The sequence below is a fragment of the Chryseobacterium pyrolae genome (genome assembly GCF_025153485.1).
GTDB classification, from domain to species: Bacteria; Bacteroidota; Bacteroidia; order Flavobacteriales; family Weeksellaceae; genus Chryseobacterium; species Chryseobacterium antibioticum.
This window is the reverse complement of sequence record NZ_JANZQH010000003.1, coordinates 230,686-461,371: the sequence shown is the minus strand read 5'-3', so window position 1 is coordinate 461,371 and position 230,686 is coordinate 230,686. Positions and strand designations below refer to the sequence as shown.

Below are 230,686 nucleotides of genomic sequence, written 5' to 3'. Positions count from 1 at the left end.
GGATTGATTAAAAAGAATTAATAAATCATGGCAAAAAAAGGAAACAGAGTTCAAGTAATTCTTGAATGTACAGAGCACAAAGAGAGTGGTATGCCAGGAATGTCTAGATACATTTCTACTAAAAATAAAAAGAACACTACAGAGAGATTAGAGCTTAAAAAGTATAATCCAGTTCTTAAAAGATCTACCCTTCACAAAGAAATCAAGTAATTTATAAATATAATTTACCATGGCAAAGAAAGTAGTAGCAACCCTACAAAGCGGACAGTCAAAAAAAATGACTAAAGTTGTGAAAATGGTTAAGTCATCTAAGTCAGGTGCTTACGTTTTTGAAGAAAAAGTAATGAATGCAGACGAAGTAGACGGTTATTTGAAGAAATAATCTCCACTTTATTTACAATATAAAAAACTACTCAGATTTTGGGTAGTTTTTTTGTTATCTTTGTTCACCAGATTATTAATCAACTAAATATACCTTTATATGAAAAAGATTCTTATTCTGGTTTTCACAGAAATTTTTCTATTTTCATTCGGTCAGAAAAAAATGGACAATGTAGAATTTAAAAACTCAGCTGAAGTTTTCTCCATTAAAGGACTTTCACAATCAACAAGCATTGACTGTGGAAATTCTAAGATGATCTTTCTTTCCGGACAAGTTCCACTGGATGTTTCCGGCAACCTCGTAGGAGACAACGTAGAGAAGCAAACCCAGCAGATTTTTAAAAACATTGAATGCATCCTGAAAGAATATGGAGCTACAGCAAAAGATATTGTAAAACTGGGAATTTTCGTAACCGATATTTCCAAAATACCAGACTTTAGAAAAATTCGTGACTTGTATATCAACCTTCAAAATCCTCCAGTGAGCAGCCTTGTGGAAGTGAGCCGTCTTTTCAGAGATGACGTACTTATAGAAGTAGAAGCCACGGCAGTTATAAAAAACAAATAAGAATGAACTATGAGTTGGTTTAAAAATATTTTCAAAAAAGAAGAAAAAGAAACTTTAGATAAAGGTCTGGAAAAATCCAGCCAGGGGTTCTTTGAAAAAATGACGAAGGCCGTAGTCGGTAAGAGCAAAGTAGATGATGAAGTACTGGATAATCTTGAAGAAATACTTATTGCATCTGACGTAGGCGCATCTACCACCATCAAGATCATAGAAAGGATTGAAGAACGCGTTGCCCGTGATAAATATGTAAGTGTAAGCGAACTTGACGATATCCTTCGTGAAGAGATCTCAGGACTGCTTCTTGAAAATCCTCACGCAGGAACAGGAAATATAGACAGCTCGAAAAAGCCTTACGTCATCATGGTAGTGGGAGTAAATGGTGTAGGAAAAACAACGACAATCGGGAAACTTGCTCACCAGTTTAAATCTGAGGGCAGAAAGGTTGTACTTGGAGCAGCAGATACCTTCAGAGCGGCGGCAGTAGACCAGCTGACGATCTGGAGCGAAAGAGTGGGTGTTCCTATCGTAAAACAGGATATGGGCTCAGATCCGGCTTCTGTGGCTTTCGATACCGTACAGAGTGCCGTTGCACAAGGGGCAGATGTAGTGATCATTGATACCGCAGGAAGACTTCACAATAAAATCAACCTGATGAATGAACTTTCCAAGATCAAAAGAGTCATGCAGAAGGTCATCCCTGATGCTCCTCATGAGATCCTTCTGGTTCTTGACGGTTCTACAGGACAGAATGCGTTTGAGCAAGCAAAACAGTTTACAGCAGCCACTGAAGTCAATGCATTAGCAGTAACAAAACTTGACGGAACTGCAAAAGGCGGTGTGGTCATAGGTATATCAGATCAATTCCAGATTCCGGTAAAGTATATCGGTGTAGGTGAAAAGATGCAGGACCTCCAATTGTTTAATGGTACAGAATTTGTAGATTCTTTTTTCAAGAAAAGATGATTTTTATCATATTTATCTTTAAATTAGTATTTCAACTTTTAAACATTATTAACAAATAAAATTTAGGACTATGGGAATTTTAACTTGGATCATATTTGGTCTTATTGCAGGTGCAATTGCAAAACTTATTATGCCGGGAACACAAGGCGGCGGTTGGCTGATAACGATTATCCTAGGTATTATTGGAGCTTTCGTAGGAGGATTTATAGGCAGCTTTTTGGGATGGGGAACAACAGATAGTTTCGATTTCAGAAGTATGCTATTAGCCGTAGGCGGAGCTTTAATTGTTCTTTGGGTATACGGAATGGTAACAAAGAAAAGCTAGCATTAGCAGATAAAAAATAAAATCCCGGATCTGAAATTCAGATCCGGGATTTTTTGTACAATATAATTTAGTTTAGTCGATCTTAATCTGGTAAGGCATTTCCATTTTCACCTCAGACTTCAGTTTCTCATCTGTGATCTGCTGAAGGATTTCATAGTTGGCTTTTCCTATTTTATTTTTAATAATTCTTGCAGAAATATCTTCTTCATTAAGGTCTTTGAAGATCTGCTCAAAAGGAGTCATTCTCTTAGGATATGAAGATATGTGGTAAGATTTTAAACCAGCTTTTTGTGCAGCAAACTTCACAGCGTCATTCAATGTTCCCAATTCATCTACAAGCCCGATTTCCTTTGCACGAACACCACTCCATACTCTTCCACCTCCTACACTGTCGATCTGCTCGAAAGTCTGCTTTCTGTTTTGAGTAACAAAATGTACAAATCTCTTATAGGTTCCTTCTACACTTCTCGTGATCAGGTTGACTCCGTAAGCCGTCACACCGTTCAGAGCTGAATAATACTGAGAATTGGCATTGGTCGCAACAATATCTGAACGAATCCCATTTTTATTCGCAAGATCTTTGTAATAAGGTATCACTCCGAAAACTCCTATAGATCCTGTCAGTGTATTAGGTTCAGAATAGATCTTATCTGCTGCCATTGCGATATAATAACCTCCTGAAGCAGCATAATCACCAAAAGAAACTACTAAAGGTTTTTTCTTTTTCAATTGCTGAAGTTCAAATAAAATCTCATCCGAAGCATTGGCACTTCCCCCCGGAGAATTGATTCTGAAGACCACTGCTTTTACTTTATCATCATCCTGAAGATCTCTGATATACTTGATGTATTTTTCAGAATAGATTTCGTTATAGCCATCTCCATTGTTAATTCCTCCTGACGCATACAATATAGCCACTTTCTCTCCTGCCTTATCTTCATCTGAATAAGAATTGATATAGCCTGCTAATGATACTTTATTCAGTTTTTCTTTCTCTTTAAGACTCAGCTTAGCTTTTATCATCTGATCATACTCTGTTTTCTGGATCAGTTTATCAGCAAGCTTATATTTTAAGCCTAATTCAGGAATCATTCCGTATAAACTGTCGACAACTGTTTTAAACTGAGCTGTATCAATTTTTCTTGAAACAGCCATCTTAGTGGAGGTATTTTTCCAGATATCATTTAAAAGTGTACTCAGCTGCTCTTTATTTTCAGGAGAGATATCATTTCTTAAAAAAGGTTCTACAGCAGACTTGAATTTTCCGTGACGGATCACTTCTATCCCAATACCATATTTATCTGCAAAATCTTTAAAAAATGTAACTTCTGTAGCAAGTCCTTTCAGTTCTATCATTCCGGATGGGTTAAGATAATACTGATCAGCTACAGATCCTAAATAATAAGAAGCCTGTGATACCGCATTTCCGTAAGCGTATACAAATTTCCCACTCTTTTTAAAATCTTCAATAGCATTTCTGATATCATCGATTTGCGTCATCCCTGCATGGAGATCATCAGCCTCAATACTTATCCCTTTAATATTATCATCGGTCTTCGCTTTCCTGATAGCTTCCAGTACATCGTACAAAAGGACACTTTTGCTTTTATCGCTGATGTTAAACAACCCTACTTCCTCTTCGGTTGGGCTATCTATTATATTGGTCTTTAAATTAATCGTCAGAACAGAATTGTTTTTCACGGCAACAGATTTATCGTTCCCCATGGAACTGAATACAATCATCATAATGAAAAAGACGAAAAATACGGCACATAATAGGACAATTGCCACTATATTTGCCAATACGTTTTTAAAGAAACTTCTCATAAATCAATCAATTTTCTAATATGTCGCAGAATAAGGTCGTTTTGTTACTGGGAAGTAACCTTGGAGATCAAAAAAAAAATTTAGAATACGCTTTACAGAAAATCAGTGATGGTGGTAATAAAATATCACAAACAAGCGAATTTTTAATTACTGAACCTGTAGAGTTTGTTAGTTCCAATATTTTTTGTAATATTGCATCAATAATATTCACGCGTCTTTCACCAATTCAACTGCTTGATTTTGTTAAAGGTATTGAAATGGAAATGGGCAGAATTAATGATTCAGCATCATCTGGAAGTTACAGCGATAGAATAATAGATATTGATATCATTAAATATAACGATTTGAAATTCAAATCAAAAAGATTAGAGATACCCCATCAAAAGCATTTATTTGAAAGGGATTTTTCTAAAATATTATTGAAAAATTTTATCTAAAATAAAAAACATAAAACATACAATATGAAATTAGGTTTATTATTATTGGCCGCACTGCCTATCACAGCTTACGCTCAGGACAGTACAACAGTAAACTCTTCAACCGAGTATCCTAATACCTTCTCTTCAGGTTCTGCTAATGTAAAACCATTCGACAATAAGTCCAGACGTTTCAACGACTGGTCTATTTCTGTTGGTGGAGGTGCAGCATTTATGGCTCATTCCGACCTTAGATCTTTTTATGACAAAAAGGTCAATTGGGGATATAGTGCCTATGTAAGTGTTGACAAGCAGATCACGCATGCTTTTGGATTAAGCCTTATCTATCAGAGAGGTGAAACAAAACAGAAAGCAATGTTAGAAGGCGCAGTAGGTACTGCGGCAGGGGTAGGTACAGCAACTACTAAATTTGATCAGGTTGCTTTAATGGGAGATGTTAACTTTTCCAATCTATTGAGAAGAGTTGATAACCACTCTCCTTATAGATGGGCTTTACACGGTTATGCAGGAATTGGGTTCCAGGGTTATAATACTTCTCTGCATGACGCAAACGAATTCAGATGGAGTGACGCTCCAAAAAGAGTTCCTTTGTTTATCAAACAGAATCTTGACATTAACTCTCTATTTTATCAGTTCGGTGTAGGAATGAAATACAACGTTTCAAGACTTATCGATATCGAAGCGAGAACAATGTACATCATAAGTGGAGATGATGAATTTGACGGAGGCGGATGGGCTGGTCCAAACGACTACGATCCTGCAGCTTTCGGTTCAAAGTATAACATGATCAGCGATTCAAGATCTGATAATGCATGGACAGTTACTTTAGGAGTTTCTTTCAAACTAGGGAAAAATTTATCCCACTTAGCATGGCATGATCCTCTTCAGGAAGCATACTACAGAACAAGCGTTTTAGAAAATGCATCTACAGATCTTGTTGTATGCGAAAAAGGAGACGCTGATAATGACGGTGTATGTGACGATTGGGACAGACAGCTAGATACTCCTGCAGGAGCAAGAGTAGATGGTGCCGGTGTAGCTTTAGATATGGATCTTGACGGAGTGATAGATTTATATGATAAGTGTGTAACGGTTCCCGGACCTGTTGAAAACAACGGATGCCCTACAAAATAGTAAACAGCAATAAAACTGTTTTTATAAAAATAAAATCATTTAATTAACTAAATAAAAAATACACTATGAAATTAAGTTTAGCAATTGTAGCATTAGCACTGGCAATTCCAGCCACAAGCTATGCACAAGACTCAACAGCAGTTTCAAATGGAGAATATCCAAACACATTTTCTTCTGGTTCTGCCAATGTTTCCCCGTTTACCAATCAGTCAAAAAGATTCAACGACTGGTCTATTTCAGCCGGTGCTGGTGTACCGCTAGTTCAGTCAGGAGATTTGACTTCTATTAAGAATGGTAACGGTAAGAATCTTTTCGGATACTCTGCTTATGTAAGTATTGATAAAGCGATTACTCATGCATTCGGTTTAAAATTACAATATGACAGAGGTGAAACAAGACAAGGATGGTTCAATACTAAGGATGCTGCTCCAGATGCAACAGCGGTAGGGGCAAGAACTCAGTATGATGCGATCTCTTTATTAGGAGATATCAACTTCTCTAACTTATTAAGAAGAGTTGACAATCATTCTCCTTTCAGATGGGCACTTCACGGTTATGCAGGTATCGGTACGATTGCTTACAGAGCATACCAGAAAGATATCACTGGCCAAAGACTGGCTACTGAAGTTAAACCATTCAAGTTTGGATCTATGTTTATGCAGGCTGGTGCTGGTTTAAAATATAAAATTAACAGAAGAATTGACCTTGAAGGCCGATTGATGTATGTAGTAACCGGTGATGATGAATTCGACGGTGGAGGTGATAAATACAGTGCTATCAACAAACGTGAAGAGCAGGTATCTGACAACTTCTTCAATGCTACTTTAGGTATTTCATTGAAACTAGGAAAGCACGAGTCTCACTTAATGTGGCATGACCCACTTCAGGAAATCTATTACAAGCTTGATGTTTTGGCTAACAAAAACCAGGATATTGAAGTATGTAAGAAAGGAGATGCTGATAACGACGGGGTTTGTGACGATTGGGACAGACAGCTAGATACTCCTGCTGGTGCAAGAGTAGATGGTGCTGGTGTTGCTCTTGATACTGACCTTGACGGTGTAATCGACCTTTACGATAAGTGTGTGACTGTTCCTGGACCTGTTGAAAACAACGGATGTCCTACAACTACTACAGGTCCTGTAGTAGAAACAGAAACTAAACTTGAAGGAATTGAGTTTGATTTAAATTCTGACAGAATTTTACCTTCAAACACTCCAATCTTAAATAATGCTGTTTCATATATCAACTCTTCAAACGGTTCATATAATGTAATCGGAGCTACAGATACAAGAGCTTCTGATGCTTATAACCAAAAATTATCTGAAAGAAGAGCAAATAATGTTAAGACTTATTTAATTAAGAACGGAGTTCAGTCTGGAAAAATCAATGCAATAGGAAAAGGTGAAAAAGACCTTAAATATCCTGAGTGTGAGCCAGCTACTAAATGTCCTGAATGGAAAAACAGAGCAAATAGAAGAGTATACTTCGAAGCTAAATAATACAATTAGCAGTAAATATATCAAAGCCGTGCCTAGCACGGCTTTTTTTGTTGTAATACTTTTATTACTTTTACCTTATGATTTCTCAGCAGGATTTTCAAAAGTTAAAATATGATACTCTAAAGTTTTTTTGGGGCTATGATAGTTTCAGAGATTCTCAGGAAGAGATCATCAACGCAGTTATCAATGAAAATGACAGCCTCGTCCTGCTACCTACGGGTGCCGGAAAATCACTCTGTTACCAACTACCAGCCTTATTAAAGGAAGGCACCTGTCTGGTTATTTCTCCCCTGCTAGCCCTGATGAAAGATCAGGTAAGCCAGCTTAAACATCGCGGTATAGAAGCAGACTATCTATCCTCCGAATTGGATGAATATGATGCTGAAGCAGTCTATGACCGTTGTAAGGACGGACTTACCAAACTCTTGTATGTGTCACCGGAAAGATTGACCAACAGACAGTTTTTGCAGAATATTGAAGAAATTCAACTGTCTTTTATTGCCGTAGATGAGGCTCACTGTATTTCAGAATGGGGACAGGATTTCCGTCCTAGTTATCAGAACATCAAAGAATTTAGAAAAAATAATCCCAAGATTCCCTGTCTGGCTTTAACGGCCACGGCCACTCCTAAAGTACTGGAAGAAATAAAAAACAAACTGGAACTTAAAAAACCTTTTGTTTTCCAGAAGAGCTTTAAAAGAGAGAATATAAGAATCTTTATGGATGAAGTTTCAGATAAATTTCAACGTGTTTTTGATATTTTAAAGCACAACAATGACTCAGGAATTGTCTACGTAAGAACCAGAAAAGATGCAGAAATGCTGGCAGAATTTCTTAAAAAAAATCAGGTAAAAAATGTAGATTATTTTCATGCTGGTTTAACAACAAAAGAGAAAAATACAAGGCAAAATATGTGGAATCAAAGTGACAATCATGTCCTTATTTCCACCAATGCTTTCGGTATGGGAATAGACAAGGACAATGTCCGATTTGTCATCCACTACTCTCCTGCGCCATCATTAGAGAATTATTACCAGGAAATCGGTAGAGCAGGAAGGGACGGAAAAGACAGTTTTGCATTTCTTCTCTGGAATAAACAGGAACTTCTTAATTTTGACGAAATCTTAAAAAACCAAACGCCCAACAAAGCAGAGTTTTTAAAGATTATCACCTATCTCTACTCTATTTTTCAGGTGGCTGAATATGAATTGCCGGAAAAAGTATTCCAGCTCAATACTCAGGGCATACAAAACTTCACAAGATTGTCTAAAGCTAAGATCAGTAATGTTCTTAATTTTCTTCACAATCAGGAAATCATCTTTCATAACGACAACAAAAGCCTGTCTTCACTGGAGCTTCTTTTTAATGCTGATGAAATAGACCAGCTTCCACGAAAAGACGCTTATTTTATAGAGCTCCTGCTTCGTACGGTATCAGGAATCACCACACACAAAGTAATGTTCAGTGAGCAGCAGGTAAGTAATAAAATCGGTGTAAGCGTTCCGCTGATCAAAGAACGACTGAAGGAACTTCAGCAGAAAAATTATCTGGAATATGTAGACGGTGCCCTTTCGAGCATTAAATTTCTAAAACCGCGTGACGAAAGAGTAACCCATTCAGCCTATTGGAAACTTTTTGAGCATATCCAAAAAAATAAGATTCAGAAATGGGAGGAGATCAAGTTTTTTATAGAAAACAATGATTACTGTAAAATGAAACTTATTCTCGCCTACTTTGGCGAAAAGAATACGAAGAACTGTGGACAGTGTTCTGTCTGCGAAAAGAATAAACAGTCGATTTTCGGAAAAAATATTTCTCAGCAGATCATTAATCTATTGGCTAAAAAACCTTCAACCATTGAAGATCTTTCGGTACAGCTCAACTATCATTCTAAAAACAACATTTTAGAAAACCTGATCTTCCTTTTAGATGCCGGAAAAATAAAAATGCTGAATTTCAGAACCTATGCGCTGAGTAATGAATAATCGTGAATAGTGAATTTTGCTCCGCAAGTGAATATGGTAAATGATAGAGTCTAGATTTCAGATTTCAGACACGAGATAGGAGACTTTTCTAGGTTACAGATTCAAGAGAGAGCCAGAAATTAAGATTTTACATACCCAATTTCAAATAAATACTTTTACACCAACTAGCAACGAGCAACTTTCCCTCTCTCCCATCTCCCCTAAAACTCTCCAGCCCTAATACTCTCCAACTCCCAAAAACCCTTATCTTTGTCCTATGAAATCATTGAAAGTCGTTTTTTTAGGAACTCCGGAGTTTGCAAAGACTTCTTTGGAGGCCATCCATCAGTCAAAGCATGAAGTAGTAGGTGTTGTAACGGTAGCTGATAAAGCTAGTGGTCGCGGACAAAAGATCAATCAGTCTCCTGTAAAAGTGTATGCTTCAGACAATCATATTCCTGTTTTTCAGCCGGAAAAATTGAGAAACCCTGAATTTTTAGAAGAACTGAGAAAGCTGGATGCTGATGTTTTTATAGTGGTGGCTTTCAGAATGATGCCAAAGGTTCTTTTTGAAATGCCTAAACTGGGAACTTTCAATCTTCATGCTTCTCTTCTTCCTGATTACAGAGGCGCAGCACCAATCAATTATGCCGTAATTAATGGAGAAGAAAAAACCGGAGCTACCACATTTTTCATTAACGAAAAAATAGATGAAGGGAACATCCTTCTTCAGGAAGAACTGGAAATTTTACCGGATGAAAATGCCGGAAGTCTTCACGACAGATTGATGGAAATGGGTTCAAAACTGGTAGTAAAAACACTTGATGGCCTTGCAGAAAATGCTATTGTAGAAAAGCCTCAACCTCATGTGGAGCATCCTAAAAATGCTTATAAAATATTTAAGGAAGATACCAGAATCAACTGGAAGGCTCCTTCAAAAACAGTTCATCAATTCATTCTTGGTATGTCTCCTTATCCGGCTGCTTTCACCACTATAAAAATTGGAGAAGAAGAAAAAGGATTAAAAATATTCGCTGGAAAATTCGAAATTTCAGATCATGGAAAACCTTCCGGAACTTTGGATATTTCTAAAAATGAATTTAAAATCTATACAGAAGACGGCGTTTATTTTCCACAGGAACTTCAGCTTGAAGGCAAAAAAAGAATGACTGTGAAAGATTTTCTGAACGGCTTTAGAAATTTTGACGAAATAAGTTTGTAAAGTTTCGGGTTTTGAGAGTTAGAGTAGGATCGCGCGCGGTCTAGTTGCTCGTTATCGGATTTACTGCAAAACCAAGCATCTCTTTCTAGTATCTTAGTTCTTTGCTCTAAAAATCCCTCTCATTATATTCCCAAATACGTTTTTTTAAAGAACTCTGTCAGGGCTTAAAAATAAAAAAAGGTTTAGAGAAATTCTAAACCTTTTATCTTGAAATTATTTTATAAAATGATCAGTACAGACGATTGATCATTCTCAATTCACTTTTAAAGCTGAACCAGCTCGGTCACTTCTACATCATATCCTCCAACCTGAGGCTTGATATTAGGGTTCTGCGTGATCACTTTGAATTTATTGATTCCCAGATTTTTCAGGATCTGTGTTCCGATACCGTAATCTCTGTAATTGTATGCCAATGTAGGATGCTGCTCCTGCCCGTCCTGATAATTCAGAAACTGCTGAAGTTTTCGCAGTGTATTCTCAGAATTTGAAACGTTATTGATGAAAATAACGGCTCCTTTTCCAGCTTCATTCACCATATGGGTCACTTTTTCCAATAAAGGTTTTTCACCGTTATTAAGTCTTGTCAATACATCAAAATAAGAATCTGAAGACTGAACTCTTACTAAAACAGGCTCATCGACGGTCCATGCTCCTTTCGTTAATGCAAAATGGATTTGGTCGTTAGATGTTTCTCTGAAAGCATAAAAATCAAACTCACCATAAGCCGTTTTTACTTTCCTTTCTTCCAGTCTTTCGATAAGGTTTCCTTTTTTAAGCTGATAATGAATCAGATCTTCAATAGAAACAATCTTCATATCATGCTTTTGAGCGAAAACGTGAAGCTCAGGCAAACGTGACATAGTCCCGTCATCATTCATGATCTCACAGATCACACCTCCTTCTTTTAAACCAGCTAACTGAGTAAGATCAATGGCAGCTTCCGTATGTCCAGCTCTTTTCAAAACGCCTCCTTTTCTTGCACGAAGCGGGAAAATATGTCCGGGTCTCATGAAATCTGTAGGTTTGGATTTTTCATCCATCAAAGCTAAAATTGTTTTTGCTCTGTCACCGGCGGAAATACCTGTAGAAGTTCCGTTTCCAAGAAGGTCAACAGAAACGGTAAAAGCGGTCTCCTTAGGATCACTGCTTCTGCTTACCATTACTTCAAGACCAAGCTCGTCACATCTTTTTTCAGGAAGCGGCATACATATAAGTCCTCTTCCGTGGAGTGCCATAAAATTGATAATTTCTGGCGTTGTCAATTCTGCAGCGCAAAGAAAATCTCCTTCGTTTTCTCTGTCTTCATCATCTACTACTATGATTATTTTACCATTTTTAAGGTCTTCAATAGCCTCTGGAATAGTATTTAATTTAATATCAGACATGTTTACTTTTTATTTGTGCAAAGATACTTATAAAAATAAGCATCTGCCAATTAATATAGAGGGTTTGTTAGGCTTTGGATAAAGAGTTTGCTGCCTCTCTGAAAATTTCATAAGATCTCAGTCTTTTCTGATGATCGTAGATATGTGAATTGATAATTAATTCATCTACATTGAATTTTTCCTGAAAATCTTTCATCTTTTCTTCAATTTCTGCCTGATCTCCTATAAACGTATATCTTAGTTTCTGAAGCACCATGGATTTTTCCATGGGTGACCAGATATCATCCATATCATCTACCGGTGGTGCAAAAGGTTTACGGTCGTTTCTTACAATATTGATAAATGCCTGAAACAAAGTAGTTGAAATTTTGTGAGCCTCTTCTGAAGTTTCTGCGGCCACACCATTGACACAGGCCATGATATAAGGTTGATCCAACTGTTTTGAAGGCTGAAAATGTTCTCTGTAAATTTTAAACGCCATTTCCATCTGCTCGGGAGCAAAATGTCCTGCAAAAGCATAAGGAAGCCCAAGTTCTGCAGCCAGCCATGCACTTTCTGTACTGGATCCCAGCATATACAGTGGAATATCCAGACCTTCACCCGGAATCGCACGGACCAAAGCATCAGAATTTTCTTTTGAAAAATACGTCTGCAGTTCTAAGATCTGTCTTGGAAACTGTTGGTTGATGATCGCTGGATTTCTTCCCAGGGCCTGAGCGGTAAGACCATCAGTTCCGGGAGCTCTTCCCAGACCAAGATCTATTCTTCCCGGAAAAAGAGATTCAAGGGTTCCGAACTGTTCGGCAATGATAAGAGAACTGTGGTTGGGAAGCATAATTCCTCCTGATCCCACTCTTATTGTTTTCGTTCCGTTGGCAATAAAGCCGATCAGAACAGAGGTCGCAGAACTGGCAATACTTTCCATATTGTGATGCTCGGCAAGCCAGAATCTTTTATAATTTAAATTTTCAGTATGGTTTGCTAAAGATAAACTGTCCTGAAAGGTATCGTGAATGCTTTTCCCTTGCTTTACGGGAGCAAGGTCGAGCACCGATATTTCAAAATTTTTCATATCGAGATGTTTATTTTAAAGGTGATATAGAATCTCCTTTCAATTTCATTATTTTAAATTTTTAGGTTCTAAAAATCAAACAAATTTAAACCAATAAAATTGCATTAGTTACTTTTTGTAATTGATAAGTCTGATCGCCTAGTTCAGGCAAAAACTATTGAAAAATTTTAAATCTTAATTATATCTTTCGTAAATGAATTTCAGGAAGCAGGATGAAGAAAAAAAATTACTGCTATAGTATCTGTTGTATTCTTTTCGGATGAATTCCTATATACCTAAGACTGATTAATGATGTGAAAAATTGAAAAATTTCCACTATCATCTATTTTTCATACGCCTCCATTATCTTTCCTGCAACTGTACAAAAAACCAAAACAAGTTCACCTCAATTCCCTTAGTTTCCCTTTAAAATATTAAAGCAAAGCTTATTAATTATTAAAAAAACATATTTTAACATTAATAACTCATTAATAAGTGAAATAAAATACTATATTCGTATATAAAAAAAAGACTAAATATTAACACCAATAAAAAATATTATCATGAACAAAAAATCTAATAACCTATTTCAGAAAATACTGACAAAAAGAACTGTCTTTATAAGCTTTATTATTGCCGCTACTTTAGCATCTTGTAATAAAAATAATGAAGAGATGATGACAGAAGCCCAAACAACAGCCCTCCATGCTGAGAGCATTAAAAAGGGACAATTGGAAGGCCAGACTATTACTTATGAGAGAAAAGATGGAATGAACTTTTTCCAGGGGGATATTATACTATCCGACAAACAGTTAGCGGGAGATAATTCTAAAGGAGGCGCCAGCTTTTCAAGATGGCCGGGAGGTAAAATTTACTATACTGTTGCCAGTAACATGGGTTCTATCAATGCAAATAAAATTACCGGCGCAGTTAATGAGTATAATACTAAAACCAACACCCAATGGATTCCCCGTACCAATCAAACGAACTATGTGGAGTTTATTTTCGGAAGTTCATCCGGATCAGATGGATGGGCTCATATAGGATTCCAGGGTGGAAGGCAGAATATTTCTTTGGATCAATATATTTCTGTAGGATCAGTAATTCACGAAATGGGCCATACCGTAGGGCTTTATCACGAACATGCGCGTAAAGACAGAGATCAATATGTTAGTATCCAGTGGAACAACATTCAGGATGGACAGGCTTATAATTTCAATATGTATAATTCAGGAACGGATATAGGTCCTTTCAACATTAATTCAGTGATGATGTATTGGCCAAATTCCTATTCTAAAAATGGGCAACCTACTATTAAGAGAGCAAACAATACCAACTTTACCTACAATAGAACCGGCTTTACAACCGGAGATATTAATACAATCAATACGATGTATCCATAATTTCCAGTCTCAAAGGCTTACAATACAACTAAGGAAAAGAATTTTATGAATTCTTTTCCTTTTTAAAAGTATAATGATTGATCAAAATCCTGATCTCGTTAAATTCAAAATCGTTGGGCAACGCATTCTTCCATTCCGTTAAGGTTTCGTGTGGATTTTTGTAGAACTGGTCTTCAAATGCTTTGATCTTATCAGAAGTGATGACTCTTGAAATATCCAGCAATCCCTGCTCTGCAAATTTCGCTAAATGCCCGATCACGGTTTCTTTTACCAAACCTCTTTCCATTGCAATTTCACCGATGGTTTTTCCTTGTTCAAATAGCTGGAAGGTCAGGACCTGCGAAGGAACTTTTGCAATTTTTAAATTGATTTCTTTATCGTTTTTTTCATCTAAAAGCTTAGTTTCCAATAAATGAGCTTCTTTCAGGCTGTTCAGGTATTCTTCCGTGTCTTCCAGCCATTCCCTGAATTCTTCATTATACTGTTTTAAGCCTTTTGTCCCTTTAATTTCAGCATAAAATTCTTTCAACGGATTGAACACTTTATCCCTGATTTCCGTAAAGAAAAAATTAACTGCCCCTTTCGTTTTACCTTCAATTTCAGACCATTCTTCTTTGTTCTCAATAAAATTATTAACCTTTTGTGAAATAACCCTTTCCAGTTTTTCGAAAATTTTTCCAAGATTAACAATTTCATGTTTCAGCTGAAGATAAAGCTGATTGGTTTTTACATGATCGATACTTTTCGTGGTAATTGAAAGTTTATTCCATTCTTCCACTTCATGCAGAAACCACAGGCAGTTGACTGTACGTAGGACTTTCTTGATGCTGTAATCATATTTTTCACGGTTCAGGATAGCTTCTACATTGTCATTGGCAAAAGTATTTCCCTGGAACTGCAGAATTCTGTTGTCCTTAAAAATAACCTCCGGTGTAATTTTGGATTTTAAAACAATTCCTTCTAAAGTACGGCATCTTGACAAGGCTACATAAACCTGTCCTGCTGTAAAACTTTTTCCTGCATCAATAATAACATTGTCAAACGTTAATCCCTGACTTTTATGAATGGTAACCGCCCACGCAAGCTTGATCGGGAACTGTTCAAAACTTCCAAGAACTTCTTCTTTGATATTTTTTTCAGTGTCGAGGAAATATTTTTTCTGTTCCCACACTTCCCTTTTCACCACAATTTCTCTTTCGCTTCCATCAAGAACGACTTTGATTTCGTTATCATCAAGTGACATGATTTCACCCAACTTTCCGTTGAAATATTTTTTCTCTCCGGTAATATCATTTCTGATGAACATCACCTGTGCTCCCACTTTCAATTCTAAAAATTGTTCATTGGGAAACTGGTTTTCCTTGAAATCACCAAAAAGTTTAGCTTCATAGGTTTTCACCGTCAGGTCAATTTCCTCCAGCTTTTGTTGGTTGATCTCATCGGCCATTCTGTTGTGTGAACACAGATAAACGTAGGAATCCGTTCCTGCTTTAAAATCAGGATTATACCTTTCGTTCAGCACATCAAAATTAATATTCGCTACATCTCCGTCACGAATCGCGTTCAGAATATCCAGGAATTTCTCATCCGATTGTCTGTACACTTTAGTCAGTTCAATAGTCAGCAGAGGAATCTCTTTAACAGCATGACTGTCGAAAAAGAAAGGAGACTGGTAGCAAATCTTTAAAATATGTTCGTCCCTTACAACGGGAGGAAGCTGATACAAATCTCCAATGAACAACATCTGAACCCCGCCAAATCTCTGATTATTCCTTCTGATAAACCTCAGAGAAAAGTCCATCATGTCAAGAACATCTGCCCTCAGCATGGAAACCTCATCAATAATCAAAACCTCCACTTCTCTTAAAAGTTTAAGCTTATCTTTTCTGTATTTGAAATGGGGCATCAGATCGGCAATATTATTCGCCAAACTTCCATCAATACGGTCCGTAGTCGGTAAAAAAGTCCTTAAAGGCAAACCAAACATAGAATGGATTGTTACTCCTCCTGCATTGATCGCGGCAATTCCCGTAGGAGCTACTACAATATACTTTTTCCTTGTCTTCTTTACAAAGTCATTAAGGAAGGTTGTTTTTCCGGTTCCTGCTTTTCCCGTAAGAAAAACACTTCTGTTCGTATGCTCTATTAAGTCAAAAAAATGATTGTTCATCGCTCCAAAATTACGCAAAATGAATTTGAATTTGTTACCTTGGCATAACTTTTGAAAATTCTTTAACAGAAAAGAAATTATAATGAAAAAATTTTTCATCAATATTCCATTACTAGCATTATGCACTACACTTACCGTAGTTTCATGTAATACATCCAAGAATCTCAATACCAATCTTCCTAAAGATATCTCAGAAAGACCAGCCGATGAGGACAGTCAGAAATATGAGCAGGCCCAACTGGATAAGATAAAAGCATCCATTGAATCTGAAGCATCGAAAGAAAAATGTACTGATGCCTCGGAATGGACATTTGCCCCAATGGGAGCCAAAGCCTGCGGAGGACCTCAGCAATATATCGCATATCCTAAAAATACTGAGGCTACCCTATTACCAAGAATTGAAGATTATACACAGAAAGTAAAAACCTTCAACGAGAAGTACAATATTACTTCTGACTGTATGATGATCATGCCACCAACTTCTATCAAATGTATTGCTGGAAAAGCAACGTTGATAACGGCAGAACAATAAAAAAGAAAATCGAAGCAAAGGTTATATATTCCGTTGAATCATCAACAAAAACTCACTCAGGAGTTGATACTAAGGATAAAAAAAGCTCTATCAATTTGATGGAGCTTTTACTATTTTGTAAATTTTACTTCGTAAGTGGAGGTGAGTAGAGCCAAGAGCCAAGAAACAAGAACCAAGAATCAAGATGTTAGACATCAGATATTAGACATGAGACCTTTATAGTAAGTTAAAAACTAGCAACTGTCAACCAGCAACTACTCCCAACTCTAATACTCTAATACTCTAACACTCTAATACCCTAATACTCTAATACTCTCAAACTTCAAGATTCTCCTTATACCATGAAGAATACTTTACATAATTATCAGCGATTCTGTTCACTTCGCCTTCCAGCAACTGGGCAGAAATATCTTTAATTTTTTTTGCCGGAACTCCACCCCAAACTTCTCCTGACTTGATATGGGTTCCCTGTGTTACCACAGAACCTGCACCTACAATAGAATTTTCTTCTACCAGGCAGTCATCCATTACAATGGCTCCCATGCCAATCAGTACATTGTCTTTGATGGTACATCCATGGACAATCGCATTGTGACCTATGGAAACATTATTTCCAAGAATTAAAGGGTATTTCTGATAGGTACAGTGCAGCATGGCATTGTCCTGAACATTTACTTTGTCGCCCATTTTGATGTAGTTTACATCTCCTCTGATTACTGCATTATACCAGATACTGCAGTTCTTTCCCATGATAACGTCCCCGATAATGGTGGCCGTTTCTGCTAAAAAAGTATCCTCTCCTATCTGAGGTTTTTTTCCTAAAAGTTCTTTTACAATTGCCATAGCTTTAATTTGATGATTTGAAAATGAGTTCATTTGAAGATTACACTTCTGCTCACACTCATTTCCAACTTCTGAATTTTTATTTCTAAATGAGTGTGATAGCAAAAATCTAATTTCTAATCTCTGACTTCTAATTTCTAATTGCGTATTTTTGTATCTCAAATTTAACGAAAAAATGCGTACGATACTTATAGAACCAACTGAAAACCCGAAAGTGATGAAATTTGTCGCGGATTATAATCTGATCCCGGGATCTTTAGAGTTGGACAGAAGTTCAGATATTTCAGAAATTCCTTTAGCTCAGGAACTTTTCAACTATCCTTTTGTCGAAAGAATTTTCATTACTGCTAATTTTGTAGCGATAGCAAAGCAGGATACGATAGAATGGGAACATGTGGCTGACAGCCTTAAAAATGTTATTGAGGATGAACTATTAGCTAATCCGAGAATTTACCTTCAGAAAAAGAAGGAAATGTATCAGATCTATGCAGAGATGACTCCTAATCCGAATGCGATGAAATTTGTTTCCAGCAAAATGCTTATTGACGGTTTTGTGGAAGTAAAATCAAGAGAGGCTGCAGAAGGAGTTCCTTTAGCACAAGCGATCTTTAAGGAATTTGATTTCGCTAAAGAAATTTTTATTTCTGATAATTTTGTTGCCGTGACAAGAGATGATTCTGTAGAATGGCATCAGGTCATGATGGCTGTAAGAGGTCTTATCGCTGAATACCTTCAAAATGGTGGTGAGATCTCAAATATTGAACCTCAGAATCATGAAAGCCCTGTTGAAAAGATTATCAACAGAGAATATACAGACGATGAGCAGAAAATTTCAGATATCTTAAATGAATATGTAGCTCCTGCAGTAGAAAATGACGGTGGAAAAATTTCCCTGATGGAATATGATCAGGAAAGCAAAACCGCAAAAATGCTTTTACAGGGTGCTTGTTCAGGATGTCCAAGCTCTACCGCTACTTTGAAAAACGGTATTGAAAATATTTTAAAACAATTCGTTCCTGATCTGGTTGAGAAAGTGGAAGCGGTAAACGGGTAACGGGTTTTGAGTTTTGGTGTTTGAGAGTATTAGAGTTGGAAGTAGTTACTGGTAGACAGTTGCTGGTTTCTAGTCTTACTTTAAAAAGTCTCATGTCTCTGATCTCATGTCTGAAATCTGACATTTAGCCTCTATATCCACACCCTATCAATTGAAATTATAATTAAAAAAAGAAAGTTTTGCAGAAAGAATCCCTCCCGTCAAAGAAAGGAATTTTATTAGTCAATCTGGGATCACCAAGATCAACGGCAGTAAATGATGTAAAGGAGTATCTTGACGAATTTCTGATGGATGAAAGAGTGATTGATTACCGGTGGATCTTCAGATCACTTTTAGTTCAGGGAATTATTCTTAAAACAAGACCTGCAAAATCTGCAGAAGCCTATAAAACAGTATGGACGGATGAAGGTTCGCCTTTAATTGTCATCACTCAAAAAATTCAGAAAAAACTACAGAAAATTGTTGATGTTCCTGTAGAAATCGGAATGAGATATGCTGAACCCAGTATTGAAACAGGAATTCAGAAGTTAGTGGACCAGGGAGTTTCTGAAATTGTTCTTTTTCCATTGTATCCTCAATACGCAATGAGTACTACAGAAACAGTGATTGAAAAAGCTGAAGAAGTAAGAAAAAAGAAGTTTCCAAAGGTAAAAATCAATTATATACAGCCTTTTTACAACAGAGATATCTACATCAACTGTTTGGCAGAAAGCATCAGGGAAAAACTTCCTGAAAACTTCGATGCCTTACAGTTCTCTTTTCATGGTGTTCCGGAAAGGCACATCTATAAAACCGATCCATCCAACACCTGTAAGATTGATGATGCCAACTGTATTAACAGCCAGGTAGATACTCACAATGCTTATTGCTACAGACATCAATGTTATAAAACTACGGAAGCTGTTATTGCTAAGATGGGTCTTCCCAAAGAGAAAACCATTGTTTCTTTCCAGTCAAGATTGGGAAATGACAAATGGATTGAACCTTATACAGATGAGACTTTAGAAACGATTCCTAAAAAAGGAGTGAAAAATCTTGCCGTTGTATGCCCGGCTTTTGTTTCCGACTGCCTTGAAACTTTGGAAGAAATTTCAGTAGAAGGTAAAGAACAGTTTCAGCATGGAGGCGGTGAAAACTTCCACTATATTCCGTGCCTGAACGATGAAGACCGCTGGATCGATGTGGTAAAAATACTTTGTGAAGAAAAACTGAGTGATTTTTATTTGGTATAACTTCGTTAATACATAAAACAAAAGGGCCACAAAATTAATTTTGTGGCCCTTTTTAAGATATATTAAAATTTATTTCTTGATCAGGTTTCCTGCTTTTTGTCCGTTAACCGTTACTACATATACTCCTGAAAGGATATTAGACGGAAGCTTAACATCTATTTTATTATTACCGTCGGTAATCTTGATCTTTTCAGAAAGCTCTCTTTTTCCTGTCAGGCTAACTAGTTCAACAATTCCGTTTCCTTCTTTTCCTTTGAATTCAACAGTAAATCTATCGGTAGCCGGATTTGGGCTGATGGTGTAAAGTGAAACATCTGGTGCTGCTATTTTTCCTGCCGCAGAAGTACCACCGCCAACACCTACTGCATTCCATGCATTGGTAACCTGCGTTACTTCATTACTTCCTGCTCCGTATAAATCTGCAGCTGCCTGAAGTGAGTAAGTTCTTGCATTAGCATAAGTAGAAGAAGAAATAAGGTAGTTGGTAAGTGTTCTGTAAGAAATAGCTGCTGCCTTATCCAGACCTATTCCTGAAACATTGTAAGCAAAGCCTTTATCATTGGTTCCCGATCCTCCGGTTACCAGTAAATAGTACCAGAAGTTAAGAACTCCTGAATTGGTATGTACACCGCAAGAATCGTTATATCCAGGTAAATTTGGGTTTCCCTGAGGAGTACAAGAGCTGCTCGCATCTTTCCAATACGTTCCTTTATAAGTATCAGGTTGGCTGTAAGCATTAGGATTGGCCATATCTCTGATGACATAACTGAAATCTTCTCCTAATTTCCAGCTTGCCTGTGTTGGTCTCGCCCAAAGTTCTATCGTGTTTCCAAAAATATCAGAGAAACCTTCATTCAGGGCTCCTGATTCTCTTTGATAAGCAAGATTGGCTGTTTTTGTGGTCAAACCATGGGTAATCTCATGGCCGCAAACATCAAGAGCCGTTAGTGGCTTACCTCCGTTTGTCGTAGAGCTGCCGTCTCCGTAAGTCATCCTGGTACCATCCCAAAACGCATTAAAATAATTGGTTGAATAATGAACATAAGATTTGATAGCAAAATTATTATTATCTATACTTTTTCTTCCAAATTTTGTATACAAATAATCCAAAGTCATTTCAGCTCCCCAATGCGCATCGGTAGCATATTGATCTTTATTTGTATTGACATTGTTCCAATTGTTATCCGTATCTGTAAAATCTACGGCTGATGAATAGTTGGTCCCTTTTTTCAGGTTATATGTTTCTACAGCGGTTCCGCCATTTCTTCCTGTTTCTCTTAATCTGTAACTTCCGCTATATGAGTCGGCGACAATAGCTTTGTTTCCACTATAACCCGTTGTAGCTGTTCCCGGAGCATTGGTTTCATGAATCAAAGCATTTGTTCCTAAAACGTTACCATTTTTAGCATCCACAAAAACATATTGTCTGCTTAATGGTTTTTCTGCATAGATATCAAATTTGTAGGCAAGCCTCACATCTCCCAGCTTCTCATCAGAAGGATCTGAATAGTACACCAATTCTCCTTTTGGGGCAAAACTTGCATTAATATCTTTAGATTCTTTTTTAATGAATTCCTCTTCTTCTTTGTTCTGCCATTTATAAGAATCGGCTCCTACAAAAGATAAGGCATTTTGCAATGCAATACTTTCAGAAATATTGGCTTTCTTTTCTGCCCCTGCAGTTTCTTTAAGTATCCACTTCCCGGTTTCTCCTACAATTTTTCCATTTTTGGTCTGTACAGCCATCATTCCATATTCTACGGGAATTCCATTAATGGTCTGTTGAAACCTGTGGGTCTCAAAGCCCAACTGATCTTTTTCTGATCCTAGTTTACGAGCTTGTCCCGGTGAAAGCCTCTGAGATGTTTCATCAAATAAAACGGGCTCCCCTTTAAAGGCAGGACCATTTTTTTCAAATCTCATAAATTCTGCATGGAGGCCACTTTTACCCGGAATTAGTTTTGATGGAGTTTCCTGTCCAAAAGTAAAGGAGAAAGCTGCAACGCTTACTGCTAAGATAAATTTTGTTTTCATAAAAAAAATTGTTTAACGTGAAACGAATTTATATTTTTTTCGTAAAAAAACTACAAAACCAGTAAATAAAATTCAATAAATAAATAGAACAATTGTTTTAAATTTAAAAATATTTTAAAAACATTGTAATTAATTGAAAATATTTTTATCTCTATAAAAATTATAGACTAATAATTTTTACATAATTCAATATTTTATGAAATATTTTTTTCAATATGCAAAGCATAATATATAATTATCTTATACATCCTTTGATTTTCTCTATACTTATTTATTCATCATCGTTTCAAAAAAAAAACCATCTCATGAGAGATGGTTTTTCTATATCGTGTTCTATTTTAAGTAATTTGTTATTTCTATGAATAGTCTACAAAAAAAGGGGTAATTTATTCAATATTATTTCCCAATTGGTGTTCTGAATTCACCATATCCCATCAGTCCGTCATAATTACGTCCGAAAGGAGCATAATATAGAAATGCCTGATATAGGTTTTCAGTCTGCCAGAAATTACCATTTATTTCTCCGAAATTCAGAGATCCGTCACCTTCTTTTGTTGCGAGGATATAGTTGTAAAAACCCTGCTTTAGAAATATTCTGGCTACGTACCTTTTATTGGCTGCATCATACTGCATCAGATTTTCTTTACCCGCTTTAAAATTATTAAAACCTCCCATTACATAAATTTCTTTATCCACAGGATCCGAATCCAATGAAAAATGGACCCAGGAATAATCAGCTTCTCTTTCAGCATTTCTTTCCAATCCCAGATCATTTCTTCTGTAATACCATGCTCCGTTGACGTCTGGCTGATACTGATAATTGAGTGGAAAAGCCCATACCGGATGCAGATAAGTCTGATTGATACCGTCCTTCAGTTCTGTAGCTCTCACCATGTCTGCGGCCATATTCATATTCTTGTTATCAAAATAATAGAATTCGTTATTGCCCGGAAATGTTAAGTTCATCTGTTGAAAAAGCAATTGGTTTCCTAAAGTCGCACTGGGTTTAAGAGTATTAACCACCATATTAGGATTGTTGTTCTGCATCACATTCAAAGTCATAGAATTGACATTAGAAGAAAGATCTCCTGCTTTTGAAGTCGCTTTTACTTCCACTCTCTGATTCACATTTGGATTTTTGGCATCTGCAATCCTTGAAATATTTAAAGCAATAGTAGCAGCATCTTCTACCAGATAAAAACGTCTTTTGAAAAGAGGTTTGTCTGCAGAATCTTTATAAACGATCAACTCAAAATTTCCTGAAATTTTCGGCTGGATTTTATCGTTCGGAAAGGTAAGCTTATAGTGTGTGTAAGGCTGCAACGTATTAAAAGAATATTGAAACTGATCTAAAAGCGCGTTTAGGCTTCCCGTTGCAATTTCTGTAAAAAACAGGTTGTCATCGTTCCAGTTTCTGTCGTAATGCTTGATGGTGTATCGATAGATCTCACTGGCATTGGTAAGGTCATCAAAGCTTAAAACCAATTGTTCCCCAAACCTGATCACAGGAGTTTCATCGTTCGTCTGCGGATTAAAAAGCTGGATGCTTTGGATATTCTGTCCAAAAACCAGTCCGCCCAAAGAAAGTAAAAGTATTCGCAAAGTTTTCATTATGACGAAGATAACGAAAAATCGGGATTTTCTTAATAATATCGTATTTTTGAAATAAAAAAAATCAGTTATGCTTCAGATCCAAGGCTTCGTATTTAATTTTGCCAGTGAAAACACATATATTCTTTACAACGAAAATAAAAACGCCTGGTTGATTGATCCGGGAAATATGAATGAGCAGGAAACCAAAGCTATAGAGAGCTTTATTTCTGAGAACGGACTGATAATTCAGAAGATTCTTTTAACCCATGCTCATATCGATCACGTTTTAGGGCTTCAGTGGGCTTTCGACACCTTTAAAGTACCTGTCCATATGCATCAGGACGATCAGGAAGTACTGGATATGCTTCAGGCCAGCGGAATGCGATTCGGATTCTCTGTTAATCCTGTAAAAGTAGATATCACTTATATTAATGAAGGTGAAGTCCTTGACCTGGACGGAGAAAAATTTAAAATTTACCATGTTCCGGGACATTCACCGGGAAGTGTGGTTTACCATAATGAAGATCAGAAATTCATGATTTCAGGAGATGTTCTTTTTGAAGGAAGCATCGGAAGAACCGATCTTTACAAAGGAAACCATGAGTTACTGATCGACGGAATCACCAACAAATTATTTATTCTGGATGATGAAACTCAGGTTTTCTCAGGCCACGGTAATCCTACAACGATTGGCTTTGAAAAGCAGTATAATCCGTTTTTCAAATAGTTTCGCGATGCGGAGTTTGAGTGTATTAGGGTTTTAGAGTATATGAGGTATCAAGTCTATGATCTCATGTCTGAAGTCTTGATTCCTGGCTTTTACCTCTCCGTTTTTTTCGACAAAAAATCAAAACCGCCAGAAAAGATTCTGACGGTTTTTTTATGAAGAAAATAAATATAAGTTTAAAAATCGAGTGTGATAGATGCTCTTACGGCTGCTCCCATAATTGGTCGTGCCATAATAGTTCCGTCTCCGGTTGGAGAACCAGCTCTTGGATCGCCTTCTGTAATACCGATTGTATTAAAGATATTAGTTCCATCAACAGCAAAACGGAGTTTTCCCAACTGATAAGAAGTTCCGGCTCCAAATTCGCTGAATGACGGTAAAGTCTGAACATTCAACTGGTCCTGGAAACGTTTTCCATAGTAGTTATAGCTTACATATGTTCTCCACTGTTTGGTAATATTTACAGCTGGTGAAATATTAAAATATACCTTTGGCATTCTTCTTACCACATTTCCTTCCAAAAGACTTCCTTCTTCCAATCCGCTGTATTTTGGATTTTGAATGGTTCCGTTGAAAGTAAGCTCCAACATATTGTTAAACAATCTTGCATATCCTTCCAGCTCCACTCCATAATTTTTGGTATTGGCAAAAGTATTTTCTGAAGTTCCGTTAGAAAACACATCTGTAAATGATAGATTTTTAAGTGTTGAATAAAAAGGGATCACCGCAATATCAAATGTACGGGAGTAATATTTATAACCCAATTCTACCTGATTGGTTAATACCGGTTTTAAAGGCTGGTCCGGATTTGGGGTGGTGAAATAATTATAATATGCCTCTTCATTTGGAGATCTGAATCCGTGAGAGAAACGTGCATAAACAGCATTTTCTTTATTAATTTTATAGTTGGTAGCCAAAGTATAGGAAAGCTTATCAATATCATAACTCCAGTAGTTATATTTGTTTCCTAAAACACTCATGTTATCATCCGCAGTTGTCGTATTGAAACTGTGCGTACCATCAGTAGTTAAGCCAGAATTATTCAGATTGGCCGTTGTGGTATTTACCGAATATCCTTTATAGAAATCACGGCTATAACGAAGTCCCGCATTGATACTTAAATTATCTGTAATGTTATAATCTAAGTTGGCATAAAGATCATTCAAACTTCCCTGAACCTGAGAATCTCTCAACAGGAAAGACATATCTGTAACTCCGTTATACGTTTTAGAATATCCTGTAGAATTTGGAGTAAGGGAAGTATCAACCAGATTAAGAAGTTCCGGCTTATCTGATGCTGTTGCCAGAATATTACTCCAGTTCCAGTTCTGATGCGATTTCCAGTTGGATTTGTAGAAACCTGCAGTTACATTTCCTTTGTCAAATTTATAATTCAACTGTAAGTCGTTCACGAAATTATTCATCTGCTTATCAATAGCCCAGAAGCCTAATTCCTGAACATAAGCAGGGTTTACAATCGCTCCGCTGCTTACTAACGAATATTGATAATTGTTTCCTGTGATTCCATTAGCGTTTGCAAATTGACCCGCTGTGGCAGGACCTCCCGCAGGGAAAATCCCTGTATAATTCATATTGATATTGGTATACCTTGTTTTATTTAAAACAGAGAAATTATTTCCAAGATCATATTTGAATTCGGCCCCTAAAACATCAACTTTCGGATGAATACCATCTTCCAGATTTCTGCTGAAAAAACCGCCTCCCGCCTGAGGAATATTGAGCTGGCTGATGGTTCTGTAACTGTAAGTTCCATAATTAGCATCAAAACCCGAAAATTCTTTCAAATCATTCCCGTTTTGAGTTAAAGGAATCGGAAGGAAAAAAGTATTTCTATCGTCTAATTTTTTGTAATATACTTTAGCATAGCCTTTATCAAAGACATATTTAAGATTCATTCTGATCTGCCCGCCGTTGTTGGCTCTGAAACCTGTCTTTCTGATTCCATTATCCGTTCTGTAGAATCCGCCTACATTAAAGAAAAGTTTATCCTGAACCAATGCACCGCCTACATTCACATCTGTACGCATCAACCCATAAGTACTGGTTTCCAGTTTAGCAGTTCCTTTAAAGTCGTTACTTCCTTCTTTAGTAATAAAGTTGATCAGACCTCCCGGAGAATTGGTTGCATAAATGGAACCCGAACCTCCTCTTAAAGCTTCCAGCCTGCTTACCGAATTATCTACACGGAAAAAATTATCTGCATTGGCAAACTGAAGTGCTCCGTCTTCAAAAACCGGAAGTCCGTCTTCCTGAACCTGCACGAATTCGTAAGCTCCTGCCGAAGGAATACCTCTTGCGAAAAGGTTGTTTCCCACTTCACCTCCTGAAGTTTCCACAGCAAAGCCCGGAACTCTCTGTAAAAGAGCCGCAGCACTGATAGGATTCTGTTTCTGAATCTCTTTGGCCGTAAACGTAGAGATAGCCGTACTGGATTCTATTTTCTTTTTCGGACCGGAGTTTCCGGTAATAACGATCTGGTCTATAGAAGACGTTTTGATGGTGTCCTGAGGGGTTTCCTGAGCATACGCATTGTTAAAGTAAAGCGTAGCGGTGGCAGCCATTAAAAATATCGATCTTTTTTTCATAGCATGATTTTTATATAGTTAGTTTTGTTTTAATTTGAGATAGACCCCATTTGTCCATCCGAATCCATCCTGATTCGGATATTCTCCGCCTCCCGCAATTGTTTCAGTGTCTAACGCGTTGTATTTTTCCATTAATTTTCCGGTGTTGCTGTATACCCTTTCCACATTGTTGCACCAGTTATTCTTTATTTCCTCAGCCAGTTCATAGAAACCGTAATTCTTCATTGCTTTAAAACCTAGCCACTGATAGGGCGCCCATGCATTCGGAAGATCCCATTGCTGGCCGGTTTTTTTTGTAGTGGTCACAAGACCTCCCTGATACAGAAACTTCTCTGCGATATTTTTAGCCACAGATTCTGCCTGTGCCTGATCTGCCAGTCCCAGAAATAATGGATAAAGAGCAGCAATATGTTCAGACGGTGTATTTTTGTGTTTTTTTAAGTGATAATCTTTATAACATTCAGTGTTTTCATCCCAAAAGTAGGTGTTGATCATCTGTCTGCGTCTTGCTGCTCTTTGAGTAAAATAATTTTCTTTTTCTGTCAGATTCAGAAGCGCTGAAGATTTTGCCAGTGTTTTCTCCAAATGCCATAAAAGGCTGTTCAGGTCCACTTCTGCAATATTCAGTGTTTCTATCGTCTGTATATGTTCTCCGTCTGCAAACCATCTGCTGGAAAAATCCCAACCGGATTCGCAGGCACTTCTTATATTTCTGTAAAATTCCTCTCCTGTATTTTCACTGTCCTCAATATCGATCAGATAACTTTCAGGGCGGGGTGCATTTTCTGCGTCATAATAACGGTTCAGAATATCTCCGTCCTTCGTTTTTGCCACTCTTTTCACACTGGATCCATTCTCCAGCCACTCTTCCCCATTCATCCAGAAAGCATATTCTTTCTCTAAAGTATCATGATATTGGGTATAAATTTTCTCGTCATTGCTTGTTTCAAAAAGAAGATCCAGCATCAGCGAAAAATAAGGAGGCTGTGAACGGCTCAGGAAGTGAGTTCTGCTCGCATTAGGAACAAAGCCTACATTCTGAATTAAATAGGAACAGTTCTCCACGATATTCTCCATCATTTCTGTTCTTTCCGAAACCTGCAGTCCTAACATAATAAAGTAGCTGTCCCAATAGAAAAACTCATTAAAACGTCCTCCTGGCACGATATAAGGCTTAGGGAGTTTCAATAAGGTCCCTTTTTCTTCATAAGCAGTACGGGTCAGTTCATCCCAAAGCTTTTCAATATGTTGCCCAATAGGTAACTGACCTTCTCTGTGGATAGAAATTTTTGCTCCCAGAAAATCAAAATTCGCCATTACAAACTCTTTCAGATTAAATCCTTCGTTTCCTTTTTTCTTTTCATATTCCGCATTGATCTCCGAAACAGGAAACATGGGAACGGCATCTGTCATCATCTTCTGATCTTCAAAGATCTTTGCTCTCTGTACATCATCAAAAAGAGCCTGGATTTCGTTTATGTAAAGCTGTTTATTCATTGTTATTTCTTAGGATTTATTTTTAATTTATTCATGAAAAAGGCCGAAATGATCAGAAGGGAAAGCGGTATCAGTGAAAGATAAAACGCCTGCTGCCCACTGAATTCCTGAAAGACAAAACCTGTAATCATAGAGCCTATCGTTCCTCCAATTGCCGAGAAAACAACAATTAATCCGGACATAGCACTGTGTAAATATTTTGGAATGGATGCCAGGATCACAGAATTGATACTTGGATAAATCGGTGCCAGCAAACCTCCCATTAAAGGAAATAAATACACCACAAGAGGAGCATTAAACCAGCCTGTTCCTTCATCAATCTTAATATGATGAGTCAATGGCAGAACCAGAATGATACTGATTGCAAAACCGATCACACAGAAAGAAACCACATAGATCCAGCTGAATTTCTTAGAGAAAAAGCCTGATAAAAATCTTCCCAGCGCAAAAGCCCCGGCCAAAACTGCCCCGGCCTGAATACTCATTGAAGTCGGAAGTTTTAAAATTTCTTTGTAAAAAGTAGGAGTCCATGTCTGGAAACTCTGTTCTACCAATACAAATAAAAAGGCACACAAGAGGAAAAACAATACTTTCTTATAGCTGAAAAGACTTATACTATTTTTAAGATCTCCCAGTAAATCGGTTTTCTCGCTTCTGGCTTCACTTTCATTTAATTTTGAAAAGAATAAAAACAAAAATGACAATGCGGAAAGCGTCCCTAGCACCCAATATACGTTCAGCCACTGGGTAGATTTTGGATTATGGTCATCTATGAATAAACTGAAAAGGACATTTCCTGCCAATACCCCAATCATGAAAAATCCTTCCAGAAACCCCATGAAGCTGGAATGTTCCTTATCCGTATTGGTCACAAGACCGATGGAGGTAAAAACTGAGATCTTTATGAGTGCAAATGAAATTCCTACCATTGCGAATAGCAATTTAAAAAACCAGAAATCATTGGCAAAAGGCATCACAAAACACATACAGCTCACCAGGAAAAGGGCAATAAGCATTGAATTCCTGATCCCGATCTTAGGTAGAAATGAAGCCAGAATAAATGAACATATTGCGATTGGAAGATCCTTAAACCCTTCCAGAATACTGGCTGAAGATTTTGAAATTCCAAAGTTCTGCTGTACCTGCAGAATAACGGTTCCCACGGAATTCAAAAGAATCGCGAAAACAAAATAATTTAAAAATAATACAGCTTTAATATTGAAATTTTTCATGGAGATCATTTCTTGTCGGCTAAGATAGAAGCATTTCACTTAACATTAATTTAACACAATAAATCAATATTTGAACTATATTAATATAATTAGTATTTTTATTGATTAAATATGATTAATTAGATGAAAGTCAGTTTTGAAAGAATAATCCCCAGCGAAAAGAGCTCCTTCCGTACCCTGCACAACAATTCGCCCATCAGCGAATTCAAATGGCAGTATCATTATCATCCGGAAATCGAGTTGGTTTGTGTCACTTCCGGGAACGGCACCCGCCATGTTGGCTATCACAAAAGCAATTATACCAACGGCGATCTGGTTTTAATCGGTTCCAATATTCCCCATTCGGGATTTGGATTAAATTCAACAGATCCACATGAGGAAATTGTGCTTCAGTTCAGAGAAGATATTCTCCAGTTTCCGGAACAGGAAGTGGAAGCAAGATCTATTAAAAATTTGCTGGAGCTTTCTAAATATGGGATCCACTTTCCCCATAAAATCAAAAAAGTAATGCTCCCCAAGCTGAAACTGATGCTGGAATCGGAAGGCTATAAAAGATATTTACTATTGCTTGATATTCTATTTGAACTTTCAAAATATAAGGATTATGATCTTTTGAACAAGGAAATTATGCCATATACCATTATTTCAAAAAATAAAACAAGACTGGAAAATATCTTTACTTATGTAGAGCACAATTACGATAAAGAAATCAATATTGAAGAGGTAGCCAAACTGGCCAATCTGACACTGCCAGCTTTCTGTAATTTCTTTAAAAAAGCGACCCAGATCACCTTTACAGAATTTGTGAACCGGTATCGCATCAATAAAGCCTGTCTGCTGATGGCTCAGGATAAAAGCATCTCAGAATGCAGTTATAGCTGCGGGTTTAATAATGTGACTTACTTCAACCGGATGTTTAAGAAGTATACGGAAAAGACACCTTCTGAGTTTATCAAAAACTATTCTCATAATAAAGTGAGTGTAGATTTGAAAGTTGAGAATGAGGTTAAGTTTAAAGCCAGCTTTTAATTTTTTTATCCCTGGCAAGATTTTAAATCTTACTAGGGGTAAAAAAAGCTGCTCTTAAAAAGAACAGCTTTATACTTATATATATGATGGTTAAAAATTTCAACCATTTACAGCATTACTTCCATTTGATATTGCATCCCATGCTTGGTTTCTGAATCTCTTCCTGAGGTTCTCCTAACAAAAGATTTTCAAAAGCAATGATCAGATCTTCTCCGGTTACGTCTTTGTTGTTCCCAGGTCTTGAATCATCCATTTGTCCTCTATAGATAAGGTCTAATTTATCATCAAAGAAATAGAAATCCGGTGTGCAGGCTGCATCATAAGCTTTTGCTACGGCCTGGCTTTCGTCATACAGATATGGAAAATCAAAATTTCTTTCGATTTGGAATTCTATCATTTTTTCCGGAGCATCAGCCGGATATTTTTCTACATTATTAGCATTGATCGCAATGAATTCAATTCCTTTTTCATTGTAGTCTTCATACAGTTCGTTGATCTTATCGATCACGTGAAGAACAAACGGACAATGGTTGCACATAAAGATCACCAGTGTTCCTTTCTCTCCTTTCAGTTCGTCAAGAGATTGGATCTCATTAGTTTTTGAAGGGTTCGGAAGCTCGAAAAACGGAGCTTTAGTTCCTAGGGCCAACATATTTGAGGGAGTATTCATATCCTATATTTTCTTTAATGGCAAATATAAAGTTTCTTTTTCATACAAGCCAATCTGCGGATTTATAAACTTGCGTTAAATGTTAATTATCAAATATTATTTGGAAGTTATGACTAAAAGTTTGTAGTTTTGCTAACACCGTTAGTAAATAAATATCATGGGCCTACATGAACGTCGTCAAAGAGAGAAAGAATCCATCCGTGCAAATATTTTGCAGGCGGCTTTCGGTTTGGCTAAAACAGAGGGCTGGGCTTCATTGTCAATGCGTAAGATTGCAGATGCCATTGAGTACAGTGCTCCTGTAGTCTATGATTATTTTGAAAACAAAGAAGCGATCTTGTATGAAATTTCTATAAACGGCTTTCACTGCCTTCATATAGAATTATTAAAAGCTCAGAGCAAATTTGAAACTCCCGAAGAGCAGCTTATTGCTATAGTAGATGCTTACTGGAATTTTGCTTTTAAAAATAAAGAATACTATCAACTGATGTTCGGTTTGGGAATGCAGTGCAGCGGTAAAGGCCAGATGAAAGAAGAATTTTCATCATTTCAGGACCTGATCTATGAATGTACCTACAACATTATTAAGAAGAACGGATCTAATCCCGACAATGCCTGTCATATGTCTCACGCCTTATTTTCGGCGGTGCACGGTCTGATCTCTATTATGATGATGCGAAATTCTGATATTCCTTCCACGATGAATAAAACGACTCTGGACGAAACCGTTTCAGCTTTCGTTAAGTCTTTGTAAATTTTTTTTGAACTTAAAATTAACAGCGTTAGGAAAAATAACATCGGATATCAGTTAAAGATTCATTTAAAAAATTAAAAAAAGTACCAATGGAAACTATTATTTAAAATTGCAGGAGGCTTTTATCATAAAGCTTAACACTGTTAGATAAATTAACACACACTTAATATACCTCATCTTAAAGACAAACCAACATTAAAAAAAACAGACAGCTACTATGAAAATGACGATCTGACTCGTTTATTAAAAATTCTGGAATTTTTTTTGAACTAATTATTAACACCGTTAGGAAAAATAACAGAAATTATTTAAAAGAACACTATTACTTAAATCTAACACTTCATTAAAAAAATTAAACCAACAATGAAAATACCTGGAAAAATAAGGTTTATCGTACTTATATCAAGTATTATCCTTTTGCAGAACTGTACCCAAGCAGCAGAAGGTTCCAATGCAGCACCGCCTGCTCCGGAACTTCCGGTTTACACCGTGATCACCTCTCCAGCTACAACATATCAGGAATTCCCTACCGCACTGGAAGGTAAAAACAATGTAGAAATCAGATCTCAGGTAGATGGATACCTGGACAGGATCTACGTTGAAGAAGGCGCTTACGTAAGAGCCGGACAGCCTTTATTTAAAATAGATTCAAGAGCATATGGCGAGCAAATGAATATGGCTCAGGCCAATTTACAGGTTGCCAATGCCAATATTCAAAAAGCTAAAGTAGAAGTTGACAGACTTCAGCCATTGGTAGCTGCGAAAGTAGTTTCCGATGTACAGATGAAAACGGCAAAAGCAAACTATGCAGCCGCAGTAGCCGCAGCATCACAGGCACAAGCTTCCGTAGGTGGTGCCAGAATCAATGTAGGATTTACCACCATCACAGCACCGGTAAGCGGATACATCGGAAGAATTCCTTACAAAAAAGGAAGCCTGATTTCAAGAACAGATCCAAGCCCATTGACACTATTATCGGATATCAGCGAAATTTATGCTTACTTCTCTTTAAGTGAACTGGATTTTATTGCGTTTCAGAACAAATATCCCGGAGCAACTTTAGATGAAAAGCTGAAGAATATGCCAATGGTAGACCTGGTGATCGCAGACAACAGTACTTACCCTGAAAAAGGAAAAATGAGTATTGTAGACGGACAGTTTGATAAAACTACCGGAGCCATCACCGTTCGTGCCGTTTTCCCTAATACCAAAGGTTCTTTAAGAACAGGAAATACAGGAAGAGTGCGTATGCCTCAGATGCTTTCCAATGTTCTGGTCGTTCCACAGGAATCTACTTTTGAAATTCAGGATAAAACCTATGTCTATATTTTAGGTAAAGACAACAAAGTAACCAGCAAACCGATTAAAATCTCAGGAAAAACCGAAAGCTATTACTTTGTTTCTGAAGGACTTTCTCCCGGAGAGAAAATCGTATACACCGGAATCGGAAACTTAAAGGACGGAGCTTCTATCAAGCCAAAAGCGATCTCATCGGACAGCCTATTGAGAGCTAAACCTTTGTCATCTATTCCGAATATAGAAGACTTAAAAAAATAAACTTCTTATGTTAAAACAATTTATAGAAAGACCGGTACTTTCAACGGTCATCTCCATTATACTGCTATTGCTGGGAGCCCTTTCGGTTTTCAACCTGCCGATTACGCTATTTCCGGATATTGCACCACCAAGCGTTCAGGTAACCGCTTTTTATCCGGGTGCGAACGCAGAAGTTGTAGCCCGCTCTGTTGCTGTTCCTATTGAAGAAGCAGTGAATGGAGTTGAGAACATGACTTACATGACCTCCAACTCAAGTAACGACGGTACCATGACCCTGAGTGTATTTTTCAAACAGGGCTCAGATGCGGATAATGCTGCAGTAAATGTTCAGAACCGTGTATCTAAAGCTATGAGCCAGCTTCCTCAGGAGGTAGTTCAGGCCGGAATCTCCACGCAGAAAGTACAGAACAGTATGATCATGTTTATGGGATTGTCAAGTGATGATCCTAAGCAATACGACGAACTGTTTCTTCAAAACTATCTTAAAATCAACATCATTCCTCAGATACAGCGTATTCCCGGTGTTGCTCAGGCTCAGGTTTTCGGAACGAGGGATTACTCGATGAGAATTTGGTTAAAGCCAGATCGATTAGCTGCTAATAATCTTTCTCCACAGGAAGTGATGGCTGCTATCAAAGATCATAATCTTGAAGCTGCACCAGGACGTCTTGGGCAGGGAAGTAAGGAAACTTACGAATATATTTTAAAGTATAAAGGTAAATTAAGCAAAAACGAGGACTACGAAAACATTGCTATTAAAGCCAATAATGACGGTTCATTTTTAAGGTTAAAAGATGTAGCAAGAGTAGAATTCGGTTCCTATACGTATACAGCAGCCAACAGAGTGGACGGTAAACCTGTAGCAGGTTTCGCTATTCTTCAAACTGCAGGTTCCAATGCAAATGAAATTCTTACCGAAATTGAAAAGCAGGTAGATCAGTTTTCGACCACGCTTCCCAAAGGAGTAAAGCCCATCATTATGTACAACTCCAAAGACTTCCTTGATGCTTCTATTCATCAGGTCGTTGAAACTTTGGTGATTGCATTCATCCTGGTATTTATTGTAGTATACATTTTCCTTCAGGATTTCAGATCTACATTAATTCCCGCGATTGCAGTTCCGGTTGCCATTATCGGTACCTTTTTCTTCCTGCAATTATTTGGATTCAGTATCAATATGTTGACCTTGTTCGCCTTGGTACTCGCCATCGGTATTGTGGTGGATGATGCCATCGTTGTGGTAGAGGCTGTCCATTCCAAAATGGAACAGACTGGAATGCCGGTGGAGCAAGCCACGACCAACTCTATGAGTGAAATTTCCGGCGCGATCATTTCCATTACTTTGGTGATGTGTGCCGTATTTATTCCGGTTGGTTTCATGCAGGGTCCTGCGGGGGTTTTCTACAGACAGTTTGCCTTTACATTGGTAATCGCTATCATGATCTCAGCAGTCAATGCATTAACATTAAGCCCGGCTCTTTGTGCATTACTATTAAATGATCCTCAGGGAGAACATGGTGAGCACAATCATAAAAAAGGTTTTGGAGCGAAGTTTTTCAACGCGTTCAATGTGGCCTTTAGTAATATGACCAAAAAGTACATTTACAGCCTTAAGTTTTTAATTAAAAACAAATGGGTTGCCGTAGGAGGTTTAGCTATTATTATTGCTGCAAGTGTTTTCCTGATCAATAAAGCTCCTACAGGATTTATTCCAACGGAAGACCAGGGATTTGTTTTGTATGCCGTAAATACGCCTCCGGGAAGTTCACTGGACAGAACCAACAGAGCTACTGAACAGATTGATAAAATTGTCAATGCTGAAAAAGCGATGAAGCACCTTTGGGTAGCAGATGGAATGAACTTTATCAGTAATGCCAACGCTTCTCCTTATTCTGCAGGTTTCATTAAGCTTAAAGATTATGAAGACCGTGGCGAAATGAAAGATCCTGATCAAATTGCAGCAGCATTGACGGGAAAAGTGTCACAAGTGAAAGATGCCAACGCATTCTTCTTCAACTTCCCTACTGTACAAGGTTTTGGTAACGTTTCCGGTTTTGAATTTATGCTTCAGGATAAAACCAACGGTTCTTTTGAACAGTTAGGAACAACCACTCAAGCCTTCATCGGAGAATTGATGAAACGTCCGGAAATTGCATTCGCCTTTACCACGTATGCCGCAGGAAATCCACAGTACACAATAGATGTAGATGCTGATAAAGCGAATCAATTGGGAGTTTCTATTACGGAATTGATGCAGACTATGCAGATCTATTACGGAAGTAGTTTCGTTTCAGATTTCAACAGATTTGGAAAATATTACAGAGTAATGGCTCAGGCGGATATTCCTTATCGTACCGATGCGAATTCTCTGGAAGGAATTTATGTTAAAAATAAATCAGGTGAAATGGTTCCTGTAAAGACTTTGGTTACTTTGCAAAGAACTTTCGGACCTGAAACAGTGACGAGAAATAACCTGTTCAACGCGGTAACCATTAACGGAACTCCCAAACCTGGTTACAGTACCGGAGATGCCATTAAAGCCGTAGAAGAAGTAGCTCAGAAATCATTACCAAGAGGATATGGATATGAATGGACGGGAATTACCCGTGAGGAAATCAAGACAGGTGGACAAACTGCATTTGTATTCTTCTTAAGTATACTATTTGTGTATTTCTTATTGGCCGCTCAGTATGAAAGTTACATTCTTCCTTTTGCTGTTATTCTGACAGTTCCTACAGGGATTTTTGGAGTATTTGCTTTCACGGGGTTAGCTGGAATTGACAATAATATTTACGTTCAGGTTGGTTTGATCATGCTTGTAGGACTCTTGGCCAAAAATGCGATTCTGATTGTGGAATTTGCTGTGCAGCGAAGAAAAGCAGGAAAAACATTGATTGAGTCCGCTCTTCAGGCTTCAAGATTACGTTTGAGACCAATTCTGATGACATCATTTGCCTTCATCATCGGGATGCTTCCACTGGTTTGGAGCCAGGGAGCTGCGGCAAAAGGTAACCATTCCATCGGTATCAGTACCGTAGGAGGAATGTTTACAGGTGTGGTATTCGGGATTTTCATCATTCCGGTAATGTACGTGATCTTCCAGTACCTGCATGAAAAAATGCCAAGCAGAAAAAAGAAAAGACTTCTGAAAAAACAGCAGGAAGAACTTCTGGCTACTGCTCACTAATATATATGATATACAAAACTTTGAGATATTAAAACCATATTTTTTATAACCATTAAGGTTTTTATTAAGAGATTAAGAATATTAAGATGAGCTCCGCTTTAAGTGATGTGGACTTAAAAATCATTTGATTTTCTTAACTAAGCTTAATTCCTTCAATATTCTTAATGGTTCAATAAAAGCAAAACAATTTCTTCTACTAAAGACATGTTTGTTTTTCAACAAATCTCAAAGTTTTGTTTTCAATTAAAAGTCTATTTAAAACTATGAAAAGAATTAAGAATTTTATTCTAACCCTTATATTAGCTTTAGGCGCGGTCTCATGTGTGTCCAAACTGGCATACACAGAGCCGGACCTCCAGCTTCCGGAAAAATTCCAGTACACAGCTACTGCTGATACAGCAAGCATTGCCAACCTGGAATGGAAACAGTTTTTCAGCGATCCTATTTTACAGGGATTGATTGAAAAAGGAATTAAAAATAACTATGATCTTCAGATTGCTTTGAAACAGGTGGCTTCTTCACAGGAAAAACTCAAACAGGCAAAATATCTTCAATATCCTGATGTAGGCTTTGGTGTTTCGGCGCAAATTTCAAAACCTTCAGAAAACAGTATGAACGGGAAAAGCTTAAATTCTTTTTTAGGTCAGAACCATGTTGAAGATTATAATGCAGCATTCAACCTTTCATGGGAAGCTGATATCTGGGGGAAGATCAAAAACCAGCAGGAAGTGTCAAGAATGCAGTATCTGCAAACGTATGAAGCTACAAAAGCGGTACAGACACAGGTGGTTGCAGCTATCGCCCAGGGATATTATAATTTACTGATGCTTGATAAGCAGATGCAGATTGCCCAATCAAATCTGGAATTAAGCAATAATACCCTTTCTATTACTGAAAAAATGTGGCAAAGCGGTGATACCACTTCTTTAGGTGTTCAGCAGGCTACTGCTCAGAAACAGTCTACAGAACTTCTGATCACTCAGTTGGAACAAAATATTGCCATTCAGGAAAATGCTTTGAGTATTCTTGTGGGTGAAAATCCAAATAAAGTCAACAGAACGATTGAAATGTCTGACACTTCTCTTCCTCAGAATATTTCAGCAGGACTTCCTGCAGCGATGGTAAGCCGTCGTCCGGATGTGCGTCAGCAGGAACTGGTTCTCTTGGAGTCCAATTCAATGGTGGGAATTGCTCAGGCTAATATGTATCCTGCCTTGAAAATCACAGCAAACGGCGGTGTGAATTCATTTAAAATTGATAACTGGTTTCAGATTCCGGCATCTTTGTTCGGATCTGTATTAGGAGGAATCACCCAGCCTATTTTCCAGAAAAGACAATTGAAAACGGATCTGAATGTGGCAAAAATCCAAAGAGAGAAAAACGTATTGGCTTTTCGCCAATCTGTTTTAAATGCAGTGGGTGAGGTTTCCGATGCTTTGGTATCTAACGAAAGCCTGAAAGTTCAGGAACAGAAAGCAACAGAGCAGGTTACAACGTTAAAAAACGGAATAAAAAGTGCAGAAATGCTTTACAAGGGCGGTATGGCCAATTATCTGGAAGTGATTACAGCTCAGGGAAATTCTCTGCAGGCTGAACTGAATCTTGCGTCTGTAAAAAGACAGAGACTAAGCAGCATTGTGGATCTTTACAGAGCTCTTGGTGGCGGTTGGAAGTAGTCAATTTAATTATATTGTTTTTGGTGCGGTCTCTGGTTCAGGGACCGCATTTTTTAACGCAAAGGCTTACTGTGTAAACGTGTTATTTTGAGATTTGCAAAGATTACGGCAGAGCCGTTGTTTAAGCGACCTGATATACGCCAGCTTAGTCGAATCAATTGAAATTGATTCTCTCTTTGCTCTTTTAAATATATACTATAATAATTAAACTTTGCGTTAAAAATTCTCTGAATTAGCACTTACAAATTCCTGTTTTAAACCATTAAGTTCATTGAAGCAATTAAGTTTAGTTAAGAAAATCAATGGATTTTTTAAGCCGATACTACTTAAAGCGAAGCTCAACTTAATATTCTTAACAACTTAAATTCCTCTTAATGGTTCAAAAAAAATTGAAAACTCAGAACTCAGTTAAAAACTTATTTTAAAACTGTCCAGATAACCATTCCAGCAAGTCTTCGAAGTCTTTTTTTGCATACCCCAATGGCAAATAATGAATATCATCCGCTTTTCTATACCACGTCAACTGACGCTTGGCATATCTTCGGCTGTTTTTTTTGATCTCGGAAACGGCAAACTCCAGATCCCATTCTCCATCAAAATATTTGAATAATTCTGCATATCCAACCGTTTTCAAAGCGGTCAGATCTTTAAATTCCTCCAGACCTTCCGCTTCTGCCAAAAGCCCTTTTTCCATCATGATGTCTACCCTTTTGTTAATTCTGTCATACAGATCTTCTCTGGGCGCTTCAATTCCTATCCGGATCACGTTGAAATCTCTGGAATCCTGTGAAACAGCAATCTGTTCGGAATATTTTTTATTGGTCTGCCAGATCACATCAATAGCCCGTAAAAGTCTTCTGTGATTGTGAAAATCTACCACTTCGAAATACTCGGGATCGAGCTCTTTAAGAATCTGCTGAAGTTTTTCGATTCCATCGGTATCAAGGATTTCCTGTAATTTTTTCTGATTATCTTCATCAGCTTCAGGCAGATCATTCAAACCTTCAATAACTGCTTTTTCATACATCATACTTCCACCTACCAAAATGACGGTGTCATGATTGACAAAAAGTTCATTGAGTTTTTTTAAAGCATCTTCCTCATACTGACCGATAGAATAGTATTCTTTAACTGAAAGATTCCCAATAAAATGATGAGGTGCCTGCGCCAGTTCTTCTTCCGATGGCGATGCCGTCCCTATTTTCATTTCTTTAAAAAACTGACGGGAATCGCAGGAAACAATTTCGGTATTGAAATGGTTGGCCAGATCAATTGCAAGTCTCGTTTTGCCTATTCCAGTGGGTCCTACAACAGAAATCAAATTTTTCATATGTAGTTTATCTATTTGTTTTTTAAAGGTCATATGGAATCTAAAATCTTCATCATTAATTGTGGTTTCCAAATCACTGCGATTTCACAGTGCTAATTTAAATGTTTATCTTTGTACAACAATAAAAAACTATGATTTTATCAATGACCGGATTCGGCAGAGCCGAAGGTGTTTTTGAAGGTAAAAAGATTTCAATAGATATTAAATCATTGAACAGCAAAAGCTTTGATTTAAATATCAAAGTTCCTTTACGTTATAAAGAAAAGGAATTTGAAATCAGAAAAATCCTTAACGACAGAATTATCCGTGGAAAGGTAGACTGCTACATCAATTTGGAGAACCTTGAGGAGACTAATGATGTGAAGATCAATAGAAGCTTAATTGATTCTTATATGAATGAACTTCGCAACATCGCTTCTGACGGACCAGACTTTGAATACCTGAAAATGGCAGTAAGACTTCCTGATGCTATTACTTCAAGACCTGACGAACTTACGGAAGGTGAATGGGAGTCTTTGGCAAAGATCGTTCACGCTGCTGTGGATCGTTTTATGGAATTCCGAAAGACAGAAGGAGGTATCTTACACGAAGAACTGGCCAGAAATATTCAGAATATTGATAAATACCTGTCTGAAGTTATTCCTTTTGAAGAGGAAAGAATCATTGCTGTAAAAGAACGTTATCAGAAATCTTTAAAAGAATTTGAAAATGTAGACGAAACCCGTTTCTATCAGGAAATGGCTTATTTTACAGAGAAACTGGATATTGCAGAAGAAAAAGTAAGACTTACACAGCATTTGAAATACTACCAAGAAGTAATGGACAATGAAGATTTCAACGGGAAAAAACTTGGTTTTATTTCTCAGGAGATCGGAAGAGAGATCAATACTTTAGGTTCAAAAGCCAATCATGCAGAAATCCAGAAACTGGTAGTCATGATGAAAGATGATTTGGAAAAAATTAAAGAACAAACGTTAAACGTATTATAGACCATAGACCTATAGACAAGAGAGTAGAGAAGTTTGTTCTCGTATCTCTAATCTAAAAATCTCTAATCTAAATGAATAAAGTTATCATATTTTCAGCACCGTCGGGGAGCGGAAAAACTACATTAGTAAAACATTCTCTGGAAACATTTCCTGAACTGGCATTTTCTATCTCATGTACTACAAGACAGCCGAGAGGAAGTGAGGCTCATGCCGTGGATTATCATTTTTTGAGTCCTGACGAATTCAGACAGAAAATATCGGAAGATGCTTTTGTAGAATATGAAGAAGTGTATACTGACAAATATTACGGAACTTTAAAATCGGAAGTGGAAAAGATCTGGTACAACGGAAAAGTGGTCATTTTTGATGTGGATGTAAAAGGAGGAATTTCTTTAAAAAAATATTTTGGAGAAAAAGCCCTGTCCATTTTCATTGAACCGCCTTCCATCGAAGAATTGGAACGAAGATTGATTTCCAGAAACACAGATGATGCAGAAACCATCAAAACCCGAGTAGCAAAGGCAGGAGAAGAAATGACCTTTGCGAAAGAGTTTGACAGGATCGTCATTAATAACGATCTTGACGAAGCAAAAATAGAAATAGAAAGTTTAATAAAAAAATTTATAGAAAGAAACTAGATGCTAGAAGTTAGAAGTTAGTTGTGCCGATATACCCATTGAAGTCACAAAAAAACTCTAAATTTTAATTTCTAATCTCTAACTTCTATAATAAAAAAATTGAGGTTGATATGAGTACCGAAACATTAGAAAAAGCTAAATCTGCCATTCCTGTAAGAGGATTTTTGGATATAAAAGATATAGCAATCCCTCAAGGCGAAGAATTGGTGAAAGCTATTCTGAAACTTAAAGAAGAAAAAAATGCAGTGATCCTTGCCCATTATTACCAGCCGGGAGAAATCCAGGATATCGCAGACTTCCTGGGAGATTCTTTACAGCTGGCCAGACAGGCCAAAGACACCAATGCAGACATGATCGTATTCTGCGGAGTACATTTCATGGCAGAAGCTGCCAAAATTCTGAACCCGACTAAAAAAGTAGTTCTTCCCGATACGATGGCAGGATGCTCTCTGGCAGACGGATGTTCAGGAGAAGGTCTGAGAAAAATGCGTGAACAGCATCCTAATGCTCTCATCGCTACTTACATCAACTGTAATGCTGAAACGAAAGCAGAAAGTGACATCATCGTAACCAGCTCAAATGCTGAAACCGTGATTGAAGCCCTGCCGAAAGACCGACCAATCATCTTTGCACCGGATAAAAATCTAGGAAGATATCTATCTAAAAAAACCGGCCGTGATATGATACTTTGGGATGGAAGCTGCATCGTACATGAAGCTTTTTCTATGGAAAGAATTGCCCAACAGTTGGCAGACAATCCTGATGCGAAAATGATTGCACATCCTGAAAGTGAAGAAGCCGTATTAAAACTGGCTCACTTCATTGGTTCTACTTCTGCCCTGCTGAATTTTGTAGAAAAAGATGACTGTCAGAAATTCATTATCGCCACTGAGGAAGGAATTCTTCATGAAATGAGAAAACGTGCTCCACACAAAGAACTGATTCCTGCTCTGGTTTTTGACGAAAGCTGTAACTGTTCAGAATGTTTCTATATGAAACGTAATACCATGGAGAAATTATACTTATGCATGAAATACGAACTTCCGGAAATTCTTATCGACGAAGAGCTTCGTTTAAGAGCTTTGAAACCGATCGAGGCAATGCTGGATCTTTCGAAAAGCATCAAATAATTAAATAATAATAAAAGAGGTACTGCTTTGCTACATAAATATTTAGAAAACAGTACCTCTTTTTTTTATGGTTCTATATTTACACACTCCATACTTACAAGGACACACATTTTACAATAGTCTGGAAGTCCCTGATAAGCTGAACATGGATACTGAAACTGAGGGCCATCTCCAAATGTAGCATGCTGAGGACATCCCGAACATCTTGATGGACCCGCTGCTCCGTTTACTTTCTCTAACTCTTTTCTGTTTAATTTTTTTAAATTTTTCATAATAATTTTAATTTTTGAGCTTTAAATATAACTATTTTATCCCACACATTTGAATTATTAGCTAAATATTTCTTTACAACGTGATATATTTAGTTAATAAAATACTAAAAATAAATACATTGTAATAGTGTAAAAAAAGCACTGTGAGAACAGTACTTTTTTTATATTTAAGGTTCAAACCAAAATCTTTACATATGAAAAATTTAAAAAAATTAGACAAAGAATGTCTAAAAAGTATCAATGGCGGAACATCAAGGGAATGTGACACTTATTGTAAACCCGATGAAGTATGCATTCCGGGAGTATGTGGTAGTCCGCCAAAATGTTTAGCCACTTCTTAAAAAGTTGATGGATTAATCAATCTAGTATTGAAAAAGGTTGTCTCAAAGCAAAGAGGCATCCTTTTTTAATTTACTGAAGAAGAGCATATATCTTACAAAACCTTAAACTTACAAACAATAGATCCATCAAAAATTAGAAATAGAGACACCTAAATAAAATAACTCGGGCAACTATTTTCTGATAGCTGTGTCAAAGGATAAAGGAAGCAATGGAAAATTTATAGATACTTTCAGAAAAGATATAGAAACGGGAAAGAGTACACATCAAATAGCTTTAAAAAATTGATTAAATAAGATAAAAAAAGCACTGTTTTCACACAGTGCTTTTTTTATAATGGTCCAGAACAAAGATAGTCTACCTTGACCCGTAATTTACAACAGGCAGGCAAAGCATTAAAATCATCACATGATTTTGGATAATCCGGTCCCGGTCCATAAGGTCCCGGAGGACAGTTTTCATAACAGACATTTCCTCCGTTAACCGATTTCAGATTTCCTCTGTTTAACTTTTTCAGATTTTTCATATTAATTTATTTGGTTCATAAATATAGCATTTTAAACCTAAATCATGAAAAATAAACCATAAAGAATAGAAGATACTTTAATTAATTACAGCATTGGCGCATAGCAGGTACCACCAGGTTTTCTCCAGCAGCCCCAGGCACCGCCGCCACGGAAACAGACATATGCAGCACCACCACATGCTTCAATCTGCAATTCGGTAAATCCGCCACTGAGTTTACTTTTTTCTTCTCTGGAAAGCTTTTTTAAATTTTTCATATTAATTTTATTTTGGTTCATAAATATAGCAAATACTTCGACTCTAAATAAAAGCAATTACTCATAATCCAATATTACCGATTGTCATATTACCTTAATGCTGTCCACATGGATCTCCAGAGCATACACATTCTAAAAAGTACTGATTTTTACAGCAATTTGATAATGTCTGATAGGCTGCACACGAACGAACACCATAACTTGGACCATAACCTGTTCCGGGAGGATAAGGACAGCCTCCCGGGCATGCTCCTCCATTAATTGTTTTCAATTTTGCTCTTGATAATTTTTTCATAATATTCTGAGTTTAGGTTATTATTAACACTAATTTTTTACATTTTATTGATATGCTAAACAAATATGGAGTCTACATATTTTAAAACCAAACCAGAATTAACAGGTGTAGCTGAATATTGAGTAAGTGGTTCATTTTGAAAGATTACTGTAATCATCAAAAAAAGACCGCCTTTACAGACAGTTCTTATCATTTCTCTTTTCCCCTGATTATTGAAAACACACCGAGCTAACGATCACGCAGGTACTGCAACGTAACGGAACAATTTCAAAGTAATCCTCGCATGAATAGGTATAGCCTGCTGCAGAACCACCAGGGCCAAATCCGCCCTTAGGGCAAGTATTACAATTAGCAGCAGCTCCATTAATCATTCCTAAATGTTTTCGGGTCATTTTCTTTAAATTTTTCGTGCTTATTTTATTTTAGCGTCTAAATATAGCCGTTCTACAATAAAAAGCAAAGCTTTCAGTTAAAATATATCTATTAATTGTGAATTAAATATTACAAATATAAACTCATAATTAATTTTGCTACCTCGAAATAATTTGTACATTTGTCTCGTAAAGAATGAACTTTCTAAGAAACATATCAGATATTTCTACACCGGAATTACTTATTTCGGGGCTATCTTCTGTTTCTACATCAACGATTACAACTACAACAACTACCCCGTAGCGGGGTACATTTTCACATATCATTTCCTGCACCCGCACTCTTTTTTTTAAAGAGCAGCAATTTCGTTTTACCCAACCTCAAATACATATTGGATGAAAATCTTAAAATTCGGCGGTACATCTGTCGCCAACGCCCGGAATATCCTTCTGGCAGAACATATTGTTAAAAAAGAATCTTTACATAGCAGGATTATTGTTGTAGTTTCGGCCCTTCATGGGATTACCGACACCCTTATAAAAGCTGCAGAGTATGCCTCTGCTAAAGACGAAAATTACATTCCAATCATCAAAGATCTCGAAGAACAGCATCTGGATCTCGTCAAAGAACTGATCCCTGTTTTAGACCAGAGTTCATGGCTAAGCTTTGTTAAAAAACATTTCAACGATATGGAAGATATCTACAGTGGAATCTACGTATTGGGAGAATTTACGGATAAGATCAGAGATAGAATCACCTCGTATGGCGAATTTCTTTCGTCAAACCTTATCGCAGCCAGACTTCAGTACGAAGGACTAGATTGCATCTGGATGAATGCAGCTGAACTTATCAGAACAGACAGCAGTTTCACCCATGCGAAAGTAGATTTTGAAATCACTGAAGACAATTTAAAAAACTATGTTGCCAATCATCAAAACCAGATCATTGTCGCGCCTGGTTTTATTGCCAAAGATCAGAATGGCAGTATGACAACATTGGGAAGAGGCGGTTCTGATTATACAGCCGCTATTATTGCAGCCGCTGTCTCTGCTGAAGAGCTCCAGATCTGGACTGATGTAAGCGGTATGATGACTGCAGATCCGAGATTGGCTTCCCATGCTAAACCTATTCCTGAGATTTCTTATCATGAAGCAATGGAACTTTCCCATTTTGGGGCTAAAGTTCTTTATCCCCCATCCATACAGCCTGTGATGGCAAAAAACATTGACCTTAAGATTAAAAACACTTTTGATCCGGAGGCACATGGAACTTTGGTTTCCCATAAGCTGAATAAGTCTGCAGACAAAAAGCAACAGGCAGCAGCAGGAGTTTCCAATATGAGCCATATTGCACTTCTTACTTTGGAAGGCAGTGGAATGGTAGGCATTCCGGGAATTTCGGCAAAGCTGTTTCAATGTTTAAGCTTTGAAAAAATAAATGTCATTCTTATTACCCAGGGTTCATCGGAACATTCCATTACCATAGCTGTTAATGAAAAAGAGGTGTTTCATGCAGAGAATGTAGTGAATTCTACTTTCCAAGATGATATACAACTCCAGAGAATGGCCCCGGTAAAAATAGAAACCGGACTATCCATTGTTGCGCTCGTAGGAGAAAACATGAAGAACAGAAGTGGCATCAGTGCAAAAATGTTCGGGTGTTTGGGAAATAACGGCATCAATATCAGAGCTATTGCCCAGGGATCTTCAGAAAGAAATATCAGCATTGTTATTTCTGAAAAAGATACCAGAAAAGCGGTCAATATACTTCATGAGGAATTCTTTGAATCAGAAATCAAGCAGGTCCATCTGTATCTCTGCGGAACCGGAAATGTAGGTTCAAAGCTTGTTCAGCAGATTTATGATCAAAATGGTTATCTGCAGGAAAATCATTTGATCAATTTACGGATTGCGGGTATTTCAAACAGCCGGAAAATGTTTTTCTCCGATAAAGGAATTCCTGAAGACGAGTTCAAAAACTGGAGCGAAAAAGGGATAGAAGCATCACCTCATGGATTTGTAGAAGAAATTATCTCGCGAAATCTCCGGAATTCAGTATTTATTGATGTTACTGCAAGTTCATTGGTGCCGGATGTTTATGAAAGTTTACTGAAAAGAAGCGTCAATATTGTGGCCTGTAATAAAATCGCTGCTTCCTCGGATTTTGAACATTATAAAACTTTAAAAAATACGGCACGAAACCATAATTGTAATTTTCACTTTGAAACCAATGTGGGGGCCGGACTTCCTGTTATTGGAACCATTAATGATCTGATAAAAAGCGGGGATAAAATTACGTCTATCCATGCTGTATTAAGCGGAACATTAAATTTTGTTTTTAATAATTATGATGGAAGCAGAACCTTTTCAGAAGTCGTGGCTCAGGCTCAAAAAGAAGGCTATACAGAACCGGATCCCCGTCTGGACCTTACAGGAACTGACGTAGCCCGCAAGATTTTAATTTTAGCCAGAGAAGCAGGATATGCTCTCCAGTTCGAAGATATTGAAAATGAAAGCTTTCTTCCTGAGGAATGTCTTCAGGGAAGTGTAGAAGACTTTTATGTAAAGCTTACTGAGTATGAAGATCATTTTAAAAGTTTACTGAATCAGGCTCAAAAAGAAGGCAAGATCTTAAAATATACGGCCGCATTTAAAGACGGAAAAGCCAAAGTTGGATTGCAGCATGCCGCTCCGGATAGCGATTTGTACCACCTTTACGGTAAAGATAATATTGTCATCTTCAAAACTTTAAGATATTCCGAACAGCCTCTTGTTGTAAAAGGTGCCGGTGCAGGAGCCGAAGTAACCGCCAGTGGTGTTTTTGCAGATATTATACGCTCCGTTTAAAATAAATAGTATGAAAAAAATAAAAATAAAAGTTCCGGCTACCGTTGCCAATCTGGTTTGCGGATTTGATATTCTGGGAATGGCGATCCATGAGCCCTATGATGAAATGGAACTGAAATTACTGGACACTCCCGAAATCATTATCAAACATGAAGATCATTTCGGACTTCCGGAAGAGCCTTCTCAAAATGTGGCAGGCGTTGTCCTCCAGAATATACAACAACATCTTCAACTGACGAAAGGTTTTGAGGTAACGATCCGCAAACATATAAAACCGGGCAGCGGGCTCGGCTCCAGTGCGGCAAGTGCCGCCGGAGCCGCCTTTGGGGCCAATGCATTATTAGGAAATATTTTATCTAATGAGGAGATGATTCATTTTGCTATGTTTGGGGAAGAACTTGCTTCCGGGGTACGTCATGCAGATAATATTGCTCCGTGTATCTACGGCGGTATCACATTGGTTAAATCCTCCTCTCCTATCGATATTATTCCATTGAGTACTCCAGATCTGTTTGTGGTTGCCGTACATCCGCAGGTTGAAGTCAAGACTTCCGATGCCCGACAAATCCTAAAGAAAAACATTCTTCTGAAAGACGCGGTAGAACAGTGGGGAAATATAGCCGGATTAGTGGCCGGAATCCTTAAAAATGATATCCCTTTGATCGGAAGAAGCCTGAACGATGTGATTATAGAACCCGTAAGGAGCATCTTGATCCCCAAATTTGACGAGATCAAAATGAAAAGTTTAGAAGCTGGTGCTCTTGGAGGTGGAATTTCAGGATCAGGGCCTTCTATTTTCATGCTGGCAGAGGAAAAAGAAACTGCTGAGAGAATTGCACAGCTGATGAAATCTGTTTATGATGAAATTGAGATCGAGAGTTTTGTATATGTATCAAAAATAAATCCTGCGGGAATCGAGATCGTAGAAGAAGATGAATGATGAAAACCAATAAATTAAAAACAATGAAGTATTATAATTTAAAAGATAAACAGGAAACTTTTGATTTCAAAACAGCCACGATAAAAAGTCAGGGCAGCCAAAAAGGCTTATTCTTCCCGGAAAGAATTCATCAGTTTGATGAAGAATTCATCAACAATCTTCATTTGTATTCTGATGAGGAAATTGCTTTCAGATGTATGAAAGATTTTATCGGAGATGAAATTCCGGAGGAAGTATTAAAAAATATTGCTGCCGAGACCATCAGTTTTGAAATTCCTTTAAAAAAAATCAATGAACAGATATCCATTCTGGAACTATTCCATGGACCAACATTGGCATTCAAAGATGTGGGCGCCAGATTTATGAGCCGCTGCCTTTCTTATTTTCTACAGGATCAGCATAAAAAAGTCACTGTGCTCGTGGCCACTTCCGGTGATACGGGCGGAGCTGTTGCCCATGGATTTTATAATGTTCCGGGGATCAATGTCGTGATTCTTTATCCCAAAAACAGGGTGAGTGCAGTTCAGGAAAAACAGCTTACTGCACTTGGTGGAAATATCTCAGCCTTAGAAGTCAATGGGAATTTCGATGACTGTCAGAGTCTTGTCAAGCAAGCTTTTTCGGATGAAAGTATTAATTCTGAACTGTTTTTGACTTCAGCCAATTCGATTAATATTGCCAGATGGCTTCCGCAGCAGATCTATTATGTATTAGCTCTAAAACAATGGCAAAAGCATGAACATGAAAATCCTGTCATCTGTGTTCCAAGTGGGAATTTCGGGAATATCTGCGCGGGACTTCTAACGTATTTCCGGGGGCTTCCTGCGGAACATTTTATTGCTGCCTGTAATGAAAATGATGTGGTTCCTGATTATTTAAAAACCAATCATTATCAACCTAAGAAAGCCTTAGCAACTTTATCCAATGCAATGGATGTTGGGGATCCCAGCAATTTTACGAGAATCATGGAACTTTTCGGACATCAGTTTGATACGCTTAAGAATATGATCACCGGCTATTCAATAGATGATGAATCTACGCTGCAAACGATTAAAGAAGTTCATGAGAAATACGGATATATTCTGGACCCTCACAGTGCTGTAGCTTTTGCTTCTCTTGAGAAATACCTGCATGAAAATCCGGGTAAGAAAGGATTTATATTGGGAACTGCACATCCTGTAAAATTCCCTGAAGCAGTAGAAAAAGCAGCGCATATTAAGATTGAGATTCCGGAAGCCCTGAATGATCTGATGAAACAGGAGAAAAAAACTGTAGAAATTAATACAGACTTTGAAGAATTAAAACGATTTTTGCTGAATAAAAATCAGGAACAATGAGCAAGATCTTTCTGGAAGATGTAAGAATATATGCCTACCACGGTGTGCTGCCCGAAGAAAATATCATCGGGACCTATTATATTTTAAATGCGGAGCTGCACACAGATCTTTGGAAAGCTGCAGAAACAGATGATCTGAATGATACGATAAGTTATGCAGATATCAACGGTATTATTCACCAGGAAATGGCCATCCGATCCAAATTACTGGAACATGTGGCAGGGAGAATTACCACGAAGATCCATGAAAGTTTTCCACAAATTTCCTATATCAAATTAAAGATCACAAAAACTTCCCCACCGATGCAGGGCGAAATGAAAGGCGCAAGTATTGAACTGGAAAGAAGCTTTAAACCCGGCGATCTATAAATTTTTATTTCACAAAAAATATAAAGAAATTGAAATCCATCAAATTATTATTTTTATTAAGCTTTACGATCGTTTTCGGACAGACTGCGGTTAATAATCAATCTGCCGTTTATAATTTTCCTAAGATAAAATCCAGCATTACAATGCCGGTAACGATTCCGCTTTCAGAGATCAGTAATATGATCAATGCTTCGGTAAAAGAGCTGGTATTCCAGGATGATTCTTACACGGATAACAATAATGACCAGTTCAAAGTAAAGGTGTGGAAAACCCGCCCTATTCGTCTGGTGGGTGGAACAAGCCAAAATCTACTGATCGAAGTCCCGTTAAAAATCTGGGCGGAAAAAGGAATTGGTACTTTGGGGGTTTATTCTTACCAGAACACAACCTTTGAAACGGTGATGTCCTTTAATACGACAATCAGTTTTAACAACAACTGGACAATTTCCACCAATACGCAACCCAACGGCTTCAGATGGGTCACGAAGCCTGTTCTTGATTATGGCAAAATACAGATCCCCATCACTTCTCTGGTAGAGAAAAGTCTGAAGGAACAGCAAGGGAAATTTGCTAAAACGATTGATCAGCAGATGACGACCCAACTGAATTTCCAACAGTATGCTGTCATGGCATGGAACGTTTTTTCGCAGCCTTTCAATATTTCTGAGGAATATAATACCTGGCTGAAAATAAGCCCGGTAGGCGTGAATATGACTCCTTTGAAATTCTATGGAAATGAGATCACCACCAATATAGGAATGGATATTTATTCGGAAACATTTACGGGAAGCAAGCCTGCTGCATCACCTACAGTAAAATCAGCGGGTAACTTTAATGTAGTCCCGGTTTTGGCGGACAAATTTCTCCTGCAGACCACCGCAAATGTTCCTTTTTCTGAGGCAACAGCTATTGCGCGGAATATGTTCATGAACAAGGAATATGATGTCCGGGGTTCTAAAATAAAGATCAAAGATGTGAGGGTTTATGGTGCTGAAGGAAGGGTCATTGTTGAAGCTGAAACGGAAGGTTATGTGAATGGTAAAGCGCTTATTTCCGGGATTCCGGTGTATGATGAGACCAAAAAGAAAATCGTGTTGTCTAATACAAAATTCAACCTCAGAACGGCTAATATTCTACAGAAAACAGCTACACTGATTTTTAAAGGAAAAATCGTAAAAATGATCGAAGATGAATACGGAATTCCAACGCAGGATCTGGAACTGGCTTCAAAGAAAAGTATCGAAGACGCATTTAATAAGGAATATTATAAAGGTTTAAAAATGAATGGAAGGGTCTACAACCTGAAACCCGGCAGTATTCTTTTAAATGAATCGGGAATCACTGCGGTAATTGAAACGAGCGCCACTTTAAAACTAATCATCAACGGAATTTAAAATTAATAGAAAAACTAATTATTAAACATGAGAAAATATCTGGCGGTTGTCGACAGACACAAAGCTACATCCGGCACGCGCTTTATCAATTATTTTTTAGACAGGCTTTTTATACAGGTCATCTTTTACGCATTCTTTTTTATATTTGGAATAGGATACGCAATAGTATATGGAGAGGGATTTGATGCAGAAAATTCAGACAAAAGTTTCACCTTTACGCTAATCACCCTATTTATTTATCTGGCTATGTCTTTTTCCTATTTCTTTTTTATGGAATATTATCTGGGTAAAACCATCGCCAAATATATAACCGGAACTGAAGTGATCAGTATAGATGGAAATAAACCTACCGCCGGACAGATTATTGCCCGTACATTTTCGCGTGCAGTCCCTTTCGACTCGTTATCTTTTTTAGGTAATAACGGTTGGCATGACAGCTGGAGCGATACCAGAGTCATAAAAGGTAAAAACTATGTTGCTGAAAGACAATCAAAAGAAGAAATAAACAGCATTGGAGTGAAAGAAATGATTTAAAAATTTTTGTTCATTAAGAATTTTTGCTATATTTGCACACCTCAAAAATGGTAAAAATGGTACTTTGGCCGAGCGGCTAGGCAGTGGTCTGCAACACCATCTACAGCGGTTCGAATCCGCTAGGTACCTCGTTAAAACCTCTAATTATCTTAACCATAGATTTTTAGAGGTTTTTTGTTTACCTTTGATTTCAAGATATTCACTTATCCCTCCATCTTGGCACCAATTCTTAATCAATTCCTATACGATCGGACCATTCACTACGAGGTATTTTTCGATCCGTCGATAGCCATTAGTAAACTCAGGTTTCAAAACATTAATTTCAGATTTGTTTTAATTTCAGCTATTAAAGTATGAATTCCTACAATATCCCTTTATTAGACATAATATTTATTAAAAATAATTCTACATTCGGGGAATATTACTATATTTGAGACTTAACGAATAACTATTCATAAATGCGAAAATTAACAAGAAAAGAACTTAAAAAAACAATTGCAGGAAAAGCAATAAATCCAACTGACAAAAAGATCCCAACAGATCCAATAGGTGTTGCCTGTGGTGGGTCGCACTGTCCAGATGATAACTACAGATGTTGCTATCATCCGGTTGGAAACTACTGCAGTACTCAAACTTGCACTTAATCAATATAACCCTCTTTTACAGAGGGTTTTTTATTACTCTGCCTCGTCCTGAAAAAGGTTGACAAAAAAAATAAAAACAGTCAGCCAAACATCCGCCCCTTTAGAAGAATATAGTGAGGCGTTCAAAAGACAGGTTGTCTCCGAATATGAACGGGGATTATTTACGAAGGATAAATTAAGCTTAAAAAAACACATAACTTCTTCTCATGGCCAAATCACTTCTCTCCGGCATTCAAAAAGAAGACAAAACTATCCCATAAACGTACACTTTCGATGATCAGAACACGTATAAAAATGGTAAAAACACGGACCTTTTATGACAGGCAAAAAAAATCCCCGAATTGCTCCGGGGATAAAAACTAATAACCATGAAAACTCAAATTAAACATGAGTTGCTTGATTACATTGAAAAATCGTACCAAAATGTAAAACATTTGAAAATTTTTTGATTTTTTTTGAAAAAATTAATTAACAAAGCTCTTTTATCCCCTTGTTTTCTTCTTACAATCCCTCTCTATTGCTTCATAAATAAGCATGATCTGTGATTCAGCAATACTTTTAATTTTTTGAATTCTGAATCTGCTCCAGAATCTTTTTCCCGTTCTCATTATCTGAATTTAGTTGTATAGACTTCTTATACATTTCAATCGCCTTATTTTTATCACCTGTTTTTAAGAGTATTTCACCATAGCTGTCATACACATTCCAGCTGTCAGGAAATAAATATACATTGAGTTTAAAAATCTCCAATGCCTCTTTCTGCTGATTCGTGGCCATCATTCGATATGCCCAGTTGTTCAGCTCAGATTCTTTTGGATTAAAATCGGGATTTTGCTTTTTCTCTTTCTTTACAAAATCTATTGCATTTTCAAATCCGATCTTTTGCAGATTTTTTCTAAGATAGGTTAATGGATCAGCTTTAATAATATCAGGGATATAACATCCGGCAATTTCTTCTATAAAATCCTCGGGAGAACTTCCTCCTAAATTGGTTAATACGATTACAGATAAACGATCATCCGGATATATGAGCAAAGCAGATCTGTTTCCGCCAGACATTCCCACTGCTTTATGATGCTTCCTAAGTTTTGCAATTCCCCAGCCCCGTACCCAATCGGTTGGTGTCCCATTATTGAATGTACCAGGCGACCACATCAGGTCTAATGTTGAAGATTTTTGCAGCAATTCCCCATTTTGTAAAGCAATAATCCAACGGGCAACATCTTCAGAAGTACTGTTAAGCCCTCCTGAAGTACGGCTAAAATCCGGAAATTCATAATAATTATTAATCAGCTTATCCTGACTTGCTCTTTTTCCGTCAAAAAAATTTCTATAACTGTAACTAGGTGCATAATGGGGAATCACATCTCTTGAATCTCCAAACAGGGTATGCTTTAAAGGAACAGTCTTAAATTGTTTTTCCTCAAAAAAATCAGCAAATGACTGACCGGTAATTTTTTCAATGATTTTACCCAATAAGTAATAATTGGTTTGATTGTAACTGAACTGCTCTCCTGTTTTAAAGTCTAACGGAAGAGTTTTCAGTTTTTCCCAAATAGCTTTTTCAGTTCGTAACGGACCGATATTTCCTGTAGCAGGATCAAAAAGCTGTAAAATATCGGGCAATCCGGAAATATGAATCAGCAATTGATCGACTGTTATTTTCTGCCATTCCAAAGGCAGATCATCCAAATACGTATTGATGGGAGCACCCAGCTTTATTTTTCCCTGCTCAACCAATTGCATAATGGCAACACCCGTAAAGATCTTAGTATTTGAATTAAGGGGAAAAATAGTGGTATTGGTTACCGGAATGTTGTCTTGTACACTTGAAACGCCATAGGATTTGCTTAAAACAATTTTTCCATTCTGAACTATGGCAATTTGCACTCCGGGGATTCGTCTTATGCTCATTTCCCTGTTAATGATTTCATCCACTCCAGAACTTACATCCTGAGCAAAAGAGGGTAATGAAACTATTAATGACATAAGGAGAAGGTAGATTTTCATGGTTTAATTTATATATAAAACAACTGAAAATCAAATCTGTTACATTCTTTATCTAATTAAACAGCAAGCCACAAATGTATTTAGCCTCAATAATGATTAACTAAATCAGATATAAAACGGCAAAAAGCAGGCAAAAAAAAATCCTCAGATTGCTCTGAGGATAAAAACTAATAACCATGAAAACTCAAATTAAACATGAGTTGCTTCATGTATTGAAAAATCATGCCAAAACGATATGCTGATAAAAATACTTTTAAATATTTCTAAAAGATATTATCTATGAAGCAATGAAGTTGATGCTTTTTATTTCTCCTCAAAAAACAAAAAATTCCCCCAAAATGGGAAGTTCAATAAAGTGATGAAAATGTATAATGCTCAGATTTTCAATTTAAATATAGGAACAACAGGATCTACTACTTATGATCAAGATTATATTCTTGCAGCTCTAAGATCTACTTCTCCAATAGCATCTTTACTCCACTTTAACGATGTATGAAAAGTATCGAAAAATAAAAAGCCTCCAATGGAGGCCTAAAAAACACAAATGATGAAAAAATTCGTATAATCTAATAAATAATTATCTCTCGTTTAATTCTACAGTTCAAAAATACTATGTTTTGTCCTTTTCATTTTATGAGTTCAATCATAAGACCCATCTTTAAATTTTCTCACTTTTTCTTCTTAAGTGCAATTTGAGAATCATTACCTGTAATATCAAATTCTCCTTTTAAAAAAAAATATAGATTGATTTTGCACACTACAATACCCATTGAGGAAATTAATTTTATAAGATACCATCTATTAACATAAATAATCAATAGGATAGAATATTATGTTGAACATCATTAAAGTATAAGCAAATTAAAGACTAATAATACTTTACACTATCCATATGTATAATCAATTATCAAATAACATGTAATATCATAATCTTAAAATATAATAAAAAAACACCAAATATACTATGATTCAGATCATTTTTTTTCAATATCTTATTTTATACCTTTACATTAATATTTAATTCAATATACCGTGATAAAATTCTCTATACTAATAGCCAATTATAACAATGGTAAGTACTTTAGAGACTGCTATAACTCGTTGATAAGCCAAACCTATCAAAACTGGGAAGTTATAATTGTTGATGATGCATCTACTGATGATTCTGTAGAAGTAATTGAAGGTATTATAAAAAATGACCCCCGTTTCAGGATTTATAAAAATGCCTCCAATCAAGGCTGTGGCTATACCAAAAGAGAATGCATGAAATATGCAGAAGGAGAAATATGTGCTTATCTGGATCCCGATGATGCTATTTATGCCGATTCCTTAGAAAAAATAGTACACGAATTTGCTGAAAACGACATTGCAGCAGCCTATTCACAAATGATGCTGTGTGACGAAAATCTTAATCCGGATAAAGTATTTGCAAGTACAAAACAGATTTACAACAGCAGATATTTTTTCAACTGTCCTATTCAGTTTTCTCATTTCTTTACTTTCAAAAAAGAAACTTACCTGAAGACTTCCGGCATCAATCCCAATCTTAAAAGTGCGGTAGATCAGGATCTCTATCTGAAGATTCTTGAGCATGGCAACGTAAAATACATAAAAGAACCGCTCTACCTGTACAGACTTCATTCTAACGGTATTTCTCAGCAAGGCTTCAAGCCGGGTGCAAAGGAATCCTTCGCCAAAGTGATCCATGACACTATGAAAAGAAGGGGCATCAAAAAAATCAATAATCAGATTGTGCCGGAGGTATATACCAACCCTCAGGAGATCTATGAGCTCCTGAACTATCAGACTCAAAAACTTCACAGACTGATCAATAAAGTAAAAGTAACTTTCAATATATAACTAAGGCTTCTCATCGTGAGAAGCTTTTTTTCTATAAACAAACAATATATGTTCTTTACAATAGGCCTCCAGAGTTGGAGGCCTATTGTAAAGAACATATGATGAAAAAATCCTCTTTCGAAGATCTATAAAATTGATACTTATCTTACAAAAAGCCCTACTCTGCCCAGGTAACCGGAATATATACCGTAATATAACCATCGGCATCTACCTGAGCATCAGACACAGTTCCAGTTACTGATCCGTAGCCTGTCCATCCTCCCTGTCCCTGCATTGCAGAAAAAGTATAGGTCCCTGCAGGAATCCCATCGTAATACCCGGGAAGTGTTTGAAATCCTCCTCCATAATACGTATCATAAATCTCCCCTGTTACTGTATTCTCAGCCAAAAAGCTTCCTACATCATGATTCCCGGAAAGAGTCTTTGTTCCGTCTAAAGAAATAAGACCAAATCTCACTTTATAGGTTTGAGTTTTCGAAACTTCTTTTGATGTTTCAGAATGAGTTTGAGGCTGAACATCTGCCATGACATCATCATTGGATGAACATGATAAGACTGTAACCGACAAGGCTACAAAAGCCATCGTTTTAAAATTTGCTATTTTCATATTAAAGTAATTTGGTATTCCAAAAATAACCAATTCATGTGAACTGAATAAAAACACTTGATTAACTAAAAATTACATTCCAAAACCGCAGCTGTAAACGGAAATGGTCGAAGTGGGTTTTTAGAAAAAATTAAATTTTATCTTAAAATATTATATTTTAACACTCCTTAACTAAATTTTGGCTTCATAATTGAAAATATATATACAGTTGCCGCCGTTTTGGCTAAGACTACTTATTAAAATTTGAATTATGAGAAAGATAGTATTAGCAGGTTTTTTATCAGTCTTCTTACTGACGGCCTGCAAGAAAGACGAAAGGACAGCTGAAAAATCACTGGAAGAACAGAAACTTGAATTCCAGGCAAGACAACTTGATATTGAAAAGCAAAAGCTGGCCATTGAGAAAGAAAAATTGGTCTACGAGGCACAGAAAAAAGTAGACAGCATCTCAGAAAGTAAAAAATCTCAGGCTGCTGCAGCGAACAATTCAAAACCTCAGATCATAAGAGAAACGAAAACAGTATATAGAGACAGAGGATCCAACTCTAATTCAGGAGGAGGAACTTATGCAGACAACGGAAATACTTCTTCACAGGGAACAACAACCCAAAAGAAAAAAGGATGGAGTAAAGCCGCTAAGGGAACTGCTATCGGTGCCGTGGGTGGTGCTGCAGTAGGAGCTATTGTTGCTAAGAAAAACAGAGGTCTCGGAGCCGTGATTGGTGGTGTAGTTGGTGGTGCGACCGGTTATACGATCGGTAGAGCTGGAGACAGAAAGGACGGAAGAGTTCAACCACGTAATTAATATTTTCACGATAACATTTAAAGATTGCTTATTTTTAGGCAATCTTTTTTTATGATGTTACTTTTATTTTCCTCGGTTCTCATTATCTCTGTCCTCGCAGGATGGGGGAAAATTATGGAAAGTATATTCGGTACCTTAACTCTTGGAATTTCGGGAAGTATTTTATTGGGAATATTGGGATTAAGTCTTATCTGGACGGTATTGGCATTTTTTATTCCTATTAATATATATGTAGAGATTCCTTTTGTATCAGCAGGGATTGTGTTATTCTTCAAAAAGAAACTGTACCTCCAATTTTATAGGTTCTCTAAGAAAGATTCTGTTTTAATCGGCAGTATTTCACTTGTCATTTTATATAGCAGTTCCTTTTACCCTTATATATTAGATCATTTCGGATACTACGTTCCTACGATCAAATGGCTCACGGAATATGGTCTGATAAAGGGTATTTCCAATCTGGATCTTACGCTGGGACAGATGTCTATCTGGCATATTTTCCAGGCAGGATTTTCCGGTTTTTCAGATCCTTTTTTAAGGATCAATGCTACTCTACTGATCGTTTACACATTTTATATTTTTGAAAGAAAAAGTTGGGTACAACTTTGTTTTATCCCTATACTTTTACTTTTCTCACAATCACCAAGCCCTGATTTGCCTGTCATCACCCTATCTTTAATTATTTTAAATGAAATCGTAACAGGTAATAAAAACATCAGTCTTCTTTTCGCTTACTCCGTTTTTATTTTCTCTGTAAAGCCTACTATGATCTGGCTTCCCATACTGGTTTTCCTATGTTCTGCATTTATTTTTAAACCTCATTATAAAAACACATTCTTAGGAATTCTCATCCTCTTATTATTCTTTATTAAAAATATCTGGACATTCGGCTACCCCGTGTTCCCGATAGCCGCAGGTGATCTCGGATTCAGCTGGAAACCCAACCCTGAAATATTAAAAATTTCATCTCAATATGCCATTCAGAAAACATATGACATGCAGTACACCTATGGGGAGATTCAAAGATTCTCTTCTTACAGCGCGGTCAAAAACTGGTTTTCATTAGACGGAATTAAATCAAAAATTAACATTCTTTTCATTATAAGTCTGGTTCTGTTTTCAGTTTTCACTTTCATTAAAAAGAAAAAGATCATCACTCTGATCTGTATCTCTTTATTGATAAAGAGCATCTTTGTATTAGCCTTTTCGGCGCAGTACCGTTTTTTTATTGATGTATTTTTTGTGATATTTTTTATCCTGTTTATCCATTTTGGCAAAAAAAAGTCACTTCTGTTCTTTGCTGCATCAAGTTTACTGATCATGGGAATTTTAAGTTTTCCTAACGTCATCCGCCATTATATTCCGAGTTTCAAGCCTGGAAATTTTATGGCCGGATTAAAAAAAGGACAGCTGTACAAACCGTCAACTTACCACTACAACAAATTCGAGACTTTCCGGACAGGAAATTTAAAATTCAATATATCAAAAGATTACCCTTTTAATTTTGACACTCCGATTCCAGCAATTTCTTCAGGTTATGTCATTGATGATGTACAATCAGGAATTTTTCCACAGTATATTGACAAAAAAAACATAAAAAAAGGATTGATCTGGAAAAAACTGACACCACAGGAAAAAAGGGAAGCAGAGAACATTATCAATACTATCAAAAACACTGATAAATAGAACAAATCCAGAAACTTTATTATCTGAAGAAAAATAGGTAATTTTGTATCATGTTCAACACATTAGGTAATCTTCTCAGTCTTACAACATTTGGAGAAAGTCACGGCGTGGCTTACGGCGGTATCATCAATAATTTTCCGGCAGGTTTAACGGTAGATTTCGATAAAATTCAATATGAATTGGATCGTAGAAAACCAGGCCAGTCTGCGATTGTCACTCAACGGAAAGAAAGTGATACGGTAAAATTCCTTTCAGGGATCTTTGAGGGAAAAACAACGGGTACCCCAATCGGTTTTATTATAGAAAATGAAAATCAGAAGTCTAAGGATTATGATCACATTGCTGATTCATATCGTCCCAGTCATGCAGATTTCACCTATGATCAGAAATTTGGGATCAGAGACTATCGCGGGGGTGGAAAATCTTCAGCAAGAGAAACCATCAACTGGGTGGTTGCAGGCGCTTTAGCTAAACAGCTTTTATCAGGCATCGAGATCAACGCTTATGTTTCTTCGGTAGGCGATATTTTCTGTGAAAAGCCTTATCAGGCTTTAGACTTTTCAAAAACAGAAAGCAATGACGTACGTTGTCCGGATGCTGAAACAGCCGAAAAAATGATCGAAAGAATTAAAGAGATCAAAAAAGAAGGCAATACCATTGGTGGAACAGTTACCTGCGTTATCAAAAACGTTCCTGTAGGAATTGGAGAACCCATATTTTCTAAACTTCAGGCCGAGTTGGGTAAAGCGATGCTGAATATCAATGCCTGTAAAGGATTTGAATATGGAAGCGGTTTCTGTGGCGCTAAAATGACAGGAAAGGAGCACAATGATGCCTTCAATACAGATTTTACTACAAAATCGAATCTTTCGGGAGGGATCCAGGGAGGAATTTCCAATGGAATGGATATTTATTTCCGTGCTGCATTCAAACCTGTCGCTACGATTTTAAGACCTCAGGACAGTGTGGATAAATATGGAAACCCTGTCATTGTAGAAGGAAAAGGACGCCATGATCCTTGTGTAGTACCAAGAGCCGTTCCTGTTGTGGAAAGTCTGGCTGCATTTGTATTGGCAGACCTGTTTTTGATCAACAAAACAAGAAACATCAATAATTTTTAATATAAATATTTTTAGTAATGAAAAATTACTGGGATCAGGGTATTTCTTTTGAAGAATATATCCGCATCGGAAAAGAAAGATTAGAACATCCTTCCAACCCACAGGAAATCGAATATAAACAATATTACGAACTCGGACTTCAGAGAATGGACAGAACACTGAAAAAGTATGTGCCAGATGAAGAACAGTTAAAAGAATTAGCCTCTAAAAATTTTGACGGAAAGATTCTGATCATCTCGGAAGCCTGGTGTGGTGACGCAAGTGCTACAGTTCCGGCATTGGTTACTTTTTTCGAAGGACACAACGAGGTAAGAATTTGCCTTAGAGACAATGATAAAAGTTTAATCAATCAATATCTTACGAACGGGACGGAATCCATTCCTAAAGTAATTATTCTGGACAAGGATTTTAATGTAAAAAACTCATGGGGACCGCGTCCGAAGTATGGATATGAATTACTCATGAAACATAAAGCAGATCCTGATGCTTATCCAAAAGATAATTTCTATAACGACCTGCAGCTGTATTATGCCAAAAATAGAGGTAAGGATGCCGTTCAGGAGATTTTAGAATTATTATAATGATTACATTGAATTCCATACGGAAGAAAATAACAGTAAAGATCAACGCATGAAAAAAAATATCATTTATCTTGTCCTTATCATCATTATCGGTGTAATCGCTTTTGTTCCCGGAGTAAAAGAATACCTGAGAGACCAGTTCTTTCCGATTGCTACCATTGAAAATGCCGTACATGTAAGTGAGGAAGATTATGACATCGAGCTGAAAGGAATCAATGTACCAAGTACGAACCTTAAAGCTTTTAAGAATAAACCTGTTTTCCTAAATTTCTGGGGAACCTGGTGCCCGCCATGCAGAAAAGAATGGCCAACTATTCAGAAATTATATGATTCAAGAAAAGGAAATGTAGATTTTGTTCTGATCGCGATGAATGATAAAGAAGATGCAGTAAGAAAGTTTTTAAAAGAAAATAACTATACGGTTCCGGTATATATTGCCCAAAGTCCTATTTCTGAAAAAATTCTTCCAAAAGTATTCCCTACTACTTTTCTTATAGATCAGCACGGAAGAATCATCATTAAGGAGGATGCCTACAGAGATTGGAACACAGAGACTGTGCATCAGTTCATTGACAATATCATCAAGTAGTTTTTTTTAACTAAATTTTATAGTTTATTGGTATAAAATTTGCGAAATTTACTATGTTGAAAAATTTATCTAAACTAAACACAAAATGAAATATTCAAAATTGAATCTTGCCAAAGAGGCCATCGCCCACAAAGGTTTCGTAAAAAAAATTCCTGACATTTTCAGAATGGTCAAATTATGGAGAAAAGGAGAATATCCGATAAGATCCATCGATATCATTCTTCCACTTCTGGGAATTCTCTATGTAATATCCCCTATTGACCTGCTTCCTGAATTTGCAGTACCTGTCTTAGGTGTCATGGATGATTTAGCGGTATTATCGCTGACGATTCCAAAGCTGATCAAAGAAGTAGATAAATTCTTACTATGGGAAGCTGAACAAAGAATGAGCGGAACTAAAATCATCGACGCAGAAATTGTAAAATAATACTTTACAGATATATTTTTAAGCCATCCTGAAACATTTCGGGATGGTTTTTTATTGACAAATGGATGATAAATTTTTAAGCCTTATTTCAAATCATTAAATTTGCAGTATCTAATAAAAAATAATGGAAAGTAAAAAAGAATTTTTCTTAGAGTGCTACAAGCTGGGCATCATCAAATTCGGAAGATTTACCCTAAAAAGTGGTATCGAAAGTCCGTTCTACGTAGACCTGAGACCTTTGGCTTCAGATCCTAAAATCTTAAAAAATCTGGCTAATTATTTACTGGACATGCTTCCTCTGGATAATTTTGATTTAATCTGCGGAGTTCCTTATGCAGCGCTTCCGATGGCTACTGCAATGTCTTTGGAAAGCTATATTCCATTAATTATTAAAAGAAAAGAAGCAAAAAGCTACGGAACTAAAAAACTTATCGAAGGAATTTATCAGAAAGGACAGAACTGTCTTTTGGTAGAGGATGTGATCACTTCCGGGAAATCTCTTGTAGAAACCATTGCAGAAGTTGAACAGGAAGATCTTAAAGTAGCTGATATCGTTGTAGTTCTTGACAGAGAACAAGGCGGAAAACAATTACTGGAAAGCAAAGGTTACAGAGTTCATACTCTTTTCAATATTTCAGAAGTATGCACTATTCTTCAGGAAAACGGAGAACTGTCTGATGAAGAGGTAAAAAGAATCCAGGATTTCCTGCAGGGAAACCATATTCAGTTTGAAGAAAAGACAAGAAATTCTTACGAACAAAAATTGGAGCATGCACAGCATTCGGTTTCTAAAAAGTTATTGGAAACTGCTTTGGCAAAAAAATCAAACCTGATTGCATCTGCAGATGTTACCACTACACAGGAACTGCTTGCTCTTGCCGAAAAAGTAGGCCCTCATGTGATTGCATTGAAAACGCATATTGATATCATTTCAGATTTTGACTACGAAAAAACAATTGTTCCGTTAAAAGCATTGGCTGAAAAACACCAATTCCTCTTGATGGAAGATAGAAAATTTGCAGATATTGGTAATACACAGGAACTTCAATTTACGAGTGGTGTATTTAAAATTACAGATTGGGCAGATTTTGTAACGTCACAGGTGATCGGAGGATTTGAATCCTTAGACTGCTTTAAAAATGTAGGCGTGGTTGCTATTGTAGGCATGTCTTCTAAAGGAGCACTAACCACATCCAGCTATCGTGAAGAGGCTCTAAAGGTAGCCTTATCTCATCCTAATGTAATCGGAGGTGTTTCTCAGAACCAGATTCCTGAAGAGCTTCTGCTTTTCACTCCAGGGGTTAATCTTGCAGATTCAGGAGACGGTAAAGGACAACAGTATAATACACCAGAGCATGTTTTCAAAATGCTTCATACTGATTTCATTATTGTAGGAAGGGGGATTTATAAATCTGAAGATCCGGAAACGGCTGCCGTTACTTATAAAAATGAGGGCTGGAATGCATATGTTAATTCTTTGCAAAAAAACGCGGTTCAGGGCTAAAATCCTGCTGAATATATTCAAAATAAGTTTATATTTGGGCTTTATCACAGGATATTGAAAAAGATCACCACTTGCCTTGTTTTGTTTTGGGGAATTGTCCAGGTTTCCGGGCAGAAAGACAGCATTTATATTGAAGCAAAATTATCTGCCGACAGAAAAACACTGGAGGTCAATCAGGAAATTGTGTATTACAATCATTCCGATAAGGACCTGCATTCGGTGAAGCTCCTCAATTGGGTTTCTGCTTACAATAAAAAAGGGACCTCCCTGGTGTACAGAAAACTGGAAGACAGAAGCAGCGACCTGCATTTTGCAAAACCGGATCAGCTTGGTAAGCTTCTGGATTTACAAATTAAAAACTCAGTTCAGCAGCCTGTCCCGGTCAATTCTACATCAGATGAGAATCTTTTTCTTCCTCTGACTGAAGCTTTAAAGCCTGGTGAAAGCATTACATTACAGCTTCATTACAGCATGCATCTCCCGGACAAGAAATTTACGGGCTACGGTACATCTGATACAATGACAGCATTAAAATATTTCTTTATTGTTCCGGATCATTTTGATCCGGACAATATTGCCAAAAGAAATTATCATGATATTGAGGAATCTGTGAGTTTCAACACTTTCTGGACCGTCAATTTCGACCTTCCACCCAACAGTTTTATCGAAGGTAATCTCCCACAGACCCAAATGAATTCATTTAAGGGTTATCTTGACTCCGATCCTGAATTTGTCGTGTCCCAAAACGGGCTTCCTTCTATAAAAATCAACGTAGACGGAGAAGATACTGAGATCAAGTTCGGATATAATCTGAAACCGGAAGAAAAGCAAAATCTTGAATTTTATCTGCCTTTACATTTAAAATTCATTAAAGAAAAGATAGGGTTCATTCCAAAAAATATTTTCATCTCGGAGAAATTCAGATCTTCAGAAGATTTCTTCGGGAACAATGATATTTCATTCTGGAAGTTCAAATTTCAGTTATTCACGGATGCTGAAAAAACAGACCTTGATTATTTCGGAATCATCACGAAAAAAATTCTTGACGAAAGCATTATTGCCGATAAACAGAAACATCACTGGTTTAAAAATGGTTTAAAATCATATATCGAAATCCAATACCTTCAAAAATTTTATAAGGAGACCAAATTATTGGGAACCCTTCCTGAAACGCGTATTTTCGGAGTAAAGCCACTAAAGTTATTCCATGCATCCAAAGTCAAACTTATTGATCGTTACGGACTGTCTTATCAGTACATTATGTCCCAGAACCTGGATCAGAAAATCAGCGAAAACTTTGCAGTTTTAAGCAACTTCAATGAAATGGCGGTCAGCAGTTTTGAAACCGGAAGCCTTTTCAATTATACCGCGGAGAAAATGGGCTATAATCATTTTAACGATATCGTGAAAGATTATATTTCCAAAAATACAGATAGAAAGATTGATCCCGAAGAATTTTTGAAAGAGCTGGCTGAAAAAGACAAAACGTCAGGATATCTCTCAGATTTTCTAAAGCAAAAGAACAGAGTTAATTTCAGACTGAAAAATATCAAAAAAGAGGAAGATTCTTTAAGTATCAGAATCGGTAAAAATACAGACTCTCCTATTCCTTTAAGGCTTGAAACACAAACCAGCGAAGGAGAAAAAAAATCCTATTGGATAGAAACAGAAACGAATGAAAAGTTTACCAATTTCGCTCTTCCGGCTTCAGAGGACATTCATAAAGTTACGCTCAACAGTGATTATATTTTTCCGGAATCTAAATACCGGGATAATTTTTTATACGCAAAAGGTCTGTTTTCGAATGCAAAAAAAATAAAATTCAAACTTATTAAGGATATTCCTAATCCTGAATACAACGAAATATACATCAGTCCAAGGGTACGATTCAACAATACCTATGATAAATTCCTTTTGGGAGTGAATTTAAAGAACCAGTCTTTTTTCGACCAGAAATTTCTGTATTCATTTACACCAACGTATAGTACCGGAACCGGAAAACTTACAGGATCAGGAGCGGTCTCCTACTCTTTTCTTCCGGCTGAAAGTATTTTCAGAAGTATTACTTTTGGAGTGTCGGGTTCCTATTTCCACTATGATTATGGATTGGCCTATAGAAAAGGTTCAATATTTTCCAATTTCAATTTCAGAAAAAACCCCAGAAGCACGGTTAGCCGAAGTCTTGGATTTTCTTATAATTATTTAGAACGAGATCTGAGTCCCAAAATGGTTGCCAACAAAGACTACGGCAAATACAACCTATGGACTGCAGGATACGGATACAGCGACAGCCAGATGATCCATGAAAAAAGCTTAAGCTTGAGTACACAAGGCATGGAGGATTTCAACAAAATAACGGCTGAAGGATTTTACAGATGGGAATTTGCCCCTAAGCAGAAATTAAGTGTCAGATTATTTGCAGGCTATTTTGTGAGAAATGACACCCGAAATAATATGTTCAACTACGGAATTTCAAGGGTATCAAACTATTCATTCTCTTATAATCTTTTGGGTGAAAGTGCCAATAGTGGCCTTTTGTCTCAACAGTTTATCCTGGCTGACGGAGGTTTTAAATCTTTTCTACCTGGATCTGTCAATCAGTGGATCACTTCTGTCAATGTAGACTCAAGTGTCTGGAAGATATTTCATGTTTATGCTGATGCGGGAATGTATAAAAACAAAAATCGTCCTGCTGAGTTTATTTGGGATAGTGGTATCAAAGTAAGATTGATTCCTGATTTTCTTGAAGTTTATTTCCCTATACAATCGTCCTTAGGTTTCGAACCTTCTTTTAAGGATTATGCAAAACGCATCAGATATACTTTGGTTCTTAATCTAGGCGCAGTTATCAATGCTGCCAGAAGAGGATGGTATTAAAATAAAAAAGCAGCTGTAAAAAATACAGCTACTTCTTTTAACATGTTATATTGAAAACTAACTTTAAAATTCTTTTAGCAATAGATTTAATTCATCTGATTCGATCCCAGGTATGAATAAAATACCGAGTATACACAACAGATATCAAAAAGGATACCACAAAAAACTAAATAACCAAAGAATAGCACCCAAAATAAAATACAATTCATACTATTAAAATTATTGAATGCAACACTTCAATAAAACCTAAATAGCAATCAATAATTTCACAAAAAAAGCTCCGGCCATTTCGTAGAAATGGCCGGAGCATGTATTATTTAAAGAAACTAAAATTAGTCTTTTAAAATCTTCTGAGATACAGGTTCGTTGTTTACAGTTCCTGTTACGATGTAATTTCCTTTTGCTAGTTCAGCAACGTTTACAGCTTCGTTCTGCTTTACAGAAGCAGACTTTACCACTTGTCCGAACATATTGTAAACTTTCACATCTTTCACATCAGCTCCGAAAGTAATTTCGTCGCTTTTTACGAAAGTGTTTTTTACGAAGTTTCCAGCTTTTGCATTTTTAACATCAGAAACAGCTAAGCTTCCTGTACTTGAATTCTTAGGAGTTGGAACACCTGCAACAAAATCTGTAGCATTGTTGTTAGTATCACCCGCTACTCTTGCTATTGAATTTGTATTTGATGGAGCCGGAGCTGGTCCTGTACCTTCAAAGCTGGTAGTTGTAGTTCCATAGCCTACATAATCTATAACGTTCCCAGAAGTAGAAGATGTTGGTGCAGTACCATCAGATGTTAATGCAATTTTACCTGCGGCTCCTGATAAGTTTATTGTTGCTGCTGCATCGGCTGTTGGCAAAGTAGCCCCGTTTGCTCCGGATGAAATTTCCTGAATTAAATAAGTCTGTCCCGGCGCCAAAGTAATACTAGGAAGAGCGTGATTACTAGTTCCTCCATTAAAAGTTCCGGTAGCTGATGCATATTGTAAATAAGCTCCAGTTAAAGTAATTGAAGTCGACCCAATATTTTTCAATTCAACGAAGTCATTTCTAAAAGAAGCACCAGCATTTCCTCCGCCTCCATATACCTCATTGATCACAATCTGAGCATTCATAAATGCCGTTGCGGAAATTAATCCTAAAACAGTAAAGATTTTTTTCATTATAAAAAGTTTTAAATTTATGGGGTAAAAGTACAAAAAAACCGTCATCATATTAAAATGACGGCATATAATTAACAATTTGTTAAAGTTATCTTTTTATAATCTTCTCAGAAACCGCATTACCATTGACATTCCCTGTTACAATATAAATCCCTTTCTTAAGATCTATTACATTTAAAACTCCGTTTTCATTAACAGAAGCAGATTTAACTAGCTGTCCGTTTACATTGAAAATTTTAACTTCAGATTTAGCTCCAAAATAAATTTCATGATCTACTAAAGTATTTTTAACAAAGACAATTGCAGAAGTTTTAGTATCGGTAACAGCCAGTGCACCTTGAACTGCTAATTTAATGTCATCGATAAAAAATCTTCTCCCACCTGCTGTTGAAGCGAATTTAAGTTTGGTTGCAGAGGTACCTCCTATAATATTCACTGTATAAGTAGAAAACGCAGAATTTGTCAAAGTAAAGCTACTAGTACCATTGATACTCCCTCCACCGGTGATTGTAACAGTTAATGCTGTATTGTCAGTACCAAACCCCGCAGCTCTGAAAGTTAAAGTTGCATTGCCTGCAAGCCCTGTTAAAGCAGGGGTCGTAACTGAGCCTGCAGCACTACCAGAACCAGCTTTAATACACTGTGCTCCTCCTCCTGCAGCTCCAAATACCCAGCCTGCCGTGGTATAGGTATTTAGTGATTTTGTGCCAATGTTTCCCGTAAAGGAAGCATCATTTCCTCCTGTTCCATCCAAATCATCGAACGTTGCATTGAAAACAGTAGTTTGAGCAAATGTTGCAACAGCAAATACAGCTGTAGCAACTAACGAATAAAATTTTTTCATGACTGTAAAATTTAATTATTAATAATTTACACCCCAAAATTACCAGTATTTTTCAGGGGTTTACAATAATTAGATTAATTTTCTGTTAATAATGCTAAACCCACTTCTATTAACATTTTTTAGCTATTTTTACGAATTATTTTGAAACACTTGCGGAATTTCTTTCTTCTGATCGGTTTGTTTTTCATGGGCATATTTTCGGCTCATGCACAAATATTTTCGTGGAAAAATCCAAACATTCCCCAAGACAGTATTAAAAAGGACAGCATACTCGCAGCACGGTTTGAACAGGATATTTTCGCAAAAGACACACTGGATTTTGTAAGAACCAACAACAAAATAATCGTAGACGAAGCTGTACTTGTCAAAAATGATAAAAAAAGGTTTTTGGGCGAACTGAACTCCAAAGGTTCCATCATCAGGGGAATTACATTTGGTAACAACCAGGGGCAATCTGTACAAAGTTCCATGGACCTACAGATTTCCGGAAGACTATCTAAAGATGTCACTATTTTAGCAAGTATATCAGATCATAACCTTCCTATTCAGGCGGACGGTTACACCCAAACCTTAGAAGAGTTTGACAAGATCTATATGCAGCTTAATATTAAGGACAAATCCATCCTTAGAGCCGGGCATCTTGATCTTGTAGAATCTAAAAATTATTTCGCCAAGTTTCAGAGGCGGAGTATGGGAATCGAGTTTCAGACCGAATTTGGAAAAGACAACAAAACTTTTGTAGATGTTTCCATGGGGGTGGCCCGAAGTGAATTCCATAGAATACGTTTCCAGGGGGTGGAAGGTAACCAGGGGCCTTACCGTCTGACTGGTAAAAATGGCGAACAGTTCATTACCCTTATTTCAGGTTCTGAGCAGGTGTTTATTGATGGTATTCTGATGAAACGTGGGGAGAATCAGGATTACATCATTAACTACAATACCGGAGAGGTGACATTCACCAGTTTCCGACCGATTTTCCAGCAAAATTTCATTACCATTTCCTATAACTATACGAATAGAAATTACTCCCGATATTTATTTACCGGAAAGGTTGAGCACCAAAGGGAAAAATTTAAAGTAGGACTGAATTGGTTCATGGAAAATGACAATAAAAATGCACCTCTTTCTTTAAATCTTTCTAAAGAAGATGAACAGATCCTGGCTGAAGCTGGAAATGATCCTAATTTAATGTATGCCCCATCAGGTGTGGTTACAGCATATGATGTCAATAAGATCCTATACCGATTAAATCCTGCCGGAAATTTCTATGAATTTTCTACGGATCAGAATGAAACGCTTTACCAGGTTTCCTTCACTTATTTCGGGATTAATCAAGGGGATTATAAAATTACGCAAACCACCAATAATGGTCGTGTATTCGAGTATGTAGGGAATAATATGGGAGACTATAAAGCCGTAAGAAAACTTCCTTCACCTCAAAAATCCCAGGTATATTCAGTGAATTCTGAATATCTTTTAAAAGAAGGAAAAATAGGAGCCGATTTCTCCCTGAGCAATTATGATTTGAATTTATTTTCATCAAAAGATGCGGCCCAAAATATGGGGTATGCATGGCGTATTTTCGGAAACAAAACGTTCACAAAAAGCAAATGGAAAGGAACTCCAAGTTTTGAATATCAATATATAGATAAACAGTTTCATATTTTAGACCGTATCAATGACGTGGAATTCTCAAGGGATTTTAACCTGGTACAGGAATTCAGCCAGAGAACCCAAAACAGGTTTACCTTCAGCTTTTTAAATAAATGGAATAATAAATCGAATCTAAATTACAGAATCAACTATCTGGACGAGCAGGATACCTACAAAGGGATTAAGAATGATCTTGATTTTGGCTGGATTACAGGAAAATTCTTTACAAAAGGAAATCTATCTTATCTTAATACCAACGCAATACTTCAGGATACCAAGTTTATCAGAGGAGGAGTTTCTACCGAGTTTACCGGTAAAAAAGGCAGCTGGGCATTTGGGGGAAGTATGGAGCATAATGAGAAAAAGTATAATGATACCCAACTCATGGATGTTACCAGTTTCAGCTGGAAAGAGATCTTTGTACAGAAAAAAATCGGTGATAGTACCCGTACAAAGCTTCTTGCCAAAGTGTATATGAGGGATAATGACTCTGTACGGAACAACAGGCTGGAGAATATGAATAATATTCTGGGAATCATGGCAGAAAGCCAGCTTATAAAAACAGAAAGAACAACTTTAAACGCTTTAGTACACTACAGAAAATTCTTTTACCAAAGTAATGAAGCGGACATGACCCGAAATAACGATTTTGTAGTCGGAAATATTCTTTACAATCAACAGCTTTTCAGAAACGGGATGCGTTTGCAGGCATTCTATGAACTTGGAAATGGACAGGAAGCGCAAAGAGAATTCCAGTACCTTAAAGTAACGGATGGCCAGGGTGTTTATAAATGGACGGATTATAATGGAGATGGCATCCAGCAGCTCGACGAGTTTGAAATTGCAGAGTACTCAGATTTAGCACAGTACATCAGGATCTACACAAACTCTGTACGGTATATTCCTTCGAATAAAAATAAAATCCAGCTGGCATTATTTGTCAACCCATCAATTGTTTTCAATTCTGAAAATGCATTTTTAAAACGCTGGAACTTTAATATTTCATTAAATTCACAAAACTCATTTTATAAAAAAGACAAGGTTCTGGTGATCAACCCTTTTGAAAAGAACAGTGACCAGATTCTCAAAAATCAGAATATATTAGCTTCCGTACAGTTTAATCCTACTGAAAAATCCGGTTGGAATGGAAACTACCGTTTTATTACAAATGATAACCTGATCAATGCCAATTTCAGTAATGAAGAGAGACAACAGACGTCTCACTTTATCAATATTGGGTACTGGTTTAATAAGGAATTCAGAGTGGACTGGGAAAATTCTGTCCACGACCTTAAAAACTCATCCCAACTGTTTGCTACAAGAGATTACCGTTTGAATAATATTGAATCTAAACCGAAGGCAACTTACAAATTTACGGATGCTATTCAGGCAGAGCTTTCTTCTGCATACCGCCAGAAAAAGAGGGTGGATGGTGAAGAACTATTGAAAGCTTTCGATATCACAGGTACCATTCAGTGGGATCGTAAAAAAACATCGATCAGGGGGAATTTCTCTTTCATCAATAATAATTTTACCGGAAACAATTTCAGCATTGTCGGCAACCAGATGCTGGACGGGCTTAAGCCAGGAAAAAACCAGGTATGGAGTATTTTCATTCAGCAGGCGATCAACTCTTTCCTTCAGCTTAACTTCAATTACGAAGGAAGAAACTCCGGAGACCGGACCATTCATATTGGAAGCATGCAGGTAAAGGCGAGTTTTTAGCAAGCTATTGAAAAGTTTGTGTTAGTTACAAGTGGCTTATTTATAAGCGTCCAAATTATTGAATCAATAATCTAAAAGTCATATCTCCTGTCTGATGTCTGTTATCTAGCATCTGATGTCTACTCTTAACTCTATCTCACATTTCACTTGCGAAGCAAAATTCACTATTCACTTAAGATTCATAAGTCCTAAAATCCCGTATCTTAAGTCTCTTTTCCCAAATAGATACTCAACATGTACAGCGATAGATATTATCATACTTCCGAATGTTTAGAATTTCGTAAATTTGCCGCATGGTAAAAATAGGCAATATAGAACTGCCGGAATTTCCGCTTTTGCTGGCTCCGATGGAAGATGTAAGTGATCCTCCATTCAGACGTCTGTGCAAGATGCATGGGGCAGATCTGATGTACTCAGAATTCATTTCTTCTGAGGGCTTGATTCGTGATGCGATGAAGAGCCGCAAGAAGCTGGATATTTTCGATTATGAAAGACCGGTTGGGATTCAGATTTTCGGTGGAGACGAGGAAGCAATGGCAATGTCTGCAAAAATTGTAGAGACGGTAAATCCTGATCTGGTAGACATTAATTTCGGATGCCCTGTCAAAAAGGTAGTATGCAAAGGAGCAGGAGCAGGGGTTCTTAAGGATATTGACCTTATGGTGCGTCTTACCAAAGCGGTTGTAACGTCTACTCATCTGCCTGTAACGGTGAAAACCCGTTTGGGATGGGACAGCAACAGCATCAATATTGATGAAGTGGCAGAACGCTTACAGGAGACTGGAATCAAGGCTTTAACAATACATGCAAGAACCAGGGGACAAATGTATAAGGGTGAAGCAGACTGGGAACATATTTCCAGGATTAAACAAAACCCTAATATTGAAATTCCTATTTTCGGAAACGGAGATATTGATTCTCCTGAAAAAGCACTGGCATACAAGCAGAAATACGCATGCGACGGAATCATGATTGGCCGCGCAGCGATTGGGTACCCGTGGATTTTTAACGAGATTAAACATTTCTTTAAAACAGGTGAACATCTTCCTGAACCCGGTATTTCAGACCGTCTGCTGGCTGTTCGCCAACATGCGGAATGGAGTGCGGAATGGAAAGGAGAAAAATTAGGGCTTATCGAAATGAGGCAGCACTATAGCAACTATTTCCGAGGGGTGCCTCATTTCAAAGAATTCAGAAAAAAATTCCTCGAAGTCTTTACTTTGGAAGAAATGGATGTGTTAATCAAAGAAACACAACAATTCTACGAAGAATATCAGGCTCAGGTATAAAACTAAAAAACCATCAAATTTTGATGGTTTTTTTATTCTCTTAATATCCTTCTGATGAGGACTCGTTTTTAATTAATGCCATTGCGGAAGAAGTTCCGATTCTTTTCACTCCCAGGTTGATCATTTTTTCAGCATCTTCGGGGGTTCTTACGCCTCCGGCAGCTTTTACAGGAAGTTTACCCGCGTTATCCAGCATAATCTTTATGCCTTCAAAGGTAGCTCCATTGGGTTTTCCACCTTCCGTTTGGTAAAAACCTGTGGAAGATTTCACAAAAATGTTCGGAAGATCATTTTCAGTGAAATTTTCTTCTGCCCAGGTTGAAATATTCCTGGTTATGTCTGCAATCTGCTCATCTGTCAATGCTGCAATCTCAATAATCCATTTCACCACTTTCTTGTTCTGCAGACCAAGTTGAGTGCATTTTACAAACTCTTCTTTTACCAGCACTACATCTCCTTTGAGATAGGCACTGTAATTAATAACAAAATCCAGTTCATCTGCTCCGTCTTCAATTGCTTGTGAGGCTTCCTCAAGCTTTTCGTCGATAGAATACGTTCCTTCATGAAAACCTATGACGGTTCCTACCGCAACATTTGAATTTCTTTCCTGAATATACTTTTTGATATCAGCTACATAATCCGGACGGATCATTACCGCAAAAATACTATTGTCTATAGCTTCCTGTGCAAGTTCTTTATCAAGTTGTAGTGTTTCTTCGTTTGAGAGACCTGATTGTGCAGGTGTTTTCAAATAGGTTGAATCCAAATATTGGGCAATGTTCATAATCGTTATACTTTCAGTTGTCTGTAAATACCTTGCTCCAAAGATATGAAAGTTTCTGTTCTTGTCACACCTTTCAGCTTCTGAAGTTTGCTCAGAATCTGCATCAGATGGTCATTATCTTTGCAAAGAACTTTTAAGAATATGGTATAATTCCCCGTTGTGTAATGAGCTTCTACTACCTCATTCACGTCCTGAAGAGATTTTACCACATCCGGATAATGGCTGGGCTGGTCTAAAAACATTCCGATATACGAAATCACCTTATACCCTATTTTCTTGGGGTTAAGAAATGAAATAGAGTTTTCGATAACTCCGGCGTGTTCGAGTTTTTTAATCCTTTGATGCACTGCGGTTGTGGAAATTCCTACATTTTTTGAAATGTGTGCTAACGATGTTTTAGCATTGTCCATCAACATATAAATGATCTCTTTGTCAATAGAGTCCAGATGGTAACTTGTGTTGCTTGAATTCTTCATTTTCTACTTTTAATATTTATGTTTTTGTTTCCTCAAATTTTACAAAAACCGGAAAGTGATCACTGTATCCGCCCAAATACCGTGTACCGGCATAGGTTCGGAAGGGTCGACCTTCAAAATTTTTTATTCGGCTGCTTAATTTTTCAGAATTAAAAATGTGAGCATTCTGAAAATTCAAAATATCATTGTCAAAAAGAGATTTTGACAGGATAATCTGATCATAAAGCAGACCTGACTTATAATGAAAAGTAGAATAATTTCTTGTATAGAACAAGTCTTGAAAAGGGTTTATCAATACCTTCTCATGATCATTGTCGTATAGAATTTTTACTAAATTTTCATCATCCGGGTTTTCGTTAAAATCACCGCACAATATTACATGTTCCTTTTCTTCACGTACGATTTTCAAAATCCTTGAACGGATCTCATTAAGGATAAAGTCTCTTTTGGGCTTATTAACGTCTTTTTCTCGCTTGGAGGGAAGATGGGCGACAAAAACATTAATAACAGTTCCTTTATATTTAATTTTAGAAAAAAGTACGTCTCGGGTTGTGTCGTAATTTTCTGTGTTTTTCTTATTTATAATTTCAAAGAAGAAAGTAATCGTTTCCGAATCTATAATTTCTACTTTGCTTTTATCATATAGCAGGGCTACATCTACCTTTCTCTCGTCCATAGAATTGTAATGTACAATTCCATATTCTGAATGAAAAGGTTCCATTTCTACCAGGTCTTCCAAAACTTTCCTTCCGGAAACTTCGGACAGCCCGATTAAAAATGGGAGAACACCATTTTCCTCTTTCATTAACTGGAAAACATGTGAAATTTTAAAAAGCTTATTTCTATATCTTTTTTCATCCCAGTTTCTCAAGCCTGATTTCGTTGGATCTAATCTGTGAGCAGGTTTGGGATCAGGTAAAAATAAATTTTCAACGTTGTAAAAAGAGAACATCTCCATCTGCACAAATTGCTATCTTAAAATTATCACTTTCTTTTTCTGTTGTAAATTTATTGTTTTTTTTCAAATTTCGTTAATTTATTTATAATATTTTTAGATTAATCTTATACAATAAATAGAACTTCTTGACTAAAAAACATTAACAAAAAAGCTTTTATAGGGCTAAAATATTAAGTATTTAAAATTATCTTCCTTAGAGGCAGTTTTAAAACAATCCATAATTTTCAAATTAACACGAATATATATACATTAAGAAAACAAAAAAAATTAATGATTTTCTTTTATTTTAACCATTATACCAATTTTTATTCCATTTTAATTTCTATATCCTGAAAATGTGAAAAAAAATCATGGTTTGTGAATTTCATCCGCTATTTTCAAAGTAAATCCGGACGTTTTTCTTGGGTAATCCTTAAGGCTTCATCATGGCGCCATTCTTCAATCATTCTAAAATTTCCGCTCAGCAAAACTTTTGGCACCTCTAAACCTTTATAAACTTCAGGTCTTGTATAAATAGGCGGCGAAAGAAGGTCATCCTGAAAGCTATCTGTCAGTGCACTTTGTTCATCATTCAGTACTCCGGGAACCAGTCTGATAATAGAATCTGCCAGAACGCATGCTGCCAGCTCTCCTCCTGTCAGTACATAATCCCCGATTGAAATTTCTTTGGTAATATGAAGATCCCGAAGTCTTTGATCGATACCTTTGTAGTGGCCACAAAGAAAAATCAGGTTATTTTTTATGGAAAGGGTATTGGCAATTTTTTGGTTGAGAGTTACCCCATCCGGTGTCAGATAAATGACTTCATCATATTCTCTTTGAGATTTAAGTTCCGAGATGCACTTATCTATCGGTTCTATCATCATCACCATTCCTGCTCCGCCTCCGTAAGGCTCATCATCGATCTGTCTGTGCTTATTGATGGCCCAGTCTCTCAGTTGATGAAAATGGACTTCTACTAAACCTTTATCCATTGCTCTTCTTAAAATAGAAGTCTGAAACGGACTTTCCATCAATTCAGGAAGTACGCTTATTATATCAATTCTCATTGTAATGTTCCGTTTTTCTTATTAGGTGAAATAATGAGTCTTAAAGAAGAATCTTTGTTGAAATAGCTCCACATCCAATTGAAAAAGACAGCAAGTTTATTTCTTACGCTCAAGATGAGCATCAAGTGAAGGAACATCCAGAAATACCATGCCAGGAACCCCTGAAACTTGATAAACGGAAGATCTACTACCGCTCTGTGCTTACCAATAGTGGCCAGTGAACCCTGATCTTTATACTCGTACTCCAGCCATTCGCTTTCATTCTTCTTCAGGAAATTTTTACCTAAATTTTTTGCTTGATTAATGGCTACGTTCGCTACCTGCGGATGTCCCTGCGGATATTTTGGAGTTTCCATATAGGCAATATCCCCAATCGCATAAATATTGTCGTAACCTTTTATTTTATTAAATCTATCTACTATATATCTGTTTCTTACTAATGTTTCTGCCGGAAATCCGTCTACCACATTTCCTGTAACGCCAGCTGCCCAGATCACATTATTGGACGGGATTTCTTTACCGCTTTTCATGAATACTTTGTTACCGTCATATTCGGTAACCACCTCGCCACTTAAGAAAGTAACGCCAAGATCCTTCAGGTATTTTTCAGATTGCTCCTGTGCCTCACTGCTCATTACAGCAAGTGGTTTTTCTGTGGAACTTACCAAAATAATCTTTAAATGATCGAAATTCATGTATGGATAATCCCGTGGAAGAATTTCTTTTTTCATTTCAGCAAAAGCACCCGCCAGCTCTACTCCCGTAGGCCCGCTTCCAACGATAACGATATTCCAGTTCCCGTCGTCGCTTCTGCTTTTTTCCAGGATCAGTTTTTCAAAGGTCATCAGTACATGGTTTCTGATGCCAATGGCTTCCTGGGTATTTTTCATCCCAAAAGCTCTGGATTCCATTTCCTTATTTCCAAAGAAATTTGTTTTACATCCGGTTGCTATGATCAGTTTATCATAGGTAAACTCTGCTCCGTCTGTGATGACTCTGTTATGTGCAGGATCAATCTCTTTTACTTCGGTAAGACGAAACTGTGTATTTCTGGATTGCTGAAAAATCTTCCGGAAAGGAAAAGAAATATTGGAAGGTTCTATCCTTCCGCAGGCTACCTGATAAAAAAGCGGCTGAAACATATGATGATTCACCCGGTCCAGAACGATTACTTTTTTATTCTTGTTATTTAATGTTTTTGCAAGCTGTAGCCCCGCAAATCCTCCTCCAATAATGATGATTTTTTCGCGTGTTTCCATAATACACAAATTTACTGATTTTATTTAGCATTTAGTAGTGAAAAAAGTTAGTTTTGCAAAACTTTATGACACCCAGGAAGTACACCAAAAAAACTGCCAAAAAAGTACATGAGAATCGTCGGAAGAATTATTTTTTCCGGAGAAAGGTCATATTGGGTATTTTAATTCTTGCTTTAATAGGGACCGGATTTTATCTGAAGCAGTCTATCAGCTATTATTACGCATTATACTTTAATAAATTCAGTCATAAAAAACTTCACAACAGCGAAACAGAAACTTTAAGAATCCAGAAAATTCTTAGTGCTAATCTCGACAAAACCTATGGATTCGATGTTTCTCATTATCAAAACAGAGAAGACATCAAATGGGACAGTTTAAGCATTGGAAATAAAACCATTCCGCTGGAATTTGTAGTGATGCGTGCCACGATGGGAAACCGGAATGCAGATAAACATTTTGATGAATTCTGGGAGAAGGCCCAAAAACATCATCTCATCCGTGGAGCCTACCATTTTTACAGAGCTGATGAAGATCCTGTGATCCAGGCCAATAATTTTCTAGCCAATGTAAAACTGGAAAGCGGAGATCTTCCGCCGATTTTAGATATTGAAAAAATTCCGAAACGAAAGACGAACAAAAAGCTGATTGAGGATCTGAAAGTATGGTGCAAGATCGTAGAGGAAACTTATGGTGAAAAGCCTATTATCTATACTTATTATCATTACTATAAAGATTTCCTGAAAGGCGAATTTGATGACTATCCGCTCTGGCTGGCTAATTATAATGATGTACCGTCTCCCACTCCTGAAGGCGCCTGGGATTTTTGGCAGTTTACAGAAAATGGCATCGTTCATGGGATTAACACCAAAGTAGATCTTGATATTTATAACGGAAACTCGTGGTCTTTGAAAAGGTTAACACTGGACTAAGGTAGGAAGAATGAAGCTAGATGGTGGAAGTTTTGCAACCCGAAAAAATAACTATTTCCAGATTTATTGCCTTTTCTTTTATAAGGACGTATAGAGGGAAATAAGGACGTTTTCTGAATTCAGAAAGAATTACTCTCTGACTTACTCATTTTTAAAATCCATTTGATAATTTCACGAAATACCTGATAGAAGTTAACCGTCTGCGATATCTCCCATCCTTCCATCTTCACTCTTCCCTCTTAAAACTCCATCATTTCCCCAGAAACCTGAGAATGTCTGCATTCAATTCATCGGCATGTTCAAAAGGAATCATGTGGGTAGCATTTTTGTAGATTTTCAGTTCAGCATGAGGCATTTTTTTTGCCATCATTTCAGTATGATCTTGTTTAATCACATCTTTATCTCCTGCAATGACCAACACCGGGTTTTGTATTTTTGAAAGATCTTTTTTACTGATATGCGGTTCTTTAAGCATGAGTGTTACTAATCTACGTTCATTAAATTTTTCAGGTTTGTTTTCAATATTCAGCACAAGAAGCTGGTTTTTCATATGGGTGATCAATCTTTCATCAACACCTTGCGGAACTGCATTAGCTCCGATGGTAATTAATTTATTAAGGTTTTCCGGGTATTTTAAGGCAAATTCAAGGCCTGTAATTCCGCCGTCGCTCCATCCTGCAATATTAATTTTCTTTAACTCCAGCTTATCTGCAAGCGATTTTACATCATCTGCAAATTGGGTATAGGTGAAATCTTTTTCAGAAGTATCAGCACTTTTCCCCTGTCCTCTGGTATCTACCACTATCACTTTGAAATGCTTCAAAAGGACCGGAATCTGCTGGTAAAAATCCTTTATGCTCCCTGAATTCCCATGAAGCAGAAAAAGAGGTTCCCCTTCCCCGTATATTTCGTAGTACAGCTTTGTATCTTTTAATTCAAGATAATTCCCCGAAGATTCATTTTTTCCGTACACAGAATTTTCTGATGCTATTTTATATTGGGAAATGTCAGAAATCAGCCCTTCGAGATCATCTCCTGAAGCTGTTGTTTCACCGTTATTATTTTTCGCGCTTTTATCCACTTTTACATCTATATTGATGGCTGGTGCTGCCAGAGTCATTTTTTGCCAGTCTCCGTAAAACTTCCTAAGAAATCCTGTTCGGAATAAGGCTGCACTGATAAATATTCTTCCATCAAATTCTTTTAGAAACTGAATTCCAATAAAAAATTTCCCTTGTACCCAAATATTATGATCGTTGACGTCCAATGTAAAGGTTCCGTCTTTAATCATATCTTTCGTAAGTTCCACCGTGATCTCTTCATCCAGAATATTTTTATCAGGAAATCCGTTTTTTTCTGTGTAAATGCTATATCTCATCAATACTGGCTTATCGGAAGTATAGCTGGCAATATTCAGATTGATATTTTTGATCTTAGACCGTTTGCTGGCATTAAATTCCAATGCGGTTTCACCAATGAAATTATCTTTTTTTAATTGTGGGTTAACAGAGTACAGAACGTGTTTTGTCTTTGTATTGACTCCCCAGTTTCTATCTACCAGTTTCTTGACTTTAATGTTGACTTCCTTTATATTTTTAATTTTTTCTTTTAAAAATATCTGCCTGTGATCCTGTTTTCTGAAATTCTGCACGGTTTCAACATAGGACTCATAGCCGGGAACTTCTATTCTGAGTTTTCGGGAAGCATCAAGTTCCGAAAGGTCAATGGAGAAATTTCCTTTCTCATCAGAAACCGTTCCTGCATTTTCTTTTTCTATCCCGATTTTCACATAAGGAACCGGCTTGTTTTCATTTTTAGAAATCACAGTTCCGGAAATCACCTGTGCATTGAAAGAATAAGCTGCTAAAAGAAAGAATAAAGCATTGAGTTTGTTCATGGTATAAGTTTGATGCAAAATTCTTTATTTCCCGTGTTCAACACTCATAACAGCTTATTAAATTTAAGAACCGTTTAGTTAAATTTTTTGTAAAACATCATCTGTTTGTGACCGAAATTCTAAAAAATATATAAACTTTTTTTTATAAAATACTCAGGACATCTTCCCATGAATGAACTCTTTGATAATTTTCGTTGTCTATCAGTTCGTTGTGAGGTTGGGTGAAAATTAGTTTTTCTCCTGCAAAATGATCCAGATTTTTAGGGTAATCATCAATCATTACATCACCGTGGACCACTCTTTTGCTTCCGCATAAAACAATCTGTTCCCAGCTGATAAACGGAAAATGTTCTGCAAGCCAGTCAAATTTTTCTCTTAAACTGTTGGGAAACTCCATTCCGGCTGAAACAATGTAAAGTTCATATTTGTTATTAATGTATTCCAAAGCCGCACGGCTGCCTTCCATAACAGGAAGTGTTCTGAAAAAACCAACTTCATTCACGTGTTTTTTTCCATTGGGAAATGCTTCAATTTCAGGCATTCCTGAGAGATCACTGATTTCAATTTCTCTACCTGAATCTCTTTTTTCAAACTGCACCAGCTGATGATACACATCTGCCATTACCCCGTCCATGTCTACAATTACTTTTTTCTTCATTTTAATATGTAATTTTATGAAAGCTTAAACTTACAACATATTAAAAAAATAAAAAATATCATCTCTACAAAATAAAAATTTAAGACAAATTTATCTCGTTACAGCCTATTCCGTGAAAGGCTTCCTTTGAATCCATTCTTTTTTAGGATTCAATACCCTGAAAATTCTTTTCATAAATAAATTGATCAAAGAATTATTATGCTTTATCAACCCGAAAATTTCAAGAGGTTCCGCACCAATGGTTGATTTTATTTCCAACGCTGTTCTACCAAAAATTATTCTTTTAAATTGATGAGTAATTGCATATTCTACCATGTCTAAAAGCATATTGAGGTACAATTGTTTTTCTTTTTGAAGTTCTTTATTATAGCCTAAAAAATAGGTGTCAATATCTTCATTGTTGAGAATTAAAGTATAAAATCCTATCAGCTTTTGATCTAAAAAATATCCAAAGATTTTAAAGTTTTGATTCAAATTTTCCTTCATCCTTTCAAAATGATTTTCAGCAAGAAAAAAGGTATTGAAAGGAGCATTTTCTGCTACATTTTGATACAGAATATTCATTTCTTTTTGATGTTTTTTTATGTCATCCAAATTCATTTCATACTTTTCAATTCCTTCAAACTTTTTTCTGGCAGAGCGTACTCTTGTTCTGTATTTTTTAGAGAAATCATTTAAATAATCTTCAAAAAAAGTCCAGTCTTCTTTTAATTTCAACATCATATTGGGTTGAACGGAAAACCTGAAATAAGCCTGATGATTTTTATCCTGAAAATAGTTGACAAAATTGAACTGGTAATCTTTATAAATGATCAAAGATGTTTTTCTGATCTCTTTCTGCATCTTCTGAACAGCCTTATCCAAAAGCGGAATAACCTCTTCTAAAGTGATTTTAGCAGCATCAAAATAAAATCCATTTTGACCTGTCAACATATTATTTCCCAGAATCATTACATCTCTACTGAATTTTTGGGCAAAGAAATTCCTGATATTACACCACACTTCATTTTTTTGAAAAGTTGCATGATTCCGAAAACTTAAATACTGAAATAAAGCACCGCCAATCAACTCATTATCATTGAAAAATCCAATATAATAACATTCCATATTATTCGGCCCGGAAGAGTCCAAGACATGAAAATATTCTTTGGAAAGCATGATATTTTGGTTCCCGATCACAGCATTCCACTGTAATGGTAAGTCCGGAACACTATTGTATATTTTTAGATTATATGACATAAAAAAGGCCACAAATGTAGCCTTATAATTTAGATCGTTAGAATTTTATTTTTGGGTAACCCAATTAAAGCCTTCAGGAGAATACCAACCGCAGATAATTCCGCCCATAATTGTGAGTGTTATCGTCCAATATGCGGTATTAATAAAAGTATATTTCCAAGATTTCCTTTCAAACATCGCGTTAATTGCAATGAGGGGAAATACAAAGAAAACTCCGGCCATAAAACAATGCAAAGCACCATGACCAAAAGAACGATAAGCTGTTCCATAATCTTTCATAAAGGAAAAAAATGAAGGTTTTGCGTTTGTTTCGTCTCCTCCAACCATTCCTAAGGCTCCAAGTTGATGTATTGTGATCATTTGCAGGAAAAAAGCAATCAAAAAAGACAGGATAAATGCAAAAACAAAGACAAATCCCATGTTTGATCCTTTCATTTTCTCTTCCGTCAACCCTACTTCCTGCATCCAAACAGTTCCTAAAATTTTTGGATGATACCAGATAAATCCCATAATAAGTGGGACTAATGCAGCTACAGCAATAGCCAAAAAGTTAATTTGCATCATAGTTTTATGTTTTAATTAATTATATCAAATCTACATTAAAAATCAATATAAAATATATTTTACATAAACTATAATTTGTTTTAACTAAAAATTAAAAACAAAAATAAATAAAATCAATTAAAAAACTAATCTCAATTTACACTTTATTATATAAAATTTCAAAAGAACTAATATTTTAAAAGGTCTTTGATATAATAGTATTAATAAGTTTTAAGTGTCTACATTTTCGTACTTTTGCCGCTCAATACAAAATCAATATCAAACCATTACATTCCAATGAATTACGTTTCTGTCGAAAATCTTACTAAATCTTATGGCATCAAAGTTTTATTCCAAAATATCAATTTTCATGTCAATGAAGGTGACAAAATAGCCATTGTTGCTAAAAACGGGAGCGGGAAATCTACCCTTCTTAAAATATTAATGGGGAAAGAAATTGCAGACAGCGGAACTGTGAATATTAATAAAGATATCCAGGTGGTCTTATTTGATCAGGAAATCGATTTTGATTCTGATCTTACCATTGATGAATTTATGATGACCCTCGATTCTGCGCCCATTCAGGCCCTGAAAAATTATCATAAATCGCTGCTTTCTACAGATTATGATTTCATTGAAAAAGCTTTGGCTGAAATGGAAATTCACAAAGCATGGGATCTGGAGAATGACATGAAACAAATTCTCTCTCAGTTGAAAATCACAGATCTGGAAGCCAAAATGGGAACTCTTTCCGGAGGACAGATCAAACGTGTTGCCTTAGCAAAATTACTGACTGAAACAAGAGCTGAGCACCGCCATACGCTTCTCATCATGGATGAGCCTACCAACCACCTTGATGTAGAAATGGTAGAATGGCTTGAAAGCTATTTGAGCAAAGCAAAAATAACTTTAATTCTGGTAACTCACGACAGGTATTTCCTGGATGCCGTTTGTGGAATTATCTGGGAAATGGAAGATAAAAATCTGTATTTCCACAATGGTTCTTACGCCACATATCTTGAAAATAAAATGATTCGTGAGGATAATATGAATTCTACCATCGACAAAGCCAATAATCTGTACAGGAAAGAATTGGAGTGGATGAGAAGACAGCCCAAAGCGAGAACTACCAAATCAAAATCCAGACAGGATGACTTTTACGAAACTGAAAAAATAGCTAAAACCGATACGAGAAAAGAGTCTCTGGAACTTGATTTCGAAATGAAAAGGCTTGGAAACAAAATTTTAGAGCTTAGAGATATTTCTAAAAGTTATGGCGATAAATTATTATTAAAAGATTTCAGTTATCAGTTTCAGCGAGGTGAGAAAGTAGGAATTGTAGGAAAAAATGGTGCCGGGAAATCTACATTGCTGAATATCATCCAGGGGCTTGAGCCGAAAGATTCAGGAGAAATTGAAACCGGAGAAACGATCAAATTTGGATATTTTTCACAAAAAGGGCTGAAGTATAAAGAAGATGAAAGAGTTATTGATTTTATCAAAGAAATTTCTGAAAACTTCCCTTTAGCCAACGGAAAAACGATCTCTGCATCGCAGTTTCTAAGGTTGTTTTTATTTGATGATCAGACTCAGTACTCTCCTATTTCAAAACTTTCGGGTGGTGAAAAAAGGAGGCTGCATTTGATGTATATCCTGTATCAGAATCCAAACTTTTTGATATTTGATGAACCTACCAATGATCTGGATCTTCCGACTTTAACTGTACTGGAAAATTTCCTGCTGAACTTTCAGGGCAGTTTGATTATTGTTTCTCACGACAGATATTTTATGGACAGAATTATTGACCATGTTCTGGCTTTTGAAGGGGAAGGAAAAATCAGAGATTTTATCGGAACTTTCTCAGAATACAGAGACGCCAAAAGCCGCGAGGATGCATTGGAAAAAAATGCAGTATCCAAACCGGAACCTGTCAAAGAAATTGTTGTAATACCAGAGGTTTCTCAACCTTCTTCCCCAAAAAGAAAAATGTCTTTTAAGGAGCAGAGAGAACTGGAAACCATAGAAAAAGAAATGCCTGAATTGGAACAAAAGCGTACCAAGATCATGAATCAGCTTAATAACGAAACGGAATATGAAAAAGTGGCACAACTTTCTGCCGAATTGGAAACCATTTCTGAAAAGCTGGGGGAATATGAGATGAGATGGCTGGAACTTCAGGAAATTTAAATAAGTTTTAGAGTTTTAGAGTAGGAGCGTATGAGAGTTTATCTCAATTGCTTTTACTCTAAAACCCTACTACTCTCAAACTCTATTACAAGTAAACTACCTTCTCCCCTTTTGAGCTCTCCAGAGAAGCATCAATGATTTTCATATTTTGAACCACTTCTCTTCCCTGAGAAGGCAGTGCGTATCCGAAGACAATATATTCATAAATCTGCTGGTAGTAGTCCATATAATTTCCGGGTTCACTGGAAGTCAGAATTCTTTCTGTTTCTGAATTTTCATTTAAATAATTTAAAATTCCGTCCATCCCTTGTAATGGCTCGGTCCATTCATTGCCATAAACTGGTACAGCTCCTGCAACCAGTTCATTTTCCTGATTATCGGTTCTTTCCTGCAGAAAACTTCCTTTTTCTCCGTGAATAGCATAAGCGTAGTGCGCTTCTTTGGTGAAGACAGATGATTTCAGTCTTACCCTCAGATTATTCTTGTAATATAAAAGAATTTCAAAATAGTCATTGGCATATTCCGCGCCTTTCATCGAAAAAACGTCTGCAAAAAGTTTTTCAGGATATCCGAAATACTGCACCGCCTGGTCTACAAGATGGGCACCCAGATCATGAAGTGAACCTGAACCTGTTTGTTCCGGATCTTCTTTATGCTGTTTTCCACTTGGTGTGGTACGGAATCTGTCGAAACGGATCTCTGCTTCTTTAATATCTCCTAATTTTCCTTCATTCATTATTTTGTGAACCTGTAAAAAATCGCGGTCAAATCTTCTGTTCTGGTAAACACTTATAAATAAACCTTTTTCTTCTGAGAGGTTCACCAACTGTTCTGCTTCTGACACACTCACGGTAAAAGGTTTTTCAACGATTATATTTTTCCCTGCCTCGAGTGCCATTTTAGCATATTCAAAATGGGTCTGCACGGGAGTATTGATGATCACCAGTTCAATATCTGCACTCTGAAGCATCTCTTCCACGGAACGATAAATGGTTGCTTCGGGATATTTTTCTTTAGATTCCTCTTTGCTTCTTTCTACGATAGCAGCCATAAAAAATCCGGGATGTTCTTTTAAAAACGGGGCATGAAACACTTTTCCGCTCATTCCAAAGGCACAAAGTCCTGCTTTTACCAATTGCATATGTATAATTTTTAACAAATATATTTAATAATACTCAGTTTACCAGCCTACACCCAAAACCGGTATTTTTAGTACATTCCTAAAATATGACAAAAATCATTTTATTATTTTTATTAATTCTAAATTAATCCCTTCCGAATTCTTATTTTTGCCGCTATTTAAAACTATTCTACATAAAAATAAGTAATGAAAAAACAGCTAGCTTCTTTAGGACTTCTATTTACCGCCTTATCTGTAGGTGCTCAAATGAAAAATGTTGAGGCAGACACTATCAGATCACAAACCATTGAAGACATCAATCTCCATAAAACCGGAAACCCAAACCAGGCAAGAACATCATCTACCAAGTCTGCGCTTACGGTAATGGAAACCCCACAACCTATCTCCATTGTAACACACGAAATCATTGAGCAACAACAGGCGAAACAGCTGAGCGATGTTCTTCAGAATGTAAACGGGATGTACGTTACTTCATCCAGAGGAAACTCTCAGGATAGTTTTGGAGGGCGTGGTTTTATTTTAGGGAATGATAATATTTTTAAAAATGGAACCAGAGTCAATAGTGGAGTTTTCCCTGAAGTAAGCGGTTTAGAAAGAGTAGAGGTATTAAAAGGAGCTAATGCCATGCTGTATGGAAATACTGCTGCAGGAGGGATCATTAATATGATCACTAAAAAGCCTAGATTCAATTTTGGAGGAAGTGTGGGACTTAATGGAGGAAGCTGGAACTCTTATAAGCCGACTGTTGACATTTATGGTCCTTTATCTAAAAATATTGCATTCAGGGTAAACGGTGCTTATGAATATGCTGAAAGTTTCAGAGATGTTGTAGAGTCTGAGAAATATTATTTCAACCCATCTTTCTTATTCAATTTAAGTCCGAAATCACAGTTAATTGTAGAAGCCGATTATCTTAAGAATAATTTTACTCCGGATTTTGGTATTGGATCCATTACCAATAAAGACCAGAGTTATTCAATGAATAATTATGTGGACAGAAATACATTTTTCGGTACAGACTGGCAATATCAAAACGTAGAACAGACTTCAACGAATGTAACGTTCAATCACCAATTAAGCACTAACTGGACTTTAAATGCTGTTGCTTCTTACCAGAATTATACAAAAGATTACTTTTCATCCGAGCGTGTACAGTGGGTATATGACAAAAAAGTTGATGAGAATCGTTTAACCTGGACACGCCCATTCAATAAAACCCTTAACAAAACTCAATACGGTTCAGCACAGGTAAATATTAATGGGGAATTCAATACAGGAAAAATAAACCATAAAGTATTAATAGGCGCTGATGCTGATTACAATCAGGCCGATGCTTACGCGTACAATGTAGCAGCTCCTGTGAATGTTCTATATCTGGACAACCCTTCCACCTGGGGAAATATCGCAATGCCGGACACGAGTGAAAATTCATTAACAAGGATCAACACTAGAAGAGTTGGTGTGTATATTCAGGATTTTATCAGTTTAACTAAACAATTTAAAGTGATAGCCGGGGTTCGTTGGTCTTATATAGAAAATATGCCCTCTATCAAGACCACTTATGCAACTTCAGCTAAACCACTGGATAAAAGCTTGGTACAAAACTCTGCAACGTCTGATCAGGCATTTTCTCCAAAATTAGGTCTGGTTTACACGCCTAACGATAATCTTTCTGTTTTTGCAACGTATACCAATTCATTTGCTGCCAATGCAGGATATATGTCTGACGAAATTGGTTCTTTAAATACTACAGGAACGGTTGCACAGGTAAGAGACAGAGTCAATAACCTCTCAAAACAAGGGATAAAACCTACTACTATAGATCAATATGAAATCGGGGCCAAGAAAAATCTTTGGCATAATGCTTTAGCGATCAACCTTAGCTTGTATCAGATTATACAAAATAATACTTACCAGAACTATTTTTATACCGACAACACCGGAACCCCTCAAACTCCTGATACAAATCTTAAAGAATTTGCAGGTAAAATGAGAAGCCGTGGTGTTGAACTGGATATCACAGGAAACCCGACAGAAAACCTATCTATTATTGGAGGTTTCTCTTATAACAACTCTGTGTATATTGATACTCCGGACAAAGGATATGTTGAAAAACAAAGACTGGTAAGAACTCCTGCCACTACAGCCAATGCATCTGTCTTTTATAAATTCACCAAGTATGCGAAGGGATTAAAAGTAGGCGCAGGTATTTATTATATCGGAGATAGAATTGGAGGCTGGAACGACTCTAAATCTACCAATATCACCAGAAACAATGTCAGCAGAATGCTTGAACTGAAAGATTATACAACAGTAACTGTCTCTGTAGGCTATGAATGGAGTAAATTCTCTATCCAGGGGAAAGTGGGTAACTTATTCGATGTTGTCAACTACAACGTACACGAAAACTATTCAGTCAACCCTATTACGCCAAGAAACTATTATTTTACGCTGACTTACAAACTTTAGAATTAAGTACTACAATAATTTCATCGTTCAAAGTGGAAATTGCATTTTTGCAGTTTCCGCTTTTTACATTACAAAAACAAACAATACGATATGGATAAGATCAAGGACACAAGAAGTTTTATGAGAATTACACACCGCTATCTGGGATATTTTCTTGCTGGAATAATGGCTGTGTATGCAGTGAGCGGAGTTTTGCTCGTTTACAGAGATACCGATTTTCTTAAAAAAGAAAAAAAGTATGATAAAACCATTGCTGTCAACCTTTCAGAAAAGGAACTGGGGAAAGAATTGAAGATCAAAGGTCTGGAAGTAGAAAAAACAGAAGGGAATATCCTTCACTTTAAGCGTGGAACTTATGATGCTTCCACAGGAAAGGCTCAATATTCCAAAATGGAACTTCCATTTGTTCTGGATAAGATGGTAAAGCTTCATAAATCCCAATCTAAAGAAACATTGTCACCTCTCAATACCTTTTTCGGGATTTCTTTATTTTTCTTTGTCATCTCAAGTTTCTGGATGTTTAATCCTAAAACAAAAGCCTTCAAACGAGGGATCAAATTTGCAATCGCAGGCCTCATTATTTCGGTGATTCTTTTATTCATTTAAATTGTAGGATCATCAAAAAAATGACTAAATAATTCACATTCTTCATCTCTACAAATTAACAATTATTCTGACTTTTTATCTAAAATTAAGAAGTATGGCATCATTCTTGTTTTTTCTATAATCTACAAATGATAACATTTAATTATTAAAATAATAAATTATGAAAAAACTAATTTTTGCAGGAATATTAGCAGCAACAGGTTTGACTGCAACGGCTAATGCTCAGATTCAAAAAGGTAACTGGCTGGTAGGAAGTAGCTTAATATCAAGTAATTTTGGTTTAAATACTGGTGGAGGATACAATATCGGTATTCAGCCTAAAGGTGCTTACTTCATTCAGGATAATGTTGCTGTAGGGGGATATGTAGACTTAGGTATTAATAAAGTTACTAATGGTAGCCCTACTGAATTCACTTATGGTGTAGGTGGTTTGGGACGTTATTACCTATCACCGGGAGAAAAAGGTGTGGATAACTTACTTCACCACGGAAGATGGTTCCTTGAAGGTAACGTAGGTATCGGAGGAAGATCAGTGGAAAATGCAGATTCTACAACTGGTTTAGACTTTGGTGCAGGTCCGGGTTATTCTTATTTCATTACGCCTAATATCGGTTTGGAAGGTTTAGTGAAATACAAAGGAAGAGCAGGATTTGGTAGCGAAGGATTAAATTCTAATATTACTTTCAACGTAGGATTCAGTATTTACTTACCTACTTCAAAAGCTAAAGAGGTAGCAAATGATTTAAAATAATCATAGTTACCCAATAAAAAATGAAATCGCCCCGAAATATTTTCGGGGCGATTTTCGTACAAATTAAAACTAAACTATAAAAAATCAAATAAATCATGTATTGGGCTGTGGCGTATATCTCAGATACGGCTTTACTTCTGTAACGCCTTTCGGAAATATTTTTCTGGCATCTTCCGTAGAAATGGACGGCGGAACAATAACGTCGTCACCGTTTTTCCAGTTGACCGGAGTAGCAATTTTATGGGAATCAACCAACTGAAGAGAATCGAGTACTCTCAGGATCTCATCAAAATTTCTTCCTGTAGAAGCCGGATAAGTAATGATCAATCTTACTTTCTTATCAGGATCAATGATCAGCAAAGAGCGTACGGTAGCAGTTAATGAAGCATTCGGGTGAATAAAATCATAGAGTTCTGAAATTCGTCTGTCTTTGTCCGCAATAATAGGAAACTGCACATCGGTGTTCTGGGTCTCGTTGATATCTTTGATCCAGTTCTGATGGTCTTCTACTCCATCTACACTTAAAGCAATGACTTTGGTTCCTCTTTTCTCGAATTCTGATCTCAATTTCGAAGTATAACCCAATTCCGTAGTACATACCGGCGTATAATCCGCAGGATGCGAAAACAGAATTCCCCATGAATTTCCTAGGAACTCATGAAATTTAATATCACCTAAAGAAGTCTCTGCCTTAAAGTCCGGTGCTGTATCTCCTAGTTTGATTGACATAATATTCTGCTTTGTTAGTCTACAAATTTAGTAGACTTTTTGGAACTGGCAAAATTTTTGTTGAAAATTTATATCTTTAACCAAAATTTTATTCATGCAGAACATTGGACACAGCTATGTAGATGTTATTTACAGGGTTTTGGAAAGCTGGTATATGAGGTTTGCCGAGCTTACCCCGAAACTTATCGTCGGAATTTTAGTATTTTCTTTTTTTCTTATCACTAGTAAGTACCTGAGTTTAGGTGCCGTAAAATTATTTCATAAATTTTTCCCGAAAAGCCAGAAAGAAGGCTCTCTGGTGACTTTAATCGGCATATTCAGGTTTTTGATTATGATCATGGGAACTTTCATTGCCCTTGAAATCATGGGCTTCAGCAGTTTCCTTTGGAAGTTCATCGGAAGTTTAGGGGTGGCCGGGGTGATCGCCGGGGTCGCTTTAAAGGATCTGGTATCCAGTATTTTTTCAGGAATGCTGATCGGGATTGATAAAGCATTTAAAATAGGTGATTATATTACAATCGGTGCCCATTCCGGGACGGTTCAGGAAATTGGTTTTTTAACGACCAAGCTCATTACTGACGATGGAAAAAAGGCTTACATTCCCAATCAGGTTATTTTTAATGCTCCTTTTTACAATATTACCGCTTCGCCGCAGCGCAGAATTATTTTAAATTTTGAGATTCCTGCGGATGAAGATATCAGCAAAGCACAGAAGGGAATGCTTGCCGTCATTAAAAGTCTTGACAGTGTAGACAGACTGGATACTTCAGAAGTTATTTTTACTGACCTAAAACAAGGCAATTTTAGCCTTCAGGCTAAATTCTGGATGAAGGTAGGCGGCAATCTGGTTCAGTTGAAAAGCGAGGCTTATCTGAAGATCAAGGAGCGCCTGGATGCTGACAATATACAGCTTGTAACACCTACGAGCATCAGCATTACCAATGGGGAAACTCTTCCTGCTGAAAATTAGGACAAATAAATATAAACCGCTTTTCTTAAGCGGTTTTTTTATGCCTTAATTATTTCTGATGTTTTAATTGAAGGCTATCTTTTTGATGCAATTGGGCAACGGAATCATTCTGGATCATCGGCGCGCCGAGTATAAAATTGTCATTAGTAGGAAGGCTGTCTTTCTCAATGCCCGAAGCAACTGTTGCAACTTTCCCTTTATCTTTTGGTTTGGAACAGCTGGTCAAAAATAAAATCATGGAAACTATAGCCAAACCTATTTTATTATTTCTGAATAGGGCAGGAATATACTGAAAGAATTTATTTTCTATAGGTCCGTTTTTTTCGTTTTCTACAGTCAGCTGATGGCTAAAAAATCTACCACAAATATCTTCTCCCTGTTTCTCTTTAAAAATAGATTCAATTTCATAAGATTTCTTTTCTGTAAAATCAATTACGCATTTGCTGCATACGGAACAGAATCTTCCTTTTTCCCGGGAAGACATTGTTTCCCAATTTTCACAAGGATTGGGAATGTGTAAGTTTTTCATCATATATGTAAGAATAAATTGAACCACAAAAGTCTTTAATGTTAAACACTTTAGGGCACTGCAATTTTAAAGTTTTAACATTCTGAAAACAAATAAGATCACATAACCCGAAAATCAAAGATTTTCATAAGAACTTAAGTGTACTTCCATATGCAATCTATTTAACTTTAAAATAACTAAAGTGTTATAAGAACTTTTGTGCCTTTTGTGGTTAAAAAGAAAAAACCGTTCCAAAGAATGGAACGGTTTCTGAATTTATTTAAAAGTTTAGGCTTAAGCTAAAACTTCTTTTACTTTGTTTGCAGCTTCTTCTAAAGTAATTGCAGAATGTACAGGAAGACCTGAATCGTCAATTAATTTTTTAGCTTCAACAGCATTAGTTCCCTGTAATCTTACGATCAATGGAACCGGAAGGCTACCCATCGCTCTGTAAGCATCTACAACTCCCTGAGCTACTCTGTCACATCTTACGATACCTCCGAAGATATTGATCAGGATTGCTTTTACGTTTGGATCTCTCAAAATGATTCCGAAAGCAGTCTGTACTCTCTGCGCATCAGCAGTACCTCCAACGTCCAAGAAGTTAGCAGGGCTACCACCAGATAATTTGATGATATCCATAGTTGCCATTGCAAGACCAGCTCCGTTTACCATACAAGCAACGTTACCGTCTAGTTTTACGAAGTTAAGACCCGCTTCACCAGCTTCTACATCCATTGGATCTTCTTCTCTTGTATCTCTCAGTGCTTCTAAGTCTTTGTGACGGAACAATGCGTTACCATCTAAAGTTACTTTAGCATCTACAGCGATAATTTTGTTATCAGAAGTTTTCAACACAGGGTTGATCTCGAAAAGTGAAGCATCAATTCCAGTGTAAGCATTGTAAAGAGATGCAATGAATTTTGTGAATTCTTTGAAAGCATTTCCTTCAAGACCTAAGTTGAAAGCAATTTTTCTAGCCTGGAACCCTTGAAGACCTAAAGCAGGATCAATGATTTCTTTGTGGATCAAATGAGGCGTTACTTCTGCAACGTGCTCAATATCCATACCTCCTTCAGTAGAATATACGATTGTATTCTTACCTTCAGCTCTGTCTAAAAGAATAGAAACATAAAATTCTTTAGTTTCAGTTTCTCCCGGATAATAAACATCTTCTGCAACCAAAACAGAGTGTACTTTTTTACCTTCAGCAGAAGTTTGTGGAGTTACCAACTGCATTCCGATGATGTTTTGAGCGTTTTCTTTAAGTTTATCCATGTTTGGAGAGAACTTTACACCACCACCTTTACCACGACCACCTGCGTGAATTTGTGCTTTTACAACCCAAGCCTGCGCTCCGGTCTCAGCAGTCAATTTTTCAGCAGCTGCTACAGCTTCTTCTACATTGTTCGCTACGAAACCACGTTGGATAGCAACTCCGTACTTTGATAAAATCTCTTTTGATTGATACTCGTGAAGATTCATATTATTTTTATTATTTTATTTTAAAATTTAAAGGTTGACAAATTTACTAAAAAGACATGGAAGTTCAAGTTTATTGACTTAAAAATTAAGAATGTCTTCATATTTTTTAAATAAGATTTTTTTTAACCATTAAGATTATTGAAGATTTTAAGTTTAATTAAGAAAAACATCTAAAGATATTTTTAAGCTTACCTCTTATATTCGCTTGCGAAACTTAATATTCTTAACCACTTAAAAACTCTTAATGGTTTAAAATACCTATTCTAAATTTTATTCTTCGGACAATTTTTCAGACTGTGACCCGATAAATGGAATTTTAGGCGCCAGGAAATAGCCTGTTAAACTCGCAAAAAGTATGGGAACGAAATAGGTAAATCCGGTTAAAGTTCCCAAAATAATGGTGGTACTCATTGGTGTTCTGGTCACACAGGCATTGATGGCCGCCATACAGCTTACAATGGCTAACGTAGTATCCACAGCAGGAAATAGCTGATGAATAATCAATCCTAAAGTGGTTCCTACAAAAAATAAGGGAATGATAAAACCACCTCTCCATCCTGAAGTTACCGTAACGGCAATCGCAATGATCTTAAAAATAAGGATCACGATCAAAAAATTCAGGGTAAAATTCCCGTTGATCAGCTGATTGATCTCATGATGACCAAAGTATCTTGTGATGGGAAAATTATAAGCAATAACTCCCAAAATAATTCCTCCGGCTAAAGTTTTTATATAAATGGGAAACGGTCTGTATTCAAAAATCTTTTTGAAAAATTTCACCACAAAAATAAAGATCCATCCAAAAATAGTTGCCACCACACCGAATAAAAAAGCATAGATAAAATCATACACTCCAGAATAATGATAAGCCTTCAAATCCCATGTTGCGCCTATCCCCAAATGAATAATCAAAGCAAACATCACATAACTGAAACAGCTCGCTACCAAAGCAGGAATAATAGCTCTGTAATATTCTACGGCGTGTTTGTGATGCAAAATTTCAAGGGAAAACAGACTTCCTCCAAGCGGAGCCCCAAACAAAGCGGTAAAGCCTGAAGCCATTCCGGCAATGCTCAAAGAACGCAGCTCCTCTCCTTTCAGTCTGAAAATTTTCCCCAACCAGGTTCCGGTAGATCCAGTAACCTGAACCAATGGAGCCTCAGGCCCGAGACTTCCTCCGGATGCCACACAAAACAATGACGAAAGAATCATGGAAGGATTATTTTTCGGATCTAATTTTCCTTTATTAAACCTGATATTATTAACAATCAGATGAATTTCTCCGGGATCTCCGATAAAGTGAATGACAAGTCCTGCGAGCAAACCACAGACCGCCATCGTAGGAATCACCATCCAGCCCTGAAATTCAGCTAAAAATTCCGTGAAATGTTCTAAAACAATCCAGTAACCTCCCGCAATAGCTCCCCCCACAAGCCCAGTAAAAGCCCACATAAAAAAGGTACGGCTGAATACAAAAGGATTGAATTTTATAGGCTGATCCAGAAGATTGAATGTTTTTATTAACCTTCTTCTTCTATTGATTTTCATTGTCATTGATTTTAAATATTAAAGAACCTCATCATTTGTTTTTACTATTCAAATCTAAACACAATCGGCTGGGAGAATTGTTGTATAATGGGCTTTTTGTTATAATACAAAGGTTTTTCCAAACCTCCGATGGCATATAGGAATAATGCACTGATTATCTTGAATTCCGTACCTGATGATCCGCTGTATTTTACTTTTTTGAATTTCCCATCCACATCAATTATAAAATTCAGTTTGCACTGATAGGTTCCTTCATCAGTTTCTATTAAATAAACCGGAAAATCTGCAGTCAAACGTTTTTTTAAGTCTTCAAGCTGTTTATAATTTTCAACTTCAGCAATATCAACAGATTTACTTTTGATTTCGTTTTGAAAATTATTTGCCCCCGGCGATATGTTGTTTTCTGTTTGTATTCCGCTTGTTGTTTTAAATAGAATACTTTTATTTACTTTCCCGATGATGACATCTTTATCGAATATACTTTGGTATAGGTTTTCCAGGCTCTGTATTTTTTCAATGTAAAAAACTTTATATTTCTTACTATATAGATCAGCATTTTTTTTGTAATCATAGTGACTGATGCTATCTGAAAAACGCTTTTGAATAGTTTTCACTTCCGTTAAAACAGTCCCGTTCATCAATTTCTTCTTCTCCTGTGCTTCTATTTTATGAACACTAAGAGAAAAAATAACGAGGGTCATCAAAAACAAGGTAAAGCGACTGTTCATTGTTTAATTTTAAAGTAAGGAAAACTGAATAAAGTGAGCATAGCTGTATTTTATACCCAAACTGAAATGATTATATTTTTGTCTTAGCAAAATACCAAATCAGCATAGCCCAGCTTACAATCATAAAAAGGCCTCCAAGCGGAGTAATGGGTCCTAAAAACTTCAGGTTTGCTCCCAAATAATCCTGTAAACTAAGGAAATAGATACTAAAAGAAAACAGCATGGTTCCCGCAATCATTAAAATGGAAATCCATTTCTGTGATGAAGTATCAAATTTTAAAATATACCCTACAATCAATAAAAAGAATGCAGCATACATCTGATATCTCACTCCTGTTTCAAAACTTTCCAGTCTTTCTACAGACAATATTTTTTTTAAAGCGTGCGCCCCAAAAGCTCCCAAAATAACGGACAGCATTCCATAGGCAGCACCGAAAATTAAAGTAATTGTTTTCATTTTATAATTCTTCTAATTCTAGATTTAAATATTTTTTTGTTTTATAATCCTGCCAGGTTCCGGTGATCTTGTTTCCTTTTTTGTCGGCTTCTATAAAAGCTCTCGGAATCCACTTTTCCAGCTCTTCATCGTAGTGATCGTTTTCCGTGATGGAAATATGATCTCCTTTGATCTTCCCATCCCACTCTATTAGTTTTTTATTTTTATCATACCAATACATTGCAGAAAAAGAATTCTCACCGTTATCGGTGTAAAGATGTTTGATAAAAACGGTAATGGGATACTTATGGTCTATTTTCCCTTTCAGCAATTTATACTGAAAGCTTGTGGCATCCGGTTTTTCAGAACCCGACAAAAGATTTTTTGCGTAAGGGCTCCAGTACTTTTCCAGATCTTTGTAAGGAATTTCAATGGTGTGGCTTCCCAGATCATCCAATGCTCTCATTGCATGATTGGAACATCTTCCGGCCACAAAAGTCAGTTGATTTTTACCAAAATAAAATTCGATGTATTCTAAGGTATGCTCCATAAAGCAGTCTTCATACATCGCAATCTGATCCTGAACTTCTTCTCCGGGATTTTTCTCAGCTCTTAACTGGGTAAGAAATTCATCCACCCTTTTTTTGATTTTCTGATTGATGATATTTTCGACTGTTTTGACAGCATTGGGCTGAAACAAATCGGTACAGTTGATAAAATTCCCCGTCCTTAAATCAAAATTATTCCATTTTGAAAATCCTTCAGGATAGGCGCCCGAAGCTTCACCATCTATCCCGATGCTTATAATATTTTTAGGTGTTACCAATTTCTCCCAGCTGTAGAAATAGAGATAGTTGGTATAGGAATTCGCAGCCGTAGAAGCCTTCTTAAAAGGATCAGGACCGGAATTCGGGACATACTCAAGCTCATTGACCTGCAAAAAGGTATTGATCTTGGTTTCGACCAACGGATTTTCCGAATAGGAAACCACCGGAAATACAGCATCTTCAGATTTCGGCTGGAGATCACTGATCTTTACATTTTTCTGTTGTGAAAAACTTAAACCTGAAATCAATAGGAAGAAGAGGATGTTCCGTTTCACTATTTCGATTTTATATAGATTAAAATAATTTTTGCCACCAACGTTGAAATTCCCAATATGATAAACACATTGGAAAGCTTTTTAGAATTTCTAAAGCCCGGGGAAGTCGTTTTCTTTAAAAAGATCCCGAAGATGATAAATATGACGGGTAATATAATCTGCAGCATTACTGAGCTCTTAATCTGTTAAATTCATGAATAACCTCATGATGACTTACTGTTTTATCTTTAAAATAGGTAACAAAGTGCTGCTTTTCAGCTTCTGTAGCGCCCAGTTGATTTAAAATATTCAGTAAATGCATTTTCATATGCCCTTTCTGAATGCCTGTAGTAACTAAAGAACGAAGTGCTCCAAAGTTTTGGGCAAGACCTGAGACAGCCAAGATACTCATCAGTCCCTGTGCAGAAGGTTTTCCAAGAAGTGCCAGTGAGAATTTCACCAATGGATGAAGATTCGTAAGACCTCCCACCACTCCTACAGAGATCGGAAGATCAATCCAGAATCTGAAAATTCCGTTGTCTGTTGTACAGTGTGTTAAAGATCGGTATTGTCCGTCTCTCGCAGCGTAAGCGTGTGCGCAGGCTTCTGTTGCCCGGAAGTCATTTCCTGTGGCAATTACCACAGCATCTACTCCATTCATTACGCCTTTGTTGTGGGTCGTAGCTCGGAAAGGTTCTATTTCAGCGATGGTAACAGCCTGTTTGAATTTTCTTGCAAATTCTTCATTGGAAATTCCACTGTCGTCTTTTAAATCTTCAATTTTACAGGAAACCTCAGCTCTTACGATACAGTCGGGTGTAAAATTGGAAAGAATATTCATCACTACCTGAAGTGAGCTTTTCTCTTCCTGTGTGAAATCTTCACTCGTTGCAATTTCCTGCTTCAATGTTTTTCCGAACTGCTCAAGGCATGAATTAATGAAATTCGCGCCCATAGAATCTACCGTATCGAAGCTTGCTTTAAGTTGGTAATAGTTGGGCATTTCAGAAGTTTTATCAACTAATTTAATATCCAAAATTCCACCACCACGATTTCTCATGTTCGCCGTGATCGCTTCAGTTGCTTCATATAATTTCTTCTTCAAATTAAAATTAAAGAAATGCTGAAGCTTATGAGATTCTACATTGAATATAAAGTGGGTATGTCCTAATTTTTCGTTGTTGATAATGGTTGTCTTAAACCCTCCTTTATCGATCCAGAATTTAGCGGCTTTGGAAGCTGCTGCCACTACTGAACTTTCTTCTACAGCCATCGGAAGGGCAAATAATTTTCCGTCAATTAAGAAATTCGGAGCAATTCCGTACGGCATATAGAAATTGGAGATCGTATTTTCAGAAAACTCTTCATGAAGTTTCTGAAGATCAGCATTTTCGTTCCAGTATTGTTTTAATATATTTTGATATTCTTCGTTTCCTTCAAGGTATTCGCTCACAAGCCAATCAATTTTGCCCTGTTTGGTAAGTTTAGAGAAACCTTCTACCGGTTTATGATTCATAGCATAAATTTAATATGCGTAAAGATAGTAATTTTGAAAGTCTCCATTGTTGATAACTTCTATCGAAAAAGATTGATATTTATCAATTTTGGAACTATTTTTGAACAATATTTTGATACAAATTATAACATCCGGTTAAAAATATGAATTTTGAACGCCTGAAAGAAAAACTCGAAATCCTTGCTGATGCAGCGAAATATGATGTTTCCTGCTCATCCAGCGGAGGAACGAGAAAGAATAAAAAAGGCGCTTTGGGAGATAGTTCCGTAAGCGGGATTTGCCATACCTATACGGAAGACGGACGCTGTGTTTCCCTGCTGAAAATTCTGCTGACCAACCACTGTATCTACGACTGCGCTTATTGTGTATCCAGAAGTTCCAATGATATTAAAAGAGCAGGTTTCACCGTTGAAGAAGTGGTTGACCTGACGATTAATTTTTACCGCAGAAATTATATTGAAGGTCTGTTTCTGAGTTCCGGTATTTTTAAAAATGCAGATACTACGATGGAGCGTTTGGTGAGAGTAGCCAAAAAATTACGAACTGAAGAAAATTTTAACGGTTATATTCATTTAAAATCTATTCCTGGGGCAAGTGATGAGCTGATGCAGGAAGCCGCTTTATATGCAGACCGACTTTCTGTAAACCTTGAAATCCCTACGGAAAGCGGGCTGAAATTACTGGCTCCTGAAAAGAACCGCCAGGATATGATCAATCCGATGCGCTATATTCAAAAAGGTATTGACCAGTATAAAGAGGAAAAGAAAATTTTCAGAAAAGTGCCGAAGTTTGCCCCTGCAGGACAGTCTACGCAAATGATCGTGGGAGCAACCAATGAAAACGATTTGCAGATCATCAAAGTGGCAGATCATTTTTATAAAAATTTCAATCTGAAAAGGGTCTATTATTCGGGATATGTTCCTGTTTTGGAAGACAAAAGACTGCCCTCTCTTACGACGGAAGTTCCGATGCTTCGTGAAAACCGTTTGTATCAGTCTGACTGGCTGATGAGATTTTATGGATTTAAAGCTGAAGAAATTTTAGATCCTCATATGCCATTTCTGGATTTGGAAGTAGATCCTAAACTGAGTTGGGCTTTGAGACATCTTCATCAATTTCCGGTGAATCTGCAGACAGCGGATTATCAAATGATTTTAAGGATTCCTGGAATTGGCGTAAAAACTGCGCAGAAAATCATTCAGGCTCGTCGTTTTCAGGTTTTAAATATGGACCATTTGAAAAAGCTGGGTGCCGCTGTCAACCGGGCAAAATATTTCATCGATTTCAATGCAGGAAATGCTTATTTGAGGTATTTAACAGATATAAATTTGAGAAAGCTGTTGGTAGGCGGAAGTTCTTCCAAGTTTCACAATCAGTTTTCACAGCAGCTGAGTTTGTTTTAAAAATAATCTTCAAAAAATAATTTCACCTGAATCACCATGACCACATTACTTTATGACGGAAGTTTCGACGGCCTTTTAACCGCAGTATTTGAAGTATTTGAATACCGGTATAGAGATGTGGAAATTGCAAGCAAGGAAAGGTTTCATCAGGAAAATATTTTTGCTGAAATTCATGAAGTGATCACGCAAAACGATAAAGCGGAAAGAGTATTCAACAAACTGGAACAGCATATCGGAAGATCTGGCGTTCACCAGCTCCTGAAAGTTTTTCTCTCCGAAGATCCGGAACGGGAGCATCTTATTCTCTCTGCTGTAAAGCAATCGATCCAGCATCCTGATAAAAATATTCTTCAAAATTATGCAGATGAAGATATGCTGAAAATATCAAAGATCTGTAAATCTGTAGACCGGGAAAGACATAGAATGACGGCTTTTGTCCGGTTTGAAAAAATGCAGGACGGTGTCTTTTTTGCGAAAATAGATCCTGATTTCGATGTTCTCCCCCTGATCCGTAAACATTTTAAAGACCGTTATCAGGATCAGAAATGGATGATTTACGATTTGAAACGGAATTACGGAATTCTGTACGATCTGGAGACCTGTGAGTTTTTTTATCCGGAAGAAAAATTAGATCTCCACAAATACCAACAGAAGTTTCATGATGAGGAGCAGAATTATCAAACGTTGTGGCAACGGTATTTTATAAAAACCAATATTACAGAAAGGAAGAATTTAAAACTGCATGTCCAGCATGTTCCGAAAAGATACTGGAAATATCTGACGGAGAAATGGTGATTTACATATGTTTGAAGTTTTTTTCTCCCGCAGATTTCTCAGATCACTCAGATCTTCTAATGATTAAATTTTAAATCTTTCAATTTCAAGTCCAGGTGAGTTTCTTCGTGGGATTGCTAAAGTTGACCGCAAAGTTTTGAACCAACAGCTTAATGAAATGGTAGAGAATGCCATTTTGGTTAAACAATCGTTTAATGAATTACCTACAAAAGTTGAGTATACATTAACGGAACTTGGAGGAAAACTGGTAGAGATTCTTTGGCCGCTGAATGATTGGGGAAAGCTTTTGATTCCTGAGGAGGAGAAAGTTTAAAGCACATTTATTTAATTCATGTTCAAAAATCTGTCATATTTGTGATTAAATAAAACCCCATGAAACAAAATATTTTAGGCCTGATGCTGGCTATAGCCATTTCGAGCTGTCATAATGATAAAAAGTTATCAGGCAGCACAATCGAAATGGCCGGAACCCTGGTTCCCGAAAACTCCGTTCAAATTAATAAAGACAAAAATACGATCAGGGGAAGATTTTCTGCTCCTAAGGGGTATACATGGATTGAAGAGCAGCCTGATTCTTTCGGATATTTCATTGAGAATTTCAAGCTGAAACCTTATGGAAGCCAGATTCTAAAATATGACGGAACGCCCATTGCCACGCAGGATGTTCATGAAGCCATTTTCGATATTGACACAGGAAATAAAGATCTGCAACAGTGTGCTGATGCCGCAATCCGTCTAAGAGCTGAATATTTGTACAAAGCCAAAAAGTTTGACGAGATCAAATTTCATTTTACAAGTGGCGATCTGGTGTCATGGAATGACTATAAAAACGGTATCCGTGCTTTCGTCAATGGAAATTCGGTGAGCTTTAGAAAAACAGCAGATTTTGACGATTCTTACCCAAATTTTAGAAAATATCTGGATTTGATTTTCAATTATGCAGGAACGATTTCATTAAATAAGGAAACAAAACCGGTCGCAAAAACTTCGGATCTGAAAACGGGTAATATTCTGATCACGCCAGGCAGTCCGGGGCATATTGTTTTTATTTCGGGAGTATGTCAGAATAAGGAAGGTGAAAAGTTATTTTTATTAAGTGAAGGATTCACTCCGGCACAATCTATTCATATGCTTTCCAATCCTTTTGATAAAAATATTTCGCCATGGTACCGTCTTGATGTAAATTCTTCTGAAACCAAAACGGCAAGGTATTTTTTTAAACCTACAAATTTTAGAAGCTTTTAATTATTTATATTCAAAACTCTTCTCAACTTACTGCCATTATCTGAACTTGTTTTTGTAAATTTGTGTTCGAAATTTTTTACTAGATGAAAGAGAGTGCTGTAAAAAAAATTGCAGTTCTTACTTCAGGAGGTGACTCTCCAGGTATGAATGCAGCATTAAGAGCGGTCGTAAGAACCGCCAATTATTATAATATCGAATGCTACGGAGTAAGGGAAGGCTATAACGGGCTCATCAATGATGATTTCCTGAAAATGGGTCCCCGTTCCGTAAAAAATATAATCAACCAGGGCGGAACCATTCTGAAATCCGCCAGATCTGTGGAATTCAGAACTCCGGAAGGACGCCAGAAAGCTTATGACAACTGTGTGAAACATGGTGTCGATGCATTGGTATGCATTGGAGGTGACGGAACTTTTACCGGAGCGAAGGTCTTTTACGAAGAATTTGGAATCAGAGTAATCGGTGTACCGGGAACTATTGACAATGATATTTTCGGAACAGATAATACCATCGGCTACGATACGGCTTTGAATACAGCTATGGAAGCTATTGATAAGGTTCGTGATACGGCTACTTCCCACAACAGGGTTTTCTTTGTGGAGGTAATGGGTCGTGACGCCGGTTTCATTGCTTTAAACAGCGGATTGGCAACAGGTGCTCTGGATATCCTTATTCCTGAGAAAAAAGACAGCATGGAAGATCTTTTTGCTAATTTCAGAAAAGCTGAAAAAACAGGAAAAGCATCAAGTATCGTTGTAGTGGCTGAAGGTGAAAAACTGGGAAGCATCTACGATCTTGCAGACCAAACTAAAAAAGAATTCCCTGATTATGATATCCGTGTAACGATCTTAGGACATATCCAGAGAGGAGGCTCTCCAAGCTGTGCAGACAGAGTTTTGGCCAGCAGACTGGGTTACGGTGCCGTAGTGGGATTAATGGAAGGAAAAACAAATGTAATGGCCGGAATGCGTTCCAACGATATGGTGTATACACCGATTGAAGAAGCCATTAAAAAACATAATGAAATCAATAAAGATCTTTTATTGATTTCCGAAATTTTAGCAATCTAATTATTTTTTATAAATCTAAAACAAACTATTATGTCAACAATCAAAGTAGGTATCAACGGTTTTGGTAGAATTGGACGTCTTGTTTTCAGAGCAATGACTGAAAGAGATAACATTGAAGTAGTAGGAATCAATGACCTAATCAACGCAGAATACATGGCTTACATGTTAAAATATGATTCTGTACACGGTATTTTCCCTGGAGAAGTTTCTGTAGAAGGTAACGACCTTGTGGTAAACGGAAAAAAAATCAGAGTAACTGCAGAGAAGGATCCTAACAACTTAAAGTGGAATGAAGTAGGTGCTGAGTATATCGTAGAATCTACAGGTCTTTTCTTATCTAAAGACACTGCTCAGGCTCACATCAACGCCGGAGCTAAAAAAGTAATCCTTTCTGCTCCATCTAAAGACGATACTCCGATGTTCGTAATGGGTGTGAACCACCTGGAGCTTACTGACGATATCAAAATCTTATCAAACGCTTCTTGTACAACCAACTGTTTAGCACCTTTAGCTAAAGTAATCCACGATAACTTCGGAATCGTAGAAGGTCTTATGACTACGGTACACGCTACAACAGCAACTCAGAAAACTGTTGATGGACCGTCTGCTAAAGACTGGAGAGGTGGTAGAGCTGCTCTTAACAACATTATCCCTTCTTCTACAGGTGCTGCTAAAGCGGTAGGAAAAGTAATCCCTTCATTAAACGGGAAGTTAACAGGTATGTCTTTCAGAGTACCAACTGTTGACGTTTCTGTAGTTGACCTTACTGTAAGATTAGAAAAAGCTACTTCTTACGATGAGATCTGTGCTGCTATTAAAGCTGCTTCTGAAGGTGAATTGAAAGGAATCTTAGGATACACTGAAGATGCTGTAGTTTCTCAGGACTTCGTAGGAGATAAGAGAACTTCTATCTTCGACAAAGATGCTGGTATTATGCTTTCTCCAAACTTTGTAAAACTTGTTTCTTGGTATGACAACGAAATGGGTTACTCAAACAAATTGGTAGATATGCTTATCCATTCTGCTTCTTTATAATAAGTAATGAGCAATCAGTTATAAATAATGAAACCTTCCCGATGGGAAGGTTTTTTTTATTCAAACTCAAATAATCATTTAGTTATAAATTCCTTCAAACTTATTTGAAAAATAAGTTTTCCAATATTTTCAAATCAGCTCCTATACCAAATTTCCACCAATAATTGCCGCCATGAATCCATTCCTTGCCTTATTTGTTAAGTGCAAAATGAAATCCCACAGGACCTACTGTAAATAATATCTTATTCTAAGAATGATTTTAAAGGTGAGAAAATAAACAAGAAGGTGACGTAAATGTCCAAAGAAAAAGCCCCCCAGCAACGAGAGGCCATAAGTTTATCATTTTCAAACAACTAAAAAGAAAAGAGTAAACTGTTTTATAACATTCATTAAAGATTTCATTACAATAGTTTGTAGAAACAGTTGCCAATGATTTGACAGTTAATGTTTTTCTCAATTAAAATTAATTTATAGAAAAAATTAAACCATTAAACAAAACGGAGCAAAGTAAATTGAGTTTTCCTGGTTATTAGTTAGTACAAAGTTTAAAATTTTATTAAAGTAAAAAAATCCCCCTTTTGTGGTATTTTGAAAGTATTTTAATTATTTTAGCATAAAACAATTTATTCATGGAGAATTCAGAAAAAAAACATCCTCTTATTGAAGTCTGGAATACATACCCAGCCGTCAGGAGAGGCAGAAAGATCCAGGATAAACCGCCTATAGAACGTATCATTAGCGAGATGTTTGCCATCGGTGAGTTTTATTATTATGCTCTGAATCTTACCAACAGTACACTTTCCCATCATCATGAAAATATTCTCAAACTTCACGGCCTAAACAGCTATCCCGAAAACTTAAAAGAAGTCATTGATCTTACCCATCCGGATGATATCGAATTTGTCATAAAAGCAGAGCAGACCCTTATCGACAAAATGACAGAAATAGGTTTCGAGCACCAACTTTACCTCAAGTGCAGCTACTGCTTCAGAATGAAAACAGCCGCAGGAAACTATGAACTGTTCCATCATCAGTCTGTCATCACCATGGAAGATGAAACAGGAATTCCCATTCAGGCTATAAATATCCATACCAATATTCATCATATCACCAAAGAAAATCCCCACACCGTCCTGATTTCCGGAATAGGTCCTAGAAATGATTTTCACCAGGTGAAGCTGGATTGCTTTTCGAAGCCCGAGAATTTCCCTGAACATTTAACGAAAAGAGAGATGGAAATTCTGGCTTATATCACAAAAGGATATTCAGGACCTGAAATTGCCCAGGCCTTGATTCTCTCTGAACATACGGTACGTACACACAGAAAAAACATTTTAAGAAAAACAGACTCAAGAAACTGTAAGGAACTTGTTAAAAAAGCGTTTGAAAGAGGCCTTATTTAATCTGCTTCTATTTCTCCATAAAGAATCTAATTAAAGACTGATAAATCTCACCAGGGAATTTCGGCACAAAACCTGTATTTTTATAGTACAATGGAAAACATGATGATACAGCCACGTTTTAAAGATTCTCCACACTTCAAACATTTCTGGGAAAAAGGCAATGGAAAACAGCTTATTGATTTTTCCGGAGCTGAAGTGAGTCTTAAGGACTTTGAAAAATTTTCACCCTATTTTTATCACGTGGACGAAATGGGGGATCAAGTGGTAAAAGATGTTTATTTGACTAAAAAATTCCATGAAGCCTCAAGAGAAATCGAAAATTATATCCGAAACGGGATCTCCGAAACGGACAATGTTCCTGAAAGTGTAAAAAAACTATTCAACCAGACCCAGCAGATTCCCGATTGGCTCGACTACAGCCTGCTGAAAAGCGGCGCAGAGCTCTGTATGCGAAGTAATATCGACTCGCTCATTTCGTTAAGAGATTACTGCCTGATTGGAGGTTATGATTATGCCTACCTTAATAAACCCCTCACCGCTACAGAAGCTCTGAAAAAAGGCGCCGTAAAACGTCTTTCAGAAACGCTGGACTTTTGGGTTAATGTGACACGCTATGATGCCCTGGAAATTCATGCAAAAGGTTATGAATTTGCGATTAAGACCCGCCTGATCCATTCTTACGCAAGACTTTCCATAAAGAAATATGATAAGCAGTGGGATACTGAAAATTGGGGCGAACCTATCAATTCGTGGGATATGATGGCTACCTATATCGGTTTCAGTCTTGTTTTTCTTCACAGTCTTCAGAAACTTGGAAATACCTTTTCAGAAGAAGAGGAAAAAGGAATTTTTCATCTGTGGAAATATGTTGGCTATTTACTCGGAATTCCTGAGCAACTTCTTCCTGACAGCAAAAAACAGGCAACAGAATTTTTCCATTTATGGACTTCTGTTCAGCCTCCTTCAGACAAAGACTCTATTTTGCTGGCTCATTCTTTACTGAATGAATCTCTGGAAAATCCGATTTTAAAATTCAAATTCCAGAGGACCAACCTGAGATACCTGCATATCTGCTGTACATGGTTCCTGCTGGATGATGAAGTATGCAAAAGACTACAGATCCCTGAGGTTTCCAACAGAAACCTGTTTCCAAAAACAAAGATCCTGATCAACAAAATATATGATAAGATTGTAAGCAGAGACGCCAGAATAAAAAAAGGAGACAAAGACCAGATGAAAGTACTGGAAGATTATCTTAAAGTAACTAAAAATTCAAATTTCCACTAGAACAACACTGAACGGCACCTACTTTAAAAGACAAAAAACATTTTTTATGTTTTGGATCATAAAATGATGCATTCCATTCGTAATGAACTACATCAGCTTCAAAACATTATTATTATTTAACGCTAAAAACAGTTTTTCCTCTTAAATAATATTAGTTTTTGACCGTAAAATTCCTTATTTTTGAGCAATTATTTTAACAACAGATGAGCAACATAGAAGATAAGAAAAAAGCGCTTGCATTAGTGCTTGACAAGCTAGATAAAACATACGGAAAAGGAACGGTAATGACATTAGGGGACAGTACTATTGATACGACCATTGAAGTAATTCCTTCCGGATCTTTGGGATTAGACATCGCTCTTGGAGTAGGTGGCTATCCAAGAGGAAGAATCATTGAGATCTACGGACCTGAATCTTCCGGTAAAACAACTTTAACACTTCACGCTATTGCAGAAGCTCAAAAAGCAGGTGGAATTGCAGCATTTATTGATGCAGAGCACGCTTTTGACAGAGGCTATGCGGGAAAATTAGGAATCGATCTTGAAAACTTAATTATTTCTCAGCCGGACAATGGAGAACAGGCTTTGGAAATTGCTGATAACTTAATCCGTTCAGGAGCAATTGACATCGTTGTCATTGACTCTGTGGCTGCATTGACACCAAAAGCGGAAATTGAAGGAGAAATGGGAGATTCTAAAATGGGTCTTCATGCAAGATTGATGTCTCAGGCATTGAGAAAACTGACCGCTACGATTTCAAGAACAAAATGTACGGTAATTTTCATCAACCAGTTGAGAGAAAAAATCGGTGTGATGTTCGGAAACCCTGAAACGACTACAGGGGGTAATGCATTGAAATTCTACGCTTCTGTAAGAGTAGATATCAGAAAAGCGAGTGCGCCTATTAAAAACGGAGACGAAGCAGTAGGAAGCCGTGTGAAAGTGAAAATTGTGAAAAACAAAGTAGCTCCACCTTTCAAACAAGCTGAATTCGACATTATGTACGGTGAAGGAGTTTCTAAAACAGGAGAAATCCTTGATCAGGCTGTAGAACAAGGAATTGTAAAGAAAAGCGGTTCTTGGTTCAGCTATGAGGAAACTAAATTAGGACAAGGTCGTGACGCGGTAAAAGATGTGTTGAAAGACAACCCTGAGCTAGCTGAGGAATTAGAAAATAAGATCAAAGAAGAATTGAAAAATAAGGTTAAATAATCTTTTTTCCAATCTATAAATTAAAGACAGCTTTTAGGCTGTCTTTTTTTATGTAATTTTAAATAAAAACTTAAATGAAGCTGAATATTTTATCCAAAATATTATTTATTTCGGTATTTGTAGTCTTCTTTTCCTGCAAAGAAGACAGACAGATCAACCCTGATTTCGTAGTGTACTCTGTCGATACAAAAAATGAGAAGGTTGAATTCTTTTGGAAAAATACTCAGAACCAACCTTTCAGAAACATTCAGAATTTAAAAAAATACGTTAGAACCAAAAATCAGGATTTAAAATTTGCAATGAATGGTGGTATGTTCATTGAGAACAATATCCCCAAAGGATTATACATAGAAAATTACAAAACTTTACATCCCATTGATACTTTAGATGGTGAAGGAAATTTCTACTTAAAACCCAACGGCATTTTCTACATGAAAAGATCCAATGAATCTGCCATTATTTCTACTGAACATTTCAAAACAGATTCAGATATCAGATTTGCTACACAGTCCGGTCCTATGCTACTGATCAATGGAAAAATAAATCCAATTTTTCAAAAAAATTCCGGGAATTTAAATATCAGAAACGGTGTCGGGATATTGAAGAATGGTGATCCTATTTTTGTCATGTCTAAGAAAAAAATAAACTTTTACCACTTTGCTTCATTCTTTAAAAGTTTAGGATGTAACGAGGCATTATATTTTGACGGTTTTGTCTCAAGAGCCTATTTTCCGGAAGAAAACTGGATTCAGGAAGATGGGGATTTCGGAGTCATGATAGGGATTACCACAGCAAAGTAGCAAATTTCAGGATTCGGTCTGCAGAAAAAATGCCAATCTGTCACTTTGTTCAAATCGGTATTTTTTTTGAGCATTACTAAGAAATTAAAAAATCTAAAATATTATGACTAAAGGAAATATTAATGTATCTGTGGAAAACATTTTCCCTCTAATCAAAAAATTTCTTTACAGTGATCACGAAATATTCCTGAGAGAACTCATCTCTAATGCCACTGATGCTACTTTAAAATTAAAGCATTTAACAAGCATTGGAGAAGCTAAAGTGGAATATGGAAATCCGAAGCTTGAAGTAAAGATCGACAAAGAACAAAAAACACTTCGCATCATAGACCAGGGAATCGGGATGACCGCTGAAGAGGTTGAAAAATACATCAACCAGGTTGCTTTTTCGGGAGCTGAAGAATTCCTGGAAAAATATAAAGATTCTGCAAAAGACTCCGGTATTATTGGCCATTTCGGTCTTGGATTTTATTCAGCATTTATGGTAGCTGAAAAGGTGGAAATCGTCACTAAATCTTACAAAGACGAACCTGCCGTACGTTGGATCTGTGACGGAAGTCCTGAATTCACCCTTGAGGAAACCACTGACAAAACAGACAGAGGAACGGAGATCATCCTTCATATTGCAGAAGATTCTACAGAATTCTTAGAAGAAGCAAAAATTCGTGAACTCCTTTCAAAATATAATAAATTCATGCCCGTTCCGATTAAATTCGGGACCAAAACACATACCCTTCCGTTACCGGAAGATGCTCCGGAAGATGCCGTTGCAGAAACTGAAGAAGTAGACAATATCATCAATAACCCGACACCGGCCTGGACTATCGCACCGAGCGAACTGACCAGCGAGGATTATATGAAATTCTATCACGAACTGTATCCCATGCAGTTTGAAGAACCTTTGTTTAATATTCACCTGAATGTTGACTACCCATTTAATCTTACAGGTGTTCTATTCTTCCCGAAACTGAGCAACAATTTAAATATTGATAAGGATAAAATCCAGCTGTATCAGAACCAGGTATTTGTAACGGATGAAGTAAAAGGGATCGTTCCTGACTTCCTGATGCTTTTAAGAGGGGTTATTGATTCTCCGGATATTCCGTTGAACGTTTCCCGTTCTTATCTGCAGGCAGACGGTGCTGTAAAGAAAATATCTTCTTACATCACGAAAAAAGTGGCCGACAAAATGTCTTCTCTGATCAACGAAAACCGTCAGGATTATGAGCAAAAATGGAATGACATTAAAATAGTGATTGAATACGGAATTATCACAGAAGAGAAGTTTGCAGAAAAGGCAGATAAATTCGCGCTATATCCTACGACCGACGGAAAATATTTCCTTTGGAATGAATTGCTTGAAAAGATCCAGCCAGCCCATACAGATAAAGACGGCAATACGGTAATCCTTTATGCAACCAATGCAGACGAACAGCACAGTTATATTCAGGCAGCTAATGATAAGGGTTATGATGTTCTGTTACTGGACTCCCCTGTCATTTCTCACGTAATCCAGAAACTGGAAACGTCAAAAGAAAAGATCTCATTTGCAAGAGTAGATGCAGATCACATCAATAACCTGATCAAAAAAGATGAACCGGTTATTTCCAAATTGACTGAAACTGAAAAAGAATCTTTAAAGAAGAACGTTGAAGAAGCTGTAAAAGACGCTAAATTCACGGTACAGCTTGAAGATCTTGATAGCAATGATGCTCCGTTTACCATCACGCAGCCTGAATTCATGAGAAGAATGAAAGAGATGCAGGCAACTGGCGGCGGTGGCATGTTCGGAATGGGAGGTTTCCCGGAGATGTATAATCTGGTAGTGAACTCGAACAGTGAGCTTTCTAACCAGATCTTAAAGACAGAAAATCCTGAAGAAAAAGAAACGCTGATTAAAAACGCTCTTGATCTTGCAAAACTGTCACAGAATCTACTGAAAGGAAAAGACCTGACAGATTTTATCCAGAGAAGCTACAAGCAACTGGAGAAATAATAAAATAATACAGAAATGAAAAGACTGTTCTCATATTGGGAGCAGTCTTTTTTATATATTTTCCTTGCTGAAATATTTGATTTTCTTGGGATCTAAAAACGGCTATACACTTGAAAAAACCTTACTCCTTTGCGTATAAAACATAAAATGTAGAGAGTAAATCATAAACATACGGATCCTATATCTTTAATATTCTACCCTTTTTTGATATTTTTGGTTAAATTCCAAGAATCTACTGCATATTTTTTCTGTTTTCTATTGTACAGATTGTGCTTTTTTTCCATTTTTGTATAAAATGTCGGATATGCAAAAAGAAAAATTACGCGTCATCAGAAAACAAAAGGGCTATACTCAGCAGCAGATAGCTGATATTATCGCGACTGATGTATCCAACTACAGCAGAAAGGAAAGTGGTGATGTAAGAATCATTAAGGATGAATGGGATAAAATTGCCCGCTTCCTGGATGTTTCGGTAGAGGAAATTTATGAGGATGAGGAAGCTAAGGTGGTTATTAATAATGATCATCCTATATTTAATGGAAGTGCTTCAGGAGGAAATATCAATCAACAGTTTAATAACATTCCAGGAGCTATTATTGAAAACCTTCAGGGTTATATCGCCCTTTTGAAGGAAGAAAATGAAAGATTGAAAGAAGAATTAAGAACTCCGAAAGGAAGAAAATAACGGCTGTATTTTTAAAATCTGTCTATTATTTACCCTATAAATTTTAAATGCCTTGAATACTCATTAGTATTCAAGGCATTTTTTGTGACAGCAACTGATTGCTTCTATTTTTTAGCAGTCTGTTTTTTTGCGGGCAAAATCATCTCTTCAAGAAGGCGACGATGGTTTACTTTTTAGTGCCAGGAGTGATAATTAAATTTCATCAAGCGGGTTCCAGAACAGTTTTTTGAAATCTTTTATCCTCAGGTTTTCAACAGTAATGCCTTCTGCTTCCAGCCTTTTCTGAAATTCGGGAACAGATAATACGCCGGAACTGGATATGACACGGTGTGCGGGGACATCTTCAGGACATCCACCCATCGCCTTCCCCACATGTCGGGAATGGTTGGGGTAGCCCACCGCTTTAGCTATAGCACCATAAGAGGAAACTCTTCCTTTGGGAATAAGTCTTGTGATCTCGTAAATCTGTTGTTTGAAAATTTCGTCCATAGGTAAGTACTCTGTTTATCGCGTTGAAAATTAAGGTTTAAATGAATTTAACCCGTTTCTGCATCATTTTTGAATTCTTAATGATTCAATGATGTTTCATTTTAAATATAAAGGTATGAAAAAATCATTTTTCCAACTGCTGAATGCAGTAAATAAAAAGATGCTCCCCAAGCTGAGCAACAAAGATCCGAACAGCCTCAGTAAAATTGAGAAAGGAATCTTGGCCTACCGCTATTTTGTGCTGGTCAATTCCCTTGACTGACCTCCGCATGAGGGATATGGAGGGCGCGAGCGCAGCGAGCGGTACCGCGTACCGGAACGAAGTGGAGCCCGGAACAGCCCGACCCGGGTTGGGGGTTGGGATGGCGAGGGGCACGCAATAAATTCTGTAAAATGTAAAAAGTATTCATGTATTCATGATGCTATGGTATACGCCATTGCGAGTGAAATGAAGCAATTTCACTTAAGGATAAAAATTTAACTTAACAGTCTTAAAATCTTAATTCTAATCTTAAAAAACCATTAAGAAAAAGTTTAGTAGTTAAGATTATTAAGAGATTGCTTCGCTTCGCTCGCAATGAAGGTGTGGGAACATAAAAAAACGCTTCAAAATGAATTGAAGCGCTCGTATTTTTATAAGAAGTTTGTTCTTAAGAATTTTCTAAGATGTAAGAGAACATCAATGGTGCACAGATGGTAGCATCACTTTCAACGATAAATTTCGGTGTGGTGATATCCAGTTTGCCCCAAGTGATCTTCTCATTTGGAACTGCTCCTGAGTATGAACCATAAGACGTTGTAGAATCTGAGATCTGGCAGAAATAAGACCAGAATGGAACGTCGTGCATTTCCATATCCTGGTACAACATCGGCACTACACAAATTGGGAAATCTCCTGCGATACCTCCTCCGATCTGGAAGAAACCAACTCCTTTTCCAGCTGAATTGTGAGTATACCAGTCTGCAAGGTACATCATATACTCGATTCCTGATTTCATAGTTGTTGCAGTAAGCTCACCTTTGATACAGTAAGAAGCGAAGATGTTACCCATGGTAGAATCTTCCCATCCCGGAACCACGATTGGAAGGTTTTTCTCAGCAGCAGCGATCATCCATGAGTTTTCTCTCGGAATTTCATAATATTGCTCAAGGACTCCTGAAAGGATCATTTTGTACATAAATTCGTGCGGGAAATAACGCTCGCCTTTAGCTTCTGCATCTTTCCAGATATCCACAATATGCTTCTGAAGTCTTCTGAAAGCTTCTTCTTCAGGGATACATGTATCTGTAACCCTATTTAATCCTCTTTCTAATAAAGCCCACTCATCCTGTGCCGTTAAATCTCTGTAATGCGGAACTCTTTCGTAGTGAGAGTGCGCCACAAGATTCATTAAATCTTCTTCAAGATTGGCTCCTGTACAAGAAATAAAATCAACTTTTCCCTGACGGATCATTTCTGCAAGAATCTTCCCCAATTCAGCAGTAGACATAGCACCCGCCAAAGTGATCATCATTTTTCCGCCATCTTTAAGATGTGCAACATACCCTTTAGATGCATCTACCAATGCAGCCGCATTGAAGTGCAGGTAATATTTCTCTATAAATTCAGAAATCGGTTTGCTCATTTTTTTAATTTTTGCAAAGATAAAACTTAAAAACGGAATGCAACATGGGTACGTAAAGAAACTCTTGCATGAACATCCTTTTTTAACAAATGATAAAAAAGGCTCCACTCATCAATGTTTTAAAGAAAAAGTACAGCTGTGGAGCTGTACTTTCATCTAACAAATATAGATTACACAGGAATTACCCGTGACAAGATTCTACTTTTAAGATCTCAATCTTTCTTTCCCCGTCTTTGAAAGGCCAGTCGATGATATCTCCCACCTTGTACCCGACAGTTGCCAAAGCAATATCTGATAAGATGGAATGTTTATTTTTGGCCGGCTTAGCTTTTACAGAGGCAACGAAAATATATTCATGTTCGAAATTTTGAGTATGGTCTTTGATCGTTACTTTTCTGTTAACAGTTACTACATCATCAGGAAGATCTCTCCTCAAAACCTGTTTAGCTTTTCTCAATTCTTCAGTAAGTCTTTTCTCTTCCGGCATACTTACCTTTTTTCTTCTGAGTGTATCTTTTATAGCATCATAAATTCCGGTAGTTACAATAATAGGGTTGGACATTTTTAATTCTTTTAAAATGAATGGATGCAGTTATTCCAGTGACCCAATGCAGGATTACACCTCTCCTCAGTTTTTCTCCTGTGGAAAACTGCAAAAATAATATGTGAAATTTATTGGAATACTTTCCCTGTCGTGGATCCTGACAGGGCCTAATTGATAAAGTCCTTGGAACTCTTCAGAAAAGAATCCTTATGTAAGTACAACAGCGACAGCAAAAGGCCATTAGAGTGGCGGTCTGCAGATAAAGGAATAATTGCTGTCATACATTAAAAGTTATTAATAATACCCTAAGATACTCAAAAATCCTGACATGTAGAGAAAAAAAACTCACGATCCCGAATCCGAACCCTTAAAACTTAAACTTCCTGTTGTCTTTCTTCTCGGAAATTTTCTTTTTGGTATCCAGCCTCTTCTGCTTCTGCCCTTTTGAAGGTTTTGTCGCTAATCTTTTCTTGGGAACAATTAAAGCTTTATTGACCAGATCGATAATTTTTTCAATCGCTTTGTTCTTGTTCATCAGCTGGGTCCTGCTTTCTGAAACAGTGAGGAACATATAACCTTCAGCATTGATCCTGTTTTTCAATTTATTTTGGATCAGCTCTTTTTGATAGTCATTAAAAAACTCGGATTCAGCAACCAACCAAAGAACGGTCACGGAGGTTTCCACTTTATTGACGTTCTGACCTCCTGCCCCACTGCTGCGGGAAGTTTTAAAGCTAAGTTCTTTTGAGAAGTCTTTCATAGGATAGAGATGAATAGATTAAAGAGTAAAGATAAAAGATAATAGAGAGAGATAATAGACGTAGGTAAGATTTTAGCCTTCAGCTATTATTTTATGTAAGTCCATTCGGTTTACTTTACCGTTCGGCGTTCTTGGAATTTTTTCGAGGAAAATAATTTCTTTTGGCTTGTGGAAGTTTTTTTCAAAAGGTATTTTTAAAATCCTTTCTGTCAGATCGGCAGATGCCTCTCCTTCGATGATCAAAATAAGTCTCTGCCCCAAGCTTTCATCTTCTACTCCCATAAATACAGCTTCATTTGGAATCTCTTTTTTAACCAAAGCTTCCAATGTTTCCGGAAAAACTTTTGCTCCACCGGAATTAATGACATTGTCGATACGTCCCAGAAATTTAAACTGTTTTTCATTTTTAATTTCAACTAAATCATTAGTCTGCAGTACCTCAGCATTCACATTAGGCGCAAAAATCTTCAGGCAACCTCTTTCATCCGTAATGACAGAAACATTTTCGAAAGCTGTGAAATAATCTTCCGGTTGTGGCATCAATTGTTTCAGAGCAATGTGGGAAAGTGTTTCGGACATTCCGTAGGTTTCAAAAATACGGTTTAAAGTACGGGCAAGTAGCTCTGTATGAAATATTTTATCCTTTAGATTTTCGGAGACAGTAGCCCCCCCGATGATTAAATTTTTAATCAAATGTAATTTATCCAGTGAGTTTTCCACCTGAAGTGGAGTCATTGCACAGAAATCTACTTCTTCATTCAGATGTTCCAGTGGTTTTAAGGACGGCTCAGTGACAATCAGTTTCAACTTTCTTTCAATGGAACGAACCACCATCATTTTCCCCGAAATATAGTCTACCGGAAGACATAACAATGCTTTGTTTCCTTCTTTTAAATCTAAAAAATCACAGGTCATTACGGCAGAATTGACCATTTTATTTTTTTCGATTTCAAAAATTTTGGGTACACCTGTGGAACCTGAAGTCTGCACTTTTACCGTATTTCCATCGGAAAACCATTCGTCTAAAAAATTTTTAATTTTATAATCGAAATCCGTTTGAAAGGATAAATTATTAATATTGAGATTATTGAAGTCTATCAGCATGTTGGTATGACATAAAAAGTAATGTAAATGTAAAAAAAACTTTAAAATTTTCTTGTATCTAAATAAAAAAGCTGTAAATTTGCCTCACCAAAATAAACAGACCCATGGTGTAACGGTAGCACTCTGGTTTTTGGTACCATCAGTTGGGGTTCGAATCCCTGTGGGTCTACAAACCATTCTTTTTTAAGGATGGTTTTTTTGTTTTAATATTATATAGCAAGATCTCTTTAAAAATAAAACTTAACTTATAAAAGCATAGGCTTTTATCTATTTTCAACTAAAAAAAAGTCTACTTTTTGCAGCAGATTCTTGTCTGTAAAGAAAAAAAATGTAAATTTGCACCACCAAAATAAAACAGACCCATGGTGTAACGGTAGCACTCTGGTTTTTGGTACCATCAGTTGGGGTTCGAATCCCTGTGGGTCTACAAACCATTCTTTTTTTAAGGATGGTTTTTTTGTTTAAAATAACGGTCAAAAAGCACTCCTGCAAAAGCTTTTATTTATAATTGATTTTGTGATTCAACTCTAAAGGATTATTTTCTTCAAGAATAGATTTTTGCGCTTGTCGAATCATTTCATTCATATCTTTTTCATTACCCTGAGGATCAGTAAATGTAACTTTTCTGGCAGTTTTGGAATTCCAGGGATCATTATAATACGATTTTCCCAGCTGATCATATTGTGTCCAGTCTATTGTAATGGTTTTTGTCCTTACATCAAACCAATCCCCTCCTTTTTTTATTTGTGTTAAATTGAATGAGTAATCATGTTCTGTATCTTCAATGGAAATGATTAAACCAGGCAATCCATTGAAAATATAGGGACCATCATTAAAAGGTAATTCTGTTGTAAACCATGCCATCCAGTTTCTGCCACCATAACTGACTTCTGCTTTTTGTGATTTATATTTTCCAATTGTTTTTTGCTCTGATAAGATTTTCCAATTTAATTTTTCATCAATCGGGAGAAGATAATTTGCCCGTAAGTAGGTAATAATCTTCCCTATTTTCTTATTAGTGACATCTTTTTTAATATAAAATTGATTTTCAACACCCATTCTATAGCCTCCATTTTTATTAATAAGCTTTAGGGAATCAGCATCTTTGGACATGGATTCTCTAAAAATAGAAGTATTATTCTCAAAATCCAAAATCATATTTTCAGTATTAATATCTTCAGGTTTTTCTTTACTTGTTCTATATTTAGCTTCATAGATAAAACTAAACTTCTGTGAAAAACAAAATGTTGACAGTAGTGAAAAAAATAAAATAAATTTCAATTGGTCTGTTATTTTCATAAAATCTATGTTAAGTTTTGGACTTTCTGTTCGGCCCGAAAACACTAGTTCGACGAAATCAAATTGAAGCACAAAAACTTAAGTAATGTATACAATTTCACTGAAAAAGACAAGCGTTGCATTTTGCACCTCAGCTGTTTAATACAAAATCTATGTTAGCAGAAGTTTTTTGTTCAACATAGACATACTTTCATTATGGTTTCCAATTAAACAAAAAAGGACAGATAAAAATCCATCCTCTATATAATTTGAATAAGTCTGTTCTACAGTTTTCTATTTAGATTTAGGTTTGTACAGTTTAAACATTACAAACAGAAAAGCCAGCCAAATAGGAATTAAGATCACCTGAATTTCCATTCCAGTAATACTCATCAACACCAAAATTGCCACTAAAAACAGGATACAGATGTAATTTGATACCGGATAGAATATGGAAGGAAATAATGTTTTTACCCCCGATTGATCTTTATCTTTTCTGAATTTCAAATGGGTATAACAGATCATCAGCCAATTGATAATTAAAGTAGAAACCACCAAAGCCATTAAGTATTCAAATGCCTTTTCGGGAACCAGTTTATTGATGATAATACAGATTCCGGCAAAACAGGATGAGATAAGGATCGCATTGGTAGGAACACTGTTTTTATTCAGTTTCTTCAGAAATTTCGGTGCATTTCCCTGTTGAGCCAGTCCGAAAAGCATTCTGCTGTTGCTGTAAACACTGCTGTTGTACACCGATAAAGCCGCAGTTAAAACAATCAGATTAAGAATATTGGCAATTAAAATATTGAACTGGATCACCTTTCCGAAGATATTGAATTCAAAACCATTTAAATTCTGGAAAACCATAACAAAAGGGCTTGTTCCCTCTGTTATCTCTCTCCAGGGACTCAAAGCAAATAAAATCACCAAAGCCCCCACATAGAAAATTAAAATTCTGTAAATAACCTGGTTAGTGGCTTTAGGAATCGTCTTTTCAGGATTTTTAGCTTCGGCGGCAGTAATCCCTATTAATTCCAATCCTCCAAAAGAGAACATGATCATCGCCATGGCAGCAAACAGCCCGGAAAATCCACTTTCCCCTTTATTAAAAAATCCTTTGGGGAAAAATCCGCCGTCGTTCCACAAATTCGATATACTTGCTTTATCTCCTCCAGTTCCGCTCAACAGTAAATAAACACCAAAAACGATCATCCCAATAATGGCTACCACTTTAATGATAGAAAACCAAAATTCGGTTTCTCCATATACTTTTACAGAAGCCAGGTTTAAGGCTGTAATCACGATAAAAAAGAACAAACTGGATACCCAGAGCGGGACTTCGGGCCACCAAAAATGAATATAATGCCCGATAGCCGTCAATTCGGCCATACTTACCAGGATATAAAGAATCCAGTAATTCCAGCCGGAAGCAAATCCGGGGAAATTCCCCCAGTATTTATAGGCAAAGTGACTGAAACTTCCGGAAACAGGTTCCTGAACGACCATTTCGCCAAGCTGGCGCATAATAAAAAATGCAATAATTCCTGCTAAAGCATATCCCAGAATAACGGAAGGTCCCGCTAAAACTGCTGCCGGACCAATCCCAAGAAACAATCCTGTTCCTATGGCTCCCCCGAGGGCAATTAATTGAATATGTCTGTTGGTTAATCCTCTCACTAGAGCCCCATCATTGGACTCCGTTTTCTGTTCGCTGTTCATAAAATCAATTATGCCCTAAATATATAAAACTTTAGAGAAATTCGCGTTCTACGAAGCTATAAGAACATTCAAAAGGTTCATTTTTAAAGAATTAAAAAGTAAAAATGGAGTATTTCTTATAGGTATTCCTCCGGAATTGAAATATTATTCTTTTTCATGTATTCCAAAAGCGACTGATAGCGATCATCATTCCCGTCTGTTCCACATTTGTGCGAAATACTGCAGATGTCTGAAGGCTTAATTTCCAGGATGTCGGAGATCTTCGTCAGAATTTCCAGATTGATCTTCACTTTGGAATTTTCAATGTCGGAATAGGCCTTTTGGGAAATGCCCATTTCAAAAGCCATATACTCCTGCGTAAAGTCTTTACTTCTACGGATTTTCCTGATATTTTGACCACATACTTTCATCGTTTCTGTTTTAGTAGTTTTCGGTATACTTTAGAAGGATACCTACTAGACTTACACAAAGTTAATAAATACCTTTGGCAAAACATTATACACGTTACATGATATTTATTTTTTCATACAAATCAAGGTCATTACCATCTGATTTCAGAGGATAAATATCACTTCGGTACAACACAATTGGAATTATGGAGACGCAAAAATTCAATTATGACAATAATATTGTCAGAGCATTCTTGTATGCTACTATCGTATTCGGGCTGGTCGGCTTTCTGCTGGGACTTTCGGCTGCGCTGATGCTTTTCTACCCTGAGTTGCCTGAGTTTTTATTCGGGACAGATGATACCACCATCCAGAGTTTGAGAAGCGGAAATATCCAGGGATTGATTAACACGCAGGGTGCTATGGGGTTCGGAAGGATCAGAATGCTACATACGAGTGCCGTTATTTTTGCTTTTGTGTGTAATTCTTTCTTCTGCGGTGCTTATTACAGTATGCAGAGACTTTTAAAAACAAGAATGTACAGCGATACGCTTTCATGGATCCACTTCTGGAGCTGGCAGCTGATGATTGTTGCCGTAGTCATCACCTTCTTAATGGGAATCAATACATCCAAAGAATATGCAGAACACGAATGGCCGATTGATATTCTGATCACTTTCTCATGGGTTATTTTCGGAATCAATATGTTCGGAACCATTGCGAAGAGAAGAGTAAGACACCTTTATGTAGCCATATGGTTCTATATCGCAACCTGGATTGCCGTAGCCATGCTGCATATCTTTAATAATCTTGAAGTTCCCCTATCATTCACAAGCTGGAAATCCTATTCTGTATATGCCGGTGTAAAAGATGCTCTTGTACAATGGTGGTACGGTCACAACGCTGTAGCATTCGTGCTGACCACTCCGGTATTAGGCCTGATGTACTACTTCATGCCGAAAGCGGCACAGCGTCCTGTATTCTCCTATAAATTATCCATTATTCACTTTTGGTCGCTGATTTTCGTTTACCTATGGGCTGGTCCACACCACCTTCAGTATACGGCGCTTCCGGCATGGGCTCAGGCTGTAGGAACGGGGTTTTCTATCATGCTTATTGCTCCTTCATGGGGAGGAATGCTGAATGGTCTTCTTACCTTAAGAGGAGCTTGGGATAAAGTAAGAGAAAATCCGATCCTTAAATTCTTCGTGGTAGCCATTACCTGTTATGGTATGGCCACTTTCGAAGGACCTCTGTTAGCCACGAAATCTTTAAATAAAATCGGGCACTACACCGACTGGGTGATCGGGCACGTACACTTAGGAGCGCTTGGATGGAACGGTTTTATGGCCTTCGGAGTTGTTTATTATCTGGTTCCGATCATGTGGAGAACACCGTTATGGTCTAAAAAATTAGCCAACTGGCACTTCTGGCTGGGAACATTAGGAATTATCTTTTACGCAGTTCCTATGTACATCTCAGGATTTACCCAGGGATTGATGTGGAAACAGTTCAATCCGGATGGTACTTTAATGTATAAAAACTGGCTGGATACGGTAACGGCAATCATTCCTTATTTTAAAATGAGGTTCTTAGGAGGTATCCTTTATCTTTCAGGTGCTATTTTAATGGTGGTGAATGTGATCAGAACCGTAAGATCAGGCTCATTCCAGAAAGAAGTTCCTGCAGAAGCTCCTGCACTGGCAGATATCGGCACTGCAAGAAAAGAAGGCGAAGGCGTACACCTTTGGCTAGAAAGAACTCCAAAATTACTGTCCATCCTGGCTTTCATCACGGTAGCCATAGGAGGATTAATAGAAATCGTTCCTACATTATCACTGAAACAGAGTGTTCCTACAATCACCGCTGTTAAACCTTATACCCCGCTTGAACTGGAAGGAAGAGATCTGTATGTTCGTGAAGGATGTAATGCTTGCCACTCACAGATGATCCGCCCTTTCCGTGATGAAATCGTAAGATTTGAAGGTAAAAACGGACAGTATTCAAAAGCCGGAGAGTTTATTTATGACAGACCGTTCTTATGGGGATCCAAGAGAACAGGACCGGATCTTCACAGAGAAGGTGGCAGAAACCCGGATTCATGGCACTTCAAACATATGTACAACCCAAGAATTACATCTGCTGGTTCTATTATGCCGCGTTTCCCATGGCTGATCACAAATAAGCTGGACCGCACTCAAATGGTGGACAAGATGAGGTTAATGAAAAACACTTTCGATGTACCCTATTCAAAAGCGGAAATAGATTCTGCCAACCAATGGGCAGACAACCAGTCCAAAGCCATTGTACAAAGAATTTACTATGAAGCTAATGACTTGAAAAATCAGATGGAAAAAGAAAAAGCCGCAAAAGGGGCATCTTATGTTCCGCTTGAGCAGAGAGAAATTGTAGCGATGATTGCCTATCTGCAAAGATTAGGAACCGATATTAAAACGACACAGATCCAGACCGCAAGTGCTGAGTAACCTATAAAATTGTACTGCAATGAAAAAGAGAACCCCCATTTCAATATATATCGCAACAACGATAGGCTTAACGATCATGGCGTTTGAAATGTTCGCCGGAGATTCAGGTTATTTTTCCTCGCCATTTTTCTGGGCGCTTATTGTGATCGCTGTGATTCTTCTTCTGATCATGAATTCGATTGGGGATCTGGTGGAAAATGAAAGCTTCAGCAGACTGTCAGAAGAGGAAAAGAAAGAATATTTAGCAGAAAAAAGTATTCCCTATTATCAGAAGCTTTGGAATTCTGCTTTTAAAAAACAGTCTGCTACGGAAGAAAAAGATATTCTTATCGACCATGGTTTTGACGGGATTACAGAACTCGATAACTCGCTTCCGAAATGGTGGATAGGTCTGTTCTGGTTCGGGTGTATCTTCTGCGTCGTGTATATGATGGCCTTTGCCTTCACGGAATATGCTCATCCTGAAGCAGAATTAAACAAAGAAACCACTACAATGCTGGCTTCCATAGCAGAATATGAAAAAACCGCACCCCAGATTGATCTGGAAACGGCAAAATACAGTGCAGACCATATCGCAGAAGGTCAGGAACTTTTCAAAACCAACTGTGCCACCTGTCATGGTGACGGCGGAAAAGGAGGTATTGGCCCGAATCTTACGGATACACACTGGATCAATATTAAAGAAAAAAGTCTGTTCAAAAATGTTTTCTGGATGCTTGAAAACGGTTCACCAAATAATCCTACGATGCGACCTTTTATCAAAGAAGGAACCATCAGCGGAAGAGACGCTGAAAAAATTGCAGCCTATATCTATCACATCAATCAGGAAACGGCTCCTATTACTCCGGCTCAGGGCGGTGCCGCTCCTCAGGGTGAAGAAGTAAAATGGGAAAACGCAAACAATTAATTTTAATATGTCAGGAAGCTTGATGCTGGAAGAGGGAAGTTATTGAGGTCTAAAAAAAGACATACAGAACCATTTTATTATTTTTTTAAGCCAGATCATCAAATTTTAAGGTAACTGTTAAAAATGAATGTCCAATATAACTTCCAGCCTCCCTCTTCCAGCTTCCAACCCTTTAAAACTTAGCTCATTTAACTTAACAAAATTTATTATCTCCATATATTCCTTGCCCCCTTTACAACTTATCTAACATTTGAATTTCATTTTTGCTAACCTTTTCAACTATTAAAAATGATATAAAGGGGGCTTTTTTAAACAAAAAATCCAAACCTTGGTTGTCTTTATCAACTATTCACTTGACAACTACTAAACTAAATTCCATATCAGGACAGCCAAGGCAGGATTTTTGCACTTGCAATAGGATACCACAACAAAGGACTAATGAAATAGTATTCTTATCTTTGTTAGAAACCTGATCGCATTTGAAACTGAAAATCAACAAAAGAAAACTTTTAAAGCGTATTGCAATAACCTTTATTTCGATATTGGTTTTCCTTACCCTTCTGATCCTGAGCTTAAGGCTTCCTGCCGTTCAGAATTTCATCAAAGACAAACTCGTCGTGTATCTTGAGAAAAAGATCAAAACTAAAGTCAGTCTGGAAAGGGTTTACATCGGCTTTCCAAACAGTCTTGTAATGGAAAACCTTTACCTTAAAGGACAAGATGTAGACACACTTCTTGCTGTCAGAAAACTGGACGTTGGCCTAAATATGATGAAGCTCATCAGCTCCACTGCCGACATTACTTCTGTAGATCTTGAAGGAGCCCGTGCCAATGTGGTGCGGAAGCCCAACGGGACATTCAATTTCGATTATATCATCAATGCTTTCGCGACCAGTGACAAAGAGGAAAGTTCTTCCAAACCTTTTATCATTTCGCTTGATAAGATCAATTTGAAAGATATTGGGGTGACGTTCAACGACCAGCAGTCGAGGAACGATATTCAATTGTATTTCAAATCATTCGATACAAAGGTTAAAACTTTTGACCTTAATAAAAACACCTATGCCGTTAATGATATTAATCTTGACGGACTTAAACTCAAATTAAAGCAGGACCTGCTCGAAGAAGTTTCTAAAAAAGTAGAAAAAAAGGTAGATTCCCTCAATGATAAAAAACCGATGAATATTGGACTGAGAGGTATCAAACTCACCAATTTTGACATCGATTACGGTGATGATAATTCCAAAACATTTGCTAAAGTTCTGTTTAAAGAATTAAGTACAAAGGTCAATAAACTGGATCTTGAAAATAATTCCTACAACATTTCCAATGTTTTCCTTTCCGGGGCAGATATTAATGCCAATCTTTATCTTCCTGCGCAAAATGCCAATCCGAAAGACCAAAAAGAAGCGGAAGTTTCTAAAGTTTCAGACCAGGATAAAGCCATGAAAGTACTCCTTGGAAAACTTGTTCTAAATGATGTAAAAGCAGTGTACAACAACACCGCGATTGCCCCCACCAAACAGGGAATGGATTTCAACCATATGAATTTTTCCACAATGAACGTGGAAGTAAGAAGCTTCAAAATGGAGAACAATACTTTTGCAGGAACTGTCAATTCAGCGGAAATTAAGGAAGGAAGAGGCCTGGATATCCAGAAATTCAATACAGATTTTGTGTATGCGGAAAAGCAGGCTTATTTAAAAGACCTTTATTTGCAGACTCCCAAAACGCTGATCCGTGATGAGGTGATTTTAAATTATGATTCTCTTGACCAACTAACTTCAAATCCGGGTACGGTAAAAATTTCAGCCAACATCAAAGATTCCAAAATTGGTTTCGCAGATATTCTGAATATTGTCCCGACCTTACGAAATACAGCGCCATTCAACAAATATCCGAATGTTATATTGAATGTTAATGCCAACGTTCAGGGAATAGTGAATGACCTATTGATCAAAGATCTTAAAGTTTCAGGTTTAGACCAGTTGAGAGTTGCGGCATCCGGAAGAATTAAAAATGCGATGAAGCCTGAAAACCTCTCTTATGATTTAAGGATCGGAGAATTTTCAGCTGAAGCTAAAACAGTTTACAATCTTGTTCCGAAAAATACCATTCCTTCCAATATTTCGCTGCCTTCTCATTTCAGTATCAAAGGAAGTGCAAAAGGAACTACTAAAGTCGTAAAAGCAGACCTGAACCTCTACTCTACCCTTGGAAACGCTGCTATTGTTGCAGATGTGGATATGAGCAGAAAAAACCGTGAGCTGTATGATGTAAAAGCCAATCTTCAGGGCATCCAGGTTGGAAAGATCATTAAGAATAAAGATATTGGAGCTATTACCGCTCAGATCTCTGCAAAAGGCGAAAGCTTTGATTTCAAAAATGCAAAAGCAGATCTGAAAGGTCACGTAGCATCGGCTGTCTACAAAGGATACCGATATCAGAATATGGACCTGACAGGCAAAATTAATAAAGGAGTTTATAACATTGTTTTAAACTCAAAAGATCCGAATGCAAATCTGAATTTAATAGCGTCGGGAGTGTATGATGAAAAAAATCCTACGGTAAAAATCAACGGTGAGGTGATCAAGCTTGATGTTAATAAACTTGGTTTCTATGAGAAGCCCATGATTATCGCAGGAAAGATCGACGGAGATTTTTCAAGCCTTGATCCGGATGCCCTGAATGGTTATTTAAATTTAAAAGATTTCGCTTTTTCAGACACGAAAGAAGTTTATCCTGTACAGGAAGTGAACCTGAAAGCCTCTTCTACTCAGGATTCCACGCAAATTCTTTTCAATTCTCAAATCGCTGATGTTTCTTTAAAGGGAAAATATAAACTGACACAGATCTTTGGTGCTTTAACGAAAACCATCAATCAGTATTATCAGTTCCAGAAACCAACTAAAGGTCAGAAAATTGATCAGGGGCAGTTTTTCACATTCAATGCGAAGATCAAAAATGATGATCTGATCAGAAAGTTTGTTCCGGATCTGAAAAGTTTTGAAACCATCAATTTAGCCGGAAATTATGATGCTGATTCTCAAAAAATTGAAATAGATGGACAAATTCCACAGCTGTTGTATGGTGAAAATTCTTTGGAAAACGTAGCTTTAAAAGTAACCAATGAAAATCAGGCATTGCAGTACGGTCTTAATGTAGCCGCTCTAAAAAGCTCCAGCTTCACTTTGAAAAAAGTAGCTGTAAGTGGAGACGTTGCAGATAATATAATCAACTACAATATTACCACGAAAGACGATAAAGATGCCACACAGTTTCTGATCGCCGGAAACGCCAAATCTTTGAATGACATCACAGAAATTTCTTTAAACCCGAATGGTTTAAAACTAAATTACTCGGATTGGAATGTTGCAGATAACAACAAGATCCAGATCAGCAGCAAAGGGATTTTAGCAGATAATTTTGTTTTGTCGAATGCAGGAAGTCAAATCTCACTTCAATCTGAAACCGACAGTCCAACCAGTCCATTGAATGTTGCACTGAAAGATTTTAAAATAGAAACCATCACAGAACTGATCAAAAAAGATACGGTGCTGGCGAGGGGAACGATTAACGGAACGGCACAACTTCGGGATGTTACGAAAAACATGACCTTCACTTCTGACCTGAATATTTCAGACCTGATCGTCTATGGAAATGCAGTTGGAAACCTGGCTGTAAAAGTAAATAATACCTCACCGAATATTTTAAATGCTGATGTTGCCCTTTCCGGCAATAATAACGATGTGAAAATTCTTGGAGATTACAATACTTCTTCAAGCACATTTGATCTGAATATGGCGATAAATAAACTTCAGATGAAGAGTGTTCAGGGCTTTTCCATGAATGCCATAACGAATACGGAAGGCTATATTTCAGGGAATTTAAAGATCACCGGAAATACGGATAAACCGAATATCTTAGGGAAAGTAAAATTCAATGATGCAGGACTTGAAATTGCCAAAACAGGCAGTGATTTCAGAAAACTTAATGATGAAATTGATTTTACGAACCGGGGAATTGAATTTAATAAGTTCAAAATAAATGATAAGGACGGAAATTCTCTTGTCATCAACGGACAGGTTCTTACACAAACCTACAGGGATTTCGCATTTAATCTTGATGTGAACGCCAAAGATTTCAAAGTAGTGAATTCCGAGAAATCCAATGATGCAATGATGTATGGAATTCTCGCTATTGATGCGGGACTTCATATCAGAGGAAACTTAGATCTGCCAAAAGTTGATGGCAGACTGTCTGTTTCTGATGATACAGATTTCACCTTTGTCCTTCCTCAGTCCAGTCCATCTCTTCAGGAAAGAGACGGGATTGTAGAGTTCATCGATCAGGATCAGATCGTTTTAAACAAAACGATTAAGGCTGATTCTCTGAAAGCGCAAAGCAGTTTCAAAGGAATGGATGTAAGTGTGAATATTGAAGTCAGCAAGGAAGCTAAAATGTCTATTGTTATTGATAAGGCTAACGGAGATTTTGTAAAACTACAAGGTGAAGCAGAATTAACCGGAGGAATTGATCCTTCAGGAAAAACAACTCTTGTAGGCGTGTATGAAGTGGAAAAAGGTTCTTATGAACTTTCGGTAAGTCTTCTGAAGCGTAAATTTGATATCCAGAAAGGAAGTACTATTACCTGGACCGGAGAACCGACTGCAGCGATTATGGACATCACAGCAGTCTATAAAACGGAAGCTCCACCTATTGACCTCGTTGAACAGCAGGTAAGTGGCGAAGGTGCTTCAATAATGAATCAGTTTAAACAGAGAATCCCTTTCAATACTTTATTAAAAATGAAAGCTGAGCTTCTGAAACCACAGATCAGTTTTGATATCACTACGGATGAAAAAAATAATGCGATCTCATCTACGGTAAAGGATATTGTAGATCAAAAGCTTACCCAGCTCAGAACTCAGGAATCTGAAATGAATAAACAGGTTTTCGCCCTTCTTTTACTGAACCGTTTCATTGGGGAAAATCCTTTTGAATCGGGTGCCGGAATGTCGGCTGAAATGATGGCCAGACAAAGTGTGAGTAAAATTCTTTCCCAACAGCTGAACAATCTTGCCTCAGGTTTGATTAAAGGAGTTGATATAGATTTAGGTCTTGATTCTTCTGAGGATTATTCCACCGGAACAAAAAATACAAGAACCGACCTGAATGTAGGGGTAAGTAAAAAACTACTGAATGACCGTCTGAAGGTTTCCGTGGGAAGTAATTTCGCCCTGGAAGGGGAAGCCCGTCAAAACGAAAGCACAACGAATATCGCAGGAAATGTCACCGTAGATTACAGCCTTTCAAAAGACGGAAGATACATGCTTCGTGCTTATCGTAAAGATGAATATCAGGTCGCGCTTCAGGGGCAGATCATAGAAACGGGGGTAGGCTTTATCATTACTTTAGACTATGATAAATTCCGTGAGATTTTTCAAAAAACCAAGAAGGAAAGACGCAAAAAAGAAAACAAAAATAACCAAGTGGTAGAATTTAAATAATGAAAAGCAGACTTAATATATATTGTAAATATCTGTTCGCTTCGGGCCTTACCGCAGCTACTCTTTCATGCAGTAATACCAAATATCTGAAGCAGGGACAGATGCTTTATACCGGCGGAGAAGTAAAAATAGAAAATGACAGTCTTTCGAAGAATGAAAAAAAGGAGCTCAAGGCTGCTTTGGAGGAGAATTTGGTTCCTAAACCCAATTCCACCTTATTGGGTCTCCGTCCGAAATTATATTTCTACAACATTGCCAAAGAACCCAAAAAAGATAAAGGTTTTAATTACTGGCTAAAATACAAAGTAGGTGAAAAACCTGTATTACTAGGAGATGTAGATCGTGAATTCAACAGAAAGATCATTGAAAATTATTCTGAAAACAAAGGATATTTTAATGCAAAAGCTACCTATGATACGGTTTCCAAAAACAAAAAAGCTCAGGTTATTTACACTTTAAGACCTGGCGCAAGGTATTTGGTAAGTCATGTTAAGTTTCAACAGGATTCATCACTGGTCAACAAAGAAATTCAAAATTTCGCCCATAAAACTTTACTTAAATCCGGACAGCCTTTCGATCTTGATGTGATTAAAAACGAAAGAGAACGTATTGATAATGGCTTAAAAGAAAGAGGCTTCTATTATTTCAGCCCCGATAATATTATTGTTCAGGCAGACAGTACAGTAAGTAAAAATCATAAGGTTGAGCTTAACGTAAAACTTAAAGAAGACACTCCGGATCTGGCAACGAAACAGTTCAGTATTGATAAGGTCATTGTCTTTCCAAATTATAATATTCAGGATGTAAAAAGAGGCAAGTACAGTGTTCCGATGAATCCTGATTCACTGTCCAAATATGCTTATGACGACATTTATGTAATTGACCCTCAACATAAATTCAAACCCAAAATTTTCGACAGAGCTTTATATTTTAAGAAAGGAGATCTTTATAACCGTTCCAATCATAATCTTACCCTTAACCGTCTGATCAGTTTGGGTGTTTTCAAGTTTGTAAAAAATGAATTTATTGTTTCAGATTCATTAAAACATCAGTTTGATGCTTATTATTTATTGACACCAAGACAAATTCAGTCACTCAGACTGGAAGCTTTGGGACGAACCAACTCTGCGAGTTATGCCGGTAGTGAACTGAATCTGAACTGGACGCACAGAAACTTCTTCAGAGGAGCAGAACAGTTTAAAGCAGCCGTTTATGGAGCCTTTGATTTCCAGATGGGAGGACAGGAAAATGCACAGAATCTCTTCCGTGCAGGGACGAATGTGCAGCTTTCGATTCCGAGAATTGTTGCCCCTTTCCATTTCAATTCTTCAAGTGCTTTTGTTCCAAGAACGAATATTACTTTGGGTTATGAATTTCAAAATCGAACTCAACTTTATACTCTTAATAATTTTAATGCTGCATTTGGGTATGTATGGAAAGAGAATGCCAGAAAGGAACATGAATTAAAGGTCATTGATATTACTTTGGTATCTCCTGCCAATGTAACCGATGAGTTTTACAAGCAGGCAACTACTCCTGCTGCACAAAGAGTCGTTGCGAAGCAACTTATTTTCGGGCCAACTTATTCGTATACCTATACCAATACCATGCTGTCTAAGCCTACTACTATTTATTATAAAGGGACTTTGGATTTAGCGGGAAATATTACAGGTCTAGTAACCGGAGCCAACGTCAAAAACGATAAGGAGAAAAAAATATTTGGAATTCCATTCAGTCAATATGCAAAAATCGAGAATGATTTCAGGTTCTATCATAAATTCACTGAAAAGAGTTCATTCGCCAGCAGGTTTATCGGCGGAATAGCCTATCCCTATGGAAATTCGGAATTCATTCCTTTCTCCAAACAGTTTTTTGCAGGGGGAAGCAACAGTATCCGTGCTTTCCGTGCAAGAACTTTGGGACCTGGAAGTTTTGACCCACGAACAATTAAAAAAGGTACTCTATTAGATCAAGCGGGAGATATCAAATTAGAATTGAATGCAGAATACCGCGCCAATCTATATAAATTTTTAAACGTAGCCGCCTTTGTTGATGCAGGAAATGTTTGGCTAATAAATGAAGATTCAACCAGACCGGGAGGCAAGTTTTCAAAAGAATTTTTAAGTGAAATTGCTGTTGGAGCCGGAGTTGGTCTAAGACTTGATTTCTCTATCTTAATTTTAAGACTGGATCTAGCAATGCCGTTACGGGTTCCTTATTATGAAAAAGGAGACCGATGGGCATTTGACCGAATCAATTTCGGGGATTCACAATGGAGAAAAGATAATTTAGTTTTCAATTTAGCCATCGGATATCCTTTCTAATGAGATATTAGACTTCAGATTCCAGACAATTAAATCATTTGTCTTGTGCTTTTTTGATCAGTTTAAATAATTTTATGGTAAAAAATGCAAAGTTTTTCTGGGAGATTTTAAAAGAAACTTTCGATGAATGGAATGATTCAAATGCATCAAGAGATTCTGCAAGTTTAGCGTACTATGCTATTTTTTCCATTCCGGGGTTGTTGATCATTATTATTTGGATCGCAGGTAATTTTTTCGGTGAAGAAGCTATTCGCGGTGAAATAAGCAACCAGATTAGCGGAATTATGGGAACAGAAGTGTCAAAAAGTGTTGAAAGCATGATTGCAGGAGCTTTAATTGACAAACAAAATATCTTCATGAAGATTGTGGGTATTGGTTCGTTGATTTTTGGTTCCACGACTTTATTCTTCCAACTTCAACATTCACTGAATAGTCTTTGGGATGTGCAATCTGCACCTAAAAAAGCTTTAATAAAATTTCTCTTAGACAGAGCCAATTCATTAGGAATGATTTTGATGATCGGATTTTTATTAATGATCACGATGATTCTATCTTCACTGATAAGTGTTTTTAATAATATAATTACTACCTATTTCGGTTTTGAGACTTATTTATTAGTTGAACTCGTGAATTTTATAATAGGGTTCGGGCTTGTTATGCTGCTATTTGCATTAATGTTCAAATTCCTTCCCGATGTACAAATCAGCTGGAAACCAGTTTGGAAAGGTGCTTTTTTGACTACCATTTTATTTACATTAGGTAAATTCTTATTGAGTCTGTATTTTGGCAATTTCAAACCGACTTCTGCTTTTGGAACTGCAGGAACAGTGATCTTAATTATGATGTGGATCAATTATTCATGTATGCTTGTCTTTTTTGGAGCTGAATTTACTAAAGTGTATACTTATAAAAAAGGATATAAAATCGTTCCTTCAAAACACGCAAAATGGAGCGCTGCAAAACTGTATGAGGAGAGAAGAAAAAGTGAAGAGGGGGTTAAAACTGAGAGTTAATCGCTATGATGCGTGGAAGGTTTCCAGATTCCACCTCATTGATTATTTATCATGAATACATTTTACAAAAAAATAGCCTCCCAAAAAATCAGGAGGCTTTATTTTTTACATTCTGTTTACGGTTCCGATGCCGAGCAGCGTTAAAGATTTTTTAATCGTTTTAGCGGTAAGGTCTGATAGATTTAAACGGAATTGTTTTAAGTTTTCATCTTCAAGTTTCAAAATGACATTGCTCTGATAGAATGAATTATAAGCCTTAACTAAATCATAAACATAGTTGGCTACCAAAGCAGGACTTAGAGCTTCTGCCGATTTTGCAACTACTGTTTTATAATTGGTCAATAGCATGATCAGTTCTTTTTCAAATTGATTTAGAGCAACATCTGAAATTTCCTTATAATCTACATCAGCTTTTGATAACAGCGATTGAATACGTGCATAGGTATAGAGAATAAACGGACCTGTATTTCCTGAAAACTCTACACTTTCAGCGGGGTCAAACAGCATTTTTTTCTTCGGATCTACCTTGAGCATGAAATATTTCAAAGCAGCTAATCCTATTACTTCATAAGAAATTTCTTTTTCTTCATCAGAAAGTCCTTCTAGTTTTCCTAAGTCTGTTGTGATCGATTTTGCAGTTTCATACATTTCCTGCATCAGCTCGTCAGCATCCACAACAGTTCCTTCTCGGGATTTCATTTTTCCGTTAGGAAGCTCTACCATTCCATAAGAAAGATGGAATAACTGATCTGCCCAGGAATACCCTAATTTTTTCAAGATCTTAAATAAAACCTGGAAATGATAATCCTGTTCGTTTCCTACCGTATAAATTAATTTCTGAATATTATTTTGTTTAAAACGTTCTACTGCCGTTCCTAAATCCTGAGTCATATACACAGAAGTTCCGTCTGAACGAAGCAGAAGTTTTTGATCAAGCCCTTCATCTGTAAGGTCGCACCAAACAGAACCATCCTCTTTCTGATAAAGAATACCTTTGTCTAAACCTTCCTGAATCAAATCTTTCCCCAGAATATATGTATTACTTTCATACTGAACCTGGTCGAAATCAACACCTAATCTTTTGTAAGTTTCACTAAAACCTTTATAAACCCAGGAATTCATTTCTTTCCAAAGATTTCTTACGGTTTCATCACCACTTTCCCAGTCTAAAAGCATTTTTTGAGCCTCAACAATTGATGGTGCCTCTTTTTTAGCCTGGTCTTCGGTTGACCCTTGCTCAATAAGTTCAGCAATTTCCTTTTTGTAGTTTTTATCAAATTCTACGTAATAATTTCCTACAAACTTATCTCCTTTCGTATTGGTTGATTCCGGAGTTTCACCATGACCAAATTTTTCCCAAGCCAGCATAGACTTGCAGATATGAATCCCTCTATCATTGATGATCTGAGATTTAATCACATCATACCCAGCCTCTTTAAGAATCTGCGCTACAGAAAAACCTAATAGATTATTTCTGACATGTCCTAAATGAAGCGGTTTGTTTGTGTTTGGAGAAGAATATTCAACCATTACCGTTGAGTTTTTCTTTTCTATGGTGTCAAAATCGTTGCTCACAGATCTGAAATTATCTACAAACAACTGATTTTTTACCTTAACATTAAGGAAGCCTTTTACGACATTAAAGCTTTCAAACAGATCCGACTGTTCCGTCAAAGCTTCTCCCAGTTCAACGCCGATACTTTCCGGATTCTTTTTCAACTGTTTTACCAATGGAAATGTAACAATAGTAAAATCACCCTCAAATTCCGTTTTATTTTCCTGAACTTCCAGATTGATTTCTTTTAACTGATAAACATTTAAAATAACCTCCGAAAGTTTCTTTTCTATTATATCTTTAATATTCATGTGTATATATTACTTTTTTAAAGGCCGGATGGAGCAGCCTGCTTCGTCTAAATATTTTGAGATACAAATATACGGAAATAAAAAAACCGCCCGAAGGCGGTTATTTGATATAGATAGATATTTTTTAGTTGATATCCCAGAATATCTTTGTAGTCAGTTTGTCACCTCCAATTGCGGCACTTGCTGCAGCACTGTTAGTACCATTTGTTGTGGCTTCTGCAGGTGGATACTGAAGTCTTACCGGAACTTTCCCTCCTGCGTTAGGAATAGCCGTAGCCGGAGCAACCAGTTGCGGATAATCCAATCTTCTGTAAAAGTTCCAAGACGTTACAGCCTGATTATACATTGCAACCCAAGCCTGCTCACCTATTGACTTTTTCCAATTTGCAGCGTTATAAGGATGAGCAGCTAAATAAGCTGCAGCATCAGAAGCCATGTCCCAGTCTGTAAAGGAAGACGTAACTGCGTCGTTGTATAATGTAGCAGGACTTCCCCCAATTCCCCATCTTGCAGCTGCTTCAGCAAGATAAAATCTTACTTCTGTATAGCTTAAAAGAATTCCAGGTGTAGTAGCATCTCTGGTAAAAAGACCAGGTTTTGAAAAGCTAGCAAACGCTCCAGGTGCTCCAATTACCTGACCCACATACTGACCGGCAATTGGTCCTCTATAGTACACACTAATTCTTGGATCTGCTGTAGTTTTCATGTAGTCTACTAATGTTTTTCCGGCAATAAAATCATTTCTAGATAGTACCTCCTGAGAAATAGGATTTTCATTTGGTGAAGAATCCAGATACTGAAATTTACAATCATCACTTGATGAGGACATCAATCCTCCTGAGATTGCTTGATTTACCGTAGTCTGGGCTAAACTTGGATTAACATCTGCTAAAGCTATTCCTACCTTAAGCAGTAATGAGTTTCCAAATTTTTTCCATTTCCCAATATCCCCTTTATAGAGAACATCTCCATTTCCAAAACCATCCGAGCTTGCAGATAAGTTATTTATATCAGTTGTTAATCTTGAAATAAGTGATGCATATATATCAGCTGCCTTATCATATTTGGGAAGAGGATAAGACTCTATATCCAAAGCCTGTGTATATGGGATATCACCATAAGTATCTACTAAAACCTGAAATGTATATACCTGCATGATATCAATCACTGCTAATTGATTTTTCTTTATACCTGGCCAAGTTGCCGTTTCCTGAAAAGTTGGAACATATGCTTCAATAGTTCTTCTTGCCTGGTCTAAATTCTTTAATGTATTGACATAGGTATCGGTCCAAACATTATTTGATACGTTTCTATTTGTAAAATCATAATTGCTTTCATTCACATAAATAGTCTCTTGCCAGTATTGCATGGTCAGCCTAAAATTGTTTTCATTAACATTAGGCGTTGTCATATAATCACTTAATTCTTTTTGCGCATATGTTATTAATGCTTCTGGTGTCGTGTTATATGTTGCATGTTGGTCTGTGTTTACATCATCACTTGTTGAACATCCTACGAACAACATAGCGGCTAACGATGTTAATATATATTTTTTCATACTTTCTTAAAAATTAATTTTCACATTAAACGATATGTTCCTTGTAGTCGGAAGTGGACCTGATTGGTATCCTTGAATATTCCCTGCAGAAAGACCTGCTTCAGGATCTGAATAAGGAAGGTTTTTATGAATGATCCAAAGGTTATTGCCGATTAAACTCATAGACATTCCCTGTATAAATTTAGAATTAAAGAAATCTTTATCAAATTTATATGTTATTGCTACTTCTCTAAGTTTTACAAAGCTTGCATCGTAAACGTAAGCAGCTCCCGGAAGGTCTGTTCCTAAGACTTGGCTGGATCTTGATTTATCTAATCTAATTGTATTTGGAATATATTGACCCGGATTATTTGGATCAGCCATTACTCCCGGCATAATTACACCTCCACCATTAGCCAAAGTATTTCTTATTGGATTATTCAAATCATTCATTCCCACTGACTCAGGATAAATTCCCGTTCCATAACCGTAGAATTGATCTAAAGAATAGACTTTTCCACCCTGTCTCCAATCAATTAAGAAGCTCAATGATAAGTTTTTATAGGTTACCATATTGTTTAGCCCTGCACTCCATCTAGATTGAAAGCTTCCCTGATTGTAAGTTGCTTTGTCTGTCACCAAATAAGCTCCGTTTGGTCCTACAATCTTTTGTCCGTTCGAATCATAAACAAAATCAGAAGTCCAAAGCGTACCATAATCTCCGTTTAGAGGAGCATTAACACTTGCACCACCCTGAAGTCTACCTATTGAAATGTTCTCAATACCTGGGCTAAGCGCTGTAACTTTAGTCCAAGGGTTAGACCAGTTTAGACTAAGATCCCAAGAGAAATTAGTTGTTTTAATAGGAGTTACATTAACAGCAACTTCAAATCCTTCTGTGGTCAACTCACCAGCATTCTGAGTTCTAGCACCTGCACCAGTAGCAAATGAAACAGGTAACGCCAAAATTTGATCATAAGCTTTGTTTTGGAACCAGGATACATCAAATCCTAAACGGTTATTAAACATTTTCGCTTCAACACCAAGTTCCACATTTTTAAGTCCCTGAGATTTAAGATCAAAGTTTCTAAGTACAGCATTATATGCATATACGGGAATATCTCCATATGAAGGTTGTGAAAAATACCGATTCATCAATTGATCAGCATTCGTATCTGATCCTACTTGAGAATATCCAGCACGTACTTTTCCAAAATTTAACCAGCTAGCTTTTATCAAATTGGAAAAAACGATACTTCCTGACAATGAAGGATACCAGTAAACAGCATCAGTACTAGGTAATGCGGTAGATTGATCTCTTCTAATTGTTCCTTCTAAATAGTAGGTATTTTTATACCCTAATGAAACCTGAGCAAAAGCACCATATACATATTTTGAAACATCAGAAATCAATGGTCTAGCTGGATTAGATTTAGAATTGGCTATAGTATAGATTCCGGGAGTATACAACCCTCCAGACGTAGACTGCTGATTTGAAAATGCTTTCTGAACATTTACATTTCCTCCTAATAAAGCACTAACATTAAAATCATCAGTTATATCTTTTTTGTAGGTAGCAATAAGGTCATAATTCGTTTCGTTGAATTTATAATTACTTAAAGCATATCCCGACGGTTGAACAACAGTATTCAAGCCAAAATTATTCCCTATATAAGAACCTACTGCTTTTCTATCTTCTGTCATCATTGTATATCCGTCAGTACCCATTCTAAACAATAGATTAAACTCTTTGCTTACATCATAGTTTAAACTGAAGTTTCCGGCAAACCTATCTCGTGAGTCATTTTGATAGTTTTCATATCTTTGAAAGTAAGGGTTATCCCAAAATGCAGGAGTCAAATCATCAGTTGCATTTATATTCCAAGTATAATTCTTTTTATAATTATTATACAGATACTGAAGATCCTTAATATCGACATTAGTTGCCCACCATTGTCTAAAATTAGTCATTATGTTATCATTATAACCCGTACTATTTCTTCCTTTGGTTTTTTGAGTAACATAATTGGCATAGAAGTTTGCCGTTAATTTATCTGTCAGTTTATAAGAAGCATTCCCACTAAAGTTATTTTTCATTAGCGAGCTATTTGGCATGATATCAGAAGCATTCGTATTGGTGTAGCTCAAACGATAGGTAGCTAAATCATTACCTCCACTAAAAGATAAACTATTTACATAAGTGGATCCTACATCAAAAAACTTAATAGGTCCATTTTTTGCCATTTGCCAAGGAGTCTTTTGACCTTCTGTTGGCGATCCTGGTGTAAAAGCTCCAAATTGCCAAACCATTGATCCATCATAAGGAGAACCGTATGATGCATCATTTCCAAAATCAACAATTTGGCTTCCATCTAAAGTCCCAGCAAAACTTGTTCCTCTGTATCCTTGCCCGTACTGAGTTTGATATTTAGGAAAAGTTGACTTGTCTACACTTGACATCGTAATAGAACTAGAAAACTCCATCCCGATACCTTCTTTATTCTTCTTTCCTCTCTTAGTTGTAATTATAATAACACCGTTCTGAGCTCTAGATCCATAAAGAGCCGTAGCAGCTGCCCCCTTAAGTACGTTAAGAGTTTCTATATCATTAGGGTTTATATCCGATATTGAACTACCGTAGTCATAACCTCCACCACCTGTAGTTTGGGAAGTTGTATTGATATTATTATTAATGATGGGAATTCCATCTACAACAAAAAGAGCCTGATTATTACCTAAAAGAGATTTAAATCCTCTCATTACAACATTGACAGATCCACCAAAGTTTGTACTCTGCTTGATCTCTAGCCCAGCTACTTTACCGGATAAGTTATTTAAGAAGTTAGTAGTAGGGTTTTTGTTGACAGCGTCACCCTTCACTTCCTGAGTTGCATAACCGAGAGATCTTTTCTCTCTTTTAATTCCGAGTGCAGTTACTACTACCCCCTCAATTTCTTTTGTTTTTACAGTATCGTTCTTCTGCTGAGCGTTAGCAATCGCAACAGATGAAGACAATACTAAAACAAGCAGACTTGTTGTTAGTTTCTTCATATCAAATTATAATTTTTGTAACTGTACAAATTTGTAAAACTTTCTTAAAAATACAAAGTAAAATCGTTAAAAATTATTAAATATTCATCATTTTTCAAAATAAACACATTGAAAATTATTAAATTAAGTTAAAATCAAAACAATTAACAAAAACAAATCATTCAAACAATATTTATTTTCAGAAAAATACAAATCCTTTTAATTGATAATTTCTATATGAAATATTAATAAAAATTACAATAACAAACTGATAATCAAATATATTAATCACGTCGCAATGAAAAATCCATAATTATCTGCAACTCAATACAATGCTACGCATACTATATTTTTCTTCTCAAATTATGCCCATTACTGCTATAAACAACAAAAACCGCCCGAAGGCGGTTATAAATAGTATTTAGGATCAGATTAATTTATATCCCAAAATAATTTCGTGGTAGCTTTATCACCTCCAATCTTACTGGCAGCAGCATTAACATTTGCACCATTCAACACATATTCCTGATCAGAATAAGGCATTCTGTAGGGTACAGATGATAAATTAGATTTTGGAGGATTAACAAGTATTGGGTTATCCAGACGTCTGGTAAAGTTCCAGCTTGCAAACCCTTTGTTAAACATTGCAATCCAAGCTTGTGTACCGATAGATTGTTTCCAGTTGGCCACATTAAATGGATTAGCAGCTAAATACGTTACTGTATTGGTCGTACTTATTCCATTTTCTCTCATAGATTCTGTTACAGCAGCAATATAAAGATCTGCGACAGTACCTCCGACAGAATATCCTCTTGCAGCAGCTTCAGCTTTTAAGAAGGCTACTTCCGCATAACTTAACAGGTTAGATGCTGTAGTAGCACTTCTAAAGTAAGAGCTTAATTGAGAGAAATTAGTATAAGGATCATTTAATTCTCCGAAAACTCCTCCTTTATAAACTCCTCCAACTTTTGTAAACCATATGTCCATTCTTGGATCTGATAAACTACTCATGGTATTAATAGTTAACTGACTTGGAATAAAATCGTTTCTGTTGGAAGCTACTAAATTATCATATACTGGATTTGAGAAAGTCCCTCCGTCATATTTGAATTTGTAAGCTTCATCATCAGAAGAAATTACCCCACTTGCAATGGCAGATTCAACAGTTGTCTTTGATAATGCGGGGTCAACATCTGCCAAATTCATTCCTAATCTTAATTTAATAGAGTTAGCAAATTTTTTCCATTTAGTCATATTACCACCGTATACCAAATCAGCATAACCTGTAGTTGCAGGCTTTATAGTAGCAGTAGCAGCATCAATTCTTTTGATTAAGTCAAGATAAATGGTCTTGGCATCATCATATTTAGGGGTTAAAATCTCATTAGGTTTGAAAGCTTCAGAATAAGGAACATCCCCATAAGTATCCACAATATTTTCCCAGATAAAAATTTCTTCAATTTCTAAGGTTGCCAATTTGTTGGTACGTATATCATCTGTCTCTACTTCATTAACCAGATTCATTTTTGCCTGTTTCAGGTTATTGATACTGTAAACATACATTCTGTTAAAATGATTACGAGGTTGGTTACGAGTTACCAGATTATATTGAGTTTCATCCGGATATTGAGTTTCTGCCCATTGTTGTGTAAAGAATCTGTAGTTATTAAAATTCACGCTTGGATTATCCATATAATAGGATGACTGATACATAGCAGTAGCTAACAGATTATCAGATGGAAGAACTGATGGATGTTTGGGATCAACATTAAGAGAGGTTAAATCACTTTGACATGAACTTAAAGCCAACCCAAGACATGCAGATACCAAACTTATTTTTATAATATTTTTCATTTTTAAAGTAATTTAGAATTTAAATGTAACATTGATACCCAAATCTCTTGTTGTTGGCATAGAACCAATAGACCAGCCGTAAGAGTTAATGCCTCCACCTACCATGGCTTCAGGATCAGCATATGGTAAATTTTTGTGAATTATCCATAGGTTTCTTCCCACAATCGAAATTTTTGCATCGTAAATTTTAGTTCCCGCCAATAAAGATTTTGGAAGCGTATATCCAATACTTGCTTCTCTTAACTTAATGAAAGAACCATCATAAACAAATTCTCTGGAAGGTTGTGTTTTATATCCCATAGCACCATTATTATCAGCCGGCGATAATTGAATATTGTTTGGGGTACCATCTGGAAGAACACCAGATAAAACAATAGGTTTATCCCTGTAATCTCCTTCGGCTGTTTCTTTATAAAGTCCTGATGATAATCCATAATACATATCGGTTGAGAATACATCTCCTCCTTTACGCATATCAATTAAGAAACTTAGAGAGAAGCCTTTATAGCTGAAACTATTTCTAATACCACCAATCCAATCCGGAGTAGTATTACCAATCACCTGATTAGGATTTTGTAAGTATTTTCCGGTTTTCGGGTCAATTACTTTTTCCCCGTTTAGGTAAGTATAATCAGCTCCTACTAATGTTCCCCAAGCTTCACCTACTCTGGCATTTAGAGATACTCCTCCCTGGAAACTATTTAATAAATAATTGGTGATTCCCGGATTCAGTTCTATAACTTTATTTTGGTTTTTGGACCAGTTGGCATCAATGTTCCATGTGAAATCTTTTGTTTTTATCGGAACTAGCCCTAATTGTACTTCAACTCCGGTATTATCAATTCTACCAGCATTGATCACTTTTGCAGTAAATCCTATACCCGCAGAAACAGCAAGAGGAATAATCTGATCAATTGTTTTTGTTTTATAATAAGCTACATCAAGCGTAATTCTGTCTCTTAAAAAGTGTGCTTCGGTACCTATTTCAAATTCTTTAGATCTTTGAGGTCTTAGATCTTCAAAAGGCTGTGTTAAAATAGAATTATAGATACCCGTACCTGATAAAATTCCAGCTGATCTATAATTATTAACCAATTGGTATGGACTTGCTGTTCCTCCCACTTCTGCATAGTTGGCTCTTAATTTCCAGAAGTTCATCCATTCTTTGGTATTAAGAATTTCAGACATAATTAATGATCCTGTAATAGACGGATAATTATAGATATTATTACCAGCTTTTAATGTTGATGATTCAGCTGTTCTCCAGGTTGCATCTAAATAGAATTTCTTATAGAAATCAAATGAGGCAGTAGCATACATTGAATTCGTTTGTTCTGTAGATTCAAGTTCATCTGATGCCAGAGGTGCTTTTTTAGAGTTAGATAGCGCAAAAATTCCAGGAACTACTAATCCTCCCTCTGTTGAAGCATAGATTGAACTATTATAATTTCTTCGAATGTTTCCTCCCAACACTCCGGAAATGTTAATGTTATCCGTAATATTGAATTTATAATTCACCATCAGATCATAGTTGGTTTCCGCCTGTATAATATCACGTCTTCCATACCCCGAGCCAATCACGTTATTTGACTGCCCAAAAGCCTGAGGCAAGGATCCTACAGCCAATCTGGTTTCAGCGGTAAGACTTGTTCTGTCATAAGAAACTTTTCCGGTAACAGAGATATTGTCCCACAAATCATACGTTACCTGGCCGTAAGTAAAGTTTCTATATCTTTTATCTGAAGAATAATTCTGATAAGCCTGGAAATATGGATTGTTCCAATAAGCCGGAGCTCCGTTGGTCGCTGATTTTCTGCTCCAAGTAACATTACCATAATTATTGGATGCATTGGCAACATTTATGTTCGCTAAATACATGCTTTGAAGATCAGCAAGATCCACATTGGTTTGCCACCATTGTCTGAAGCCTGTTGCAATATTATTTGAATATCCTGTAATACTTCTCCCTTTCGTATCCTGCAAAGTCATGCTAGAATAAAAAGTAGAGTGTAATTTAGGAGTCAGATCATAATTAACCTTTAAAGAGAAATTGTTTTTATTAAGATGTGAATTAGGCATCAACCCGTCAGACATCATATTTTCATAAGTAAAACTAATATTTTTCCCTTTTTGTCCTTTTTCCAACGTTACGCTATTGATGTATGAAGCAGGATTGTTGAAAAATGTAATTGGTCCATTTTCAGCAGCTACCCAAGGTCTTGCTTTTTGGTAATTAGGAGATAAAGGATTGAATGAATCCCACTGATATACCATCAAATTAGGGTCAAATTTAGGTCCCCATGAAGCATCTGCTCCAAAATTTGCATAATTTAAACCATCAGCCGCCTTTGATCCGAATGACTGAGCATATCCGGCACCATATTTTGTCTGATATTCAGGAAAAGTAGATTTGTCGATAAATCCTACTTGTATAGCAGAAGAGAATGTTACTCCCAAAGATCCGTCATCTTTTCCTTTACCATTTTTAGTAGTAATCACAATAACTCCATTCAGTCCTCTGTCTCCATATAGTGCAGATGCTGCAGCACCTTTTAATACGTTGATAGATTCAATATCTTCCTGGTTAATGTCAGAAAGGGCATTCCCATAGTCAATTGAATTCGCCTGAGTATTACCATTATTAACAGGAGACCCATCAATAACGATAAGTGGATTACCTCCCCCTAATGCTTTTACACCTCTGATCAACAAATTGGAAGACCCTCCAAAGTTATTATTTGTGGTAACATTAAGACCTGCTACTTTACCTGATAATTGTGCGGCAATATTCCCCGTGTTTGTGGTTCCGTCAGAAAGAGCACTTGCCTTAATTTCTTGAGATGCATAGCCCAAAGACTTTTTCTCTCTTTTAATACCGAGTGCCGTCACAACCACTCCCTCAATTTCCTGAGCCTTAACAGTATCATTCTTCACCTCCTGAGCATTGGCTACAGCTAGCGACGAAGATAACACAAGTATAAGTACGCTTGTTGTTAATTTCTTCATATCAATATTTCATTTTATTACTTTATAAAATTTGCAAAACTTTCTTAAAAACACAAAGAAATATCAAAATAAACAGTACTTATAAATGAAATAAAATAAATTATAGTAATTTATTTCACAAAAAAACACATATAAAGAATTTTAAACAAAATAAATCACATAGTAGTTGTTTTTTTTCTGAACATAAAAAAAATCATAAAAATCATTTTAAAAAAGCTAAAAACACTCATAATCAAATACATACGAAATAAATGTTAATAGATTTTAAATTCTATTAATTTGACGTTTTTACCATTATTATTCACAAAAAAGCTCTTTCAAAAACCATAAAACAAAAAAAACCGCCCGAAGGCGGTAATAAAATATATTAAAAATTTGTTTCGGTTATTTCAACCAGAACGGAGAATATGCATTGATAGAATACATATCATCAATACTTGGGTTAGGTACATTAGCCGTATTGGAAATATATTCAGACTGAGCATACATCAATCTCTTAGGTCTAGACGAATAATATGATCCTATTGGCATCGGCAACTGAGGGAAACCTGTTTTTGTATAACTGATATACGTTTCAGTTGGGTTAATATTCGTTAAACCAATCCACTTCTGATACTGAATAGCTTCAATTTTATTAGCTGTAGCATTCCAGCTTAATCCCGGCTTTGCTGCAATAGCAGTAAGATAAGCATTAGCAGATGCTGCACTAGCACCCAATGTCAGGAACGATTGAGTAACACCATCGTTAAATGATGTCTGGCCATTAAATGCCATAGTAGCAGGATATACCAAAGAAGCCTCAGCCTGTAAGAACCTCACCTCACCTAAAGTCAATACAAGACCTGGAAGAGCCGCGAAAGTATTAGCCTGTGTTGTATTCTGAGCGAAAGACATGAACAGACCTAGTGTAGCAAAATCTCCTTCTGTCATTCCCTCTTCTTTACCTCCTCCTTGAGGCTGTCCTACATAAGCAGCAGTAGCAGTACTAGCAGATCCCATCCCCTGGCCTACAAATAATCTAGGAAGCCTTCCATCAACAACTCCAGATGTTAAAGGAGTTTGCCCTGTCAATGTATTTATTATATGTTCAGATGCAAATGTTTGTCTGAAACCTGCACCAACCTCACCCGAACTAATGTCTATTCTTCCATATGTGTTATAGAATGGGTTTCTCTGATCAGTAACAGCACCATTATACCCTGGTTGAATCTTAACATCTGCACTGATAAAGTTAGCAGTATTGGTTGTAAGTGATGCCATACTCTGCAACTCAGCATTTCTCCAAGTTGTTACTTCCGCATCTGTACATTTAGAAAGTCTTACCAGCATTTTCAGCTTCACAGTATTAGCCATCTGAGTCCAGAAAGTTCTCCAGTTAGCTAGATCTTGCGTAGCACCAGATCCTTGGAAAATAGGATCTTCATTAAATGCAAGGTTGTAAACTGTAGCCTCTGGGGTCTGCTGGATCAGTGTACGTGCCTGATTTAGTTCTGCTATAAGACCTTTATAAATATCCTTAGATTTATCATACTTAGGGTTTTTATTAGCTTGTCCTTTAAACGCTTCTGAATATGGAGCATCATTATACAGATCTACAATTGTCTGCATATAATAAGCTTTCATCACCTTAGCTACTGCAACGTGGTGCGGATACTTTGCCGCATCAGGAGCATCTATAATGGTCTGAAAGTTAGCCACGCCTAAATAAAGATTATCCCAGATATTACTGTAAAATTGAGAATCCGCTCTCATTCTGAACTCATCCCCGTAAGGAGAAGCGTAGTAATAGATATTGCCAGCCCAAGCATTCATCATCAGGTTACCAAATCTGTTCATGGTATTAGCTTGCGTTCTGAAAATAACAGATTCCGCTGCCCCAAGTCTGTCTTTAGGTGTTACCTGATTGGTATATGCTTCGTTTACGTTTTTATTAACATCTAAGAAATCATCGCTACACGAGTTAAAAAACAGCAGCGTTGTCATTCCTAAAATAGGTATTAATATCTTTTTCATTATGATTTATTTAAAAGTTAATTGTAGTAGTGAAACCTACTGTTCTCGTTGATGGATATTGGTTTGAGTTGGAAATTCCAGAAATATTTCCTGTAGTAAATGATGCTTCAGGATCTACATAGCCTCTGTTTTCTTTCGCGAACTTATAGAATGGATTTCTTGCATAGACACTGAAACTCAATCCTGTTAAACCAATAGATCTTGCTGTATCAGCTCCCAATGCATAAGAAATACCTAATTCTCTAACTCTAAATGCTGTACCACTCATGATAAAGTTTTCTCCGATTCTTGAATATACACTTCCGTAGTAATCCGGCAAATCTCCATAGCTTTCTCCTCCTGACTTGATCGAAGTATTTTCAACATATTGTCCAGCTGCATTCATGTAAACAGAGTTAGGGATAACATATCCTCCCTGAGTTCTGTCATATTCTGCAGACTGCTCAAGACTTCCACTAAAAGCCAGCCCCTGCATTGCTCCTGAATACAGTTTACCTCCGTTTCTGTACTCTAATACTGCATACAGTCCGAAGTTTTTATACTTAAAGTTTGTATTTAATGCCAGTGTATAGTTTGGTGTAACACGTCCAAAATTCACATAGTTATTGGTAATGTATGGATTCCCGTTATCAGGATTGATGATGATTCTACCTTGATCATCTCTCATATAAGCTGTAGCCTTCAACATAGGGAATTCCTCTCCTTTTATAGCATAGATTCCAGCATACCCTCCAGTAGAAAGGTTTACTTCATCCTGTCCGTTAGCTAACTCAATTACTTTAGTTCTGTTAATAGACCATCCAAGATTTAAATCCCAAGAGAAATCATTTCCTTTAATTGGTGTTGCCCCTAAAGTAACCTCCATCCCTTTATTTCGGATATCCCCAATATTAACTGGTGTAAATCTTATTCCAGATGCTGATGAAGTAGTCTGGTTAGTGATAAGGTCTTTTGTAGTCTGAATGTAGAAACTCGCATCCAAGGTAATTCTGTTTTTCAGGAATCCTAAACCTATACTGACATCATTACTGGTTACTATTTCAGGTCTGATATTAGTATCGGTTGGAGTCTGATTATTAACAAAACTTAGTGGCAATGATGAACTGAACGGATATCCTGTTCCTAAAACCACAGTATCTTCGATACCAAAAACATTTACTGGGTCATTCCCTACTCTAGTATAAGATCCTTTTACTACCAATCTGCTTAAAATGTCACTTTCAACATTAAATGCTTTTAAAGGCATAAATGATACCCCTCCAGAATAATAGAAATAATCTGCATCACTTGCAACGTTTTTATCAGAGTGAAGAAGCTTAGATGTATTTTCATATCTGGCGGTTCCGTTTACGAATAAATAGTCTTTATAGGAAAGATCCATATTCGCAAAAAATGCATACTTATTATCCGTAAACCTTCTGTTATTCAAGTTATATGGAATAGTCACATTTGACAAGTTCCAATACTGATAAATTCCCGGAATCTTAATTCCAGTACCGCTTACTGAAGTCGTTTTAGACTCTGTCTGCTGTACGTTATATCCTAATGTCAATTTGAAATTAATGTCTTTTGTTAAGTCATAATTTAAATTGGCCATTAAATCATTATAGAAGTATCTTGAAATTGCATTAGACTGTGATAAACTAGATGTAATTGCACCCAGTACACCAACTTTGTTTATATTACTAACTAATGGTCTTGCGTTCGCTGCAGAATAACCATTATTATAATTCAGAACATCAGTTGAGGTAATCTGAGCCGATCCTGTATTAACTAAGGAAATATGATCATTGATTTTGTACCCTAATGAAATTGTTCCGTTTAAGATATCAACTTTAGAATTATTTCTAACATTATTAATAGTCCAGTAAGGGTTCTGATAATACATAGTCCATCCGTAAGGATGCGGACTGTTTTTAAAATCCGTAATTGGAACTTCAGGAGATGATTGAAGAAGATTAGTATAAAGGTCTGAACTTGTCGTAGAAATAGATCTGTTGATATAAGTAACAGTTCCATCTAAAGATAGTTTACCCATTTTAAATCCTCCGTTAAACATAACAGAAGTTTTCTTTAATTTATCATCAGCAACAATAAATTCTCTGTCCTGACGGTTAATTGATAATCCAGCGTAAGCTCCCTCGCTTCCTCCTGTAATAGTCAATGTATTGTTTAGGTTAAGACCAGTTTGGAAAAACTCCTTGGCATTATCCTTTTTTCTTGGAGCGAATGGAGCAAACACAGATGAAGCAGCATCTGCCGCCGGAACATCACCGTCTGAATTTACAAAAATAAATCCATCTCCATTTACATCATAAAAAGGAACACCAATAGCTACTTGCTGGCCAGCATATGCAGGATCAGAAAAAGCGGGACCCCATGAACCATTCTCTACGTGGATTCTATCACCATACCATCCTTGACCATATTTTTGCTGTCTTTTTGGAGTGAAAGCCACATTATCAAATTCAACATTACTGTTAAAGCTAATTCTAGGTTTTCTGCTTCCACTTCCTTTTTTAGTGGTTATAATGATTGCACCGTTTACCCCTTGAGATCCATAAAGAGCAGCACCCTGAAGACCTAATAAGGTTGTTACAGATTCGATCATATCCGACGGTAAAGACTGGAAAATAGTCATAGAAGAGATTACACCATCAATAACGATCAAAGGAGAAGTACTTCCCGTTAATGTTCTTGTACCTCTGATTTTGATATCATAAGTCCCATCAATACTACTGTTTGTTTTGTTAATAGTAAGACCAGGAACTTTACTTGCTAGGGCTGCAATAGCATTGGGAGCTCCGGCTTGTGTAAGTTTCTCTTTACTAACAACAGCAGCTGTTGAAGTCTGAGCATCCAACTTCATTTTTCTGTTCATGGCTCCGGTCATGATTACCTCACCAATCTCTGTCGTTTTAACAGTATCTCGCTTCTGACCACTTGCTATTGCAAAAGTCGAAGTTAGAACTACCACCAAAACACTTGTAGTTAATTTCTTCATATTTAAATTGATTATTTTTTTTTATTGAATGCAAATATGTGAAACTTTCTTAAAATCACCAAATATTTCGTTAAAAATATTTAAATTAACTAACAACACTACATCAAGAAACCAAATACTTAGAAATATGTTAATAAAAAGAACATATTATTTAAAAGAACACAAAAGCACCTGTATTAAATACAACACAGCTATTGTGTTAAATAGAAGCAATATATTTATTAAAACAAAAATATATCTAAAAAAAACGTATACCTAATTAAATACAATTTTCACTAATTTTACGATTCTTTTATGATATGATATAAATAAACTCATGGATTTATTACAAAAATGGACAGATCTTTACATCGAAGCTGGGTGTGATGAAGTAGGAAGAGGATGCCTAAGCGGACCAGTTGTTGCTGCTGCCGTTATTTTAGACGACAGTTTTAAGCAAAATCTGGTTAATGACTCCAAGAAGTTAACATTCAAAACGAGGATGGAACTGGATAGCTATATTAAAGACAATGTAAAAAACTACGCTATTGCAGAGCTACCTCCTGTATTCATTGACGAGCATAACATCCTTAATGCAAGCATTCATGCTATGCACCGGGCTTTGGATCAATTAACGATAAGACCTGAGCTAATTTTGGTCGACGGAAATAAATTCCATCCCTATAATTTTATTCCTCACCAATGTATCATTAAAGGAGATTCAAAAGTACTCTCTATTGCAGCAGCTTCTATCCTGGCCAAAAACTACAGGGATAAGTTAATGATCGAACTCCATGAAGAACATCCCGAATACAGCTGGAACACCAACTTCGGATATGCCACAAAAGCCCATCAGCAGGCTTTAATAAAATACGGCCCTACAAAACATCACAGACAGTCATTCAGACTGAAATATGACTAAACAACACCTATAGTTCAATACAAATAAAAAGAGAAGCAGTAATCTGCTTCTCTTTTGTTATGATAAATTATTATCTTATTTCTTTTTTTTCTGTTGCTCTTGAATTTGCTGCTGATTTTGAGCTTTCTCCATCATCTCTCTCATTTTCTTCTGGAACTTACCTTCTGATTTTGGTTTTTCTTTATTCGCCTGAATCTGCGCATGGATTTTCTTTTCATCCAGTATCACGTATTTAATAACAAGAATAATTAAAATGTTGATTGCATTCGATACAAAATAATACCATGAAAGACCAGAAGCTGATGTATTAAGGAAAAACAGGAATGTGATCGGGAAGATATACATCAACACTTTCATGTTCGGCATTCCCTCCTGCTGAGGCTGCTGCATATTTCCTGAAGTCATTACCGTATAAATCAAGATTACGATTGTACACGCTAATGCAAAAACACTTAAATGATCTCCTAAGAAAGGAATTTTAAATGGAAGTTTTATCAAATCGTCATAAGCCGTCAAATCTTTTGCAAACCAGAACCCTTGCCCTCTTAGATCTATAAAGTTCGGGAAGAAACGGAATAAGGCATAGAAAATCGGGATCTGTACCAGTGCCGGAAGACATCCCGCCATTTGATTTACGCCAGCCTTTCGGTAGATTTCCATGGTAGCCTGCTGTTTCTTCATTGGATCCGCATCCTTGAATTTCGCGTTAGCTTCATCAATTTCGGGACGAATAACTTTCATCATCGCACTCAACTTATGCTGTTTATACATAATGGGTGATAAGATCAACTTCACTATGATGGTCATTAAGAAAATCACCCAACCTGCTGTAAGTCCCCATCCTGCGATGAAATTATACATAGGCATAAAGAAATAACGGTTCATTCCTCCAATGAAAGACCATCCTAATGGTAAAATTTCGTCAAAGTTTTTGTCATAAGATTTTAATAACGGTAAATCAAGCGGCATAAAGTACCAGGTAAAATCCTGATTCAATTCGCTTCCGGTCATCTGAACAAATCCTTCAAAATTAAGTTTCTTCAGATATTCCCCTTCTTCAATTGCTTCCTGATTCCCTTTACTCTGTGTGAAGCCGTTTTTAGCTTCGATTACAGAAGAGAAAAACTGCTGTTTTACACCAATCCAGTTAAGCGTTTCTTTTTCTTCACTCATCTCTGTTCTTCCATCATAATCATAATCTTTATAATTATTGAAAGCATAAGAGAATTCTGAGTGAGACTGCTCCTGTGCTCTACCCTTTTCCAGGTTTCTTACACTGTAATCCCAGATAAAGTCTGCTTTATTATCAGAAGTAATAGCAGCAAGTCCTTTTGTTCTTACCTTAAAGTCCAGTGTATATTTTGGAAGTAATGTATAAATAAACTGAATAACAGCACCATTATAGTTTGCAGTCATTGTTACAGCATTTCCATTTACAGCCGGTGTAAAAACTAAGTCTTTAGTATTGATTACTTTTCCAGTTTTGTCTTTAAACTGAAAGCCGTAGTTGGAATTCTTTTTATCAATCAGATAAAGAGGAAGGTCTGCTTTATCTGTTTTATGGTCATATGCTTTGTATTCCGAAAGCTGTACTTTAGAAACCTGTCCTCCTAAGCTTGAGAATTCCACATTAAGCTCTTTGTTGTTCAAACTGGCTGTCTGAATGGCACTAGGAGTTACATTTGGATTGATATTGTTGGCCTGAGTCTGTTTTACCGCATTTTGTACCTGCTCCTTTTTCTGTTCCTGAGCTTTTACCTGCTCTTCTTTCGACTGCTTGTTCTGGAAATAGAACATGAATCCGAAAAGAACCAGACATAAAACCGCAAAACTGATCATCTGACTTTTATCGATTCCTTTGTTTTCTTGCATTTTATTTTTATATTAAAATTTTAAATTTAACAAAGTACACCAATGATGTACTTTTTGAGCTGACAAAAATACTGTTTTTTTATCAAAACTCTATGCATTACCATGTTACTATATAATAAACTCAAGCTGAGAATAATCAGCCTGAGTTTATGGTAAGACGTTTATGGTATATTATTACCTTATTTCTTTTCGCAAGCCTTGATAAAAGCTCTGAACAGAGGATGCGGTGTTGCTACCGTACTTTTATATTCCGGGTGATACTGCACTCCTACATAGAACGGGTGCTCTGGCATTTCAAGCGCCTCTACCAATCCTGTTTCAGGGTTTGTACCTGTCGCCAGGAAGCCGTTCTTTTCAAATTCCTGAAGATAATCACTGTTGAATTCATAACGGTGACGGTGTCTTTCAGAAATATTTTTAGTTCCGTAAATATCATATAGCTTAGAACCATTTTTCAGTGAACATTTCCAAGCTCCAAGACGCATTGTTCCGCCTTTATCTACTACATTTTTCTGTTCTTCCATGATAGAGATTACAGGATCCGGTGTAGAGGTATCAAATTCCATGGAGTTGGCTTTTGAATGGTCAAGAACATTTCTTGCAAATTCTATAGTCATGATCTGCATTCCTAAACAAATTCCCAACATTGGAACTTTATTTTCTCTTGCATATTGGGCAGTAAGTATTTTTCCTTCAATTCCTCTATCGCCAAAACCTGGAGCAATAAGGATTCCGTCCACACCATTTAAAGTTTCTTTAATATTTTCAGCGGTGATATCTCCACTGTATACCCATCTTACTTTCACTTCAGTTTCAAGACTTGCCCCTGCATGTTTGAAAGCTTCAGCAATAGAAATATAAGAATCCTGCAGAGAAATATACTTTCCTACTAAGGCAATTTCTACCGTTCTTTTAGGGTTTTTGAATTTTTTAAGGAAAGTTTTCCAGTCTTTAAGATCAGCTTCTTTATCATTTTTCAGATCCAGTTCTTTTAAAACGACATCGTCAAAATTTTGCTTTTGAAGATACATGGGAACTTCATAGATCGTTTCCAAATCTTTACACTCAATCACATTATCTAAAGAAACATTACAGAACTGAGCCAATTTCGCTCTTTGATCTTTTGGAATATTGTGTTCTGTTCTGCAAACCAAAACATCAGCCATAATTCCACTTTCCATCAACTGACGAACGGAATGCTGTGAAGGTTTTGTTTTTAATTCGCCGCTTGAAGCCAGGTAAGGCAACAGCGTAAGATGAATCACCATAGAATTTTTCTCACCAAGTTCCCATTTCAACTGGCGTACCGTTTCAATGTATGGAAGAGATTCAATATCCCCTACAGTTCCTCCGATCTCGGTAATGATGATATCGTAGTTTTGCTTGGAAAGCATTTTGATTCTGCGTTTGATCTCGTTGGTGATATGAGGAATTACCTGAACAGTCTTTCCTAAGAAATCTCCTTTTCTTTCTTTTTCAATAACCGTTTGGTAGATTTTCCCTGTCGTAACGTTGTTGTTTTGGGAAGTAGGAGCATCAAGATAACGCTCATAGTGGCCTAAATCCAGATCCGTTTCTGCGCCATCTTCGGTTACATAGCATTCTCCGTGTTCATATGGATTCAGTGTGCCTGGGTCGATGTTAATATAAGGATCTAGTTTTTGGATCGTTACATTAAAACCGCGTGATTTTAATAAAAGTCCCAGAGAAGCAGACACGATTCCTTTTCCCAAAGATGAAGTTACACCTCCTGTCACAAAGATGTACTTTGTATTCTTTTTACTCATTAGATTAGGTTTGTGCAAAGTTATGGGAAAAAGAGACACAAAGCAATTTTTTAAATTTTGAAAATGGAAAAACCCTGCTTCATCAATTAAAAATTCTGATTAAAAAAATTATCTATATTTGATAAACACAATGACAAAAAGCTATAACCATCATGATTTCCGTATATAAATTAAAACCAAAATTTCAGCAGCTGCTTACTCCGGTTTTATTATTACTGCATAAAAATAAGATCACAGCCAATCAAATTACGATAGCTTCCATATTGTTATCTGTTATTATAGGCATCCTATTCTGGAATGGTGATCTCTCCAACTGGTTCTTTCTAAGTCTTCCAATAGGACTTTTACTGAGAATGGCCCTTAATGCATTGGACGGAATGATGGCCAGAAAATTCAATCAGACCAGCAGATTGGGTGAAGTTTTAAATGAAGTGGGTGATATTGTTTCTGATGTGATCATCTTTTTCCCTTTATTAAAATTCCAGCCGGAAAGCCTATACCTTATTGTTATCCTTATTATATTAAGTGTCATCAATGAATTTTCAGGACTGATCGGAAAAGTCGTAGGAAAAGAACGCCGATACGACGGCCCAATGGGGAAAAGTGACCGTGCTCTGATCCTGGGAATTTATGGTCTGGCGATGTTTTTCGGAGCAGACATTTCAGGAATTTCATCCTATATTTTCGGGTTTATTATTGTTCTCTTGACGATCAGTACCTATATCAGACTAAAGAAATCCTTACATGAAGCCTGAAGAAAATAAATTTGCAGATGTTCCTTTAAGGGTAAAAACATGGATTTATATTATCCTCGTTTTTGCATTAGGAATCTCACATCCTCTCGCCATGAAATTTTTTGTTTCGTGGATCAGCTTCCAGTCTTTTTTTGAATTTTTAAGATTATTTAAAATAAATTCAAACCGTATTATTCCTTCATTATTTGTTGGAGTTGCGCAGTTTTTTCTCTTGTATTTTTTCACCATTGAAAACTATTTTATCTACAGTGTTATTTTGTCGGTCATCGTTCTGCTGTATTTTTTCCTTTTAAAAATACCTTTAAAGCAACTTTACGGAGTATTCACAGCTTTATTAGTCTGCCTTTTTGCTTTTCCTCATCTCTCGTTTATCAGGGACACCGTTTCAGGGTTGAATTCCATCATTTTCATCGTTGTTGTGACTGAGCTCAATGATGTTTTTCAATACCTGATGGGTAAGTTTTTCGGAAATCATAAAATCACGCCTAAAATAAGTCCTAACAAGACTTTGGAAGGATTTATCGGCGGTGTTTTTCTTACTATAATATTGAGCAACATCTTAGGTTTCTTCTTATTGAAAACGGACATCTGGGTCAATACAATTCTGGGAACCGTTCTGGGGATTTCAGGATTTTTTGGGGATGTTTTTATGTCTTATTTAAAAAGAAAAGCCAATATAAAAGATACCGGAACACTCCTTCCCGGACATGGTGGTCTCCTTGACCGGATGGACAGTCTGATCTTCAATGCGCCTATTTTCTTTTGGATCCTTTCTCTTCTTGTAAAAAGCTAAAATCATGAATGGAAAATTTAAAAGAGCCGTACTATTTTCAGGAGGTGGAACCAGACTGATGATTTATCTCGGAATGTTTGCAGCCCTTGAAGAATTGGATATGAAGCCTGATATACTGATCGCTTCCTGCGGAGGAGCATTTGCAGCAACTGTTATCAACGCTTTTCCCGACACCCTTTCCCGAAAGGAATACCTCAAGTCAGAGGAATACTTCCGGTTTGTATCAGGAACGGTTTTGACGATGCATAAAAAACTTACCCAAATTGGGCTTTTTTCATTTAAAAAAATACTGGACAAAAGAAGCGCCCCTTTCATAGAAGATGTCTTTGGCAGATACCTTGTCGAAATGCCTCAGGATCTGTCCGAGGTTTTTCCTTCATTAAAAAATGTTCAGTTTTCAAAAGAAATTCCGACAGTAATCATCGGTTCAGAAATACTTTTTGACCCCAAAGAAGCAGGGCAGAAAAGAAACGGCAGAAAACTTTATAGAAAAATAATGTTCACTGATTCAAAGACTGCAGAAAAAATTGATCCCGAACAGATCATCATTCCATCTGAAAATATGATGAACAATGCTGTAGAAAGACTTTCCGTTGTAAAAACCAATCTTTCTTTACTGGAAAGTACCCGGATTTCCGTTTCCGATATGTTTTATGTAAAACCAGTTTCCCTTCATGGACAATATTTTGCCGGCGGAGCTATTGATCTTATTCCTATAGAATTAGCTCGCCATCTTGCTGACGAAATCATCACCGAAAAAAAACAATCTTACAGTTCTGTTGAAGAAGCTTTTGTTCGTGCCGTACTTGGTTTCAGTGGTAATGAAAGACTTGAAGAGATTGAAAAATTCCCGGTGAATTTCCTGATTGACACAACGGATATTAAAAAGGATTTAAAAGGACATTATCTTAAAAAAGGGATTAACTGGGAGAGATTGGAGATTGATTTTTCTTTCCCAAAAACGTTTGAACAATTTGCGAAAGATATGGAAATGCAGTGGCAGTATGGTTTTGATCAGACAATGAAATCTATTCGCGGATGATGTTTTATGACCAAATATATTTTGGCTAAAGCCAAATTGTATGATTTTCATTTTCAGTAAACGGGCTAAAGCCCGCTCCTATTGATGCATTGAAAATCTTTGATTTTCTAAAAAACTAATGTGAACTTCTACCTGTAAATATTTACATTTAAAAACTTTTGTCCCTTTTGTGGTTGATAAAAATTCATCCAATCTTCTAATTTTCAGTTTTAAAATCTATTTTTACACAAAATTCAAATCACTAGAATCTCATGAATGTTTTTATAGCAGGCGGAACTTCCGGTATCGGCTATGCTCTTGCCCGGCATTATCTTGAAAAAGGATATGATGTGGGGATCTGTGGCAGAAACCTGGCAAAGATTGCTGAAAACAATTTCGAAAATATCAAAACATTCCAGGCAGATGTTTGTGATAGGGATGCTATTGCTGCGGCAGTGAATACCTTTTTGACGGATGGTGAAAATCTTGACATCTTTATCAACTGTGCGGGAAGCTATGCGGAAGATGTAGCCTGGAAAATTTCTTATGAAGAAGCCGAAGAAATGCTTCAAACCAACATTTTAGGAACCGTCAATTGTTTTGAAACAGCCCGGAAGGTAATGAAGGGTCAGAAAAAAGGCAGTATTGCGGTTATTGCCTCTGTTTCCGGAATTTTAGATTACGAAAATTCAAGTCTTTATACAAAAACAAAACGTTCAGTGATACAAATCGCAGATGCCTACCGGCGTGCCCTGAAACCGTTTGGAATTTCTGTAACAACCATAGCTCCGGGATATGTAGATACTGAAAAGTTGAGACAGCTCAATAATAATGATCTGCACAAAAAACCTTTCCTTACCGATGTGGAAACAGCTGTAATACATATTTCAGAAGCTATTGAAAATCACAAAAAAAGGATCATTTTCCCTGCAAAAATGAAGTGGATGATGAAATCACTGTCTGTACTTCCCTCCTTTTTATTAAACACAATCATGTTCAGGAAAGCCCAATGGATGAAAGACGACCAACCTTAAAACAGCAGATCTACGCTTTTTCACTTTGCACATTTGTATTCATGATTGTTTACAATTTTGCAGCATGGTACACTTCAAAGGCTGAAAAAGTATCATCGTTTGTATTTGATTTTGAAAAATACATTCCGTTTCTGCCGTGGAGCATTATCCCGTATATGACCAGCGGTATTTTTTTCTGTTCTGTATTTTTCATGTGTAAAGAGCGAGAACAGCTTAGAGTTTTAACAAAGAGAATGCTTTTTACTACGATAACAGCGGGTATTTGTTTCATTGTATTCCCGTTGCAGTTTTCTTTAGCGAAACCCGGGACAGACGGCTCCATCTTAGACTACTCTTTTCAGTTTCTGAAGATATTTGATTCACCCTTTAACCAGTCTCCGTCCCTTCACATCGCTTATGCTTTTATTTTCTGGACCGTTCTCAGGAGCTTCAAAACCTTCCGGACCTTTCTAATGGTATGGCTCATCGTACTGGGAATTTCCACACTGACGACCTACCAACATCATTTCATGGATATCCTTTCAGGAACAGTGCTTGCTCATATCAGTTTTATGGTCTTCCCCTACCGGAAAAATGATTTCCAATACAGAAACTTCCATATTGCCAATTTCTATTTTCTCTTTGGATGGATTCTGGTCTCAGCTTCAATTCTTCTCGATAAATTTTGTGGTCATTTATGGCTGATGTTGCTTTGGCCAGCAGGAATGTCTATCATCATCGGATATCATTACCAAAAGAATAATATTCATTTTTTAAAGGATAAAAACGGAAATATTTCACTGTGGAAAAAGATCTTTTATACACCTTACCTGATGATGTACTGGAGTTTCTGGAAATTTTTAAGAAAGAATAAAAAACCAGTTGAAATTGCTCCCCGAATTTACATTTCCTCAAGACCCGGCCATAAAGATGTTCATTATTTTGGAATAGACAGAAATACTTTAATCTATGATCTCTCAGCAGAAATTGAGGAAACACCGGATTTAAAAAAGAAGTGTTCTTATCACTCAGTCCCATTTCTGGATATCGGAACTTTGGATATCGATGAAACGAAAAAGCTGGTCACGGAAATCACAGAGAATTATAGAAAACTTCCAGCAGATGGAAAAATTTTCATTCACTGCACCATAGGATTGACAAGAAGCTCTGTTATAGGCATTTTAGTAATGAAAAATATTCTATCTTTACCTGTAGACGAAGCAGCAGACCTCATGAAAGGCATTCATAAGAATGCAGTAATCCATCCTTACCTGAAGGATTTTTTGAAAAAAAATTAAACTATGAACAGCGGACATTTTAAGAGTTTTGACGGCAGTACTATTTTCTACCGTGAATGGAATTATCAGCCTCAACAAAAAAGCATCATCATCATCCACCGCGGTCATGAGCATTCAGAAAGACTGAATGATATTGCACAATCACCACAGTTTTCGAAATATAATATTTTTGCTTTTGACCTCCGCGGACACGGACATACAGAGACGGAAACTTCTTCTATTTTTATGGATTACGTTAGAGATCTGGATTCTTTCTCCAAATTTTTGGGGTCTAAATACGAGGTGAAGATTTCTGATATTTTCGTTTTGGCTAATAGTATCGGGGGAGTTGTCGCTTCAGCCTGGGCTCACGATTTCGCGCCTGACATTGCTGGAATGGCTCTCTTAGCACCTGCTTTTAAAATTAATCTTATCGTTCCGCTGGCCAACGAAATGATCACGCTTGGAACAAAACTTAAAAAGGGACTGATCATCAAAAGCTATGTAAAATCTAAAATGCTTACCCATGATCCGGAGCAGCAAAAAGCTTATGATACCGATCAGCTGATCACAAGATCTATAGACGCTGAACTTCTCATCGACCTTGCAAAAGCAGGAAAACGTCTGGTAGAAGATGCTGAAGCTATTAGTACACCAGCTTTGATTCTGGCGGCGGAAAAGGACCATGTGGTTTTCAATAAGGAACAAAAAGCTTTTTATGATAAGCTTGATACAGATTTAAAAAAATATGAAGTATTATCCGGCTTCTTCCATGGCATTTTATTTGACACCGGAAAAGAGAAAGTATACGACAAAATAGTGGATTTTGCTGAAAAATGCTTCAGCAGAACGCATCAATCAGCTTCCCTACATCCTGACCGTTTCTCCATAAAGGAATATGACGATCTTCAGAATAATATCGGGAACAATCTGAATTTTAAGTTTCAAAAATTCTCACTCAACAACATTGGAAAAATAAGTAATGGAATGGCTATCGGTCTCAAATACGGCTTTGATTCCGGTGCTTCACTGCATTACGTTTATCAGAACCAGCCGAAAGGAAAATTCGGTTTTGGGAAAATGATGGATAAAAACTATCTCAATGCCATTGGCTGGAAAGGAATCCGTAGCCGTAAGGAGCATTTGATCCAGCTTTTGGAGCAGAATATTCAAAGTCTTAAGAAGGAAGGCAGAAAAATTAAAATTCTTGATATTGCTGGCGGGACAGGAAATTATTTATTTGATATTAAAGAAAAATATCCTGATGCCGAGATCGTTATCAATGAATTTGTTAAGTCTAATATTGAAATCGGAGAACAAGTAATCAAAGAGAAGAACTATCAGAATATCCGTTTTACTAATTTTGACTGTTTTGATCCTGAAACCTATAAAAAGGTAGGTTTTGAACCTAATATTACTATTGTTTCAGGAATTCTTGAACTTTTCGGAGACAACGAAATGGCAGCCGGAGCAATTCAGGGAGCAGCTTCTATTTCTGAAAAAGATTCTTTTATAGTCTACACGGGACAGCCATGGCATCCGCAACTGAAAATGATCGCTTATGTTTTGAATAACCATCAGCATAAAAACTGGATCATGAGAAGGCGTTCGCAGAAAGAACTTGACAGAGTTATGAAATACAGCGGTATTCGAAAGGAAAATATGCTGATCGATGATTATGGTATTTTCACCGTGTCTTCGGGGAAGATTAATTCTTAAATTTTTAAAAATATAATCTTCCGCAGATTTAGCAGATGGCACAGATGTTTGCGTTGCAATTAAATCTGCCAGATCCTATAGATCAGCGAGAATCAAATTCCAATAAAAAAGGTTTTTCAAGTGATTGAAAAACCTTTCTTTAAAACAAATGATATATAAAACTATTGTTTTATCAGTTCAAAATATAAACTTACGTCTACATCCTTAGCTACACCCGCACCTGTCGGGTCATATTTGATTCCATAGTCTAAACGGTTAACCGTGAATTTTGCCTGGAAACCCATTACTTCTTTTCCCTGCTGGTTTTTAGTCACCCCTCCGAATGTTACCGGAATACTGACATCTTTTACAGTTTCCTTTATTTTCAGAGCCCCTTTCAGAATATAGGTATTGTTTTTATCTTTTGTGATAGACTTACTGCGAAAACTCATTGCCGGATAGTTGTCAACATCAAAAAAATCAGGACTTTTAAGATGCTTATCTCTCATATCTGTTCCTGTATTGATTGAATTCACATCTACCTCAAATGCAAATGTGGCATTATCTAAATTCGCTGCTTCCGCGCTTACTTTCCCTTCGAATTTATCGAATCTACCCTGTACAAAGTTGATTCCCATGTGCTTGATATTGAAATTTACCGAAGAGTGCATCGGATCTACAGCCCATTCAGTCTGTGCAAAACTCAAAACGCTTAACAGCGTGAATACGAAAGATAAAAGTACTTTTTTCATTATAACTTATTTTTAGTTGAGTAAAGATAATACATATTGACTATCCTGTTCTTGATGTAGGTTAGTTTTTAATTTTGGACGCCATTATTTTAGAATATAATAAGTCGAAGACAAATATGATCAAAAATACAACGACTGAATTTACATAAAGGAATAAAGCAAGAAGTCCCGCATCTGTTTTATTTGAAAAATATTCAAGTGGATTTGTTCCTGAAATGATTAATGTGAGTAAATAAATAATTTCAAATAAAACCGCAATTCTTAAAACTGAACTGTAATTCTTTCTGAATAGTAATACTGTAATAAAACTGACAATCGTTACAATAAGGCATTGCACCAAAACACCAATTGGAACCATGTCTATTCCGCCTGATTTTTCTTTTAAAAAATGCAATGTCCATTCGCTGAATTGGGCATTAAGAAGACTCATCACAATAAATATGACCAGGCTTCTCATTAAAATATTTTTCATGATTGAAAATTAATTAAAATTCCGAAAGGAGATTCATTTTTTTTAACTTCGCAGTATGGCAAAACTGAAAACAGCATATTTCTGTCAAAACTGCGGAACCCAATATTCCCAATGGATGGGGCAATGCAAAAACTGCGGAGAATGGAACACCCTTGTAGAAGAAGTCGTTGAGAAAACCTCATCTAAAACTCCACCTTTTTCAAAATCAAAACAGCATGTCATCAACATTATTGAAGTGGTGACCAGCGAAGAACCAAGAATAAAAACACCCTCCGAAGAACTGAACCGCGTTCTGGGAGGAGGTATTGTATTGGGTTCAGTAACTTTGATTGGTGGTGAGCCCGGAATCGGGAAATCTACCCTTTTGCTCCAGCTGGCTTTAAAGATGAAGAAAAAAGTCTTTTATGTTTCCGGGGAGGAGAGTGCTTCACAAATCAAGATGAGAGCGGATAGGTTGACAGACGTTCAGAACCCCAACTGTTTTCTTTTTACCGAAACTTCACTGGAAAAGATCCTTCATGAAGCCAAAAAACTGGAACCGGATTTTATGATCATCGATTCCATTCAGACTTTACAGTCTCAATTAATAGAAAGTTCGCCGGGAACGGTTTCCCAGATCAGAGAATGCTCCAATGAGATCATTAAGTATGCGAAAGAGAACAATACCCCGGTTTTTCTGGTAGGTCACATCACAAAGGATGGCCAGATTGCAGGACCGAAGGTATTGGAGCATATGGTAGATGTGGTTTTAAATTTTGATGGCGACAGAAATCATCTTTTCAGATTGCTCAGAGCCAATAAAAATCGTTTCGGATCTACTTCTGAAATCGGGATTTATGAAATGGTTTCCCAGGGATTAAAAGAAATCAGAAATCCATCTGAGATCCTTATCACCAAGAAATTCGAAGAACTTTCAGGAAACTCAGTGGCGGTTACTTTAGAAGGAAACCGACCTATGTTGCTTGAAATTCAGGCTTTGGTAAGCACAGCAGTTTACGGTACTCCGCAGAGAAGTTCCACCGGATTTGATGCTAAAAGACTGAATATGCTTCTGGCTGTCCTGGAAAAACGTGCAGGTTTCCAGCTGGGCGCTAAAGATGTCTTTTTAAATATTACCGGAGGAATCAAAACAGATGATCCTGCACTGGATCTTGCGGTGGTGGCTTCCATCTTGTCTTCCAATGAAGATATTGCTATTTCTGAACATTTCTGTTTTGCCGGAGAGATTGGATTAAGCGGAGAAATCCGTCCAATAGCACAGGTTGAACAGAGAATTACAGAGGCTGAAAAATTAGGCTATGAAAAAATATTTGTCTCGAACCTCAACAAGATTCCTAAAAGAAAATTTGGAATAAAGATTGAAGAAGTGAGCAAAATTGAAGATTTCCACGAAAGAATTTTTTAATCCTGTTGTCGAAGAAGGTTGGAATAGATATTGACAGACAATGCATGATTAATTATTTTCACTAAAGAATTTAAAATAATGAAAAACAGTATTCATGAATACTATGATCATCTTGCAGAAACCTATGAAGAAAACCGATTTGGAAATTCTTACGGAAGATATATTGATGAGCAGGAGAACGTATTTTTAAATTCTTTTTTCAAAGATAAAGACTATTCCAAAATTCTGGATCTGGGATGCGGAACAGGCAGACTGCTTAAGTTTGCTACGCATGGTGTAGATTTCAGTGAAAAAATGCTCAGCATTGCATCGGAAAAAAATCCGGGAAAGATAACGGCTGTTGGTGAGATTTCAAAAATTCCGTTTGATATAAAATTTGACTGCATATTCTGCTTTCATGTGATCATGCATCAGACAAAAGAGGAAACAAAAAAATTCCTTGATGAATGCTTTCTAAAATTAGAAGATCATGGGGTTTTAATCTTTGACTACCCTACAAAAGCCCGCAGGAAAACAGTCTCACCTCAGGAAGACTGGCATGCAGGGAATAGTTTTACAGCCTCCGAAATTTCAGTACTGTCAAATGAAAAATGGAATATCAAAAACACCACAGGTATTTTACTCTTTCCTATTCATAGGCTTCCCAATCGCTTAAGAAAACTTTTTCTGCCCTTAGATATTGTGCTCTGCCGTACTTTTCTGAAAAAGTTGGCTTCCTATCACGTCGTAGTACTTGAAAAGAAATGAAACAGGTATTGAAAAATATTTTACCGGATTCCCTGAAACTGCGAATCAGGTTATTACAGCGGTATTTTGATGAGCAGCAATCCCGGTATCTGTATCCCAGTGAATATGGCACCGGGAGAATCGGTGAGCACTTTATCGAACTCAAACAGGTCATCAAAAAGGGAGAATTCAGTGAAAATAAAATCCACAATTTAAAAGTAGTTAGTGATAGGATCCATAATCTGATCATTCAACCCGGTGAAGTATTTTCTTTCTGGAAACTAATAGGAAAACCTACTCCCAAGAATAATTTCAAAGAAGGCAGGAACCTCATTAAAAACAATATATCCAGTGGATCCGGAGGAGGAATCTGTCAGTTTTCATCCATCCTGTATTATGCTGCTCTGCAGGCAGGGCTAAAGATTATTGAAAGACATCCCCATTCTATAGATATTTATCAAGAACATGAGCGTTTTACGCCATTAGGCTCGGACTGTACGGTGGTCTATGGGTATAAAGATCTCCAGATCCAAAACAATTTTCAATATCCTGTTCAGTTTCAAAGTTTTATGAATGACAATGAACTTCATCTTCATTTGGTTTCTCCGGAAAAGATCATTTTGAACTCTATTAATTTTAAATACAGAGAAGTGGAAAAAGGAGTTTGGGTGGAGACCTTTGCAGATAGCAGGTTATTGTCTAAAAATTTTTATATTCGTTTATGAATTATTTAGCCCATTCTTTTCTTAGTTTTTCAGACGGACAGATCGTAGGACAGTTTCTTGAAGATTTTATCCGAAACAAAGACCGTTATTCTTTTCCGAAAGATATTCAGGATGGAATTACGATGCACAGGGCTGTAGATACATTCACCGATTCTCATCCCGCTATTCATGAGGCGAAAAAAGTGTTCTCCCCTTTGGTTAGGCTCTACGCAGGGGCTTTTGTAGATGTTGCTATGGATTATTTTGTGGCTACTGACCTTAGCCTTCATTCTTTACTGGAATGGAAAGCCCATTCGTTGAGGGTATACAGGGTCCTGAATGAGCATGGGGAATGGCTTCCTGACAATTTCAAAAAAATGCTGGCTAAAATGGAGGTGGACGACTGGTTGTATAATTACCGCGAAGACTGGGGCATCCAATTCAGCATGCGGAATGTTCTGAATAAAGCCAAATACCTGGAACCGGACATCCCTGTTTTTGAAGCTTTTCTGGAAAACAAACCTTTTCTCCAGGAATGTTATAACGATTTTTTTCCTGATCTCCTTGCTCACGCCAAAGGCATCAATGCAATAATCCAGCTGGACAACAAATAAAAAAACACCTACAGGGAACGTAAGTGCTTTTTTAACAATTTGTGTTGTTAGAATCTGTATCTCTTTTTTGCAGACTTGCTGAGTTTATGCTATTGGTTAAGTCATATGATTTATAAACCACCATAACCAATACCTACCTAATCAATATAAACTGTATCTATACCCCAAAATAGGCTATAGGGAATAAACTTTTTTTATTGCTTTATCATTGATTATGCATTTTCAATCATAAGAACAATTAAAGTTTTGATAATTTTTTTTCTTTAATAAATCAATAAGTAAAAATTAAATTCCCTTAATTACATCTACACAAATATAATTTATTTTAAACAAAAAACAAATATCATAAAGGTTAATTTATTAAATATTATTTAAATATAAATTATTCACAATAAAAACACCAATACATTAATAACTAATTGCTAAAAATAATTTTAAAATTGATACAATATAAAATTATTAATCAATATATAGTGATTTAATATTTACGTTAAAAGGAGCAATGATAACAAAAAATTAAAAGAAAAAAAGAGTACTAGAACTGACGATACAGATAACGGTTCGGATAAGTAAGTTTTTCACTTTGTCTTTGTCCGTTCACAATCATATGAACAATATTGATCTGATCATCGAAAAGATTATACAGAAAGCTGACCGCAGCTTCTAATTTTTTAGGAGTGGCTACTGTTTCCGATTCCAGAAAAACATTGACAGATTCGCTGTCTTCTTCATAACCCACATAATTTATTTTCAAAAATCTGCCGTCAGCCTTCAGTTTAAAATATTCCGCGCAGTATTTCTCTAAAGCCTCATTGAGCTTCGCTTTGTATTTTTCATCATTAAAATGAAAAGAGCCTCCGTATTTTTTACCCAGTCCGTTTTCAAGATCATCAAGGAAGAACCTCCCGGTAATCTCGAAAGATTTTGACTTGGAATTATAATTAATTTCTACAGAACCCACATGGTAAGGGTGTTTCGCTTTTGAAAAAGAGAATAAAAAAAATACAGGAAGCAGAAACAGCCATAAATTCTTCATAAGTTCTGACATTTAAAATTTGTTCGAAATTAATCATTATTTTCGTACGCATTATATTTTTACGTTATGATGCAGGATTTTCTATTCTATTTACACCTTGGCTGGGAACATATTATTTCTCTGGACGCATTGGATCATCAACTGTTTGTTCTGGCTCTTATCGCTGTCTATTCCTACAGTGACTGGAAAAAGATCCTTATTCTTGTCACCGCATTCACAATAGGACATTCCATTACTCTGGCATTAAGTATTCTTGATGTTTTCAGGGTTCCGTCTGACTGGGTAGAATTCTTAATTCCGCTTACCATCGTTCTCACTTCTCTGGATAATATTTTAATGAAAAATAAAAAGCAGACACTGATGCGGGCCAATTATTATCTGGCCCTGATCTTCGGACTGATCCACGGAATGGGGTTTGCCAATACCGCAAGGGTGATGATCGCCAAAAGCCAGAGCATTGCCATTCCTTTATTAGGATTTAATATAGGTCTGGAACTGGGGCAAATTGTCATCGTACTGGCTATTCTTATCCTTTTATTTATTCTGCTTAAAATTTTTAAGGTGAATCAAAAAGACTGGATTCTATTTGTCTCTTCCGGAGTATTTGCATTAGCGCTAAAAATGACTTTGGAAAGAATTCCTTTTTAACTTTGAAACATTTTCAATTTTTCAACTACTTATTATTATCTTTGATAATTATTAAATCTTTTTGGTAATGAAACTAAAAGCAGTCCTTTTTTCATTTTCTGTATTAGCCTATACAGGTTTCACCGCACAAAATATCCAGAACAATCCTGGAAGCAACCACGGAAACAGATTCGAGCAGCTCGGGACTATTCTCCCAACTCCCAATATTTACAGAACGGCTTCGGGATCTCCCGGCCACGGATATTGGCAAAACAAAGCCGATTACGATATTACGGCTTACCTTGATGAAGACAAAAGAAATCTGAAGGGTTCAGAAACCATTACCTATTATAATAATTCTCCGGATGACCTGGATTATATCTGGCTTCAGTTGGACGAGAATGAACAATCGACTGTGAAAAACGCGGGATTTCAATTCCCTTCTACTCTTCCGGCTTCTTCCAATGATCAGCAGCTGAAAGTCACTGATCTTCCGGAAAAAGATAACGGCTATGGTGTTAATCTGGAAAAAGTAACGGATGCTTCAGGAAATCCTCTGAAATATACGGTGAACAAGACGATGATGCGAATCGATCTGCCGAAAGTTTTAAAGAAAGGAGAAAAACTGGTCTTCAAAGTAGACTGGAACTATAATATTCCGAACAGAATAAAAATGGGTGGCCGCGGCGGTTATGAAAATTTCGCTGAAGACGGAAATGACCTTTACACGATGACACAATGGTATCCGAGAATGTGTGTATACAGTGATTTCCACGGATGGCAGAACCATCAGTTCACAGGACGTGGTGAATTCGCTTTGGTATTCGGAAATTTCAAAGTTTCTATGAATGTACCCGCAGATCATATTATTGGTGGAACCGGGGAATGTAAAAATTATGATCAGGTTTTAACGTCTGATCAGATGTCCAGATACCGAAAAGCTGAAAGCGCTTCCGAACCTATTGAGATCGTAACATTAGATGAAGCGAAAAAGGCGGAGAAAAATCATTCTAAACAAAGAAAAACATGGAATTTTGAAGCGACTGATGTAAGAGATTTCGCCTGGACCTCATCCAGAAAATTTGTCTGGGACGGAATGCGTGTTACCATTCCTGAAAACAATAATAAAGTAATGGCCATGAGTTTCTATCCAAAAGAAGCTTACGGTCTGTACAGAAAATATTCAACAAAAGCTGTTGCCCACACCATCAAAACCTATTCAGAATTCACGATTCCTTATCCGTATCCTGTAGCACAGTCTGTAGAAGCAGCTAACGGAATGGAATATCCAATGATCTGCTTCAACTTTGGAAGAACGGAAAAAGACGGAACCTATTCTGAGGGAACTAAAAACGGAATGATCGGGGTAGTGATTCATGAGGTTGGACATAATTTCTTCCCAATGATCATCAATTCTGATGAAAGACAATGGAGCTGGATGGATGAGGGATTAAATACATTCACAGAGTACCTTACAGAAGAGAAATGGGACAATAAATTTCCATCGAAAAGAGGTCCTGCATGGACGATCACAGATTATATGAAACTGCCGAAAGATCAGTTGGAACCTATCATGAGTAATTCTGAAAACATTATTCAGTTTGGGCCGAATGCGTATTCAAAACCGGCTACAGGACTCAATATTCTTCGTGAAACGATCATGGGTAGAGAACTTTTTGATAAGGCTTTTAAAACCTATGCAAAAAGATGGGCATTCAAACATCCTGAACCCGCAGATTTCTTCCGTACTATGGAAGATGCGAGTGGTGAGGATCTTGACTGGTTCTGGAGAGGATGGTTCTACGGAACAGATCCTGTAGATATTGCGATTGATAAAGTGACGGTCGCTGTTCCGGATCTCAACACTCCTCCAAAGGAAGCAAAAGAAACAAAATACAAAGTGGAAAAACCACTTCAAAATACATTTGAAGATATTTCAAAAATCAGAAATAAAGAGGATAAGAACATCACGTTCTATGTAGATAAGGATAAGGATCTTCAGGATTTCTATTACAGGTATGACAGAGGTACGGAGAAACTGGATGCTGACAAAGAATATTCTGTAAAAACAGAAGCCGGTCTTCCACTAGATGCTAAGGATCAGGAGAAATTCAAAAACCTGACAGGCTACCAGATCGATTTCGTCAATAAAGGCGGACTGGTGATGCCGATCATCCTTGAATTCACCTTTGAAGACGGAACTAAACTGTATGACAAGTCATCTGCACAAATCTGGAGACAGAATGAGCAGAAGGTTTCCAAGACTTATTATTTTGACAAAAAAATAAAGTCGATACAGCTTGATCCTATGAGGGAAACCGCTGATATTGACACTTCCAATAACTTATGGAACAGTACCGGAACAGATACTCAGGTCTCAAAATTCCAATTGTTTAAACAGAAACAGGGAGGTGGTCCGGTAAGAGGAGGAGCCAACGGAAAAGTAAATCCGATGCAGGCTGCTGGAAAGAAATCATAAAAAATAAAAAGCTAAGAAAGGTTGTTTCATATTTGAGACAAGCTTTTTTCTTGTAATCAACAACTTAATGATTTGGCTAAAGCCACTTTCTGATGCTTATTAAATGTTCGGTGGGCTAAAGCCCACCCCTATTGAATTTTTAAATATTAAACTCAAAAAAATCTGCGTAATCTGCGGGAGATTTTTAAGCCCGAAGAATTAATTCAGATAAGCTTTCAAGGAATTTTTATACGTCCTGCCCAGTGGAAGCTTCTCACCGTCTTTAAGATACACATGAGCCGTATCATACGAACTGATATGGGAAGACAGAACGATATAGGATTTATGAATTCTAATAAATCCAAGGTTCTGAAATTTCTCTTCAAAATTGGACATCCGCTCAAGGATCATGTACTTTTTAAGAGGAGTCACCAAAATAATATATTCCCCGAATCCCTGTACCCAACGTACCTCATCCAGAAGAACTTTATGCATCAAATAATTGGATTTGAACATGATAAAATCTTCCTTCTTCTGATTCTCCGCAGAGTTTTTAAACTGCAGAAAATCTTTGGCTTTATGGATCGCTTTTTTGAACGTTTCAAAGTCGACAGGTTTTACCAGATAATGTACCACATCCAGTTCAAAAGCTTTGACCGCATACTGAGTTTCAAGGGTAAGAAATATGCACAATGGCTTGTAAGGAAGCTGACGTAAGAGTTCAATTCCGTTGATGTAGGGCATATTGATATCCAGAATCACCAGGTCTACTCTATTCTGTTGAAGATATCCCAATGCTTCTTCCGGATCCTGAAATACCTTCAGCAGATCCACATCTTCCATTTGCTCACAGTACTTTTGGATAAGCTGGAGTGCCGGATATTCATCGTCTACACTTACGATCGTCAGGTTAGCCATTACAATTTGATTTTTAAAATAGTCTGATAATTGTTGTCTTCTGCAAGTTTGGATATAAAAGTAAATCTGCCTGCATAATTTTTCTCTAAAATATGAATGACGGCTTCATTTCCCAAACCACCGTCATTCATATTCCCAACAAGATTCTTTTTCTTCGACACAGAATTTCTGATCTCAAATAAAAGATCCTGCTCCTGTATTTTATAGCTGATATGGATGTAACTCTCTGCTTCTATCCCCACCGCAGAATGCTTCAGGGCATTTTCAAATAACGTGAGACATACAGAAGGCGGAACATCAATTAATTCCAGAGTTTCCTCATCCTGAATATCAAAAGTGATATCCAGCACATTATTATATTTCAGCTGATACAGTCCTACCAGAGATTTGATGGAAGAAAATTCCTGAGCCATGCTGATCTTCTCCTTATGGGTATCATAAATCACATACTGAAGCAGTTTACTAAGCTGTAATATAGACTCTGATGTATTTTCTGACGGCTGAAAGCTTTTGGAATAAATATTATTAAGGGTATTTAGCAAAAAATGAGGATTCATTTTAGATTTCAAAAGATCCAGATACAGCTGGTCCTTTTCTTCACCCAAATCTTTAAAATCTTGTTCGATAAGAAATTTGTCCTTGGTAATTCCTAAAAACGAAGCAACAAGTATTACAATTCCTTGCGCTGTATACACATTGTACAGAAATTTGGTATTCGAAAGCGTTTCATTAAAATGCATATTAAAAACTGCCGGCTCGAGTAAAATTCTGAAAAGACTCGAGAACAGAAAGCTGATGAGTGCATAGAGAATGAACTCAGGATATTTATTGGAAAGGTAAAACTCCGGAACCAGATAAAAATAGACGAGACTGTAAATTCCGATATTAAAAATAATGACAGATAAAACACTCCAGATGAGTTCCGGAACATCCAAAAAGTAGTTTTCGGTAAAAAAAGTGATGATAAAGAAGATCAAAAAGAAGAAAATATGCTGGAACTTCAATAAAAGTCCCCAGTGGTATTCCATCAGTCTTTTCAAAACCCTTGCATTAAACAAAACCCTGAAAACCAGCAATATAAATATAATATTTATAATTAAAAACATCTAAAAAATCCAAATTTCAATCTTTCAAATATACCATCTTTTTTATCCCATCCTGCAGTTCACTGATAAAAACTGTCATTGATTGAAAAATAAATCCGCGGCTGGTTCTTATAAATATATTTGAAACATCAGGATATTAACTCAATATTACATGAAAATTAAATTCACATTAATCATCATTTTACTGCTGACAATGATCTGTCAGGCAAGCGCACAAAGCCGTGACAAGTACAATATGTGGTTCCAGTATCTCATGTCTGCAAAACTGACAGATAAGAGTACATTAACCGCTCTTTCGCAGTACCGTTCTTTTGACCTCGCGTATGACACAAGACTTTTTCTGGTATCCGCCTATCTGGATTATGAAGTAGCCAATGATGTGAAACCCGCCGCCGGATTCATGTTCCTGGTACTGGATTCTTATAAATCTGACAATTCAAAAAAAGAGCGGTATGAAAAGAGACCTTTCCAACAGGTGACTTTAGGAGGTAATATCGGAAGAACTTCCGTGTCACACCGTTTCCGTGTGGAAGAACGTTTTATAAGTAACCCCGATGAATTCATTGTCAGACTGCGATACCTTATTTCCCTTAGAATTCCTTTTAACAGAGCGGGAGAAAAAGAAAAACTATACGGCATTCTGAAAAATGAATTAAGAATGAACGTGGTGAAAGAAGATCCGTTTGACAGCAACCGGTTAACAGCAGGGCTTGGAATTAAAGTGGGGAAAAACTCAGCGATCGAAGTCGCTTTTATCAATCAGTTGGAAACCAAATCTACAAGCAACTACGCCTATATTGGCTACAGAAACAGTTTCGACTGGAGAAAAAAAAACAAAAATAAATAACTATAAATCAAATCATCTATGCTTACATTCCTTGGATTTCTCATGATTCTGATCTTCATGGTTCTGATCATGAATAAAAAATTGACTCCGCTTACGGCTTTGGTCATCGTACCGGTAACCGTAGCTCTTTTTGCGGGTTTTGGTCCTGAACTTGGTGAAATGATGAAAAACGGAGTCAAAGAAATAGCTCTCACCGGCGTTATGCTGATCTTTGCCATTTTATATTTCAGTTTAATGATCGACACGGGACTTTTTGAACCGTTAGTCAATATAATTTTAAAAACTGTTGGAGATAATCCCATTAAAACAACGATAGGAACCGCTATTCTTACCGCATTGGTTTCACTGGATGGCGACGGTTCCTCCACTTATTTAATTGTGGTGGCTGCCATGCTTCCTCTATATAAAAGACAGGGCATGAATCCACTGATTCTTACGTGCATCATCATGCTTGCTGGACAGATTATGAATATTCTTCCCTGGGGAGGCCCTACAGCAAGGGTAATGAGTTCTCTGAAACTGGGGCATACCGAAATTTTCGTCCCTATGATCCCGATTATGGCTATAGGAATTGGCTGGGTAATATTCGTTGCCTATATTTTAGGAAGAAGAGAAAAAATAAGAATCGCCAAACATGGAAAATACACCAAATACAACACCAACGATATCATCGGTGAAGTAGATCTTAAGCTTAGACGTCCGAAACTGATCCTGATCAATCTGGCTCTTACAGTCGCACTTCTGGTTGTGATGATCCTGGATATTGTTCCATTGGGAATTGCTTTTATGATCGCTTTTTGTATCGCTTCCATTATCAATTATCCCAAATTAAAAGATCAGCAGAAAATTATTTCCAAGCACGCGGGTAATGCTTTATCAGTGGCTGGAATGATCTTCGGGGCAGGAATTTTCACCGGAATTCTGAATGGTTCAGGCATTATGCAGGCCATGGGAAACAGTATGATAGAAATAGTTCCGAAAAGCTTGGGCGGATATATGAATATCGTTACCGCCATATTCAGTATTCCGTTTACCTTCTTCCTTTCCAATGATGCTTATTATTTTGGAATCTTACCTATTATTGTGGCTACAGGGCATCAGCTGGGAATTTCACCGGAAATCCTTGGAAGAGCAAGTCTTATTGGGCAGGGTTCCCATCTTTTGAGTCCATTGGTTCCATCAACTTATTTATTAGTATCATTAGCAGGCGTGGAGTTTTCGGACCATTTGAAATATACTTTAAAATGGGCGTTGGGATCTTCAATTGTCATGTTGATCGCTGCATTGATTTTGGGTGTAATTTAACCCGAATGTGTTAAAGGGATGGAAGCCGGAAGAGGGAGGATGGAAGTTGATATTGGAAGCAGTTATAAAATTAGTGGGTAAATTTTAAAGATAATAGAAACCGGCTGGAAGCTGTTATTTCCGACTTCAATAACTTCCCTCTTCCAGCCTCATGTTTCCCTACCCGATTATTATTTTTCAGATGTAAAAAAAACAACAGATCTTTGTACGGAAAGTAGAAGTATATTCAGATGAACCTTTTTGAAACCAAGAAAACATTCACGGGAAGATATTTAAAAAATCTCACCTTATATGTATTTGCCGCAATTCTCGGTGGAGTACTTACGGGATATTATGCACCTGAGGCAAGTATTCAGCTGGGAATTGTAAGCCGCTATTTTTTCATGGTTCTGGAAATACTCATCCTTCCGATTATTTTCATGGCGATCATGTACGGAATCTGCCAGTTATCAGGAATCAGGAATGCCAGCAGCATTGTTTGGAAAACCATTCTCTATTTTCTGATCATCAGTTCTGTGGCTATTATTCTAGGATTTATTTTCGGTTTTGCTGTAAAACCCGGTGCCGATACCGGAATTGATACTGCGAGGATCAGTAAAACGCTTCCGAAAACATTTGAAATCAATGACAGCAGTTTATCTGGTAGTCTGTATCTCAACAGGCACGGCATTTTTCTTATTGTTTCCATTCTCGCAGGGATTTTCATGAATCTTTCGCGCGCAAGAGACCAATTCCTGAATCTCTTGGACCGGGGCCTCAAGGTTTTTTATACGGTGATCAAATATCTCTACCTCATTCTTCCTGTTATTATCTTCTGTAATATCGCGTATGGAGTTGCGGTATATGGCATCAATACACTTCTGCCCCTCAGTAAAGTCGTTGCAACGGTGTATCTCGCTGACATAGTTTTTATTTTTGGAGTTTTGGGAATCGTCTCTTATCTATTTAAAATCCGTCTGTGGAAATTTTTGCTTGATTTAAAGGAGGAAATTATTCTGGTGATTACCACATCCTCTTCTAAGACAGCATTTCCACTGATCTTTGAGAAAATGGAATCGGAAGGCTACAGCAGAAAGATTTTAAGGTTTGTCATTCCTTTAGGCTATAATTTCAATCTTTCCGGTGCGTGTATTTATATTTCTGTGACATGCTGCTTTCTCATCCAGTTTTATAACATTTCATTAACGGTCAGTGATTATCTCTGGCTTTTCGTGATTATCTCTGTGACCTCAAAAACGGCATCAGGCGTTCCGGGATCTGGATTTCTTGCCCTTATTTTCACGTTGAACAGGTTTGGAAAAATTCCTTTAACGGATATTGCCCTTCTTTACAGCGTAGACCGTTTTATGAACGAGGCAAGATCTGTGACCAACTTTATCAGCATTGCTATTTCCGGGGCAGTGATCTCGAAAATTAACCAGTCTTCAAAAAATAATGACCTAAAGTAATATCTATTAAATCCATAAATTTGAGGTCAAAATAATTAATGATCATGAAAAAAATTATAAGTACATTTTTACTTACCTCCGCAATACTATTGAATGCCCAAGAGAAGCCAACACATCCTGAATTGACTGCAAACACAAAAAGAATAGATTTAAAACTTCCAAAAATCGAAAATGAAAAAAATTATAAAGTAGAAGTTCGTTTTGGATTAGAAGTTAATGTTTCAGAATGTGAAGATCCTCAATATTTTACTTTTAGCTTGCAAAATTTAAAATATGAAAATGGATCGCCTAGCTCTAGGAATGGATATTATTCAATTGCAGAAGATACACCCGTAGAAATCTTTGACGTATATAACAAAGATAACTGTGGTAAAAAAGAACAAACAGTAAAAAAGATTGTAAGCTCTCAAAAAATTTCTATGGATTATAATGGAGATTTTACCACAACTTTTTTTATCCCGAAAAATTGGACTGTCGAATACAGATTATGGAAAATCGATAGTGAATTCAAGACAGCTAAATAAAATTACATGTGTAATGTTTTCAATAGAACAGGAAATATCTCAATCAAATCTTAAAGAAGACCAATAAATGTAACATTCTGAGAATCTAATCTACTTATCATGATAAAAACCATGAGAACATTTCTTGTATTGTTATTAATAAGCAGTGTTAATTTATTTTCACAGAAACTGCTCACCCCAGCCAACAGCAATATTGATCCTAAGCTGATCAAAGATGAAACATCAGAAGCGGTCTGGTACGCGGAAAATGCAGGCACAAAAATAGAGATTGGAAGCATTATTACAGAACTCAAAAAATTAAACAAAACCGATCTGCTCATCAAAACTACTGTAAAGCTGAAACAGGCTCCGGATGCCAAGTGGACAGATTCTACCATCGTAAAAACTGCTAATTTCCAGCCCGTCTATCATTCATCTTTTAATATGATGAGAGATATGGTTCTAAAATCGGGTAAGACTAAAGTAACCGGCTATTATCTGGATAAAAAATCACAGAAAAAAGACCATATCGAAATGGATGCCGCAGATTATTTTGACAGCAGCAGCTATCCTATGCTCATCAGGTTTTCTCCCCTGAAAGAAAATTATACTGCTGACCTCTCTATTTTCGATTATAATCCGGATGCTAAGAAAGGACTCATCAAAGCCTATATACTGGATGTAAAGAAAACAGATTACAACGGAAAAAAAGTCTGGGCTGTAAAAACTACCGACGATATCGGAGATAAAAAAACCATCGTTACTTATTATATTGATCCCGAAACCAGAAAGATTCTGAAACAGGATATAGATATGAATGGAAGAAAAATGACAATGGAAACCATTCAATAATGAATATATAAAGTTTATCGCAATGGTAAACTTTTTCTTTTTAATGTTCATTATTAATGCAAAATCTCTGTAGACACCCTCCTTTAGAACAATCATTAAAACACTGATTATCAAAACACAAACACCACAAATAAATCTACAAATAGTGTATAATATGATTCTGATTTTTTTTATCTTTGACTTACACGATCACATCAAATCGTCAAAATCCTGATTGACATTAAATGTTCAGGCATGTACAATAAACAAAATATTATCTATGAAAAATGCTAAATCATTAAGCAGAGACGCCCAAAAATCCATTATGGGAGGTGCGGCGAGATTGGTCTGTTGCGAACGCGACGATCAGGGAAAATGTACTTTATGGATCGGGCCGGGACAGTACTGCCCATAATTCAATGAATCATTAGAGTTCAATACAAAAGCCGGAAGTTTCCGGCTTTATTTTTTCATTTTTCTGCCAAATTTTCACACTGGGAATCAAAATTCTGCCATTTCATCCATCAGGGCCTCATGGCATACATTTAGAGATTTATAATGGAGAATTAATAAAAAAATAAAATATATTATGTCAGTAAACTTTAAACCATTAGCAGACAGAGTTCTTATCGAGCCTATCGCTGCAGAAACTAAAACAGCTTCAGGTATTATTATTCCGGACACTGCGAAGGAAAAGCCGCAGGAAGGTACTGTAGTAGCAGTAGGTCCAGGTAAAAAAGATGAGCCTACAACTGTTCAGGTAGGTGACAAAGTTCTTTATGGAAAATATTCAGGTTCTGAATTAAAATTAGACGGAAAAGATTTCTTAATCGTTAAGGAAGGTGATTTACTTGGTGTAATTGGATAAGACTCCAGATACAAGACATCAGATTTCAGACTTAAAACTGAATAAAAAATAAATTTTCAAATAATGCTTGGCGTCTAACATCTGACGTCTAACATCTAATATCTAAATAAAATGGCAAAAGAAATAAAATTCGATATTGAATCAAGAGACGCTTTAAAAAGAGGGGTTGATGCATTGGCTAATGCAGTAAAAGTAACTTTAGGACCAAAAGGTAGAAACGTTGTGATTGAAAAATCTTTCGGAGCTCCTCACGTAACTAAGGACGGTGTTTCTGTAGCAAAAGAAATCGAACTTGAAGACAGAGTAGAAAATATGGGAGCGCAAATGGTAAAAGAAGTTGCGTCCAAAACTAATGATATCGCAGGAGATGGTACTACTACCGCTACTGTTTTGGCACAGGCTATCGTAAGAGAAGGTCTTAAGAATGTAGCTGCTGGTGCCAACCCAATGGATTTGAAAAGAGGAATCGACAAAGCAGTAACAGCTGTTGTTGCAAGTCTTAAAGCTCAGTCTAAAGAAGTTGGAGATTCTAAAGAAATGGTGAAGCAGGTAGCTTCTGTTTCTGCGAACAACGACGAAACTATCGGATCTTTGATCGCTGAGGCTTTCGGAAAAGTAGGTAAAGAAGGTGTAATTACTGTAGAAGAAGCTAAAGGTATCGATACAACAGTAGACGTTGTAGAAGGTATGCAGTTCGACAGAGGATACCAGTCTCCTTACTTTGTGACGAACCCTGAGAAAATGGTAGCTGAAGTAGAAAACCCTTACATCCTTTTAGTAGAGAAGAAAATTTCTTCTATGAAAGAATTGCTTCCGGTTCTTGAGCCTATCGCACAAAGCGGAAAATCTCTATTAATTATCTCTGAAGAAGTTGAAGGTGAAGCTTTAGCTACTTTGGTAGTAAACAAATTAAGAGGTTCTCTTAAAATTGCTGCTGTAAAAGCTCCGGGATTCGGAGACAGAAGAAAAGCAATGTTGGAAGATATCGCGATCTTAACAGGTGGACAGGTTATTTCTGAGGAGCAAGGTTTCACAATGGAAAACATCTCTCTAGATATGTTGGGAACTGCTGAGAAAGTAACCATCGATAAAGATAACACGACTATCGTAAACGGTGGTGGTGATGAAGCTAAAATCAAAGGAAGAGTAGCTCAGATCAAAGCTCAGATGGAAACATCTACTTCTGATTACGATAAAGAAAAACTACAGGAGAGATTGGCTAAATTAGCTGGTGGTGTTGCCGTACTTTATGTAGGTGCAGCTTCTGAAGTTGAAATGAAGGAGAAAAAAGACAGAGTTGATGATGCCCTTCACGCTACAAGAGCAGCAGTTGAAGAAGGTATCGTTGCAGGAGGAGGTGTTGCTTTAGTAAGAGCGATCACTGCTTTGGAAAACCTTACAGGAATCAATTCTGACGAAACTACAGGGATTAAAATCGTGAAAAGAGCTATCGAGGAGCCATTAAGACAAATCGTTGCTAACGCAGGAGGTGAAGGTTCTGTAATCGTTGCTAAAGTAGCAGAAGGTACAGGAGATTTCGGATACAATGCTAAAACTGACGAATATGTAAACATGCTTGAAGCAGGAATCATTGATCCTACGAAAGTAACAAGAGTTGCCCTTGAAAATGCAGCTTCTGTTTCTGGAATGCTTCTTACGACTGAGTGTGTAATCACTGAAGTGAAGAGCGCTGAACCTGCTATGCCAATGGGAGGTGGAATGCCAGGAATGATGTAACAGCGCAGCGTGTCGCTGAGACAATTTAATATATAAACCGCTTTGCTTTTGCAGGGCGGTTTTTTCACTCTCAAAATTACACAAAAGTGTTATTTCAGAATTTAAATTACGTTTATACATTTGGGTAGAAACGGATAAGCCGAAAACGGACAGAGTAGGCATAATTTAAATTTTAAAAAAAATGAGTCAATTTAATAGTACTATTCACTTAATAGGAAGACACCCCGAAATTGCAAGAAATGAAGATTTTATACAATGGAACAATGTCCATGGATCTCAAATCTGGCACGAAACAGAACCAGATTCTGAGGGAATTTTTGATATTGTTATTCAATCCCCTGATAAAAATGACATAATTGCATTCCATCTAAAGCAAATCAAAAGTCAGAATGAAACTGGAATAAAATCAGAAATTCTTGAATATAAGACTTTTGATCTATTAAACTCAAAATCAAATCGACTATTCAGTTTAATTGAGGCCAATCGGATTGCTAAAAGTAAAAAGAATATTCTTGCTATAAGACCCAAAATAGATTGGACCCAAAATGAAATTAGCTGGGAGATTGATCTTCTTGAAAACCAGACAGTCGAAAAATACATTTCAAACAATAATCAACTAATTAAGATCAATACCCTAAAATTGCCTCAAAAAACTATTCCTTCAACAACTGCACCTGCGTATAATGATTGGCTTGAAGAAAATGAATTACACCATTTAAACAAATACAGGGCTCTAGCATTACAATGGGGCAGCCCGGCAATTACGGTCTCTGATAAAGTATTCCGAGTATTCCTCAAAACCAAAGAAAAAATGCTTTATGATGGTAACATCCTTCATATTGGCGAGTTTACTTGGGCGGATAATCTGGTAATTGATCAGTTAGGTTATCGGGGTATTTGTGATGAATGGGCTGTTATTCAAATAACAATGTTAAGGGCATTGGGCATTCCTTCTGTCTTGAAATTCCTTACCTTTAACTACAATGGAAAACCCGCTGCCCATGCATGTGTAGAATGGCTTGATAACGGAACTTGGAAACACCTTGATGCCCTATGGGATGCCTATGATAACAAATCTGTTTACAGACAAAATGGGGCAACAAATGTTATGGTAATGGATGCCAATTCCCCTAAAGACAACGTATATAATGGCAATGCTTGGGGAGTTCCAGACGTCAACGGAGATGGTAAACTTTATCCTTATGGTGATTTTATCATAAATCCTGCTTATCCAGGCAATCAAAGACCTGGTTATAGTTACTAGGTAAACTCAAAGAGATTCCAATATGAATTCTAAAAAGAGAAAAACAGGTAAAGTAATGTGGTAGTTAATTATCCACAGTAGTGCGAGCTTTTCACTGAGAAACAATAAAATTTATAAAAAAATTTTCAAAAACATTAAATCGTTCTGTTTTTATAGGACGGTTTTTTTATTATATTTGATAGGTAACTATAACCCATGAAAATCAACTTTTTTTCTAACGTCTTTATTTGGCTGCTATTAATAGCTTTACCAGAAATGGTATTTTCACAATCGACCGACTTTACCATTCAGGATGTAAAGTTTGAAAGTCAGGGTATCACTCTCGCAGGCTCAATTTTACAACCTAAAAACTCCTTTGCAGCAGTTGTCATTGTTCACGGATCTGATCCGGTAAAAAGAGAAATGGAGTTCGCAAAACATCTTGCTAAAGAAGGCATTGCTGTATTCACCTATGACAAACGTGGAGTTGGAGAATCTGGTGGTGTGTATGTAGGACCCTCTGTGGGCACGAATAATATCGACTCTACTAATCTTAATTTATTGGCTCACGATGCCAATGTAGCCGTAAAAACATTTCGAACCTATTTGAAAGATAAAAAAACACCCATTGGATTAGTTGGCTTCAGTCAGGCAGGATGGATAATCCCGATTGCTGCAAGCAAAAATCCACAAATTGACTTTATGGTTTTATTTAGTTGCCCTACAATTACAACGTTAGAACAACTTCGATTTCAGTTTTATACTAATGGAAACAATAGTTTTTGGGAAAATCATACAGAAGCAGATGCCATCGAGCATACCAGAAATGATCCGGACAGGTATCAATTTGTAGCGACTGACCCAAAAACCTATCTGAATACGCTTTCAATTCCCGGGCTTTGGCTTTTTGGTGAAAAAGATATACAGATTCCGGTAAAGTTGTGTATAGAGCAATTAAATACACTTAAAGTGCAGGGTAAACCTTTCGAATATACTTTTTTTTCTAAATTGGGACACAATACCTCTTCTAGCAACGATACAGCCCCTGTTGATATTGCTGTACAATGGATAAAGCAGAAAGCTTTGGATATTAAAAAAAATAAAGCTTCAAAATAAAGCACTACCACAAGTATTAGAATGCGTGATTACAGAAGTGAAAAAGACGAACCAGCTATGCCAAGGTGGTGGAATGCCGGGAATGATGTAACAACGTGTCGCTAAGACAATTTATATACTAACCGTTTTGCTTTTGCAGGGCGGTTTTTTTTGTTTAGAATAAAAAAACAGCGAATCAGGAAAATCTACAACAGCCGTTTCAAGCAATTACTAATTTTGTTGTGAATTCATCTTTACGTCTCGCAATAAGCTTTATCTTTAACAAAAAATAAACTAATAACCTAAAAGAATGACTTTCATTAAAACAATTTTTACATTTCTAATTACGTTTTTATCATTAACAACAACTTTTGGACAAGCATCCAAACACAAAACCAAAATCCTGTTAATCGGGACCATTCACTTTGAAACCCCTCATTTAGATACGTTTGAATTAAAGACTGATGATTTTTTAGCTCCTAAAAGACAGAAGGAACTGGAAGAACTGACCGAAATTTTAAAACGAACAAATGCTGATAAAGTGATGATAGAAAAACCATTGAATCAACAAAAGCAAATTGATAGTCTGTATAATACCTATTCCCAAAACAGGTATACATTAACCGTTTCTGAACGGGAGCAAATTGGTTTTAGATTAGCTAAAAAATTAAATTTAAAACATATCAATTGTGTAGATATTTTTTATGGAATGAAACATGACAGTTTGGTTTCTGTCACTGCTAAAGAAAAAAATCAGGTATATATATTAAATGAATTAGGGACTACTGCGAATAACTTTATGCGTGAAATCGATAGTGTAACAAAACAAAATTCAATAACCGGAATCCTGAAATATATCAACACAAAAGAACTTTTGGAGAAAAATTTATCATTGTACTTAAAATATTATGCAAAAATTGGTGCTGGAGACAATTACATTGGTGCAGAATCCGTTTCTGATTGGTATTTGAGGAATTTAGCCGTTTACGCTAATGTAATAACACAAATAGATGCCAATGACAAATACGTTATCCTGATATTTGGACAAGGGCATATTCCTATATTAAAACATCTGCTACAAAACAATGACGACTTTGAACTCGTTGAATTAAATACCATACTAAAATAAACTGCCACCAACAGCTCAAATTAACATTACAAAACTAAAACATGCAAGACGAAATCATAAAACACTCAAAAAAAATACATTCTGCTATGAACAATAAAAACCATTCTTTTAAAGAAAAAGTAAAAGAAGTACTTACTGAAATTCTTATTATTGTATTTGCAGTTACCCTTTCAATTTGGCTTCACTCCTGGAGCGAAGAAAGACATCAACAGAAAGATGCACAAACATTTTTAATTGGGTTGAAGGAAGATTTACAAAAAGACATTTCAAACCTGGAAAACACAAAAAAAACATTAAATAAAACTCAACAGCAAATATCATTTGCTTTACATCTTACCCCACAAAAAATAGACAGTATTGAAGCTAATCACAAACAGATTAATTCAGGTACAAATTTCATTAATACATTAGTAAATAATGGACGATATGAAGGCTTTAAATCTAGTGGAAAAATAAATACCATAGAAAATCAAAATATAAGAAATAAAATTTTGAGTTATTATCAGCAAACTATTCCAGAGATAGCGTTTGTCGAAGACTCATACGAAAGACTCATTTCAAGGTATGTAGATTTATTAATAAATGGAAACGAAGATGAAGATATCAATACAACGATACTAAAAAAGAAGACAAAGATTCTTTTATCAGGTATTGATCGTTTTACCAAAGACACCCAGGAATCTTATGAAGGCGCTATTAAGGAAGCAAGAGAAATTATAAAAGAAATTGATAAGGAAGAGCATAAGTAAAAAAGAGAAAGTAACAAGATTTGCCCTTGAAAATGCAGCTTCTGTATCTGGAATGCTTCTTACTACTGAGTTTGTATACAATAAAACAATCTCCGAAGTTTCAGACTTCGGAGATTGTTTTATATTCTAATTAAGGATAATCTATGATTTCTCATCTATTTTGAAATTGAATAATTCTTGAGGATGAACTTCTAAGCCTGTAGCTAGTTCCTGTATTGTTGAAATTCTTAAATCAACTTCTCCTTTTTCAATTTTACTGATATTACTATGGTCTACATCACATTTTTGAGCTAACTCCCGATAGCTTAATCCCATCTTCTTTCTAAGTTTTTCAACTCTTTTACCAAAAGCTATTCGAAATTCAATTTTATCCATTGCAATTACCATTATCCGAGCAATTTGGAAACTTTATATATCAAACCAAATCCACTAGTTCCGGCAGAGAAACTTCCAAAGCAGTTGCTATTTCAAGCAAAGTATAAAGCGTGGGGTTTACTTTACCGTTTTCCAGTTTTTCAATAGCCTGGCGATCTTTGTTGCAGGCACGGGCAAGATCAGACTGGCTCCAGCCCTTCTGCTGACGAAGCATAACAATTTGTTTACCCAATTCTATCTTTAACTTCTCTCTGGTCATAAATCAAATGTCAGCTAATTTGTTGACAAAATTGTCATATAAAAGATTGACATTTCAAAATTTTATGATACATTTGTCGTACAATTATATGACAATGATTAATTCAAGAAGACTTAAAATTCATACAAGATATCAGACAAGTACTTACAGAATAATAACTGTTCCCGAAATTCGTCTCGAGGGAAAATAGCTTGATAAACTGGGGTTTAAAGAAGGACAAATGGTGAACGTAGAACAAAAGAAAAACAAGCTAACGATAACTATTGATAAAACGTGAAAATAAGAATTATTTCATAACAAACATAGGTGTTTGCGACTTCCGCTGGTTGCGATTGATGAGAAACAGAGTTGGGCAGAGTCATGTAATTTCAGTAGAACTCTACAGGATTAATACAATTTATATATATTTATATTGACGCAATGCGTAAATTAGGGTGTTCTGCGTCATTATAAAAAAAATGCTAAAAATTAAGCATCATGGAATTTGAAATTAAATATGAAGATTATTTTGAAAATGAAATAGATTTTAATTTCATCAATTTTTCTGAAAAATATGTAAAAGTTTATTATAAAAATGGCTCTGTAAAAAAGAAAGAAGAGTATTTAAATGAAAAAATAACTCATCTTATTTATTATTTAGACGAAACCGAAAATCCTGAGAATGTTTTAGAAGAAAACTTTGAAATCTCTTCTGTTGAAATGATTGAATCAGAAAAAATCGAAGAATATTTTAAACGAACCCATAGAGATTACGATGCTGGAATTAGAGATGAAAATAATAGCTTTTCAGTGATTGACAAAAATAATCGAGAAATTTATTACAGCTCAATCATTGGTGGTGAAGAGGAAACTAATAAATATTTTTATGATAAAAATGGTAAAAAAATATATACATTCTGGTATTACAGCAAAAGTAAAGTGAGCAGTATAGATACGTTAAATCCAAAACATTTTGGTTATATCAATGAATTTAAACAATCTTTTACTGCTGAAGAATTTATGAATCTACCTGATGTTGATTGGGAAAATATGAAATATTATCATAATGCCGAACCCATGATACCAGAATAACCAACGCACAACAGAATTATCGTGGACAAAGAAACAGCGAATTATATCAAAAACTATTTCAGCAACTTAATGACAGACGATGAAAAGCTGGCATTGAAATATCAGATGTATACTTATAAAACTGAGGACAATCCAAAAATGAGAAAAATGATGATTGACAGAGGTTGGATTAGTGAACGGCCTGACATAAAAGAGTACCTCAAAGATGGATATGAAGAATTTGAATTCAATGTTGCCAAGCGAATAATGCAAGAAACACCTGAAAAAGTTTTTCTGAACAATTGTCCAAAATGTAACAAGCTAGCAAGAACACCATACGCAAGACAATGCAGACATTGCGGAAATAACTGGCACGATAAGTCTTTTTAGAACACAATACGAAGTCAGTAAACTTCGAAAAGCGAGGGTAGAAAATGAGTGAGGCAAAAACAGCAGAAAGAATTTGAAAAAAGCCTACCCATAGATAGAAAGTATTTTGAGAACTTATTTGACTATCCGGATAATCGATTATAAAAAACTATCGTTGTAAAATGAGTATTAATAAAGCCTCCATCACATCCATAAAACAAAATGCTTTCCTTTTTTTCTGGACAGGACAGTTTATGTACATCGGCAAAGCTGCTGATACGTCAATACATGACCATCATGCCATTCAAATTGTTATTTGTTTTGATAAAGCAATTGAAATAAGACTGCCTGATTCATCATATAAATTCAAAGCTGCAATTATTGATTCAGACCAACCGCATGAGTGCAGAACTTATGACAATACATTTCTGCTTTTAAATATTGCCCCTGAAAGTAAAATCGGAACCGCTATTAAAAAAAAATATCTTACCAATCAAAAAATTGCAGAATTGTCAGATGAAAAAACTTCTGAATTTATTGGCCAACTACAAATTGAATTAAAAGAAGAACAAAGCTGCGATGAAATTTTTTCAATCACCCAAAAATTTCTTTACACATTGATAAATTTAGAAGAAATGAAAATTTTTGACAATCGAATTTTAGAGGTGATCAAACTGTTAAATCAGCAAAACGGTGTTCGGATTAAAATTGATGACCTTGCAGGCAAAGTGTTTATTTCACCCAGCCGTCTTATTCATTTATTTACTGACCAGGTTGGAATTCCAATCCGAAAATATGTTTTGTGGACAAAACTTTTAAGTGCAACGCAAAAAATAATCGACACAAAAAACATTACACAGGCAGCATTAGAAGGAGGCTTCTCTGATGCATCACACTTTAACAGGACTTTCAAAAGAATGTTCGGGCTCAACCCTTCTCTACTTTTAAAGAATAGCCAAATCATACAAGCATACAGAAAATAGCTGTTGTATGTTTGCAAAAAAATTACACATTATGTATGCAATCAATCACGCTGCAACAGCCTTGCTCATTAAGAAAAAAGCACCAACAGCACCTATGATTTTATTACTTGTTTCAGTACAGTTGATAGAATTATTTTGGGTATTATTTAATTACATCGGTTGGGAACATTTTTCCATTTCAGACGGTAAAGTGCACCTCGATTTTCTTCCTTATTCGCACTCTGTGTTTGGTGCAGTCGTGGCTGCTTTAATATCATTTGCCATTATTAACTGGGGCTACAACAACCGAAAACTTGCTATTGCATTTTCCATTGGCGTTTTATCTCACATTATTATAGATATGATATTTCACGAAAAAGACATTCAACTTTCACCGTTTTCAGCTACGCCAGTTTGGGGTTTGGGAATTATAGATTATCCGTGGTTAAATTTTGCGTTGGAGTTTTTGTATGGATTATTTTGTTGGTGGTATTTCAAAGGCAGTAAAGCTTTATTGGCTGTTATTGTGATATTTAATATTACAGATTTGCCATTAATGCTTGGTGGTGGCGACTCACTGAAACCATTTCAAGAATATCCGTTTATTCTTCCTACAATTATTCTTTTTCAAATTTTAATTACGTGGTATTTTATTTGGCGATACAGCAGAAATACAAAGACTGCTTGAACAATTTTATGACAAACAACAAGGTATTGCGAAAAGCGGGGCTGAGTTGCTTCGATTGAACTTTTGTGCTAAAAATGCCCACCTTCGGCAATACCCGAACCGTAAACGATGAGTGCATAAGGAATAAAATAAGTCAATTATTTTTAAAAACATATAAAACCGTTCTGTTTCCAGAACGGTTTCTTTATTTTTACACCCACAAAAAAAGTGAACAAGACATGAAGAAAATAGAACAAAAAATTGATGAAGCCTTTAAAAACACGTTCCTGCTTCCCAGAGAAAAAGCAGTTACCAATTTCTTAGTTGATGTTCTAAGCTCTAAATATAAATTCAGGGAGGATGATAAAAAAATTGAAGTGATCAGCTTGTATTATTATGCTTCAAGTCCTTTAAGCTTTTTATTTGCCTTACCCAATTATGAATATTATTCTCCGGACAAGACCATTCAGATTGCAGAACTCCATTTAAAAGAACATTCATTGGAAGACTACTCCTCCACTGACGTTCAGGAACTCTGCAAAAGAGTTTTGGAGGAAAATAATATTGATTATTCGGCCTATCTCGATGAAGATGGTCATTTGGATTATGCTCATTACTGGGAAAACCAGTTCGGTTTGGAAAGTGATTTCTTAATGAGCTGCTGGAGAAACGCCAAAGAAAAAACGCAGTCTAAAATTCTTGGATTTTTAGAATCCTCAGAAGCCGGAGCCGGCTTGTATGACTTAAATAATGGCTTTGATGTTCCTTTTGACGTTGATATTGATGAATATCTACAGTCTCATGGTTTTATGATTGAAAAAGAGAGTTAAAAATTTATATGATTTGAAATAGAGCAGCAGAAAATATGAAAACAAAGTTTACAATAAAATCATTACTCCCTTCAATATTATCCATTGCCTTTCTCTTTTTAGTGGTCCTAACTTTACCTACATTTTTCCGTGACCCATATTATGAAAAAAACTTATTTGCTATTTTTTTTCCTTTTTTATTTACCTTCTCTTTCATAGTACTGTTTTTTGGAGAGGTTAGAACCAAATGCATCATTTTAAAAATCAATCGAAACGAAATAATTATAAAACGCTTTTGGGGTCTTCAAACAAAATCATATCAATTCTCTGAAATAGAAGGATGGAAATACAGTCATTTAACTTCAAAGGGAGGTACATATCAATATTTGTATTTATATAAAAATGGCAGTAAGATTGCAAAAATATCTCAATTCTATCATGTAAATTATTATCAGATAAAAAATCAAATACAAGCACAATTCAAATATTTAGGATATGAAAAATTCTCCTATATTGATGAATTCAAAGAGACATTTAGATAAAAAACATGAATACAACACCTTTTTCAAAGATTATTGCCGGTACCATGACCTGGGGAGTCTGGGGTAAAAACTGCAGCACTCAACAGATGATCGAATTGATGAACTCTTGTCTGGAAAACAGCATCACAACTTTTGATCATGCAGACATTTACGGAGACTATACTACGGAAGCTGATTTTGGAAAAGCTTTCAACGAAAGTAAGATCGATCGGAGCAAAATACAGCTGATCTCTAAGTGTGGTATTCAAATGCAATCCGACAAAAGAAATAACTCCATAAAGCATTACGATTATTCTGCTTCATATATTATTGGGTCCGTAGAACAGTCACTGAGAAACCTGCAAACGGATTATTTGGACTTACTGTTGTTGCATCGTCCCAGCCCGTTAATGAGAGCTGATGACATTGCAGAAGCTGTCGAAAAACTCAAACAAGACGGAAAAATTCTGAATTTTGGTGTTTCCAATTTTACACCACTACAAACGGATCTGATTGAAACAAAAATCAAAATCAATTATAATCAAATCAGCTTTTCTGTTACCGATTTTGAAGCGATGACCAACGGAAGTTTAGATCATATGCAGACTCGTCATATTACACCAATGTGCTGGTCACCCTTGGGCACTGTTTTTAAACAGGATAACGATCAGACTCAGCGTTTAAAAAAGATATTGGGAGAGCTTTCTACTCAATATGATGTTACTGCAGATATTCTTCTTCTCGCATGGATTCTAAAACATCCTGCCGGGATCTTACCGGTTTGCGGCACCGCTGATCCGTCGAGGATTGCCAATCTAATGAAAGCAACCACGGTTAATATGGAGTTACAGGATTGGTTCGCGCTTTGGTCGGAAAGTACGGGTGTTCCGGTTCCCTAATTTTTTGAGGTTCGTAGTAGGGATACTCTCGACAGCATTGGGAGAGTGAAAAATTAATGAACAGCTTGCCATTTTAAAACTACAGTATGACATCACCAGATCATTCAAAGATTATAAATAAAACAGCAAAAAAAATTTTTGGCCCGTATGGCATCAAACAAAAAGGAAGATCAAGAATCTGGTTTGACGACAATGGTTGGTACACGACCGTCATCGAGTTTCAGCCATTTACCGGAAGACAGGGAACCACGCTCAATGTTGGGGTCAATTTCAATTGGCATGAACAGGTCTATTTTTCATTTGATATCAGCTATAGACAAGATGTTGATTTTATAGAATATGATGGAAACGACGATCACTTTTCGAAAGAGGTTGAACAACTTTGTGAAATAGCCCTTAACAAAGCCCTTGAATACAGAGAAAATCTTCAAAATATCCATAAAGCCAAACCGTTCATTTTGAACCACACCTACACCAGTGAGAATATTTGGGGAAGTTATCATAAAGGAACAATATGTGGGCTAACCAATGATCTCGTTGAACAAAATCATTACTATCAGAAACTATTACAGGAAAATCATCCGGGAGAATGGCTCAATGAATTAAAAGAGCAGGTACAGCTTCTCATTGCCAATTCAGTCCATCACCATAAGTTTACAGAAAATGTCATTGAAATCATTAGAAAAACAAGGATATTGAAAAAACTTCCTGAAGTTGAAATAGAATTTATAGAGTAATATAAAGCTAATCTGATGTATGTTTATCCAAATTGTCACAAACAATTAGGCTATGCTTCAATCGAAATTGATTAAAGTAATTTAATTAATTGACTATCAAAATATAATAAAAAAAACTCAACTAACATTGCATTAAAGAATGCTTAAAAATCTTAAATTGAAAACATATCATTTTTTTGTAGCTTCGTTTCGTGAAGCCTGATGAAACATCGTATTTCATTATACTTATTAAAAACACCAACCATGAAAAACCTCCAGCGGGAAGACCTCCATATCATCAGCCGCCACAGCAATGTGACGGAACAGGACATACAACGGGCTCTGAAAGAAAACATTTACCATGATAAAGACATGTGGCAGAAATTCCTTCGCCTGTTTTTTATCACCCTAGGAATAGGTTTTACTACCGCAGGAATTATTTTCTTTTTTGCCTATAATTGGGCAGACCTGAATAAATTTGTAAAGCTAGGGTTAACCGAAATCCTCGTTATTGCTACGACCATCATCGTATTACTTCCCAAAATAAACAGCACGACCAAAAATATCATTCTGACGGGTTCATCATGTTTGGTTGGAGTTCTGTTTGCCGTATTCGGACAGATTTATCAAACGGGCGCTAATGCCTACGACTTCTTTTTGGCCTGGACTCTTTTTATAACGCTTTGGGTGGTAGTTTCCAACTTTGCTCCATTGTGGCTGCTGTATATTGTTTTACTTAACACGACATTTTTTCTATACACAGAGCAGGTCGCCAAAGACTGGCCGGCATTATTGGTCATTACACTATTTTTTCTGTTCAATACAGCCATACTCCTTACTTTCCTCTTTTTGGATAAGGATAAAAAAATTGAAAATGTCCCTAAGTGGTTTACCTATATCCTGGCTTTAGGCTCCGTGACCTTCGCGACTGCCGGAATGATTTTTGGGATTCTTGATGGATACGATCCTGTATTTCCGGTTTTAATTCCGATTGTTTTACTGGTTTTTGGGCTAGGAATCTGGCACGGCATCCAATCAAAAAATGGGTTTTATCTTTCGGTGATTCCATTGAGCATCATTATCATTATTTCAGCTTTACTTCTCAAAATATCAGAAGGCGGAGGCATGCTTTTACTAGTCAGCCTTTTTATCATTGTAAGTGTTACGCTGGTAATTATGAATCTGATCAACCTTCAAAAAAAATGGAACCATGAGAAATAGAGAAGAGATCAAAGAAATGCTGGATTATTTCCGAACCCCGGAAAATAAAGAATTAAAATTTGACGAAGATGCTATCTTTGCCGCTTATGCAAAAAGGGATGACCATCAATCCTTAGCCGTAAAAATTCTTTCTGTTTTCGGAGGGATCTTAGCAAGCCTTGCTTTTTTGGGTTTCCTTTTCATTACGGGATTATATGATTCAACTTCCGGTTTACTGATATCTGGAATGTTATTAATTATAGGAGGAATGTTCATCAATACAATGTATAATACCATCATCTTTGATACCGTAAGTGTTTCATCGTATACTATTGGGTTGGTCCTTTTAGCACTCGGCTTATTTAAGATGGAAATGACTGAAAATACGGTCAGCCTTATCTGTATTCTGATTGCGGCTGTATCACTGGTAATTGTCCGCAGCTATATCATTGCCTTTATTTCTGTACTAATCATTAGTGGAGGTATTATAACACTGATTGCATCGAACCACAATTTTGATTTGATTCACCTGTATACTTCTCTTCTGGCTATCACTGTTACAGCAGTGTTCCTGAAAGAAGCTAAAATAATTTCTCTGCATCCCGCATTTTCAAAATTATATGATCCGGTTCGCATCGGACTTATTTTTTCGTTTCTAGCAGGATTGATTTTTCTTGGGAATGATTTTATTGAGGTATCCGGGGATTATCTTTGGATATCATCTGTGGTCATTATTCTGGCCATCCTGTATGTCCTTTCAAGGCTTTTTGAAGTATTGAACATTTCCCAAACTACACAAAAGGCAGGTATTTATATTGTGACTGTAGCCCTACTACTGCCTACTATTCTATCCCCGGCCATATCGGGAGCTATTTTAATTATTCTTTTAAGCTTTTTAGTGAATTACAAAACCAGTCTGGCCATTGGCATTATGGCATTTATTTATTTTGTTTCACGATATTATTATGACCTTCATTTTACCCTGCTGACCAAATCCATTCTTTTATTTTCGTCTGGTATTTTATTCCTGGGGCTTTATTTATTAACCCGTAAAAAACTGACATCGAATGAAAAAGTATAAATGGATCATTATTGCAGCCAACCTTGTTATTTTACTGGTGTATTTCAATTATTCCGTTTCTAAAAAGGAAGAACTTCTCCAGAACGGGAAACTTGTTCTTTTGCAGCTGGCCCCGGTAGATCCCCGTTCTTTGATGCAGGGTGATTACATGAGCTTACGGTACAGACTATCGGAAAATGTCAATGCTGAACATCTTCCCAAAAGAGGATATTGCGTTATACGTCTCGACAGCAAAGGCGTCGCAGAAAGATTAAGGTTCCAACAAGAAACAACCCCTTTAAATAAGGGCGAATACTTAATTAAATACACTGCTCCCGACCAATGGAATATCAATATCGGAGCAGAATCTTTCTTCTTTCAGGAAGGACAAGCTAAAAAGTATGAAGCAGCAAAATATGGTGGCGTAAAAATCGATAAAAAGGGAAACAGTTTGTTAATAGGTCTTTATGATCAGCAACTGAAAAACATAAAATAAAGCATCCGGGTTTATTCAGACCTATAACTTCTAACATTCATACCACGACATGAAAAAAGCATTTGAATTCCTTAAAAACCTGAAAAAAAATAACAACAGAGAATGGTTTGCCCAGCACAAACCGGAATATGACTTGATTGTGAAAGAAAACAAAGTTTTTTTTGATCAGATCTATACTGACCTTCAGGAACACGATAATTTAAAAGGAATCCATATGTATCGGATTTACAGAGACGTTCGATTTTCAAAAGATCAAACACCCTATAAAAATAATTTCGGGGTTGGCTATTCCCGTTCAAAACCGATGTTACGAGGCGGATATTATATACAGATAGAGCCCAATAACAGTTTTGTGGGCGGCGGATTTTGGGGTCCTGATACCAAAGATTTGCTTCGCATCCGTAAAGAATTCGAACTCAGTACAACAGTCATAGAAAAGATTACTTCTGATGAAACTTTCAGGAAATACTTCGGAAATATCGAAGGTGAGGCTGTAAAAACAGCTCCAAGAGGTTTTGATAAAAATCATCCGGCCATTGATCTTATAAGAAAAAAGCAATATGTCGTCATGAGAAAATTTACCGATAAGGAAGTTATATCGGCCAGTTTTCAAAAAGAAGCCGTTCTCACTTTATTAGCGATGCGTCCTTTTTTTGATTATATGAGTGAAGTTCTGACGACGAATCTCAATGGAGAGCCTTTATTTTAAAAATGATAGAACCGGAAGGCAATGTATTTCAGTTAAAAAGTAAAAAAATATAACCTAATAGTGGTTGGTCACAATTTATTAAGAGAAATAAACTTCAATCATTCAAAAAACTACCTCATTAGCATTCCTTTAATCCTTGACAATTCAAAATTCACTGAGAAAAAAATACGGTCAGTTTAGGGGTAAATAATTTGAAAAAATGCAGATTAGGTTGCTGCTCATGTAAACCATCCTCACATTAGAATAAATCTATTTTCATTATAATTCAAGCTTATTAGATGGAAGAAATATTAAAACAAATTGAAATTAAAAACTCTCCTTATGGATTTAAAATATTGAATCCAGCGTCAGATGATAAAATATTGGAATTGGAAAATAAAATTGGATTTAAGCTCCCTGAAGAATTCATTCATTTCTATAGTTTATGTAACGGATTTGAATGTCATAAAGATATTTTCAATTTTTTATCAGTAGATACCATATTAGCTAATGATGATTATGGCCATCATTGGTTTTTGTTTGCAGAGTATATGATTTATTCTGATTCGTGGGGTTTGAGAAAAAATACAAACGGAAATTTTGAATTTTTCAATTCTGCACAAACTATTTCATCCCATTCAATCCTTGAATTTTTAAAATCTTTTTCGCAGGGAAATCTTTTTGAAAAAGGTGGAATTTGTGAATGGGAAGAGAAACATATTAAAAAAAATAATTCTCAGCCTCAACCATAAATTATTGACAATGTATAGTCCAACAAGAAGAAATAGAAATATAGGAACCGAGAATCAAGGCTATGGTCAAAATAATAAATTGACGATATCCTCACCCTATGGAGATTTAAAATCCTTTTATGAAAGACTTGCTCATTATAGAAAAGAAATCAGATTAATAAATAATCACGAATTTATATTTGTGATTGAAGAAACCCGCAAAAATTCAATACACTCCTGTTCATTGAATGATATTCAGAAAATAATTGAACAGATTCCATCTAAAGATTATGGAGGTTTAAAGTTCATTATTTTAAGACAGCCAAAAAGAAAAGAAGAAATTCTTTCACCGGTATGGGGAAGATTAATTTACAGTTATGAATTTGAAAACGAATACTTTCCTGCGGTTATTTTGGATGCAATTGATACAGAGAAAAAAATATTCTGGCCTAAAAAACAAACTGTTGAGGATCAAAGAGAATTTGAAAGATTAAAAACTGATGGACACACATTTATCGATGCAAAAAGAAACTTTATCGCTGAATTCAAACCTGAATTTACAAGAAACACTCAACTTTATAGAACTTTACCACACGAATTCGGTCATTATGTTCATTATTTAGAAGTTGTTGAAAGACCGAGAAATGATTTCGAGGATGAGGAAAATTATGATGAAAAAGAGAAAAGAATGGATTTCTATTTCAGTATACCCAAAAGTGAAAAAGAAAAATTTGCTCACGCATATGCAGATGCACTAAAAGCAAAGCTTATTGATGAAAACAAAATACCTTTTGAACCTGCATAACCATATTCTACAATGAAACTCAAATTATTCATCTTCCTATTTACTTTTTCACTCATAAAAATTTTTGCAACGGGTCAGGAACCTGACAAAATTATAATCAACAACAAAGAGTATGATCTTATGAACAATCCTTTGGAGGGATATTTAGAGCGCCATCCTGATGATCATCCTGTCTTTGGACCCAAGCTCCCGGAATTTCAAAAATACAAAAACGGAGAGAGGATGCTTTCATTTTCCACTTCAAATGACCGCGATTATATCGCAACATTTACAATTGAAAATAATGTCTTAAGCTTAATTGATATCAAAATTCCTGATCTGAATTCAGAAAATGAAGATTATATTTCCGTTTTCCAAAAACTTTTCGGAGATCGAAAAATAGTTCTTAATTATTCTGGAATACTTGTGATTCCAACCGGAAAACTCATTGAAGCTGCCAGTTTCGGATATTCGTCTTTACATGAGCATTACAAATTAATAACCATCAACAATGATACGGTGGTCAAGGAAAAAGATCTCAATAAAGATGAATTCATAAAATTCAAATTTCGTCAGTTTGCCCAATATAAAAAAACGGAAGAATATAAAATGGAATTAAAAAAATATATTGAAGTCTGGGAATACAGCAAAAAATCGGAACTGTCAAAAGAAAATACCAAAGGAATGTCAAAGAAAGAAATCTCCACATTAAAAAAGGGATATGAACAGCCTCCTACCGAAGATTATATGAATGGATACTTTTTCGCGACCGGAAATCCGGATTTCGTCATTGTAGATTACTAATCTATTCAAAATAAATATTTTTTTTAAAATAGATAAACCGTTCTATCCTTTAGAATGTTTTTTTTCCGTTCAGCTTAGATATAAGATCCTTCTATTTTTGGAGAGTATCATTTTTTCTGAAGCAATTCTTATTTTATTTATTTTTATATCACCAAAATCATTAAACAAAATATGAATCATCATGAATTTAAAAACATTAATCAATCACAGTGTTCAGTACAATAATTGGGTGGTCAACCAATACATTGACTGGCTTTCAACCAAGTCTGATGAACAGCTTAACCAGGAAGTTATTTCAAGCTTCCCAACGATCTTAGCAACCCTGCACCACATCTGGCAGACGCAGGAATACTGGTGGGGCTATATTGCAGAAAATTCCGATTTTAATTTTGATAAAATTTCTGCGGCAGCCACTAAAGACGAAATTTTCGCAGGCATAAAAACCAATTCTCAAAAGCTGATGGATTACGTAGAAAGTTTATCAGAAGAGGATTTAACAAAAAATGTAAAAATTGAATCTCCCTGGTTTCAGTGTGATTTCTCCAAATATGAGTACATCCAGCATGTGATCGTACATGGAACTTATCACAGAGGACAAATTGTAACAATGGGACGAAATGTTGGAATTACTGATGCTCCTATGACGGATTACAATTTCTGGAATGTGTATAAAAATTCTGAAGCTACGTCTGAAATTTAATTCATCCCAAATATCCTGTCTTTAAATTATAAAATATCAAAACAGTGAATTCAAACATTTCTGAAGAAACACCAGTCTATTACCACGGTACCAAAGCAGATCTTAAAACCGGAGACCTCATCGAAGTCGGTTTCAGTTCCAACTATGGCACCAAGAGAAAAGCGAAATACATCTATCTTTCGGCTACTTTGGAAGCGGCAACATGGGGCGCAGAACTGGCTTTCGGAGAGGGAAAAGAAAGAATTTATATCGTAGAACCTACGGGCCCTATTGAAGATGATCCTAACTTAACAGACAAAAAATTCCCCGGTAATCCCACAAAATCTTACCGTTCTCAACATCCTTTTAAAGTAATTGGGGAAGTTACTGAATGGCAGGGACATTCGCCGGAGCAGCTGAAAACAATGAGAGATCACCTTGAAAAACTGAAACAGCAAGGCATTGAAGCCATTGAAGACTGATAAAACCAACAATTAAAAATGACAGATTTTGAACTTTGGGAGGCAGAATTAAAAACCATATGGGATCAGTTGGGACTCATTTCCAACGATGATTTCATTGAAAAGATAAAAGTACATACAGAAACAATCTCTGCCGGAAAACCCAATGCTGTTGCAGATTTTGAAAGAGCCTGCGCCTATGATTCAACAGGTTTTGAAAAAAATGCAGAACCCCTTTACAGATCTGCGTTACAGCTCGGCCTTACGGGATTGCGGAGAAGAAGAGCCAAAATACAACTGGCAAGTACATTGCGGAATAATGGCAAAATACATGAAAGTATTGAGATCCTTAGGGAAGAAAAAGAAAACTATTCTGATGAACTGGATGATGCTGTCAATGCTTTTCTTGCATTGTCATTGTCTTCAATCAACAATGATAAAGAAGCGTTATCATTAGCTCTTGAATCACTATCTAAACATTTACCCAGATATAATAAATCTGTGTATAATTATTCAAAAAAACTGATTAAATAAAAACTGTACAGGATTTACTCCATAAAAAACTAATCATTTTGAAAGCTCAAAAACTATCCATTGACAAACTTACCACAGAAAGGCTGATTCTTATTCCGTTTACAACAAAAATCTGTGAGGGTATTCTGAAAGATGATTTCGGCGGTCTTTTGGCCATGGGATTAAAAAAAGGAAAAGGCTGGCCCTATCCCGATGTGATAGAGACATTGCCAAGGATCATTGATAATCTCTCAAAAGTTGAAGGACCTACAGGGTTTGAATCCTGGATGATTATTAAAAAAGACACTTTCGAAATCATTGGGGATGCCGGATTTAAAGGATATAATGATGATAAAAAAAACATCGACATCGGATATGGAATCTCCAAAGAAGAAAGACGAAAAGGCTATGCTGAAGAAGCTGTCACAGAATTGATACGCTGGGCTTTTTCTACCGGTATGGTTTCTGAAATCACTGCACGATGTCTTTTGGAAAATGCCAATTCCATTAACTTTCTGAAGAAATTAAGCTTTACTGAAACAAAGCAGGATGCTGAAATGATGCATTGGTCGTTATCCCCAAAAAGGCCTTTATAAGTTATTAAAAGATAATTCAGATACCGATTAAAAAATATAATTTCCAATGAATTTGAAGGAAATATCGATGAAGCTTGCTTCAAAAACTGATATGAAAAATCTGATCTTTGTTTTAATGGCTCTTTGCTTTATCTCCTGCGAAAGCGACAAAGAAAAACTAGCAAAAGTTGAAAAAGAATGTGCTGCTAAAACTAAAATTGACGGCTTCAATGTCTCCTTCTTCGGATACTTTCCAAAAGATGCAGATTCTGTCCATATTCAGATAAAAAGAGGAAATCAGATCATTCAAAATTATCATGACAAAATACCCACCGCTATTTTTGATTCTTTAAGAAACCAGAGAAATTATTTGGTGAAAAATGAATTACTTTTAACGGACACCGTCTTTGTAAAAATAAAAAATGAACCTGCAAAAAAGATTTACGGGTTTAAATATCTTGTCAGGTCTCATTATACGATGATGAATAAAGGCTGGGGCTGTGATTTCTATGAACTCAATGTAGACGGTGAAATAAGTGAGGGCGCAGCGGTGCATTTTACTGCTAAAAACTGGAAGATCATTGAAAAAAAAGACTTTAGGAATTATTATCATTTTTAAATATTTTAGTGTATTTTGTATAAAGTATTCATGAAGTCATTTTACATGAATACATTTTACTTTTTGCAAATTAATTCCCATCACAGATCCCCTATTCTATTTCTTTTTGTAATTTAACACACCGGAAAAGAGTTCCGTCACACCAAACATCACCCTATGAAAATCGTCAGCTCCATAAAAACAAGGCTTTCTGTTATGCTATGCTGTCTCTATTTTCTGTTCACTTCCTGTTCAGGACCCGTTCCTGCATCCACGATTACAGATATTTCCGATATAAAAGCTGAAATTAATCTTTATCAGAGCTTAACAGATGAAAATGACAATAGTATTTCCGTCAGCTTGTATGACAGAAAAGGCAAAATGTTTGGCAATGATTCGGTGAAGATATCCGTCAATGGGAAAAAAGTAGAATACAAAATTGTACAAGGATTATACTATACCAAAAGCTATTTATATCACACAGAGAAGATAGCTCCGGAAAATAATAAGTACGAATTTCAGATCCAACTGGCCAACGGGAAAAACTTTTTTCTGGGCAGCGTTCCCTCTCTGAAACTAAGCAGTTCCAGAAATATTATCTATGACGAAGAAGCCCCCTTAAGCAAAGATTTTTCCATCCATTGGTCCGGTCTTCAGGATGTCAATAGGCTGTATTTGTCCAAAAGTGTTAAAGTAAACACTAAAGAGAAAAGTAATATTGAGACATTTATGGAACAGCCAGGAGATACTATAAAAATTGGCCCTGCAGGAAATTACACCTTAAAAAAAGAAAATTTCTCCAAACCCGGCGAAACGCTTAGTATCTTGGGATTTGAATTCACGGCTGAAAAAACCGGAACTGTAAATCCTCAACTGCTGAAAGGAAGCAGCATCAAGATCAATGGCTATCATGACGAACATGTAAACTTCAAATAATACTAAACTTAATTTTTAAATAAGATATTCCTGTGAAGAATATCTCAATTTTAATTAATCATCATTATGCAAAACACGACAATCCAGGAAGAGTGGTTCTCAAAAGGAGAACAGTATGCTAAAGAAATTAACGAAATGGTTGATTTCGGTGAAAAGAACGGTTGGGAAAACTGGAAGGGCAAAGAACCTGAAGATACAAGATCCAATCTTGCTGAAGCTGTATTTAACTTGCTTAAAACAGCCAACCAGAACGGAGATACAGAAAATTTCAGAGCAGAATTTCCGCCTGCTCACACGCCTATCATTCCTTTACTGGAAAACAGATCCCAAAGTATCGAGCAGCTTCACTTCATTTCCGGTGAAAAGATGGTTTTCATGACCGGGACTTCCTATGAAAAAAGACAGGCTTACCTACTGGATCATGATCAGGTGACCCCACTAGACGAAACGATTCAGGCCATCGGAAAATCAAAACAGAACCTTGTTTTTGCCATAGCGACTCCCGGTAAAATATCCGTTTATAAAGGCTGGGATGGAGAACTCATCAACGAATTTAAGCTCGATCAAACCAAAGAATTAGGGATTACAGAGCTGATCCCGTTCAACGATGGCAGCAAAGTCCTTCTGGTCACTTCATTCGGGATTTATCTGATTTCTAAAAATGAAGAAAAACTCATTCATCCCATCAATGAAGATAATGAGGAAGACTGGACTCCGGATATCGATATGGAAAACGCCACGCTTTCCAATGACAATTCCTATATCGTGGTAGGAGATCAGAGTTATGACCACAGGATTTTAGATCCGGAAGGCAATACTTTAGGTTCCATCGGAGCACAGTCCTCATACCCGCATTTCTGCCTGTTTGCTAAAGATGACAGCCAGCTGATCACCAATTCCTGCCATTTCTACAACGGAATTACCATTGGAATCAATGCTGATCAATATGTAGGTGCTGATATCGAAGCTTATACTGAAAGCGATGATTATACTATTATTGATGAAGAAATGAGAGTATATGCAGGTACGGCCACAGAAGATCATTACATTTTGGGGGATGCTTACGGATACATCAAAGCCTTCAATAAAGAAGGAAAGCAACTTTGGAGGCACTTTTTAGGATCTACCATCTCCGGAATGACCCTTTCAGATGACGGAAAAACACTTTGGGTAGCTGCTCATTCAGGCATTTTGCACAAACTTAAATTAGACCAGGGCCGCAGAGATCCCCACAGTATAGGCAATGCCAATCTTTATGAAGAATTCAGGTTGCTGATATGGAAAGATGAACCTCAGATATGGAAGTGGTAAGATCATAAAATAATTTACAAACGTTCTGGTTTCAGGACGTTTTTTATTAACTGAAAAAGAAGAAAACACAATAGTATTCACCGTACTTTTTGTATTTTTAGTTTCACAAAAATCACAATTATAAATAGGAATAAAATAACTCATGGAAAAATACGCACAATCTTCAGACGGACAGAACATTCACTATAAAGAAAACGGCCAAGGAAGTACTTCTATCCTATTCGTACACGGATGGCTCGGTAATGCAGAATGGTGGAACAGCCAGCAGGAATATTTCAAAGAAAAATATCAGATTGTACAAATGAGTCTTGCCGGACATGGAAAATCGGATGCCTCCAGAAAAGAATGGTCAAGCGAATTATACGCAGAGGATATCAAAGCGGTAGCAGATCAGATCGATTCACCTGAGATTATTCTTGTGGGACACTCGATGTCGGGAGCCTACGTTCTTGAAGCCTCTTTGAAAATCCCCAAGGTAAAGGCTCTTATTCTGATAGACACTATAAAAGATCTCGATGAAACCTTTACAGACGAACAAGCCGAGGAATATTTATTTGTGCATTACCGTAATGATTTTAAAAATGCGGTTGAACATATTCTTCCCCAATATCTTTTCGCGGAAAAAACACCATCGGACGTAAGAGAGCAATTACAGAATGAATTCCTTCAAAACACATCACAAACAGCCATAGACCTGCTCAGACCTTTGTATAAAACAGATTTCAGGGAAGCAGCATCAAAAGTTCAGGTACCGGTAAGAGCTATCAATTCAGATAACTTTCCTACCAATGCCGACAACAACCGAAAGTATTTAAAAGATTATAATTATGTTGAAATAGCCGGAACAGGGCATTATCCTATGCTGGAAAACCCGGAAAAATTCAATCAATTACTTGAACAAACGATCAAAGAACTTATCTAGACGATTCACAATTATCCATTATCATGCTGAATATTTCCACCAAAAAGGAAGATCTCTCCCGAAAAGAAAAAAGTGAAGAAATTCTCAAAAAAGAAGACATAAAAATTAATTTCAACCTCCCCCACATAGAAACTGAGGAGGAAACGACAATTCGGACCGCTGAAGAAATAGCCAGAAGAGTCACTGTTCTTGCTGTGACCAACCTTATTGCTTTTGATTCCATGGAACCGGAAGAAGCTATTGATTATCTTAAAGACTGTAATCTTTGGGACTATGTGACTCCTGATGAAAAAGATTTTCTAAATGATCCTACAGAATACAAAAAATCCCAGGAAAGCTGGAAATGTGAGTGTATTTGGGTTTTATTATGGGCATTAAAAAAAGTAGATACCTTACCCTTTCCTAATGAGTTATGTGATTTGAATGATATTCCGGCCGAAAACTATCCTTTTGGCGGAGATATGGATCCCAATGATTTCATTCATGCTCCTCATGAACTCCGTTCAAAATCAGACATACTTGATGCAGCCGACCTGTATTACCGATATGACTGGGCGTGTGTTGATGCCCGTATCAACAGTATTGAAATGACCACGATAGATCCCGGCATTGTCTATGAAAGACATTATGCCTTAAACTGGCTGATCACTTATATGGATCAGGATTGGGATGATGTTTCATGTGATACGTAATCCGTTTGATAGATGATACTACAAAAACTTATTGAAAAATTCATCAGCCTCTCAGAAGGAAAACTCATCGCACACGAATGGATGGGCTGGTTTGCCGATCATAAAAACACAGTAGAAAAAATATGCGGAAGAACTGCCTTTCTTAAAATAAAGCCCAAAGAAAGTTTCAGCGGGATCAGAAATTTATACATCGGGCAACTGGGCGCTTTTGACTGGCTTCAATCTGTGAAAATCAACACTACTTTTTCTGACCTCTATAAAAAAGGCTGGGAAAAAGAATTTGAAGATTTCTGTAAAGCCGAAAAACAAAAGGAAAAAAAGCTTCAGAAAGAGGTTGAAAAGAAATTCGGATATTTAAAAGACCACTATCCGAAGTTTTTCAGGCAATTAACCAAATCGTACGGTGATTCTGACATTATTGAAGCTGGTGTACAGCAGGAATTTATTCACAATATAGAAAAAGAACTTTCTATGAAGCTCCCTGAAGATCTGACAACATGGTACCAAAATGTATCCATCCTAAAGCTGGAAGGTATAGAAATCGATTTTCAGGAATTAAGTACGGAAACAATTCAAAAAAAACAATACTTAGTCCTGGGAGAATTCTGGCTGTACGGCGATGGAGACCAATTGCTGTACAGTTTGGAAAATCAAAGCATTTACATCTTTGCCCATGAACATAGCCCTCCAAAAGTGATAAAAATCGCAAACTCATTATCTGATTTTGTAGAGAAAAAAATAGTAACATACTTAAAGGAATACGAATCATAAGATTTAAAACCGGATCCCTTACAAAAGTTAAGCTTATCAGAATCTCACAAAAAATAAAGCCATTTCAAATCGGAGTGGTTTATTTTTTTTGAATTTGTAAGGCAACCGAAAAAACGACCAAAAATCCCTTTTCCAATTCAAAAAACTTCCCGAAATTTGCCATCTGTGCGTTAAATATAATCAATGAAATAAAATTTTAAATCAAAACATACAGTAAAACTTAGTATAAGTTTTCTTCGGGGCAGGGTGAAAATCCCTACCGGCGGTTACAGTCCGCGACTCCTTTCTTCGGAAGGGACTGATTTGGTGGAATTCCAAAACCGACAGTTAAAGTCTGGATGGGAGAAGAAAATGAAACGGTCAGTAAGATTCCTTACGGGCTTATTGTGCCGTGTTTCATTTCCATGTACCGAAGACTATTTTAACTTTTAAAAGTAAAATAACATGGAAAAATTATTAGAACAATTTGGAGCGACCTCCACAGAACGTGTAGAAAATGCACTTCTAAAACTACAACAGGGAAAAGGTATTCTTTTAGTAGATGATGAAAACCGAGAAAACGAAGGTGATATCATCTTTCCCGCATCCACCATTACAGAAAAGGACATGGCACTGCTGATCCGTGAATGCAGCGGTATCGTCTGTCTATGCATTTCCGAAGAGAAAAGCAGGCACCTTAATCTGCGTCCGATGGTGGAAAACAACAACTCTAAAAATCAAACCGCATTCACCATTTCTATCGAAGCCAAAGAAGGCGTTGAGTCCGGTGTTTCTGCTAAAGACCGTGTAACAACCATCAGAACTGCCGTGGCAGAAGATGCGCAGGCTGGTCATATTGCAAGTCCGGGACACGTTTTCCCACTGATTGCCAAAGAAGGCGGGGTTTTCGAAAGACGCGGCCACACGGAAGGCAGTGTAGATCTTGTGAAAATGGCCAATCTCGGTGACGATGCCGTACTTTGCGAACTAACCAATGAAGATGGCTCTATGGCCAGGCTTCCGGAGATCGTGAAATTTGCGTCCCTCAAAGAAATGAGCGTGGTAACGATTGAAGACATTTATGCCTACCGCAAAATAATGAGCAACTAAAAAATTATATATAACGCACAGAACAGCCGTCCGATCATACCGGGCGGTTTTTTTATTTAAATAATTCATTAAAAACAAGTTAACATAAAAAATCAATACCTGTTTTTATTTATCTTAGTGAAAAATAAAACTATGAAAACACCACTACTCTTTTTGCTGGGTATTTCCGGCGCACTTTCCGCACAAATCACTCTGACAAAAGCGGCCAACGATCCTTTATCTGGAGATACCGCGAATAATTATACGGTAACGGGAACAGTAAACAATTCCGCTACAGGAGCCAATGTTACCTTTTCAAACGGCAGTCTGACACAGGGAGCAGCTTCTCCAACAACTTATTCGATACCATCTGCTGCAGAGATTACAACATTTCCGGGTTCTACCATTAAAATGAGCAGCGGAGCCACTACTATTTTTTATAAAACCTCAGCTGCAAAACTGGAAATCACCGGAGTAATCAATCCTGAAGCTACCCTAAACTTTTCAGTTGATAATGGTACGTATATGAATTACCCTACTGCTTTCGGAATCACTCAATCCGATAACGCCAGAGGAAATTTCACTTCATCGGTAGCCAACGGACTGTTCAGCGGGACAATGGGTACACTGGCAGATGCCTATGGAACATTGATCATCAGCAACAAAACTTACACGAATGTACTGAGGGTAAAATTTACACAGAATTTTAATTTATACTCCCCATTTGATGTCACTTTCTCAAATCCTATAGGAACTTTTACCAACACCGCTTATTCGTATTATGACGGCAATCACCGATATGCGCTACTGACATCTACAAGCGGAAATATTTCGGTTCCTTTACTGGGAATCAATCAATCTACTTCAAGTGCGGCGGCTCTGAGCGAAACTTTTTTAGCAACTGCCAACACTACAAAAAAAGAAGATTTTGTGGTTTATCCTAATCCTGCAAAGGATTTTATCGGATTTAAAGGAAATACAGAAAACTATACAACTGCCAATATCTATAGCCTAGATGGAAAACTGATCAAAACTTCAGATATACAATCAGGGAACGTACAGATTTCGGAACTTCCGCCAGCTTCTTATTTTATAGAAATTAAAAGGAAAAATTCTGAAACAAAGAAAAATACTAAGTTTATCAAAAAGTAATTTTTTATCAATAACCAAGAAAGCCGTCCTGCGTCAGGACGGCTTTTTGTATATAATAATGTGCATCTTTCACTGATTTTGCATAGTACTCCAATCACTTTGCATTCCGATTTTTTTTAGAATAACAGTATTTAGCAATCCAGAATATCGAAAACAACAACTATATCATTATTTTTAAGTTAAAAATCAATTCATATTGAAATATTATTGAATTTTTGCCCGCTTTTTGCTGATACCTTTCTACACCACAAAATATAACATCATGAAAAAGCTCCTCATCTTAATACCTTGTTTCTTCTTTTCAGAGGCAGACGCACAGGAAGTCCAGGCTGTTCCAGTCGATAAAATGAATATCATTAAAACCAACGTTACAGCTTATGCATTCAGAAACATCAACCTGTCTTATGAAAGAGCGATTAACCAATGGTTCTCAGTAAATATAGGTTTCGGAACCATGACGCAGGGTAAAGTACCCTTCATCAATGCCTTTTTGAAAGATGAAGATGAGAAAAGATTCCAGAACCTAAAGGTAAAGGCCACGAACTTCACCATTGAACCCAGATTCTACATCGGGAAAGGCTACGGAAAAGGATTTTATTTTGCACCATATTACCGGTATTCCGATGTTTCTTCCAACAGCTTTGATTTCTATTACGATTATGATGCCATTGACGGACATACCTATCAGATTCCCCTTAAAGGACAGGGAAGCACCAGCGGAAACAGCGGCGGGCTGATGGTGGGTGTACAGTTTTTCCTGACCAGAAGCCAGAATCTGGTCCTTGATTTCTGGATCGCGGGTGCTCATTACGGAAGCGGAAAAGGCGACTTCACCATGACCAGCGACTATGTCCTGACGCCGGAAATGCAGGCTCAGCTTAAAAAAGAAATTGAAAATCTGGACATCCCTTTTGTAGATTACACAGTAGAAACCAATGCCAATGGCGCTAAAGTAAAAGTAGACGGGCCCTGGGCAGGTTTCAGAAGCGGCCTGTCGATTGGGTACAGGTTTTAAATCATTAAAAAATACCGTTCTTGATTTTCTGAACGGTTTTTTTATATCTTTAAACCGGATAAATTGTTATCCGGTTTAATACGTTCGCATGAAAATTCTCATCATAGAAGACCATAAAGACCTTGCTGCCAACATCACGGACTACCTTAAAAAGGAAGATTACGTCTGTGAAGTAGCTTCTGATGCGAAAGAAGCTTTAGAAAAAATAGAACTTTTTGAGTACGACTGTATTCTTCTGGATCTTATGCTTCCTGATGGAAACGGACTGGACATTCTGAAGCATATTAAAAACTACACTCCCGGAGCAAGTGTCATTATTGTTTCAGCAAAAGATTCTTTAGATACAAAACTGACCGGGTTAGATGACGGAGCCGATGATTACATCACCAAACCATTTTCTTTACCCGAGCTTCATTCCAGAATAAAAGCAGTTCTCAGAAGAAAAACCCCTGAAGCCAACCGTATTTTAAGCTTTAATGAAATTAAAATTGACCTGGAGTCTAAAGAATGCAGGATCAACGACCAACTGATCAATCTTACCAAAAAAGAGCTGAACCTGCTGATCTATTTTATCAACAATCAGAACAGGATGCTTTCCAAGCAGGCAATTGCCAGTCACCTTTGGGGTGATTATACGTACAGCATTGACAATGTGGATTTCGTTTATCAGCATTTAAAAAACTTAAGAAAGAAAGTTATTGATGCCGGTGGAAAAGATTATCTGCAGACCGTTTATGGATTGGGTTATAAATGGATTGATAAATGAATTTAAGTTTCCGTTTTGCCCGAGCATTCACTGTATTGGTATTTTTCGTTCTTATCACAGGTTTTGCTATTCTCTATTTCGCGTTTGAAAGGGCAACGATGCGTTCTGCCATTCTCAAACTTGAGGATTTAAACAGTTACGTAGCACGTAGACTGGAAAGTGATTCCGCTTATGATTATTTAAAATTTCACCACGGGCAGATTCAGGTGAAAATTCTTCCCTTAGATTCTAAAAATATCAAGGAAAAAATTATCGAAGAAAAATACATTTGGAATAAAAGCATCCAGTCACACATGAACAGGATCACAGTAACCACGTATCCTTTAATTCAGAAGAAAAGGTATGCCATCACCAGTGTAAGATACATTACGATCATTGAAAATAATTTCCTGATGAGCATCATTATGGTCATTGCCTGGATCATGGTCTTTCTTATCATTCTGACCATTATCGTGAGTATTCTGGTTTCTAAAAAAATTCTTGACCCTTTTTACCACGCGATAGACGAAATAAAGAAATTCAGTCTGAGAGATAACCGTTCCATGGATCTGATGAACACGGAAACCGAAGAATTCAAATCCCTGAATACATTTTTACTAAAAATGACGGAAAGCTCCAAAAAAGACTACAACCTCTTAGAGGAACTTTCGGAAAACACGTCTCATGAATTACAAACACCGTTGGCTTCCATCAAAGGGAAAATAGAACTGCTTATGGACAGTGAGCTTTCGGAAAACCAACTGATCACTCTTTCCTCAATGAATGATGAACTGGACAGACTGTCATCCATCAATCAATCTCTTATTCTCCTCGCCAAGCTGGAACATTTTGAAAAAAACGATTCACAGCTTATTAATTTCTCTGACTTACTTCAGGAAAGGCTTCATTATTTTGAGGATATTTTTGAAATTCAGAATCTTACGGTGACAAAAGAAATTCAGGAGGATATCTATCTTAATTTTGATAAAAACCTGGCAACGATCGTTATCAATAACCTCATCAATAATTCCAAAAGACACAATATAGAAAACGGAAAAATCTCTGTAACGCTTACAGAAAGCTATTTCCAAATTTCCAATACAGGTAATCCTCCCACGATTCCTACTGAAGAATTATTCAAAAGATTCAAGCGCGGAAACCCCAACCAAAACTCCATTGGGATAGGTTTGGCACTCGTGAAGAAAATTTTGGAGATTTACGACACCGAAATCTTCTATCAATTTGAAAACAATATGCACAGCGTAAGGATCAATTTCACAAAATAAAACATTGAAATTCAAAAACATAACACCAAATGTTTTAATTTCATGAAAACTTCAGAATTTCTTCAGAATTTATGTATTGTTTAGGTGCAAACAAAAGCGCCAATGAAAAAATTACTAATTATTTTCAGTTTAGCTGTTATGCAATGTACATACGGCCAGGATACCGTAAGTATAAAAAAAAGCCCTGAAGAAGTTGCTCTTGAAAAAAATCCTTTAGATGTGGGAGAACTTAAAATAAACCTCAACTCTAAAGGCGACAAATGGCTTAAATTCGGGATTTCCAGTCAGATTTGGCTCCGCAGTATGGATAACAACCCCGGAACATTGGTTAACGGAGTTCCTCAGGAACAAACTTATGATGCCGGGATCCGGAGAATGAGATTAATCATTCAGAGCCAGGTTACGCCTTTTTATTCTGTTTTTTTACAGATGGGAATTAATAATCAGAGTTTTATTTCAGGTGGCGGAACAGGTACCGGAAACAATGGAGCCGGGAAAAAAGCCCCTTTCTTTTTTCACGATGCTTATAATGAACTGGCCATTATTCCAAGAAATGATTTTCAGACGGGAAAACCGAACAAAAACAACCTTTACTTAGGAGCAGGACTGCATTCGTGGAATGGGGTAAGCAGATTAACCAATGCAAGTACCACCAAAATGCTTGCAGGTGATATTCCTGTTTTTAATTTTCCAACGATAGAAATTGCCGACCAGTTTTCAAGACAATTGGGAATTTTTGTACATGGAGAACTGGATCGGATTAATTACCGTTTCAGTGTCAACAAACCTTTTGCCACCAATTTAAAACCTAATACAGGAGGTGCAGCCGTAGATAATAACCAAAGCGGAAAACTTTCTTATTCCGGATATGCCTTCTATCAGTTCTTTAACAAAGAAACGACGGTGACTTCCTTCCTGCCCGGAAATAATTTAGCCACAAAAAAAGTTCTGAATCTGGGAGCTGGTTTTTACACGAACAAAGATGGCACCCAATCTCAGCCGTCTGAAAATATTTTTGAATCTCATGATGTCAATATTTTTGGAGCAGATGTTTATGCAGAACTTCCGGTAGGAGATAAAAGTAAAGAAATGGGACTTACGCTGTACTCCGTTTATTACAATTATAACTATGGCCCAGACTATTTAAGAGTAAGCGGTCTTTTGAATCCCGGTACTCCGGATTCAGACTTTAAGGGACAAAAAGCACTGGAAGGAGCCGGAAATAACAGGGTTTTGATGGGAACAGGAAACATATGGTTCTCGCAGGTGGGTTTTGTTCTTCCGAAATTCAGTACTATTCTGAAGGTACAGCCATTTTTCAATTATGCACTTAAAGACATGAAAGCGCTCAATCAAAGTGGAAGCTATTATGACATCGGTGCCAATTTTTATCTGTATGGTCAAAATGCAAGAATCGTTGCTCAATACAGCAGCAGACCGCTTTATGATCCCACATCCAAAACAGTTTTTGACAGAAAAGGTGAATTTTTACTGTCTTTTCAAATCGTACTTTAAAAAATTTAATATCTTACTCATATGAATACTACTCAAATTACAACTGCTCAAAGGATCAAGGCCATTGTGGGCGGTTCCGTAGGAAACCTCGTGGAATGGTACGACTGGTACGCCTATGCTGCTTTTGCCATTTACTTTTCCAATTCATTTTTTCCGGATTCTGATCTGAATGCCCAGCTGATGAATACCGCAGGAATATTTGCAGTCGGCTTTCTGATGCGTCCTATCGGAGGCTGGATATTCGGAAGCATTGCTGATAAGATCGGAAGAAAAAAAGCAATGACCCTTTCGGTATTGTTAATGTCTTTCGGTTCTCTTCTTATTGCATTGACTCCCACTTATAAAACCATAGGGATTCTGGCACCCGCATTACTGTTAATTGCCAGATTATTACAGGGACTAAGCGTCGGCGGAGAATACGGTGTTTCTGCAACGTACCTGAGCGAAATGGCATCCGAAAATCGCAGAGGTTTTTATTCAAGTTTCCAATATGTAACGCTTATAGGCGGGCAATTGATTGCATTGGGAATTCAGTTGATTTTACAGAAACTTCTTTTAACGGAAACTCAGCTCGAAGAATGGGGCTGGAGAATTCCTTTTGTGATCGGAGCATTACTTTCTGTGATTGCCCTATATTTAAGAGCTAATCTTCATGAAACAGAAGCTTTTGAGAACAAAAAAGAGGTGAACGATAAGAAAAAAGGAACGGTTACAGAACTTCTCAAGCACCCTAAAGCCCTGCTTACCGTAATCGGTTTGACGCTAGGTGGAACTCTGGCTTTTTATACGTATACGACCTATATGCAGAAGTTTTTAGTGAACACCGTGCATCTTACCAAAGAGCAATCTACCCTTATTTCATTTATCTCATTATTTATATTTGCATGTCTGCAGCCTGTATTCGGAGCACTGTCTGATAAAATCGGAAGGAGACCGTTACTTTTAGGTTTTGGAATTCTGGGTACGCTATGTACGGTTCCGCTTCTTACGGCTTTAAGTACCACAACTTCAATGTGGACTGCATTTTTTCTGATCATGGCAGCCCTGATCATTGTCAGCGGTTACACTTCCATCAATGCCGTTGTAAAAGCAGAACTTTTCCCTTCTGAAATACGGGCCCTGGGAGTAGGCCTTCCCTATGCTCTTACGGTAGCTATTTTTGGAGGAACGGCGGAGTATATTGCTTTATGGTTTAAACAATCAGGAACAGAACAATATTTTTACTGGTATATCACGGGATGTATTTTATTTTCTCTGATCGTATATGCCGGAATGAAGGATACCAAAGATAATTCCTCACTGGATAAAGATTAAAATAAATAACCTGAGTTCATGATAAGATATTTCTATTTTTAATCATGTCAGGAAGTTTGATAAATGACTCCCAGAAAAGTATCGAGGAATATCAACAGGAACGTCCAACCTCACCGTTCTTCCACCTTTAAACTCTCTTAACCTTAATCTATCAAATTTAAAATCAGGTTAATAGATATAGCAACTGGGCGCCGCAGAAAATCTGCGGCGCCCAGTTTTATTTTTAATGGTAAGCCTTTTTAAATTTCTCCACCATGCTATCCAGATTATGGCGCTGGACATATACACTTTTCACATCCTGATATCTTGGTGACTTGTAAAAAACTTCATGGAAATCCATACTTCCGTTTCCTACTTTCACTACTTTCTGTACATCGATATTCAGTTTTTTCAGTTCGTCTTTAAAGACTTTAAATTCATCTTGTATATTGCTCATTTATATTTTTGGATTTTTAGTTAAAAAATTCAACTTTAGACTTTACACCCTTCATTCGCCTGGGGCATGTTCTAAATTTATAATAAAATTAGTGAATTTTTCAATATAATCATTAGGTAAATGCTGTTTTTTTATCAAATTTTAGATTTTCATAAGGATTTTACATTTTTTGAGAATAATAAAATAAATTAAAGCCAATAAAATTGTATAGAAAATCTAGTTAAAAAGCCGATTAATTCAGGAAAAACAATCAAAAAAAACAAATCTTCTTTTGAACAGGATAAACCATTGGGATATGTTGCTTTAGTTCAATATGATCAGGAAAATTGATGGAAAATTTGCTAAAATAGCGCAATGTCGCAACGATTTTTCGTGGTATCGCGTTTTGAAGCACAAGAAAATTAAAAATTTCCAGCAAGAGAAAGAAAAATATTGATGGTGATTTTCGGGATTTGAAATTGATGTTTGTGGATCACTTCGTTCCTTGCAATAACAGTGGATCAGCAACAGTTTCAAAATAACAAAACTCTTATCCCATTATATTTAAACATAATTTTATAAAATAATTTAAAACATTTTGTAACATTTTAAAAAAGACCGTCTCTAAAAGGCAGATTCACATTAAAATTTTATACAATGAAAAAATACAAAATCTTCTTTATCCTGGTATTAGTTTTTGCAGCGGTATGCAATATATTTGGACAAACAAAAACCTATCCTTTTGAAGTAAAAAAGACAGGACAAGGTAACCAGTCTATCATATTTATTCCTGGTTTTGCTTCTTCCGGAGAGGTATGGAATGACACCGTCACTCAGTTTGACAAGAAATTCTCCTGCTATGTATTAACAATGAAAGGATTTGCCGGAGTAAAACCATTGGCAGATGCCAATTTTAAAGACTGGGAAAAAGGAATTGCTGAGTATATAAAGGACCAGAAAATTGAAAAACCGATTATCATCGGACACAGTATGGGAGGCGGCCTGGCTATGGCATTAGCAGCAGATTATCCTGAATTGGTTTCCAAAATAGTTGTTGTAGACGCCCTTCCGTGTCTGGCTGCACTGTCGGATCCCAATTTTAAATCTAAGGAGAATAATGACTGCACCTCAACCATCAATACATTGAAAGCAATGAGTGATGAACAGTTTAAACAAATGCAAACCGGCACAATCCCCCGTCTTGTAGCCGATCCTTCGATGCAGGAAACAGTTATTAGCTGGAGCATGAAGTCGGACAGGACAACATTTGCAAAGATGTACTGTGATTTCTCCAATACGGACCTTAGGGAAAAAATACAGACTATTCAGTGTCCTTCCCTTATCCTGCTGGAATCTTATTTTGTCAATTTCAAGCCGGCTATTGAAAGCCAATATAAAAATTTAAAATGGGCAGATATGAGATACGCTTCAAAAGGGCTTCATTTTATCATGTATGACGACAAAGAATGGTACTTTGAACAGTTAAATAACTTTTTATCATCAAAATAATGGTATTTGAAGATATATATGAACTCTACTGGCAGAAGATATTCCGTTTGTGCATGGGATATGTAAACAATTCTGAACTGGCGCAGGATCTCGCACAGGAAACCTTCATTATTGTTTGGCGCCAGCTTCCAAAATTCAGAAATGAATCCAGCATCGGAACATGGATCTTTAGAATTGCTTCGAATAACTGTTTAAAACAGATCGAAAAGGAGAAAAGATTTACGAAAGCTGATCTTCCCGTTCATCTCGAAGAAAAAAAGCAGGAATCTCTTGAACCGCAGATCCAGATGCTCTATCAGTTTATTTCTGAGCTTCCTGAAACAGACCGGATTATTATTTCGCTGGAACTGGAAGAAGTAAAGCAGACAGAAATTGCTGGCATTGTGGGACTATCTGAATCCAATATACGGGTAAGAATTCACAGGATAAAAGAAAAATTAACAAAAAGATTCAAAGAAAATGGCTACTAATATAGATTTTAAAAACCTCTGGAAACAACAGACTGTGGAGAAACCCAGCATAGAAGAACTGCTTGGCAGGTTGAAAAAATTCAGGAAAGAAAATATACGTAGATTAATCATTACCAATATTTTGCTGATCGTAACCAGTATATTTATAGGACTGATCTGGTATCATTACCAGCCTCAACTGGCTACAACGAAAATAGGAATTGTATTGGTCATTCTGGCCATGGTTATTTTCCTGTTCGCTTATAACCAGTTGTTTATGAACTTTCATAAACTAGATAGCACCCAGACAAATACAGAATACTTAAACAGCCTGTATTCTCTGAAGAACAAACAGAAATTTATGCAGACCACCATGCTGAATCTCTACTTCATTATGCTGTTCGCCGGAATAAGTCTGTATATGTATGAATATGCTTCAAGAATGAAGATGGTATATGCAGTTACTGCGTATGGACTCACTTTTTTGTGGATAGCTTTCAACTGGTTTTATTTAAGACCAAAAACCATAAAGAAGCAACAGGCAAAACTTAATGGATTAATTAATAAATTTGAAGAAATTAATGATCAGTTGAAAGATTAACTTCCGGCTGGTATTAAGTTTATCTTACGACAATTATTAACAATCTAAAGAATGGAAGACGCCAACAAAAAACACTGGGAGCATGTGTATGAGACCAAAAATCCGGACCAGGTAAGCTGGACACAGGAAAAACCACAGACTTCACTTGATTTCATTCGCTCTTTCGGATTGGGAAAAGATGCCGGGATCATTGATATAGGAGGCGGAGACAGTCATCTTGTTGATTTTTTACTGAATGAAGGCTACAGAAACATCACCGTCCTCGACATTTCGGAAAAAGCTTTGGAAAAAGCAAAAGCAAGATTGGGAAGTGAAGCTGAAAAAGTAAAATGGATCGTCTCCGACATTACAGAATATGAAACTGATGAAACCTACGACATCTGGCATGACAGGGCTGCATTTCATTTTTTGACCACCCCGGAACAGGTCTCAAAATATACCCGTACAACTGAAAAAAATGTCACAGGCTTCATGATTATAGGAACTTTCTCCAAAAACGGCCCGATAAAGTGCAGCGGACTGGATATTCAGCAGTATGATGACGAATCATTGTCTGTCAAGTTTGAGGCAGGTTTTGAAAAAATAAAATGCCTTACAGAAAACCACACCACTCCATTTGGTACTGTACAGAGTTTTGTGTTTTGCAGTTTTAAAAAAAATTAGCCTTCTGATCCCTACATTTTACCATTATTTTTTCTTTTACTATTAACTATACATAAACCAGGGTACACGCCCTGGTTTTCTTTTTTATATATGTCTGTATTTTTCATGTTTCCATGATCTTTTCAAAATAATCTTAAGCATTCTAAATCAACAACATAGAAAAAATGGCAATTTATTATTTTTTTAACTATTTTTAAATCACGAAAAATATGAATATAAAAAATTATGAAAAAACTACTATTTTTAATTATTTCAGGGGCTTTATGCTCCAATTTTTATTCACAAAAGGTCGAATTCCAGGAGTGTGGAACCGATGAATTAATGCGAAAGCACTATGAAAGGTATCCGGAACAGAAAGCTCAGGATGATGCCTTTAATTTAGAATTATCAAAACTGATCAAAAGCGGGAAATTTTCTAACACTTTAAATAAAAAACAGGTCTATGAAATCCCTGTCGTTGTCCATGTGGTAGGCGACGGAAGTGCTATTGGAACCGTCAATAACAAATCTGATGCAGATATTATAGCATGGGTTAATTATACCAACGGTGTATTTTCGGGAAATGCTTCCAGCGGAATGTCCGGAACCAGTGCGATACTCCCTGTAAAATTTGTTTTTGCCAAAGTAGATCCCAGCTGCAATACCACAAACGGAATCAACAGGATCAATGCTTCCCATCTGCCTAAATATGTAAGCGGCGGGGTCAATAATGACAATACGACCAATGCGGTAACAGCTTCTGAAATCACCGCTTTAGGAATGTGGGATACCAGCAAGTATTATAATATTTATGTGATTAAAAAACTGACTTCCAATTCTGGAGGATTAAACGGATTTGCTTATTATCCGGGAGGCAGTAATGATTATTCTTTCATGTCTACCAACGCTTCTGCAGTCAATGCACAGACTTTAGCCCATGAATTCGGACATGCCCTTGGTTTACGTCATACTCATGAAGGCTACAATGAATCTACAGGAGCCTGCCCTACCAATACCGACTGCACGCTTCAGGGAGATCTGGTATGTGATACTGAACCAATGAAAAGTCTTTACCACTCTTCTGTTCCCAGTAGCTGCCAAACAGGGCAAATCAATCCTTGTACTACCCAAATATACGCAGGTGGAGAGAAAAATGTTATGGCTTATACCTACTGTTTCAGAAACCTGTTTACCCTAGGACAGGCAGATAGAGCCACCGCACAGCTGTTGCAGTACAGACAGTCTTTAATCAACTCTCCTGTGGCTTCTTCCACGACTCCTAACAACAGCTCTGTTTTAACAGCAACTTGTACTCCGACTTCCATGACGAATCCCGGAAACTTCAACATTGGTGTTACTTCTGTGAAATTTGCCAACATTAATAATTACTCTGCCAACTACAAACAGGCTTCTAATAATTTTTACGAAAACTTTACCGGAAACTACTGTTCTGGCGTATCAAAAACCAATATTCCATCCAATACGGCAACTACGCTTACTATTGCACCGGGAACAAGCAATGCCCATATTATAAAAGCATATATCGATTATAATAACGACGGACAATTCAATGAAACTACGGAACTTGTGCTTAATCAAAGTGGAATCAGCAGCGGTTCTGTTGCTACGGCATCGGTAACTCCGCCGGCAAGTGCCGTTGCCAATACTCCTTTAAGAATGAGAGTGATTGGAGAATTTAACGGAACAGCGGTTACTGCTTGCTCTACTCCAAAATACGGACAGGTAGAAGATTATTCAGTGATCATTGACCGCCAGACTGTATTATCTGTAGAAAATACGGGTAAGAAAAACACCACAGAGATTACGAAAGACGAAAATTCTGTATATGTTAAAAGTGACCTGAAAATCTCCACCCTGCATATCTACGATGCTTCGGGAAGGCTGCTTACCAGCAGGACAGATATAAAATCATCTGAATTCAGATTCCCTGTCAACGAAAAAAATACGATCTTAACAGTAACCGCGGTTCTGGAAAACGGAAAAGTAGTTACTAAGAAATTAAAATTTTAAGAAAACCCCATTCAAATGGAAAAGAGAGCTTAAAGGCTCTCTTTTTATTTTTATATACAGTCAATTGACTATGATTGCTGTTCTTCTTCCAGTTCTACTTCGTGTCTCAGCTGGGCTTTATAAAGCGTTGAATAATATCCGTTCTTGTCAAGAAGTTCCAAATGTTTTCCTTCTTCCACTATTTTCCCATGTTCCATAACAATAATTTTATCTGCCTTTTCGATGGTGGAAAGTCTATGGGCAATGATAATTGAAGTTCTATTTTTAGTAATCTTTTCCGTGGCTCTCTGGATCAGTTTCTCACTTTCATGATCTATAGAAGAAGTAGCTTCATCCAGAATCAGAATTTTAGGATCTGATAAATAAGCTCTAAGGAAAGACAACAATTGTCTCTGTCCTAAAGAAATAGAGGAACCTCTTTCGCTTACCACAAAATCATAACCACCCGGAAGCTGCTCGATAAACTGATCTACTTCAATTTCTTTCGCTCCTGCTTTTATTTTTTCCAAAGTAACGCTCTCATCACCAAAGGCAAGGTTTTCAAAGATACTTCCATGGAAAAGGAATACATCCTGAAGCACCACACCGATATGACTTCTCAGGTTATAGAGTTCATAATCTTTTACCTCAACATCATCAATCACAATCCTTCCGGAATTAATATCATAAAGCCTGGTGATAAGACTGATGATCGTAGATTTACCGGCACCTGTAGCCCCCACAATGGCAACTGTTTCTCCTGGATTTACTTTAAAATCAATTCCTTTCAGGACTTCCTGTTTATCATCATAAGCAAAACGAACGTTTTCGAATTCAATTTTACCGTCAAAATGATCTTTCTTCACAATTCCTGTATTCGGCATAGCATAATCCTCATCCATCACACCCAATACTCTTTCTGCTCCCACAATACCTCTCTGGATATTATTGAAACGGTCTGCGATCTGTCTCAACGGACGGATCAGCATTGAGATATACTGAATAAATGCGATCACAACACCGGCACTGATCGTAATATACCCTCCATAAAACAGGATAAACCCGATGAATAATGAGGAGATCAGTTCCACAACCGGGAAGAATAAGGAGAAGATGAAAACCGTTCTCAGTAAAGCAGTTTTCAGGGTGATATTAATATCATCAAATTTTTTAAACTCAGCGTCCTGTCTGTTGAACACCTGAATAATGGACATTCCCGCCAGTCTTTCCTGAACGAAAGAGTTTTGATTGGCCGTCCAGGTTCTTTCATCCCCGAAAGCTTTTTTCAGTCTTTTCTGGAAAAACCTGGTAATCATCACCATTAAAGGAAGGATCGCCAAAGTAATATAACTCAGATGGACATTCGTACTGAACATCATGATCAAAACGAATACAATTCTCAGGATATCCCCGAAGACCATCAGGAAACCATCCGTATAAACCGTTGCAATTGTCTCTACATCACCTACAGCACGGGTTACAAGCTGTCCGATAGGCGTTTTATCAAAAAATGATGTTCTGAAATAAATCAGCTTCGCATAAAGCCTCTCCCGAATGTCACGGATCACGTTCTGCGAAATATAGTTTGAAAAATAAACTAAGAAAAAGTTTAAAATAGTTTCAGCAAAAACCAGACCTACAAGGATGTAGATATGCTTCATCATCAAAGCATTATCCTTCAGCTTGGTGATATCATTATCTACCACCTGCATGGTAAGATAAGGTCTATACGTAGAAACTATGGACAGTATGACGGAAATTATTAAAGTAAGGATGAACCAGGAACGGAATTTCATTCCAATAAAAAATAACCTCTTAACAATCCCCCAGGTATCTTGTTTTTTCATTGTACGAGTTGAAGAAAGAATTTAAAATTCTATGCAAAAATAAGACTTTATAATTTGACAACCTTTACAAGTTCATCAAATCGTCATAGAAAATTCCAGATAACGGTTATTTACAATATGAATATATTTTGGCGGATTTCCATAAACAGATAAGTGAGCATGACAGTTGGCTGAGGCACTGGAAACCAATATATCCAGTAGCTTTTGGAAGCTCAGCCATCTGCTATTTATAAATCCTTATCTCCAATCTTTTCAATTTCCAGAGAAGGTTTATTAACATTTTCCTTCATAAGTCTCTTTTCAAGAAGCTGGTAAACTCCATATACCGCCGCAATGGAAATGATCCAGCTAATGATATTGATTACAGAAAAACCAGTATAGTTTACTCCGTCAAGGGAAGCAGGATCTGTAATTCCTTTATAAATCCCGTAAGAAAACCCAAAGAACAGCTGAGTTCCCAGGTATACTCCAATTGCTAAAAGGCCGTAGTGCCATTTTGTTTTCCCGAACTTTTCGGCAAGCTGTGCGTAGTAACGGTACGCTCCGATAAGAATAAAAATTGATAACATAATTCGTGTTTTATAATAGCAGAAAATTCAGGCCTATCCTGAATTCATCATACGTTTAGTACTTTTTCTATTTCCACCAAAGAACACTTTATGCTAAAGAAAGGGGATTTAAAGAATCTTTTCATGGAAATAGTTATCCTGCTAAAATAATAAATTTTTCTGTATTGTGAACAAACAGAATAATATACAGAAACTATGAATGATTAGATGGGTCCAGTTTTCTCCTGACTAAAATTCGTAGCCTACATCCACAAGAAACAGTCCGTGACCCGGAGCAGAGGTTCCTGCAGCATTCCTGTGTTTATCTTCGATAATTTTACGCAGATCTTCGGGTTTTATTTTACCGCTTCCTATTTCCACCATGGTTCCTACGATAGCACGGACCATATTTCTGAGGAAACGGTTGGCGGAAACCGTAAATTTAAGTTCTGTTCCATCCTGCTCCCACTCTGCTTTGTACATTTTGCAGATGTTGGTTTTGTTGTCCGTCTTTAATTTCGCAAAACTTGTAAAATCCTCATATTCAAACAGAATTTTACAGGCTTCATTCATTTTGTGAATATCAAGCGGTCTTTTCCAGTGTTGCCATGCAGATTCCTGGGTAAAGGGATTTTTTGCGAGAGAAATATAATACTCATACGTTCTGTACGTCGCATCGAAACGGGCATGGAAATCATCTTTTACCTGAAACATTTTTTTTATGGATATATCAGGCGGCAGGAAACTGTTCAGTTTATAAGGAAGATTGATTACATTCACCTCTTTCTCTGTATCGAAATGGGCAAATATTTTTTTGGCATGAACACCGGTATCCGTTCGTCCGGCACCTGTTGTTTTGATCTCTTCCCGTAATATGGTGGAAAGCGCTTTTTCAAGCTCTTCCTGTACAGAAATGGCATCCGGCTGTATCTGGTAACCGAAATAATTTTTCCCGTTGTAAGAAAATTCTATAAAGTATCTCAATGTATTAAAATAACTCCACAAAAATACTTTAATTTAATGAAATATTTATTGAAAAGTCTTTGAGAATATTACACAAAATCCTTACGAAAATTCCTATTTTTGCAAACGTATGAAAAGATGGTACCTTTATCCTTTTTCCCTTGGTTATCATTTGGTAACGGGTATCCGAAACACAATGTATGATCTGGGAGTTTTAAAGACGACTAAGTTCAAGACCCCGATAATCAATGTCGGGAACCTTTCTGTGGGCGGAAGCGGAAAATCGCCTATGGTGATGTATCTTGCTCAATACCTGTCCAAACATTACAGGACAGGCGTGCTTTCGCGCGGATACGGAAGACTGAGCAAAGGCTACGAAGTAACGAATTATGAAAGCAATTACAAAGTAGTGGGCGATGAAGCCATGCAGCTTTTTGAGCGTTTCAAAAACCGTTTCGTCATTGCCGTTTCAGAGGAAAGAGTTCCCGGAGCCAAAAAAGTGATCGCAGATATGGACCTTGATGTCCTTGTCCTTGATGATGCTTTACAGCACAGGGCAATCAAAGCTGGGTTTAATATTCTGATGACGGATTTTAATGATCCTTATTTTAAAGATCATCTTCTTCCAGCCGGAGACTTGAGAGAATCCCGACATGGGTCAAAAAGAGCAGATATCATTATGGTCAGCAAATGTCCTGATGAGCTTACCGAAGAAACCAAGCGATATTATATTTCAAGGATAAGACCTTCCTACAACCAAAAAGTATTCTTTTCATCCATCGGTTATGACGAAAATGTGTACGGTAGAGACAAAATGCTTCCGGACAACAACCTGAATTACTATGACATCCTCCTGATCACTGGAATCGCCAATCCCAAACCTCTTCTTGAGCATCTGGCGAAATTCTCACAGCGGGTTAAACATTTAAAATTCAGAGACCACCATAATTTTACAGATGATGACATTAAAAAGATCACTGCAGAATATAGAAAATTAGGGGAATACAAACTGATCCTGACTACGGAGAAAGATTATGTACGTCTGAAAACTTTTGATTATCTTAGAGAAATTGTTTACTACTGGCCTATCAATGTCGTTATTGATAAAAAGGAAGAATTCAATCAAATCATCTTAGATTATGTTAGAAAAAATTAAGCAGACTGCCGATTTCATTAAAGCTATTATCAAAGAAACACCAGATTTTGCGATCATTTTAGGATCCGGGCTGGGAAAACTGCAGGATGAAGTGGAAGCCATCCATATTTTAGAATACCCTGAAATCCCTAACTTTCCCCAAACGACTGTCGTTGGACATGGCGGAAAATTAATTTTTGGAATCCTCGAAGGCAAAAAAGTTCTGATGATGAGCGGACGTTTTCATTACTACGAAGGCCATTCTATGGAAACAGTAACTTTTCCCATAAGAGTTTTTCATCTGCTGGGTATTAAAAACCTCATCCTTTCCAATGCTTGCGGAGGTGTGAATCCGGCTTACCGTGTTGCAGATATCGTTATTTTAAAAGACCATATCAATATGATGCCTGAACATCCGCTTCGTGGCAAAAATATTGAATCGTTCGGACCACGTTTTGTGGATATGAGCGAACCGTATAACAAAAAAATGATCGAAGTGGCTGAAAAAGCGGCTTCTGAAAACAATATTAAAATTCATCAGGGCGTTTATGTTGCGTTACAGGGCCCGACTTTTGAAACACCGGCTGAATACGGCATGATTAAAGCCATTGGTGGCGATATGGTGGGAATGAGTACCGTTCCAGAAGTCATTGTGGCCAAACATATGGGTATGGATGCTTTCTGTATTTCCGTAATTACAGATCTTGGCGGACCAGACATTGCTTTTGCCGTTTCCCACGAAGAAGTTCTGAATGCAGCCAATAAAGCGATGCCGAATGTAATCGCAGTAGTGAAAGGTCTGGTGAAAGACTATCAATAAATCTTTATAGAAATTTTCGATCTCATAAATTTTTCCTAATTCATAAGAAATCAATCTCAAATTGCGTTTCATTGTTTAGATTTGTATATGAAATTGAAAGAATGAAAAAGTTAGCATTAATTTTTATGATCAGTCTTTTCGGATTGAGCTATTCGCAGCAGCAACCGAAAGTACTTAAAACCAGTTTCTCCAAAGAGGCTTTAGCACAAAAGCTGGAAGATGAGGAAGGTAAAAATATGACCATCCAGCAAATTCTGGATCACCATAAAGGAAAAGTTTTAGTGATTGATTTCTGGGCCGGATGGTGCAGAGACTGTTTAAAAGCACTTCCTAAAGCTGAAGAACTTGAGAAAAATAATCCCAATATAGATTTCGTGTTCCTGTCACTGGAAAGATCAAAAGAAGGTTTTAACAAAAGCCTGGACAGATTCAATATGAAGGATAAAGATAACTACTGGTTTGCTTCAGGATGGAAAAATGATTTCAACAATTATATTGACCTGAACTGGATTCCAAGATATATGGTTGTGGACCAAAAGTCTTCTATTGCAAAATATTACGCCATTTCACCGGAAGATCCTGAGATCCAGGAAACCATAAACCGTCTTTTGAAATAATGATTACAAGAGAAGCTACAGAACAGGATCTGGAGGTCCTTTTAGAATTCGAGCAGGGAATTGTTGCTGCAGAAAGACCGTTTAACAGTACACTTAAGGATGGGGAGATTCACTATTATGATTTGCTTCATTTGGTACAATCTGAGGATGCCTTAGTATTGGTCACGGAAGAGGATCATGAAATCATTGCTTCCGGGTATGCAAAGGTTAAAAAACCGGACAATAATTATTCTAATTTCGATCAATATGCTTACCTCGGTTTTATGTATGTAAAACCTGAACACAGAGGCAAGGGAGTCAACAAGCTGATTCTTGATGAACTGATAAGCTGGGCAAAGTCCAAAGATATTTCTGAAATCAGACTGGATGTGTATGCCGAAAATGAGTCTGCAGTAAAAGCTTATGAAAAAGCAGGCTTTGAATCATTACTCGTTACGATGAGAATGAAAACATAATAATGAAGTAAGAAGTCTGAAGCTGGAAGAGGAAAGTTATTGCAGTCCAAAATCAGAGCCACCGCAAAGTTTTACTCATTTTTTAAACATAATTCTCCAATTTCAGGGGAACAGTTTAAAATTATTGACCAACAGTAACTTCCGGCCTCCTTCTTCCAGCTTTCAACCGCATTTATATAGAATAGAATTTAATTCAAAATAAATGAATCCATATCTTTGCGGTATGGATTCTTCTTTTCCCACCCGTAAAATAATTCATGTCGATATGGATGCATTTTATGCTTCTGTAGAGCAGCATGATGACCCTTCACTCAAGGGAAAGCCTATTGCTGTGGGAGGAGAGCACCGTGGTGTGGTTTCAGCTGCTAGCTATGAAGCAAGGAAATACGGTGTACGTTCTGCGATGCCCAGTAAAACGGCCAAGGAGAAATGTCCGCATATTATTTTTGTCCCTCCCCGCTTTGCGCGCTATAAAGAAATATCAAAACAGATCCGGGAAATTTTTCATGAATATACAGATTTGGTAGAACCTCTTTCTTTGGATGAGGCCTATCTTGATGTTACGGAAAATAAAAAAGATATAGAATCTGCCAATCAGATCGCCAAAGAGATCCGTCAGAAAATATTTGAGCAGACTGGACTCACCGCTTCTGCAGGAATTTCTGTCAATAAATTTCTGGCGAAAGTAGCTTCCGACATTAATAAACCAAATGGACAGAAGACCATTCATCCCGATCGAATTGAAGGTTTTCTTGAAGAGCTTCCGGTTGAAAAATTTTATGGTGTAGGAAAAGTTACAGCTAATAAAATGTTCAGCTTAGGAATTTATAAAGGAAAAGATTTAAAGAAAAGATCGATAGAAGAGCTGGTCCGGCTTTTTGGGAAATCGGGAGGTTATTATTACAATGTTGTGCGTGGTATTCATAATTCTGAAGTAAAACCTCATCGCATCCAGAAAAGCGTCGCTGTAGAAAGAACCTTTTTTGAAGATCTGTTTGATGATCAGGAGATCAATGAAAAACTGGAACATCTGAGCCAGGAACTTCATCAACGGTTGCAAAAGAATAATATCCTTGGAAGAGCTTTAACTTTAAAAATCAAATACAAAGATTTTTCCCTTTTCACCAGAAGCTTTACGAAGGAAGACTATTTCACTTCTCCTGAGCAGTATTTCAACACCGGAAAAAAACTCTGGGAACTTAGACCTTTTGATAAACCCGTAAGATTATTGGGTCTGTCCCTCTCCCACCTCAACACGGAGGAGAAAAAGCAAGTGTCCATTCAACTAAAGATCCCGTTCGAAGAGTTTGACAATCAGTAGCTGAAAAATTTTCACTATCTTGTAGAGAACCAACCAAATCACAACCTATGAACACGACGATGATTCAATTTTTCCACTGGTATTCTGAAGGAAATGGAAAGTTATGGAAAGAAGCAGAAAAACAGGCCAACCATCTGGCAAAATTAGGAATCACCTCGGTTTGGCTTCCCCCCGCCTATAAAGGAACGAACGGAGGCTACTCAGTAGGCTATGATGCTTACGATCTGTATGACCTTGGAGAGTTTGACCAGAAAGGAAGCCTTCCTACCAAATATGGCACTCATCATGATTATCTGAAAGCCATTAAAGCTTTAAAAAAACAAAATATAGACATCATCGTTGATATCGTTCTTGGACACAAAGCGGGTGGCGATGAACTGGAGAAATTTAAAGCGGTAAAAGTAGACGAAAACAACCGGGAAAAGATGATCTCCGACGTCATGGAAATAGAATCTTATACCAAATTTACATTTCCGGGAAGAGGAAAAAAATATTCTGATTTTGAATGGAATTTCACCTGTTTCAGTGGTGTAGATTATGCTGAAGGTATGGATTCCCACATCTTTAAAATACAGTCTGAGTATGGTAACGACTGGGAAGAGATGATTGACGATGAGAAAGGAAATTACGATTATCTGATGTATAACGACATCGAACACCGTAATCCTTTTGTTCGTGAAGAACTCAACACCTGGGCTGAGTGGTATTTCAACCTGACTGATTTTGATGGAGTAAGACTGGATGCCTTAAAACACATTTCATTTGATTTTTATAAAGAATGGCTGACGATGCTCCGCTCCAATTCAGGGAAAAACATCTTTGCAGTCGGAGAATACTGGGCTCCGGGACAGCTGAATCTTCTTCAGAAATATATTGAAGTAACGGAAGGATGTATGAGCCTTTTTGACAGTTCTCTTCAGAACAATTTCCACACGGCTTCCAACGAAGGCGGTTCTTATGATCTCCGGAGAATTTTTGATGAAACCCTTACACAGGCAGATCCTATGCATTCTGTAAGTCTTGTGGATAATCATGATACCCAACCTCTGCAGGATCTTGAAGCTCCGGTGGAAGCATGGTTCAAACCATTAGCCTATGCCCTTATTTTGCTTCGTGAAAGTGGATATCCCTGTGTCTTTTATCCTGACCTTTATGGAGCTCATTATACAGATAAAGGCAGAGATGGGAATGACCAGGAAATTTTCCTTGAGAAAGTAGGCGGCATTGAAGGACTTCTTAAAGCAAGAAAAGATCATGCTTACGGAACACAGAGAGATTATTTTGAAGACGCCAATTGCCTCGGCTGGACGCGTGAAGGTGATGATGAACATTCCGGATGTGCAGTGGTTCTCAGCAATAAAGAAGCATACAGTAAACCAATGGAAATGGGGAAACGCTATTCCGGAAAAGAATTCTATGATCTGCTAAAAAGGACTAAGGAAAAAGTAATCATCGATGAAAACGGATGGGGAAATTTCCCGGTTCCGGCAGGAAATGTAAGTGTATGGATCAGTAAATAATTCTGAGAAATGAAAAAAGCATACATGACCGGAGGAGTACTCTTCTGTTCATGTATGCCTGAAAGAATTTACCTATATCATCTATGCCTTAGCAATTGATATACCGGCAATTCCATATATCGCTTGCCCATTCGCAACAATAGCCGTCCTCGTTGGAAGTACAGCACACCTTGCCGCGGTTGATGTCGCCTCCTTTTAGATTCTTAAGCTCTTGCCTGTTAAGTTTTCGTGCGTTCAGATGCTTTTTTGTTTTCATAGTTAATATGTTTTAAGATTTGGTTAACTAAATATACATAAAATACTACAAATCAATTAATAAATACAATCAAATACCTAAATAAGGCTACATAGTTCACAGCAAAAATAATAGTATAGTAAATTACTTTCGGGGTAAGAATTTTAGATTTTATTGTACTTCAATTTTAAAATGTCAACATATTGAACGTGATGTTTTTTATCTATGTTTTAAAATGATCAGTTTAGTGTTTTATATTCACTTGGAGAAACGCCTACTTTGGCTTTGAATAATCTTGTAAAATGCTGCGGGTATTTAAATCCGAGGTCATAAGAAATTTCACTGATGGATTTTGATGGATTCAAGATCTGCTCCTTCGCTGCATCGATCAGTTTATTGTGAATAAATTCCTGAGCGGAAACCCCTAATTCTTTTTTGATCAGGTCGCCGAAGTAATTAGCAGAAAGGTTAAGTTTTTCGGCAAAGTAATTGACCATCGGGAAACCTATATTTTTAGGGTTATCCGATTTAAAATAATCATCTACCAGGTTTTCAAACTTTCCGATCACACCCTGATTGATATGATCTCTGGTAATAAACTGACGGTCATAGAAACGCATACAGTAGTTTAAGAACAGTTCAATATTGTTCACAATCAATGATTTGCTGTGTTTATCAATGGATTGTTCGAGTTCAAGTCTTATGTTTTTAAAACATTCCAAAACAATCTCTCTTTCTTTTTCTGAGAGATGCAAAGCTTCATGAACGTCATAGGAAAAGAAACTATAGTCATTCATATTTTTGCCGAGATTGGTTCCTTTGATCAGATCAGGATGAAACAGCAATGCATATCCTCCGGGCTGTATTGATTTTCCATCGTTGGTTACTCCACTCACCTGCCCCGGAGCAATGAAGACCAGCGTTCCTTCCTGATAGTCGTAGCTGTGTTTGCCGTAATGCATATCACCGCAAATGACATCTTTCAGAAAAACAGTATAAAAGGTATATGTTCTTCTGTACTGGCAAATAGGATCAGATTTTGAAAAATCTACTACACTTACCAGCGGATGTAGCGTTTCATTATTAACCATTTTATTGTAATCTGAAACACTCTTCACTTTCTCAACTTCCTGATCTTCCATTGACTGTCTTTTTAATCTTATTCAAAATTACCACTTTCTCACGTATTGTATAGGATGTCTGTAAAATTGGTAGGTATTTCGGTAATCTGTATAAGCTGTGTTTATTTAAAAGTATCGAATTTTGTACCGTTATGGAAACATTGAATACAAACATTTTTCCAAAAGGAGAAAAAGCCCCTGAAGCTTACTTCTCCGGAGGAACAGCATGGGTGCAGATTCTAAAACCCAACGAAGATGATCTGAACTGCCAGATCGGAAATGTTATTTTTGAGCCCGGATGCAGAAATAACTGGCATTCTCACGGTGGTGGCCAGATTTTAATCGTAACTTCAGGAACCGGATTTTATCAGGAAAAAGGAAAACCAGCGCAGGTATTACATGCGGGAGATGTGGTGAATATTCTTCCCCATACTATCCACTGGCATGGTGCTGCTCCAGACAGTGAGTTCACGCATATCGCGATTAATCCCAATACGCAAAACGGTATTGTGGAATGGCTGGAACCGGTAAGTGACGAGGAATACAACAATTTATAACTAAACTTAATTAACTTAAATCAAATAAACCAATGAGCACATTAACAGTAAAAGCCTACGGAGCTGAGTCTACCACGGCAGACCTGAAAGAAATGAATATCGAAAGAAGAGAAACTACACCCACAGACATAGAAATTGACATTCTATACTGCGGAGTATGCCACTCTGATCTTCATACAGCCCGTAATGACTGGGGCGGAACAATGTATCCTGCTGTTCCCGGTCATGAGATCGTAGGCAGAATTACGAAAATAGGAAATGAAGTCACTAAATTTAAAGTGGGAGACCTAGCTGCAGTAGGATGTATGGTAGATTCATGCGGACACTGCGACAGCTGTAAGCAGGATCTTGAGCAATACTGCCTCAACGGATTTACAGGAACATATAACGGGAAAGACAAGCATTTGGGAGGTCATACTTTTGGCGGATATTCTGAGAAAGTAGTTGTAGATGAAAGCTTCGTTTTAAGAGTGCCGGAAAATCTGGATCTGGCTGCTGTAGCACCACTTCTCTGCGCAGGAATTACGACCTGGTCTCCTCTAAGACACTGGAACGTAGGTCCGGGTTCTAAAGTAGCTGTTGTAGGTTTGGGCGGACTTGGACATATGGCCATTAAATTAGCAAAAGGTCTAGGAGCTGAAGTTACTTTATTCTCAAGAACTCCGGGGAAAACGGAAGATGCAAAACAATTGGGTGCAGACCACGTTGTTATTTCAACAGATGAAGAGCATATGAACTCTGTAAAAGGAAAATTCGATGTCATAATTGATACAGTCCCTTATGTACATGATGTAAATCCTTATGTTGCCACTTTAAATATCAGCGGAACATTAGTTTTAGTAGGATATTTAGGAGGTTTAGAGCCTATCTTAAATACAGTTCCTATGATCATGGGAAGAAGATCTGTAGCGGCTTCTTTAATCGGAGGTATTGCTGAAACTCAGGAAATGCTGGATTTCTGTGGAGAGCACAATATTGTTTCTGAAATTGAAATGATAAAAATGCAGGAAATTAATGAAGCCTACGAAAGAATGCTGAAAAGTGATGTAAGATACCGTTTCGTAATCGACATGAAATCTCTTTAAGATCTGGTCAGATTTAAATAATAAAGACTCTTCAAAAGTGAAGAGTCTTTTTTTGTATAGTTTAGTTTAATACATTCTTTTTCATATCCTGAAAAGCCCATTCTGCCATTGCATCAATTATTGGCCCCAATCCATCTCCAGCCTCACTCAGCTTATAAGTAACATGCGGGGGAACGACAGGTCTTGCAGTTCTAATAATCAGCCCGTCGGCTTCCAGTTGTTTCAGATGCTGGATCAGCATTTTTTCAGTCACTTCCGGAATTGCTCTTTTGAGCTCGCTGTATCTTTTTTCACCTGTTGAAAGATGAAAGAGAATGATAGGTTTCCAAAAGCCGCCAATTTTCCCCATTACATACATTACAGGGCACTGGTCTAATATATCTTTTCTGTTCTTCTGAATAGTGGAACTTTCTTTAATTGCTGTCATAATACATACTTTAGGGTAAGTACTTGTATAAAAGTAAGTACAAATATAACTTTGTATAAGAAAATAAACAACATTTATTATGAAAATTATTGTAACAGGTTCTTTAGGGAACACCGCAAAACCATTAGCACAGCAATTAATTGCAGAAGGCCATGATATTACCGTCATCAGCAGCAGTGATTCTAAAAAAGAAGAGATCGAATCATTAGGAGCAAAAGCCGCCATCGGTTCTATTAATGATCTGGATTTTCTTACAAAAACATTTGAGGGAGCAGATGCTGTATTTGCGATGACTCCACCGATCATGGGCGAAAGTAATATCATTAAAAACACCATTAAAGCAGGTGAAAATTATGCTGAAGCTGCCAAAAAAACAGGGGTAAAAAGAATCGTGATGTTAAGCAGCGTAGGAGCAGATTCTCCTGTTGAGAACGGTCCTATTGCGGGACTTCATCACATCGAAAAATTATATAATGAGCTGGAAAATACTTCTGTGACTTTTCTAAGAGCAGGATATTTTTATATTAATTTCTTTAATGATATTCCATTGATTAAAAACGCGGGAATTATCGGCGGAAACTATTCAGGGAATATAAGTATTCCAGTGGTTCATCCTGCTGATATTGCTAAAGCTGCTGCTGAAGAATTAGTGAAAACCTCAACAGGTAAAAATATCCGGTATATTGTAAGCGATGCGCGTAAAGCCTCTGATTTTGCTGTAGTTCTGGGTTCAGCAGTCGGAAATTCAGAACTACCCTGGGTTGAATTTACGGATGCACAGTCACTAGACGGAATGAAGCAGGCAGGACTTCCTGAAGAAATGGCTCATTTATATGTTGAGATGGGTAAAGGAATCAGAACGGGAGTCGTTCAGGCGGATTTTATTGAACAGGGTTCACCTGTTGATGGCAAGATTAAATTGGAAGAGTTTGCGAAAGAATTTGCTTCTAAATATTAATTTGTTTGGTCTTAAAACAAAAATTCAAGACTGAAACTCAATCTACGTCGATTCAGTTTTTACTTTAAAGTTTCTATAAAAAGGTTTCGGCGCACCTGCGGTGCGCCGAAACTTTAATTTTAAACTATTTTGTAAGTTTTAGAGATCAATTTCAACCTCAATTTATTTTTTCTCCTTCAACGTTTCTTTTAAAACTTTAAGTTTCCCGTCGATAGGCTGTTCTATTTTCAGACCTAATATTTCAGCAACTAATGGGTATACATTGACATTCGAAAATTCATCAACAACCACGTTATTTTTAAATTCCGGGCCCCAGGCAAAAAATGTAGCTTTCATTTCGGGAACAAGCCTTGCATTGTAGCCATGTTTTCCGACTGATGTTTTCTTTCCTTTTTCCAAAAATATTTTTGGAGCTTTGGGAATAAGAAGGATCTGGCCTATTCTCTGGTACTGATCGTCTTTGGTTCCGAAATGTAAATATTTAGGCAATCTTTTATCTAAATACACTTCGTAATCGTCTGTTTTTCCGGCTTTAAGTTCCTGATATACTGATTTAACCTCTGTCGGATTTTTAACTATAACTCTTAATAATGTCTGGGAGTTATAAAAATCAAATCTGTCTTTATTAAAGAGGATGGCAGGAATTTCTAAAGGGCTGCCACCGTCTACTTTGATCATTCCGTGGTCTGAAACAAAAACAAAGTTTACATTTTTCAATCCTAAATCATTGATTTTCTGAACTAAATCGCCTACTGCATGATCTATTAAATGAACCGCATTTTCTGTTTCCTTCGCTTCCGGCCCGAAGTGATGTCCGCTTCCATCAACCTCAGGGAAATACAGGGAAATAAAATGAGGTCTTTTATCCATCGGTAATTTCAGCCAATCAATTACTTTATCAACTTTTTCAGCGGGAGTGAATTTTTCATGATACGGATAATAGTAGGTGGGTCTTTTTCCCCCAGCATCACTTGCAG

The 230,686-nt window shown here is 36.8% G+C and carries 205 protein-coding genes, 3 tRNA genes, 1 pseudogene and 1 riboswitch (2 of these 210 running past the window's edge); of the genes and pseudogenes, 140 read left to right on the top strand and 69 right to left on the bottom strand.

Annotated elements, in window-relative coordinates; genetic code table 11:
• From rpmB to NZD88_RS08845, 6 genes are all read left to right on the top strand, one after another.
• On the top strand, window positions 1–21 hold the end of the coding sequence (gene rpmB / locus NZD88_RS08870; protein ID WP_002976757.1) for a 50S ribosomal protein L28. The gene continues 222 nt to the left of window position 1, outside the view; 21 of the gene's 243 nt are visible here — the last part of the coding sequence; its start codon lies beyond the left edge, outside the window; it ends in the stop codon at window positions 19–21.
• A 6-nt stretch (window positions 22–27) separates the two neighbouring features.
• The gene (gene rpmG, locus NZD88_RS08865) at window positions 28–210 is read left to right on the top strand and encodes a 50S ribosomal protein L33 (RefSeq protein WP_027373683.1); all 183 of its coding nucleotides are present in this window, start codon (window positions 28–30) and stop codon (window positions 208–210) included.
• 19 nt (window positions 211–229) lie between these two features.
• On the top strand, window positions 230–382 hold the full coding sequence (locus NZD88_RS08860; protein ID WP_002976755.1) for a DUF4295 domain-containing protein: 153 nt from the start codon (window positions 230–232) through the stop codon (window positions 380–382).
• 99 nt (window positions 383–481) lie between these two features.
• Window positions 482–949 (top strand): RidA family protein, encoded by a 468-nt coding sequence (locus NZD88_RS08855; protein WP_259828784.1) that lies wholly within the window; start codon window positions 482–484, stop codon window positions 947–949.
• Between the two features lie 9 nt (window positions 950–958).
• On the top strand, window positions 959–1,912 hold the full coding sequence (gene ftsY / locus NZD88_RS08850) for a signal recognition particle-docking protein FtsY (protein ID WP_259828783.1): 954 nt from the start codon (window positions 959–961) through the stop codon (window positions 1,910–1,912).
• 70 nt (window positions 1,913–1,982) lie between these two features.
• Window positions 1,983–2,237 carry a GlsB/YeaQ/YmgE family stress response membrane protein gene (locus tag NZD88_RS08845; protein WP_259828782.1) on the top strand — a complete coding sequence of 85 codons (255 nt, stop codon included), beginning with the start codon at window positions 1,983–1,985 and terminating at the stop codon, window positions 2,235–2,237.
• 72 nt (window positions 2,238–2,309) lie between these two features.
• Here NZD88_RS08845 and sppA read toward each other — a convergent pair whose 3' ends face one another.
• Entirely contained in the window at window positions 2,310–4,064 is a 1,755-nt protein-coding gene (gene sppA / locus NZD88_RS08840) for a signal peptide peptidase SppA (RefSeq protein WP_259828781.1), read from the bottom strand.
• 20 nt (window positions 4,065–4,084) lie between these two features.
• On the opposite strand from sppA, the gene folK reads away from it, so the two are divergent.
• From folK to fmt, 5 genes and pseudogenes are all read left to right on the top strand, one after another.
• Entirely contained in the window at window positions 4,085–4,501 is a 417-nt protein-coding gene (gene folK / locus NZD88_RS08835; protein WP_259828780.1) for a 2-amino-4-hydroxy-6-hydroxymethyldihydropteridine diphosphokinase, read from the top strand.
• A gap of 24 nt (window positions 4,502–4,525) precedes the next feature.
• Window positions 4,526–5,629: pseudogene (locus tag NZD88_RS08830) on the top strand (OmpA family protein); the annotation flags it as partial.
• A gap of 71 nt (window positions 5,630–5,700) precedes the next feature.
• On the top strand, window positions 5,701–7,137 hold the full coding sequence (locus NZD88_RS08825) for an OmpA family protein (RefSeq protein WP_259828778.1): 1,437 nt from the start codon (window positions 5,701–5,703) through the stop codon (window positions 7,135–7,137).
• 77 nt (window positions 7,138–7,214) lie between these two features.
• A complete protein-coding gene (locus NZD88_RS08820; protein ID WP_259828776.1) occupies window positions 7,215–9,122 on the top strand; it encodes a RecQ family ATP-dependent DNA helicase in 1,908 nt (635 codons plus the stop codon).
• Window positions 9,123–9,378: 256 nt separating this feature from the next.
• Window positions 9,379–10,323, top strand: a complete 945-nt coding sequence (gene fmt / locus NZD88_RS08815; protein ID WP_259828775.1) for a methionyl-tRNA formyltransferase — start codon at window positions 9,379–9,381, stop codon at window positions 10,321–10,323.
• 263 nt (window positions 10,324–10,586) lie between these two features.
• Here fmt and ribB (NZD88_RS08810) read toward each other — a convergent pair whose 3' ends face one another.
• Together ribB (NZD88_RS08810) and NZD88_RS08805 are read right to left on the bottom strand one after the other, a co-directional pair.
• Window positions 10,587–11,708 carry a 3,4-dihydroxy-2-butanone-4-phosphate synthase gene (gene ribB, locus NZD88_RS08810; protein WP_169235729.1) on the bottom strand — a complete coding sequence of 374 codons (1,122 nt, stop codon included), beginning with the start codon at window positions 11,706–11,708 and terminating at the stop codon, window positions 10,587–10,589.
• Window positions 11,709–11,775: 67 nt separating this feature from the next.
• The gene (locus tag NZD88_RS08805) at window positions 11,776–12,780 is read right to left on the bottom strand and encodes an LLM class flavin-dependent oxidoreductase (protein WP_259828774.1); all 1,005 of its coding nucleotides are present in this window, start codon (window positions 12,778–12,780) and stop codon (window positions 11,776–11,778) included.
• A 542-nt stretch (window positions 12,781–13,322) separates the two neighbouring features.
• On the opposite strand from NZD88_RS08805, the gene NZD88_RS08800 reads away from it, so the two are divergent.
• Window positions 13,323–14,162: a M12 family metallopeptidase gene (locus NZD88_RS08800; RefSeq protein ID WP_259828773.1), complete on the top strand. Its 840-nt coding sequence runs from the start codon at window positions 13,323–13,325 to the stop codon at window positions 14,160–14,162.
• 43 nt (window positions 14,163–14,205) lie between these two features.
• Here NZD88_RS08800 and NZD88_RS08795 read toward each other — a convergent pair whose 3' ends face one another.
• Complete coding sequence (locus tag NZD88_RS08795) at window positions 14,206–16,332, bottom strand: helix-turn-helix domain-containing protein (RefSeq protein ID WP_259828772.1); 2,127 nt, start codon at window positions 16,330–16,332, stop codon at window positions 14,206–14,208.
• Between the two features lie 82 nt (window positions 16,333–16,414).
• Here NZD88_RS08795 and NZD88_RS08790 point away from each other — a divergent pair, with 82 nt between their 5' ends.
• Entirely contained in the window at window positions 16,415–16,864 is a 450-nt protein-coding gene (locus NZD88_RS08790) for a hypothetical protein (RefSeq protein ID WP_259828771.1), read from the top strand.
• Between the two features lie 315 nt (window positions 16,865–17,179).
• On the opposite strand, the gene NZD88_RS08785 is transcribed toward NZD88_RS08790, so the two are convergent.
• Window positions 17,180–17,707 (bottom strand): gamma carbonic anhydrase family protein, encoded by a 528-nt coding sequence (locus tag NZD88_RS08785; protein ID WP_169235734.1) that lies wholly within the window; start codon window positions 17,705–17,707, stop codon window positions 17,180–17,182.
• A gap of 175 nt (window positions 17,708–17,882) precedes the next feature.
• On the opposite strand from NZD88_RS08785, the gene NZD88_RS08780 reads away from it, so the two are divergent.
• Both NZD88_RS08780 and hemH read left to right on the top strand, forming a co-directional pair.
• A complete protein-coding gene (locus NZD88_RS08780) occupies window positions 17,883–18,761 on the top strand; it encodes a NifU family protein (RefSeq protein ID WP_259828770.1) in 879 nt (292 codons plus the stop codon).
• Window positions 18,762–18,940: 179 nt separating this feature from the next.
• Window positions 18,941–19,993, top strand: a complete 1,053-nt coding sequence (gene hemH, locus NZD88_RS08775) for a ferrochelatase (RefSeq protein WP_259828769.1) — start codon at window positions 18,941–18,943, stop codon at window positions 19,991–19,993.
• Window positions 19,994–20,062: 69 nt separating this feature from the next.
• Here the strand turns inward: hemH and NZD88_RS08770 are convergent, their stop codons facing one another.
• Both NZD88_RS08770 and NZD88_RS08765 read right to left on the bottom strand, forming a co-directional pair.
• Complete coding sequence (locus NZD88_RS08770; protein WP_259828768.1) at window positions 20,063–22,027, bottom strand: M4 family metallopeptidase; 1,965 nt, start codon at window positions 22,025–22,027, stop codon at window positions 20,063–20,065.
• A gap of 396 nt (window positions 22,028–22,423) precedes the next feature.
• On the bottom strand, window positions 22,424–23,638 hold the full coding sequence (locus tag NZD88_RS08765) for a type IX secretion system plug protein (RefSeq protein WP_259828767.1): 1,215 nt from the start codon (window positions 23,636–23,638) through the stop codon (window positions 22,424–22,426).
• Window positions 23,639–23,708: 70 nt separating this feature from the next.
• Between NZD88_RS08765 and NZD88_RS08760 the strand changes: the two genes are divergently transcribed.
• On the top strand, window positions 23,709–24,347 hold the full coding sequence (locus NZD88_RS08760; protein WP_259828766.1) for an MBL fold metallo-hydrolase: 639 nt from the start codon (window positions 23,709–23,711) through the stop codon (window positions 24,345–24,347).
• Between the two features lie 176 nt (window positions 24,348–24,523).
• Here the strand turns inward: NZD88_RS08760 and NZD88_RS08755 are convergent, their stop codons facing one another.
• Genes NZD88_RS08755 through NZD88_RS08745 form a run of 3 tightly spaced genes read right to left on the bottom strand, consistent with a single transcriptional unit; the run spans window position 24,524 to window position 29,682 of the window.
• Window positions 24,524–26,953 carry a TonB-dependent receptor gene (locus NZD88_RS08755; protein WP_259828765.1) on the bottom strand — a complete coding sequence of 810 codons (2,430 nt, stop codon included), beginning with the start codon at window positions 26,951–26,953 and terminating at the stop codon, window positions 24,524–24,526.
• A gap of 18 nt (window positions 26,954–26,971) precedes the next feature.
• Window positions 26,972–28,450: a trehalase family glycosidase gene (locus tag NZD88_RS08750; RefSeq protein WP_259828764.1), complete on the bottom strand. Its 1,479-nt coding sequence runs from the start codon at window positions 28,448–28,450 to the stop codon at window positions 26,972–26,974.
• A 2-nt stretch (window positions 28,451–28,452) separates the two neighbouring features.
• Window positions 28,453–29,682: an MFS transporter gene (locus tag NZD88_RS08745; protein WP_259828763.1), complete on the bottom strand. Its 1,230-nt coding sequence runs from the start codon at window positions 29,680–29,682 to the stop codon at window positions 28,453–28,455.
• Window positions 29,683–29,805: 123 nt separating this feature from the next.
• On the opposite strand from NZD88_RS08745, the gene NZD88_RS08740 reads away from it, so the two are divergent.
• Window positions 29,806–30,711 carry an AraC family transcriptional regulator gene (locus NZD88_RS08740; protein WP_259828762.1) on the top strand — a complete coding sequence of 302 codons (906 nt, stop codon included), beginning with the start codon at window positions 29,806–29,808 and terminating at the stop codon, window positions 30,709–30,711.
• Between the two features lie 115 nt (window positions 30,712–30,826).
• On the opposite strand, the gene NZD88_RS08735 is transcribed toward NZD88_RS08740, so the two are convergent.
• Complete coding sequence (locus NZD88_RS08735) at window positions 30,827–31,381, bottom strand: thioredoxin family protein (RefSeq protein ID WP_073334406.1); 555 nt, start codon at window positions 31,379–31,381, stop codon at window positions 30,827–30,829.
• A gap of 157 nt (window positions 31,382–31,538) precedes the next feature.
• On the opposite strand from NZD88_RS08735, the gene NZD88_RS08730 reads away from it, so the two are divergent.
• From NZD88_RS08730 to NZD88_RS08715, 4 genes are all read left to right on the top strand, one after another.
• Complete coding sequence (locus tag NZD88_RS08730; protein WP_259828761.1) at window positions 31,539–32,135, top strand: TetR/AcrR family transcriptional regulator; 597 nt, start codon at window positions 31,539–31,541, stop codon at window positions 32,133–32,135.
• A 363-nt stretch (window positions 32,136–32,498) separates the two neighbouring features.
• A complete protein-coding gene (locus tag NZD88_RS08725) occupies window positions 32,499–33,692 on the top strand; it encodes an efflux RND transporter periplasmic adaptor subunit (protein ID WP_259828760.1) in 1,194 nt (397 codons plus the stop codon).
• A gap of 7 nt (window positions 33,693–33,699) precedes the next feature.
• Window positions 33,700–36,879, top strand: a complete 3,180-nt coding sequence (locus tag NZD88_RS08720) for an efflux RND transporter permease subunit (RefSeq protein WP_259828759.1) — start codon at window positions 33,700–33,702, stop codon at window positions 36,877–36,879.
• A gap of 263 nt (window positions 36,880–37,142) precedes the next feature.
• Window positions 37,143–38,555, top strand: coding sequence for an efflux transporter outer membrane subunit (locus tag NZD88_RS08715; RefSeq protein WP_259828758.1), 1,413 nt, complete (start codon window positions 37,143–37,145; stop codon window positions 38,553–38,555).
• 421 nt (window positions 38,556–38,976) lie between these two features.
• Here the strand turns inward: NZD88_RS08715 and miaA are convergent, their stop codons facing one another.
• Window positions 38,977–39,885 (bottom strand): tRNA (adenosine(37)-N6)-dimethylallyltransferase MiaA, encoded by a 909-nt coding sequence (gene miaA / locus NZD88_RS08710; RefSeq protein WP_259828757.1) that lies wholly within the window; start codon window positions 39,883–39,885, stop codon window positions 38,977–38,979.
• A 131-nt stretch (window positions 39,886–40,016) separates the two neighbouring features.
• Here miaA and NZD88_RS08705 point away from each other — a divergent pair, with 131 nt between their 5' ends.
• From NZD88_RS08705 to nadA, 3 genes are all read left to right on the top strand, one after another.
• Window positions 40,017–40,874 carry a YicC family protein gene (locus NZD88_RS08705; protein ID WP_169235749.1) on the top strand — a complete coding sequence of 286 codons (858 nt, stop codon included), beginning with the start codon at window positions 40,017–40,019 and terminating at the stop codon, window positions 40,872–40,874.
• 71 nt (window positions 40,875–40,945) lie between these two features.
• Window positions 40,946–41,512: a guanylate kinase gene (gmk, locus tag NZD88_RS08700; RefSeq protein WP_259828756.1), complete on the top strand. Its 567-nt coding sequence runs from the start codon at window positions 40,946–40,948 to the stop codon at window positions 41,510–41,512.
• 110 nt (window positions 41,513–41,622) lie between these two features.
• Window positions 41,623–42,642, top strand: coding sequence for a quinolinate synthase NadA (nadA, locus tag NZD88_RS08695; protein WP_047452126.1), 1,020 nt, complete (start codon window positions 41,623–41,625; stop codon window positions 42,640–42,642).
• A gap of 65 nt (window positions 42,643–42,707) precedes the next feature.
• On the opposite strand, the gene NZD88_RS08690 is transcribed toward nadA, so the two are convergent.
• From NZD88_RS08690 to NZD88_RS08675, 4 genes are all read right to left on the bottom strand, one after another.
• Entirely contained in the window at window positions 42,708–42,914 is a 207-nt protein-coding gene (locus tag NZD88_RS08690; RefSeq protein ID WP_259828755.1) for a bacteriocin-like protein, read from the bottom strand.
• A 670-nt stretch (window positions 42,915–43,584) separates the two neighbouring features.
• A complete protein-coding gene (locus NZD88_RS08685; RefSeq protein WP_259828754.1) occupies window positions 43,585–43,779 on the bottom strand; it encodes a bacteriocin-like protein in 195 nt (64 codons plus the stop codon).
• An 85-nt stretch (window positions 43,780–43,864) separates the two neighbouring features.
• Window positions 43,865–44,035, bottom strand: coding sequence for a bacteriocin-like protein (locus tag NZD88_RS08680; RefSeq protein WP_259828753.1), 171 nt, complete (start codon window positions 44,033–44,035; stop codon window positions 43,865–43,867).
• 94 nt (window positions 44,036–44,129) lie between these two features.
• On the bottom strand, window positions 44,130–44,330 hold the full coding sequence (locus tag NZD88_RS08675; RefSeq protein WP_259828752.1) for a hypothetical protein: 201 nt from the start codon (window positions 44,328–44,330) through the stop codon (window positions 44,130–44,132).
• A 767-nt stretch (window positions 44,331–45,097) separates the two neighbouring features.
• Here NZD88_RS08675 and thrA point away from each other — a divergent pair.
• The 8 genes from thrA (at window position 45,098) to NZD88_RS08635 (ending at window position 52,765) form a co-directional block, all read left to right on the top strand.
• A complete protein-coding gene (thrA, locus tag NZD88_RS08670; protein ID WP_259828751.1) occupies window positions 45,098–47,548 on the top strand; it encodes a bifunctional aspartate kinase/homoserine dehydrogenase I in 2,451 nt (816 codons plus the stop codon).
• A gap of 10 nt (window positions 47,549–47,558) precedes the next feature.
• On the top strand, window positions 47,559–48,488 hold the full coding sequence (locus tag NZD88_RS08665) for a homoserine kinase (RefSeq protein WP_259828750.1): 930 nt from the start codon (window positions 47,559–47,561) through the stop codon (window positions 48,486–48,488).
• Window positions 48,489–48,511: 23 nt separating this feature from the next.
• Window positions 48,512–49,825: a threonine synthase gene (gene thrC, locus NZD88_RS08660; protein ID WP_259828749.1), complete on the top strand. Its 1,314-nt coding sequence runs from the start codon at window positions 48,512–48,514 to the stop codon at window positions 49,823–49,825.
• A complete protein-coding gene (gene folB / locus NZD88_RS08655; RefSeq protein ID WP_259828748.1) occupies window positions 49,822–50,193 on the top strand; it encodes a dihydroneopterin aldolase in 372 nt (123 codons plus the stop codon). The genes thrC and folB overlap by 4 nt, the downstream gene beginning before the upstream one ends.
• Before the next feature lie 29 nt (window positions 50,194–50,222).
• A complete protein-coding gene (locus tag NZD88_RS08650) occupies window positions 50,223–51,587 on the top strand; it encodes a DUF4403 family protein (protein WP_259828747.1) in 1,365 nt (454 codons plus the stop codon).
• 27 nt (window positions 51,588–51,614) lie between these two features.
• Window positions 51,615–52,121: an RDD family protein gene (locus NZD88_RS08645; RefSeq protein ID WP_259828746.1), complete on the top strand. Its 507-nt coding sequence runs from the start codon at window positions 51,615–51,617 to the stop codon at window positions 52,119–52,121.
• Window positions 52,122–52,179: 58 nt separating this feature from the next.
• Window positions 52,180–52,250 (top strand) — tRNA-Cys (locus NZD88_RS08640).
• A gap of 329 nt (window positions 52,251–52,579) precedes the next feature.
• Window positions 52,580–52,765: a hypothetical protein gene (locus tag NZD88_RS08635; protein WP_259828745.1), complete on the top strand. Its 186-nt coding sequence runs from the start codon at window positions 52,580–52,582 to the stop codon at window positions 52,763–52,765.
• A 558-nt stretch (window positions 52,766–53,323) separates the two neighbouring features.
• Here the strand turns inward: NZD88_RS08635 and NZD88_RS08630 are convergent.
• Window positions 53,324–54,754: a beta-lactamase family protein gene (locus NZD88_RS08630; protein ID WP_259828744.1), complete on the bottom strand. Its 1,431-nt coding sequence runs from the start codon at window positions 54,752–54,754 to the stop codon at window positions 53,324–53,326.
• A gap of 1,053 nt (window positions 54,755–55,807) precedes the next feature.
• On the opposite strand from NZD88_RS08630, the gene NZD88_RS08625 reads away from it, so the two are divergent.
• Window positions 55,808–56,635 carry a glycosyltransferase family 2 protein gene (locus NZD88_RS08625; RefSeq protein WP_259828743.1) on the top strand — a complete coding sequence of 276 codons (828 nt, stop codon included), beginning with the start codon at window positions 55,808–55,810 and terminating at the stop codon, window positions 56,633–56,635.
• Between the two features lie 157 nt (window positions 56,636–56,792).
• On the opposite strand, the gene NZD88_RS08620 is transcribed toward NZD88_RS08625, so the two are convergent.
• Window positions 56,793–57,242, bottom strand: a complete 450-nt coding sequence (locus tag NZD88_RS08620) for a hypothetical protein (protein WP_259828742.1) — start codon at window positions 57,240–57,242, stop codon at window positions 56,793–56,795.
• Window positions 57,243–57,492: 250 nt separating this feature from the next.
• Here NZD88_RS08620 and NZD88_RS08615 point away from each other — a divergent pair, with 250 nt between their 5' ends.
• From NZD88_RS08615 to NZD88_RS08580, 8 genes are all read left to right on the top strand, one after another.
• The gene (locus NZD88_RS08615) at window positions 57,493–58,047 is read left to right on the top strand and encodes a glycine zipper domain-containing protein (protein WP_259828741.1); all 555 of its coding nucleotides are present in this window, start codon (window positions 57,493–57,495) and stop codon (window positions 58,045–58,047) included.
• 51 nt (window positions 58,048–58,098) lie between these two features.
• Window positions 58,099–59,730 (top strand): LIC_10190 family membrane protein, encoded by a 1,632-nt coding sequence (locus NZD88_RS08610; RefSeq protein WP_479875911.1) that lies wholly within the window; start codon window positions 58,099–58,101, stop codon window positions 59,728–59,730.
• A 50-nt stretch (window positions 59,731–59,780) separates the two neighbouring features.
• A complete protein-coding gene (gene aroC, locus NZD88_RS08605; protein WP_076508475.1) occupies window positions 59,781–60,851 on the top strand; it encodes a chorismate synthase in 1,071 nt (356 codons plus the stop codon).
• Window positions 60,852–60,868: 17 nt separating this feature from the next.
• Window positions 60,869–61,432 carry a thioredoxin family protein gene (locus NZD88_RS08600; protein WP_259828739.1) on the top strand — a complete coding sequence of 188 codons (564 nt, stop codon included), beginning with the start codon at window positions 60,869–60,871 and terminating at the stop codon, window positions 61,430–61,432.
• Between the two features lie 49 nt (window positions 61,433–61,481).
• Window positions 61,482–62,021 carry a TlpA family protein disulfide reductase gene (locus tag NZD88_RS08595; protein WP_259828738.1) on the top strand — a complete coding sequence of 180 codons (540 nt, stop codon included), beginning with the start codon at window positions 61,482–61,484 and terminating at the stop codon, window positions 62,019–62,021.
• Window positions 62,022–62,106: 85 nt separating this feature from the next.
• Window positions 62,107–62,448, top strand: a complete 342-nt coding sequence (locus NZD88_RS08590; protein WP_259828737.1) for a YkvA family protein — start codon at window positions 62,107–62,109, stop codon at window positions 62,446–62,448.
• Between the two features lie 124 nt (window positions 62,449–62,572).
• Entirely contained in the window at window positions 62,573–63,952 is a 1,380-nt protein-coding gene (gene pyrF / locus NZD88_RS08585) for an orotidine-5'-phosphate decarboxylase (protein ID WP_259828736.1), read from the top strand.
• Window positions 63,953–64,006: 54 nt separating this feature from the next.
• Window positions 64,007–66,829 carry an aminopeptidase gene (locus tag NZD88_RS08580; RefSeq protein ID WP_259828735.1) on the top strand — a complete coding sequence of 941 codons (2,823 nt, stop codon included), beginning with the start codon at window positions 64,007–64,009 and terminating at the stop codon, window positions 66,827–66,829.
• A 332-nt stretch (window positions 66,830–67,161) separates the two neighbouring features.
• Here NZD88_RS08580 and NZD88_RS08575 read toward each other — a convergent pair whose 3' ends face one another.
• Together NZD88_RS08575 and NZD88_RS08570 are read right to left on the bottom strand one after the other, a co-directional pair.
• Window positions 67,162–67,992, bottom strand: a complete 831-nt coding sequence (locus NZD88_RS08575) for a lamin tail domain-containing protein (RefSeq protein WP_259828734.1) — start codon at window positions 67,990–67,992, stop codon at window positions 67,162–67,164.
• An 88-nt stretch (window positions 67,993–68,080) separates the two neighbouring features.
• Entirely contained in the window at window positions 68,081–68,836 is a 756-nt protein-coding gene (locus NZD88_RS08570) for a T9SS-dependent surface endonuclease, AS87_RS02955 family (RefSeq protein WP_259828733.1), read from the bottom strand.
• Between the two features lie 186 nt (window positions 68,837–69,022).
• Between NZD88_RS08570 and NZD88_RS08565 the strand changes: the two genes are divergently transcribed.
• Together NZD88_RS08565 and dusB are read left to right on the top strand one after the other, a co-directional pair.
• Window positions 69,023–72,214, top strand: coding sequence for a hypothetical protein (locus NZD88_RS08565; RefSeq protein WP_259828732.1), 3,192 nt, complete (start codon window positions 69,023–69,025; stop codon window positions 72,212–72,214).
• A gap of 293 nt (window positions 72,215–72,507) precedes the next feature.
• Complete coding sequence (gene dusB, locus NZD88_RS08560; protein WP_259828731.1) at window positions 72,508–73,503, top strand: tRNA dihydrouridine synthase DusB; 996 nt, start codon at window positions 72,508–72,510, stop codon at window positions 73,501–73,503.
• 40 nt (window positions 73,504–73,543) lie between these two features.
• Here the strand turns inward: dusB and deoC are convergent, their stop codons facing one another.
• The 5 genes from deoC to NZD88_RS08535 all read right to left on the bottom strand — a co-directional run bounded on the left by deoC (window position 73,544) and on the right by NZD88_RS08535 (window position 78,029).
• On the bottom strand, window positions 73,544–74,287 hold the full coding sequence (gene deoC / locus NZD88_RS08555) for a deoxyribose-phosphate aldolase (protein WP_279324411.1): 744 nt from the start codon (window positions 74,285–74,287) through the stop codon (window positions 73,544–73,546).
• Between the two features lie 5 nt (window positions 74,288–74,292).
• Window positions 74,293–74,763: an Lrp/AsnC ligand binding domain-containing protein gene (locus NZD88_RS08550; protein ID WP_073334366.1), complete on the bottom strand. Its 471-nt coding sequence runs from the start codon at window positions 74,761–74,763 to the stop codon at window positions 74,293–74,295.
• 16 nt (window positions 74,764–74,779) lie between these two features.
• On the bottom strand, window positions 74,780–75,721 hold the full coding sequence (locus tag NZD88_RS08545; protein ID WP_259828730.1) for an endonuclease/exonuclease/phosphatase family protein: 942 nt from the start codon (window positions 75,719–75,721) through the stop codon (window positions 74,780–74,782).
• Between the two features lie 377 nt (window positions 75,722–76,098).
• Entirely contained in the window at window positions 76,099–76,770 is a 672-nt protein-coding gene (gene trmD, locus NZD88_RS08540; RefSeq protein ID WP_259828729.1) for a tRNA (guanosine(37)-N1)-methyltransferase TrmD, read from the bottom strand.
• Window positions 76,767–78,029 (bottom strand): NAD(P)/FAD-dependent oxidoreductase, encoded by a 1,263-nt coding sequence (locus NZD88_RS08535; RefSeq protein WP_259828728.1) that lies wholly within the window; start codon window positions 78,027–78,029, stop codon window positions 76,767–76,769. Before NZD88_RS08535 ends, trmD begins: the two co-directional genes overlap by 4 nt.
• A gap of 65 nt (window positions 78,030–78,094) precedes the next feature.
• On the opposite strand from NZD88_RS08535, the gene NZD88_RS08530 reads away from it, so the two are divergent.
• Window positions 78,095–78,958, top strand: a complete 864-nt coding sequence (locus NZD88_RS08530; protein ID WP_259828727.1) for a glycoside hydrolase family 25 protein — start codon at window positions 78,095–78,097, stop codon at window positions 78,956–78,958.
• A 250-nt stretch (window positions 78,959–79,208) separates the two neighbouring features.
• On the opposite strand, the gene NZD88_RS08525 is transcribed toward NZD88_RS08530, so the two are convergent.
• From NZD88_RS08525 to NZD88_RS08510, 4 genes are all read right to left on the bottom strand, one after another.
• On the bottom strand, window positions 79,209–80,855 hold the full coding sequence (locus NZD88_RS08525; protein ID WP_259828726.1) for an alpha/beta fold hydrolase: 1,647 nt from the start codon (window positions 80,853–80,855) through the stop codon (window positions 79,209–79,211).
• A gap of 142 nt (window positions 80,856–80,997) precedes the next feature.
• Window positions 80,998–81,513 (bottom strand): 5' nucleotidase, NT5C type, encoded by a 516-nt coding sequence (locus tag NZD88_RS08520; RefSeq protein ID WP_259828725.1) that lies wholly within the window; start codon window positions 81,511–81,513, stop codon window positions 80,998–81,000.
• A gap of 105 nt (window positions 81,514–81,618) precedes the next feature.
• On the bottom strand, window positions 81,619–82,752 hold the full coding sequence (locus NZD88_RS08515) for a GNAT family N-acetyltransferase (protein ID WP_259828724.1): 1,134 nt from the start codon (window positions 82,750–82,752) through the stop codon (window positions 81,619–81,621).
• A gap of 45 nt (window positions 82,753–82,797) precedes the next feature.
• Window positions 82,798–83,316, bottom strand: a complete 519-nt coding sequence (locus NZD88_RS08510) for a DUF1761 domain-containing protein (protein WP_341483006.1) — start codon at window positions 83,314–83,316, stop codon at window positions 82,798–82,800.
• Window positions 83,317–83,592: 276 nt separating this feature from the next.
• Here NZD88_RS08510 and NZD88_RS08505 point away from each other — a divergent pair, with 276 nt between their 5' ends.
• Entirely contained in the window at window positions 83,593–85,482 is a 1,890-nt protein-coding gene (locus tag NZD88_RS08505; RefSeq protein ID WP_259828723.1) for an ABC-F family ATP-binding cassette domain-containing protein, read from the top strand.
• Between the two features lie 85 nt (window positions 85,483–85,567).
• Here the strand turns inward: NZD88_RS08505 and NZD88_RS08500 are convergent, their stop codons facing one another.
• Complete coding sequence (locus NZD88_RS08500; protein ID WP_259828722.1) at window positions 85,568–86,623, bottom strand: Gfo/Idh/MocA family oxidoreductase; 1,056 nt, start codon at window positions 86,621–86,623, stop codon at window positions 85,568–85,570.
• Window positions 86,624–86,809: 186 nt separating this feature from the next.
• On the opposite strand from NZD88_RS08500, the gene NZD88_RS08495 reads away from it, so the two are divergent.
• The 3 genes from NZD88_RS08495 (at window position 86,810) to NZD88_RS08485 (ending at window position 90,449) form a co-directional block, all read left to right on the top strand.
• Window positions 86,810–89,092: a TonB-dependent siderophore receptor gene (locus tag NZD88_RS08495; protein ID WP_259828721.1), complete on the top strand. Its 2,283-nt coding sequence runs from the start codon at window positions 86,810–86,812 to the stop codon at window positions 89,090–89,092.
• A gap of 90 nt (window positions 89,093–89,182) precedes the next feature.
• Complete coding sequence (locus NZD88_RS08490) at window positions 89,183–89,698, top strand: hypothetical protein (protein ID WP_169233657.1); 516 nt, start codon at window positions 89,183–89,185, stop codon at window positions 89,696–89,698.
• A 160-nt stretch (window positions 89,699–89,858) separates the two neighbouring features.
• Window positions 89,859–90,449, top strand: coding sequence for a hypothetical protein (locus tag NZD88_RS08485; protein WP_169233656.1), 591 nt, complete (start codon window positions 89,859–89,861; stop codon window positions 90,447–90,449).
• Window positions 90,450–90,542: 93 nt separating this feature from the next.
• Here the strand turns inward: NZD88_RS08485 and NZD88_RS08480 are convergent, their stop codons facing one another.
• Window positions 90,543–91,178 carry a peroxiredoxin gene (locus NZD88_RS08480; RefSeq protein WP_259828720.1) on the bottom strand — a complete coding sequence of 212 codons (636 nt, stop codon included), beginning with the start codon at window positions 91,176–91,178 and terminating at the stop codon, window positions 90,543–90,545.
• Between the two features lie 94 nt (window positions 91,179–91,272).
• Between NZD88_RS08480 and NZD88_RS08475 the strand changes: the two genes are divergently transcribed.
• Window positions 91,273–92,148, top strand: a complete 876-nt coding sequence (locus tag NZD88_RS08475) for a mechanosensitive ion channel family protein (protein WP_259828719.1) — start codon at window positions 91,273–91,275, stop codon at window positions 92,146–92,148.
• Window positions 92,149–92,197: 49 nt separating this feature from the next.
• On the opposite strand, the gene NZD88_RS08470 is transcribed toward NZD88_RS08475, so the two are convergent.
• The 7 genes from NZD88_RS08470 to NZD88_RS08440 form a co-directional block, all read right to left on the bottom strand.
• Complete coding sequence (locus NZD88_RS08470; protein ID WP_259828718.1) at window positions 92,198–92,680, bottom strand: hypothetical protein; 483 nt, start codon at window positions 92,678–92,680, stop codon at window positions 92,198–92,200.
• A gap of 270 nt (window positions 92,681–92,950) precedes the next feature.
• Window positions 92,951–94,141 carry an ADP-forming succinate--CoA ligase subunit beta gene (gene sucC, locus NZD88_RS08465; protein ID WP_169233652.1) on the bottom strand — a complete coding sequence of 397 codons (1,191 nt, stop codon included), beginning with the start codon at window positions 94,139–94,141 and terminating at the stop codon, window positions 92,951–92,953.
• A 270-nt stretch (window positions 94,142–94,411) separates the two neighbouring features.
• Window positions 94,412–95,689 carry a chloride channel protein gene (locus NZD88_RS08460; protein WP_259828717.1) on the bottom strand — a complete coding sequence of 426 codons (1,278 nt, stop codon included), beginning with the start codon at window positions 95,687–95,689 and terminating at the stop codon, window positions 94,412–94,414.
• 44 nt (window positions 95,690–95,733) lie between these two features.
• Entirely contained in the window at window positions 95,734–96,417 is a 684-nt protein-coding gene (locus NZD88_RS08455) for a hypothetical protein (RefSeq protein WP_259828716.1), read from the bottom strand.
• 70 nt (window positions 96,418–96,487) lie between these two features.
• On the bottom strand, window positions 96,488–96,874 hold the full coding sequence (locus tag NZD88_RS08450; protein ID WP_259828715.1) for a DUF423 domain-containing protein: 387 nt from the start codon (window positions 96,872–96,874) through the stop codon (window positions 96,488–96,490).
• Between the two features lies 1 nt (window position 96,875).
• Entirely contained in the window at window positions 96,876–97,955 is a 1,080-nt protein-coding gene (locus tag NZD88_RS08445; protein WP_259828714.1) for a hypothetical protein, read from the bottom strand.
• Between the two features lie 166 nt (window positions 97,956–98,121).
• The gene (locus tag NZD88_RS08440; RefSeq protein WP_259828713.1) at window positions 98,122–99,450 is read right to left on the bottom strand and encodes a hydroxymethylglutaryl-CoA reductase, degradative; all 1,329 of its coding nucleotides are present in this window, start codon (window positions 99,448–99,450) and stop codon (window positions 98,122–98,124) included.
• A 143-nt stretch (window positions 99,451–99,593) separates the two neighbouring features.
• On the opposite strand from NZD88_RS08440, the gene NZD88_RS08435 reads away from it, so the two are divergent.
• The 12 genes from NZD88_RS08435 to NZD88_RS08380 all read left to right on the top strand — a co-directional run bounded on the left by NZD88_RS08435 (window position 99,594) and on the right by NZD88_RS08380 (window position 112,380).
• Entirely contained in the window at window positions 99,594–100,853 is a 1,260-nt protein-coding gene (locus NZD88_RS08435; RefSeq protein WP_259828712.1) for a putative DNA modification/repair radical SAM protein, read from the top strand.
• 36 nt (window positions 100,854–100,889) lie between these two features.
• Entirely contained in the window at window positions 100,890–101,648 is a 759-nt protein-coding gene (locus NZD88_RS08430) for a TIGR03915 family putative DNA repair protein (RefSeq protein WP_259828711.1), read from the top strand.
• Between the two features lie 67 nt (window positions 101,649–101,715).
• On the top strand, window positions 101,716–101,961 hold the full coding sequence (locus tag NZD88_RS08425) for a winged helix-turn-helix transcriptional regulator (protein WP_341483008.1): 246 nt from the start codon (window positions 101,716–101,718) through the stop codon (window positions 101,959–101,961).
• Between the two features lie 59 nt (window positions 101,962–102,020).
• Window positions 102,021–102,893, top strand: a complete 873-nt coding sequence (locus tag NZD88_RS08420) for a DUF4846 domain-containing protein (protein WP_259828710.1) — start codon at window positions 102,021–102,023, stop codon at window positions 102,891–102,893.
• An 83-nt stretch (window positions 102,894–102,976) separates the two neighbouring features.
• Entirely contained in the window at window positions 102,977–103,963 is a 987-nt protein-coding gene (gene pfkA / locus NZD88_RS08415) for a 6-phosphofructokinase (protein WP_259828709.1), read from the top strand.
• 30 nt (window positions 103,964–103,993) lie between these two features.
• The gene (gap, locus tag NZD88_RS08410; RefSeq protein ID WP_259828708.1) at window positions 103,994–104,998 is read left to right on the top strand and encodes a type I glyceraldehyde-3-phosphate dehydrogenase; all 1,005 of its coding nucleotides are present in this window, start codon (window positions 103,994–103,996) and stop codon (window positions 104,996–104,998) included.
• A 629-nt stretch (window positions 104,999–105,627) separates the two neighbouring features.
• Window positions 105,628–106,401 carry a response regulator transcription factor gene (locus NZD88_RS08405; protein ID WP_259828707.1) on the top strand — a complete coding sequence of 258 codons (774 nt, stop codon included), beginning with the start codon at window positions 105,628–105,630 and terminating at the stop codon, window positions 106,399–106,401.
• Between the two features lie 99 nt (window positions 106,402–106,500).
• Complete coding sequence (locus NZD88_RS08400) at window positions 106,501–107,688, top strand: oxygenase MpaB family protein (RefSeq protein WP_259828706.1); 1,188 nt, start codon at window positions 106,501–106,503, stop codon at window positions 107,686–107,688.
• A 203-nt stretch (window positions 107,689–107,891) separates the two neighbouring features.
• Complete coding sequence (recA, locus tag NZD88_RS08395) at window positions 107,892–108,899, top strand: recombinase RecA (protein ID WP_169236449.1); 1,008 nt, start codon at window positions 107,892–107,894, stop codon at window positions 108,897–108,899.
• 74 nt (window positions 108,900–108,973) lie between these two features.
• A complete protein-coding gene (locus NZD88_RS08390; protein WP_259828705.1) occupies window positions 108,974–109,699 on the top strand; it encodes a phosphodiester glycosidase family protein in 726 nt (241 codons plus the stop codon).
• A gap of 103 nt (window positions 109,700–109,802) precedes the next feature.
• Window positions 109,803–111,695, top strand: a complete 1,893-nt coding sequence (htpG, locus tag NZD88_RS08385; RefSeq protein ID WP_259828704.1) for a molecular chaperone HtpG — start codon at window positions 109,803–109,805, stop codon at window positions 111,693–111,695.
• 304 nt (window positions 111,696–111,999) lie between these two features.
• Window positions 112,000–112,380, top strand: a complete 381-nt coding sequence (locus tag NZD88_RS08380) for a helix-turn-helix transcriptional regulator (RefSeq protein ID WP_259828703.1) — start codon at window positions 112,000–112,002, stop codon at window positions 112,378–112,380.
• Window positions 112,381–112,572: 192 nt separating this feature from the next.
• Here the strand turns inward: NZD88_RS08380 and NZD88_RS08375 are convergent, their stop codons facing one another.
• Window positions 112,573–112,869 carry an MGMT family protein gene (locus NZD88_RS08375; RefSeq protein WP_076508540.1) on the bottom strand — a complete coding sequence of 99 codons (297 nt, stop codon included), beginning with the start codon at window positions 112,867–112,869 and terminating at the stop codon, window positions 112,573–112,575.
• 115 nt (window positions 112,870–112,984) lie between these two features.
• Between NZD88_RS08375 and NZD88_RS08370 the strand changes: the two genes are divergently transcribed.
• Window positions 112,985–113,131: a hypothetical protein gene (locus NZD88_RS08370; RefSeq protein ID WP_259828702.1), complete on the top strand. Its 147-nt coding sequence runs from the start codon at window positions 112,985–112,987 to the stop codon at window positions 113,129–113,131.
• A 388-nt stretch (window positions 113,132–113,519) separates the two neighbouring features.
• Here the strand turns inward: NZD88_RS08370 and NZD88_RS08365 are convergent, their stop codons facing one another.
• The 4 genes from NZD88_RS08365 to NZD88_RS08350 all read right to left on the bottom strand — a co-directional run bounded on the left by NZD88_RS08365 (window position 113,520) and on the right by NZD88_RS08350 (window position 116,902).
• Window positions 113,520–114,494: a deoxyhypusine synthase family protein gene (locus tag NZD88_RS08365; protein ID WP_169236454.1), complete on the bottom strand. Its 975-nt coding sequence runs from the start codon at window positions 114,492–114,494 to the stop codon at window positions 113,520–113,522.
• Between the two features lie 181 nt (window positions 114,495–114,675).
• Window positions 114,676–115,056, bottom strand: a complete 381-nt coding sequence (locus NZD88_RS08360) for a GreA/GreB family elongation factor (protein ID WP_259828701.1) — start codon at window positions 115,054–115,056, stop codon at window positions 114,676–114,678.
• A gap of 349 nt (window positions 115,057–115,405) precedes the next feature.
• Window positions 115,406–115,798 carry an alternative ribosome rescue aminoacyl-tRNA hydrolase ArfB gene (gene arfB / locus NZD88_RS08355; protein WP_259828700.1) on the bottom strand — a complete coding sequence of 131 codons (393 nt, stop codon included), beginning with the start codon at window positions 115,796–115,798 and terminating at the stop codon, window positions 115,406–115,408.
• Window positions 115,799–115,870: 72 nt separating this feature from the next.
• Window positions 115,871–116,902, bottom strand: a complete 1,032-nt coding sequence (locus tag NZD88_RS08350; RefSeq protein ID WP_259828699.1) for an AMP-binding protein — start codon at window positions 116,900–116,902, stop codon at window positions 115,871–115,873.
• A gap of 98 nt (window positions 116,903–117,000) precedes the next feature.
• On the opposite strand from NZD88_RS08350, the gene NZD88_RS08345 reads away from it, so the two are divergent.
• Window positions 117,001–117,071, top strand: a tRNA-Gln gene (locus tag NZD88_RS08345).
• Between the two features lie 187 nt (window positions 117,072–117,258).
• Window positions 117,259–117,329, top strand: a tRNA-Gln gene (locus NZD88_RS08340).
• 71 nt (window positions 117,330–117,400) lie between these two features.
• Here the strand turns inward: NZD88_RS08340 and NZD88_RS08335 are convergent.
• The 3 genes from NZD88_RS08335 to NZD88_RS08325 form a co-directional block, all read right to left on the bottom strand.
• Window positions 117,401–118,201, bottom strand: a complete 801-nt coding sequence (locus NZD88_RS08335) for a GLPGLI family protein (protein WP_259828698.1) — start codon at window positions 118,199–118,201, stop codon at window positions 117,401–117,403.
• 273 nt (window positions 118,202–118,474) lie between these two features.
• Entirely contained in the window at window positions 118,475–119,902 is a 1,428-nt protein-coding gene (locus NZD88_RS08330) for an amino acid permease (RefSeq protein ID WP_259828697.1), read from the bottom strand.
• 116 nt (window positions 119,903–120,018) lie between these two features.
• Window positions 120,019–120,312, bottom strand: coding sequence for a helix-turn-helix domain-containing protein (locus NZD88_RS08325; protein WP_111955217.1), 294 nt, complete (start codon window positions 120,310–120,312; stop codon window positions 120,019–120,021).
• A gap of 185 nt (window positions 120,313–120,497) precedes the next feature.
• Between NZD88_RS08325 and ccoN the strand changes: the two genes are divergently transcribed.
• From ccoN to NZD88_RS08300, 5 genes are all read left to right on the top strand, one after another.
• Window positions 120,498–122,777, top strand: a complete 2,280-nt coding sequence (gene ccoN, locus NZD88_RS08320; RefSeq protein WP_259828696.1) for a cytochrome-c oxidase, cbb3-type subunit I — start codon at window positions 120,498–120,500, stop codon at window positions 122,775–122,777.
• A gap of 19 nt (window positions 122,778–122,796) precedes the next feature.
• On the top strand, window positions 122,797–123,684 hold the full coding sequence (locus NZD88_RS08315) for a cbb3-type cytochrome c oxidase N-terminal domain-containing protein (protein ID WP_259828695.1): 888 nt from the start codon (window positions 122,797–122,799) through the stop codon (window positions 123,682–123,684).
• Between the two features lie 479 nt (window positions 123,685–124,163).
• Window positions 124,164–129,194, top strand: coding sequence for a translocation/assembly module TamB (locus NZD88_RS08310; protein WP_259828694.1), 5,031 nt, complete (start codon window positions 124,164–124,166; stop codon window positions 129,192–129,194).
• Window positions 129,194–131,518, top strand: coding sequence for a translocation and assembly module lipoprotein TamL (tamL, locus tag NZD88_RS08305; protein WP_259828693.1), 2,325 nt, complete (start codon window positions 129,194–129,196; stop codon window positions 131,516–131,518). Before NZD88_RS08310 ends, tamL begins: the two co-directional genes overlap by 1 nt.
• 74 nt (window positions 131,519–131,592) lie before the next feature.
• The gene (locus NZD88_RS08300) at window positions 131,593–132,531 is read left to right on the top strand and encodes a YihY/virulence factor BrkB family protein (RefSeq protein WP_259828692.1); all 939 of its coding nucleotides are present in this window, start codon (window positions 131,593–131,595) and stop codon (window positions 132,529–132,531) included.
• A 105-nt stretch (window positions 132,532–132,636) separates the two neighbouring features.
• On the opposite strand, the gene argS is transcribed toward NZD88_RS08300, so the two are convergent.
• The 7 genes from argS to NZD88_RS08265 form a co-directional block, all read right to left on the bottom strand.
• A complete protein-coding gene (gene argS / locus NZD88_RS08295) occupies window positions 132,637–134,397 on the bottom strand; it encodes an arginine--tRNA ligase (RefSeq protein WP_259828691.1) in 1,761 nt (586 codons plus the stop codon).
• A gap of 124 nt (window positions 134,398–134,521) precedes the next feature.
• Complete coding sequence (locus tag NZD88_RS08290) at window positions 134,522–135,955, bottom strand: SusD/RagB family nutrient-binding outer membrane lipoprotein (RefSeq protein ID WP_259828690.1); 1,434 nt, start codon at window positions 135,953–135,955, stop codon at window positions 134,522–134,524.
• 6 nt (window positions 135,956–135,961) lie between these two features.
• Window positions 135,962–138,949, bottom strand: coding sequence for a SusC/RagA family TonB-linked outer membrane protein (locus tag NZD88_RS08285; protein WP_259828689.1), 2,988 nt, complete (start codon window positions 138,947–138,949; stop codon window positions 135,962–135,964).
• A gap of 447 nt (window positions 138,950–139,396) precedes the next feature.
• Window positions 139,397–140,818, bottom strand: a complete 1,422-nt coding sequence (locus tag NZD88_RS08280) for a SusD/RagB family nutrient-binding outer membrane lipoprotein (protein ID WP_259828688.1) — start codon at window positions 140,816–140,818, stop codon at window positions 139,397–139,399.
• A 12-nt stretch (window positions 140,819–140,830) separates the two neighbouring features.
• Complete coding sequence (locus NZD88_RS08275) at window positions 140,831–143,824, bottom strand: SusC/RagA family TonB-linked outer membrane protein (protein WP_259828687.1); 2,994 nt, start codon at window positions 143,822–143,824, stop codon at window positions 140,831–140,833.
• Between the two features lie 384 nt (window positions 143,825–144,208).
• Window positions 144,209–145,837: a SusD/RagB family nutrient-binding outer membrane lipoprotein gene (locus NZD88_RS08270; RefSeq protein ID WP_259828686.1), complete on the bottom strand. Its 1,629-nt coding sequence runs from the start codon at window positions 145,835–145,837 to the stop codon at window positions 144,209–144,211.
• A 10-nt stretch (window positions 145,838–145,847) separates the two neighbouring features.
• Window positions 145,848–148,841, bottom strand: coding sequence for a SusC/RagA family TonB-linked outer membrane protein (locus NZD88_RS08265; protein ID WP_259828685.1), 2,994 nt, complete (start codon window positions 148,839–148,841; stop codon window positions 145,848–145,850).
• 316 nt (window positions 148,842–149,157) lie between these two features.
• On the opposite strand from NZD88_RS08265, the gene NZD88_RS08260 reads away from it, so the two are divergent.
• Entirely contained in the window at window positions 149,158–149,742 is a 585-nt protein-coding gene (locus tag NZD88_RS08260; RefSeq protein WP_169236469.1) for a ribonuclease HII, read from the top strand.
• A 75-nt stretch (window positions 149,743–149,817) separates the two neighbouring features.
• On the opposite strand, the gene yidC is transcribed toward NZD88_RS08260, so the two are convergent.
• Together yidC and NZD88_RS08250 are read right to left on the bottom strand one after the other, a co-directional pair.
• On the bottom strand, window positions 149,818–151,614 hold the full coding sequence (gene yidC, locus NZD88_RS08255; protein WP_259828684.1) for a membrane protein insertase YidC: 1,797 nt from the start codon (window positions 151,612–151,614) through the stop codon (window positions 149,818–149,820).
• A gap of 179 nt (window positions 151,615–151,793) precedes the next feature.
• Window positions 151,794–153,401, bottom strand: a complete 1,608-nt coding sequence (locus tag NZD88_RS08250; protein ID WP_259828683.1) for a CTP synthase — start codon at window positions 153,399–153,401, stop codon at window positions 151,794–151,796.
• A gap of 152 nt (window positions 153,402–153,553) precedes the next feature.
• Between NZD88_RS08250 and NZD88_RS08245 the strand changes: the two genes are divergently transcribed.
• The 6 genes from NZD88_RS08245 (at window position 153,554) to NZD88_RS08220 (ending at window position 159,979) form a co-directional block, all read left to right on the top strand.
• The gene (locus NZD88_RS08245; protein ID WP_259828681.1) at window positions 153,554–154,156 is read left to right on the top strand and encodes a CDP-alcohol phosphatidyltransferase family protein; all 603 of its coding nucleotides are present in this window, start codon (window positions 153,554–153,556) and stop codon (window positions 154,154–154,156) included.
• On the top strand, window positions 154,146–154,949 hold the full coding sequence (locus NZD88_RS08240; RefSeq protein ID WP_259828680.1) for a phosphatidate cytidylyltransferase: 804 nt from the start codon (window positions 154,146–154,148) through the stop codon (window positions 154,947–154,949). Before NZD88_RS08245 ends, NZD88_RS08240 begins: the two co-directional genes overlap by 11 nt.
• Window positions 154,950–154,953: 4 nt before the next feature.
• Complete coding sequence (locus NZD88_RS08235) at window positions 154,954–155,991, top strand: patatin-like phospholipase family protein (protein WP_259828679.1); 1,038 nt, start codon at window positions 154,954–154,956, stop codon at window positions 155,989–155,991.
• A 251-nt stretch (window positions 155,992–156,242) separates the two neighbouring features.
• On the top strand, window positions 156,243–157,004 hold the full coding sequence (locus NZD88_RS08230) for an SDR family NAD(P)-dependent oxidoreductase (RefSeq protein ID WP_259828678.1): 762 nt from the start codon (window positions 156,243–156,245) through the stop codon (window positions 157,002–157,004).
• 41 nt (window positions 157,005–157,045) lie between these two features.
• Window positions 157,046–158,281 carry a phosphatase PAP2 family protein gene (locus NZD88_RS08225; protein ID WP_259828677.1) on the top strand — a complete coding sequence of 412 codons (1,236 nt, stop codon included), beginning with the start codon at window positions 157,046–157,048 and terminating at the stop codon, window positions 158,279–158,281.
• Window positions 158,282–158,284: 3 nt separating this feature from the next.
• Window positions 158,285–159,979, top strand: a complete 1,695-nt coding sequence (locus NZD88_RS08220; protein WP_259828676.1) for a bifunctional alpha/beta hydrolase/class I SAM-dependent methyltransferase — start codon at window positions 158,285–158,287, stop codon at window positions 159,977–159,979.
• A gap of 161 nt (window positions 159,980–160,140) precedes the next feature.
• Here the strand turns inward: NZD88_RS08220 and NZD88_RS08215 are convergent, their stop codons facing one another.
• Window positions 160,141–160,710 carry a YceI family protein gene (locus NZD88_RS08215; RefSeq protein WP_259828675.1) on the bottom strand — a complete coding sequence of 190 codons (570 nt, stop codon included), beginning with the start codon at window positions 160,708–160,710 and terminating at the stop codon, window positions 160,141–160,143.
• A 61-nt stretch (window positions 160,711–160,771) separates the two neighbouring features.
• On the bottom strand, window positions 160,772–161,182 hold the full coding sequence (locus NZD88_RS08210) for a hypothetical protein (RefSeq protein WP_259828674.1): 411 nt from the start codon (window positions 161,180–161,182) through the stop codon (window positions 160,772–160,774).
• A 55-nt stretch (window positions 161,183–161,237) separates the two neighbouring features.
• Here NZD88_RS08210 and radA point away from each other — a divergent pair, with 55 nt between their 5' ends.
• The 4 genes from radA to NZD88_RS08190 all read left to right on the top strand — a co-directional run bounded on the left by radA (window position 161,238) and on the right by NZD88_RS08190 (window position 164,631).
• The gene (gene radA / locus NZD88_RS08205) at window positions 161,238–162,587 is read left to right on the top strand and encodes a DNA repair protein RadA (protein ID WP_072921532.1); all 1,350 of its coding nucleotides are present in this window, start codon (window positions 161,238–161,240) and stop codon (window positions 162,585–162,587) included.
• A gap of 78 nt (window positions 162,588–162,665) precedes the next feature.
• Window positions 162,666–163,334, top strand: a complete 669-nt coding sequence (locus tag NZD88_RS08200) for a class I SAM-dependent DNA methyltransferase (protein ID WP_259828673.1) — start codon at window positions 162,666–162,668, stop codon at window positions 163,332–163,334.
• Window positions 163,331–164,038 carry a VanW family protein gene (locus NZD88_RS08195; RefSeq protein ID WP_259828672.1) on the top strand — a complete coding sequence of 236 codons (708 nt, stop codon included), beginning with the start codon at window positions 163,331–163,333 and terminating at the stop codon, window positions 164,036–164,038. The genes NZD88_RS08200 and NZD88_RS08195 overlap by 4 nt, the downstream gene beginning before the upstream one ends.
• Window positions 164,035–164,631, top strand: coding sequence for an acyl carrier protein phosphodiesterase (locus tag NZD88_RS08190; RefSeq protein ID WP_259828671.1), 597 nt, complete (start codon window positions 164,035–164,037; stop codon window positions 164,629–164,631). The genes NZD88_RS08195 and NZD88_RS08190 overlap by 4 nt, the downstream gene beginning before the upstream one ends.
• Before the next feature lie 535 nt (window positions 164,632–165,166).
• On the opposite strand, the gene NZD88_RS08185 is transcribed toward NZD88_RS08190, so the two are convergent.
• Complete coding sequence (locus NZD88_RS08185) at window positions 165,167–165,667, bottom strand: DUF6702 family protein (protein WP_259828670.1); 501 nt, start codon at window positions 165,665–165,667, stop codon at window positions 165,167–165,169.
• A 69-nt stretch (window positions 165,668–165,736) separates the two neighbouring features.
• Between NZD88_RS08185 and NZD88_RS08180 the strand changes: the two genes are divergently transcribed.
• Together NZD88_RS08180 and NZD88_RS08175 are read left to right on the top strand one after the other, a co-directional pair.
• Complete coding sequence (locus NZD88_RS08180) at window positions 165,737–166,315, top strand: HupE/UreJ family protein (RefSeq protein WP_259828937.1); 579 nt, start codon at window positions 165,737–165,739, stop codon at window positions 166,313–166,315.
• Window positions 166,316–166,382: 67 nt separating this feature from the next.
• Window positions 166,383–168,773, top strand: coding sequence for a M1 family metallopeptidase (locus NZD88_RS08175; protein WP_259828669.1), 2,391 nt, complete (start codon window positions 166,383–166,385; stop codon window positions 168,771–168,773).
• Window positions 168,774–168,971: 198 nt separating this feature from the next.
• On the opposite strand, the gene NZD88_RS08170 is transcribed toward NZD88_RS08175, so the two are convergent.
• Together NZD88_RS08170 and NZD88_RS08165 are read right to left on the bottom strand one after the other, a co-directional pair.
• A complete protein-coding gene (locus NZD88_RS08170) occupies window positions 168,972–169,670 on the bottom strand; it encodes a LytR/AlgR family response regulator transcription factor (RefSeq protein ID WP_259828668.1) in 699 nt (232 codons plus the stop codon).
• Entirely contained in the window at window positions 169,670–170,776 is a 1,107-nt protein-coding gene (locus NZD88_RS08165) for a sensor histidine kinase (protein ID WP_259828667.1), read from the bottom strand. The genes NZD88_RS08170 and NZD88_RS08165 overlap by 1 nt, the downstream gene beginning before the upstream one ends.
• A 151-nt stretch (window positions 170,777–170,927) precedes the next feature.
• Here NZD88_RS08165 and NZD88_RS08160 point away from each other — a divergent pair, with 151 nt between their 5' ends.
• The 12 genes from NZD88_RS08160 to NZD88_RS08105 all read left to right on the top strand — a co-directional run bounded on the left by NZD88_RS08160 (window position 170,928) and on the right by NZD88_RS08105 (window position 182,531).
• Window positions 170,928–171,623, top strand: coding sequence for a DUF2490 domain-containing protein (locus NZD88_RS08160; protein WP_259828666.1), 696 nt, complete (start codon window positions 170,928–170,930; stop codon window positions 171,621–171,623).
• 18 nt (window positions 171,624–171,641) lie between these two features.
• Window positions 171,642–172,928 carry a CitMHS family transporter gene (locus NZD88_RS08155; RefSeq protein ID WP_259828665.1) on the top strand — a complete coding sequence of 429 codons (1,287 nt, stop codon included), beginning with the start codon at window positions 171,642–171,644 and terminating at the stop codon, window positions 172,926–172,928.
• 230 nt (window positions 172,929–173,158) lie between these two features.
• On the top strand, window positions 173,159–174,376 hold the full coding sequence (locus tag NZD88_RS08150) for a dicarboxylate/amino acid:cation symporter (RefSeq protein ID WP_259828664.1): 1,218 nt from the start codon (window positions 173,159–173,161) through the stop codon (window positions 174,374–174,376).
• A 44-nt stretch (window positions 174,377–174,420) separates the two neighbouring features.
• Window positions 174,421–174,900, top strand: coding sequence for an ecotin family protein (locus tag NZD88_RS08145; RefSeq protein ID WP_259828663.1), 480 nt, complete (start codon window positions 174,421–174,423; stop codon window positions 174,898–174,900).
• A gap of 111 nt (window positions 174,901–175,011) precedes the next feature.
• Entirely contained in the window at window positions 175,012–175,731 is a 720-nt protein-coding gene (locus tag NZD88_RS08140; protein ID WP_259828662.1) for a DUF3108 domain-containing protein, read from the top strand.
• A gap of 259 nt (window positions 175,732–175,990) precedes the next feature.
• On the top strand, window positions 175,991–176,125 hold the full coding sequence (locus NZD88_RS08135; protein ID WP_259828661.1) for a hypothetical protein: 135 nt from the start codon (window positions 175,991–175,993) through the stop codon (window positions 176,123–176,125).
• A gap of 174 nt (window positions 176,126–176,299) precedes the next feature.
• Entirely contained in the window at window positions 176,300–176,578 is a 279-nt protein-coding gene (locus tag NZD88_RS08130) for a co-chaperone GroES (protein WP_034723531.1), read from the top strand.
• Between the two features lie 111 nt (window positions 176,579–176,689).
• On the top strand, window positions 176,690–178,315 hold the full coding sequence (groL, locus tag NZD88_RS08125) for a chaperonin GroEL (RefSeq protein WP_034749412.1): 1,626 nt from the start codon (window positions 176,690–176,692) through the stop codon (window positions 178,313–178,315).
• Between the two features lie 181 nt (window positions 178,316–178,496).
• A complete protein-coding gene (locus NZD88_RS08120; RefSeq protein ID WP_259828655.1) occupies window positions 178,497–179,579 on the top strand; it encodes a transglutaminase-like domain-containing protein in 1,083 nt (360 codons plus the stop codon).
• A 255-nt stretch (window positions 179,580–179,834) separates the two neighbouring features.
• Window positions 179,835–180,674: an alpha/beta hydrolase family protein gene (locus NZD88_RS08115; RefSeq protein WP_259828653.1), complete on the top strand. Its 840-nt coding sequence runs from the start codon at window positions 179,835–179,837 to the stop codon at window positions 180,672–180,674.
• A 289-nt stretch (window positions 180,675–180,963) separates the two neighbouring features.
• Complete coding sequence (locus NZD88_RS08110) at window positions 180,964–181,782, top strand: DUF5694 domain-containing protein (protein WP_259828651.1); 819 nt, start codon at window positions 180,964–180,966, stop codon at window positions 181,780–181,782.
• A 41-nt stretch (window positions 181,783–181,823) separates the two neighbouring features.
• Entirely contained in the window at window positions 181,824–182,531 is a 708-nt protein-coding gene (locus tag NZD88_RS08105) for a DUF6090 family protein (RefSeq protein ID WP_259828649.1), read from the top strand.
• A 141-nt stretch (window positions 182,532–182,672) separates the two neighbouring features.
• Here the strand turns inward: NZD88_RS08105 and NZD88_RS08100 are convergent, their stop codons facing one another.
• Both NZD88_RS08100 and NZD88_RS08095 read right to left on the bottom strand, forming a co-directional pair.
• Window positions 182,673–182,918, bottom strand: a complete 246-nt coding sequence (locus NZD88_RS08100) for a helix-turn-helix domain-containing protein (RefSeq protein WP_259828637.1) — start codon at window positions 182,916–182,918, stop codon at window positions 182,673–182,675.
• A gap of 28 nt (window positions 182,919–182,946) precedes the next feature.
• Window positions 182,947–183,165 (bottom strand): helix-turn-helix domain-containing protein, encoded by a 219-nt coding sequence (locus tag NZD88_RS08095; RefSeq protein WP_169232834.1) that lies wholly within the window; start codon window positions 183,163–183,165, stop codon window positions 182,947–182,949.
• Between the two features lie 477 nt (window positions 183,166–183,642).
• On the opposite strand from NZD88_RS08095, the gene NZD88_RS08090 reads away from it, so the two are divergent.
• The 32 genes from NZD88_RS08090 (at window position 183,643) to NZD88_RS07935 (ending at window position 210,474) form a co-directional block, all read left to right on the top strand.
• Window positions 183,643–184,236 (top strand): hypothetical protein, encoded by a 594-nt coding sequence (locus NZD88_RS08090; RefSeq protein WP_259828636.1) that lies wholly within the window; start codon window positions 183,643–183,645, stop codon window positions 184,234–184,236.
• A gap of 21 nt (window positions 184,237–184,257) precedes the next feature.
• Window positions 184,258–184,605 (top strand): hypothetical protein, encoded by a 348-nt coding sequence (locus tag NZD88_RS08085; protein ID WP_259828635.1) that lies wholly within the window; start codon window positions 184,258–184,260, stop codon window positions 184,603–184,605.
• Between the two features lie 161 nt (window positions 184,606–184,766).
• A complete protein-coding gene (locus NZD88_RS08080) occupies window positions 184,767–185,567 on the top strand; it encodes a helix-turn-helix transcriptional regulator (RefSeq protein ID WP_259828633.1) in 801 nt (266 codons plus the stop codon).
• Between the two features lie 7 nt (window positions 185,568–185,574).
• Complete coding sequence (locus tag NZD88_RS08075) at window positions 185,575–186,234, top strand: hypothetical protein (protein ID WP_259828632.1); 660 nt, start codon at window positions 185,575–185,577, stop codon at window positions 186,232–186,234.
• 218 nt (window positions 186,235–186,452) lie between these two features.
• On the top strand, window positions 186,453–187,043 hold the full coding sequence (locus tag NZD88_RS08070) for a hypothetical protein (protein ID WP_259828630.1): 591 nt from the start codon (window positions 186,453–186,455) through the stop codon (window positions 187,041–187,043).
• Between the two features lie 35 nt (window positions 187,044–187,078).
• Entirely contained in the window at window positions 187,079–187,564 is a 486-nt protein-coding gene (locus NZD88_RS08065; protein ID WP_259828629.1) for a hypothetical protein, read from the top strand.
• Between the two features lie 5 nt (window positions 187,565–187,569).
• Window positions 187,570–188,442, top strand: a complete 873-nt coding sequence (locus NZD88_RS08060) for an aldo/keto reductase (RefSeq protein WP_259828627.1) — start codon at window positions 187,570–187,572, stop codon at window positions 188,440–188,442.
• 86 nt (window positions 188,443–188,528) lie between these two features.
• Complete coding sequence (locus tag NZD88_RS08055) at window positions 188,529–189,179, top strand: hypothetical protein (RefSeq protein WP_259828625.1); 651 nt, start codon at window positions 188,529–188,531, stop codon at window positions 189,177–189,179.
• A gap of 243 nt (window positions 189,180–189,422) precedes the next feature.
• On the top strand, window positions 189,423–190,379 hold the full coding sequence (locus NZD88_RS08050; protein WP_259828624.1) for a DUF2157 domain-containing protein: 957 nt from the start codon (window positions 189,423–189,425) through the stop codon (window positions 190,377–190,379).
• On the top strand, window positions 190,369–191,439 hold the full coding sequence (locus tag NZD88_RS08045; protein WP_259828622.1) for a DUF4401 domain-containing protein: 1,071 nt from the start codon (window positions 190,369–190,371) through the stop codon (window positions 191,437–191,439). The genes NZD88_RS08050 and NZD88_RS08045 overlap by 11 nt, the downstream gene beginning before the upstream one ends.
• The gene (locus NZD88_RS08040) at window positions 191,426–191,914 is read left to right on the top strand and encodes a GDYXXLXY domain-containing protein (protein ID WP_259828621.1); all 489 of its coding nucleotides are present in this window, start codon (window positions 191,426–191,428) and stop codon (window positions 191,912–191,914) included. Before NZD88_RS08045 ends, NZD88_RS08040 begins: the two co-directional genes overlap by 14 nt.
• Window positions 191,915–191,963: 49 nt before the next feature.
• Entirely contained in the window at window positions 191,964–192,623 is a 660-nt protein-coding gene (locus tag NZD88_RS08035) for a DUF2461 domain-containing protein (RefSeq protein ID WP_259828620.1), read from the top strand.
• 278 nt (window positions 192,624–192,901) lie between these two features.
• Entirely contained in the window at window positions 192,902–193,354 is a 453-nt protein-coding gene (locus NZD88_RS08030; protein ID WP_259828618.1) for an SMI1/KNR4 family protein, read from the top strand.
• A 10-nt stretch (window positions 193,355–193,364) separates the two neighbouring features.
• Window positions 193,365–194,138 (top strand): hypothetical protein, encoded by a 774-nt coding sequence (locus NZD88_RS08025; RefSeq protein ID WP_259828616.1) that lies wholly within the window; start codon window positions 193,365–193,367, stop codon window positions 194,136–194,138.
• Window positions 194,139–194,150: 12 nt separating this feature from the next.
• Window positions 194,151–194,921 (top strand): hypothetical protein, encoded by a 771-nt coding sequence (locus tag NZD88_RS08020; protein WP_259828615.1) that lies wholly within the window; start codon window positions 194,151–194,153, stop codon window positions 194,919–194,921.
• Window positions 194,922–195,102: 181 nt separating this feature from the next.
• Entirely contained in the window at window positions 195,103–195,621 is a 519-nt protein-coding gene (locus NZD88_RS08015) for a DinB family protein (RefSeq protein ID WP_259828613.1), read from the top strand.
• A gap of 35 nt (window positions 195,622–195,656) precedes the next feature.
• The gene (gene arr, locus NZD88_RS08010; protein WP_423738657.1) at window positions 195,657–196,082 is read left to right on the top strand and encodes an NAD(+)--rifampin ADP-ribosyltransferase; all 426 of its coding nucleotides are present in this window, start codon (window positions 195,657–195,659) and stop codon (window positions 196,080–196,082) included.
• Between the two features lie 18 nt (window positions 196,083–196,100).
• Window positions 196,101–196,595 (top strand): tetratricopeptide repeat protein, encoded by a 495-nt coding sequence (locus NZD88_RS08005; RefSeq protein WP_259828609.1) that lies wholly within the window; start codon window positions 196,101–196,103, stop codon window positions 196,593–196,595.
• 38 nt (window positions 196,596–196,633) lie between these two features.
• Window positions 196,634–197,170, top strand: coding sequence for a GNAT family N-acetyltransferase (locus NZD88_RS08000; protein ID WP_259828607.1), 537 nt, complete (start codon window positions 196,634–196,636; stop codon window positions 197,168–197,170).
• Window positions 197,171–197,216: 46 nt separating this feature from the next.
• Entirely contained in the window at window positions 197,217–197,768 is a 552-nt protein-coding gene (locus NZD88_RS07995) for a hypothetical protein (RefSeq protein ID WP_259828605.1), read from the top strand.
• Between the two features lie 156 nt (window positions 197,769–197,924).
• Complete coding sequence (locus NZD88_RS07990; protein WP_259828603.1) at window positions 197,925–198,683, top strand: hypothetical protein; 759 nt, start codon at window positions 197,925–197,927, stop codon at window positions 198,681–198,683.
• A 66-nt stretch (window positions 198,684–198,749) separates the two neighbouring features.
• The gene (locus NZD88_RS07985) at window positions 198,750–199,994 is read left to right on the top strand and encodes a hypothetical protein (RefSeq protein ID WP_259828595.1); all 1,245 of its coding nucleotides are present in this window, start codon (window positions 198,750–198,752) and stop codon (window positions 199,992–199,994) included.
• Window positions 199,995–200,136: 142 nt separating this feature from the next.
• Window positions 200,137–200,916: an alpha/beta fold hydrolase gene (locus NZD88_RS07980; protein ID WP_259828593.1), complete on the top strand. Its 780-nt coding sequence runs from the start codon at window positions 200,137–200,139 to the stop codon at window positions 200,914–200,916.
• 23 nt (window positions 200,917–200,939) lie between these two features.
• Window positions 200,940–201,608 carry a DUF4272 domain-containing protein gene (locus NZD88_RS07975; protein ID WP_259828591.1) on the top strand — a complete coding sequence of 223 codons (669 nt, stop codon included), beginning with the start codon at window positions 200,940–200,942 and terminating at the stop codon, window positions 201,606–201,608.
• A gap of 12 nt (window positions 201,609–201,620) precedes the next feature.
• A complete protein-coding gene (locus NZD88_RS07970) occupies window positions 201,621–202,379 on the top strand; it encodes an SMI1/KNR4 family protein (protein ID WP_259828590.1) in 759 nt (252 codons plus the stop codon).
• A 228-nt stretch (window positions 202,380–202,607) separates the two neighbouring features.
• A riboswitch (FMN riboswitch) is annotated at window positions 202,608–202,733 on the top strand.
• 90 nt (window positions 202,734–202,823) lie between these two features.
• Window positions 202,824–203,468, top strand: coding sequence for a 3,4-dihydroxy-2-butanone-4-phosphate synthase (gene ribB / locus NZD88_RS07965; protein WP_259828589.1), 645 nt, complete (start codon window positions 202,824–202,826; stop codon window positions 203,466–203,468).
• Between the two features lie 132 nt (window positions 203,469–203,600).
• On the top strand, window positions 203,601–204,599 hold the full coding sequence (locus NZD88_RS07960; protein ID WP_259828587.1) for a T9SS type A sorting domain-containing protein: 999 nt from the start codon (window positions 203,601–203,603) through the stop codon (window positions 204,597–204,599).
• A 262-nt stretch (window positions 204,600–204,861) separates the two neighbouring features.
• The gene (locus NZD88_RS07955) at window positions 204,862–205,614 is read left to right on the top strand and encodes a DUF3575 domain-containing protein (protein WP_259828586.1); all 753 of its coding nucleotides are present in this window, start codon (window positions 204,862–204,864) and stop codon (window positions 205,612–205,614) included.
• Window positions 205,615–205,702: 88 nt separating this feature from the next.
• Complete coding sequence (locus tag NZD88_RS07950; protein ID WP_259828584.1) at window positions 205,703–206,380, top strand: response regulator transcription factor; 678 nt, start codon at window positions 205,703–205,705, stop codon at window positions 206,378–206,380.
• Window positions 206,377–207,645: a sensor histidine kinase gene (locus NZD88_RS07945; RefSeq protein ID WP_259828583.1), complete on the top strand. Its 1,269-nt coding sequence runs from the start codon at window positions 206,377–206,379 to the stop codon at window positions 207,643–207,645. Before NZD88_RS07950 ends, NZD88_RS07945 begins: the two co-directional genes overlap by 4 nt.
• Window positions 207,646–207,747: 102 nt before the next feature.
• Window positions 207,748–209,160 carry a porin gene (locus NZD88_RS07940; RefSeq protein WP_259828582.1) on the top strand — a complete coding sequence of 471 codons (1,413 nt, stop codon included), beginning with the start codon at window positions 207,748–207,750 and terminating at the stop codon, window positions 209,158–209,160.
• A gap of 21 nt (window positions 209,161–209,181) precedes the next feature.
• On the top strand, window positions 209,182–210,474 hold the full coding sequence (locus NZD88_RS07935) for an MFS transporter (RefSeq protein WP_259828581.1): 1,293 nt from the start codon (window positions 209,182–209,184) through the stop codon (window positions 210,472–210,474).
• 223 nt (window positions 210,475–210,697) lie between these two features.
• Here the strand turns inward: NZD88_RS07935 and NZD88_RS07930 are convergent, their stop codons facing one another.
• A complete protein-coding gene (locus tag NZD88_RS07930; protein ID WP_169232864.1) occupies window positions 210,698–210,910 on the bottom strand; it encodes a hypothetical protein in 213 nt (70 codons plus the stop codon).
• A 636-nt stretch (window positions 210,911–211,546) separates the two neighbouring features.
• Here NZD88_RS07930 and NZD88_RS07925 point away from each other — a divergent pair.
• The 5 genes from NZD88_RS07925 (at window position 211,547) to NZD88_RS07905 (ending at window position 216,121) form a co-directional block, all read left to right on the top strand.
• Entirely contained in the window at window positions 211,547–212,398 is an 852-nt protein-coding gene (locus NZD88_RS07925; protein WP_259828579.1) for an alpha/beta fold hydrolase, read from the top strand.
• Window positions 212,398–212,868, top strand: coding sequence for an RNA polymerase sigma factor (locus NZD88_RS07920; RefSeq protein ID WP_259828578.1), 471 nt, complete (start codon window positions 212,398–212,400; stop codon window positions 212,866–212,868). Before NZD88_RS07925 ends, NZD88_RS07920 begins: the two co-directional genes overlap by 1 nt.
• On the top strand, window positions 212,858–213,448 hold the full coding sequence (locus NZD88_RS07915; RefSeq protein WP_259828576.1) for a hypothetical protein: 591 nt from the start codon (window positions 212,858–212,860) through the stop codon (window positions 213,446–213,448). Before NZD88_RS07920 ends, NZD88_RS07915 begins: the two co-directional genes overlap by 11 nt.
• Before the next feature lie 51 nt (window positions 213,449–213,499).
• Entirely contained in the window at window positions 213,500–214,111 is a 612-nt protein-coding gene (locus NZD88_RS07910) for a class I SAM-dependent methyltransferase (protein ID WP_259828575.1), read from the top strand.
• Between the two features lie 225 nt (window positions 214,112–214,336).
• On the top strand, window positions 214,337–216,121 hold the full coding sequence (locus NZD88_RS07905; RefSeq protein ID WP_259828573.1) for a GEVED domain-containing protein: 1,785 nt from the start codon (window positions 214,337–214,339) through the stop codon (window positions 216,119–216,121).
• Between the two features lie 68 nt (window positions 216,122–216,189).
• Here NZD88_RS07905 and NZD88_RS07900 read toward each other — a convergent pair whose 3' ends face one another.
• The 3 genes from NZD88_RS07900 to truA form a co-directional block, all read right to left on the bottom strand.
• On the bottom strand, window positions 216,190–217,947 hold the full coding sequence (locus NZD88_RS07900) for an ABC transporter ATP-binding protein (RefSeq protein ID WP_169232870.1): 1,758 nt from the start codon (window positions 217,945–217,947) through the stop codon (window positions 216,190–216,192).
• A gap of 227 nt (window positions 217,948–218,174) precedes the next feature.
• Window positions 218,175–218,516, bottom strand: coding sequence for a hypothetical protein (locus tag NZD88_RS07895; RefSeq protein WP_259828571.1), 342 nt, complete (start codon window positions 218,514–218,516; stop codon window positions 218,175–218,177).
• 228 nt (window positions 218,517–218,744) lie between these two features.
• Window positions 218,745–219,500, bottom strand: a complete 756-nt coding sequence (gene truA, locus NZD88_RS07890) for a tRNA pseudouridine(38-40) synthase TruA (RefSeq protein WP_259828570.1) — start codon at window positions 219,498–219,500, stop codon at window positions 218,745–218,747.
• An 88-nt stretch (window positions 219,501–219,588) separates the two neighbouring features.
• Between truA and lpxK the strand changes: the two genes are divergently transcribed.
• The 6 genes from lpxK to NZD88_RS07860 all read left to right on the top strand — a co-directional run bounded on the left by lpxK (window position 219,589) and on the right by NZD88_RS07860 (window position 225,326).
• The gene (gene lpxK, locus NZD88_RS07885; protein ID WP_259828564.1) at window positions 219,589–220,614 is read left to right on the top strand and encodes a tetraacyldisaccharide 4'-kinase; all 1,026 of its coding nucleotides are present in this window, start codon (window positions 219,589–219,591) and stop codon (window positions 220,612–220,614) included.
• Window positions 220,598–221,413 carry a purine-nucleoside phosphorylase gene (locus NZD88_RS07880; protein WP_259828562.1) on the top strand — a complete coding sequence of 272 codons (816 nt, stop codon included), beginning with the start codon at window positions 220,598–220,600 and terminating at the stop codon, window positions 221,411–221,413. Before lpxK ends, NZD88_RS07880 begins: the two co-directional genes overlap by 17 nt.
• Before the next feature lie 101 nt (window positions 221,414–221,514).
• Complete coding sequence (locus tag NZD88_RS07875; protein WP_259828561.1) at window positions 221,515–222,030, top strand: TlpA family protein disulfide reductase; 516 nt, start codon at window positions 221,515–221,517, stop codon at window positions 222,028–222,030.
• Complete coding sequence (locus NZD88_RS07870; protein ID WP_259828559.1) at window positions 222,030–222,485, top strand: GNAT family N-acetyltransferase; 456 nt, start codon at window positions 222,030–222,032, stop codon at window positions 222,483–222,485. The genes NZD88_RS07875 and NZD88_RS07870 overlap by 1 nt, the downstream gene beginning before the upstream one ends.
• Before the next feature lie 223 nt (window positions 222,486–222,708).
• Complete coding sequence (gene dinB, locus NZD88_RS07865; RefSeq protein WP_169233056.1) at window positions 222,709–223,806, top strand: DNA polymerase IV; 1,098 nt, start codon at window positions 222,709–222,711, stop codon at window positions 223,804–223,806.
• Window positions 223,807–223,853: 47 nt separating this feature from the next.
• Window positions 223,854–225,326, top strand: a complete 1,473-nt coding sequence (locus tag NZD88_RS07860; protein WP_259828556.1) for an alpha-amylase — start codon at window positions 223,854–223,856, stop codon at window positions 225,324–225,326.
• 474 nt (window positions 225,327–225,800) lie between these two features.
• On the opposite strand, the gene NZD88_RS07855 is transcribed toward NZD88_RS07860, so the two are convergent.
• A complete protein-coding gene (locus tag NZD88_RS07855) occupies window positions 225,801–226,703 on the bottom strand; it encodes a helix-turn-helix domain-containing protein (protein WP_259828555.1) in 903 nt (300 codons plus the stop codon).
• 131 nt (window positions 226,704–226,834) lie between these two features.
• Here NZD88_RS07855 and NZD88_RS07850 point away from each other — a divergent pair, with 131 nt between their 5' ends.
• Complete coding sequence (locus tag NZD88_RS07850; protein ID WP_259828553.1) at window positions 226,835–227,239, top strand: cupin domain-containing protein; 405 nt, start codon at window positions 226,835–226,837, stop codon at window positions 227,237–227,239.
• Window positions 227,240–227,271: 32 nt separating this feature from the next.
• Window positions 227,272–228,324 carry an NAD(P)-dependent alcohol dehydrogenase gene (locus NZD88_RS07845; RefSeq protein ID WP_259828552.1) on the top strand — a complete coding sequence of 351 codons (1,053 nt, stop codon included), beginning with the start codon at window positions 227,272–227,274 and terminating at the stop codon, window positions 228,322–228,324.
• Window positions 228,325–228,385: 61 nt separating this feature from the next.
• Here NZD88_RS07845 and NZD88_RS07840 read toward each other — a convergent pair whose 3' ends face one another.
• Window positions 228,386–228,751 carry a winged helix-turn-helix transcriptional regulator gene (locus NZD88_RS07840; protein ID WP_279324410.1) on the bottom strand — a complete coding sequence of 122 codons (366 nt, stop codon included), beginning with the start codon at window positions 228,749–228,751 and terminating at the stop codon, window positions 228,386–228,388.
• Window positions 228,752–228,830: 79 nt separating this feature from the next.
• Between NZD88_RS07840 and NZD88_RS07835 the strand changes: the two genes are divergently transcribed.
• On the top strand, window positions 228,831–229,709 hold the full coding sequence (locus NZD88_RS07835) for an NAD(P)H-binding protein (RefSeq protein ID WP_259828551.1): 879 nt from the start codon (window positions 228,831–228,833) through the stop codon (window positions 229,707–229,709).
• Between the two features lie 162 nt (window positions 229,710–229,871).
• Here NZD88_RS07835 and NZD88_RS07830 read toward each other — a convergent pair whose 3' ends face one another.
• On the bottom strand, window positions 229,872–230,686 hold the 3' portion of the coding sequence (locus NZD88_RS07830; protein ID WP_259828550.1) for an alkaline phosphatase family protein. 469 nt of this gene lie beyond the right edge of the window; only the last 815 of its 1,284 coding nucleotides appear in the window; its start codon lies off the right edge, out of view; the stop codon is at window positions 229,872–229,874.

Coding starts and splice junctions, on each gene's coding strand:
- miaA (WP_259828757.1), bottom strand. CDS start 39,885: ATGAAAAATTTGATTTCTGTTGTAGGACCCACTGGAATAGGCAAAACG.
- dusB (WP_259828731.1), top strand. CDS start 72,508: ATGGTAAAAATAGGCAATATAGAACTGCCGGAATTTCCGCTTTTGCTG.
- NZD88_RS08570 (WP_259828733.1), bottom strand. CDS start 68,836: ATGAAAAAATTTTATTCGTTAGTTGCTACAGCTGTATTTGCTGTTGCA.
- NZD88_RS08220 (WP_259828676.1), top strand. CDS start 158,285: ATGAACAGCGGACATTTTAAGAGTTTTGACGGCAGTACTATTTTCTAC.
- NZD88_RS07945 (WP_259828583.1), top strand. CDS start 206,377: ATGAATTTAAGTTTCCGTTTTGCCCGAGCATTCACTGTATTGGTATTT.
- NZD88_RS08790 (WP_259828771.1), top strand. CDS start 16,415: ATGAAAAAATTTTTCATCAATATTCCATTACTAGCATTATGCACTACA.
- NZD88_RS08200 (WP_259828673.1), top strand. CDS start 162,666: ATGAAAAACAGTATTCATGAATACTATGATCATCTTGCAGAAACCTAT.
- gap (WP_259828708.1), top strand. CDS start 103,994: ATGTCAACAATCAAAGTAGGTATCAACGGTTTTGGTAGAATTGGACGT.
- ftsY (WP_259828783.1), top strand. CDS start 959: ATGAGTTGGTTTAAAAATATTTTCAAAAAAGAAGAAAAAGAAACTTTA.
- NZD88_RS08755 (WP_259828765.1), bottom strand. CDS start 26,953: ATGAAAAAAAGATCGATATTTTTAATGGCTGCCACCGCTACGCTTTAC.
- NZD88_RS08390 (WP_259828705.1), top strand. CDS start 108,974: ATGAAGCTGAATATTTTATCCAAAATATTATTTATTTCGGTATTTGTA.
- NZD88_RS08005 (WP_259828609.1), top strand. CDS start 196,101: ATGACAGATTTTGAACTTTGGGAGGCAGAATTAAAAACCATATGGGAT.
- NZD88_RS08495 (WP_259828721.1), top strand. CDS start 86,810: ATGAAAAAACAGCTAGCTTCTTTAGGACTTCTATTTACCGCCTTATCT.
- NZD88_RS08845 (WP_259828782.1), top strand. CDS start 1,983: ATGGGAATTTTAACTTGGATCATATTTGGTCTTATTGCAGGTGCAATT.
- NZD88_RS08070 (WP_259828630.1), top strand. CDS start 186,453: ATGAAGAAAATAGAACAAAAAATTGATGAAGCCTTTAAAAACACGTTC.
- NZD88_RS08020 (WP_259828615.1), top strand. CDS start 194,151: ATGAAACTCAAATTATTCATCTTCCTATTTACTTTTTCACTCATAAAA.
- NZD88_RS08440 (WP_259828713.1), bottom strand. CDS start 99,450: ATGAATCATAAACCGGTAGAAGGTTTCTCTAAACTTACCAAACAGGGC.
- NZD88_RS08645 (WP_259828746.1), top strand. CDS start 51,615: ATGAGAAAATATCTGGCGGTTGTCGACAGACACAAAGCTACATCCGGC.
- NZD88_RS07915 (WP_259828576.1), top strand. CDS start 212,858: ATGGCTACTAATATAGATTTTAAAAACCTCTGGAAACAACAGACTGTG.
- NZD88_RS08100 (WP_259828637.1), bottom strand. CDS start 182,918: ATGGTAATTGCAATGGATAAAATTGAATTTCGAATAGCTTTTGGTAAA.
- NZD88_RS08430 (WP_259828711.1), top strand. CDS start 100,890: ATGACCACATTACTTTATGACGGAAGTTTCGACGGCCTTTTAACCGCA.
- NZD88_RS08060 (WP_259828627.1), top strand. CDS start 187,570: ATGAATACAACACCTTTTTCAAAGATTATTGCCGGTACCATGACCTGG.
- NZD88_RS08300 (WP_259828692.1), top strand. CDS start 131,593: ATGGTAAAAAATGCAAAGTTTTTCTGGGAGATTTTAAAAGAAACTTTC.
- NZD88_RS08055 (WP_259828625.1), top strand. CDS start 188,529: ATGACATCACCAGATCATTCAAAGATTATAAATAAAACAGCAAAAAAA.
- arfB (WP_259828700.1), bottom strand. CDS start 115,798: ATGAAAGACTTCTCAAAAGAACTTAGCTTTAAAACTTCCCGCAGCAGT.
- NZD88_RS08190 (WP_259828671.1), top strand. CDS start 164,035: ATGAATTATTTAGCCCATTCTTTTCTTAGTTTTTCAGACGGACAGATC.
- radA (WP_072921532.1), top strand. CDS start 161,238: ATGGCAAAACTGAAAACAGCATATTTCTGTCAAAACTGCGGAACCCAA.
- trmD (WP_259828729.1), bottom strand. CDS start 76,770: ATGAGAATTGATATAATAAGCGTACTTCCTGAATTGATGGAAAGTCCG.
- NZD88_RS07860 (WP_259828556.1), top strand. CDS start 223,854: ATGAACACGACGATGATTCAATTTTTCCACTGGTATTCTGAAGGAAAT.
- NZD88_RS08185 (WP_259828670.1), bottom strand. CDS start 165,667: ATGAAGAATTTATGGCTGTTTCTGCTTCCTGTATTTTTTTTATTCTCT.
- NZD88_RS08595 (WP_259828738.1), top strand. CDS start 61,482: ATGAAAAAAAATATCATTTATCTTGTCCTTATCATCATTATCGGTGTA.
- NZD88_RS08160 (WP_259828666.1), top strand. CDS start 170,928: ATGAAAATTAAATTCACATTAATCATCATTTTACTGCTGACAATGATC.
- NZD88_RS07975 (WP_259828591.1), top strand. CDS start 200,940: ATGCTGAATATTTCCACCAAAAAGGAAGATCTCTCCCGAAAAGAAAAA.
- fmt (WP_259828775.1), top strand. CDS start 9,379: ATGAAATCATTGAAAGTCGTTTTTTTAGGAACTCCGGAGTTTGCAAAG.
- folB (WP_259828748.1), top strand. CDS start 49,822: ATGAGCAAGATCTTTCTGGAAGATGTAAGAATATATGCCTACCACGGT.
- NZD88_RS08240 (WP_259828680.1), top strand. CDS start 154,146: ATGAAGCCTGAAGAAAATAAATTTGCAGATGTTCCTTTAAGGGTAAAA.
- NZD88_RS08360 (WP_259828701.1), bottom strand. CDS start 115,056: ATGTCCAACCCTATTATTGTAACTACCGGAATTTATGATGCTATAAAA.
- NZD88_RS07925 (WP_259828579.1), top strand. CDS start 211,547: ATGAAAAAATACAAAATCTTCTTTATCCTGGTATTAGTTTTTGCAGCG.
- NZD88_RS07920 (WP_259828578.1), top strand. CDS start 212,398: ATGGTATTTGAAGATATATATGAACTCTACTGGCAGAAGATATTCCGT.
- NZD88_RS08095 (WP_169232834.1), bottom strand. CDS start 183,165: ATGACCAGAGAGAAGTTAAAGATAGAATTGGGTAAACAAATTGTTATG.
- NZD88_RS08715 (WP_259828758.1), top strand. CDS start 37,143: ATGAAAAGAATTAAGAATTTTATTCTAACCCTTATATTAGCTTTAGGC.
- NZD88_RS07990 (WP_259828603.1), top strand. CDS start 197,925: ATGAAAATCGTCAGCTCCATAAAAACAAGGCTTTCTGTTATGCTATGC.
- NZD88_RS07910 (WP_259828575.1), top strand. CDS start 213,500: ATGGAAGACGCCAACAAAAAACACTGGGAGCATGTGTATGAGACCAAA.
- NZD88_RS07845 (WP_259828552.1), top strand. CDS start 227,272: ATGAGCACATTAACAGTAAAAGCCTACGGAGCTGAGTCTACCACGGCA.
- NZD88_RS08505 (WP_259828723.1), top strand. CDS start 83,593: ATGAATTACGTTTCTGTCGAAAATCTTACTAAATCTTATGGCATCAAA.
- NZD88_RS08485 (WP_169233656.1), top strand. CDS start 89,859: ATGAAAAAACTAATTTTTGCAGGAATATTAGCAGCAACAGGTTTGACT.
- NZD88_RS08365 (WP_169236454.1), bottom strand. CDS start 114,494: ATGAGCAAACCGATTTCTGAATTTATAGAGAAATATTACCTGCACTTC.
- tamL (WP_259828693.1), top strand. CDS start 129,194: ATGAAAAGCAGACTTAATATATATTGTAAATATCTGTTCGCTTCGGGC.
- NZD88_RS08155 (WP_259828665.1), top strand. CDS start 171,642: ATGCTTACATTCCTTGGATTTCTCATGATTCTGATCTTCATGGTTCTG.
- NZD88_RS07900 (WP_169232870.1), bottom strand. CDS start 217,947: ATGAAAAAACAAGATACCTGGGGGATTGTTAAGAGGTTATTTTTTATT.
- NZD88_RS08520 (WP_259828725.1), bottom strand. CDS start 81,513: ATGAAGAAAAAAGTAATTGTAGACATGGACGGGGTAATGGCAGATGTG.
- NZD88_RS07850 (WP_259828553.1), top strand. CDS start 226,835: ATGGAAACATTGAATACAAACATTTTTCCAAAAGGAGAAAAAGCCCCT.
- NZD88_RS08620 (WP_259828742.1), bottom strand. CDS start 57,242: ATGAAAATAGCAAATTTTAAAACGATGGCTTTTGTAGCCTTGTCGGTT.
- NZD88_RS08040 (WP_259828621.1), top strand. CDS start 191,426: ATGAAAAAGTATAAATGGATCATTATTGCAGCCAACCTTGTTATTTTA.
- NZD88_RS08635 (WP_259828745.1), top strand. CDS start 52,580: ATGCGAAAATTAACAAGAAAAGAACTTAAAAAAACAATTGCAGGAAAA.
- NZD88_RS08275 (WP_259828687.1), bottom strand. CDS start 143,824: ATGAAGAAATTAACAACAAGCGTACTTATACTTGTGTTATCTTCGTCG.
- htpG (WP_259828704.1), top strand. CDS start 109,803: ATGACTAAAGGAAATATTAATGTATCTGTGGAAAACATTTTCCCTCTA.
- NZD88_RS08825 (WP_259828778.1), top strand. CDS start 5,701: ATGAAATTAAGTTTAGCAATTGTAGCATTAGCACTGGCAATTCCAGCC.
- NZD88_RS08860 (WP_002976755.1), top strand. CDS start 230: ATGGCAAAGAAAGTAGTAGCAACCCTACAAAGCGGACAGTCAAAAAAA.
- sucC (WP_169233652.1), bottom strand. CDS start 94,141: ATGAATCTTCACGAGTATCAATCAAAAGAGATTTTATCAAAGTACGGA.
- NZD88_RS08260 (WP_169236469.1), top strand. CDS start 149,158: ATGGATTTATTACAAAAATGGACAGATCTTTACATCGAAGCTGGGTGT.
- NZD88_RS08685 (WP_259828754.1), bottom strand. CDS start 43,779: ATGAAAAATCTGAAAAAGTTAAACAGAGGAAATCTGAAATCGGTTAAC.
- NZD88_RS07880 (WP_259828562.1), top strand. CDS start 220,598: ATGTTAGAAAAAATTAAGCAGACTGCCGATTTCATTAAAGCTATTATC.
- NZD88_RS08265 (WP_259828685.1), bottom strand. CDS start 148,841: ATGAAGAAATTAACTACAAGTGTTTTGGTGGTAGTTCTAACTTCGACT.
- ccoN (WP_259828696.1), top strand. CDS start 120,498: ATGGAGACGCAAAAATTCAATTATGACAATAATATTGTCAGAGCATTC.
- NZD88_RS08800 (WP_259828773.1), top strand. CDS start 13,323: ATGAACAAAAAATCTAATAACCTATTTCAGAAAATACTGACAAAAAGA.
- NZD88_RS08050 (WP_259828624.1), top strand. CDS start 189,423: ATGAAAAACCTCCAGCGGGAAGACCTCCATATCATCAGCCGCCACAGC.
- aroC (WP_076508475.1), top strand. CDS start 59,781: ATGTTCAACACATTAGGTAATCTTCTCAGTCTTACAACATTTGGAGAA.
- NZD88_RS08780 (WP_259828770.1), top strand. CDS start 17,883: ATGCGTACGATACTTATAGAACCAACTGAAAACCCGAAAGTGATGAAA.
- NZD88_RS08420 (WP_259828710.1), top strand. CDS start 102,021: ATGAAACAAAATATTTTAGGCCTGATGCTGGCTATAGCCATTTCGAGC.
- NZD88_RS08705 (WP_169235749.1), top strand. CDS start 40,017: ATGATTTTATCAATGACCGGATTCGGCAGAGCCGAAGGTGTTTTTGAA.
- NZD88_RS08030 (WP_259828618.1), top strand. CDS start 192,902: ATGGAAGAAATATTAAAACAAATTGAAATTAAAAACTCTCCTTATGGA.
- NZD88_RS08785 (WP_169235734.1), bottom strand. CDS start 17,707: ATGGCAATTGTAAAAGAACTTTTAGGAAAAAAACCTCAGATAGGAGAG.
- pyrF (WP_259828736.1), top strand. CDS start 62,573: ATGGAAAGTAAAAAAGAATTTTTCTTAGAGTGCTACAAGCTGGGCATC.
- NZD88_RS08760 (WP_259828766.1), top strand. CDS start 23,709: ATGCTTCAGATCCAAGGCTTCGTATTTAATTTTGCCAGTGAAAACACA.
- NZD88_RS08130 (WP_034723531.1), top strand. CDS start 176,300: ATGTCAGTAAACTTTAAACCATTAGCAGACAGAGTTCTTATCGAGCCT.
- NZD88_RS08090 (WP_259828636.1), top strand. CDS start 183,643: ATGGAATTTGAAATTAAATATGAAGATTATTTTGAAAATGAAATAGAT.
- NZD88_RS07875 (WP_259828561.1), top strand. CDS start 221,515: ATGAAAAAGTTAGCATTAATTTTTATGATCAGTCTTTTCGGATTGAGC.
- NZD88_RS08510 (WP_341483006.1), bottom strand. CDS start 83,316: ATGATGCAAATTAACTTTTTGGCTATTGCTGTAGCTGCATTAGTCCCA.
- NZD88_RS08545 (WP_259828730.1), bottom strand. CDS start 75,721: ATGGAGATGTTCTCTTTTTACAACGTTGAAAATTTATTTTTACCTGAT.
- NZD88_RS08370 (WP_259828702.1), top strand. CDS start 112,985: ATGAAAAAATCATTTTTCCAACTGCTGAATGCAGTAAATAAAAAGATG.
- NZD88_RS08665 (WP_259828750.1), top strand. CDS start 47,559: ATGAAAAAAATAAAAATAAAAGTTCCGGCTACCGTTGCCAATCTGGTT.
- rpmG (WP_027373683.1), top strand. CDS start 28: ATGGCAAAAAAAGGAAACAGAGTTCAAGTAATTCTTGAATGTACAGAG.
- deoC (WP_279324411.1), bottom strand. CDS start 74,287: ATGAACATTGCCCAATATTTGGATTCAACCTATTTGAAAACACCTGCA.
- NZD88_RS08025 (WP_259828616.1), top strand. CDS start 193,365: ATGTATAGTCCAACAAGAAGAAATAGAAATATAGGAACCGAGAATCAA.
- NZD88_RS07835 (WP_259828551.1), top strand. CDS start 228,831: ATGAAAATTATTGTAACAGGTTCTTTAGGGAACACCGCAAAACCATTA.
- NZD88_RS08735 (WP_073334406.1), bottom strand. CDS start 31,381: ATGAATACTCCCTCAAATATGTTGGCCCTAGGAACTAAAGCTCCGTTT.
- NZD88_RS08045 (WP_259828622.1), top strand. CDS start 190,369: ATGAGAAATAGAGAAGAGATCAAAGAAATGCTGGATTATTTCCGAACC.
- NZD88_RS08225 (WP_259828677.1), top strand. CDS start 157,046: ATGATTGTTTACAATTTTGCAGCATGGTACACTTCAAAGGCTGAAAAA.
- yidC (WP_259828684.1), bottom strand. CDS start 151,614: ATGCAAGAAAACAAAGGAATCGATAAAAGTCAGATGATCAGTTTTGCG.
- NZD88_RS08180 (WP_259828937.1), top strand. CDS start 165,737: ATGCAGGATTTTCTATTCTATTTACACCTTGGCTGGGAACATATTATT.
- NZD88_RS08175 (WP_259828669.1), top strand. CDS start 166,383: ATGAAACTAAAAGCAGTCCTTTTTTCATTTTCTGTATTAGCCTATACA.
- NZD88_RS08740 (WP_259828762.1), top strand. CDS start 29,806: ATGAAAGTCAGTTTTGAAAGAATAATCCCCAGCGAAAAGAGCTCCTTC.
- NZD88_RS08720 (WP_259828759.1), top strand. CDS start 33,700: ATGTTAAAACAATTTATAGAAAGACCGGTACTTTCAACGGTCATCTCC.
- folK (WP_259828780.1), top strand. CDS start 4,085: ATGTCGCAGAATAAGGTCGTTTTGTTACTGGGAAGTAACCTTGGAGAT.
- NZD88_RS07980 (WP_259828593.1), top strand. CDS start 200,137: ATGGAAAAATACGCACAATCTTCAGACGGACAGAACATTCACTATAAA.
- NZD88_RS08235 (WP_259828679.1), top strand. CDS start 154,954: ATGAATGGAAAATTTAAAAGAGCCGTACTATTTTCAGGAGGTGGAACC.
- groL (WP_034749412.1), top strand. CDS start 176,690: ATGGCAAAAGAAATAAAATTCGATATTGAATCAAGAGACGCTTTAAAA.
- NZD88_RS07930 (WP_169232864.1), bottom strand. CDS start 210,910: ATGAGCAATATACAAGATGAATTTAAAGTCTTTAAAGACGAACTGAAA.
- NZD88_RS08065 (WP_259828629.1), top strand. CDS start 187,079: ATGAAAACAAAGTTTACAATAAAATCATTACTCCCTTCAATATTATCC.
- NZD88_RS08480 (WP_259828720.1), bottom strand. CDS start 91,178: ATGTCAATCAAACTAGGAGATACAGCACCGGACTTTAAGGCAGAGACT.
- NZD88_RS08210 (WP_259828674.1), bottom strand. CDS start 161,182: ATGAAAAATATTTTAATGAGAAGCCTGGTCATATTTATTGTGATGAGT.
- NZD88_RS08475 (WP_259828719.1), top strand. CDS start 91,273: ATGCAGAACATTGGACACAGCTATGTAGATGTTATTTACAGGGTTTTG.
- NZD88_RS08455 (WP_259828716.1), bottom strand. CDS start 96,417: ATGAACAGTCGCTTTACCTTGTTTTTGATGACCCTCGTTATTTTTTCT.
- NZD88_RS08350 (WP_259828699.1), bottom strand. CDS start 116,902: ATGCTGATAGACTTCAATAATCTCAATATTAATAATTTATCCTTTCAA.
- NZD88_RS08380 (WP_259828703.1), top strand. CDS start 112,000: ATGCAAAAAGAAAAATTACGCGTCATCAGAAAACAAAAGGGCTATACT.
- NZD88_RS08855 (WP_259828784.1), top strand. CDS start 482: ATGAAAAAGATTCTTATTCTGGTTTTCACAGAAATTTTTCTATTTTCA.
- NZD88_RS08590 (WP_259828737.1), top strand. CDS start 62,107: ATGAAATATTCAAAATTGAATCTTGCCAAAGAGGCCATCGCCCACAAA.
- NZD88_RS08400 (WP_259828706.1), top strand. CDS start 106,501: ATGATGATACAGCCACGTTTTAAAGATTCTCCACACTTCAAACATTTC.
- NZD88_RS08110 (WP_259828651.1), top strand. CDS start 180,964: ATGACTTTCATTAAAACAATTTTTACATTTCTAATTACGTTTTTATCA.
- NZD88_RS08450 (WP_259828715.1), bottom strand. CDS start 96,874: ATGAAAACAATTACTTTAATTTTCGGTGCTGCCTATGGAATGCTGTCC.
- NZD88_RS08105 (WP_259828649.1), top strand. CDS start 181,824: ATGCAAGACGAAATCATAAAACACTCAAAAAAAATACATTCTGCTATG.
- NZD88_RS08525 (WP_259828726.1), bottom strand. CDS start 80,855: ATGAACAAACTCAATGCTTTATTCTTTCTTTTAGCAGCTTATTCTTTC.
- NZD88_RS08630 (WP_259828744.1), bottom strand. CDS start 54,754: ATGTCATTAATAGTTTCATTACCCTCTTTTGCTCAGGATGTAAGTTCT.
- NZD88_RS08575 (WP_259828734.1), bottom strand. CDS start 67,992: ATGAAAAAAATCTTTACTGTTTTAGGATTAATTTCCGCAACGGCATTT.
- NZD88_RS08690 (WP_259828755.1), bottom strand. CDS start 42,914: ATGAAAAATTTAAAAAAATTAAACAGAAAAGAGTTAGAGAAAGTAAAC.
- NZD88_RS07995 (WP_259828605.1), top strand. CDS start 197,217: ATGAATTTGAAGGAAATATCGATGAAGCTTGCTTCAAAAACTGATATG.
- NZD88_RS07950 (WP_259828584.1), top strand. CDS start 205,703: ATGAAAATTCTCATCATAGAAGACCATAAAGACCTTGCTGCCAACATC.
- NZD88_RS08375 (WP_076508540.1), bottom strand. CDS start 112,869: ATGGACGAAATTTTCAAACAACAGATTTACGAGATCACAAGACTTATT.
- NZD88_RS08215 (WP_259828675.1), bottom strand. CDS start 160,710: ATGAAAAAAGTACTTTTATCTTTCGTATTCACGCTGTTAAGCGTTTTG.
- NZD88_RS07960 (WP_259828587.1), top strand. CDS start 203,601: ATGAAAACACCACTACTCTTTTTGCTGGGTATTTCCGGCGCACTTTCC.
- NZD88_RS08405 (WP_259828707.1), top strand. CDS start 105,628: ATGGAGAATTCAGAAAAAAAACATCCTCTTATTGAAGTCTGGAATACA.
- NZD88_RS08680 (WP_259828753.1), bottom strand. CDS start 44,035: ATGAAAAATTTAAAAAAGCTTTCCAGAGAAGAAAAAAGTAAACTCAGT.
- NZD88_RS08435 (WP_259828712.1), top strand. CDS start 99,594: ATGAATTTTGAACGCCTGAAAGAAAAACTCGAAATCCTTGCTGATGCA.
- NZD88_RS08115 (WP_259828653.1), top strand. CDS start 179,835: ATGGTATTTTCACAATCGACCGACTTTACCATTCAGGATGTAAAGTTT.
- NZD88_RS08750 (WP_259828764.1), bottom strand. CDS start 28,450: ATGAATAAACAGCTTTACATAAACGAAATCCAGGCTCTTTTTGATGAT.
- NZD88_RS07970 (WP_259828590.1), top strand. CDS start 201,621: ATGATACTACAAAAACTTATTGAAAAATTCATCAGCCTCTCAGAAGGA.
- NZD88_RS07895 (WP_259828571.1), bottom strand. CDS start 218,516: ATGTTATCAATTTTTATTCTTATCGGAGCGTACCGTTACTACGCACAG.
- NZD88_RS08330 (WP_259828697.1), bottom strand. CDS start 119,902: ATGAACAGCGAACAGAAAACGGAGTCCAATGATGGGGCTCTAGTGAGA.
- NZD88_RS08730 (WP_259828761.1), top strand. CDS start 31,539: ATGGGCCTACATGAACGTCGTCAAAGAGAGAAAGAATCCATCCGTGCA.
- NZD88_RS08145 (WP_259828663.1), top strand. CDS start 174,421: ATGAAAAAAATTATAAGTACATTTTTACTTACCTCCGCAATACTATTG.
- NZD88_RS08270 (WP_259828686.1), bottom strand. CDS start 145,837: ATGAAAAAGATATTAATACCTATTTTAGGAATGACAACGCTGCTGTTT.
- NZD88_RS08170 (WP_259828668.1), bottom strand. CDS start 169,670: ATGGCTAACCTGACGATCGTAAGTGTAGACGATGAATATCCGGCACTC.
- gmk (WP_259828756.1), top strand. CDS start 40,946: ATGAATAAAGTTATCATATTTTCAGCACCGTCGGGGAGCGGAAAAACT.
- NZD88_RS08335 (WP_259828698.1), bottom strand. CDS start 118,201: ATGAAAATAACAGACCAATTGAAATTTATTTTATTTTTTTCACTACTG.
- NZD88_RS08015 (WP_259828613.1), top strand. CDS start 195,103: ATGAATTTAAAAACATTAATCAATCACAGTGTTCAGTACAATAATTGG.
- NZD88_RS07935 (WP_259828581.1), top strand. CDS start 209,182: ATGAATACTACTCAAATTACAACTGCTCAAAGGATCAAGGCCATTGTG.
- dinB (WP_169233056.1), top strand. CDS start 222,709: ATGGATTCTTCTTTTCCCACCCGTAAAATAATTCATGTCGATATGGAT.
- NZD88_RS07985 (WP_259828595.1), top strand. CDS start 198,750: ATGCAAAACACGACAATCCAGGAAGAGTGGTTCTCAAAAGGAGAACAG.
- NZD88_RS08290 (WP_259828690.1), bottom strand. CDS start 135,955: ATGAAAAAATATATATTAACATCGTTAGCCGCTATGTTGTTCGTAGGA.
- NZD88_RS08075 (WP_259828632.1), top strand. CDS start 185,575: ATGTTTGCAAAAAAATTACACATTATGTATGCAATCAATCACGCTGCA.
- NZD88_RS08460 (WP_259828717.1), bottom strand. CDS start 95,689: ATGAAAATCAATAGAAGAAGAAGGTTAATAAAAACATTCAATCTTCTG.
- NZD88_RS08535 (WP_259828728.1), bottom strand. CDS start 78,029: ATGGAAACACGCGAAAAAATCATCATTATTGGAGGAGGATTTGCGGGG.
- NZD88_RS08795 (WP_259828772.1), bottom strand. CDS start 16,332: ATGAACAATCATTTTTTTGACTTAATAGAGCATACGAACAGAAGTGTT.
- NZD88_RS08120 (WP_259828655.1), top strand. CDS start 178,497: ATGAGTCAATTTAATAGTACTATTCACTTAATAGGAAGACACCCCGAA.
- NZD88_RS07840 (WP_279324410.1), bottom strand. CDS start 228,751: ATGACAGCAATTAAAGAAAGTTCCACTATTCAGAAGAACAGAAAAGAT.
- NZD88_RS08765 (WP_259828767.1), bottom strand. CDS start 23,638: ATGAAAACTTTGCGAATACTTTTACTTTCTTTGGGCGGACTGGTTTTT.
- argS (WP_259828691.1), bottom strand. CDS start 134,397: ATGAATATTAAAGATATAATAGAAAAGAAACTTTCGGAGGTTATTTTA.
- NZD88_RS08515 (WP_259828724.1), bottom strand. CDS start 82,752: ATGTCATATAATCTAAAAATATACAATAGTGTTCCGGACTTACCATTA.
- NZD88_RS08615 (WP_259828741.1), top strand. CDS start 57,493: ATGAGAAAGATAGTATTAGCAGGTTTTTTATCAGTCTTCTTACTGACG.
- NZD88_RS08500 (WP_259828722.1), bottom strand. CDS start 86,623: ATGCAATTGGTAAAAGCAGGACTTTGTGCCTTTGGAATGAGCGGAAAA.
- NZD88_RS08600 (WP_259828739.1), top strand. CDS start 60,869: ATGAAAAATTACTGGGATCAGGGTATTTCTTTTGAAGAATATATCCGC.
- NZD88_RS08470 (WP_259828718.1), bottom strand. CDS start 92,680: ATGATGAAAAACTTACACATTCCCAATCCTTGTGAAAATTGGGAAACA.
- NZD88_RS08325 (WP_111955217.1), bottom strand. CDS start 120,312: ATGAAAGTATGTGGTCAAAATATCAGGAAAATCCGTAGAAGTAAAGAC.
- NZD88_RS08080 (WP_259828633.1), top strand. CDS start 184,767: ATGAGTATTAATAAAGCCTCCATCACATCCATAAAACAAAATGCTTTC.
- NZD88_RS08820 (WP_259828776.1), top strand. CDS start 7,215: ATGATTTCTCAGCAGGATTTTCAAAAGTTAAAATATGATACTCTAAAG.
- NZD88_RS08610 (WP_479875911.1), top strand. CDS start 58,099: ATGATGTTACTTTTATTTTCCTCGGTTCTCATTATCTCTGTCCTCGCA.
- NZD88_RS08140 (WP_259828662.1), top strand. CDS start 175,012: ATGAGAACATTTCTTGTATTGTTATTAATAAGCAGTGTTAATTTATTT.
- NZD88_RS07870 (WP_259828559.1), top strand. CDS start 222,030: ATGATTACAAGAGAAGCTACAGAACAGGATCTGGAGGTCCTTTTAGAA.
- NZD88_RS08250 (WP_259828683.1), bottom strand. CDS start 153,401: ATGAGTAAAAAGAATACAAAGTACATCTTTGTGACAGGAGGTGTAACT.
- NZD88_RS08490 (WP_169233657.1), top strand. CDS start 89,183: ATGGATAAGATCAAGGACACAAGAAGTTTTATGAGAATTACACACCGC.
- ribB (WP_259828589.1), top strand. CDS start 202,824: ATGGAAAAATTATTAGAACAATTTGGAGCGACCTCCACAGAACGTGTA.
- NZD88_RS08725 (WP_259828760.1), top strand. CDS start 32,499: ATGAAAATACCTGGAAAAATAAGGTTTATCGTACTTATATCAAGTATT.
- NZD88_RS08315 (WP_259828695.1), top strand. CDS start 122,797: ATGAAAAAGAGAACCCCCATTTCAATATATATCGCAACAACGATAGGC.
- NZD88_RS08230 (WP_259828678.1), top strand. CDS start 156,243: ATGAATGTTTTTATAGCAGGCGGAACTTCCGGTATCGGCTATGCTCTT.
- NZD88_RS08770 (WP_259828768.1), bottom strand. CDS start 22,027: ATGAAAACAAAATTTATCTTAGCAGTAAGCGTTGCAGCTTTCTCCTTT.
- NZD88_RS08195 (WP_259828672.1), top strand. CDS start 163,331: ATGAAACAGGTATTGAAAAATATTTTACCGGATTCCCTGAAACTGCGA.
- pfkA (WP_259828709.1), top strand. CDS start 102,977: ATGAAAGAGAGTGCTGTAAAAAAAATTGCAGTTCTTACTTCAGGAGGT.
- nadA (WP_047452126.1), top strand. CDS start 41,623: ATGAGTACCGAAACATTAGAAAAAGCTAAATCTGCCATTCCTGTAAGA.
- recA (WP_169236449.1), top strand. CDS start 107,892: ATGAGCAACATAGAAGATAAGAAAAAAGCGCTTGCATTAGTGCTTGAC.
- NZD88_RS07940 (WP_259828582.1), top strand. CDS start 207,748: ATGAAAAAATTACTAATTATTTTCAGTTTAGCTGTTATGCAATGTACA.
- thrA (WP_259828751.1), top strand. CDS start 45,098: ATGAAAATCTTAAAATTCGGCGGTACATCTGTCGCCAACGCCCGGAAT.
- NZD88_RS08565 (WP_259828732.1), top strand. CDS start 69,023: ATGGGCATATTTTCGGCTCATGCACAAATATTTTCGTGGAAAAATCCA.
- NZD88_RS08530 (WP_259828727.1), top strand. CDS start 78,095: ATGACACCCAGGAAGTACACCAAAAAAACTGCCAAAAAAGTACATGAG.
- sppA (WP_259828781.1), bottom strand. CDS start 4,064: ATGAGAAGTTTCTTTAAAAACGTATTGGCAAATATAGTGGCAATTGTC.
- thrC (WP_259828749.1), top strand. CDS start 48,512: ATGAAGTATTATAATTTAAAAGATAAACAGGAAACTTTTGATTTCAAA.
- NZD88_RS08150 (WP_259828664.1), top strand. CDS start 173,159: ATGAACCTTTTTGAAACCAAGAAAACATTCACGGGAAGATATTTAAAA.
- NZD88_RS07905 (WP_259828573.1), top strand. CDS start 214,337: ATGAAAAAACTACTATTTTTAATTATTTCAGGGGCTTTATGCTCCAAT.
- NZD88_RS08675 (WP_259828752.1), bottom strand. CDS start 44,330: ATGAAAAAATTATCAAGAGCAAAATTGAAAACAATTAATGGAGGAGCA.
- NZD88_RS08165 (WP_259828667.1), bottom strand. CDS start 170,776: ATGTTTTTAATTATAAATATTATATTTATATTGCTGGTTTTCAGGGTT.
- ribB (WP_169235729.1), bottom strand. CDS start 11,708: ATGTCTGATATTAAATTAAATACTATTCCAGAGGCTATTGAAGACCTT.
- NZD88_RS08245 (WP_259828681.1), top strand. CDS start 153,554: ATGATTTCCGTATATAAATTAAAACCAAAATTTCAGCAGCTGCTTACT.
- NZD88_RS08550 (WP_073334366.1), bottom strand. CDS start 74,763: ATGAAGAATTCAAGCAACACAAGTTACCATCTGGACTCTATTGACAAA.
- NZD88_RS08280 (WP_259828688.1), bottom strand. CDS start 140,818: ATGAAAAATATTATAAAAATAAGTTTGGTATCTGCATGTCTTGGGTTG.
- NZD88_RS08805 (WP_259828774.1), bottom strand. CDS start 12,780: ATGAAAAATTTTGAAATATCGGTGCTCGACCTTGCTCCCGTAAAGCAA.
- NZD88_RS08135 (WP_259828661.1), top strand. CDS start 175,991: ATGAAAAATGCTAAATCATTAAGCAGAGACGCCCAAAAATCCATTATG.
- lpxK (WP_259828564.1), top strand. CDS start 219,589: ATGAAAAGATGGTACCTTTATCCTTTTTCCCTTGGTTATCATTTGGTA.
- NZD88_RS07855 (WP_259828555.1), bottom strand. CDS start 226,703: ATGGAAGATCAGGAAGTTGAGAAAGTGAAGAGTGTTTCAGATTACAAT.
- NZD88_RS07955 (WP_259828586.1), top strand. CDS start 204,862: ATGAAAAAGCTCCTCATCTTAATACCTTGTTTCTTCTTTTCAGAGGCA.
- NZD88_RS08745 (WP_259828763.1), bottom strand. CDS start 29,682: ATGAAAAATTTCAATATTAAAGCTGTATTATTTTTAAATTATTTTGTT.
- NZD88_RS08035 (WP_259828620.1), top strand. CDS start 191,964: ATGAAAAAAGCATTTGAATTCCTTAAAAACCTGAAAAAAAATAACAAC.